Here is a 225845-nt window from a genome sequence, read left to right on the forward strand (position 1 = left end):
CTCGACCGCGCCCTGGTCGGTCGGCCGTCGAAGATCGGCCTCGGCCGCGCCCGCTACTCGATGATCTGCGCCGAGGACGGCGGCATCATCGACGACCTGGTCGTCTACCGGCTGAAGCAGGAGCGCTACCTGGTCGTCGCCAACGCGAGCAACGTCCACGTGGTCGCTCCGGCTCTGGTCGAGCGGGCCGAGGGGTACGACGCCGTGGTCCGCGACGCCTCCGCGGAGTGGGCACTGATCGCTGTCCAGGGGCCCGCCTCCGCGGCGATCGTCGCAGCCCTGACCGACCTGGACGTCCCGTCCCTGAAGTACTACGCCATCGACGCCGGCACGGTAGCCGGGGTCGACGTCCTGCTCGCCCGCACCGGCTACACCGGCGAGGACGGTTTCGAGATCTACTGCGCGCCCTCCTCGGCCACGGCCGTCTGGGAGGCGATCACCGAGGCCGGTACGCCGCACGGGCTGCTGCCCGCCGGGCTCGCCTGCCGCGACACGCTGCGGCTCGAGGCCGGCATGCCGCTCTACGGTCACGAGCTGAACCGCGAGACGACCCCCTTCGAGGCGGGCCTGGGCCGGGTCGTCTCCTTCGACAAGCCCGACGGCTTCGTCGGCGATGCCGCCCTGGCCGTACGCCGCGACGAGGGCCCGCGCAGCGTACTCGTCGGCCTGGTGGCCGCCGGGCGCCGTTCGCCGCGGGCCGGCTACGCCGTCGTGGACCCGGCCACCGGCGACGAGATCGGCGTGGTGACCAGCGGCTCCCCATCGCCGACTCTCGGACACCCCATCGCGATGGCGTACGTCAGGCCCGACCTCGCCGCTGCCGGCACCAAGGTCCATGTCGACGTGCGCGGCAGCCGCGAGGACGCCGAGATCGTCGATCTTCCCTTCTACTCCAAGAAATGAGCCAGGAAATGAGCACCGCCATGAGCAACCCGTCCCACCTGTCGTACACCGCCGAGCACGAGTGGATCGAGACCCGCGGCGATGTCGCGCGCGTCGGTGTCACCGCCTTCGCCACCGAGGCGCTTGGCGACATCGTCTTCGTCGAGCTGCCCGAGGTGGGCAGCAAGATCACCGGGGGAGAGAGCTGCGGTGAGCTGGAGTCGACGAAGTCCGTCAGCGACCTCTTCGCGCCCGCCGACGGCGAGATCCTCGAGATCAACTCGGCCGTCGTCGAGGATCCCGCGCTGATCAACAGCGACCCGTTCGGCGCCGGCTGGCTCTTCGAGATGCGTGTCTCGGGCGCTACCGACCTGCTCGACGCCGCGGCCTATGACGCTCTGATCGAGGAGTGAACCGTCGTGACCGCTGATCTCAGCGGCGCCCCCGCTCCGGTCGTGGCGATGACCTTGAGCACCTTCGACCTGTACTCGATCGGGATCGGGCCGTCCTCCTCCCACACCGTGGGACCGATGCGGGCGGCGAAGATCTTCGTCGATGGCCTCGTCGAGGACGGGCAGCTGGACGCGGTCACGCGGGTGAAGGCCGAGCTGTTCGGGTCGCTCGGCGCGACCGGACACGGGCACGGCTCAGAGGGCGCGGTCCTGCTCGGCCTCGAGGGTGAGGAGCCGGCGACCGTCGACACCCGGGCATCGTTCGGGCGGGTGGCGGCCATCCGCGAGCGCGGGGAATTGTCGCTCGGCGGTCACAGGAAGATCCGCTTCGACGGCGGCACCGACCTGGTGATGCATCGGCGCAAGAGCCTGCCGGGCCACCCCAACGGCATGGTGTTCACCGCTTACGACACCTCAGGGCAGGTGAGCCGCGAGCGGACCTACTACTCCGTCGGCGGTGGCTTCGTGGTCGACGAGCACGCGTCCGGCGCCGCCCGGATCGTGCCCGATCACTCGCGCGTCCGGTTCCCCTTCACCACCGGCGCCGAGCTGCTCAGCACCTGCGAGCGCGAGGGCTTCCGGGTCTCCGACCTCATGCGCGCCAACGAGCTGACCTGGCGTACGCACGACGAGGTCCGTGCCGGTCTCCTGGAGATCTGGCGGGTGATGGCGGACTGCGTGCAGGCCGGCTGCGACCGTGACCCGGTCAGTGACGGCGTACTTCCTGGGGGTCTGCGGGTCCCGCGCCGGGCGCCGCTGCTCTACCGCGACCTGGCTTCCGGAGCCGGCGCCCAGGACCCCTTCCGGGTCATGGACTGGGTCAACCTGTTCGCGCTGGCGGTGAACGAGGAGAACGCCTCGGGCGGCCGGGTGGTCACCGCTCCCACCAACGGCGCGGCCGGCATCGTGCCCGCCGTCCTGCACTACTGGGTACGTTTCGTGGCGCCGCGGGCCGGCCTGGACGAGGCCGCGATCGAGGACGGCATCGTCCGGTTCCTGCTCACCGCCGCCGCCATCGGGATCCTGTGCAAGACGAACGCCTCGATCTCCGGCGCCGAGGTCGGCTGCCAGGGCGAGGTCGGCTCGGCCTGCGCGATGGCCGCCGGAGCTCTGTGCGAGGTGCTCGGAGGCACCCCGGAGCAGGTCGAGAACGCCGCCGAGGTCGGCATCGAGCACAACCTCGGCCTCACCTGCGACCCGGTCGGCGGTCTGGTGCAGATCCCGTGCATCGAACGCAACGCCATCGCCAGCGTGAAGGCGATCAACGCCGCCCGCCTCGCCCTCAACGGCGACGGCTCCCACAAGGTCAGCCTGGACAAGGCGCTGAAAACAATGCGCGAGACCGGCGCCGACATGAAGGTCAAGTACAAGGAGACCTCCCGCGGCGGCCTCGCGGTCAACGTCATCGAGTGCTGAGCCCTCCCGGTGGTCGAGCTTGTCGAGACCCAGTCCCCGCTGGTCGAGCCGCCGGAGCAGCTAGGCGGAGGCGTGTCGAGACCAACACAGTCTGCCGCCGGCCTGCTTCAGTCCTCGGCCGTGAGGATCTCCAGGGCTGTCGCGGCGTCGATCCGGTCCCGGCCGGTCAGTGCGGTCCAAGAGGTGTCGTCCGGGGTGAGCCGGGTGCGTAGCGTCTGGAGCCGGGATCGGTCGGAGCCGGTGAAGCCCTCGCGCTCGGCGAACGGGTCCTCGATGCAGGCAAGGAGGGCCACGGCGTCGCGCAGGTGCCGGTCACGGTCGCGGGAGTCGGTCTTGTAGGCGGCGGCCTTCAAGATGAGTGCGCCGAACGCGCTGGGCACCGAGACTGTGGTGATGGTGCCGGGCTCGATCTCCACACGTGCGTTGATAGTGCGCCGCAGTGCTTGCGTGCCACCCTCGATGCGGACCATGTCACGTCCCGCGAGCCGCTCGGTGACCTTCGGAGCGTGGTGGTCGGAGACCAGGACGTCGACTAGGTCCTCCGGTTCCTCATCGTGACGGCTGGCGACCAGATCGATCTTGCTGGTACCGCGGTAGAAGCGGTGTGCGGTGTTGTCACGCGGATCGACGGCCGAACGCAGGTCGTAGCCGAGGGAACGCAGTGCGGTCGCGGTCTCGGAGGCGACGCCGCGGGAGGTCTCGATGTGCAGCACGATGTCGACATCGTTGGTCGGGCGTACGATGCCCAGGCCGTGGTGGATTGAGTGCAACTGGGTCATCAGGCCGCCGACCAGGGTCCACTTGTCGGTCGGCAGCACCGTGGCGATCTCGGCGACGTTCGGCCACGGGTCGGGCCATCCACCGACGGCGGTGGCGATATCGACGGTTGGGCGCTCGATGCCGGGGTGCTTACTGTCCGACATTCTCGCGGAACAACTCCAACCGGCTGATCAGAACTTGCTCTCCCACGCCCCGCTCGCGCGGGTCGAGGGAGGTGGCGGCGTCGACGGCGGCGAGCGTTCTGTTGAGGCGTGCCAGGTAGGTGATGAAGTCGATGTCCATCGTGGTGTAGCGCAGGGTGATGGACCCGGTGGTGTCCTCGCTCAGCCGATGGCGGCTCACGAGGTCGGAGAGCCGGTCTGCATGGATGTAGCCGTCGACGACGGTGTCGTCCTCGACGAGCCCCAGCCGCTGGCGGCCGGGGATGACGAGCTCCTCGCGGACGCGCCCGATGACGGAGCGGTGGCCGGACCACGTAGTGACAGTCGCGCGGTCGCGCAACCGGATCGCCAGTTCGGTCGGGTCGGTGATCTCCCGCAGGGTGGCGCGGAGCCGGTACTTCTGGACATCCCCGAGGTCCTTCGGCGCCGCGCCGGAGAGCATTGCGATCGCTCCCCAGGCAGTGCGCTCGGCCCAGGTCCGTGTCCGGCCCGAGCCGCGCTCGGCGCGATAGCGCTCTACCGATGTGCGGTCGAAGATGCCGCGGGCGACGCGGGTGATGGACCCCGTTTCGGCGAGGACGCGGACCTGGCGCGCTTCGACGCCCAAGAGGTTGGATACCTCTTGGGTCGTCAGGATGTCGCCCCTGAGTGCCATAACAGAATACTGCCTCTTCCGGTTGTTATCTGTAAACCGCGAGCGTGGTCGGGATCTCAGGAGGGCCGGAGTACTCGCGCGACGAACGAGTCGAGGTTGCCGAGCAGCCGGTCGACCTTCTGCTCGACGCTCAGGGTCTCGTGGATGACCGGGCTGTCGAGCTTGCGCTTGTTGCGCGCCTTGAGGGAGCAGTCGAGATCGGCACAGATGTAGGTGCCGACCGAGTTGCCGTCCTGTCCGGAGCGACCGGCGCGCGAGGCGACCAGCAGCGCGACATCACCGACCGTCGTGCACAGCGCGCACATCGTCTTCCGCGGGCCCCGCGTCTCGCGTGAGGCCCGCAGGGCGACCCCGCAGAGCCTGCCGTCGTGCTCGGTGACGAGGTAGTGGTTCTGCGGCGCCTTCGGGTCCTGCCAGCCGAGGTAGTCGAGGTCCTCCCATGGCCGTTCGGCCAGGTCAGTGGGGAGATTGAGGCGCTTGGTCGCACCCTTGGTGAGGTTGACGAAGCAGGTGCGTACGTCGGTCTCGGTCAGCGGCTTCATGCCAATGATGCTAGGTTTCCTACATCTATTAGGCAATTCGTTATCGGGGAGGGTTGATGGGCCGTCCAGGGCTGAACCGGAGCGCCGTGATCGCGGCCGCCGCCGACCTGACCGACGAGCTGGGCTTCGACGCCGTCACGGTCTCCGTCCTCGCGCGGCATCTCGGAGTCAGGTCGCCGACCCTCTACTCCCACATCTCGGGAGCCACCGACCTCCGCACCGCCGTCACCGCGTACGTCCTCGACGAGCTCGCCGACATCACGAGCACCGCGATGGCCGTGAGGGAGGGCCGCGACCTCCTCTTCGCGTACGCCGACGCCATCCGCGACTTCGCCCGCCGCTCACCCGGCCGCTACGACGCCACCACCCGCCAACGAATCCCACCCGCACCGGACGCGAATCCGGCCCCGCCCTCCGTGGACGACGCGATCACCGCCGGCCGCCGCAACGCCGACCTCGCCCTCACTGTCGTCCGCAGCTACGGCATCGCCGAGACCAGCGAGACGTACGCCGTCCGGCTGATGTCCAGCCTCATCCACGGCTACGTCACCCTCGAGGTCGCCGGCAGCTTCGCCCACAGCGACCCCCCGAGCGAGGTCACCTGGCCAGAAGCCCTCGGCGAACTGGACCGCACTCTCGGGTGGATGGCGCTCGGTCGGGGCGACTGATCAGTCGGCGAGCCGGAAGGTCGTCCGGTAGGTCGTGGGAGTCACGCCGAGAGTGCGGTGGAAGTGGCGGCGCAGCGTGGCCGCTGTGCCCATTCCGCAACTGCCCGCGATCTGGTCGATCGAGGCGTCGGTACGCTCGAGGAGCTCCTGGGCGCGCGAGATGCGCTGGTGGTGCAGCCAGTCCAGAGGCCCTGCCTGCAGCTCGGCCTGCATCCGTCGGGCGAGCTGGCGGGTGCTGAGGCCGGCGTGGGCAGCCAGGTCGCGGACTGTCAGCGGCTGGTCGAGTCGGGCGCGCGCCCACTCCAGCGTGGGCGCGAGGCCGTCGGGAACGCGAGGCTGCGCGGGTGGGGTGATGAATTGCGCCTGTCCGCCGTTGCGGTGGGCAGGGACGACGAGGTTGCGGGCGATCGCGTTGGCCGCGGCGGCGCCGAGGTCGCTGCGTACGAGGTGGACGCAGAGGTCGAGCGCAGCGGTCTTGCCGGCCGAGGTGAGTACGTCGCCCTCATCGACGTAGAGCACGTCCGGGCGGACGTCGACCTGCGGATAGCGCCGGGCGAGCTCGTCGGCGTGCAACCAATGGGTCGTGGCGACCCGGCCGTCGAGCAGCCCGGCTGCGGCCAGCACGAACGAACCGGTGCACAGGGACGCGATCCGCGCGCCGCGCTCGTGGGCGCCGCGTAGCGCCTCGAGGAGCGAGAGATCGGGGTTGTCGTCGAGATCGTTCGAGGACGGGACGACGACGGTGTCGACCTCAGCGGTCGCGTCGTAGGAGGCCGTCGGCAGGTCGGCCAGCCAGGGGTGCGGTGCGCCGTCGGGGGTGCAGACGACAACGTCGTACCACTCACCGCCGGGAGCGAGGTCGGAGTGGTCGCCGCCGAAGATCTCGGCGGCGATCGCGACCTCGTAGAGCATCGATGAGCCGTGCAGGACGAGGGCAAGCCGAGGCATGTCGCAAAGTGTACGTAGTACGTCGTTTCAGACACTCGTTGAGTAGATCCTCGGGCCCGAGGATGGAGCCATGAACACAGATGAGCGAGTCCTGGTCTATGGCGCCACCGGTCACACCGGGCGTTTCGTCGTCGATGAACTGGTGCGCCGCGGGCTGACCCCGGTCCTCGCCGGCCGCAGCGCGGAGCGTCTCGCCGACGTCGCGCCCCGCCATGCCGCCCTGGAAAGCCGAGTCGTCGGCCTCGACGACCCCGAGCGACTGCGGCAAGCGATCGCGGGCGTTGCCGCGGTCATCAACTGCGCCGGGCCTTTCCTCGACACCGCCCTCCCACTGGCCCGGGCCGCGGTCGAGTCCGGTGCCCACTATCTCGACGTCACCGCCGAGCAGCCGGTCGTACAGGCGCTCTATCGCGAGCTGGACGCCCAAGCCAGAGACATGGACGTCTCCGTGGTCCCGGCGATGGCGTTCTACGGTGGCCTCGCCGACCTGCTCGTGACCGCCGTCCTCGGCGGCTCGTCGGCCGACGAGGTCGAGGTCGCCATCGGGTTGGACCGCTGGTGGCCGACCGCCGGCACCCGGATCACCGGAGCCCGCAACACCGCGACTCGCCTGGTCATCCGCGAGGGCTCCCTGGTCCCGTTGCCCGACCCCGCGCCGACCGGCGCTTGGTCCTACCCGGAGCCGCTGGGCGAGCAGTCAGTGGTGGAGCTGCCGTTCTCCGAGGTGATCACCATCAACAACCACCTCGAAGTCGGTACGCTCCGCTCCTACCTCAACAGCGCTCCGCTCGCCGAGCTCCGGGACGAGGCGACACCGGAGCCGACCGCGAGCGACAAGTCCGGACGCTCGGCCCAGCGGTTCGCCGTGGACGTCCTCGTACGTCAGGGCGCCGACGTCAAGCGGATCACCGCGACCGGCCGCGACATCTACGCCGTCACCGCGCCGATCGTGGTCGAGGGCGCGGTCCGGCTCCTCGACGGCCGCCGCCGTCGTTCTGGTGCCGGGGCACCGGGGGAGATCTTCGAGGCCGCCGATGTGCTCGACGCGCTCGAGCGCGACGGTCAGGCCATCGTCGTGCAGTCCGACGCGAACTTCGCCCGCCCGGTTCCGTCCGACCACGAGCTTCACGGGTTTCAGGTTGGATGAATCCCGTGGGGCGGACCGGCCCGTATACCTGGCATGAGATGTTCGACTTCGCACGTGGCAAGGGTCCTGGTCGCGGCTGCTGCCTCCGCACTTCTCGCCGCGGGTTGCGGCAGTGAGGACGGCGGTGGGGGATCAGCGCTCGTCTCGTCGGCCGAGGTCGACGGAACCGGCGTACTCACCGATGCCGAGGGGCACACGCTCTATACCGCCGAGGTCGAGAAGGACGGGAAGATCCACTGTGTCGACGCCTGCGCGGACTTCTGGAAGCCGATCGTCGCGACGGATGCTGACGTGGACGCGGCGAACTCCACGCTGGGTGACGAGTTCGCGATGGTGGACCGTCCCGACGGAGAGTCCCAGCTGACGTACGGCGGCCTGCCGCTCTACTCCTTCGCCGAGGAGGGCGCCGGGGAGCTGAAGGGTGACGGCTTCACGGATGACTTCCAGGGCACCCAGTTCGTGTGGGCGGCGGCGCGGACCGACGGGTCCTCGACCCCCTCGAAATCGTCCACGCCGGACGACAACGGAGGTGGCTATGGCTACTGACGGCGCGGTCTCGCTCCCGGCCGGCGGCGTACGGTCTTGTCGTATGACGCCCCGTCGCCCGACCGTCTCCTAGGACCGCACGGTGGCCGTGTCGGACGAGTCGCTGCTGGCCGCGATGGCCAGTGGCGACCAGGACGCGGCGGCGGCCTTCGTCCGCCGCCATCAGGCTCGCGTCTACGGCCTCGCCCTCACCATCGTCCAACAGCCCGCCCTCGCCGAGGACGTCGCCCAGGACACCTTCGTCAAGGCGTGGCGACACGCTGCCACATACGACCCGCGACGCGGGTGTGCGGCCACCTGGCTGCTGGCCATCACCCGGAACGCAGCGATCGATGCCATCCGCTATCGCCACGACGATCCGATGGACCCGAACCTGCTGGTGGCGCTGTTGACGGTACGAGACGAGAGTGACGCGAGCGATGACCTGGACACCAACCTCGCGCTGCGGCAGGCGCTGGCGGAGCTCCCATCCGAGATGGCCGCGCCGATCGTGTTGATGACCTACTTCGGGCTGACCGCGCGGGAGATCGCCACCCGCGACGATGTACCGGCCGGCACGGTGAAGACCAGGGTCCGCCGCGGCCTTCAGAAGCTACGGCAACGAATGGGGGTTCGCGATGCCTGAGTCCGAACGCTGCCGGGAGGTGCGAGAGCTGATCCCGGAGCTGGCGATGGGGGTGGCGTCCGGCGAGTCGCGGGCTCGTGGGTTGGCACACCTCGCCGACTGCGCGAGCTGTCGACGCGAGCTCGAGGAAGTCTCAGGCACCGTCGATGCCCTGCTGCTGCTCGTGCCGGAGCGCGAACCGCCAGCCGGTTTCGACGTCAGAGTGCTGGCGGCGCTGGATCAGCGCGCCCCCCGGCACAGGATCCGCACCGGCCTGCTCGTCGCGGCGGCGATGGTGCTGGTCGCGACCCTCGCCGCCGGACTCACCTGGTGGCGCGGCGCGGACGACCGCGATGTCGCCGACCAGTACCGCGGCGTGCTCTCCACGGCCGACGGCAGCTACCTCCGGGCCGCGGACCTCAAGATCGACGGGACCAGTGCCGGAAGCGTCTTCGCCTACCAAGGACGGCCATCGTGGCTGTTCATGTCCGTTGAAGACGCCCCGAACGGCACCTACCACGTACGCCTGGTCGACACCGACGGGCGCGTCCAGTGGCTCGGGACGTGCACCGTCCGAGACGGCACGGGTTCCTGGGGTACGTCCGTCGACCTGCCGATCCGATCCGTCGACCGGGTCGAGATGTTTGGCACCCGGCTCCCGACCATGGTCGCGAGTCTCCGCCGTTGAGCACCCTTATCTGTCCCAGGGCATTAACGGCCGCCTGGGTGGGGCCGCATCAAGGGGCCTCCAAGAGCGGTGCCATCCCCGATCTAGTCATGGTGTCGGCCGCCAGCAAGCGAGATGTGCGAGGTCGCAGGTCAACCGCGCGCCGTATCGCGTCGCTGGCATCAGTCTGATCACATCCGCACAGGCGAAGGCAGCCCGCAGCGATCTCGATGGCGCGGTCGCCATCGACGTCGTTACCGTCAGTACGCAGCGTGATCACGCCCTCCACTTGTTGGATCAGCATCGAGCCAAGCGTCGGGGGAGAGGTGGTCACCCCGTGCCGGTCGGCAACCCTCGACCCGAGATCGGCGTACGCCTCGGCGAGCTCGCCGTGGGCCTGACGGAAGCTGGCGTAGTCGAGGTTGGTCGCGGAAACGACGTCGGGCAGCTGATACAGAACACCCACGTTGTGGGGCACTCGCGCGAGGGTGTCGATGTCGATCAGTGCGAGCAGACACAGGGCGGTCTCGACGCGTTCGGGTGGGACCAGGGCCACGATCTCCTCGACCACCATCTGGGTCGGTCTCACCGTCGTAGCGAGCAGGGCTGCGAGGATCTCGTCCTTGCCCGCGAAGTGATAGTAGAGCGATGCCTGCCGGATTCCGACGGTCTCGGCGATCTCACGGGTCGAGGTGGCGGCGAAACCCTTGCTGGTGAACAAGCGTGCGGCGGCCTCCAGGACCTGTTCGCGCGGTGTGCCTACGCCGTTGTCCGGAGTAAGTCGTGGTCTGCCTGGTCGGACCCTGCTGAGCGATGACATCCGAGTCTCTCTGTCGCTTCCCCATGTGGCTGGAATCCGGGCGGAAAGTGGCTCGAGATCCGTCCGTCCGCCCGGATGCCCCCAGCCTCCTCGAAACGAGTCGTGTGCATGAGGCCTTAAAGAGGACTTTTAGCGGTCATTCAGTGGTGCGCGATACGGTTGATGAGGCGGGGCGAGGTCGATATCGGAGGAAGGTTATGAGCGACAGGATAGGGAACGTCCTGCTGAAGGCCGCCCGGCAGCATGCAGGGTTCGGCTCTCAACAAGCTCTGGCTGACGCGTTGACGCGCGCTGCACCGCAGTTGGGCCTAGGCCACGTGGAGATCAGCGTCAGGCAGGTACGTCGATGGGAGTCGACTACGCCGCCGTGGCCGCGCTCGGACTATCAGCGGCTGCTCACTCACGTCCTGAACCTCCCGATCGAGCAGTTGGGATTCACTGCTCCCTGGGACACGCTGCCGGCCGCGCCTTCTACGCCCGAGCAGCCGCGAAAGAGGGAGTCGGCTCGTCGGTCCTCACGACCAACGACCCCGCCGTCGGGCGCTCAGCCCGTGACCATTGCTGCAGACGTCGCGGCGATCATGGCTGCGTACCGTCGCATGTACCCCACCGTCGCGCCCGGGCACCTGTTGGCTGTGCTCGTCGAGCACAACCACATGGTCGCCGGGCTGCTGGAGGAGGCCACCGGGACGGCCCGCGAACGGCTTGCGATGTCACTCGCGGAGTCACTGTTGCTTGCCGGGCGGATCGAGTTCTTCTCCCTACAACGGCCCGCAGACGCTGACGCCACCTACATCAACGCGCTTCAGATGGCGGCAGTCGCTGACGACTCGCTGCTCGGCTCAGCCATCCTGGCGCACACCGCGTTCATTCCAGGATGGGTCAAGGACACCGACCCAACCGCGGATCGGATCCGCGCAGCACGGGTCTATGCCCGCCGCGCTCCGGCCTCCGTGGAGCATCTCGCATGGTTGGACGCGGTCGAGGCCGAATGCGCCACCATCGCCGGGAACTACGACAAGGCCCTGAAGCTGATCCACCACGCGGAAGACCTGATGGCCGGACCCAACGAGCACCAGCCACCCGACTGGTTCACCTGGTTCTCGTCGATGAGGCTGGCCGCGTTCAAGGGCAACACCGAGCTCAAGGCCGGCCGCCTCGTTCAGGCCCGCACGACCCTGCAATGGGCCCTGGACTCGGCCACCACCGGCGACGAAAAGCAGTCGCCCGTGATCCTGGGCGACCTGGCCGCCGTCGAAGCGGCCGCCGGTGATCCCGAGGCGGCCTGTGGCTACGCCGAGCAGGCCCTCGACAGCCTCGCGGTCAACTGGTACGCCACCGGCATGGAACGGATCATGACCGTACGCAAGGCACTGGACGCCCACGCCGACCTCGACTGCGTACGCCGCCTCGACGACCGCCTCTACGGCTGGCACAACACGTTGAGCGCCCTACGTCACTGACCTGGTTCGTTAAGCGCGGCGATCCGCTCGGGGCAACTCAGCCAGCGAGGACCCGTAGCGTCGCGATCTCGTCCGCCGCCGGGTCGCTCTCTTGAATCACGCCCGGCGTCAGTGAATCAGGCGATACGGCGGACGAGATCGCCGTAGCATCGGCGCATGCCGGCCGGACTGTTGAACATCGGGGACTACAGCCTCAGCGTGGATGCGGTTACCCAGGGCCGGGAGGGGGTCGCGGTCGTCTTCGTCGCGGGCACTGGAGGCGACAGCGCTGACAGTTTCGCTGCGGTGACGGCGCTGCTCGATGACCTGCCGGTCGTCTGTTATGCCCGGCCCGGACTGGGCCGGAGCGAACCCGCGCCGGTGACGACCCCGAGGGGAGTGCGCGCGGCGGCGCAGGAGCTGCACTCTCTGCTCCGCGCAGCCGAGATTCCGGCGCCGTGGGTGCTCGTCGGCCATTCCTACGGTGCGCTGATCTGCGAGGTCTTCGCTGCCGAGTGGCCGCAGGAGGCCGCGGGTCTGGTGCTGGTCGACGGCAGCGACGCCCAGCTCAACATCGATCTCGGTCGACCCTTGGTCGATGACGGCGACGAGGCCGGGACCATCCCCTTCAACAGTGTGGTGGTCGCTGCCGACATGTTCCGGGCCCGCCGTGCCACGATCACATGTCCGGTGGCGGTCGTAGCCAGTCGTCCTGGGCGCTGGCTCGACGTCACGCCTGCTGATGACTATCACCCCCTCACTCTCGCCGAGATGGATGACCGCTGGCAGGCCCATCAGGCCGCCTCCGCCCATCGCCTCGGCGGCGACCTCTTCACCGCCCAGTTCGGTGGTCACCACGTGCAACGCGATGATCCGGAGCTCGTCGCCAGAGCCATCCGCCATGTCCACAACCGTGTCGGAGCCCCCGGCCGGCGGCGTGATTTGGTGTGAGCGAGTCCGAGGTGCGGTCCGAATTCTCGTCTCGATCTCGGGGCGTTTCACTCTCGTCCGCTGCGAGCCACTGGCCAGCAGTAACGCCGAACCGAAGCTGAAATCCCCTTCAATCTATGCAAATCAGGCTGGACGTCCACGCCGACCTCGACTGCGTACGTCGCCTCGATGACCACCTCTACGGCTGGCACAACACGTTGAGCACGCGACGTCACTAACTTGGTTCGTTAAGCGCGGCGATCCGCTCGGGCAACTCAGCCAGTGTGGAGATCCGCAGCGTCGCGATCTCGTCCGCCGCCGGGTCGTGCTCCTGGATCACGCCCCACGGCCCCCGACGGATCAACGCCGTCGCCATCCCGGACTCAGCGGCCGGTCGAATGTCGTTGTCGAGCCGGTCGCCGACGTAGAGGATCTCCTCAGTCGCGTACGGGACCGCCCGGATCACGTGCTCGAAGAACGCCAGATCCGGCTTGCTCGCACCCCAATCATCAGAGGTCGCGACCATGTCCACAGGAAAGTCCAACTCCCGCAAGATCCGACCAGCGTTCACGGTCTGGTTGCCGGCAAGCCCCAACCACAGCCCGGCGGCGCGAAGCTCCTTCAGTGCGGGCCGTACGTCAGGGTAGATGTCGTCCTCCCCGAACCACTCCGGCTGCCCAGCCTCATCCCGCTTCCGGCGCTCCTCGGTCAGATCGAACCCTGGCCGAAACACCTGAAATGTCTCGCGATAGTCCAGCCCGCGGGCGATGACCGCCCCGAACACAGCGGAGAAGGTGTGCCTCGTCACCCCCAGCCAGTCCGCCCACGTGCCGTACTCCCGCGTCTCGTTGACCAGGCACTCGCCGACGTCGAACACAACCGCACGAATCATGGACCCGGATCTTTCCACACGACACTCAGAGCGCTATCTGGCCGACGCGGGTGAGTTCTCAGTGGGCCGAGGCGATGCCGGTCCATCGGGAACGGTGGCTCGACTCCGCTCGTCATAACCAGAGGCTCCGTCATGCGCGGCGAAAGCGCCGGGAAGGGGTTTACGCCCGCACTCCGATCTGACGAAGTGGTTGGGAGTTGCCCCCACGGTCGGCGAGGATGTCTGGGTGATCGTAGATCCCCTGCTGCCCACACCCGCTGAGCTCTTGGGGAGCGGAAGCTTCCAGCTTCGGATCGCCCCGAGGCGTCGCGCGTTCCTGGTTCGCGACGGCGACGTGGACCAACTTCGGAGCGCATTTTTCGCTGCCGCCGCATTATGGGGTGGAGCTCGCTGCCCGATCCTGCCTGTGACACCGGCCGGGCAGGTCCAGGCTGGCTTTCTTCAGATCGCGGAGGCGCTAGACGTCGTCGAGGCGGTCGATTTCACTGCGGACGGTGCCGGGGGCGCGTCAGCATGGACCGTACGGGATGGATCCGCGCTTGCAACTGTCGCAGCGAAACCGCTCGCAGATGCTCGGTTCTGGAATGCTCACCCACTCGTCGGCACTTACGACGAACGGGTTCGTGAGATCTGTCTGCCGGCAAGAGATTCGCTGATGGCTCTCGCCGGTGCCGGGAACTACGGTCTGGACGAAGAGCTGCCGCTCTTTAGAGAGGCTGGGTTCAACATCATCGAAGGATGCTTGGCCAGAACCCTTGCGATTGCACAACTGGCGGAGCGCACTGCACTTGGCGCCACGCTGGCGTTCGATACGGACACCAGCATCCAAGGCGGGCATCTCGCGTCGATGGGGGTCCTCTGGCTGAGCCGGGACGAGGACTCCTTCGAAGACGCTGTCTGGTTCTGGAACGCTCGGGCTGTCCGGCCGCGGTATCGGCATCCCCTGCCGCTGGCGGTTATGACGACGCCCGAGGTGGCGCGAGCGCCAGAGTTTGCCTCACAGTTTCTTGACGGCCTAACCCAGTCGTCAACAACGACGCCGACCTTTGTCATCGCGAGTTGCACAGTTCCCGATGATGAACTCGCAGTGATCGCCCGATCTTTCGGTGCGAGGCAACACACAGGTTCCAAAGTGTCGGAACGACACATTGGCCGCCAGCCGGGATCTGAGTTTTCGCCGTCCTTCACCGTCAACATGGACCCGATCGCGTATTGGCTGGCACCGCGCTCCACCGGAATCCCGACGTCGTCATTGGTTCCCCTCCAGCGCCCAACCGTCTCGATGCAACTGCGTTCACCTCGGGAGTGGGTTCCGGAGTACCTGATGAGTGGACGGGTGACAGCCACAATCTCGTCGGCGTCGATCACTGGACCGCAGAAGCCCGCAGTCGCCAGGTTGTACCACCCACACGCAACGTGGTCGACGGGCGGCGGGATCCGGATCCAGACGGATAACGTGCAGGACTACAACTTTTCGTTGACCTTGCCCAAGCCGGGCGCGGTGCTGGCGGCTTCCGTCAGTGAGCGAGGCTACGAGTATGAGTTGAGTGATAAGGGCCAACAGATCCGCGGTGCGCTCGCAGCTCCGGGCGATGTTGACTTCTACCGACGCCGAGCGACGGTCGACGCCGTTGCTCTACTCACCGCCAAAGCGGGGCGTGACCTTGCTCGAGAACTAAAGCGGCTTCGAGAGATCGACGACGTCACGCTGGAGTCGATCGAGCGCCTCCGCGTTGCGTCACTTCTCGGCCATCGTCCTCATCGAACCCTCGCGGACCTACGATCTCGGGCAGCGGCAGCCGGAGGAGCCGCAGACGAATTGCCTGCGGCGGTCGAGGAACTGGTCGCGCGCGGGGCCGCATCCATGGGACTCGCAGTCGACTGCTCGCTGTGTTCACTAACTGGATTTCAAACTCTTGCCTCAGTAACTGGTGGAGCGCGCTGTAACGGCTGCGGTTCACCGGCGCATTACAAGAAGGATCGGCTTGGAGCCCCGGAGGTGCACTTCGTTCTCAACTCCTTGATGCACACGCTGAGCCTCAATGGTGGCCTGGCCCCGATGGCGGCAACTGCGCTGCTGACCTCTGAAGGGTTCTACGTCGAGCCCGGGGTGAATCTGCTTCGGAACGGGGAACAACAGGCCGAGCTTGACCTTCTTGCGTGGCGCGACACGACGTGCCTAGCGGGCGAGGTCAAGATGTCAGCTGATGGCTTCGACAAGTCCGATATTGACCGGGACGTAGAGCTCGCCGCTCGCGCCGGGGCTGACACGTTCCTAGCGGTCACAATTGACGCGCTGTCTGAGTCCGCCCGAGGTCGCCTCGAAGATGCATGCCGTGGGAGTAAGTTGGACCTTCGCATCATCGACGGTCCAGTTCTCCTTCTCGACAGTCGCCGTCCGTGACACTGGCTGACGAAGGAATGTTTGCGCGAGCATGACGTTCGAACCACGTCGCGGCGACGACGTTGGCCGAATCGGCCGGCCCTCAGTGCAGTCCCCCGGGGCTACTCATTGGTTCTGCTGCCTCTGCCACGGCTGCGAGCCTTTGCTGATGGAGAACGGCTTCGGCGTCTACGTGCGGGAGGTTCAGGTCGACGCGGCAGTCGCAGACGAGGGCGCCGCCGTCGCCTGCAATGAATCACCGATGACAATCAAGTCGCTACCTAAGCCGATCGCCCCTCCTCGTGCGTGGTTCAGCAACATCTCGGCTAAGCGCAAGCGGTTCAACTCGAACCGACCTCCAGAGGGTGTTAGCGCGCGAAGTCTGGCCTCTTCGGTGATGTGGGGCTGCACGATGATGACTGTAGAAGGATCTCGGGAACTCCGGGAATTCAGGAGATCGATCATGTCGCTCCGATCGGACTCGCGACTTCCATAGAGCCAAATAGCCGGCGACGCGACGGGTGCTCTTTCGAGGGCTAGGCTGAGCCGCTCGGCATCGAGGTGCCGAAAATTCTTGACCGCCTGCCCTGTTACTACTTCGAGGCGACTGGCACTGATCTGACGACGCGGACTTGAGGAGTTCGCGCCCTTCACGTGAATCAGTGCCAGCTCGCCATCGTCGGCGAGTAGAACGAAGTCCGCAACTTCGTTGGACCCGTCGTCGCAGGTTAGATACCCACGCTTCCCGAAGTGCTTTAGCACCCACGAGAACAGTGAATTATCTCCGGATCCGATTGCGTCGTGGATCTCTTGTGCGACGAGCGTTGGAGGCTTCTCCCGAGTCACGTCAAACCCATCGAAAGATTCCCAATGCCAAGACCGAAACTCGTGATCATCGATCTTGTTTCTGTAAATTGCTTCCTGTGTTACCGAGTGACCAGAATCGTAGTGAATCGTCAGAAGCTGCGTAAAGGAAAGCGCGTCTAGCACAGGTCGGACCTGGCTTACATCCGTCGGTTCACCGTCGAAGCCGAACGCAAGATCCACCCGCGAATTCGTGACCGAGGGCGTACAACGGAGACTACCGCCCACCCGACCGTCGAGTCCCACAGAAGCAGTGAAGCGGGCGTCGGTGCCTCCTGTCACGATGAAGGTTGAACGGTTGAGGATCTGGTACGCATCGAGGAGCTCATCACTAACATCCACTGCGGGCAGATCGTCCGGGTCGCACCAAGTCAACTCGAAGGCACCGGCAACTCCGGCGAGATCTTTCGCTTCGGTTGCGAGGAGCGGGAAGGGATGCTCGTCCTCAACGTGGTTGGCGGAGGCCCGAGCAAGTGCGCGAAGCAAGTCAAGGCATGTCTCGCTGAACTCCGAGTAGTTCTGTGTTGACGAAAACCAGACTTTGGACTTCCTCGGCGTCGTTCCGACGATTCCGGTGAGGGCAGTGAATTCAGGCGCAACATTGATGCGAGCGCGTGCAGAACCGAGCGCGAAGCTGCTGTCATCTAGAGGATTGAGCGCTTCGCCGACACTCTGGCCGCTCAACGTCTTCGAGTCTGCCTTCGTGCGCCTACGTCCATGTGTACCGCGCAGCCAGAGGTTCTTAGCATCTCCGGAGAGGAGCGTAGCATTGATGACACCCGGAGATACACGCCGAAATACTGGGCGCGGCGGTGTGTCGAGCCACTTTTGCAGTTTTGCTTCGACAGTGCTATCGCAGCTGATAGCCACCCAGTTTTCCCGTGCGATCCACGCACATAGCGAATAAATCGTATCTATGTACGGTGAGTCCTTCGTTGCCCAGCCCGGTCGCGTTTCCTTCCTGTATGCGAACGCATTGGCTGTGACCTCTATATCGTCGGGGTCGACCGTCTCGCCGAGCCCATTTAGTCCCACTGCGACAACTTCCGCCCCGTTCCGGGCGTGTTGCTTCTCAACGAAGCGAAGCAACGCCTTTTGCAGGACTTCTAACGGAGGTGCGGCATCGGACGGAAACGTTAGAACGACAACCGATACATAGGGCTTCAGCATGTCTGCATGGATCGGCGGCAAGGACGTATGGTCCGGCGGCATGTGATGACCTAGGTACTTGGATGTGAAATGGTCGGCAGATGGCTCATTACCTGAAGGCTTTCGAGTATTTCGACGGCAATGATCTGCCGAGCAGGCATAGCGGAGTCCACTGGGGCGCGGCAGCCCAAGGTCCGCGAAGCGGGCACCATCCTCGAAGGGCACGAGTTGCTCGCATTTGGCGTTGTGCCTTCAGACGAGGATTGCCTGTGCTCAGCGAGTCGGCGCGGGTACGGCGTCGATGTGGACGGTGTCGGGCGGCTTGGGCATCCCGTCATTCGGGCGCACGCCCCCAGCTGATGGCCGTGCGTACGGCCGGATCGAGGGCCTCCGCGAGGGCGATATCTGGGCGGGCGCCTAGGGCGCTGTCGATGCTGGAAAAGGCGGTGCGCAGCCCTGCGTAAATGGTCAGGGCCACGATCTGTGGCTCGCTGAAACGCGCGTCGCGCAGGCGTTGGATGTCTTGCGGTGTGCTGCTGCCGGGAGAGCGGGCGACGGTGCGTGCCCAGGCGGCCAGCGCCTGTTCGCGTTCGCTGAATGGTTCCTCGCCGCCTGTGAGAGCGGCGATCGCCGTTGGCGGATCGGACCAGTCGGTCAGGCGTTTGCCCCACGCGACAGCACAGTAGGAATCACCGATCGCCGATGCCTGTGCGAGCACGATCACAGCCTTGTCGCGCGGTGTCAGTCCTGCTGCATCGGCCGTGGCATCGAACAGCTTCACGAGCTGTTCCTTCGCCTCCGGCTGATGCGCCCACACCCGGGTGAGGTCCCAGACGTAGCCGTCGTCTGCGAGGTCCTCGGCGTACAGCCTCTCCTGCCCGGCGCTCGGCGCAGGTTCGTCCAAGAAAGTCACGCACTCAGCAGATCGACGGCGTGTTTACCTTGCGTCGAATTGGGGATCTACATCCCCTGTGTTGGGGACGGGGAGTTCGCACACGGAGTCCCTCTTGGATGAGCGACGGACATGGAGTGATCGCCCGTCGGGGCCAGTCGCGCGATCACTAGGCTTGCGTCGTGAAGGTGAGAGTAGAAGAGAGCCGGTGCGTCGAGCGGGAGACCGAGCACGGTACGGATCGCCGGATGTTCGGGGAGTTCATCGGCTCGCGCGGTGAGCTGGCTTCGTACGCCTTCGGGTGGACGTCGGAAGCGGATGAGGGAGCAAGCCGGCGGTCCGTGGGCTCGACACGACTTCGACTTGCGTCCTTTGAACAGGCCCGGTGTGTTCCTCAGGGATCGCGCTGAGCGCGTATGAGCCGGACTTCGTACGTGAGCAGGCTTCGTGACCAGGTCATTCGGCCGCTCGTTGAGAGCGCGCTGGTCGAGCACGAGATCCCCGACATCAGGGTGCACGTCGTGATCGGCACGGAGTTCGAGAGCTCGCTTCGGGACCCAACGGAACCGCATTGGACCTACCCCGACGATGGGCACGAGTACGTGTGGGCGCACGCCGAATACCGGCCCACGAACGAGTGTGCAGCGTGGCGGTTGGGACGCTCGGAGGACCTTCGTGATCCGTCCGTGCTTGTCGATGCCCTCTGGGAGCTGGGTTCGCGCGTCGAGGATTGGGTGTGTGAGACGTCGTTCGCGTGGGGCGAGGAACGCCATGTCCGGGTTCCGGGGCTTGGTGATCTGCCCGAATGGCTGATCACCAGACCCTGACGGTCTCACTGCAGATGGAGCAGCTCTCGGATGTCGTTCTCGGCTTGCTCGACCTCACCGGGCTCGAGATGGGGATCTCCGAACATGGCGCCCGCTGCCGTGTGCGCCCAATCAAGGATGGCTCCAGCATCGACATCTGTGCTGGAGATGCTTTCGGGGTCGATGTCGACATCGAGGAGAGCGGGGGCATGTCGATCGAGGACGGCGCACTCGTCGGGGGCAAGGTTCTGGTGATGGCGGCGTAGGAGTCGGGCCAGCTGGCCGAATGCGTCGATGCGATGGCTGTACTGGAGGAGCGCGGGCAGCTCGTGCATGTCCCAGTTGTCGAGCCGCGACTTCCGAGAGATCCGTCTTCGGGCCCAGTGGAAGAATTCCTTCCGCTGGGTGTCGTCGCCAAGCTCCGCGATGGCAGTGGCGGCCAGAAGACTCACCTCGCCGGAACGATCTCGGAGCGCGGTGACGTAGGTGGCCATGCCGTCGGCGGCGTATCGCATTCGGAGCGTGAAGAGACCTGCCGCCCTACAGGACGCCTTCTCGCTCGAGACCGCTTCGTTGACCAAGAAGCCCAGCGGCGGCAGGTCGCCGCTGGTGCTACTCAGATGCCGGACAAGGGGGTCTCGCCGCCAGTCCGTGGGACCTGGCAGCCGATCCATGATCTCCGCTGTTGTGATCGAGACACCCATGCGATCTCAGCTCGGTTGTCGACGTGGAGAAGTCATGATGCATCGCCGGATCTCCCTGCGTATGGCGATGCCCAGAACTCCCCAGAAACTCAGTAACCCGAGGAGACGGCTAGGCCGTCATGGCCTGCCGGATCGCCGTAGGAATGGCAGCATGGGCACCCCGTCACCAGGAGGCCCCATGCCCACCACAGCCACATTCGTCTCGCCGACCGACGGCACCGCGCTCTTGATCCGGACATGGGGGGAGGAGCTGTCCGCGCCGCGGGGCGTTGTCCAGATCGCCCACGGCATCGCCGAGCACGGGCAGCGTTACGACCGGCTCGCTCGGGCTCTCGTCGCGGCTGGGTACGTCGTGCGGGCGGTCGACCACCGCGGTCACGGCGGGTCCGTCGCATCGGCAGACCAGCTCGGTCACTTCGACTTCGAGGCGCTGGTGGCCGACGTCGCGGCCATGGGTGCCTCGCTGCGCGAGGAGTTCTCCGGGATCCCGGTGTTCCTGGTTGCGCACTCGATGGGGTCCTTTGCGGCGCAGACGGTGATCTTGGACCGGTCAGACCTGTATGACGGTGTGGTGCTGTCCGGCTCGACCGCCCTCGACGTACTCGCTGGTGCGCTCTCGAGCGCCGAGGGTCCGGTCGGGCTGGAGGCGTTCAACGCCGGGTTCGAGCACCGGACCGGGTATGAGTGGCTCTCGCGCGATGAGGCCGAGGTCGATGCGTACGTCGCAGACCCGTTGTCCGGGTTCGATCTGCCCGACACCGCCGTGCCACAGCTGTTCGCCGGCGCCGAGCGTCTGGCCGACCCGGCAGCCATCGGTGGGATCCGCTCCGATCTGCCGATCCTCGTCGTCTCCGGCGACGCCGACCCGCTTGCCGGAGGTGGCGCCCTGGTCGAGCTGCTCGGGCAGCGCTATCGCGAGGCCGGGTTGAAGGATGTGACCGTGACGCTCTACCCCGGGGCGCGCCACGAGATCTTCAACGAGACCAACCGCGACGCGATCACCGCCGACGTGATCGAGTGGCTCACGGCTCATTCCTGACTGCCGTGAGGGCGGCCTCCTCGTGGGAGGCCGCCCGCGGCGACAGCTCCCCCTCGGATGCTGGCTGCCTCGCTTGCCTCGACGAGGTGGTTGGTGTTCGTCGCCAAGGGTGGTCAGATAGCTTCGCATATGCGAAACTATCTGTCATGAGTTTCCTGGGTGTGTCCGATGCCGCCGAGCAGTTGGGCGTGTCCACGCGGCGGGTGCAGCAGCTCGTCGCGAGCGGAGTTCTTCGTCAGGTCGCGCGCGGTCTCGTGGACGAGACCTCGGTTGAGCGGTTCGCCACTGTTCGGCGTGGCTCGCGTCGCGCATGGTCGGAGGCCACGGCATGGGGCGCGGTGGCGATCTTGTCCGGGGCGGGCGCCGAATGGATGGGGGAGCGGCAGCGGTCCCGCCTCAGGGCGCGACTTCGCGAGCTCTCCTCCGTCGAGTTGGTCGAGCGTGCCCGTGAGAGGGCTGTTGTGACTCGATACCGTGCTCATTCCAGCGCAGGGAAGTACCTCTTGGCGGAACTGGTGCATCCGGTCGATGTGGCGGGCCGGCTTGGTCTCGCGGACACGAACGACATCGATGGCTACCTCTCGGTCGATGACGTCGCTGGCGTGGTGTCGCGGCATGGATTGATTCGGGACGAGGACGGTCATGTCACGCTCCGCGCTACAACGATGAGCCTCGACCTGGTGCGCGACCTTTCGGGACGGGGCGTCCTGCTCGCGGCAATGGATCTGGCTGAGTCCCTCGACATACGCGAACGGCGGGCCGGCCTTGACGCGCTCGACCGTGCGCTGGAGGACTTCCATGGCTGAACGCACCACCATCGAGGTGCCGAGTCCTGGTGGTGGTTGGGGAGCGCCCTGGCCGAACGTCGCTGAGATCGAGGCGGTGCTGCCACACGAGAAGTGGACGCTCGTCGGCGGTCTGATGGCGCAGCTCCACGCCATCCATCGAGGTGTCGACGCACTACGGCCGACGAACGACGTGGACCTCGTGCTGCATGTGGAGACGACCCGTGGCGTCGCTGCTGAAGCGGCGAACGCGTTGGAGTCGATCGGGTACGCGTTCTCTCCGTCGATCGATGAGCGAAACACCATCGCCCATCGCTTTGTCCGAGGCACGTCGCGGGTGGATCTCGTCGCCAGCGCAACGGACGTCGTCGACGTCTTGGTGGCCGACCATGCCGCACCCCGCGTGATTGAGAAGCTGCGCGGCAAGAACATGATGGCGATCCAAGGCGGGACTCAAGCACTGCGGCGAACCATCAACGCGCGCCTGCTGATCACACCAGGGCGAAAGACGACGGTAAGCGTGCCGTCCCCATTCGGTGCGCTGATCCTCAAGGCGGCCGCGTACCAGACCGACCCACGTGACAAGGAGCGCCATCTCCAGGATGCGGCGCTCCTGTTGTCGGTGATCGAGGATCCCTACGCAGAGCGCGAGCACTTCGCCGGGTCGGACCGGGCGCGCCTCGCGGCGCTCGCAAAAGCGATGCCTGACAACGCGCGAGCATGGAGAGCCCTTCCCGCAGATCGACAGAGCGACGGTCAAGCCGCACTCCGTATCCTCACGGGCTGAGGCCGCCTGCGGCCCGGCCGAGAGATCCTCGCGGTGGAGGAGCGACCGGGTGTGACGTCTCGAGCGACGTACGTGACTTCTCGGCAGGCTTGTGCCGGGACGGCCTCCTGGCGGGAGGCCGCCCCGGCGGCAGGTCACCCTCGGGCGTACGGCCGGATGGCGTCGATGATGCGCGACCAGTTCTCGGCGCCGTGGCCGCGGGAGCGGGCCCAGGTGTAGTGGGCCTGGACGGCGCGGGGGAGGTCGGTGTCGATGCCGGCGGCCTCGCTCGCCTCGACGAGGTGGTCGGCGGTGGCGCCCATCATCGTTACGGTGCTCAGGTGGCCGGGGTGCTGGCCGGCCTCGAGCTGGACGCCGAGGTCCTCGCCGGCGGCGAGCATCGGCGGGATGCCGGCGAGGGTCTGCATCAGCTCCGGGATGGCCGCGGACGGCTTGATGCCACCCGTCTCGAGCAGCGCGACGGCGTGGAGCAGCGAGGAGAGGGAGGTCAGGAAGATGTCCAGGTTGGCCTGGTACATCAGCTGCGCGAGCCCGGGATCCTCGCCCAGGTAGCGCACGGACCCGATGCGAGCGATGGCGTCCTCGTGAGGTGCGAGCACGTCGGCGGGGCCGCTGACATAGACGTACGCATCGGGCGTGCCGACCATCGGGGCCGGGACCATCACGCCTCCGGTGAGGAAGTCGGCGCCGTGCTCGGCGGCCCACGCCGCACCCCGACGCGTCCCGTCCGGGGACTCCGAGCTGAGGTTGACGACCGTACGGCCCTTCAGCTCGTCGGTGGCTGAGCCGAGCACGTCGTACATCGCCTGATAGTCGGTCAGGCTGAGGATGACCAGGTCGCTCGCCGCGACGGCCTTCGCCGGCGAGTCCGCCAGCTGTGCGCCCGCGGCGACGACCTCGTCGGCTCTTGATGCGGTGCGGTTCCATACGGTCACCGGATGCCCGGCCGCGAGCAGGCTGTGGACCATCGCCTGGCCCATGGGGCCGAGGCCGATGACGGTGACGGGAGTGAGAGGTTGATTCATGAAGACAATCCTCGGCGCTTCCGTACGATGGCGGGAGTACCCACTATTTACTGGGGTACTTACCAAATGGTTCGTGAGGAGCATTCTCGTGACGAAGTCGGCCCGAAGCGGTCCCTACATCTGCGGCATCGACGCCGCGCTCGACGTGGTCAGCGGCAAGTGGAAGGGGCTGATCCTGTGGGAGCTCGACAACTACGGCGTACGCCGCTTCGCCGAGCTGCGCCGTGGCCTGCCCGGGGTCAGCGAGAAGATGCTGACCCAGCACCTGCGCGAGATGGAGCAGGACGGTCTGGTGCACCGGGAGGTCTATGCCGAGGTGCCACCGCGGGTGGAGTACTCGCTGACCGAGCACGGCCGCACCCTCAACGCCGCGCTCGGGCCGCTCGGCAGCTGGGGCATGGATCGCATCGCCCGCGAGCGGACCGAGATGGTCGAGCATCGCGACGCCGGTTTGCTGCCCCGACCGTCGTAGGCGTCAGGCCGATCGAGCCTCCGACCCGACGGACCGCGTGGGCAGTCCCGCGGACGCCAGCAGAGCCAGCTTGTCCGCGTCCGATGAACCGGCGTCGGGGTGATAGACGACGAGCATCAGATCGTCGGTGCCGTTGATCGCCAGCCGCTCCCGGTTGAGGGTGAGCTCGCCGACCTGCGGATGGTTCATCTTGATCGGGGCGCCGGTCTGGGCGCGTACGTCATGGCGTGCCCAGAGCTTCCGGAACCGCTCGCTGGCCAGGGAGAGCTCGCCGATGAGCTCGATGAACCGAGGGTCGTCGATGTCGGTGCCCACGGCCTGGCGCAGGTTGCCGACGAAGCACTCCGTCATCGACTCCCACTCCGGGTGGAACGTCTGCTGGTCCGGGTCGAGGAAATGGTCCCTCAGCTGGTTGCCGCCGGCCGCGAGCCGTGGTGAGAGCGCACGAGCAAGGCTGTTGGCGGCAAGGATGTCGAAGTAGCGCCCCTCGATGAACGCGGGCTGCACCATCGAGTCGAGCAGCTTCAGCGCCCCGGCCGGGACCGTCTCCTTGCGCCGGCGGCGACGGCGGCGGGGAGCCTCTGCGACCAACGACATCATGTGGGCGGTGTGGTCGTCGTCCAGCTGGAGCACGCGCGCGATCGACCCGAGCACCTGCGCCGACGGATTGCGGTCGCGGCCGCGCTCCAGGCGGAGGTAGTAGTCCGCGCTGATACCGGCCAGCATCGCGACCTCCTCGCGGCGCAGCCCGGGGACGCGACGTACGCCTGCGGCCGGGATGCCCGCCGCCTCCGGCGTCACCAGCGCCCGCCGGGCCTGCAGGAACGCGCCCAACGGGTTCGTCGCCTCGCTCATCTGTGCCACCTCATGCCCTCCAGCCTAGGTCGGCGCCGAGCAGACAGCGGGGGTCCTGTCAGGCCCCGGTCTGACCAGGGCTCTGGGTGGACGCGGCCGGCGTGCCTAGCGTCGAAGACGGGCCCGATCGGGCCCGTCCGACGAAAGGGAAGAAACGGAATGACCGTCGCACTCATCACCGGCGCCAACAAGGGCATCGGCTTCGAGACCGCCCGCCAGCTCACCGACGCCGGCTACGACGTCTACCTCGGCGCACGAGATGTCGAGCGAGGCGAGAAGGCGGCCGCCGAGCTCGGCGCGCGCTTCGTACAGCTCGATGTCACCGACGACTCCTCCGTCACTGCCGCGCTGGCCACCATTGAGGCGGCCGAGGGACGCCTCGACGTACTCGTGAACAACGCCGGCGTCCTCGTCGCCGACCCGCTCGACGGCCCGACCGCCCTGCGGGTCTTCGACATCAACGCGGTCGGGATCGTCCGGGTCACCGAGGCCGCCCTGCCGCTGCTGCGCCGCTCGGAGAACCCGCGTGTGGTCAATGTGTCCAGCAGCATGGGCTCGTTCTGGGCCAACACCACCCTCGGCCGGGTCGAGCAGGGGATGTTCCTGCCGCTGTACGCCGCGTCCAAGGCCGCCGCGACCATGCTGACCGTCCAGTACGCCAAGGCGAACACCGACATCAGGTTCAACGCCGTCGAGCCCGGTCCCACGGCCACCGACATGACCGCCGGCTTCGGCATCGAGGACATCGCCAAGTCGCCCGCAGAGGGCGCCAAGACCGTCGTACACCTCGCCACCCTCGACCTCGATGTCCCCACCGGGACGCTCCAGGACGAGGACGGGCAGCTCGCGTGGTAGTGGTCACATCCGGCGGTTATCGGACGTTCGCGATTTGGGCGGGGGAGCGGAGACTTGTGAACCTGAAGTAATGAGTCAAGCTAAAAGTGAGACCGTCGTGGGCGATCCCGGCGAGCGGTCTTTCCTGGGCCAGCCACGCGTACTGGCCAACCTGTTCGGCGTAGAGCTGTGGGAGCGGTTCAGCTTCTACGGCATGCAGGGCATCCTGGCGATCTACCTCTACTACTCCGCGGCCGAGGGCGGTCTCGGGATCAGCGAGCCGGTCGCGCTCGGGATCGTCGGCGCGTACGGCGGCGCGGTCTACCTGTCCACGATCATCGCGGCCTGGATCGCCGACCGCCTGATCGGCGCCGAACGTACGCTCTTCGCCTCTGCCTGGCTGGTCGTCTTCGGCCACCTCGGGCTCGCCCTGATCCCGGGGATCGCCGGTGTCGGTGTCGGGCTGGTGCTGATCGCGCTCGGCTCGGGCGGCGTGAAGGCGAACGCCTCGTCCCTGGTCGGCACCTTGTACGCCGCCGATGACGAGCGCCGCGACGCCGGGTTCTCCCTCTTCTACCTGGGCATCAACCTGGGCGCCCTGGTCGGTCCGCTGCTGACCGGGCTGCTGCAGAAGCAGTGGGGCTTCCACGTCGGCTTCGGGCTGGCCGCGATCGGCATGATCTTCGGTCTGGTGCAGTACGCCATGGGCCGCAGCGCGCTTCCCGACGAGAGCCGCGTCGTCCCCAACCCGCTTCCCGCCGCCGAGCGTGGCCGTTGGATCGCCATCGCCGTCGTCGCGGTGGCGGCGATCGTGGTGCTCTGCCTGACCGGTGTCATCACCGCGCCTCGACTGGCCAACATCGTGATCGGCATCAGCGCGGTCGCCGCGATCGCGCTCTTCGCCGTCATCCTGCTCAGCAGCCAGGTCACCGCCGTCGAGCGGAGCCGGGTGTGGGCGATGGTGCCTTTGTTCGTCGCGTCGGCGGTCTTCTGGTCGCTCTACCAGCAGCAGTTCACCGTCATGGTGGTCTACTCCGACCAGCGCCTGGACCGGGACATCTTCGGCTGGGAGATGCCGGTCTCGTGGGTGAACTCGATCAACCCGGTCTTCATCATCCTGCTCTCCGGGGTCTTCGCGGCTCTGTGGACCAAGCTCGGCTCCCGTCAGCCCTCGACTCCGGTGAAGTTCGCGATCGGCACGATCCTGATGGGCATCGCCTTCTGGGTCTTCCTGCTGATGCCGAGTGGTGAGCACACGGTGCCGCTGATCGGCCTCGCGTTCATCCTGCTGCTCTTCACCCTCGCCGAGCTGCTGCTCTCCCCGGTCGGTCTCTCCCTGGCCACCAAGCTCGCCCCCGAGCGGTTCCGCACCCAGATGATGGCGCTGTTCTTCCTCTCCGTCGCGCTCGGCACCGCGATGTCCGGCCGGCTGGCGGAGTTCTACGACGTCTCGAACGACAGCGGGTTCTTCTGGTGGGTCGGGCTCGCATCCGTCGTCGTCGGTGTCCTGCTGCTCATCGGCAACCGGCCCATCCGGCGGCTGATGGTCGGCGTGCACTGATCTCTTCCGCGTAGGCCTCCGAAGGGTGTTCCGGGCGAACGAAAATTCGTTCGCCCGGGACAGCGGCCACCCCGCCTCCGAGGCCCCTGGAAGTGTGGGTCAGGCGTTCTTCCGGCGACGGGTGAGGAAGGCCCCGATGCCCCCGATGCTGGCGAGCAGCCCGCCGACGGCGAGGAGCACTCCGTTCGGACCGCCCGTGTTCGGCAGGTTCCCAGCCAGACCGGCATCGATCCGGGTCGGGACCTCGGAGTCGGCCTTGGTGCTGGCGGAGTCGGCCTTGGTGCTGGCGTCCTTGACGACCGCCGCGCACTTCTCCGACTCGTTGGTCTTGGTCTCGTAGACAGCCGGGATGACGACCGTGACCGAAGAGGCAGGCGAGTCCACCACGGTGACGTCCGATGCCGGAGTGACCTCCACCGTGCGGGTGACCGCCTCGTGGTGGACCGTCTCAGTCCAGGCCTCCTTGTCCACTACGGTCTCGGTCCAGGCCTCCTTGTCCACGACCGTCTCGTCGTACGCCTCCTCGTCCACGACGACGATCACGTGCGACACCTCGTCCACAGCAGCCTGGCGGTAGAACCAGTTGCCGCCGATGTCCGGGTTGCCCTTGGAGTACACGCCGTCAGATCCAGCGTGCCCTGGAGGGACGTCGCCGTGGTTGATCCACGAACCGCGCGGGTCCGTCGGGTAAGACGGAGGGCCGACGAAGGGCGCACGGTGGTCGTTGGGCTGGAAGTTCGCCCAGACGCTCTGCACTGCTTCCTGGTCGATGACCGTCTCCTCGTGGGTCACCGCCTCGTGGTGGACGACGTGCGTCTCGGCCGGGTGCTCGACCGTGTGGGTCTCGGCCGGGTGCTCGACCTTCTCGTCGTACGCCTCCTTGTCCACGACAGTGCGAGTCACTGCGTCGGTGTGCTCCACGTGCGTGACCGCAGGCGTGGTCTTGGTGGTCTTCTTCGCGTCAGCGACCTTGACCTGAGAGGTCACGGTGGTCGTCTTGCAGTCCTGCGCGGCCTGAGCCCCAGGGGCTGCCACGACCGAGGCGACTCCGGCAACGGCTACAGCCGCGAGGCCGATCTTGGTGGAGTTGTGCATGTTCATGGGTTGGTTCCTTCACGGGTCGTTGCGGTCCGTGCCTGTGGTGAGCAGGCAGGGCTGAGGTACCCGAGACCGGGCGGGCGGACAGGGACGCCTGTCGCGGTCGGCCTGGGCCGATCTCGGGTGGATCGTGGAGACCCCTTGAAACCGTGGAGCAAGTGCGGCGCGTGGGCCGCCTCGGCGAGGCCTGTGAGAGGAGGGTCTCCCGGCGCTGTCTCAGCGGGTTGAGGGATTTATCTCTGCCTACCCAATATTGGGGTGGACGGGACCTGCGACCCTAGCGTTCCCGACCCGGCTTGGGACCAAGGTCGGGTGGTATCCGCCCTTTCCGACTGCTCGTAGGACCCCGACCTCATCCGGCGGCTGATGGCTCGCGTGCACCGATCTCGGTTTGACGTGGATTTGAGGTCGGCTTGTCCTTGCGCTGACGCCGGCGCCGAGACACTGACCCGGCAGGCGTGCGACAGGTGCGCCGTACGAAAGGACCTGACGCATGCCCTCGACGATCTTCGGTCTGCCCATACACCCGTTGCTGGTGCACGCGACCGTCGTGTTCGTGCCCCTTGCCGTGGTGTTGGTCCTCGGGGCCGTGCTGGTGCCGCGGTTCCGCGCCTGGGCCGGCCCCGTCCCGGCTGGGGTGAGCCTGGTCGCCCTGGTTCTGACCCCGCTGTCGACGGCGACCGGCGAGGACCTGGAGCACCAGCTGCCGCACAACGCGCTCACCGAGGCGCATGCTCGACTCGGTGACCAGCTGCTCCCCTTCACGATCGCGCTGTTCGTGTTCGCCGCGGCCTTCTGGTGGCTGACGCGGGGTCGCGACGGCACGGACTCGCGGTGGCCGAACGCCCTCGTGGTCGGCGTGGGGGCGCTGGCCGTGGTGGCGGCGCTCGGCACCGGTGTGCAGGTCACGAGGATCGGTCACAGCGGAGCCGAGGCTGCCTGGTCGGGCGTCGGCTCGTCGACGAGCGGCGGCTGAGGCGATCTGTGCAGGACTACGATGCGCCCATGGTGCGGATCCTTGTCGTGGAGGACGACGACGCGATCCGACGGGCGCTGTCTCGAGGACTCATGGAGCATGGCGCGACGGTGACGGCGGTGGCGAGCGCCGTCGAGGCGATCAAGGCTCTCCCGGTCGACCGTCCCGACGCGGTGATGCTCGACCTGGGGCTCCCCGACCTGGACGGCGCCGATGTCCTCGCACTGATCAGAACCACCAGCGACGTTCCCGTGGTGATCGCGACCGCCCGTGATGACGAGCGTGAGATCGTCCGGTTGCTGGATGCCGGGGCGGACGACTACCTGATCAAGCCGTTCTCCGCAGGGCAGGCGATGGCCCGGATCCGCGCGGTGCTCCGGCGCACATCACCCGCGACCACCGCAGACCCACGGGTCATGGTCGGAGGTCTCGTCATCGACCCGGTCTCGCGCACGGCCACGCTTGACGGGCGGGAGCTCACGTTGAACCGCAAGGAGTTCGACCTTCTGCTGGCGCTCGCGTCGCGACCGGGCGAGGTGGTGAGCAAGAGCCAGCTGCTCGCCGAAGTCTGGCAGATGCCGTGGGGCGGTGCCGACCGCACGGTCGACGTGCACCTGTCGTGGATCCGTCGCAAGCTGGGGGAGACCGCGGCTGAGCCACGGTATCTGCACAGCGTTCGTGGTGTCGGCGTGAAGCTCGTCGATCCTGGTCCGCGATGAGCCTGCGGACCCGCATCCTGGGCCTGACCGTCGGCGCGGCCGCGGCGGTGCTGCTGCTGTTCTCGGTGCCGCTGGTGCTGCTGCTCCAGCAGTCCGCGACCGAGCAGGTGCGTCAGAACGCCACGGACGTAGCGCAGGGTGTCGCCGACTACGTGAGTGCAGGAAGCGTCGACACGGACTCGATGCGTGACTACGTCGCTCGGGTCAACGACCGCGAAGACGCCTTTCCCGTCGAGGTCGTGCTGGCAGACGGGACGAGCATCGGCGCTCCGGTGCCCGGGCTCGACGAGAACGACCCCGATGGTGATGGCCGAGGCGTCGGAGCCGATGCCGATGCCGACGGGGACGGGGACGGCTTCGACGCCGACGGGGACGGCGACAGCGGGTACGGCGACCTGCGGCCCACCTCGGACGCCCAGGTCCGCGCGGTCGACGGTGGCGAGCTCGTACTGATTCAGGTTCCGTCGAGAGAGGGAACGGTCACTGTGGCTGCCTTCGCGCCCGACTCGGCGGCTCGGCATACTGTCGAGGAGCGGCTCCTGCTGCTCGGTGGCGCCGGTCTCGTGCTGCTGGTCCTGGCGGCGGTGGCGGGGGAGCTGGTCGCTCGGCGGTTGGTGCGGCACCTGACCGCGGCGGCGGAGACGGCCGACCTGCTCGGGGAGGGCGACCTCACGGCGCGAGTGCCCGATGAGGGACCCGAGGAGGTCCGTCGTGTGGGAGCTGCGCTGAACCGGCTCGCGGGTCGGATCGACGAGCTCCTGGCCGCCGAGCGCGAGACGGTGGCAGATCTCTCGCATCGGCTGCGTACGCCGTTGACCGCCGTGAGACTGGATGTGGAATCGCTGCCGGAGTCCGAGCGCAAGACGGAGCTGGAGGAGCATCTGGCGCAGCTCGAGCGAACCCTGACCGCTGTGATCCATGCGGCCCGCCGCCCGCAGCGCGAGGGTGCGCACCCGCGTTGCGATGCGGTGGGCCTGACTCGGGACAGGTTCGAGTTCTGGGCTCCGCTCGCGGAGGATCAGGGCCGAGACGTCACGTTGTCCCTCCCGCAGGGGCCGGTCGAGGTGCGTTGTGCCGAGGCAGATCTCGCGGCCGCTCTGGACGCGCTGCTCGAGAACGCGGTCGCTCACACCGCGGAGGGCACCGCGATCGCGGTGGAGCTCGCGGTCGGGGCCGACGGCATGACGACGTTGGATGTGCGTGACCGGGGACCGGGAGTTCCGCCGACCGCGGTCGGTCGCGGTCGCAGCGATCGTGGGTCGACGGGACTCGGCCTCGACATCGCCCGGGCGTGTGCTGAGGCCTCCGGTGGGCGGCTCGAGCTGGTGGCCTTCGAGGGCTGGTCGGCCGTGCGGATGGTGCTCGGCAGCCCGTGAGCTCGGCAGCTCGGTGGACTGACATCTTCATTTGATCGGGATTTGAGCCGGCGTTTCCGTCCGCCTGATGCGTGTCGACGCAGGGTCGAGGCATGACCGAGAACCCACGTACGTCCCTTCTCCACCGGGCTCGTCGCCGGACCGCCGCGATCGTCCTCGGCACCCTGGCCGGCACCGGGCTGCTGACGGTCGGCATCGCCGCCACGGCACAGCAGGCAACCGGTGACGACAGCGACACCACGAGCGACACGACCAGTGAGACGTCGGAGCACACCTCTGACGACACCTCTGACGACACTTCGGAAGACACTTCTGAGTCCACGTCGGGAAGCACCTCCGACACCCAGCAGCCGAGCCGGGTCGCGCCGGGCACGAGCTCGGGCACATCCGACGGCGGGACCCACTCGTCATGAGCGTGTCGAGGACCTGGCAGGACTGGTCGTGCGCAGTGAGGGTCACGCTGGCGACCGGCGACGAAGATGACCTCGTCGCCGCGACGCGGCTCGTCGAGGAGCTGATGGGCGAGGTGTCACGCGCGGCCAGCCGCTTCCGCGAGGACTCGGACCTGTCGCGGGTCAACGCCGCGGCCGGGGCCCTGGTTCCCGTCTCGTCGCTNATCAGGAAGGCGAGGTCGGCCGGGCCGTCCTTGGCGCCGAAGTCGACCGGTGGCGAGAGCCGGGCGAAGGCCACCACGGGCTCCTCCACCCCCGACGTACGGCAGTGGGGGATCGCCAGCCCGCCGGGGAGACCGGTTGCGGAGACCTCCTCGCGGGCGAAGGCGTCGGCGAGGAGCGCATCGAGGTCGGTGGCCCGGCCGGCGTCGGCCACGCGCTGGGCCAGGGCACGGATGACGTCGTGCTTGTCAGGGCCGAGATCGGCGTCGAGGGCCACGAGCTCGGGGGCGATGAGTGCGGACATCAGAGTCCTCCGGTGATGGGGTCGAGGTCGCGTACGGACACGAGGTCGGCACGGACCTGGGGTGGGGTGGGGAGGGTGGTGCCGGGGAGGCCGGCGGCTGCACTGCCGTACGCGACGGCGAGCCCGAGACGTTCAGGGGCGGAGAGTCCGCGCAGGTCGGCGAGGAGATAGCCGAACAGCGAGCTGTCGCCGGCACCGACCGTGCTGACGACCTCGGTGGGCGGCGGGGTGGCGTGCCAGGTGCCTTCCGCGGAGACGAGGACGGCACCGTTTCCCCCAAGGGTCGCGAGCACGGCGGTGACGCCGCGGTCGACCAGGGTCCGGGCCGCAGCGGCTGCAGCGGCCGGGTCGTCGAGGGAGCCGGAATCGGTGATGGAGGCCAGCTCCTCGGCGTTGGGCTTGAGCAGGTCGGGCGCGCCGGCGGGGAGCCCGGCGGCGAGCGCCTCGAGGGGTGCCTCGCTGGTGTCGACGGCGATGCGGGTGCCGGTGGCGCGGAGCGCGCTCACGACCTCGGCGTACCAACCGGACGGCGCCTCGGGTGGCAGCGATCCGGCGAGGACGACCCAGCGCGCCTGCTCGGCCTCCTTCACGAGCCGGGCCGCCAGGGCGTCGAGCAGGGCTGGGGTCGCGGTGGCGCCGGGTCCGTTGAGCTTGGTGGTGGTGCCGTCGGGCTCGGTCACGGTGGTGTTGATCCGCGGCCGGCCGGCGGGTCCGACGGTGACCACGTCGAGCCCGGAGGCACGCAGCTCGGCGACCATCGGGTCGAGGTCGGGGCAGGGGAGAACGGCACGGGTGGGAACCCCCGCGGCGTACGCGGCTCCGGAGATGTTCACGCCCTTGCCGCCGGGCTGCGAGGTCGTCGTGTGGGCGCGCAGCACCTCACCGCGGCGCAGCGGGCTGGTGAGCATCACGGTGTGGTCGATGCTCGGGTTGGCGGTCAGGGTGACGATCATGCGATCAGCACCTCGAGGCCGCTCTCGCGGAGCTCGTCGGCGACGTCGTCGTCGATGTCGCTGTCGGTGACGAGCACGTCGACGTTGCCCAGCGCGGCGAAGCGGAGCGTGGTCTCGACGCCGATCTTGCTGGAGTCGGTGAGGCACACGACTCGGCGGGCGGCGTTGACCAGCGCTCGTTTCGTCGCGGCCTCCTCGTGGTCGGGGGTGGAGAGCCCGTGGGCCAGCGTCAGCCCGTTGGTCGCCACGAAGGTGACGTCGACCCGCAGACGGCTCAGCGCGTCGACGGTCTCGGCGCCGACCGCGGCCTGGGTGGCCGGCCGGACGCGACCGGGCAGCAGGTGGAGCTCGATCTGAGGGCTGCCGGCCAGCATGGCGGCGACGGGGACCGCGTGGGTCACCACCGTGAGCTGGTGGTCGCGCGGCAGGGCGTGGGCGAACCTGCTGGTCGTCGTGCCGGCGTCGATCGCGATCGTGCCGCCCTCAGTGGGGAGGAGTGCGAGCGCTGCCCGGGCGATGCGGTCCTTCTGCGCGGTGAAGGTCTGCTCCCGCTCGCCGAGAGCGGACTCGAGCACGGCCATGGTCTCCACCGGAACCGCGCCACCGTGGACCCGGCGGACCAGGCCTCGGCGCTCCAGGGTGGAGAGGTCTCGCCGCACGGTCTCGGTGGTGACCTCGAACCGCTCGGCGATGTCGGCCACGGATATCCGCCCGCGCTCGGCGACGAGACGGGCCGTCGCGATCTGTCGCTCCTCGGCGTACATCGCGGCCTCCTTCATGATCGGTGTGGTTTCGAGTGGGTTTTGGGGTTGTGAATGCCCACATATGTTGTTTTATGCCCGAATGTGTTGACTCGTCAAGGGGTTAGGGCAGATATTTGTGGCCATGGTCACGTCTCACTCATCTGTCCTCTCCGGCACTCCGGTGGTCCCGGGGATCGTGCTGGCGCCCGTCCACGTGGTGCGGACCGAGGTCGATCCAGCCGCGCTGGAGGCCTTCGAACGGCGCGGCTTCGACCAGCCCGAGGACGCCCTCGCGGCCTATGAGGCCGCAGCCACCGCCGTCGCCGACGGGTACGCCCGCCGGGCCGGGACCGCCTCCGGCGCGGCCGCCTCCGTCCTGAGCGCGAGCGCGGGTCTGGCCCGGGACAAGGGGCTGCGGGTCGCCGTGGAGAAGCACCTGCGTGCGGGGGAGGGACTGGTCGCCTCTGTGGTGGCGGCGGTGGAGCAGTTCGCCACGCTGTTCAGCGGGATGGGTGGCCTGATGGCCGAGCGGGTCACCGACCTGCGCGACATCGAGCGCCGGGTCCTCGCCCACCTCGCGGGCGAGCCCGAGCCCGGCGTGGACGTGCCCGAGGGGCGGTGCGTGCTGGTGGCCGCCGACCTGGCACCCTCCGACACCGCTGCCCTCGACCCGGCCCGCGTGGTCGCGCTGGTCACCGAGCGGGGCGGCCCCACCAGCCACACCGCGATCATCGCGCGCCAGCTCGGCATCCCGTGCCTGGTCGGCGTGGCCGGCGCGACCGGCATCGTCGCGGGGACCCCTGTGCTCGTCGACGGCCAGGCCGGGATCGTCGACCTGGAGCCAGGCCCTGACGCCGCCGCCCGCGCCGAGGCCGACCTCGCCCGGCGACAGGCCGTGGCCGCCTGGGCCGGGCCCGGACGTACCGCCGACGGCCATCCGGTGGCCCTGCTCGCCAACGTCGCCGACGGCTCCTCGGCCAGCGACGCGGCCGCCGGCCAGGTCGAGGGCGTGGGCCTCTTCCGCACCGAGCTCTGCTTCCTCGACCGTCGCGAGGAGCCCACCGTGGCCGAGCAGGCCGACGTCTATGCGGAGGTGCTCGCGCCGTTCGCCGGCCGTGGCCACGTCGTCGTGCGCACCCTGGACGCCGGATCGGACAAGCCGATCGCCTTCGCGACCCATGAGGGCGAGGAGAACCCGGCCCTGGGTGTACGCGGTCTGCGGCTCGCCGCCGACAACCCCGGCCTGCTGGAGCGCCAGCTCGACGCCATCGCGATCGCCGCCGAGCGCGCCGGAGCCGACACCTGGGTGATGGCGCCGATGGTCGCCACCGTCCAGGAGGCCGCCGACTTCTCCGCCCTGGTCCGAGCCCGCGGCCTCAAGCCGGGCGTCATGGTCGAGGTGCCGGCGGCCGCGCTGATGGCCCACCGGATGCTGGAGGTGGTCGACTTCCTCTCCATCGGCACCAACGACCTGACCCAGTACGCCATGGCCGCCGACCGGCTTGCCACCGACCTCGCCCACCTCACCGATCCCTGGCAGTCGGCGGTGCTGCAGCTCATCGCGATCACCGCCGAGGCGGGGCGTACGGCCGGCAAGCCGGTCGGCATCTGCGGCGAGGCCGCCGCCGACCCGCTGCTCGCGCCCGTGCTCGTCGGGCTGGGCGTCACCTCGCTGTCGATGGCACCCGCGGCCGTGGCCGCTGTCGGTGCCCGGCTCGAGTCCGTGACCGCCGGACTGTGCGACGAAGCCGCCGAGGCCGCACTCGGCGCGCTGTCACCGGCCCAGGGCCGCGAGGCGGTCGCGAAGATCCTGGGGTGACCGGCCGGCGACCGCATCGCTGGAGATGGCTCCGACCAAAGCCGGTGCGCCGCCCGCCTTGCGGGGCTATCGTCCGGGCTCGTGTGGATAGTTCCCGTGATCGTGCTCCTGGCTCTGGTCGGCTTGCTCACCATTGTCGTGATGATCCTGCGGGGTGCGGTGGACGTAGCCACGCCAGCGACTTGGACGGTGCCGGGTTCGGCGTTGCGGGCTCTTGGTCTCTTGGCTGGCGGGCTTGCGCTGGGCATGTACGCCTGGGGCCTTGTCCATGTTGCCGGAGCTTGGCTGGACGCGGCGGACGGAGGCACGAGCTCGTCGCCACCGCCTCCGTGCCGCGATCACCTCGACAAAGCACGTGCCCTGCAGGTTGTGGGATATGACGTCGACGTCATCCCGCCCGGGTTCAGCTGCGAGCTCACCGACGGCACGAGCGTCGAGATTCCGGTCGTCCCGGCGTACGTCACCCCGCCTGTGATGGCGATCGGAGCCATAGCCATAGTGAGCCTCGTTGCATCCGGCAGAACGCAGTCGCGCACAGCAGGCATGTGACCGATCTCGAACGGACTCCGGGCGGTGTTGGCACACTTGTGACCGTGCCAGCCCGTTACGCGTTCGCCGAGACCTGGGAGCTGCCGACGCCCGCAGAGGCGGTACGGGACGTACTGGTCGACGTGGAGCAGTATCCACAGTGGTGGCCGCAGGTGCGGGCGGTGGCGAAGCTGGGGGAGGACGATGCCCTGCTGGTGTGCCGCTCGGCGCTGCCGTACGACCTGGAGATCGTGCTGCACGCGGTCAGCCGAGACCTGCCGACGCTCGAGGTCGGGCTCGGTGGCGACCTGGACGGATTCGCACGGTGGACGCTGACGCCGGCGTCGGGCGGGAGCCGGATGGTGTTCGAGCAGGAGGTCGTCGTAGACGGACTGCTCGGCCTGGCCTCGATGCTGCTGCGGCCGGTGCTGACCTGGAACCACCGGCAGATGATGCTCGGCTGCCGCGAGGGGCTGGTCGCAGCGGTCTAGAGCGCGGAGCCCTTCTGGTATTCGGCCCAGGACAGGTTCCAGTCGCCGAAGCCGTTGTCCCACTCCATCTTCCGGTCGGTGCCGGTGGTCTCGACGACGTCGCCGATGCGGGCCAGGCCGTAGAGCCAGGCGGCGTTGGCGGTGGAGAGGCCGGTGCAGCCATGGGAGACGTTGGCGTAGCCCTGGGACCCGGTCGACCACGGCGCGGCGTGGATGAACTCGCCGGAGTTGCTGATCCGCATGGCGTACTCGACATCGTCGAGCGAGTAGTAGTCGCTCGAGCTCTGGTCGGAGATGCCGATCGTCTCCGAGCGCATCTCCTTGACGCGGTGCTTCTCGGAGATGACCTTGATCCCCGACCGCGTCGTGAAGCCGGGCTTGCCGGTGGTGATCGGGATCGTACGCAGCAGCTTGCCGTTGCTGAAGACCTTCATCTGGTGGGTGCGGGCGTTGACCTTGAAGACGTGCGCGTCACCGACCTTGTAGGTGGCGGTGCGGCTGTGCTGGCCGTAGACGTCCCCGCCGGCGGAGGCGCCGTTGATGTCGAGGTCGACCTTGATGGTGGTGCCGGGCTTCCAGTACGTCTGCGGGCGGTAGCGCGCCTCCTTGTCGGAGACCCAGTACCAGGACCCGGCCTGGGCCGGGGTGGAGGTGACGTGCATGCGCTTCTCGAAGGAGGCGTGGTCCTTGACGGGCACGTCGAAGTAGACCGCGACCGGCATCCCGACGCCGACCTCGGACTTGTCGACGGGGACGATCGTGGCGAAGGTCTGCTGGGTCAGGGAGAGCGAGCGGGTGGTGAAGCTGCTGGTGACCTTGCCGGTCTCACCGGTCGCGGTGACCGTGTAGCGCAGCGCCGGGTCGAGCAGGTCGTTGGCGGTCCACGTCAACTTGTCCTCGGAGAGGGAGCCGGGCACGGTGCGTCCGTCGGGCTTGGCGACCTTCACGCTGGTGAACTCGCCCGAGGTCGCGGTCACCGTCACGGTGCTGTCGACCGGCACGTCCTTGGCCCCGTCGGCGGGGGAGATCTTGGCGGTGAGGGGCTTCGCCGACGGCGAGGCGCTGGCCGACTCGCCCTTCGCGGCGGACTCCGGGCTCTCTGAGTTCCCGGCGCAGCCGGAGAGTGCGATCAGGGCCACCACGGCCACTACGACAGAAAAAGGACGAACCCGCATGGGACAACTATGCGGTAGGCGGCAACCGAATTCTCGGCAGGTCCGCGCGTGTGATGAAGGTTGTGGTGTTGTCGGTGCTGCCACGTACGGTATCTGCCGATGAGTGACACTCGCGTCGAGGCGGCGTACGCCGGGGCTCTGGCCGCCTTCAAGAACCCGATGCTCGACCTCCTGCACGGCCGGTTCGCGCCGTTCGTGGTGGCGGTGCTCTCGGTGACCTTCACCTCCGAGCGAGCCGCTGTGCCCGTGGTGGACGCCCATGCCGAGATCGGCGACATGCTGGACCGGCTCCGGGCGACCGGCCATGCCGAGGGCGAGGGTGGTGAGGTGATGCTGCCGGTCGGCACGGCGCGCGAGCTGTGCCGCCAGTGGGTGCGCGCCGGGTGGCTGCTGCGCCAGATCGAGGGCGAGGACGAGGTCTACCGGCTCTCCGCGCATGCGGTGGGCGCCCTGGAGATCGCCGGACGGGCGAGCGGGTCGCGGGCGCGGGTCTCCGAGTCGCGCGTCAGGACGCTGCTGGAGGCGGTCGAGCGGCTCGCCCTGGACGCCGACCCCGACGTACTGACCCGGGTGGCGAGGCTGACCGAGGAGATCGCCGAGCGGCGCGCCGAGATCGCCCGCCTGGACCGCACCGGTGTCGTCGACACGGTCGATGACGACACCCTGCTCGAGCAGGCCGAGAACATCCTCCACCTGACCCGTGAGCTCCCGGCCGACTTCGCGCGGGTGGTCGAGTCGATCCGGGCGATGCAGCGTGACGTGGTGACCGACCTCCGCCAGGACGTACGCCCGGCCGGCGAGGTCCTGCGCGAGTACCTGCAGCGCGGCAAGGACGTGATGGCCTCCACGCCGGAGGGCAAGGCGTTCGCCGGTGCGCTGCGGATGATCGGCGACCCGCGCCGCCTCGACGACCTCGCCACCAACCTGCACACCGTGCTGCGACACCGGTTCACCAGGCAGATGGGTCCGCCCGAACGCGCCGAGCTGGCCGCGGTCGGACGCCGGATCGAGACGGGCGTCGCCGAGGTGCTGGCCGCCCAGCAGACCGCCTCCCACGTGATCACCACCCAGGTGCGTACGCACGACCCGGCCCGCGACCGGCAGGTCGACGACCTGCTGCGCGATGTGATGGTCGGCTTCCAGGCGTGGATGCCGTCCTCGCGGCCGGCCGAGTCCGTCGAGCCGCTGCGCCGGCTGCCGGTCGCCGACCTCGGGCACCTGCGCCAGTCGGTCAGCGAGCTGCGACCGCCCGAGCCGCCGGCGCCGCTCGCCGACTGGGGCGACGTGGAGAGTGCGGTCGAGGACACCAAGGCCTGGGGTGGTCCGGGCTACCGGGCGATCGAGACCCACCTGGACGCCTACCTGGCTACCCACGGGGCCGAGGAGCCGGTGGACCTGGCCGAGGTCTTCGCCGCCGCGCCGGAGGAGATCCGGCGCCCGGTCGACCTGCTCGGGCTGCTCGAGATCGCGCATCGCCGCGGGATGGCCGAGACGGGGGAGATCTCCACGATCGAGGCGGTCCGGGCCGACGGGGTGCGGCGACGGTTCGCGTTCGGCGGAGTGAGGCTCAGCGCATTGATGGCGGCAGATGACAAAGGGGATGGGCGTTGAGTGAGACGGTGACACCGGCCGAGGTCGAGGTTGACCCTCAGGTTGAGGTTGAGGCTGTGGCCTACGGCAGCGAGCCGGAAGGCTTCATCGAGCCCGTCTCGATGGAGGACGACCCGACCGAGCTCTTCGTCGGCGACCGTGGGGTCCTCGACGCCGACATCCGCCGAGTGCTGGTCCAGCTGCTGCGCCGCCGGTTCATCACGGCCGAGAAGAGCCCGAGGCAGTGGCGTACGTTGCTCGACCACCAGGCGGTGATCGAGTCGCGGCTCCACGACCTGTTCATCCGGCTCGTGGTCGACCACGACCGCGGCATCGCCTACAAGCGACAGGTGCGCTCGGAGGAGCTCGACGTGCCGGTGCTCCTCAAGGACGACGCCTACTCACGGGCGGAGACGCTCGTGCTGGTCCATCTCCGCACCGTCTTCCAGCGCGAGCGTGGTGCGGGGGAGAACTCCGCGCGGGTTGACGCCGACGAGCTGGAGCAGACCGTGCTCACCTACTTCGACGTCGCCAGCGGCGACGCCGCCGCGCGCCGCGAGATCCGCCGGGCAGTCGACCGGCTCGCCCGCGAGGGGTTGATCGAGGAGGAGTCCGAGGACCGCTACCGGATCACCCCGCTCGTCGAGATAGTGCTGAGCGTCGAGAAGCTCGCCGAGCTCAAAGCGTGGCTGAAGGAATCCGCAGGTCGGGCCGTGAGAGCCGACGACGAAGAGGAGACCGAGCAGTGAACATGATCGACAGCCTCTTCGGTCTCATCCCCGCCCGCTCGAACGGCCGGCAGTGGGTCGCGCGCGAGCTGCAGCTGGTCAACTGGGGTGGGTACGACGGCGCCCACCGGGTGCGGTTCTCGCCGAGTGCGACGCTGCTCACCGGAGGATCCGGGTCGGGCAAGTCGACGCTGATGGACGCCTACATCGCGTTGATCATGCCCCACACGACGCCCTTCAACGGTGCCTCCAACGGTGGCGTCGTGGGTCGCCCGCGCGGCCAGGACCAGCGCAACATCCTCTCCTACGCGCGCGGCAAGATCGACGAGGCGAAGACCGCCGAGGGCACCAAGATCCGGGTGCTGCGTGGCGACGGACGCGACACCTGGTCGGCGATCGCGATGACCTGGGAGGACCAGACCGGGGCCCGCTTCACCGCGGTCCGTGCCTGGTACGTCCCCGCGTCCGCCAAGAACCTCGACGACGTGACCAAGCTCCGTGCCGTGGCCGAGGCGGGCTTCGACGTACGCGATCTGGAGCCGGTCGCAGCCCACCGGTTCACACGCACCGCGGTCTCCGAGGTCGGGCTGACCCCGATCGACACCGACCGCGACTTCACCGCCCGGATCCACTCCGCGCTCGGGATCGGTGCCGCCGGAGACGGTGAGAAGGCGGTCAACCTGCTCGGCCGGATCCAGGCGGGGCAGCAGATCACCACGGTCGACGACCTCTACAAGAAGATGGTGCTCGAGGAGCCCGAGACCCTCGCGACCGCCGACGGCGTCGTCGCCCATTTCGACGAGCTCTCCGCGACGCGCGACCGGATGGTCACCGCGCAGCAGCAGGTGCGTGCGCTGACCCCGATCCGCGAGCATCGGGCCGCGATCGAGGACGCCGCCGCCAGGCTCGAGGTGATCGACGGGATCGGCGCCTTCGATGACGAGGCCACCCCCGCGGGGCTCTGGCGGGCCGGCAAGCGGGTCGACCTGCTCAGCGAGCTGGAGTCGGACCTCAGCGCACGAAAGGGCGCCGCGGAGAAGGCGGTGGCGGAGAAGCAGGCGCTCATCGACGCCGCCGAGTCCGAGCGTGACGGCCTCGCGGTCACGGTCGCCGCGTCCGGCGGCCGGCGCCTCGAGGAGGCCACCCGCGAGATCAGGTCCGCCGAGACCCGGGTCGACAACGTACGCCGCGCCCGCGAGGCGCTCGACGAGGAGCTCGCCGTCCTCGGTGCGGTGGCCACGACCCCGGATGAGTTCGAGACCCTTCAGGCGACCGCGCAGGAGGCGCTGGTCGACGACGACGCTCGCACGAGCGCCCTCAACGCCTATGCCGCCGCCCGCTCGGCCGAGGCCGACGCGATCGGCCTGGTCGGCCGGCTCGAGAGCGATCTCGCCGATGCCGAGAAGACGAAGAGCAACATCCCCGAGCCGTTGCGCGCGGCCCGTGCGGTGCTGGCGGAGGCGGCCGGGCTGAGCCCTGCCGAGATGCCGTTCGTCGGCGAGCTGGTCGAGGTCCGCACCGAGCACGAGGCCTGGCGCGAGGCGTTCAACCTGGCCCTGGGCGGGTTCGCCACCACGATGCTCGTCGACGCTGCTCATGTCGGCGCCTTCCGGGCGGCGATCGAGTCGGTACGGCAGCGCACCCGGATCCGCTACGAGGCCGTCCGCACCGGCATGAAGGACGGTGTGCACAGTCTGGACGAGGGCACTCTTCCGGGGCGCCTCGACTACCGCCGGGGCGTGTTCACCGGCTGGCTCAAGCAGCGGCTGACGGAGCGACACGGCTACGTCTGCGTGCAGACGCCCGCGCTGCTCGCTCAGCACCGGATGGCGCTGACCGTGACCGGCCAGGTCTCGCAGGGGACGCGCGGGGCCCACGGTGGTCACGGGGCCGGCAACGTGCTCGGTTTCACCAACACCCGGCGCGTCGCCGAGCTCACCGAGCTCCTCGAGACGGCGCGCAAGGACGCGGAGACGGCGAGCATGGCGGTCGCCGAGGCCGAGCGAGCCATCAAGGACCTCGACCTGCGGCGTACGTCCTTCAAGGCGGTCACGGCGCTCACCTGGGATCAGGTCGACGTCGCCGGGGCCGAGGCCGAGCGGGACCGGTGGGCATCGGTGATCGAGGAGGTCACCGCCGACAACCCGGAGATCGCCACGCTGCAGGAGCGGCTGAAGAGCGCCCGCGCCAAGGTCGACTCGCTGCGCGAGGGGATCGGGGCCGCCAAGAGCACCGTCAAGGAGCTCGACGTGCGCTGGAGCGACGTCGTCGAGCAGGTCGACCGTGCCAAGGACGCGCTGGAGGACGCGGCGGCGTCGGGCACCGATGTCGCCCCGGCCCAGGCCGACTACCTCGAGCAGCTCTTCAAGGCGGCCGGCGGCGAGGAGGCCGGCCGGCGCGAGGACGCGCTCGCCGAGCTCGACGCCGTCTTCGCCCGAGCTGGCGAGAGCCTCGACACCGACCGCGCCGCCGCACAGGAGACGATAGGGGCCGCCCGCGTCCAGCTACGGCAGACCTTCGAGGCGTTCCTCGAGCGCTGGCCCAACCCGAACCTCCACACCGACCCCGAGGCGTCCTACGCCGACTTCGACCGTCTCCTCGACGAGCTGCAGACCAGCGGCCTGCACGAGCTCGAGGTCGAGTGGCGCGACTCGCTGCTCAAGCTGTCGGGCAACGACCTGACCAACCTCGACTCGACCCTGTCGCGGGCCGTGCGTGAGATCCGCGACCGGATCGACCCGATCAACCAGATCCTCGCCGAGCTGCCGTTCAACGACGACGGCCACCGGCTCCGGATCGACACCCAGGAGGGCCAGTCGGCGGTGCGCGGCCGCTTCCGCAAGGAGCTCCGCGCCGTGCGCGACCTGATCGAGAAGGCCTCGTCCAACGAGACCCGGGAGCAGGCCTACACCCGGATGTCGCGGCTCATCGACCGCATGCGCCGTACGGCACCCGACTTCGCCGACCTGATCGACGTACGCAACCACGTCCGCGTCAGCGCCGAGAAGGTCACCGCCGACACCGGTGAGCACGTCGCCCTCTACGACCACATCGGCGAGAAGTCCGGTGGCGAGTCGCAGGAGCTGGTCGCCTTCATCGTCGGCGCCGCGCTGCGCTACCAGCTCGGCGACGCCGGAGCCGACCGGCCGCGCTATGCGCCGGTCTTCCTCGACGAGGCGCTGATCAAGGCCGACGCCCGCTTCACCGGTCGCGCCATCGGCGCGTGGCGAGGCCTCGGCTTCCAGCTCATCATCGGCGCCCCCAACGACAAGCACAGCGCCATCGAGCCGCACGTCGACGTGCAGTACACCGTGCTCAAGGACGCCGAGGGTCACTCGTTCCCGAAGCTGGAGGTCGGCCTCGACGAGGTCCCGGCCTCATGACCGGCTAGGGCTGCATCGAGAGGAACAGGAACGCGGCCAGCAGGACCAGGTGGACGAACCCCTGCAGGGCGTAGACGCGGCCCTGGACGACGGTGAGCCCGGTGACGAAGACGGAGATGACCAGCAGCACGATCTGGGTCGGCTCGAGGCCCAGGTCGAGGGGGCCGGTGAGCCAGATCATCGCGACGGCGAGGGCGGGGATGGTGAGTCCGATCGACGCCATCGCAGAGCCGTAGGCGAGGTTGAGGCTGGTCTGGACCCGGTCCCGGGAGGCGTTGCGGACCGCGGCGATCGACTCGGGAGCGAGGACGAGGAGAGCGATCACGACACCCACGACCGCGTAGGGGAACCCGAGGCTCTTGACGGTGCTCTCGATCGTGGGGGAGAGGACCTTCGCGAGGCCGACCACGGCGACGAGGGAGACCAGGAGGAGGGCCAGGCTGAGAGCGGCCTCGCCCGCCGAGGGCGGGTCGGCATGGCCGTCCTCGTCGAGGTCGACCAGCCCTGTCATCCGGCCGTGCTCGTCGCTGGTGACGGGGAGGAAGAAGTCGCGGTGGCGGACCGTCTGGGTGAAGAGGAAGGCAACGTAGAGCGCCAGCGAGGCGATGGCGGCGAAGACGAGCTGCGAGGTCGAGTACTGCGGGCCCTGCGCCGACGTCGTGAACCTCGGCAGCACCAGGGTGAGACCGGCCAGGGCGATGACGGTCGCGACCGCCGACCCGGTGCCGGCGGCGTTGAAGCTGACCAGCCCGTGCTTGAGGGCACCGACCATGAGCGAGAGCCCGACGATGCCGTTGAGGGTGATCATCACCGCGGCGAAGACGGTGTCGCGGGCATACGTGCTGGTGTTGTCGCCACCGCTGGTCATCAGCATCACGATCAGGCCGACCTCGATCACGGTCACTGCGATCGCGAGGATCAGCGAGCCGAACGGCTCGCCGACCTTGTGGGCCACGACCTCGGCGTGGTGGACCGCGCCCAGCACCGCACCGATCAGCACCGCCGCCACCACGGCCAGGATCGTCCAGTGGTCGTGGCGGAGCCACGCGAAGGCCAGCACCACCAGAGCGAGGATCGGCACGGTCAATGACCATTGCAGGCGGCCCCGGACCGCTGGCGCACTCATGGGGCGACCCTATCCCGGCGCTGGGCCGCCGACAGGATGCTCGACACACGCTCGTAGCCTGAGGGGCGTGCCTTCCTCCTACACCCCTCCGGCCGCGTTCAAGACCCGTCCCGACCTGCTGGGGAGGTTCGGCATGGTCGGCTCGACGCACTGGCTGGCCAGCGGTGCCGCGCAGGCGGTGCTCGAGCGCGGCGGCAACGCCTTCGACGCGGTGGTCGCGGGCGGATTCGTGCTGCACGTGGTCGAACCTCACCTCAACGGGCCGGGCGGCGACCTGGTCGGGATCTTCGCTGCTGCCGATGGTGCGCCGACGGTCCTGATGGGCCAGGGGCCGGCGCCGGAGGGGGCTTCGGTGGAGCACATGCGGGCAGAGGGGCTCGAGCTGGTCCCCGGCTCGGGCGCGCTGGCCGCCGCCGTTCCGGGCGCGGTCGAGGCCTGGCTGATGCTGCTGCGCGACCACGGCACCTGGGAGCTGGGCGAGGTGCTCGCCTACGCCATCGACTACGCCCGCAACGGCCACCCGATCCTGGGCCGGGCCGTCGCCACGATCGCCGCCGTGGCCGACCTGTTCCGCGATCACTGGCCCACCTCGGCCGCCCACTGGCTCGTCGACGGCGAGCCGCCGGAGCCGGACACGATGGTCCGCAACGAGGCCTACGCCGCCGTGCTCGACCGCCTCGTAGCCGCCGGTGACGGCGCCGCGACCCGTGAGGAGCGCATCGACGCCGCGCGTGCCGCCTGGGGGAGCGGGTTCGTCGCCGAGGCGATCGAACGGTTCGTACGCACCCCGCACCGACACTCCTCCGGAACAGATCATTCCGGTGTGATCACGGCGGCCGACATGGCTGGGTTCTCGGCTGCGTACGAGACACCCGTGACGACCGGTTTCCGGGGCCACACGATCGCGAAGGCCGGGCCGTGGACGCAGGGGCCGGTGCTGCTGCAGACTCTCAACCTGCTCGAGCCGCTCGACGACGCGCTGCTCGACCCGAGCAACCCCGACGGCGCGCACACCATCCTGGAGGCGACCAAGCTCGCCTTCGCCGACCGTGACGCCCATTACGGCGACGGCGCCGATCCGGCCGTGATCGAGACCCTCCTCTCCCAGGAGTACGCAGCCACCCGCCGCCCCCTCATCACCGATGTCGCCTCGGCTGAGGTGAGGCCCGGGCTGGGCGCGAGCGCCTTCCCGCCGCTGCGTGAGACCTACGACCCGGCCGCCGTCGCGTCCGGGGTGGGGGAGCCGACCGTCTCGCGCGACGGCGAGACCCGTGGAGACACCTGCCACATCGACGTCGCCGACCGCTGGGGCAACATCATCGCGGTCACTCCCTCGGGCGGGTGGCTGCAGTCGTCACCGACCGTCCCCGAGCTCGGCTTCTGCCTCGGCACCCGGCTGCAGATGACCTGGCTGGAGCCCGACCTGCCCTCCACCCTCACCCCCGGCCGGCGGCCGCGCACGACTCTCACCCCGACACTCGTCTTGCGCGACGGCCGCGCCGTCACCGCTGTCGGCTCTCCCGGAGGCGACCAGCAGGATCAGTGGCAGCTGCTCTATCTGTTGCGTACTCTCGTCGGCGGCTACTCGCCTCAGGAGGCCATCGATGCTCCGGCGCTCCACTCGACATCGTTTCCTGGGTCCTTCTGGCCGCGTACGTGGACTCCTGCGGGTGCGGTGCTCGAGGATCGGCTCGGGGCTTCGGTCGTCGAGGGGTTGCGGCGTCGGGGGCATGCTGTCGAGTTGAGTGGGGACTGGTCGCTTGGGCGGCTTTCTGCGGTTACTCGTGATCCTGAGACCGGGACGCTTTCTGCTGCTGCTAATGCTCGGGGTGCTCAGGGGTACGCCGTCGGGCGCTGAGGTTCCGGCTGGTCGGGCTGCCGGAGCCGCTAGGCGGAGGCGTGTCGAGACCAACACGGTCACTTCTCGGGGAAACCTCGCTTACCCGACCGTTCTTCGTTCCAAGGTTCGCCGCCGACCCTTGCTTTGAGTGTTTCTCGATCGCGCACCGCGTCAAGGACGCCCTTCGGGCGCCGGCTTCGCCGGCCGCTTCGCGGTCCTTGACCCGGCACCCGATCGAGAAAGATTTCGCCTATAACGGGGCGGCGGCGAGAGAGTGGCGCGGAATTCACGTTGCTTGTTCGCTGACCGCTTAACTGTCATCTGACCAGCACAAATGAGTCGCACAGGAGTGCTCGGGCGCATATAATAAGGCGCATGTACGAGACCATCGACCACCTCCTCGCCGGGCCGCCTCCGGGTGCGTCCGAGGCTGAGCTGGTGGATTGGATTGCTGGTCTCGAAGCGGTCAAGTGCACTGCTGAGGCGGTGCAGGCAGAAGCGGCGGTACGTCTCGACGAAGCCGTCCGGGCACGCCAATTAGAGGCCGGGGTTCCTGCCCGCAGACTCGGCGAGGGCGTGGCTTCCCAGATCGCGCTCGCGCGGCGGGTCTCGCCCGAGAAGGGCGCCAAGCTGCTCGGGCTGGCGAAGATCCTGACCAACGAGATGCCGCACACCTTCTCCCTGATGAAGGCCGGGCTGTTCTCGCAATGGCAGGCCACCATCCTGGCTCGCGAGACCGCATGCCTCTCGCTCGACGACCGCAGGGTCATCGACTACGAACTCTGTGCCACCGGTCCGGGCGGGGAACCGGCCAAGGCGGTGTCGATGGGGCTGCGGCAACTCGAGAACGCTGCCAAGAAGCTGGCCATCACCCTCGACCAGGAATCCGTCGTCGCCCGCGCCGCCAACGCCATGAAGGACCGCCGGGTCAGCCTGCGGCCGGCACCGGACACGATGACCTGGCTCGGTGCCCTGCTCCCGGTCAAGGACGGTGTCGCCGTCTTCGCGGCGCTCGATCAGGCCGCGAAGACCGCTGCGGCCGCCGGTGACGAACGCAGCCGGGGTCAGGTCATGGCCGACACCCTGGTCGACCGGATCACCGGCCGCAGCACCACCGGCACGAAGCCTCGGATCGAGGTCAAGATCGTGATGACCGCCGACTCCCTCACCGGCGACGCGGATCAGCCCGCCATGGTCGAGGGCTACGGACCCGTCCCCGCCGCCTGGGCCCGTGAAGCATTGGCCGATGCTGAGGTGTTCGTCCGTCGGCTGTTCACCGACCCCGCCGGGCGGCTGGTCGCGATGGAATCACGCGCCCGGAAGGCACCCGACGGGCTCGCGGAGTTCATCACCACTCGCGACGGTGGGATCTGCCGCACCAACGGCTGCGACGCCCCGATCCGCAACATCGACCACGTCGAACGTCATGCCGACGGCGGCGCGACGAGCGCTGAGAACCTTCAAGGGTTGTGCGAACGGTGCAACCAGGCCAAGGAGGCCCTCGGCTGGCGAGCCAGGCCAGGACCCGACGGCAGCATCATCACCACCACACCCACGGGCCATACCTACATCAGCCCGCCGCCCGACACCTGGAAACCGGATCCACCATCCTTGTCGCCGGCAGAACGCAGGCTGCGCCGCGTACTCGTTGACCACACCCTCGCAGCCTGAGGCTTCCGAGAACTTTCTTCGGATCGGTGCTTGACCTTGACGCTACGTCAGGGCTGCACGCTTCTTTCACGGCCCCAAACAGGAGCCACCAACCGATCCAAAGGGAGCACCACCATGAACNCGGGTATTCCTCCCAAGCGAGAAGCGAGGCGGAGATGTCACAGTTTGAAGCGGTCGAAGGGCTGATCGAGGAGCACGAGGGCCTCGAGAAGCGGCTCGCCGAGCCCGAGACCCATGCCGACGCGCGCCTGGCGAAGAAGCTCAACCAGCGGTACGCCGAGCTGAGCTCGATCATCGACGCCTACCACTCCTGGCAGCAGCTCGGTGACGACATCGAGGCCGCCCGTGAGCTGGCGGGGGAGGATCCCTCGTTCGCCGAGGAGGCCGACGCGCTGGTGCCCCAGCGCGAGGAGGCCGAGGAGCGGCTGCGTCGCCTGCTCGTACCTCGCGACCCGACCGACGACAAGGACGCCATCCTCGAGGTGAAGTCGGGGGAGGGCGGCGAGGAGTCGGCGCTGTTCGCCGGCGACCTGCTGCGGATGTACACCCGCTACGCCGAACGTCAGGGCTGGAAGCTCGAGTTCCTCGACGCCAACGAGTCCGACCTCGGTGGCTACAAGTCGGTCACCGTCGCGGTGAAGGCGAAGGGGACCTCCGAGCCCGGCCGGGCGCCCTACGCGCTGCTCAAGTTCGAGGGCGGCGTACACCGCGTCCAGCGGGTGCCGGTCACCGAGTCGCAGGGCCGTGTGCACACCTCTGCCGCCGGTGTCCTGGTGGTTCCCGAGGCCGAGCCCATCGATGTCGAGATCAACGACAACGACCTCCGCATCGACGTCTACCGCTCCTCGGGCCCCGGCGGCCAGTCGGTCAACACCACCGACTCGGCGGTCCGGATCACCCACATCCCCACCGGCATCGTCGTCTCGATGCAGAACGAGAAGTCGCAGCTGCAGAACAAGGAGCAGGCCATGCGCGTGCTCCGCTCGCGCCTGCTCCAGGCGGCCCAGGACGCCGCCGACGCGGAAGCCTCCGACGCCCGCCGCTCCCAGGTGCGCACCGTCGACCGCTCCGAGCGCATCCGCACCTACAACTACCCGGAGAACCGCATCTCCGACCACCGCACCGGCTACAAGTCCTACAACCTCGACCAGGTCCTGGACGGCGACCTGGAGCCGGTGATCGGAAGCGCGGTCGATGCCGACCTGGCGGCCCGCCTGGCCAGCCTGGACTCCTGAAACCGCCGCCGAGACGTCGATTTCTGGCGCCGAGGCGTCAGTTCTTGAGACCGAAAGGTCAGTAGCGTCAGAAACTGACTCTTCGCGGAAACTCGAAGGTCGCAGCCACTCGGTGACTGCGACCTTCGAGCTTGTCGGTGTGAATCAGGCGTTGGCCTTCTTCTTGAAGCCCACGACGAACCCGGCCGCCTCGGCCGACTCCTCGGAGTCGAAGTAGACGGCTGCCTTCGTACGGCCGTAGTAGGGGCTCGCCGTCGTGTGGTACTTCTTCCCGCTGCTGCCCTTGATGTCGTACGCAGCATCCGAGCTGCTTCCGTCAGCAGCCGGCAGCACGGCGCCGGGGTAGGGAGCACCGTTGGTCGCGGCGGGCGCCTCGGCGGCCGGGGCGGCCTCCGGCTCGGCCGCCACGGGAGCCTCCTCTTCCGAAGCCTCGGCCACGGCTGCGGCGGGCTCGGCTGCTTCGGGCTCGGCGGTGACGGTCTCGGTCGCGTCAGCGGCGGCGGCCGCGGTGACGCTCTCGGCCTCCGCGACGACAGCAGCGGTGTCCGCTTCGGTCACCTCGGCCGCGGGCTCCTCAGCGATCGGAGCCTCAGCCGGAGCCTCAGCAGCCGGCTCGGCGACGGAAGCCTCGGCGGGGACGGCGGCAGCGGCGACGGGCGCACTGGTGGCCTCGGCGGCCGCGTGGTCCTTGTCCGCTCGATGTGCGGCCTTGGCGTCCTTGCGGATCGGGCGTCCGAAGAAGAACCAGATCAGGAGGGCGAGGACGAGGATGAGTGCAAGCAGCAAAGGCCACTTCATGGGGTGATGTTTCCTTCCGGGGGAGATCTCGGGTGTGATGGTGGGGCAGCACAGCGCCCGACGAGGTGTGCGGCCAGTCCCGCGTCCCCCGATATGACCGGAAGAACCGTTGAGGCGCCCGAACGTTACCCTCAGCCGGGTAAAGCATGACTAACACATTCAGGAGCAGTTGCCCATGACCGCCCCGCGCACACTTCTGGCAAGTGCCCGAAAGCAGCTCGAAGAGGCCGGAGTCGAGAGCCCGGACGCCGATGCGGCCATCTTGTTGGCCCATGTCCTCGACACCGACCGCAACCGCCTCTTCCTCGTCGACGACGTGGCGGAGCACCAGGAGAAGGCCTACGCGGACCTGCTCGCCCGCCGCGCGGAACGCGAGCCGCTGCAGCACCTGACCGGGGTGGCGTACTTCCGCCACGTCGAGCTCGCCGTCGGTCCCGGTGTCTTCGTGCCGCGGCCCGAGACCGAGCTGCTCGCCGGTTGGGCGATCGACCGGGCTGCGGCCATCGACCAGCCCGTCGTCGTCGACCTGTGCACGGGGTCAGGGGCGATCGCGAAGAGCATCGCCGACGAGGTCCCGGGCGCCGAGGTGCACGCGGTCGAGCTCTCCGAGGACGCCTACCCCTGGGCCGTACGCAACCTGTCCGGCACCGGCGTGGACCTGCGACAGGGCGACATGGCCGATGAGTTCACCGACCTGGACGGCAGCGTCGACGTGCTGGTCTGCAACCCGCCGTACATCCCGCTCGAAGCCTGGGAGTCCGTCGCCGCCGAGGCGCGCGACCACGACCCCGACCTCGCCCTCTTCTCCGGGCAGGACGGACTGGACGCGATCCGTGTCCTGGAACGACGGGCCGCCGAGCTGCTCAGGCCCGGGGGAGTGGTCGGCTTCGAGCACGCCGACGAGCAGGGCCCGGGCGGTCAGAACGGTGGCGCACCGGCGGTCTTCGCCGCCACCGGAAGATGGCAGGACGTACGCGATCATCTCGATCTGGCAGGCCGTCCGCGCTTCACGACCGCACAACTGGCAACATGAGCACTGTGACTGAGCGCTACCCGATCGCGACCGAGGACGAGCAGACCGAGGCGATCGATGCTGCCGCGGCCGCCCTTCAGGCCGGCGAGCTCGTGGTCGTACCGACCGATACGGTCTACGGCATCGCCGCCGACGCGTTCGACAAGGGCGCCGTGGCCGGTCTGCTCGCCGCCAAGGGCCGGGGCCGCTCGATGCCGCCGCCGGTGCTGATCTCCAACGTCGCCACCCTCGACGCCCTCGCGACGCGCATTCCCGACTGGGCGCGCAGCCTCGTCGAGGAGCTGTGGCCCGGCGCGCTCACGGTGGTGTTCCACCAGCAGCCGTCGCTGCAGTGGGACCTGGGCGAGGCCCGCCAGACCGTGGCCGTACGCATCCCCGACTCCGACATCCTGCGCCGGATCATCGACCGGGTCGGTCCGCTGGCGACCAGCTCGGCCAACCGCACCACGAAGCCTGCCGCCACCAACGCCGACCAGGCCGACGAGATGCTCGGGAAGATGGTCAAGGCCATCATCGACGGCGGCGAGTCGCCGGTCGGCGAGGCGTCCACGATCATCTCCGCCACCGGTGACGAGCCGAAGGTACTCCGGGAGGGCGCGATCAGCATCGACCGGATCAACGAGATCCTCGCCGATCACGGCGTCGCCATCCGTCGGCCGGGCGATCCGGACCCCGCCACTATGCCCGAGACCGACGGGCCCGAGACCGACCTGCCCGCCACGGACGCCGACACAGAAGCCTGATGCGCGCCTACGTCCTCCTCTTCCTGGTCGCCGCCGTGGTGACCTACCTGCTCACCGTCGTCGCCCGCGAGTTCGCGATGCGCACGGGGGCCGTCGCGAAGGTCCGAGACCGCGACGTACACGCCGTTCCGATCCCCTACATGGGTGGCGTGGCGATGCTGGGTGGCCTGGTGGCCGCCTACCTGGTCGCGCGTGAGCTGCCGTTCCTGGCCGATGCGCCGGACTTCGTGCTCCAGGACACCGGCGTGGTGATCCTCGCCGGCGCGCTGATCTGCATCGTCGGCGTCGTCGACGACATCTTCGAGCTCGACGCCCTCACCAAGCTGGGCGGCCAGGTGCTGGCTACCGCGATCCTGGTGGGCTTCAACCTGCAGTACAGCCTGATCACCTTCCCCGACGGCACCCAGTTCTCGATCGACCCTGCCCAGGGCGCTCTGCTCACCGGGCTCGTCGTGATCACCGTGGTCAACGCCGTCAACTTCATCGACGGACTCGACGGTCTGGCCGCGGGTGTCGTCGGTATCGGTGCGCTGGCGCTGTTCCTGTTCTGCTACCAGTTCACCCGGATCAACGACATCGGCCGCGCCTCGACAGCGGCGCTCCTGACCGTCGCCCTCGCCGGAGCCTGCGTCGGCTTCCTCATCCACAACTGGCATCCCGCCCGGCTGTTCATGGGGGACAGCGGCTCGATGCTGATCGGCCTGATCCTCGCCGCCAGCGCGGTCACCCTCTCGGGCTCCTACAACGCCGGCGGCCTGAACGTGAACGCCTTCGACGCCTCCACCGCGCTCCTGGTGACCTTCCTGCCGCTGCTGCTCCCACTGACGATCCTGGTGGTCCCTCTCGTCGACCTCGTGCTGGCCGTCGTACGCCGCACCCGCGCCGGCCGGTCACCCTTCGCCGCGGACAAGAAGCACCTCCACCACCGCCTCCTGGAGATCGGCCACTCCCAGCGCCGTGCCGTGCTGATCATGTGGCTCTGGGCCGGCCTGATGTCCTTCGGCTCCGTCTTCGTGACCCTCTACCGCGGTCCGGTCGTCATCGTCGGCGTCATCATCGCCACCGCCCTCATCGTGCTCCTCACCTTCGTCCTCCCCAAGATCCGCGGGGAGCGCACCGACAAGCTCCTCGAGGTCCCCGAGGACCTCACCCCGCTGGAGCACCAGCCCCGCTAGAGGCGGCTTGATCGATCAATTAGGGCGCCCAAAGACGCTTGTGATAGTTTTCACGAGCGTTCGGGATACGCTCCTGAACACCTGAAATGCCCCCAGAGAGAACGGCCGCCGACGATGACGACCGCAACCAGCAAGTTCAAGGTACTGCGAGGTTCTGCCGCAGTGTCCGCAGTTGCTGTGCTCGCGGCCCTCGCGGTGGCCTTTGTTCTTGCCGGGACTGATGGTCTGATCGGTGCTGCGATCGGATCGATCGCCACCGTTGTCGTGCTGGCGGTCGGTTCTTGGGCGATGTTCTGGATCGCGGCGAAGTCGCCCGCGTTGTCGTTGCCCGCCGCTGTCGGTGTCTTCACGCTGTCAGGCATGGTTCTCTTCGTTGTCCTGCTGGTCGTTTCGCAGACCGGGGGAGACGCTGTCGTACGTCCGGCAGCCTTCTCGGTCATGGCGCTCACAGTCGCATGGACGACCACGTTCGCGTTCCTGGTGCGACGCGAGCGAATCCCGCTCTTCGACCTGCCCGGGGCAGACTCGTGACCCGCCAGTAGCGCCTGATATCGTCCGGGCCGTCGGGGGCGGCCGCCGGGATGATGCCCGAGCCTTTGAGGCTCGCCACCCAGAATCGTAAGTTCGAACAAACAGGAGACAGCGTGAAGTCGCTTGCCGCCACCGTTATGGCGTCGGAGTCGGGGCCTCATATCCCGGGGCCCGCGGACTTCTTCCTTCCGCCGATCGTCGGGTCCGGCGACTGGGCCCTGACCAAGGTGAGCCTCCTGGTCCTGCTGTCCGTCGTGATCGGTTTCGGCTTCTTCTACGCCGCCTCCCGCAAGGCCGCCGTGGTTCCGAGCCGTCTGCAGTTCGCCGGTGAGTACGTCTACGGGATGGTCCGCAACTCCATCGCCCGCGACATCATCGGGTCGAAGGACTACATGAGGTTCGTGCCGTACCTCTTCACGGTCTTCATCTTCATCATCATCAACAACTTCTACGGGATCATCCCGTTCGTCCAGTTCCCGACGATGTCGCACATCGGCTACACGGCGGCCCTGGCGGTCATCACCTGGCTGATCTACAACACCGTCGGCATCGCGAAGCACGGCTTCGTCGGCTACCTCAAGCTCCAGACGGTGCCCAGCGGCGTGAGCGGCCCGATCCTGATCATGATGGTCCCGCTGGAGTTCCTCTCCAACATCGTCGTGCGCCCGTTCACGCTGGCGATTCGTCTCTTCGCGACCATGTTCGCCGGCCACCTGCTGGTGGCGCTCTTCTCCATCGGCGGCGCCTGGCTGATCCTGCACTACGCTCCGGTGTGGCAGGGCATCACTGCCGGCGTCTTCGCCTTCCTGCTCGGCATCTTCGTGTCCTTCTTGGACATGCTGATCATGTTCCTGCAGGCCTATGTCTTCACCCTGCTCTCGGCGATGTACATCGCCGGTGCAGTCGCCGACGAGCACTGAGCCTCGTCATTCCAGCCCAACCCAAGTCGACGCACAACAACTGACGCAGATCGCGTCACAACCGAAAGGAAAATCCCCATGGAGGGACAGCTCGGAATCATCGGCCTCGGCCTCTCCGCCATCGGCCCGGGTGTCGGTGTCGGTCTGATCTTCGCCGCGTACGTCGCCGGTGTCGCCCGTCAGCCGGAGGCCCAGAGCCGCCTGCAGGCGATCGCGATCCTCGGCTTCGCTCTGTGTGAGCAGTTCTTCATCATCTCCCTGGCTCTCGCCTTCGTCCTTCGCTGACGTAGGGAACTACTGAAGGTTCCGACATGATCCTTACCCAGGTAACCGCTGCGGAGACCGAGATCAACCCGTTGGTCCCGCACGTCCCGGAGATCATCCTCGGTTTCATCGTCATCGCCATCCTCTTCGTGGGAGTTGCGAAGTTCATCGTTCCGAACTTCGAGAAGGCGTACGCCGATCGAACCGCGGCGATCGAAGGCGGCATCGAGAACGCCAACGCCAAGCAGGCCGAGGCGGATGCCAAGCTCGCTCAGCTGGAGGCCCAGCTGGCCGACGCTCGCCACGAGGCTGCCCGCATCCGCGAGCAGGCTCGCGAGGAGGGCGCCGCGATCAAGGCCGAGATGCGCCTCGAGGCGCAGGCCGAGGCGGAGCGCATCATCACCGCCGGCAAGGCGCAGATCGAGGCCGAGCGCCAGGCGGCTGCTACGTCGCTGAAGACCGAGGTCGGCTCGCTGGCCACCGGTCTCGCCGGTCGCATCGTCGGCGAGTCCCTCGACGACGACGAGCGTTCCAGCCGTGTGGTCGAGCGGTTCCTCGCTGACCTCGAGGCAGGGGTTCACTGATGGACTTCCGTGGAGCGTCGGCCGACGCCGTTGCCGCCCTGACCGAGGAGCTGAAGACCGCTGTCTCCGCCTCTCCTGAGGCGGCGGCGAAGGCGGCCGACACCCTCTTCGAGGTCTCCCAGACCCTCCGTGCTGAGGCAGCTCTGCGACGCTTCGTCACCGATGCCTCGGTGCCGCAGGAGGCCAAGACCGGCCTCGTCGGTGAGCTGTTCGGCGGGAAGGTCGACGCGACGGGCCTCGGCGTGTTCGAGTCGGCGGTCAAGCACCGCTGGACGCATGCCGGCGACCTGAGCGATGCGGTCGAGCGACTGAGCGAGATCGCCGCGGTCCGCAGCGCCGGCGGCGAGGCCAAGCGCCTCGCCGACGAGCTGTTCGCGGTCCAGCAGGCCGTGCAGGAGACGCCGGAGCTGCGCGACGCGCTCTCCGACCCGGCTCGCACGACCGAAGACAAGGCCGCGCTGGTCGACACGCTGCTCGGCGGCAAGGCGCTTCCGGCGACCGTGACCCTGACGAAGCAGGCGCTGGCGGGCACCTACCGCACCGCATCGGCCGCTCTCGGTGAATACCAGAAGGTCGCGGCATCCGTCGCAGACGAGGGCACCGCGGTCATCCGCGTCGCGACCCCGCTCTCGGAGGCCGAGACCACCCGTCTGGCGGCAGCACTGGCGAGGAAGTACGGCCGTGAGGTCCACCTCAACGTGGTCGTCGATCCGGCTGTCGTCGGTGGCATCAAGGTATCGATCGGTGACGACGTCATCGACGGCACCGTCTCGAGTCGCCTCGAAGGGGCGCAGCGAGCCCTGGCCGGCTGATCCGGCACCGCGGCCGACCTCAACTGGCCGTACGACCCCTGTGTGACACAGACTGACTTGTAAGAACTGAGAGAGAAGGCACAGATGACGGAGCTCTCCATCCGTCCCGACGAGATCCGGGACGCACTGGCAAAGTACGTCGCGGACTACAAGCCGGAGGCGGCGAAGACCGAGGAGGTCGGCACCGTCGCTTCGACCGCGGACGGCATCGCCCGCGTGTCGGGTCTGCCCTCGGCCATGACCAACGAGCTCCTCGAGTTCGAGGACGGCACCCTTGGTCTCGCCCTGAACCTGGACACCCGCGAGATCGGTGTCGTCGTCCTGGGCGACTTCGACAAGATCGAGGAGGGCCAGTCGGTCCGACGTACGGGCGAGGTTCTCTCGGTCCCCGTCGGTGACGGCTACCTCGGCCGCGTCGTGGACCCGCTCGGTAACGCGATCGACGGCCTCGGCGACATCGAGACGGTCGGCCGCCGCGCCCTGGAGCTCCAGGCTCCCGGCGTGATGGCCCGCAAGTCGGTGCACGAGCCGCTCGCGACCGGCATCAAGGCGATCGACGCGATGACCCCGATCGGCCGTGGCCAGCGTCAGCTGATCATCGGTGACCGCTCGACCGGTAAGACCACGGTCGCGATCGACACGATCATCAACCAGAAGCAGAACTGGGAGTCGGGCGACCCCGACAAGCAGGTCCGCTGCATCTACGTCGCCATCGGCCAGAAGGGCTCGACCATCGCCTCCGTGCGTGGCGCCCTCGAGGAGTCCGGCGCGCTGGAGTACACGACGATCGTCGCGGCTCCGGCCTCCGACTCCGCGGGCTTCAAGTACCTCGCCCCCTACACCGGCTCGGCCATCGGCCAGCACTGGATGTACGAGGGCAAGCACGTCCTGATCGTCTTCGACGACCTGACCAAGCAGGCCGAGGCCTACCGCGCCGTGTCGCTGCTGCTGCGCCGCCCGCCGGGCCGTGAGGCCTACCCGGGTGACGTCTTCTACCTGCACTCCCGGCTTCTGGAGCGCTGCGCGAAGCTCTCCGACGAGATGGGCAAGGGCTCGATGACCGGTCTGCCGATCATCGAGACCAAGGCCAACGACGTCTCGGCGTTCATCCCGACCAACGTCATCTCCATCACCGACGGTCAGATCTTCCTGCAGTCCGACCTGTTCGCGGCCAACCAGCGCCCGGCCATCGACGTCGGTGTCTCGGTCTCCCGCGTCGGTAGCGCCGCGATGACCAAGGCCCTCAAGGCCGTCACCGGCTCGCTCAAGGTCGAGCTCGCGCAGTACCGCGCGATGGAGGCCTTCGCGATGTTCGCCTCCGACCTGGACGCGGCCTCGAAGCAGCAGCTGGCCCGGGGTCAGCGGCTGATGGCGCTCCTCAAGCAGCCGGCCTACTCGCCCTACCCGATCGACGAGATGACCGTCTCGCTGTGGCTGGGCACCTCCGGCGGCCTGGACATCGTCCCGGTCGAGGACGTGCTCAAGTTCGAGCGGGAGTTCCTCGACTTCCTGCGTCGCTCCCACGACGGCATCCTCGCCGGCATCCGTGAGTCGCTGAAGTTCGAGGACTCCACCGAGTCCGAGCTGAAGAAGGCTTACGACTCCTTCCTCGACCAGTTCGAGACCTCGGAGGGCCACTCGATCAAGCCGGGTTCCGCCAAGGAGCAGGCCCTGGCTGACGAGGACGTCGAGCAGGAGCAGATCGTCAAGCAGAAGCGGGGCTGACCCATGGCCGTGTCAGTGCGTGAACTCCGCGCGCGGATCAAGTCGACGGAGTCGATGAAGAAGATCACGCGTGCCATGGAGCTCATCGCTGCGTCCCGGATCATCAAGGCGCAGCAGCGGGCCAATGCGGCCGCGCCGTACGCCCGTGAGCTCACCCGCGCCGTCTCGGCGGTGGCGACCTACTCCAACGTGGACCACCCGCTGACCACCGAGCCGGAGGCGCCCACCCGCGCCGCCGTCCTGGTGGTCACCAGCGACCGTGGTCTGGCCGGCTCCTACTCCTCGAGCGTGCTCAAGGAGGCCGAGGGTCTGGTCGAGAAGCTCAAGGCCGAGGGCAAGGAGGTCGACCTCTACGTCACCGGACGTAAGGCGGAGGCCTTCTACAAGTTCCGCGGTCGTTCCGTGGCACAGGCCTGGACCGGCTTCTCCGACCGCCCGGACTTCGAGGCGGCCAAGGAGATCGGCGAGAAGCTGATCGAGGTCTTCGTCGAGGGCACCGAGGCCGAGAAGGCCGCAGCTCCCGGCGTCGACGAGGTCCACGTGGTCTACACGCGGTTCATCACCATGATGACGCAGAAGCCCACCGCCGTACGTCTCCTGCCTCTGGAGGTCGTGGAGGGCACCGAGGCTCCGGCCGAGGGCGACGTCCTGCCGCTCTACGAGTTCGAGCCGTCGGCTGAGACCGTGCTCGACTCGCTGCTCCCGCAGTACGTCGTGAGCCGGATCTGGTTCGCGCTGCTGCAGGCCGCCGCCTCCGAGCTGGCCCAGCGTCAGAAGGCGATGAAGTCGGCTACCGACAATGCCGATGAGCTCATCAAGAAGTTCACCCGGGTTGCCAACCAGGCTCGCCAGGCAGGCATCACCCAGGAGATCAGCGAGATCGTCGGCGGCGTGAACGCGCTCGCCGACGCCCAGGCTGCGAACGACTGAGAACCCACAGAAAGACTGACTAGAAAATGACCGCACAGGTTGACGAGAAGACCACGACGGGCCGCATCGCCCGCGTGATCGGCCCGGTCGTCGACGTGGAGTTCCCCGTCGACGCCATGCCGGACATCTACAACAAGCTCGAGGTCGAGGTCACCATCAGCGGTGAGACGACGACCCTGCCGCTCGAGGTTGCCCAGCACATCGGTGACGGCATGGTCCGCGCGATCTCGCTGAAGCCGACCGACGGCGTCGTACGCGGCTCCTCGGTGCGTGACACCGGTGGCCCGATCACGGTTCCCGTGGGTGACGTCACCCTCGGCCACGTGTTCAACGCGACCGGTGACATCCTCGACGTCGACCCGTCCACGGTCGAGGTCAAGGAGCGCTGGGGCATCCACCGCAAGGCTCCGGCCTTCGACCAGCTGGAGTCCAAGACCCAGATGTTCGAGACGGGCATCAAGGTCATCGACCTCCTCACCCCCTACGTGACCGGTGGAAAGATCGGCCTCTTCGGTGGTGCGGGCGTCGGCAAGACCGTCCTCATCCAGGAGATGATCGCCCGAGTCGCCAAGAACCACGGTGGTGTCTCCGTGTTCGCCGGTGTCGGCGAGCGCACCCGTGAGGGCAACGACCTCATCCACGAGATGCAGGAGGCCGGCGTCTACGACAAGGTCGCCCTGACCTTCGGCCAGATGGACGAGCCGCCGGGCACGCGTCTTCGCGTGGCCCTCTCGGCGCTGACGATGGCGGAGTACTTCCGCGACGTGCAGGGCCAGGACGTGCTGCTGTTCATCGACAACATCTTCCGCTTCACCCAGGCGGGCTCCGAGGTCTCGACCCTGCTGGGCCGGATGCCTTCGGCCGTGGGCTACCAGCCCAACCTGGCTGACGAGATGGGTCAGCTCCAGGAGCGGATCACCTCGACGCGTGGTCACTCGATCACCTCGATGCAGGCGATCTACGTGCCGGCCGACGACTACACCGACCCGGCTCCGGCGACCACGTTCGCCCACCTGGACGCGACCACCGAGCTCTCCCGCGAGATCGCGTCGCTGGGTATCTACCCGGCCGTGGACCCGCTGACCTCGACGTCGCGAATCCTGGACCCGCAGTACATCGGTCAGGACCACTACGACTGCGCCGTCCGCGTCAAGCAGATCCTCCAGCGCAACAAGGAGCTGCAGGACATCATCGCGATCCTGGGTGTCGACGAGCTCTCCGAGGAAGACAAGATCATCGTCTCCCGCGCTCGCCGGATCCAGCGGTTCCTGTCGCAGAACACCTACGTCGCCAAGCAGTTCACCGGCATCGAGGGTTCGACAGTTCCGGTCAAGGACACCATCGAGGCGTTCAACAAGATCGCCGAGGGCGAGTACGACCACGTCGCCGAGCAGGCGTTCTTCATGTGCGGTGGCCTCGACGACGTCGAGGCGAAGTGGGCCGAGATCCAGAAGAGCCTCTGATGACGGACGCACTTCAGGTGGAGCTCGTCGCTGCAGACCGCGTGGTCTGGAGCGGCGGGGCCACCATGGTCATCGCCCGAACGGTCGACGGTGATGTCGGCGTCCTGCGCGGTCACGCGCCGGTACTGTCGGCTCTCACCGACGCGGTCGTGGAGATCACTCCGGAGGAGGGCACCGAGGTCATCGCGACCGTCGACGGTGGCTTCCTCTCGGTGGCCAACGACCGCGTCTCGATCCTGTCCGAGCACGTGCTGCTGGCCCACGAGATCGACCTCAGCGAGGCTGAGATCGAGCTCGAGGAGGCCCGTCGCCTGCTCGGCACCAACAACGACGCCGAGAAGCGCATCCGTCGTGCCGAGGCACGCATCCGCGCTGTCGAGAAGGCCTCTTAGGGAAAGAGGGGCGATACCCGGATGGCATGGTGGGAGCTGCTCTTGGCCGTTGTGGCCGCATCGCTTCTGCTTGTCCTCGCCTATGGCGTCGGGATCGCCGTACGTCGCCGTCTGCTCGCTCGCAACGGCGGCGTCTTCGAACTGAGCCACCGCGTCCGGGACACCAGTCCCGGGCGCGGTTGGGTCATCGGCATCGGCCGCTACTCCGGCGACGCACAGTTGGAGTGGTTCCGGATCTTCTCGCTCTCGCCGAAGCCCAAACGGGTCTGGCGCCGGGTCGAGATCGTCTATGTCTCCAGCCGCTCTCCCGAGGGGATCGAGGAGCTCGTCCTCTACCCCGAGAGCCTGATCGTGACCTGCGACGTCAAGGGCGAGCACATCGACCTGGCCATGGATCAGCAGACGCTCATCGGCTTCCAGGCCTGGCTGGAGTCCCGCCCGATGCGGTCCACCTGGACCGTCTTCTGAGCGCCCCCCCTCGACCCGTCTCCGACCGTCTCCGGCACAACACCGGGGTCGGTCGGTTTGCATTCGGGGGCTTCCCTGATTGTCCGGAAGGCATCTGCGGCGGATCGTAGAGGTATGTCCTCAACTGCTCCCACTCCTGATCCCACTCAACCGACTCCGCCCACTCCACCTGCTTCTGTCGCCGGCGACGAGCTCCGCTGCACCGATGCCGATCGCGACCGCGTGATCGACGTCCTCAAGTCCGCCTACGCCGACGGCCGGCTCGACCAGGCCGAGTTCGACCTCCGGTTCGACCTGACCATGAAGTCAAAGACGTACGCCGCCCTGGAGCCGATCACGCGCGACCTGGTCGCGCAGCCGACCCCGTCTCCGGCGCCGGCGAAGCCCGCCCGCGACCTGCTGCCTCCGCCGACCACCGAGGAGCGGCTCCTGGGCGCCCTCGCCCAGGCCACGACCTTGGTGCCGATCGTGGTCGGGCCGGCGATCCTCTACTACACCGTCGGCAAGCGTTCTGAGTTCGTGAAGCACCACGCCGCCGGCGCCCTCAACCTGCAGCTCACCCTGCTCGCCGTCACGATCGTGACCTTCGGGCTCGGTGGCGCGCTCTACGGGATCGCCTGGGTCCTCGCGGCCGCCTTCGCGGTCGTCGCGCTCGCCGGTGCCCCGCTGCGCCAGCCGTGGGTGCTGCCGATCTTCGGCCGCGGCGGGCCGTACGAGAAGAAGCGGGACTGATCCCCGCACCTGGTCGCGGCCCAGGGCCACTAGCCTTTACTTGTGACGCCTCTCCGCCGTGCCCAGGCCGGATCGGTGGTGGCGTTCGCCACCAACGGTCTGCTGTCCGCGACCTTCATCTCCCGCATCCCCGCGCTCCGCGAGAGCCTCGGCCTGAACAACTCGGCCGTCGGCCTGATGCTGCTGGCGATGGGGATCGGCTCCGTCGCCGCGCTGCCGCTCGCTGGGGGACTGGTGATGCGCTGGGGCGCCGCCCGGGTCGTACGGGGCTGCGCGGTGCTCTGTGTCGCCGCCCTGACCCTGGTGGCGGTCTCCGGCAGCTGGCTGGGACAGGCGTGGCTGGTGGCGCTGTTCCTGGTGGCGTACGGCGTCGGTTATGGGCTCTGGGACGTCGCCATGAACGTCGAGGGGGCGGCGGTCGAGCGGCTCGGCGGTAAGACGCTGATGCCGCAGCTGCATGCGATGTGGAGCGTCGGCACCGTGCTCGGTGGACTGCTGGGCATCGCCCTGGTGGGTACGTTGCCGACGGTGTGGCACGTCGCCGGGGTCGCGGCCATCGTGCTGGCGATCTGCTGGTGGGGGACCGCGGGGTTCCTCCCCACCGAGCCGCCCCGGGAGGGGCACTCGCCTAGGCGTGAGCTCGTCGCCGCCTGGCGCTCGCCGCACACGCTGCTGCTGGGACTGATGGTGCTCGCCTTCGCCGCCGCCGAGGGGAGCGCCAACGACTGGGTGTCGCTGGCGATGATCGACGGCTACGACGTGAGCCACCGGGTCGGGGTGGCGTGCTACGCGGCGTTCGTCTTCTGCATGAGCCTTGCCCGCTTCGCCGGCGCGAAGGTGATCGACAGGGTCGGCCGGCAGCCGGTCCTGATCACCGCGGCGGCGCTGGCGGGCATCGGGATCGTGCTGACGGTGTTCGCCGGCTCATTCGGGCTCGCGCTGGCCGGGATCGTCCTGTGGGGCTTCGGTGCGGCCCTCGGCTTCCCCCTGGGGATCAGCATCGCCGCCGACGACGAGACCCGCGCCGCTGCTCGCGTCTCGGTCGTCTCCACGCTGGCCTATGGGGCCTTCCTCGGCTTCCCGCCCATCCTGGGCGCCGTGGGCGACCAGATCGGCACCCTGCGAGCCCTCCTGGTTGTTGCGGTCCTCATGCTCCCCGCGGCGGCACTCGCCGCGACGGTGGCGAGGCGGCGTACCGCCTAGTCCGCCGAGTCGGCTCATCCTGACGTGAATACATGCCGAGTCGGCGCGTTAGAACGAGCCGACTCGGCTACACCAGACGGGCTGCGCCCGGTTCAGTCGAAGAGGGCGCGGATGTCGTCTGCGCCGATGGTGGAGCCCATGGCGCCTTCGCCGTCGACGACCTTCGCGAAGAGCTCGGCCTTGCGCTCCTTGAGCTCCATGACCTTCTCCTCGATCGTGTCGGTCGACACGAGCCGGTAGACCATGACGTGCTGGGTCTGGCCGATGCGGTGGGCGCGGTCGACGGCCTGGGCCTCGGCGGCGGGGTTCCACCAGGGGTCGAGTACGAAGACGTAGTCGGCCTCGGTCAGGGTCAGGCCGACGCCACCGGCCTTCAGGGAGATCAGGAAGACCGGGGCGTCGCCATCGCGGAAGCTCTCGATGACCGCGCCGCGGTCGCGGGTGGCGCCGTCGAGGTAGGCGGCGTCGATGCCCGCCTCCTTGAGCCGGGTGCGCGCCCGGCCGAGGAACGAGGTGAACTGGCTGAAGACCAGCGCCTTGTGACCCTCGGCGGCGAGCTCCTCGATGTGGTCGACAAGGGTGTCGAGCTTGGCGGAGCCGACGTCGTCGTCATCGGGGTCGACGAGGCCGGGGTCGAGGGAGAGCTGCCGCAGCCTGGTCAGCGCACTGAGGATCGCGACCCGGTTGTCGTTGAAGTCGTCGAGCAGGTGCAGGATCCGCTGCCGCTCCTTGGCCAGGTGGGCGTCGTAGATCTTGCGGTGCGCCGGGTTGAGGTCCACGCCGAGCACCTGCTCCTGCTTGGGCGGCAGGTCGTCGGCGACGAGCTCCTTGGTACGCCGCAGCAGGAACGGGCGCAGCCGGGTCCGGAACCGCCGCAGGGCCGCGTCGTCGCCCGACTTCTCGACGGGCGAGACCACCGTGTCGCGGAACAGCCGCGGGCTGGGGTAGAGCCCCGGCGCCGTGATCGAGAGCAGCGCCCACAGCTCCATCAGCCGGTTCTCGAACGGCGTGCCCGTCACCGCGAGACGCCAGCGGGCGTCGATGCGGCGGGCCGCTGCGTACGTCTTGGACTGGTGGTTCTTGACCTGCTGGGCCTCGTCGAGGACGAGACCTGCCCAGGGGCGCCCGGCGAAGGCGTCCTGCTCGAGCCGGAGGATGGCGTAGGTCGTGATCACGATGTCGGCGCCCTCGCGGGCCTCGGCGATGGACTCGACGCGCTTGCTCACCGTGCTCACCCGCAGGCCGGGGGTGTGGCGGCGGGCCTCCTGGACCCAGGCCGGTACGACGCTGGTGGGCGCCACCACGAGGTAGGGCGCGCGCGTCTCCGGCTGCGAGTGCACGGCGTGGGAGAGCGTGGCCAGCACCTGAAGCGTCTTGCCAAGACCCATGTCGTCGGCGAGGATCCCACCGAGACCCTGCTCGTGCAGGAACGCCAGCCAGTGGAAGCCGTCGAGCTGGTAGTGGCGCAGCTCGGTCGCCAGCCCGGTCGGCTCGGGCCGGGGGATCTCGCGCAGGTCACGCAGCGCCTGGGCGCGCTGGACCCACTCGGCCGCCTGCTGGTCGACCACGCCGAGCTCGGCGAGCTCGGCCCAGACGCCGAGGTCGTGCTTGCCGACCGCGATCCCGTCGCCGGTGCGCTCGTGGAGCTGTCCGGCGGCCTCGACGACGTTGCGCAGCCGGTCGAGCTCGGGGCGGTCGGTGGTGATGTAGGTGCCGCTGGGCAGGATCAGGTGGTCGTCGCCGCGGGTCAGCGCCCCGAGTACGTCGGGAAGCGGCACGGCCTCGGCGCCGATCCGGATCACGACCTGCAGGTCGAGCCAGTCCTGCCCGGCCACGGCGGCACCGTCGGGCGAGGTGATCTCGAAGGAGATCTCGGGGTCCTCGTCGGTCTCGCGGAAGTCGGGCCGCTCGACCTCGGTGACCTCGACGCCCTCGACCTCACGCAGCGCCGGCAGGTCGTGGATGGCGAGCGCGAGTGCGTCGCCGTCGCGTACCTCCTGCTTGCGGAGCAGCTCGGTGGAGACCTTCGCGCGCAGCGCGGCCTCCTCTGCCGGGTTGCGGACCAGGCCGAGGTCCTCGCGGGAGTCCACCGGGTAGTGACGTACGCCGTAGGCCCAGGTCCAGCCGAGCGTGGCATGTGTCGAGCTTCGCCAGGTGACCGTCAGGGTCAGGCGGGGTGCGGGCGGCTCAGGGATGTCGAGGGAGTCGTCGGCCGAGCGCAGCGGCACCAGACGGGCCAGCGGGCCCAGCAGGGCGCTCAGCGTGCCGATCTCGGCCTCGGGGACGGTCAGCGGGTCGCGGGCGGTCACCAGCCGCTGCGCGTGGGTCGACAGCGGTCCGGACAGGTCAGCGAGATGGAGCACCCCGGCATCGAGCACGCCCACCGAGCGGGTCGGGCGACCGATCGGGAGCACCGTCGGGCCGGCGTAGACCCGGTCACCGTGGGCCAGGCCGAAGCGGAGGACCGCCTCACCGTCCTCGCGACGCAGCTCGCCGGCGAGCGAGAGCGGCTCCTCGAAGATCACCACGCCGCGTACGTTCTCACCGGGCAGGACGGTCACACCGCCGCGGATCGCGTCGCGGAGCAGGCTGACCGCGTGCTCGCCGAAGTCGGCGAGGCTGAGCGAGGAGCCACGGGCATAGAGCAGCCGGTCGGACCGCAGCTGGCGGGCCAGCTCCTGCAGGGGGAGCAGCTGGCTGCGGGGGAAGTCCTTGCCGGGCACCGCGTTGGGGATGTTGGCCCAGTCGGCACCGGTCTTCGCCCAGCGCTCGCGGTTGCCCATGCGCATCGGGCGCAGCTCGACGGTGGGGGAGCCCGCCACGGCCGACCGCGGGCTGTGCACATCGATCTCGAGCGCCAGCGCGGGCAGGTCGTCCTCGGGCTTGTTGTCCTCGGCGAGCTGGCCCAGGAGCGTACGCAGCTCCGTCTCCCACGACGGGCCCATCGGCGTCGCCGCGGCGCGCGTGCCGGCGAGAACCAGGCCGAGCGCGGCACCGTGCTTGCAGTTGTTGTGCACGGGGCAGCTGCACGAGCTGGTCGCTCTGATGGCGCCGTTCCTGGAATCCAGGTTGAGGGTCACGCGGTAGGGAGCCGGGCTGGTGCCTCTGACCTCGGCTGCCGCTCGCAGCGCACTGCTTCCGATCTCGGTGACCCGGGGCTCACCGACCCGGCCCTGGGCTGCGTAGGCCTCGCCACGCTCGATGGTCTGAGGGTCGAAGGTCTCGCGGAGCAGGTCGTTCGTGAGAGCTTCGAGCAAGGGCACCCGATCTATTCTTCCAGCATGAGGCGGGTTCTGCGACTTCGTGGACGCTCGTGGTGAGCAGCGTCTCGTTCGGCGCGGTGGCAGTGGTCTAGACCAGCAGCGCGCCGCCACGGGGTTGCGGTGCATTCACCGGCATGCATAGACGCACGCCCGACATCGTGTCCCGGACAACCGGATCCGAACCGATCGCGACAAATTCGTCGCGCAAAAAGAAAGCCACCTCGATCCGAGCGGGGGGATCCGGACCGAGGTGGCGATGAATACTTTCGGCCAAGTTGCCGGTGAATGCAAGTCGAACCGCCATGGCGGGAATGTGACGTGTCGTATATCTGCCATGATGACCGTCGTTCGTTCCCCCGCCACGGAAAGGCATCTTGGATGCTCGATGCGCTCGGTCTCGACAATCTCGAGGAGACGGTCTACCGCCAGCTGGTCGCCGCGCCGTCGGCCAACCTCGAAGAGCTGGCCGAAGCGGCCGACCTGGACACCTATGCGGTCTCGGCGGTGCTGTCCGCACTGGAGGGGAAGGGCCTGGTCGCCCGCGCCTCGGCAGGCCAGGACCGCTACGTCGCCTCGCCGCCGGCGGTGGCGCTCGGGGCGCTGCTCGTCCAGCGCCAGGACGAGCTGCGCCGCGCGCAGGTCGAGATGACCGAGCTCGCCGGGCTCTATCGCGGCTCGGTCGCTCGCCGGGACGTCGCCGACGTGGTCGACGTCGTGCACGGCACCGAGGCCATCGCCCAGCGGTTCGCCCAGCTGCAGTACTCGGCGAAGAAGTGCATCCAGGCGCTGCAGAAGCCGCAGGCCGCCGTCGTCACCCGGGAGGACGCCGACGAGGCCGAGCGGGCCGCGATCGAACGAGGCGTCCGGCACGACATCGTCCTCGAGCGCTCCGTCTTCGACGCTCCCGGCATCTACGAGACCATCGACTCCGGCCTCGAGATCGGGATCGAGCTGCGGGTGGTACCGACGGTGCCGCTGCGCGCCTTCATCGTCGACCGGGAGATCGCCCTGATCCCGCTGATGAACGGTGAGCACAACACGGTCCAGGACGCCCTGCTGCTCCACCCCAGCGGTCTCCTCGACGCGATCATCGCCCTCTTCGACCTGATCTGGACCTCGGCGCCCAAGCTCGTCGCGACGCCCGAAGGCACGGTCGAGACGGCCGCCGATCGCCTCGAGCCCCTGGACACCAAGGTGCTCTCGCTGCTGCTCGCCGGTCTGACCGACGCCTCCATCGGGGCGCAGCTCGGGCTGTCGCTGCGTACGGTCCAGCGGCGGGTGCGCCAGATGATGGACCGCGCGCAGGTCGACACCCGCCTCCAGCTCGGCTACGAGGCGGGGCGCCGCGGCTGGCTGTGACCGGGTTGCTCAGCGTTCGCCGCCCGGCACCCACAGGACGTCGCCCTGCTCGCGATTGGCGTGCCGGGCGAGGATGAAGAGCAGGTCGCTGAGGCGGTTGAGGTAGGTCAGGGCGAGCTTGTTCATGGTCTCGCCGTGGACCTCGTACGCAGCCCAGGCCGCCCGCTCCGCGCGGCGCACGACGGTGCGGGCCACGTGCAGGTGGGCCGCAGCGACGGTGCCGCCGGAGAGGATGAACGAGCGCAGCTTCTCCAACGGCTCGTTGTAGTCGTCGCACCAGGCCTCGAGCCGGTCGATGTAGGCCTGCTCGACGCGGAGCGGGGGATACTCGGGGTCGGTCACGACCGGGGTCGAGAGGTCGGCGCCCACGTCGAAGAGATCGTTCTGGACGGTCGTCAGCACCTTCACGACGTCTTCGTCGATGCCGCCGTGAGCCAGCGCGACACCGATCGCCGCCCCGGCCTCGTCGGTCGTCGCGTACGCCTCCAGCCGCAGATCGGTCTTGGCGGTCAGGCTCATGTCGCCGAGCCGGGTCTCACCGGCGTCGCCGGTGCGGGTGTAGATGCGCGTCAGGTTGACCATGCGCTGAGCCTATTCGGACGGCCCACTTTCGGCGAACATGGTCAATTGACAGGAAATTGGGACAAGAGTGACGAATGAGGCTGGTGAGGTGCAACCAATCGGATTCGCCGCGCGTCATAGTGGGCGAGAGGGAGCGTCATGAATGCGTAGAGCTTCTGTGTAGGGGCAATCCACTTCCTGGGGGATGGAGGCAGGGCATGGAGATCTTGATCGACGGGCCGACGCTGGTGCTGAGCGGAGATTTCGACGTACGCAGCACCTGGATGGCACGCAGCGTGATCTATGACCATCTCGACTCGGTGGAGGGTGATGTCGTGCTCGACGTCTCCGGGGTGAACAGTGCCGATGTGACGGCGCTGAAGCTGCTCGCCGTCGCGACCCGGCAGGCCCATGCCGAGGGTCGCCGCCTCACTCTGCAGGGCTGCACCCCCGCGGTGCGCAGGATGCTCCACCTCTCCAGGCTCTATCGTGTTCTCGAGGTGGAGAACTCCCCGCTCATCGCCTAGCGGCGCATGGGCAAAGGAGTGGCCCGGTGAGTGACATCTTCCACACCGGAGCCGGTTACTGAGCGGTAACCGAGGGGCTAGCATGCCTCTTATGACGGACACCACGCCTTCCGAGCAGAGCCGCCCGGCGAAGGATCGCTCCTGGCTGATGCGCACGTACGCCGGCCACTCGACCGCCGAGGCGTCCAACGAGCTCTATCGCAACAACCTCGCGAAGGGCCAGACCGGTCTCTCGGTCGCCTTCGACCTGCCCACGCAGACCGGCTACGACCCCGACAGCGTCCTGGCCCGCGGTGAGGTCGGCAAGGTGGGCGTGCCGATCATGCACATGGGGGAGATGCGCAAGCTCTTCGACCAGATCCCGCTCACCGAGATGAACACCTCGATGACGATCAACGCGACCGCCATGTGGCTGCTCGCGATGTATCAGGTCGCCGCCGAGGAGCAGAACCCCGGGATGGACCCGGCCGAGGTGGCCGCCAAGCTGGCCGGCACCACCCAGAACGACATCATCAAGGAGTATCTCTCCCGGGGGACGTACGTCTTCCCGCCGGAGCACTCCCTGCGGCTGATCAGCGACATGATCGCCTACACGGTCCACCAGATCCCGAAGTGGAACCCGATCAACATCTGCAGCTACCACCTGCAGGAGGCCGGGGCCACGCCGGTGCAGGAGATCGCCTACGCGATGTGCACCGCCATCTCGGTCCTCGACCAGGTCAAGGCCTCCGGTCAGGTGTCCGAGGAGGACTTCGGCAAGGTCGTCGGCCGGATCTCGTTCTTCGTCAACGCGGGCGTGCGGTTCGTCGAGGAGATGTGCAAGATGCGCGCCTTCGTCGAGCTCTGGGACGAGATCACCCGTGAGCGCTACGGCGTCGAGGACCCGAAGATGCGCCGGTTCCGCTACGGCGTACAGGTCAACTCCCTCGGCCTGACCGAGGCGCAGCCGGAGAACAACGTCCAGCGGATCGTGCTGGAGATGCTCGCGGTGACGCTGTCCAAGAACGCTCGGGCGCGCGCGGTGCAGCTGCCCGCCTGGAACGAGGCGCTCGGCCTGCCGCGTCCGTGGGACCAGCAGTGGTCGCTGCGCCTGCAGCAGGTGCTCGCCTACGAGTCCGACCTGCTGGAGTACGGCGACCTCTTCGACGGCTCTCCGGTCGTCGAGGCCAAGGTGGCCGAGCTCGTCGCGGGCGCCAAGGAGGAGATCGACCGGGTCCAGGCCATGGGCGGAGCGATCGCCGCGGTCGACACCGGCTACATGAAGTCCGAGCTGGTCTCCTCGCACGCTCGCCGTCGCGCCGCCATCGAGTCCGGCGAGGAGATCATCGTCGGCGTCAACAAGTTCACCACCACCGAGCCGAGCCCGCTGACCGCGGACCTGGACGCCGCGATCATGGTCGCCGACCCTCGCGCCGAGGAGGCCGCCAAGGCCTCTCTCGAAGCCTGGAAGGCCGAGCGTGACGAGACGGCCGTCTCCGAGGCACTGGCCGCTCTGGCCGCAGCCGCGAAGACCGATGCCAACCTGATGGAGGCCACCCTGGCCGCCGCTCGCGCGGGCGCGACCACGGGGGAGTGGGCCGGCACCCTGCGCGAGGTCTTCGGCGAGTTCCGGGCGCCCACTGGCGTCTCCGGCGCCGTCGGTGCCGCGGAGGCCGGCGCCGAGCTGTCGGCCGTACGCGACCGGGTCAAGGTCACCGGCGAGGAGCTCGGCGTCAAGCTGCGCATGCTCGTCGGCAAGCCGGGTCTGGACGGTCACTCCAACGGTGCCGAGCAGGTCGCGGTCCGGGCCCGTGACGCCGGCTTCGAGGTCATCTACCAGGGCATCCGGCTCACCCCGGAGCAGATCGTCGCCGCGGCCGTCGCCGAGGACGTACACGTCGTCGGGCTCTCCATCCTCTCCGGCTCGCACATGTCGCTGGTGCCGTCGGTGGTCGAGGGGCTGCGCGAAGCGGGCCTGGGTGACGTACCCGTCATCGTGGGTGGCATCGTGCCGGAGTCCGACGCCAGGACGCTGATCGAGTCGGGAGTCGCAGCGGTCTACACGCCCAAGGACTTCAGCCTCACCGAGATCATGGCCGACATCGTCGAGGTCATCCGTAAGGCGAACGGTCTCTCCTGACGGGCCTCTCCTGAGCCGAGGCCCGACACGGCTCCCGAAAAAACTTCGGGAGCCGTGTCGATCCGGTGTCGTGGCCATTCGTGAAAGGGGCAGAGGGAGGCGGACAGCGCCTCCCGCCACTTCACGGGAGTACGAGATGTCCACGATCACCACCGCCCAGCAGACCACCCGCTCGACCCGCGCCACCCGGCTCTCCGATCGGCGGGCCCTCTGGCTCCATGGCCTCGGCGCCACCGTCGTCGCCAGTGCGGTCGCCACCGTCCTCGCCATGGCCGCCTCGGCGGCCGGGGTGAGCTTCGAGACCGCCAGCGGGACGATCCCGCTCGCCGGCTACGCCCAGCTGACCGCCCTCTTCTCGCTCATCGGGGTCGCGATGGCCGCGGTGATGGCCCGCGTGGCCCGCCGCCCGCGACGTACGTTCGTGGTCACCACCGTCGTGCTGACCGTCGCCTCGCTCGTCCCCGACGTCACCTTCGGGTTCGACGCCGCCAGCGCGATCGTCCTGATGCTCCTGCACGTCGTCGCCGCCGCCATCGTCATCCCGGTGCTGGCTCGTCGCCTCGCCCGGTGATCGGGCCTAGTAGCCTGCCGCGCATGCGAGTAACGGTGGTCGGAGCCGGAGTCATCGGGCTCTCGTGCGCGGTGCGGCTGCTGGAGGCCGGTCACGAGGTCAGCGTGATCGGCCGGGAGCGGACGAGCGGGACGACCTCGGCGGTGGCCGGCGGGTTCTGGTTCCCCTACCTCGCCGAGCCCCGCGACCGGGTGACGGCCTGGGCGGCCGAGACCTTTCGAGAGCTCGCCCGGCTGGCCGAGGAGGAGCCGGAGGCCGGCGTACGCATGGTGCACGGCACCCAGCACAACCCCGAGGCCGACCTGTGGTGGGCCGCACCGCTCACCGACCTGACCGTCACCGAGGACCGCGCCGAGTTCACCGCCCCGATCGCCGAGATGCCGGTCTACCTGCCATGGCTCGAGCGGCGGATCACCGCGGCGGGCGGGAACATCACGACCGGGACCGTCGACGACCTGGCGAGTCTGGACGCCGACGTCGTGGTCAACGCGACCGGGCTCGGCTCGCGGGAGCTGGTCGGCGACGCCAGCCTCTACCCGGTCCAGGGCCAGATCGTCGTCCTCGGGCCGGGCGCCACCGAGGAGTGGCTGGAGGCCGAGGGAGAGGCCCCCTCCTACGTCTTCCCGCGCGGTGGCGACACCGTGGTCGGAGGTACGTCGGTGCCGCACGCCTGGGACCAGAGCCCGGATCCGCGTACGGCTGAGCGGATCCTGGCCGACGCCACCACGGCCGTGCCGGAGATCGCGAACGCCGAGGTCAGGGCCCATCTGGTCGGTCTTCGCCCGGCCCGGCCCTCGGTCCGGCTGGAGCGCGAAGGGCGGGTGGTGCACTGCTACGGCCACGGCGGCGCCGGGGTGACGCTGAGCTGGGGCTGCGCCTCCGAGGTGGCCGCGCTCGTGGAAGTAAGGCACGCCTAACCCTGCTGTTACCCTTCGAGCGTGGGCAAGAAGAGGAAGCCTCCCAAGACGGAGTGCTGCGTGTCGAAGTCGCGCTGCAAGCGGTGCCCGATCCGGATGCTCAAGGAAGGCACCCTGCCCGAGGGGATGACGGTCAAGAAGCGCCGTCTGGTCACCCTCGACGGCAAGCCGGTCAAGAAGAAGCATCTGGCTGCTTGACGGAAGGCGCCGCCAAGTTGCGTCCGAGGTGGTAGGAATTGCCTTGCATTCGATTACCTACTCGCGCAAGGACGTTACCGATGCCTCACGCCACCCGCCGCTCTGTCCTGTCCGGTGCTGCTGTCACGGGCGCCGCGGCGCTGAGCGCTGCCGGTTACACCGCCGCCCCGGCGCACGCGGGCAAGCCCGACACGGTCCGGCTGACCGTGCTCGGCACGACCGACCTGCACGGCAACGTCTTCAACTGGGACTACTACAAGAACGCCGAGTTCTCGAACAGCGCCGGCAACGAGATCGGCGTCGCCAAGGTCAAGACGCTGATCGACGCCGTCCGCGAGGATCGTCGCGGCGAGCCGATCCTCACCATCGACGCCGGTGACACGATCCAGGGCACGCCGCTGGCCTACTACTACGCCCGGATCGACCCGATCACCGAGGGCGCGATCCACCCGATGGCGCGGGCGATGAACCTGGTCGGCTACGACGCCGCGGCGCTCGGCAACCACGAGTTCAACTACGGCATCGACACGATCCGGAAGTTCGAGGAGCAGGTGAACTTCCCGATGCTCGGCGCCAACGCGGTCGACCCGTCGACCAAGCTGCCGGTCTTCCCGCCCTACATCATCAAGGACTACGACCTGGGCCGCGGCCGCCGCCTCCGCGTCGGTGTGCTCGGTCTGACGAACCCCGGCATCGCGATCTGGGACAAGGCCAACGTCGAGGGCAAGATGGAGTTCCCGGGGCTGGTCGAGCAGGCCAAGATCTTCGTGCCCGAGCTCAAGAAGGCCGGCTGCGACCTGGTGATCATCAGCGCCCACTCCGGCGCCGACACCTCCAGCTCCTACGGCGACGAGCTGCCCCCGGAGAACGCCTCGACCCTCGTCGCCGAGCAGGTGCCGGACGTCGACGCGATCCTCGTCGGCCACGCCCACCGCGAGATCACCCAGCGCTACGTCACCAACACCGAGACCGGCAAGCAGGTGCTGCTGACCGAGCCGCTCTACTGGGGCATGCGCGTCTCCGTGATGGACCTGGTCGTACGCCGCGAGAAGCGTCACGGCCGGCCCCGCTGGGTCCTGCAGTCGGCGACCTCGCAGACGCTCAACTCCAACACCGTCGACCCCGACCCGGAGGTCTCGGCCGCCGTTCAGGAGCAGCACGACATCGTGGTCTCCTACGTCAACTCCGTCGTCGGCACCTCGGCGGTGGAGATGCTTGCCGCGCGGGCGGTCGTCGAGGACGTACCGATCATCGACTTCGTCAACTACGTCCAGGCCGACGCGGTCAAGGCGGCATTGACCGGTTCCGACGCGGAGCTGCCGGTCATCTCGATCGCGGCGCCGTTCAGCCGCGCCGCGGCCTTCCCTGCAGGTGAGGTGACCGTACGTGACGTGGCCGGCCTCTACATCTACGACAACACCCTGATGGCGGTGCGCATCACCGGCGCCCAGCTCAAGGACTACCTCGAGTTCACCGCTCGCTACTTCAAGCAGGTCAGCGGCACCGGCCCGTTCCCGATCGACGCCGTGACCAACGCGCCGACCGACACCGCGCCCAACGGCACGCCCGACTACAACTTCGACACCATCGCCGGCCTGGACGCGGCGCTGACCTACGACATCGACATCTCGGTCGCGGTGGGCTCGCGGATCACCAACCTCGCCTACGACGGCGTCGCGGTGGCCGACGCGCAGGAGTTCGTGCTCGCGGTCAACAACTACCGCCAGTCCGGTGGCGGCGGTTTCCCGCACGTCACCGACGCCACCGTGGTCTACAACCAGCAGGTCGAGATCCGGCAGCTGCTCATCGACTGGGTCACCGCCCACCAGGTCATCGACCCGGCCGCGTTCGCCTCGGTCGACTGGCGCCTCGTCTCCGGTGGTGAGCCGATCACCGTGGAGTAGCAACCACGGCGGTTGGGCGACGGGTCAGCGGGGGTTGGCCCAGTTGAGCAGCTGGCTCATCGAGATCAGCAGGTCGTCCAGCCGCCGCTCCACGCTGTCCAGGCGCGCGTTGACACTGTCGATCGCCGCGTCGGTGCGCTCCATCCGGTTCTTGATCGCATGGAACTCTGCCGTGTGCATCTGCTGCATCGTGAGTAGATCGATCATGATCGCCTCGACGTCGCTCACGGACAGGCGGCCCCCAACGCCATGCCCCGAGTAGTTCATGGACATGGCGTGAATCTTGTCACGCCGTCCCTACTCAAAGGTAAGGAATGGTGTTTCACCGGCGTGAACTTGCCCGACCGTGCACCAACTGTTGGTCAGAAGAGTCTCTCGGTCGGATCGTCGAGGCCGCGGAGTGCGTCGTAGTCGACGATTGCGCAGGTGATACCGCGATCTTCGGCCAGCACGCGGGCCTGGGGCTTGATCGCCTGAGCGGCGAAGATGCCGCGTACCGGGGCCAGCAGCGGGTCGCGGTTGAGCAGCTCGAGATAGCGGGTCAGCTGCTCGACGCCGTCGATCTCACCGCGCCGCTTGATCTCGACCGCGACCGACTTCCCGTCGGCGTCGCGGCACATCAGATCGACCGGCCCGATCGCGGTCGGGTACTCCCGGCGTACGAGGGTCAGGCCCTCGCCCAGCGTCGCCGGGTGGTCGGCGAGGAGCTCCTGGAGGTGCTTCTCGACGCCGTCCTTCTGCAGGCCGGGGTCGATCCCGAGGTCGTGCGACGTCTCGTGGTGGATCTCGTCGATCAGGATCCGCAGGGTGTCATCCGTCTTGGAGGTGACGGTCCACTCGACGCGGCCGTCCTCGGACTTGCCCTCCGAGAGGGTGCAGGGCGGCGACATCCAGTTGAGGGGCTTGTAGGAGCCCCCGTCGGAGTGGACCAGCACCGATCCGTCGGCCTTGAGCATCAACACCCTGGTGGCCATCGGAAGGTGGGCGGTGAGCCGCCCCGCGTAGTCGACCTGGCAGGTGGCAACGACGAGTCTCACCGGGAGAACGTATCGCATGGCCCCATGTGAGCAGCGTCACGCCACCAGGGGTTACTCATGGGTAATAAATTTGGCAGTCTTCCGTCGCATGACGGTTTCGACCCAGGGTTCCATCCACGACGTGCTCGTGCTGCCCTACCTCAACCACGCCATTCGCATGCTCGAGTCGGGCTACGCCACCGCCACCGACATCGACAACGCCATGTGCTTCGGCTGCGGCTACCCCCAGGGACCGCTGGCCACGGCCGACGAGATCGGCGCCGCCGCCGTACGCGACGCGCTGCTCGCCCGCTTCGAGGAGACCGGCGACAACCTGCACAAGCCCGCCGACCTGCTCACCACGGTCGCCGGCGAGGCCGGGACGTTCGCCGCGGTGGCCGGGGACCACGCAAAGGCTCCGGAGCTGCGCCACACGATCGAGAAGATCGGCGTGGTCGGCACCGGCACGATGGCCTCGGGCATCGTCCAGGTCTTCGCCCAGGCCGGGTACGACGTCGTCTTCGTCGGCCGCTCCCAGGAGAAGCTCGACGGGGTCGTCGCCGGCATCACCAAGTCGCTCGACAAGGCCATCGCGAAGGGCCGCTCGGACGAGGAGACCAAGGCCGCGGTGCTCGGCCGCCTCACCGGCACCACCTCGCGCGAGGATCTCGGCGAGGCCGACCTGATCGTCGAGGGCATCGCGGAGGACCTCGAGGTCAAGACCGAGCTCTTCAAGGATCTCGACCGGATCGCCAAGCCCGGTGCCATCCTGGCCACCACCACCAGCTCGATGCCGATCACCGAGCTCGCCAAGGTCACCGCGCGTCCCGGTGACGTCATCGGGATGCACTTCTTCAACCCCGCGCCGGTGATGAAGCTGGTAGAGGTGGTCACCACCGACCTCACCTCGCCCGAGGTCGACGAGACCGTGCGCGCGCTGTCCACCGCGGTCAAGAAGGTCCCGGTCTCCTGCGGCGACCGCTCCGGCTTCATCGTCAACGCGCTGCTGTTCCCCTACCTCAACGACGCGGTCAAGCTGCACGAGTCCGGCGTCGCCATCGCCGAGATCGACGCCGCGATCAAGGAGACCGCGGGCTTCCCGATGGGGCCCTTCGAGCTCCTCGACGTGGTCGGCAACGACGTCTCCCTCGCCATCCAGAACGAGCTCCGCAACGAGTTCGGCGAGCCCGGTTTCGACCCCGCCGCCCTCCTGGTCGAGAAGGTCCAGGAAGGCAAGCTGGGCCGCAAGACCGGCGAGGGCTTCCACACCTACTGATCCCGGCCCGGCCGAGAAGTCACGTACGTCGGCCGAGGCGTCACCTACGCGAATCGAGTCGGCACTTCGGTGCCGGCTCGATTCGCGCGAGTGACGCCTCGGCCTGCGGGGGTGACGCCTCGGTCAGGGGCGGGGGTAGCCGCGGCGTACGGCTCGTTCCAGGATCCCCAGGGTCGCCCGGATCGACTTCTGGTCGATCACCGGGAAGATCGGCTTCCACTCGGGGAGGGCGGTGGACCAGTCGCAGTACGAGGTGACGCGGGTGTCGCCGGAATCGAGCTGCTCGAGCTCGTAGCCGAAGCGGTGGCCGATCGGCGGCTTGATGGTGCCGTCGATGGTCCACTCGATCGCCCTGCCGGGCTCGAACCCGGTGATGATCACGGTGACGTCGTACTTGCCCATCGGGTAGTCGCCGAGGGCCTCGCGGTCCATGTGGACGACGAACCGGTCGCCGACCGCGCCCACCGGCGATCCCTCCGCGGACTGGAGCATGCCGGCGGCGTCGATGGCCACATGGCCGTCGGGGTCGGTGAGAACGGCGAAGATGTCGGCGGGGGAGGCGGGGATGATCCGCTCGGCGTCGATGCGTTCGGCCTCGATGCGTTCGGCGGCCTGGGTCTGGTCGGTCACAGCGCCCGAATCTAGCGGCATCACCGGCGTGCCGAACGTCACCCCATGGCAGGATGCGGGGCATGAGTGAGCGCACGATCGAGACAGTCGGAGTCGTCGGCCTGGGCACCATGGGTGCCGGGATCGCGGAGGTGTTCGCCCGCAACGGGTTCACCGTGGTCGGGGTGGAGCGGGACGAGGAGGGCCTCGAGCGTGGCAAGGCCCACCTGGCGCACTCGACGGGTCGCGCGGTCAAGCGCGGAAAGCTCAGCGAGGAGGAGCAGGAGGCGCTGCTCGGCCGGATCTCCTTCGCCACCGACCCCACGGCGCTCAAGGACGTCGACATGGTCGTCGAGGCGGTCGTGGAGTCGCTGGAGCTGAAGAAGTCCATCCTCGCCACCCTCGACGAGATCGTGGCTCCCGAGACGATCCTGGCGACCAACACCTCGTCGCTGTCGGTGACCGAGATCTCGACTGCCTCGAACCACCCCGGGCGCGTCGTCGGCGTTCACTTCTTCAACCCTGCCCCGGTGCAGAAGTTCGTCGAGATCGTACGCACCGTGGTGACCGAGCCGGACGTGCTCGAGGATGTGCGCGAGGTCGTCGGCAAGGTCGGCAAGTCGCCGGTGGTCTGCGGCGACCGGGCCGGGTTCATCGCCAACGCGCTGCTCTTCGGCTACCTGAACCACGCGGTCTCGATGTTCGAGGGCCACTACGCCACCCGCGAGGACATCGACACCGCGATGCGGCTGGGGTGCGGCTACCCGATGGGTCCGCTGGCGCTGCTGGACCTGATCGGCCTGGACACCTCCTACGAGATCCTCGACACGATGTACCGCCAGGGTCGCGACCGGCTGCACGCCCCCGCACCGATCCTCAAGCAGATGGTCACCGCCGGGATGCTCGGGCGGAAGTCGGGCCGCGGCTTCTACACCTACGAAGCGGCCGACTCGCCCGTCGTCGTCCCGGACGCGCTGACCCCGAGCGCCGACGCCACCCACGAGCTGCGCCGCCCGATCTCGAAGGTCGGTGTCGTCGGCACCGGCACGATGGCCTCCGGGATCGTCGAGGTCTTCGCCAAGGGCGGCTACGACGTGACGTACGTCGGGCGGAGCCCTGACAAGGTCGACGGTGTCGCGGCCCGGATCACCAAGAGCCTCGACAAGGCGATCGGACGGGGCAAGCTGGAGGAGTCGGCGAAGCCGGAGATCCTCGGCCGGCTAACCGGCACGACCTCGCTGGACGACCTGGCCGACGTCGACATCGTCGTGGAGGCGATCGCCGAGGACCTGGCCATCAAGACCACGCTCTTCGAGAACCTCGACGACATCTGCAAGCCGGGCGCGATCCTGGCGACCACCACCTCGAGCCTGCCGGTCATCGAGCTGGCCAAGGTGACCAAGCGCCCGTCCGACGTCGTCGGGATGCACTTCTTCAACCCGGCGCCGGTGATGAAGCTCGTCGAAGTCGTCTCCACCGTCACCACGGACGAGGAGGTCTCCGAGACCGTCCGCGCCCTCTGCAAGGAGGTCGGCAAGTCGCCGGTCTCGTGCGGAGACCGGGCCGGCTTCATCGTCAACGCGCTGCTCTTCCCCTACCTCAACGACGCGGTCAAGATGCTCGAGGGTCACTACGCGACCGCCGACGACATCGACACCGCGATGAAGCTCGGCTGTGCGCTGCCGATGGGTCCGTTCGAGCTGCTCGACGTGGTCGGCAACGACGTCTCGCTGGCCATCGAGCGCGAGCTCTACCTGGAGTTCCGCGAGCCGGGCTTCGCGCCCGCGCCGCTGCTGGAGCACCTGGTCACCGCGGGCTACCTCGGCCGCAAGACCGGCAAGGGCTTCCGCGACTACAGCTGAAGAATTGAGGTCACTCCCGGCCCGACCACCGTGGCAGTACGCTGAAAGACGTGGGACTTCTGATCGCACTTCTCATCGTCGTCGCGGTGATCGGGACCGTGGTAGTGACCAGCAAGCGTTCGCAGGCGCGAGCGCTGGAAAAGCAGCGCGCTGACCTCGAGCCGGTCAAGCAGCTCGCCTTCGAGGACGTGACCGCCTTCGGTGAAGAGCTGCAGAAGCTCGACCTGGACATGGCCGGCAAGGAGCTCGACGAGGGCGCCAACGCCGACTACCAGCGCGCGCTGGACGAATACGAGACGGCCAAGCGCACCGTCGACAAGATGACCGTGCCCGACGACGTCAAGCAGATCACGACGATCGTCGAGGACGGCCGCTACGCGGTCGCGTGCGTCAAGGCCCGCGTCGCCGGCGAGCCGCTGCCGAAGCGCCGCCCGCCGTGCTTCTTCGACCCCCGCCACGGGCTCTCGGTCGAGGACGTGGCCTGGGCGCCGCCGGGCGGCACCACTCGTGACGTACCCGCCTGTGCGCTCGACGCCGAGCGTGTCAAGGTCGGCGCGGAGCCCGACACCCGCAAGGTGATGGTCGGCAACGAGCGCGTTCCCTACTGGCAGGGTGGTCCGGCCTACCGGCCCTACGCCGCCGGCTACTTCGGCGCCTTCTCGCCGATGGACTGGATGTTCGCCGGGCTGATGTTCAGCGCGTTCGGCGGCTTCGATGCCTTCGGTGAGATCGGTGAGGGCATGGGTGACGCGATCGGCGGCATCGGTGAGGGCATGGGCGACATGTTCGGCGGGATCGGCGACGGCATCGGGGACATGTTCGACGGCTTCGACTTCTGAGTTTGTACGCTTCCCCGGTGCCACCACTTCATACGCTCGAGCTCGGCGACGCCGGAAGTCGTGTCGTCTTCCTGCACGGACTCTTCGGCCAGGGACGCAACTGGAACACGCTCGGCAAGCAGCTCGCCGACAAGCATCGGGTCACGCTCGTCGACCTGCCTCACCACGGTCGCTCCCCGCAGCCTGACACCTTCGACTACCTCGAGGTGACCGCGGCCGTCGCCGAGCTGCTCTCGGCCGACGACCCCGCGACCGTGGTCGGCCACTCGATGGGCGGCAAGGTGGCGATGTTGCTCGCGATCACCCGCCCCGAGCTGGTCGCGAAGCTCGTCGTGGCCGACATGTCCCCGGTCGTCTACGAGCGCGTCGGTGGCTTCAAGACGTACGTCGACGCCATGCAGAGCCTCGACCTCGACCGCATCACCCGCCGCGAGGAGGCCGACGCCGGGATGCAGGAGGCGGTCCCCGACGCGACCGTGCGTGGCTTTCTGCTGCAGAACCTGCGCCGTGACGGCGACAGCTGGCGCTGGTCCATGAACCTTCCCGTCCTAGGCCGCGACCTCGACCGAATCGGCGCCTGGCCGGCCGAGGAGCTGAAGGCGTACGAGCCGTACGACGGGCCCGTGCTGTGGGTGGCCGGCGAGCTGTCGAACTACGTCACCGACGAGTACGCGCCTGTGATGAAGGAGTGGTTCCCGCGCTACCGCAAGGTGACGATCAAGGGCGCCGGACACTGGGTCCACTCCGAGAAGCCGGAGACCTTCCTCGCGGCCCTGCGTCAGTTCGTCGGCGACTGAGACACGTCCGCGTCTACGCTGTGCGGCATGGAGCGTGACAAGCCGGTCATCGTGCTGGTCGGCGGCGAGCACGCCGACGTCATCGAGCAGGAGTTCAGGGCACGGTACGACCGTGACTACCGGATCGAGCCTGTCGTGGGTTTCGCCGCGGGTCTCGACCGGACACGCGGACTGGTGGCCGAGGGCGCGCAGATCGCGATGATCGCGGCCGAGCACCTGCTCGACGAGGGCACCTCGATCGAGTTCCTGCGCCAGGTGCCGGCCGTAGTGGCGACGGCGCGCCGTGTCGCGCTGGTCTCGTGGGAGGACTTCTCCGAAGCTCTCGACGATCTGCGTGCGGCGGCGCTCGAGCGGGAGATGGACACCTTCGTACTCATTCCGCGGGCTCCGCGGGACGAGGAGTTCCACACTGCGCTGATCGAGCTGCTCTCGGAGTGGGGATGGTCGGTGGGCAGGCCCCTGGTGACCGTGACCGACGTCGTGGCCGAGCCGGGCGACCGCGCCGCGGCGGCGGTCCGCGACCTGCTGGACCGCATGGGCTTCCCGCATCGCGCGCTCGAGCCGAGCGACGACGAGGCGCAGGAGCTCATCGAGGAGGCGGGCCCGGGGGCAAGGCTGCCCCTGGTCCGCACCTTCACGGGTCGCGTGGTCTCCGGGGCGACGGCGGCGACGGCCGCCGAGGCCATCTATGGCGGGTTCGACGAGATCCCCGAGGGCGTGATCGCCGACGTGGCCATCGTGGGCGGCGGTCCCGCAGGCCTCGCGGCGGCCGTCTATGCCGCGTCGGAGGGCTTGGCGACGGTCGTCGTGGAGCGCGACGCGATCGGCGGCCAGGCGGGGTCGAGCTCGATGATCCGCAACTACCTCGGCTTCCCACGCGGCATCTCGGGCATGCGCCTCGCTCAGCGATCCCGCATCCAGGCAAGCCGGTTCGGCGCGCGCTTCTTCACCGGACGGCCGGCGACCGGGATCGAACCCGGTCCGGTCGACGAGCCCGAGCACCAGCACGTGCACGTGCGCGGCGCGCAGTTCTGCGCCCGCACGGTCGTCCTCGCCATGGGCGTGACCTATCGGCGGCTCGGGGTGCCCGCCGTGGACGACTTGGTGGGAGCGGGCGTGTACTACGGCGCCGCGACGTCGATGGCGCGCGAGATGCAGGGCCGTGACGTCTTCGTGATCGGTGGGGGCAACTCGGCCGGGCAGGCGGCCATCCACCTCGCCAAGTTCGCGAGCACGGTGACGATCCTGGTCCGGCGACACGACCTCGCGGAGACCATGTCGGCCTATCTGACGCGTGAGATCGATGCGACGTCGAACATCCGGGTCCGGCCCCGGACCGTCGTCACCGACGGCGGGGGCGAGGGTCGGCTGGGGTGGCTGCTGCTGGAGGACCTCGACACCGGTGAGCACGCCAAGACGACCGCCGACGGCCTCTTCTGCCTGCTCGGAGCGGAACCCGATTGTTCGTGGTTGGCGGAGGGCGTGGCGCTCGACGACAACGGGTTCGTCCTGACCGGTCGCGACGTACCTCGCGAGGCGTGGGTCGACGGGAACCCGCCGGCGAGCCTGGAGACGACGGTGCCGGGCGTCTTCGCCGTCGGTGACGTCCGCGCCGGGTCCATGAAGCGGGTCGCCTCCGCGAGCGGCGAGGGGGCGTCGGTGCTCCCGCTGGTGCACGCCCACCTGGCGCGGCTGCGCGCCCGGGAGTTCGGCGCCTGAGTCCTGGGGCGCTGGGCAGAGTGACCTTCGTGCTCGCGGCCGCCTCGTGGGCTAGCTGCCCGACAAGAGTCGCCGGAACACCTCGACGATCTGGTCCACATCCGCCTCGGACGTACGCCAGTTGCTGAACGCCAACCGCAGGGCGGGGATGCCGTGGAGGACCGTGGGCGTCATGAAGGTCACGCCGGTATCGGCGACACGGCGGGCGAGCTCGGCGGGATCGCCGGGGACCTTCAGGCAGACGATGTTGAGCCGGACCGGGGCGAGCAGCTCCACGCCGTCGATCTCGGCGAGCAGCCGCCCGGCGCGGCGAGCCAGGGCGATGGTGCGCTCGACGATCTCGCGGTGGCCGTCGCGGCCGTAGGCGTACAGGGTGAACCATGCCGGCAGGGCGCGTAGGCGCCGGGAGCTCTCGGGGGTGAGGTGTACGAAGTCGGGGGACGCGCCGGGGACGCCGATGTAGGCCGAGGCGTTGCTGAAGACCCGGGCCTGGAGGTCCTGGTGGCGGCTGAGCTGGATCGCGGAGTCGTAGGGGACGTTGAGCCACTTGTGCAGGTCGACGCAGATCGAGTCGGCTCGGGAGAGGCCGGCGACGAGGTGGGCGTGCGCGGGGGAGAGGGCGGCGAACGCCCCGAACGCGCCGTCGACGTGCAGCCAGAACGGGAACTCGTCGCGGAGGTCGGCGATGGCGTCCAGGTCGTCGAAGTCGCCGGAGTTCACGGTGCCGGCGTTGGCCACGACGATCGCGGGGCGACCGTCCTGCTCGCGCAGCGCGGTCCGCAACGCGTCGACGTCGACCGCATCGCGGTCGGGGAGGAGGGCGACCGACTGGAGGCTGTCGCGACCCAGGCCGAGCACGGAGAGCGCCTTGGAGACGGTGGAGTGGGCGGCGCCGGAGAGCACGACGACCGGACCGAGCGCCGCGACGCCCTCGGTCGAGACTGACACCCCGAGCCGGTCGCCGAGCCACTCGCGCGCCAGTGCCAGGCCGGTGAGGTTGGACATCGTCGCGCCGGTGACGAACGCTCCGCTGAAGTCGCTGGGAAGGTCCAGCAGGTCGAGGACCCAGCGCACCGTCTCACGCTCCAGGTCGCTGGCGGCGGAGTCCTGGACCGTGATGGTGTTCTGGTCGAAGACCGAGGTCAGCCAGTCGCCGGCGACCGCGGCAGGGGTCGCCCCGCCGGTGACGAAGCCCAGGTAGCGGGGGCCGGCGCTCGCCGAGAGGCCCGGCGCCCAGCGGGTCTCGAAGTGGCGCAGAGCGGCCTGGCCGCCTACGCCCCGGGCCGGTAGCCGCTCGACGGAGGGCGGCCGGAAGGGAGAGGTCACCGGCCTGTCGCCGAGTCCGGCGAGGTTCTCCTGTGCGTAGTCCTGGACCGCGTCGAGGAGATCGGTCATCCCGGCGAGGTCCGCGTCGAGCCGTGGGTCCATCCTTCGACGGTAGGCCATCTCAGGGCTCGATGAGACCTGCTCTGATGGCATATCGCGTGACCTGGGTGCGATCGCGGAGGCCCAGCTTGGCGAGGATGTTCTCGCGGTGCCGCTCGACGGTCTTGTAGGAGATCGTCAGCTCGCGGGCGATCTCCCGGGTCGAATGGCCCTCGGCGATGAGCTTGAGCACCTCGTCCTCGCGCTCGGTCAGCACCGTACGCGGCAGGCTCTCGCCACGGTTGAGGCGGTCCAGATAGTCGCGGACCAGGGCACTCATCGCCCCGGGATAGACGAAGGCTTGCCCCCGAATAGCGGTGCGGCACGCCTTGACCAGGTCCTCGTCGGCGACCGACTTGAGGACGTACCCGCTGGCGCCGACCTTGAGCGCCTCGAAGAAGTACTGCTCGTTGTCGTGCATCGAGAGCATCAGCATCTTCGGAGGCGTACGCATCCGGGCGATCGTGCGCGCGGCCTGCAGCCCGGTCATGCGGGGCATGGCGACGTCGAGGATCACCAGGTCGACCTCGACGTCGCGCAGTGCCGCGACGGCCTCGGCTCCGTCGGCGGCCTCGGCGACCACCTCGAGGTCCGGTTCGGCGTCGAGGATGAGGCGGACCCCGCGGCGTACGAGGGTGTGGTCGTCGGCCAGCAGGATCCGGATCTTCGCGGGCGTGGGAGTCACAGCGGCACCTCCAGCCGGACGGTGGTGCCGCGGCCGGGGGTGCTGGTCACGCTCAGGTCGGCACCGACGAGCAGGGCCCGCTCCCGCATGCCGCTGATCCCGGCGCCGGGAACGAGGGCGGCGCTGCCGCGGCCGTCGTCGGAGACGGTGAGGACGACCTTGTCGCCGATCTTGCACAGGGAGAGCTCGGCGGTGGCTGCGTGGGCGTGGCGTACGACGTTGGTGAGCGCCTCCTGGGCGACCCGGTAGATCACCAGCTCGCGGTCCTGGGGAAGCTCGGGAAGCCCACGGCCGATGGTGCGGCGTACGGTGGTGCGGCCCAGGGCGCCGACGTCGGTGGCCAGCGAGGCCAGGGCGGCGTGCAGGCCGAGGTCCTCGAGCACGCCCGGCCGCAGCTGGCGGGCCACGCGGCGTACGTCGTCGATGCCGGTGCGCGCGGACTCGCGGACGGCGGCGAGCTCGGGGCGCACCTCCTCCGGCACCTGTCGCTCCAGTCCCTTGAGCCCCAGGAGTACGACGGTGAGCGACTGTCCCACCTCGTCGTGGAGCTCCTGGGCGATCCGGTGCCGCTCCGCCTCCTGCGCGGCGAGCGCCTTGGCGTTGCTGGTGCTCCGCTCGGTCTCCAGCCGGTCGAGCATCGCGTTGTAGCTGGCCACCAGACGGGCGCCGGCCCCCTTGCCGGGGGTCGACAGGCGCTGGTCGGGGGAGAGATGGTCGACCGAGTCCATCGTGCGGATCACCCGGTCGATCGGCGCCAGGCTGCGCACCAGCAGGAGCGCGTTGAGGGTCGCCATCACCACCAGCCCGACCGCGAGCACCACCGCCTCCGAGGCCAGGACGCGCTCGGAGACCCGGACCGGGGACAGCGCCAGGACCAGGGTGCCGACGCAAAAGACGGTGCCGTTGGTCAGGCAGACCCGCCAGTAGAGCGGTAGATGACTCATGCATCAACCCTGACATGTCCTCTGGTCAGGACTTATGGGTGGCAGCACCCATTCGGATCAGGTCTCCGGTAACGGAGGGTCGATGGCATGGAGCTCAACGCATGATCGTGTACGCAGCGGTGGCCGTCTTCATCGTCACCTACGGCCTCATCGCCACCGAGCGCGTCCACCGCGTCGCTGCCGCCCTGGGTGGCGTCGCCGCGATGGTCGCGCTCGGGATCATCGATGCCGAGTCGGCCTTCTTCAGTCATGAGACGGGGGTCGACTGGGACGTCATCTTCCTGCTCTTCGGGATGATGGTGATCGTCGGTGTCCTCAAACAGACGGGCCTGTTCGAGTTCCTCGCGCTGTGGGCGGTCAAGCACTCCGGCGGCCGCCCGGCGCGCCTGGCGACGCTGCTGATCCTGGTCACCGCGGCCCTCTCGCCGATCCTCGACAACGTGACCACCGTGCTGCTCGTCACGCCGGTGACCCTGTCGGTCTGCGAGCGGCTGGGCCTGCGCCCGATGCCCTACCTGATCTCGCTCATCCTGGCCGCCAACGTCGGCGGCACCTCGACCCTGATCGCCGACCCGCCCAACATCATCGTGGCCAGCCGGGCCAACCTGACCTTCGACGACTTCCTGATCCACTCGCTGCCACTGTGCCTGATCCTGCTGGTCGTCCTGATCGGGCTGGTCCGGGTGCTCTTCCGGCGTGACTTCCGTGGCCGGGTCGACCTGGACGGACTGATCGAGCCGCCCGCCTCGGCGATCCCGGACCGCGGACTGCTCTACCGCTGCCTGGCCGTTCTGGCCCTGGTGATGCTCGCCTTCGGTCTGCACACCGAGCTCCACCTGGACCCGTCGCTGGTCGCCATGCTCGGCGCCGGCGCGATGGTGGTCGTCTCCCGGACGCAGACGGAGGCGTTCCTGGAGGAGGTCGAGTGGTCGACCCTGGCCTTCTTCATGGCGCTGTTCGTGCTGGTCGGTGGACTGGTCGAGGTCGGTGTGATCGGGTCCCTCGGTACGTACGCCGCCGAGCTGATGGGCGACAACGAGCTCGCCGGGGTGACCGGGCTGATGATCGGCTCGGCGATCGTGGGCGGGTTCGTCGACAACATCCCCTACACGGCGGCGATGGTGCCGATCGTGGAGGAGATGGTCGCCGCGACGCCTTCCTCGGGCGCCGACAGCCCGCTGTGGTGGGCCCTCGTCTTCGGTGCCGACCTCGGTGGCAACACGACCGCGGTCGCCGCCGGTGCCAACGTGGTGGTGCTCGGCCTCGCCGCGAAGGCTGGCCACCCGATCAGCTTCTGGAAGTTCACCAGGTACGGCATCGTGGTCACGATCGTGACCCTTGCCGTCGCCTGGGTCTACGTCGCCCTGCGCTACTTCGTGCTCGCCTGACGTTCGCGGTAAGCCGCAACCGCGTTGCGGTTGGTGCAGGTCGGCGAGCAGTAGCGCTTGGAGCGGTTGCGGGAGAGGTCGACGACCACTCCGGCACAACCGTCGTCGGCGCAGATCGAGAGCCGGGACAGCTCGCCGGCGCGGATGACGTCGACCATGGCCATCGCGGTCTCGACGGCGATCCTCGTGGCCAGCGGCGCGTCGGGCTCGGTGGCGTGGATGTGCCAGTCGTAGTTCGTGTGGCGGACCAGCTGAGGAGTCGCGCTGTGCTCGGCGAGCATCTCGTTGGTCAGCCGCACGGCCTCGTCGAGCTCGGCGGTGAGCAGATCGCGCAGCCGGACGCGGAGGGCGCGGACCTCGTCGAGCTCGGCGCGGTCGCGGTCGTGCCTCCCCGTGTAGTCGTACGTCAGGAAGAGCTCGTCGAGGGCCGCCACGGTCTCCAGCTCGTCGACCGAGCCGGGGGAGAGGGCGAGGGTGTTCGCCAGCGCCGCGGCTGCCTGGAGGCCTACGTCGGTGTCATGGGTGAAAACCATGTTGACACATTACCGCGTCGGTGGGATTGTCATGTGTCATGACGACTTTGACCAATGACGAGGCGGTGCCGCAGAGCACGCAGAAGACGCCGCTGGTGGCGGCCGGGCTGCTCATGGCGGTCGTCTCGGCGGTCACGTTCAGTCTCTCGGGCCCGCTGGGACGCGGCCTCTTCGACACCGGCTGGTCGACGGGCGGGGTGCTGGTCTTCCGCGTCGGCATCGGCGCGGTGGTGCTGGCCCCCTTCGCGCTGCGCGCGCTCGCCGGCCGGTGGCGGGGTGTGGCCACGAGCTGGCGGGTCGTGGTGGCGTACGCACTGCTGGCCATCGTGGTGCCGCAGTTCGCCTTCTTCTCGGCGGTGCAGTGGATGGCGGTCGGGCCGGCGCTCCTGCTGGAGTACATGGGGGTGGTGCTCGTCGTCGCCTGGATGTGGCTGCGGCACGGCGAGCGGCCCTCGCGGCTGACGATGGTCGGCGCGCTGGTCGCGATCGCCGGGCTCGTGCTCGTCCTCGACCTGGTCAGCGGCGCGAACGTGCACCCGTTCGGCATCATGTGGGGCTCCGCGGCCGCCGTCGGTCTGGCCGGCTACTACGTGCTCAACGCCCACTCCAGCACCACGCTGCCGCCGCTCGCGCTGGCCTGGCTCGGCCTGACCGGCGCCACTGTCCTGCTCGCGCTGCTCTGCCTGGTCGGAGCCATCCCGTTCGCGATGGAGACCACGCCGGTGGTCCTGGCGGGCCTGGAGATGCCGTGGTGGGGCCCGCTGATCGGCCTCGGCGTGCTGACCTGCTCGGTCGCGTACGCCACCGGCATCGCCGCCACCCGCACCCTCGGTTCGCGGCTCTCGTCCTTCGTGGGGCTTCTCGAGGTCGTCTCGGCCGTCGTCGTCGCCTGGCTGCTGCTGGGCGAGGCCCCCGGGCTGATTCAGCTCATCGGCGGGCTGGTCGTGCTGGCCGGCATCATCGCGGTCCAGCAGGGAGAGCAGTCGACGACCGCCGCCTGAGAAAGCGAAGCGCCGCACGCATCAGCTGCGTGCGGCGCTTCACAGATGGTTGGAACTAGCGCTCGTCCTGGGCCCTGACGTAGACCTCACGGATCAGCATCAGGATGGCGGCGGCCGTCGGGATCGCCAGCAGGGCGCCGACGACACCGAGGAGCGAGGCACCGATGAGGGCCGCGATCACCGTGATGACACCGGGGATGTCGACCGAGCGGGACATGACCCGCGGATAGACGACATAGTTCTCGAACTGCTGGTAGGCGATGTAGAAGATCACCGCGATGAGGCCGGTCTTCAGGTCGGTCGTCGCGAAGGTGATCGCGCAGACGATGATCGCGCCGATGGTGGCCCCGATCATCGGGATCACGTCGGTGATCATGACGACGAAGGCCAGAGCGACCGCGTACTCGCCCATCCCGATGATGAAGAGCAGCACCAGGGTGGACAGACCGGCGCACAGCGCGACGATGAACGCCCCGGAGACATAGCCTCCGATGCCCTCGAAGACCCGGTCACCGAGCTTGCTGACCCGCTCGCGGCGCGAGGCCGGGGCGAGACGATAGATGGCGTTCTTCGTCTGGTCGTAGGCGGCGATGAAGTAGAGCGTCAGGACGATGACGATGAAGCCCGTGACGAGCACGTTGATCACCGCCAGGCCCACGCCGAGCGCTCCGCCGAAGGCACTGCTGACGAAGTCGCCGCTGGCGACGTAGTCCTGCACCTTGTCGAGGATCTGGTAGTCCTCGTTGAACTGCTGGATGCGCTGGTTGCGCTGAAGCTCGTCGATCCAGTCGGGAACGTTGGCAGAGATCTTGGCGACCTGGTCGCTGATCACCGGCACGAGTGCCACGAAGAAGAGCGCGAGAGCGCCCAGCACGCCGAGGATGACGCTCAGGACCGCCCACGGCCGCGGGAAGCCACGCCGCTGCAGGAACACCACCATCGGGTTGATCCCGGCAGCGATGAAGAGCGAGACCACCACCTGGAGGATCACGCTCCCCATCGTGGTGAGGAGGTTGCTCGCTGCGTAGGCCGTCAGCAGGCCGAGGCCGAGGAGAAGCCCGAACAGGTAGGGCGACCTCCTGTCGAACGGCGGTCCGGGCTTGCCGAACTTCTTGTCGCGCTCGCTCTCTTCAGGCTCCGGCTCCTCGACGTCGATCGCGGCCTCGCTGTCGACCGTCGCGTCGTCGGTGGAGTCGGTCTGGGCAGACGTCGTCTCCGGACCGTCCGCAGGACGGTCGGCAGCGGTCCCGCTCACCGGCTCTCGGTCGCAGTCTCGGGCTCGCGGATAGCGGTCTTCTCGGAGGGCTCGTCGTAGTCGTCGTAGTCGTCGTCGAGGTCGTCGTCCGAGTCGACCAGGGTGACGCTCTCATCGACCACCAGCTCGCCGTCGACGATGTCCTCGTCGTCGGTGATCGGCTTCGGTGCCTCCAGCTCAGCCGGGTCCTCGGTCTTGCCGAACCCGGAGACCAGGTCGGTGAGCGAGGAGAGCTGAGCGGCGATCGCGTCGCGACGCTTGGTGAGACGGTCGACCTCGGCCTTGATGATCGCGTGGCCCTTCTCGGCCTCGACGGTCGCGGTGGACGCGAGGTGGTCGGCCTCGGCGCGAGCCTTGGACAGGATCGCCTCGGCGTCGCGGCGGGCGCGAGCGATGATCCCCTCGGACTCCTTGGCCAGCTCGGCGCGCTGGTCGGCGACGTGCTGGGCGGCGATCCGGGCGCGCTCCTCGGCATCCGCGGCGCGGGTCTCGCCCTCGGTCACGATGCGAGAGGTCTCGGCCATCGCCTGGTCGTGGTGGTCGGCGGCCTCGCGGGCGAGGCGCTCGCGCTCGACGGCGAGCATCCGCCGGGCCTCCTGGACCTCACGGTCCGCGCCGGCGCGTGCCTTCTCGACCTCACGCTGGGTCGACGTACGCAGCTGGGTGACCTCCTGCTGCACGGCGAGCCGGATCTGGTCGGCCTCGCGCTTGGCGGCGGCGAGCAGCTCGTCGCTCTCGGCCTGCACCATCTTGCGGGCCTGCTGGACCTCCGAGGTCACCTTCTCGCGGTGATCGTCGATCTCCTTGTAGTGCGTCGTACGCAGCGCCTCGATGTCGCGCTGGGCGGACGCCTTGGTCGCGGCAGCCTCACGCTGGGCGGCCTCGCGGATGACCGCGGCCTCCTTCTCGGCGGACTCCTTGACCGCGGCGGCCTCCTCCTCGGCCAGCCGGAGCATCGCGCTCGCGCGACCACCCAGGGAGGCGTAGGAGGGGGCTTCGTTGCCCTGGGTGGCAGCAGCCTTGAGGTCGGCGACCTTGCGCTCGAGCTCGGCGATGCGGCGCTGGGCGTTGCGCAACGCCGACTGACCCTGGCCGTTGGCCTGGAGCAGCTGCTGCACCCGCGCGTTCACCGTGCCGGGGTCGTATCCGCCACGCCGCACGACCGGGAAGGCTGGGAGTGAGCCTGGAGCCGGTGGAGCCGAGTTGTGGCCGGAGCTGGGCGATCCGGAAGCGCCAGGAACCCGTGGGAGAACCTGCGTCTCCGTCGAGTCCTGGTCGGGCTTCTTCCGAGGCTCTGAAGCCTCGTTGAAGATGGATAGTCCCTCATTCGTCATTTGTGGCGGATTCCTCACACTTTAGGGGGGTTTGTGTCTTGCCCTCTGCTCCCAAAGGGCAAGACTACGGCCGGTCACCCCTCGCGCAAGGGGAGACCGGCCGTGAATCCAGTCTCAAATGGGCTATTTACCCGGACTCGACGTCTCAGATTCCGCGGAAGAGGTTGATCTTGTCGATGTGAGCCGCGCGCTTCTCCTCGTCGAGGACGCCGAGGCCCTCCTCGGGAGCCAGGCAGAGCACGCCGACCTTGCCCTGGTGCTTGTTGTGGTGGACGTCGAGAGAGGCCTGCCCGACCTCTTCGAGGGTGTAGGTCCGCGACAGGGTCGGGTGGATCTTGCCCTGGGCGATGAGGCGGTTGGCCTCCCACGACTCGCGGTAGTTCGCGAAGTGGCTGGAGATGATCTTCTTGAGGTTCATCCACAGGTAGCGGTTGTCGTACTCGTGCATGTAGCCCGAGGTCGACGCGCACGTGGTGATGGTGCCGCCCTTGCGGGTGACGAACACGCTCGCGCCGAAGGTCTCGCGGCCCGGGTGCTCGAAGACGATGTCGATGTCCTCGCCGCCGGTGAGCTCGCGGATGGCCTTGCCCAGGCGCAGCCACTCCTTCGGGTTCTGCTTGGTGCCCTCTTCGTTCCAGAACTTGAAGTCCATCTCGGAGCGGTTGATGACCATCTCGGCGCCCATGTTGCGCACGATCTTGGCCTTCTCCTCGTTGGAGACCACGCAGACCGGGTTGGCGCCGCCGTTGAGGGCGTACTGCGTCGCGAAGCCACCGAGGCCGCCGGAGGCGCCCCAGATCAGGACGTTGTCGCCCTGCTTCATGTTGCCGCCGTTGGCGGAGACGAGCTGGCGGTAGGCGGTGCAGTTGACGAGGCCCGGGGAGGCGGCCTCCTCCCAGGTCAGGTGCTCGGGCTTCGGCATGAGCTGGTTGGCCTTGACCATCGCCACGTCGGCGAGGCCACCGAAGTTGGTCTCGAAGCCCCAGATGCGCTGGGAGGGGTCCATCATCGTGTCGTTGTGGCCGTCGGGGGCCTCGAGCTCGACCGAGAGGCAGTGGGCCACGACGCGGTCGCCGGGCTTCCACTTGGTCACGCCCGCGCCCACGGCCAGCACGACGCCGGACAGGTCGGAGCCGACGATGTGGTAGTCGAGGTTGTGGCGGGCGCCGAGCTCGGACTCCTTGCCGTAGCGCTCCAGGAACCCGAAGGTGGAGACCGGCTCGAAGATCGAGGTCCACACGGTGTTGTAGTTGATCGCCGAGGCCATCACCGCGACGAAGGCCTCGCCCGGACCGAGCTCGGGCAGGGCGACGTCCTCGACGTGGAGGGACTTGCGCGGGTCCTTCTCCTTGGTCGCGACGCCCTCGAACATGTCGACCTCGTCCTTGTGGACGGTTGCGGCACGGTAGTGGTCGGGGATCTCGAGGTTCGCAAACTCCTCGCCGGGCGTATCGCCGGCGAGAATCGCGTCGAGGATGTGTTGCATGGTCGGCTCCTGCGTCGTCGTAGGGGTCGCGGTTGACTCTAGTTCGCTGGACATTACTGGTGAGTAACCGCAATGGCCAGCCTGATGTGACACATGACTCTTGGATCGTTCACGTGCCGTGGTGGGTCCTCGGGATCAGTGGGCGGCGTCGGCGGCCGGCTCGACGAGCTCGACCAGGACGCCGCCGGCGTCCTTGGGGTGGATGAAGTTGATCCGGGAGTCGGCGGTGCCGCGTCGCGGTGCGTCGTACAGAAGACGTACGCCGCGCTCCTTGAGGATCGCCGAGACCTGCTCCACGTCGGTGACCCGGTAGGCGAGCTGCTGCATGCCGGGGCCGTTGCGGTCGAGGAACTTGGCGATGGTGCTGTTCTCGTTGAGCGGCGCGAGCAGCTGGAGCTTGTTGTCGGAGTCGCCGATCGCGATCATCGCCTCCTCGACACCCTGCTCCTCGTTGGTCTCGCGGTGGGCGAGCTTCATGCCGAAGGTCTTCTCGTAGAAGTCGATCGCCGCATCCAGGTCGGCGACGGCGAGACCGACGTGATCGATCTGGGTGAACAGGTGCGGTGGGATCTCTACCGATGTCATGGGCCTACTCTCCTTGAGCTCGGGGCCAACGGGCACAATGTGTGATGACAGCCACACCGGGCTGCGCTCAACACTCTTCCAACTGAGGTTACTAATTAGTAACCTCAGAGCAGATCAGCACCACCAACATTTGGAGGACCCATGTCCAACGTCATCGTCGCCGGGGCGCGCACGCCGATCGGCCGCCTGCTCGGCGGGCTCAAGAGCCTGTCCGCGGCCGATCTGGGCGGCATCGCCATCAAGGGCGCCCTGGAGAAGGCGGGCGTCTCCCCGGATCAGGTCGACTACCTGATCATGGGCCAGGTCATCCAGGCCGGTGCCGGCCAGAACCCGGCGCGCGCCGCGGGCATCGCCGGCGGGCTGCCGATGAACGTGCCCTCGATCACGATCAACAAGGTCTGCCTCTCCGGCCTCAACACCATCGCCACGGCCGACCAGCTGATCCGCGCCGGTGAGGCGGAGATCATCGTCGCCGGCGGCATGGAGTCGATGACCAACGCGCCGCACCTGCTGCCGAAGTCGCGCGAGGGCTTCAAGTACGGGGACACCACGCTGGTCGACTCGATGGCCTACGACGCGCTCTACGACCAGGCCACCCAGCAGGCGATGGGCGGGCTGACCGAGCAGATCAACTCCGAGGGTGTGAAGCTCACCCGCGAGGAGCAGGACGCCTTCGCCGCCACCTCGCACCAGCGCGCCGCCGCCGCCCAGAAGAACGGCGTCTTCGACGACGAGATCGTCCCGGTCTCCATCCCGCAGCGCAAGGGCGACCCGATCGTGATCAGCGCCGACGAGGGCGTGCGCGGCGACACCACCGTCGAGTCGCTCGGCAAGCTCCGTCCGGCGTTCTCCAAGGACGGCACCATCACCGCCGGCTCCGCCTCGCAGATCTCCGACGGTGCTGCCGCCGTCGTGGTCATGTCGAAGGAGAAGGCCGAGTCGCTCGGTCTGGAGTGGCTGGCCGAGATCGGCGCCCACGGCATGGTCGCCGGTCCTGACTCCTCGCTGCAGCTGCAGCCGGCCAACGCCACCGCCAAGGCCCTCGAGAAGGAGGGCATCACCGCCGCCGACCTCGACCTCGTCGAGTTCAACGAGGCGTTCGCGGCCGTCGGCATCGAGTCCACCAAGAAGCTCGGCCTCGACCCCGAGATCGTCAACGTCAACGGCGGCGCGATCGCCCTCGGTCACCCTGTCGGCATGTCCGGTACGCGGGTCGTGCTCCACCTGGCCCACGAGCTCAAGCGCCGCGGCGGTGGCACCGGTGCCGCCGCGCTGTGTGGCGGTGGCGGTCAGGGCGACGCCCTGATCGTGCGTGTCCCCAAGGCGTGAGCCATCGCTGATGTGAGCGACCTGGTCGCGCGCGCCCGGGGCGGTGAGCCCCGGGCGGTCGCGCGGCTGGTGTCGTACGTCGAGAACGCCCCGGTCGGCGGCGGGGAGCGGCTCCGCGAGGTGATGGCCGCGCTCGCGCCTCACGGCGGGAACGCCCACATCGTGGGGCTCACCGGCGCGCCCGGGGTCGGGAAGTCGACCACCACCTCCGCGCTGGTCCGCGAGCTGCGCTCCGCGGGGCGCACCGTGGCGGTCCTGGCCGTCGACCCGTCCTCGCCGTTCTCCGGTGGCGCGCTGCTGGGCGACCGGATCCGGATGACCGACCATGCCACCGATCCTGGTGTCTTCATCCGTTCGATGGCCTCTCGGGGTCACCTCGGCGGACTGGCCTGGTCGGCGCCGCAGGCGATCCGGGTGCTGGACGCGGCCGGGTTCGACGTGGTGCTGGTCGAGACCGTCGGTGTCGGCCAGTCGGAGGTCGAGATCGCCGGGCTCGCCGACACCACCGTGGTGCTGCTCGCGCCCGGGATGGGTGACGGCATCCAGGCGGCGAAGGCCGGGATCCTGGAGATCGGCGACCTCTACGTCGTCAACAAGGCCGATCGCGACGGCGCGACCAAGGTCCAGCGCGACCTGCGCGGGATGCTGCGCCTGACCGACCGCACCGAGGGGGCCTGGACCCCGCCCGTGCTCACCGCCGTCGCTCAGTCCGGCAAGGGGCTGGCCGAGGTCGTCGGCGCGCTCGACGAGCACCGCGAGTGGCTGCGCTCCAGCGGGACGCTGGAGCTGCGGCGTACGCGCCGGGCCCGGGCCGAGGTCGAGGCCATCGCCGTCGAGACCCTGCGCGCGAGATGGTCGAGCGTGGGCTCGGACGGCGACCTCGACGCCCTGGCGGCAGAGGTGGTCAAGGGCGTACGGGACCCGTACGCCGCGGCCGACACCCTCCTCGACGACTAGAGTTGTCCCGGCGTACGGCCTGTTCTCTCGCCATGGGTTCGGCGGAGTCACTATCGTTGGTGGTGTGAACCTCTTCGGTGTCGACATCTCCAAGCACCTCCTTCGCGACGAAGGTGAGGTCGTCGTCGACGAGGTCACCCATCACTGGGTCTCCTACCTCCGTCCGGTGGGCGAGGCGATCCTCGGGCTTGCGCTGATGATCGTCGCGGCGACGATCGACATGAACGTGGCCTGGATCATCGTGCTGCTCGCCTTCGCGCTGGTCGGCCACGCGTTCTGGCGCGCGCTGGTGGTCAGCCGGGACCGGTTCGTGGTCACCAACATGCGCATCTTCCGCGTTCACGGTGTGCTCTCGAGCGAGCTGGCGACCATGCCGCTTGCGCGAGTCCTCGACATCACCGTGAAGCAGTCGTTCACCGGCCAGATCTTCAACTACGGCCACTTCGTCTTCGAGTCGGCCGCCCAGGAGCAGGGGCTCAACAACATCTACTTCGTCGGGCGGCCGAACGAGCGAGACCTGACCATCCAGCGCGTCGTCCAGCGCGCCGGCCTGCGCGGCAGCGTGGGATAAACCAGCGTCGGGTGCCCGCCACGCTGGTGCCTGCTCATAGGATTGACCACATGACGCAGCAGCCGTTCTCCCGTCCCGGAGCCGTCGACCTCTCCGGGCTCGCCAGCACCTCGCCCGCCCAGGACGCCCCCTTCGGCGGTCCGGCCGATGCGGCTCCCGCCCAGGGGCGGAGCGCCGGCTCCTACACCGTCGAGGTCGACGAGCAGATCTTCCAGTCGGTGCTCGAGGCGTCGATGACCGCTCCGGTCGTTCTGGTCTTCTACTCGGCCTCCCGCGCCCCCGAGAGCGTCACCTATGCGGGCGACGTGTCGACGGTCGTGGAGGAGTACGACGGCCGCTTCCTGGTCGGCCTGGTCGACATCGACAAGAACCCGCAGATCGCGCAGGCGCTGCAGGTGCCCCAGGTGCCGCTCCTCTACATCCTGCTCGACGGCCGGCCGGTCACCCAGCCGATCCCGGGCGCCCTCAACCTCGAGGAACTGCGTACGGTCTTCCAGCAGCTCGGGCAGCAGCTCACCACCCAGGGGATCGGCGGGCGGCACAAGCCCAACGCCCTCGGCGGTGCCGTGGCGACCGAGGACGGGGACGAGCCGGCGATGGATCCGCGCTACGCCCCGGCCCAGGACGCCCTGGAGCGCGGCGACATCGACGCCGCCGTGGCCGAGTACGAGAAGCTGATCGCCTCCAATCCTGCCGACTCCGAGGCCGCCGCCGGGCTGGCGATGGCCAAGGTGCTGCAGCGTACGCAGGGGGTCGACCTCAACGCCGCCCGTGCCGCCGCCGCGGCCGCGCCCGACGACGTCGACGCACAGACGCTCGTCGCCGACCTGGACCTGCTCGGCGGCCACGTCGAGGACTCCTTCATCCGGCTGGTCGAGCTGGTGCGGCGTACGTCGGGGGATGAGCGCAACAAGGCACGCGAGCACCTGCTGGGGCTCTTCGCCGCGGTCGGCAACGACGACGAGCGGGTGCTCAAGGGCCGTCAGTCGCTGGCCTCTGCGTTGTTCTGAGCCGCGAGGGCCGTCAGCACGGCGGTGACCGCCGGTGAGGCGGCCATCGTGCGACGGTGCAGCGCGAGGATCTCGCGCGTAGGGACCGGGTCGACGACGCGTACGGCGACCAGGTCCTCACCCAGCGCCGCGCGCCCCATGCGGGGGATGAGCGCGATCCCGAGCCCGGCTCGCACCAGGGCCAGATGGCTGTCGAACTCCATCGAGACGTGCGCGATCCGCGGCAGATGGCCGGTGCCGGCGTACATCCGGTTCAGCCACTGCCGGCAGATCGTGCCCTCCGGCGTCGCGATCCAGTCCTCGGCGACGAGGTCGTGCGGGGTCACCTTGGCGAGCTGGGCCAGCGGGTGGTCGCGATGGGCGATCACGTCGGCGATGTCGCGGTGGAGCTCGGTGGTCACGAGATGGTCGGGGATGGAGAGCGGCACGTCGCCCCAGGAGTGCACGACGCCGATCTCGCTGTGACCGGTGGCGACCAGGTCGACGGTGTCCCACGGCTCGCGCTCGGAGAGGGTGAGGGCGAGCTCGGGATGGGCGACGCGGAGCTGGCCCGCGACCGGCGCGACGAGTCCGCGCATCGCGGTCGAGAAGGCGGTCAGTCGCAGCCGGCCGGCCACGGTGGTCGCCTGCTCGTGCAGCCCGGACTCCAGCGACTCCATGTCGGCGAGCAGCCGCGACCCCTCCTCGACCAGATGCCGGCCGGCGTGGGTGAGCATGACGCCGCGCCCGATCCGCTCCAGAAGAGGTACGCCGACCTGCCGCTCGAGCCGCTTGACCTGCTGTGAGACGGCGCTGGGCGTGAAGCCCAGGGCGTCGGCCGCCGCCACGACCGAGCCGTGGGTGTCGACGGTGCGCAGGGCGACGAGCGAGGCGAGGTCGATCATGAAGAAATGCTACGTCATCGGATGAAGAATCATTCGCTGGTGCTTCATTGTCTTTGTTGTCATCGTTGATGGTGTGAACCGCCGTGACTCGCTGCTCGCCGTCCTCGTCGCCATCCTGTGGGGCTTCAACTTCGTCGTCATCGATTGGGGCCTCGAGGCGCGCGACGGGCATGCGGTGCCGCCGCTGCTCCTGCTCGCGGTGCGGTTCGTCCTGGTCGCGTTCCCGGCGGTCTTCCTGCTCCCGCGCCCGAAGGCGTCGTGGCGGGTCGTTGCGGCCGTCGGTGTCTTCATGAGCCTGGGCCAGTTCGGGCTGCTCTACACGAGCATGGCCGCCGGGATGCCGCCTGGGCTGGCCGGCCTGGTGCTGCAGGCGCAGGTCGTGCTCACCATCGTCATCGCGGCCGGTGTGCTGCGCGAGCGGCCGACCCTCTTGCAGGTGGTCGGCGTCGTTGCGGGCGCCCTGGGCCTGGTCGTGGTGGCGCTCGGACGCGGCGGCCACGTGCCCGTCGTCGCGCTGGTGCTCTGCCTGCTCGCCGCGCTGTCGTGGGCGATCGGCAACGTGATCTCCCGGGCGGCCAAGGTGCCGGGCGGGCTCTCGCTGACGGTCTGGTCGGCCCTGGTCGTTCCGCTCCCGCTGCTGGCGCTCTCGCTGGTTCTCGACGGACCCGAAGGGGTCCGCGAGGGAGTGGCCGCCTTCGGCTGGGAGGCGCTCGTCTCCACGGCGTACACCGTCGTGCTGGCCTCGTTCGTCGGCTACGGGATCTTCAACTCGCTGCTCGCGCGGCACCCGGCGTCGTCGGTGGTGCCGTGGATCCTGCTGGTGCCCCCGGTCGCGATCGGCTCCGCGTGGCTGCTGCTCGGAGAGGTGCCGAGCGCCGGCGAGCTGGCCGGTGGCGCCCTGCTGGTGCTGGGTGCGCTCGTTGCTCAGGGAGTCGTGCGCATGCCCCGGCGGCGCGGGGTCATCGAGCCGCTCCCGGATCTCGTCGACAGCGGCAAGCGCCGCTGAGCGCTCCCCGGATCTGACCACGGACTGGCCGCATGCGGCCAGTCTGCTGCTGTGACTCCCGTCATAGGTGTGACGTGCGACATACTGAACCTCCGTTGAGTTGAATCGTTTCAGGAGGTGCGATGAGAGCCCTGCTCACCCTTGCGTTGGTCGCGTCAGCCGTCGGTCTGATGCCGTCCGCGGCGGTCGCGAGCGACCCGTCCGGCGGGGTTGCCGCCCCGGCGCGACTCAGCGTCGGAGGGGTGAGCGACCCGATCGGCATCGACGACCTCACCCCCGATCTGCAGTGGCGCAACGGCGCCGGGGTCGCCCGGCAGACCGCCTACCAGGTCCGCGTCGCGTCCACCCGGAGCCGGCTGGGCGACCCCGACCTGTGGGACAGCGGCCGCGTCCGTTCGGCCGCGATGGCGACGTCCTACGCGGGTGACCGCCTGGCCTCCCGCGACAAGGCGGTGTGGCAGGTCCGGGTGTGGGACGCCACCGGCCGAGCGAGCGAGTGGAGCAGGCCGGCCTCCTTCGAGATGGGTCTGCTCGACGAGTCCGACTGGCAGGGCAGCTGGATCACCGACGAGCGCTGGGCCGCCCCGCTCCACCAGGACGTCAGCATCGGCGCGCAGGAAGCCCGCTATGTACGGCTGACCGTGATCGACCTCGGGCGACCCGGTGAGCCCCTGGACGACCCGAACTGGAAGCCGCGCCTCGAGCTCGGCGAGATCGAGGTCACCAACGGCACCGACGGGGCCAACCTGGCCGAGGGCGCCACGGTGACGGTCTCCGAGGAGAACTCCGAGCCGGGCGTGTGGGACCCCGCCTACCTGACCGACGGCAAGGTGACCACCGCGGACGACCCGCGTGGCTACCGCAGCGCCTACCACCCCGAGACCGACGTCCAGGACCAGCCGATCGTGATCACGATCGACCTCGGTGAGCCGACGGCGATCGACACGCTCCGGCTCTACTCGCTGTGGGACGCGCCCAGCGACTACGGCACCACGCCGAACTTCCCCCGCGACTTCCAGGCCTCGGTCTCCGGTGACGGCGAGACGTTCACCAAGGTCGGGCCGCGGACCAAGGTCACCGCGGTCTCGAACCTGCACCCCTCGCCGGAGGGGCTGCCGGTGCTGGCCCGGGACTTCAGGGCCGGTGACGACATCGCCTCCGCGCGGCTCTACGTCACCGGCGAGGGCGTCTACGACGCCTCGCTCAACGGCGAGCCGGTCTCGCCCGACCTGCTGCAGCCCGGCAACACCGAGCACAGCCTCCGCGTCCCCTACGCGACGTACGACGTGACCCGGCTGCTCCGCAGGGGCAGCAACACCTGGGGGATCGAGCTCGGCAACGGGATCTACAACGTCTTCAACACCCCCGAGATCCCCAAGCGCTACATGAAGGCGGCCGCCGGGCATGGCGCCCCGCGGGCGATGGGGCAGCTCGAGATCACCTACCGCGACGGCCGGCGCCAGACGGTCGCGACCGGCTCCTCGTTCAAGTCGACCCTCGGCGAGGTCACCTTCTCGAACTGGTACGGCGGCGAGGACCACGACGCCCGGCGCGACCTGGGCGCCTGGAACGAGCCCGGTGCGAACCGTGACGGCTGGCGCGACGCGGTCGACATCGGCGCCCCGGCCGGCGACCCGGAGCTGGTGGCTCAGCAGAGCCCGCCGATCCGCGAGGTCGACACCTTGGAGACCGTTGCGGTCAAGGAGCCGAAGGCGGGGACGTACGTCTTCGACCTCGGCACCAACTTCGCCGGCTGGCAGCAGCTGACGACCAGCGGCCCGGCAGGGACCACGATCACGATGCGCCCGGCCGAGAAGCTCAAGGCCGACGGCACCGTCGACCAGGGCAGCGTCGGTGGCGACATCCGGGACCGCTTCACCCTGGCCGGCACCGGCGAGGAGAGGTTCACGCCGAGGTTCGTCTACCACGGCTTCCGCTACCTCCAGGTCGAGGGCCTGACCACAGCGCCGACCGCCGCGACGGTGAAGGGGCTGGTGCTGCGCGCCAACGACCGGGCGGTCGGCTCGTTCACCACCTCCGACCCCCAGATGACCGGGATCCACCGGATCATCGACCGATCGGTGCAGTCCAACATGTACTCCGTCTTCACCGACTGCCCGCACCGCGAGAAGCTCGGCTGGCTCGACCAGACCAACCTGGTCTTCGACACCCTCGCCTACGGCTACGACGTCCAGGCGCACTACCGCAAGATGCTGCAGGACGTCGTGGACGCCCAGCAGGACAACGGGCTGATCCCCACCACCGCACCGGAGGATGCCCTCTTCGCCGGCGCCTTCCGGCACGACGCCAACTGGGGCGCGACCCTCGCGGTGTCGTCCTGGCAGATCTACCAGTGGTACGGCGACGACAGCGCCATGCGCGCCCACTGGCCGCAGATGGTGGAGTACGCCGACTACCTGGCCTCGATCTCGACCGGCGGCATCGTCTCCGGTGGCCTCGGTGACTGGATCACCCCGGCCTCACCGGCCACGCCTCCGGCGCTGACCCAGACCTGGGCCTACCACCGGATCCTCACCCACATGAGCAGGATCGCGGGCGCCCTCGGGCGCGACGCGGACGCCGCTGCGTACGAACAGAAGGCGGCGGAGGTGGCCACGGCCTTCCAGGCGACCTTCTACCACCCGGAGACCGGGCTCTACGGCAACGGCGACCAGGCCAGCCAGGCCCTGGCGCTCCAGGAGAACCTCGTCCCGACCGACCTGCGCGCCGGTGTCCTGGACAGGTTCGTCCAGCAGATCCGCGCCGCGGACGACCACATCGTCGTCGGCGAGGTGGGTCTGTACGCAGCCGTCGACCTGCTTTCTCGGGAACGGCTCGACGACGTGCTCCACGACTGGGTGCAGCGCAACGACGGAGTCAGCTACGGCAAGTTCCTCGCCGCCGGCGCGACCTCGCTGCCGGAGAGCTGGACCAGCTCCGGCGCCTCGCAGAACCACTACATGCTGGGTGCGATCGACTCCTGGTTCACCGGCGGGGTTGCCGGCATCACCCAGGCCGAGGACTCGGTGGCCTGGAAGAAGGTCGTGATCGAGCCCGCGCTCGTCGGTGACGTCGAGTCGGCCGCGTCCTCCTACGAGTCGGTCCGGGGCACGATCTCCAGCTCCTGGGTCCGGACGGACGGACAGGTCCGGCTCACCGTCACGATCCCGCCGAACACCGCCGCGACCGTCCGGGTGCCGGCAGCCGAGGGCGTCCGGGTCACCACCCCGACCGGCGCCCGCCGGGTGGCCTCGACCGTCCCCGGGTTCGCCGAGTTCGAGGTCGGGACCGGCACGTACACGTTCATCACCAGGTAGGGAGCAGAACATGATCCGACTCACCGGCCTTCTCACCGGCACCGTGGCGCTGGCGACCTCGCTCGCGCTCGGCACCGTACCCACCGATCCTGCGGTGGCGACCCAGGCGACGGCGGCGACCGAGGCACGCGGCTTCGATCCGGCTGCCTTCGCCGACCCGCCCCGCGACAGCCGCCCGGCCTTCTACTGGTACTGGACGGGCAACGTGACCCCGGACGTCGTCGACGCGCAGATGGCGGAGATGCGCGACAAGGGCGTCTACGAGGCGGTCCTCTTCCCCTACGGCGGCGACAAGATGCAGCCGGCGTTCTTCACCGAGGCCTGGTTCGACATCGTCGAGCACGTCCTGCGGGAGGCGCAGCGCACCGGGATGCGGATCTGGCTGTTCAACGACAGCAACTTCCCCAGCGGCAAGGCGGGCGGCATCATCGCCAACGGCGGCACCGTCGGGGACAAGACGTACGAGCCGAGCCCGGAGCTTCGGCTGAAGGCGCTGCAGCGCTCGACGCGCGTCGTCGAGGGCCCGGCGACGATCGACCCGGCCGAGTCCAGCGGTCTCAGCGTCGAGGGCGGGCGGCTCGTCGTGGACGCGGCCATCCGCGAGGGCGCGCACCCGATCAGCTCCGGTGCGACCTGGGGCGACTACACCGCGACCGGGAAGGTCACCCTGACCGCCTCCGGCGCGCAGCTCGTCGTACGCGCCTCCGAGGACGGCAGCCGCGGCTACCTCGTCGACGTCGACGTGAAGGGCAAGGCGAGCGTCTGGCGTCTCGACGGCGGTTCGCGGACCCGGCTGACCACCGGTGTGAACACGCCGGGCTTCTCGCCGCGGCGGGAGCAGACGATCAGCGTCACCGTCTCCGGCGACCGGATCCAGCCGGTGATCAACAAGACCGTCCAGCCCGCGGCGGTGGACGCGACGTACGCCACGGGTGCTCCGGCGGTCAGCGCTGAGCTCGGCGGCGTGGGGATCGAGGACGCGGTCGAAGGCCTTCAGCGCGTGCAGTGGAACGACCTGACCGTGACCGACGCGGCCGGGGCTGCGCTGTGGGCGGAGACCTTCGACGACAGCGAGAAGATCGGCGACTTCGGCGGCCCGCTGGTCAGGCTGAAGGACACGGTCGCGGCCGCGGCTCGCCCGACTGGATCGACCGACGGTGGCGACCTGGTCGAGCTCACCCCGAACCTCGAGGACGGCTCCTGGTCGGTGCCGGCGGGGCGCTGGCAGGTCGACACCTTCGCCCACACGACCCTGGTCGACGACACCAGCGGCTACCACCGCGGCTACCTCAATCTGCTCGACCCTGACGCGACCGACCGGCTGCTCGAGGTGGTGCAGGGCGAGTACCAGCGCCGTTTCGGCTGGGCGATGGGCTCGGTGGTGCCGGGCTTCTGGGACGACGAGCCCTTCATCTCCTCCGCCGAGCCGTGGCCGTTCAAGCGGCTCGCCTGGTCCGACGGTCTCGCGGACCTGATCGAGGACGCCGGCGGTTCCCCGGGCATCGCGTTCACCGCCGCCTCCGACCAGCTCGGCCGCACCGGTGAGCAGTACGCCGGAACCTACTGGCGCGCGGTCAACGACGCGTTCGCGACCAACTACTACCAGCGCCAGGCCGCCTGGATGGGCGAGCACGGGCTGCAGCTGATCACCAACCCGCTGCTCGACGAGGAGGGCCCGCAGCAGCGGATGCACAGCACCGGCGACCTGGCCAAGAACAACCAGTACGCCCAGGTCCCCGGCACCGACATGATCACCACCGACTACACCGCGGGCAGGCAGACCACCCTGATGCGCAACGCCGCCTCAGCGGCCCACCAGAGCGGTGCCGAACGCGCCCTGGTGGAGGTGTTCGGCAACTCCGGCTGGGGCGTCGCGCCGGAGTACATGCACGCCACGATCGGTGCCCTGGCCACCCGGGGAGCCAACTTCACCGCGCTGCACGCGATGTGGACCGACGAGAAGCAGGTCTACTTCGCGCCGCCGTTCGGGCCCGCCAGCACCTACTGGGACGCGATGGGCGACGTCGACGCCTGGATCGGCCGGGTCATGGAGCTCGGCCGGGGCGACTCGCTCGCCCGCACCGCGCTGGTCCAGCCGCAGCGGGCCGCGGAGCAGACCCGCACCACCGACGCCGAGCATCAGCTCGACGACCACCTCAGCGGGGCCGCCTTCGCCCTCGAGCGCGGCCAGGTCGACTTCGACCTGCTCAGTGACGGTTCGCTCTCGGGCGATCCGGGCACTCGCTACCAGGCGCGCTCCGACGACGGCGTGCTGAAGGTCGGCGAGGCGAGCTACCGGATGCTCGTGCTGCCGACGACGCCGGTGCTGGACCTGGAGACGGCCCGGACCCTGAAGAAGTTCGTACGCGGCGGCGGGCGCGTGGCGGCCGTCGGGCCGTTGCCCGAGATGGAGGCCGGCGGTCGGACCGCCGAGCTGGACCGGGAGCTGCGCTCGCTGTTCGGTGGCGCCTCGGCGGGTTGGACCCGGCACGGCGGCGGCCACGTCGCCGTCGTCGCGGACGCGGACGCTCTCGGTGGGCTGGCGGCTTCCGCCGGTGTCTCCGCCGCCGAGCTCAGCCCGGCCGCTCCGGCGGTGAGGGTGCTGCGTACCGGCCGGGACGGGGACGTCGCGTTCCTGGTCAACAACGAGAGCGACCAGGCCGTCACCACCTCGGCGACCCTCCCGGTCGACGGCGTGCCGGAGATCTGGGACCCGCGCGACGGCAGCACCGAGGTCGCCGCGACGTACGACGAGCGCGGGAGCAGGGAGACCACCGTGCCGCTGCGCCTCGACCCCTACGAGACGCTCGCGATCGTCTTCCAGAAGGGCACCCGGGCAGGCGCGCACCTGGTCGGTGACCAGGTCGCCGAGTCGGTGACCCGGAGCGGGAAGGGACTCGAGGCGACCGTCCTGGTCGACGAGCCCGGGACGACGACCCTCACCGGCAAGGACGGGCAGCGGACCTACCGCGGCGAGGCCACGACGACCGACCAGCTGCAGCCGATCGCGCTGGACGGGCCGTGGACGGTGAAGCTCGAGCGGGAGGGCGAGTCGGAGCAGACCCGGCCGCTGGGATCGTGGACGACCATCGACCCCCGCTTCTCCGGGAGCGCGACCTACCGCACCTCCGTCGACGTCACCGCCGCCGACCTGGCCGGCCGGCGGATGCTGCTCGACCTCGGCGAGGTGCGCGACATCGCGCAGGTCACCATCAACGGGGTCGTGCTGCCGCGGGCGCTGTGGCGTCCGTACGTCATCGACGCCACCGACGCGCTACGCGCCGGCGCGAACACGATCGAGGTCCGCGTCACCAACACGCTGCTGAACCAGCGTGGCAAGGCCAACCAGGTCCCTCCGACCTCCGGTCTGCTCGGGCCGGTCAGCCTCCGTCCGCGGGCGGTGGCCGTCGCGGAGCTGACGCCGTCGCGGTGAGGTGGAGACGCGTCAGGGACGGCCCGACTCGGTGTAGCCGGGGCCGCCCCGCAGCGCGGCGAGGGCGGCCTCGACCCGACGCGCGGTGAAGTCGGCGGCCCGCTCGCGGACCTCGTCGAGGGTGCAGAACGCCACCGAGCGGATCTCGCGCGGCTGGAGAGTGGTCCGATCGACGATCGAGGACGGGTGGACGCCGCCGTCGAAGACGAGGCAGACGGCGTCGTCCCAGCCGCCCCACGGCGGCAGCCAGTCGGTGAGCAGCAGGTCGCCGGCGGGGAGGACGAGGGCCAACTCCTCCTCGATCTCGCGGGTCGTGGCGAGCTTCGGCGACTCACCGACCTCCACGATGCCGCCGGGCAGGTCCCAGTCCTTCTTGTAGGTCAGCTGGCACATCAGGACGCGCTCCTCGGCGTCGCGCACCAGCATCTGCCCGATCGCGCGCTTGCGCGGGAGGAAGGAGTTGAGCAGCGCCCGGAAGCCCTCGGGGGCCTCCACCGGGGCATCGCTCGCGACCCGGGCGTAGATCATTCGATCCTTGCCGCCCGCCACGCCACGGAGCAGGCCCTCGCGGTGGAGTCCCGACCAGGTCGCGGTGCGCTGCTCGGTGGGGTCGTCCGGGTCGACCAGCGCCTCCACCCGATGATGGGTGAGCAGCGCGGCGGCCACCTCGCGGCGTACGACATCGACGGCCTCGCCGGCAGCCCACTCGATCCGGGCAACGCCCTCCGCCACCGTCGTCGTCTCTGGCTCGCTCACGCGACCACCCTAGCGAGCCGGACCTGTCACAACCCGCCGGTCGTCGGTGTCTGGATGGTGACGAGATGCTCCGACGACACAGGAGGGCGACGATGCCCAGTACGTTCAGGATCCCGAGGGTCGATCTGACCGGTCTCTACGGAGTGATCACGCTGGCGCCAGTGCCGGCGCCGGTAGGGTCGCGGGCATGAGCCAGCCGACCGGCGATGATGCCGCGACGAAGGTCTTCGTCGCCCACCGCAACCTGCTCTTCACGGTGGCCTACGAGATGCTCGGCTCGGCCGCCGACGCCGAGGACGTGCTCCAGGAGACCTGGCTGCGCTGGGCCGAGGTGCCGCTGGAGGAGGTGCGCGACCACCGCGCCTATCTGGTGCGGATCACGACCAGGCTCGCGCTCAACCGCATCCGGACGCTGTCGCGCCGCAAGGAGACGTACGTCGGTCCGTGGCTGCCCGAACCGCTGCTGACCGCGCCGGACGTCGCCGAGGACGCCGAGCTCGCCGACTCGCTCTCGACCGCGGTGCTGCTGGTTCTGGAGACGCTCTCGCCGACCGAGCGGGCCGTCTTCGTGCTGCGCGAGGTGTTCGCTCTGGGCTATGACGAGATCGCGGCGGCGGTCGACAAGTCGCCCGCCGCGGTGCGCCAGATCGCCCACCGGGCGCGCGATCACGTCGCCGAGCGCCGGCCGCGCGAGTCGGTCTCGGCGGCCGAGGCGCGGCATGCTCTGGAGCGGTTCCGCGACGCCGCGACCGGCGGCGACCTGCAGTCGCTGCTGGACGTGCTCGCCCCCGACGTCGTGCTCTTCTCCGACGGCGGCGGTGTGGTGCAGGCGGCCCGCAAGCCGATCCACGGCGCCGAGAAGGTGCTCAGGTTCTTCGCGGGGCTGGCGACGAAGTACGGCATCCCCAGGTTCGAGCTGACCAGCGTCAACCAGGCCCCCGGGATGCTGATCTACTTCGGCGAGGAGGTCGACGGCGTCGTCACGCTGCACGTCGAGGACGGCATGGTCACCGGCCTCTACTACGTACGCAACCCCTCCAAGCTCAGCGGCGTCGTCGAGCAGGTCCATCTGGAACGCTGAGGCCGACGCCGGCCCCGAGGTGGCACGTGCGAGGGTGACGCCCTACGTTCTGCTGCTTGGAGGTTGGCGATGGAAGAGCGGGTCGACGGTCGGCCACTGCTCGCGGTGCTGGTCACGCTCTGCGTGACCGTCACCGCGGCGTACGGCGTCCTCTACTACGCGTTCACCGTCCTGCAGCCGCGGATCGTCGACGCCACCGGGTGGTCGGCGGCCGCGATCACCACCGCCTTCTCCGCCGGGACGCTCGTGGGCGCTGTCGCGGGCATCCCCGTCGGGCGGGTCATCCAGCGCTTCGGGCCGCGGTGGGTGATGGCCGGGGCCAGCCTGCTGGGGGCGGTGTCGCTGCTCGTGGTCGCTGCTGCGCCCTCGTACTGGATCTTCGCGCTGGGCTGGCTGCTGGTCGGGCTCTCGACCGCGGGGACGTTCTACCCGCCGGCGTTCGCGGCGCTGACCCACTGGTTCGGTTCGCGGCGGGTCGATGCGATCACGACGCTCACCCTCGCCGGCGGGTTCGCCTCGACGATCTTCGCGCCGCTCACCGATGCGCTGGCGGGGTGGGTGGAGTGGCGTTGGACGTACGTCATCCTGGCCGGTGCCTTCGTCGTGCTGACGTTCGTGCCGAGCATCGTCGTGCTCGATCTCGCCTGGGCGCCGACGGCTCCGAAGGACGACGGTCGACCCGTGCGGGACCGGGACGTGCTGAGGAGCCGTCGGTTCGTGCTGCTCACCCTCGCGGGCACGCTGGTCTCGATGGTCGTGTTCGCCTCGATCGTCCACCTGGTGCCGTTCCTCGTCGAGCACGGGCTGAGCGCGACCACCGCCGCCTGGGCCCTCGGGCTCAGTGGCGCCGGTCAGGTCGCGGGGCGTGCGTTCTATCCGACGCTGGCGCGGCGTTTCGGCGTCCGCGCTCGGATGATCGGGGGAGTGCTGTGGTTCGCGGCCTCCGTCGCGCTGCTTCCGCTGCTGCCTGCGGTCGGCTGGGTGATGATCGTCGTCGCGGTGCTCACCGGGACCGCCCGCGGGCTCTACACACTCATCTCCGCCACCGTCGTCAGCGACGTGTGGGGGCCGGAGAGGTACGCCGCGCTCAACGGTGTCTACTCGGCTCCCGCCGGGGTCGCGGGTGCGCTCGCTCCTGCTGTGGGGGCTGCGCTCGCGACCGTGCTGGGCGGCTATGACGCGCTCTACTGGCTTCTCGCCGGAACTGTGCTGGTCGCTGCGTTGTTCGCAGGGGTTGCTCTTCGGGGTTGGGGAGGGCCGCCGACCCGTTCTCGATGACCTGGTTCGAGAGTGGACTAGGGAACGACGACGGCACGGCCACGAAGCGTGCCTTCGTGAAGTCGCCGGTACGCCTCCGGTGCCTCGTCCAGGGAGAACCGCTCCGTCTCCACGTGCACGAGCCCGGCGCGGGCCAGGTCGAAGACCTCCATCAGCTCCGAGCGCGAGCCCCAGTACGGAGCCCGGATCACCGCGTCGTACGGCTTGGACAGCGTCCCGACCTGGGCGCTGGCGGTGTTGACGCCGACGATGACCAGGTCGCTCTCCACACCGATCACGGACGAGGCCAGGTCGACGGTCGGCTGGGCGCCGACGAAGTCGAAGACCGCGGTGACGCCGCGGGCGCCGACCACCTTGCGGATGTTGTCGGCGGCCGTCTTGTCGGACAGGAAGGCGTGGTGAGCGCCGACGTCGGTGGCCAGGGCGAGCTTGTCCTCGCCGAGGTCGAGCGCGATCACGGTCGCGGGGGAGAGGGCCCGCAGCAGCTGGATCGCGACGTGGCCGAGGCCGCCCGCGCCGATCACGACGGCGGTCGAGCCGGGGACCAGCTTGGGCAGGGAGCCCTTGATCGCGTGGTAGGGCGTCAGGCCGGCGTCGGTGAGCGCGACATTGGCGACCGGGTCGAGATCACCGAGTGGCAGCAGGTGGCGGGCGTCCGGCACGAGGACGTACTCGGCCATGGTCCCGTCGGTGCCGAGCCCTGGTGGGCTGATGTGGAGCTCGGCGGCGCGCTCGCAGTAGTTCTCCTTGCCCTGCGCGCAGGGGTAGCAGCGGCCGCAGCCCTGCGGCCCGTAGATCGCCACCGGCTCACCGGGCTCGATCCCGTGCGCTCCGTCGCCGAGGGCGTCGACGACCCCGACGCCCTCGTGCCCGAGCGTCATCGGCAGCGGATAGCCGAACGACTGCCAGGCATCTTCCGGCAGGCCCATCAGGAAGGAGTCGGAGTGGCAGGCGCCGGCCGCGGTGATCTTCACCCGCACCTGGCCAGGTGCCGGCTCCGGCACCGGAACCTCGCTGATCTCCGGCGCAGCGCCGATCGTGACGTACCTCAGAGCCTTCATCGTCGATCTCCAGACCGGCAGGACCCCCGCCCGCCGCTGCCTCCCGTTCTACCCTGGCGTCCGCGGGGACGCCAGGGTAGAACGGGGGTCCGGCTACTGCCCGAAGACCTGCAGCTCGGCGGCGTGGACGATGGTGCCGCGGTCGGAGCCGGTCTTGCAGTCGGTCGTCGTGAGCGGGTCGGCGTCCTGCTCACCGGCGTAGCCGACATAGCCCGTGCACTGGTTCTCCAACGCCACCAGACGGACCGCCGCGGCGGAGGTGTCGGGGACGTCGAAGGTGCGCAGGTTGAGGTTGGGCGCGACCGGCCTCGGGCGCTTCCCGGGGAAGGCGTCGTCGGCCGAGGTGTAGAAGCGCTTCCAGGTCGCGCCGGCAGTGTCGCAGGCGGAGACGCACGCCTCCAGGGCGAACTTCCGGAGTGCGGTGAAGCGCGACCCCGAGTCGGCGTCCGTGTCGGTCGCCGGCGACAGGTAGGCGCTGACGTTGACCGTCTTCACCGTGCGGGTCCCGCCGGCCAGGTCCACGGCGATCGAGGGCGTGGTGACGTCCACGTCGTCCGCGGTCGCCCCGCCCCAGTTGGTGCCCTCGGTGCCGTCGATCAGGGCGGCCGGGTTGCGCGAGCCCTCGGTCGAGGTGAGCACCTTGGCGCCGTTGGCGGCCGCGGCCAGGTTGGTCCCGGTCGCGAACGAGACGGTCTTGGTGATCTCCGCGGGGGAGACCGTGACCGTCTTGCGCTGGGCGCCCCCGGTGGCGGAGACGTGGAGAAGCTCGTACGTCCCCGGCACGAAGTGAGCCACCGACCCGAGCGCGGTGTCGGCGAGCGTGTCGGCGATCGGGGTGGCCCGCGCCTCGAAGCGGCCGACGTAGACCTTCCCAGGTGCGGGCGCGGTGAAGGTGACCTTGACGTTGCGCGAGGCCGGCGAGGCGAAGCTCGGGGTCGGCTCGTCGCTGTCGGCGGTCGTGGTGGCGTACTGACCCATGCCGCGCCGGGCGAACGCATCGGCGATCACCTGGCGGTTGGCGCCACCGAAGCGCATCTGGTCGGCCGCGAGGAAGGCGTCGCGGGCGTCCAGCATCGAGGTCGCACCCTGCTGGAGCAGGAACGAGTCGAAGACCAGCTGGATCCAGCGGCGGTTGCCGGGGCACTTGTCGGCAGCGAGCGGGGAGGCGGTCGTCGTCCCGACCGAGCAGCGCCGCTGCAGGGCCTTGTCGGCGTAGGGGTAGGTCGCGTCGTACTTGTCGACCAGAGCCTGCCGCACCGACCACATCGTGCCGTTCCAGATCTCGCCGTCGGCATGGACCTCGGGCCCGGTGCTGTCGAAGCCGTAGTCGGAGAAGTTGAGCGGGTTCTTGTCGATCGCGAAGTCACGGATCGCGACGTCGGTGTTGCCGGTGGCGTAGGAGCCGACGGCCCACGGGCTGCCGCCGTTGTAGAGGTCGTGGGCGAACATGTGCTCGGCCGCGGCCAGGTCGCTCCAGGACTCACCCATCGCGCCGCCCTGCTCGGAGGTCAGGCCGTCGTCGGGGCCACCGACCATCCGGTTGGAGATGGCGTGGGTGTACTCGTGGCCGACGATCCCGAAGTCCAGCGACCCGTCGGTGCAGGGCGCGTAGAAGGCGCCGGCGGCGGGCTGGAAGAGGTACTGGTTGGTGACGCCCGGAACGCCGTCCATCAGGGTGAGCTGGTTGGCGTTGTTGCGACCGGTCAGCAGCCCGGTCTGCTCGATGATCTGCGAGTCGAGCGCGGCGGCCTGCGCGTTGCCGACCTCGGCGTCGAGGCCACGACCGCCACGGCCGAGGTTGTCGGTCTGCAGGTTGTAGTTCTCCTCGGTGAAGCCGAGGAAGTAGGACCAGTCGTGCATCCGGTTGTGGCTCGCGAACAGGTTGCCGACCACGTAGTTGACGTCGTTGCCGCCCGGCACCAGGTTGGTCGGCGCGCACTTGGAGTTGTTCCAGGCGTCGGTGAACGTGCCGGTGTAGTCACGCACCGGCGAGATCGGCGCCTGCTCGAGGCCACCGGCGGCCAGCGGCGAGAGCCAGCCCTCGTGGGTGTTGGCGTTGTTGCCGATCGTGGTCAGGCTCGGCACTCCGACGGTCGTGTTGAGCAGCGTGTCCCACGGACCGGCGTTGGCCAGGCTCTTCAGCTCCGGCCCGGTGCACTCGGCCACCTTGGTCCAGCAGGCGATCACGTCGTTGGCGGGGACCGCCTCACCGCTGGTCGAGGCGGCGTCGGGAGTGCCGGGGAAGTAGGACCAGCGCGGGTTGCTGCCCGGCAGCTCACCGGTCTCCGCGCCGGCATCGGAGGACGCGACGGTCACCGTGTAGCTGCCGACGAGGAGCGAGTCGTCGAAGGGGCACACCTGGACCGCGTACGTCCCGGCGTCGATCTTCTCGGCGGTGTAGGTCGCGGTCTCGGGGCTGGTGAGCAGGTCACCCTCCACGAGCAGCTTCCCGTCAGGAGCGAAGAGCTTCACGGTGAAGTCGTCGGTCGGCAGCCCGATCGCGACCGCGGCCAGGGTGCGGGTCTTGTCGTCGGAGATCTCGAAGGTGTGCTTCGGGCCGCAGGCGCCGAGCGCGGTGCCGGTGAACGGGCCCTCGACGTCGTTCTCGTGGTCGACGTTGTCGCGACGCAGGAGCACCTCGCCGGTGACCGCGTCGACCAGCACCGTCTGCCCCAGCAGGGTGGTGGCGGCGGAGTCGACGACGGTGGCCTGGAAGACAGGACGTACGCCCTCGCCGGGGACGGGGAGGGCCCGCAGTCGCACCAGCTGGTCGGTCGCCAGACCGGGGACGGTCAGCTTGGCCCAGTCGGTCAGCTTCGCGGCGGCGTCGGTGACGATCTCCCCGACCTTCGAGCCGGCGATCGGGCGTCCGGCCGAGGCCGCTGCCTTCAGCCACGCCTCGGTCGGGGTGAGCTCGGGCTTCGCCGGGGTGCCGGTCACCTTGGACAGCGAGGATGAGACGTAGGTGATGGCGCCGTCGGCCACGCCCACGGTGACCATGCCCTCGGTGGCGGCGGAAAGGCCGTCGTAGGTCTGCCGGAAGAGCACCGCATGACCGCCCCCGCCGGCCAGCTTCTGGTCGCTGACGAGCTCGAGGTCCGCCAGCTGCGCCGCGGTGAGCCCGAAGACCGCCGCGTTGTCGTCGAGGAAGCCCCGGGCGGCGGCGACCGGGTCCGAGGAGCCGGCCGTGGCCAGCACGCCGTCGAAGGAGATCAGCGAGGTCGGAGTCCCGTGGGCGTTCCAGCGGATGTCGACGGCGTCCAGGGCCTTGGCCGCGGACTCCTGGGTCGAGGTGGGCAGCACGCGGTCGCGTACGTCCAGGCCGGCGTCGGCCTCGTGACCGAGCAGCCCGCCGGAGCGGGACACGTCGGCCGTGGTGGCAGTGTCATCAGTGGTGGAGAGCGCGGTACCCGAGACCGGCGTCACCAGCACGAAAGCGCCGAGGGCGATGCTCAGCGCGGCACCGAGGCTCACCCTGGCGCGACTGGAACGAATATCGGTCATGTTATTGAAACGTCCCTTTACCGGCGCGGGTTACGCGATACACGCAACGCCTGTACCGCGAACCGGCACACAAGAGGTGGAAGGCACCCGATAGTGTTCCGGACACATGTAACCGCCTTCACAGACAGGGGAGCGCCACGATGGGTGACTTCGTCAACCTCACCGTCGAGGACGGCGTCGGCACGATCCGCCTCGACCGGCCGAAGATGAACGCGATCAGCTTCCAGGTGCAGGCCGAGCTGCTCGAGGTCGCGACCGAGGCGGCAGCCGATGATGACGTACGCGCGGTCGTGGTCTACGGGGGCGAGAGGCTGTTCGCCGCCGGGAACGACGTCAAGGAGATGGCCGGCCTCTCCTACTCGGAGATGGCCAAGCGGGTCGCGGGCGTGCAGGCCGCGGTGACGGCCGTCGCGGAGATCTCCAAGCCGGTGGTGGCCGCGGTGACCGGCTACGCGCTGGGTGGAGGCTGCGAGCTGGCGCTCGCGGCCGACTTCCGGATCGCCGCCGACGACGCGACCTTCGGTCAGCCGGAGGTCCTGCTCGGCATCATCCCGGGCGCCGGCGGCACCCAGCGGCTGGCACGGCTGGTCGGGCCTTCCAAGGCCAAGGATCTGATCTTCTCGGGCCGCTTCGTCAAGGCAGACGAGGCGCTTGCAATCGGCTTGGCCGACCGGCTCGTACCGGCGGCCTCGGTCTATGAGGAGGCGCTCGCGTGGGCGAGCCAGTTCAAGAAGGCGGCACCGTACGCTCTGGCGGCGGCGAAGACGGCGATCGACAAGGGGCTCGGGGTGGACCTCGCCACCGGGCTGGCCATCGAGCAGCAGCAGTTCGCCGGCGTGTTCGCGACGAAGGACTCCCAGACCGGGATGGCATCGTTCCTGGAGAACGGCCCCGGCAAAGCCAACTTCGAAGGGAAGTGAATCTCGTGTCCGACACCAAGACGTCCAACGGCCCGGGCATGGTCCACACCATCCGGTCCTACGCCTCTCGGGTGGTCTGGGCGATCGCGCTGCTCGCCGCGCTGGCGCTGGCGATCGGAGCGCTGCTGATCGCGCTCAAGGCGAACCAGGACAACACCCTCGTGGCGTTCATCCTCGACCTCGCCGACATCGCCGATCTCGGCCTGTTCTCGCGGGAGAACGGCATCAAGCAGTTCAGCGGTGAGGACGCTGAGATCAAGAACGCGCTCTTCAACTGGGGCATCGGTGCGCTGGCGTGGCTGATCGTCGGTCGCATCGTGGCCGGTGTGATCCGGCCCTGAGCCCATGTGACATTCTCAACGCGTAGGCACCTGTCATCCGTATGTGACTGACGGGTAACATCGCTGGCGAACTACGACCATTCCAGGAGGGGCCGGCAAGGCCGCACCATCATGAACATTGTTGTGCTTGTGAAGTACGTGCCGGACGCGACCGCGGACCGGCAGTTCGAGGACGACTTCACCGTCGACCGCGTGAACGTCGACGGTCTGCTCTCCGAGCTCGATGAGTACGCCGTCGAGCAGTCGTTGCAGATCAAGGAGAAGCGCGAGGGTGAGGAGATCACCGTCACCGCGCTGACCGTTGGTCCGCAGGCCGCCGAGGCCGCCGTGCGCAAGGCGCTGCAGATGGGTGCCGACAAGGGCGTCCACGTCGTCGACGACGCGATCGCCGGCTCGGACTCCATCGCCACCTCGCTGGTGCTGGCCAAGGCGATCGAGAAGCTCGGTCCGGTCGACCTCGTGGTCGGCGGTCTGGCCTCGACCGACGCCGGTATGAGCGTCGTCCCGGCGATGCTGGCCGAGCGCCTCGGCCTGCCGCAGGTCACCCTGGCCTCGGTCGTCGAGACCCAGGGCGACCAGATCCGGATCAAGCGTGACGGCGACGTGGCCACCGAGGTCATCGGCGGCACGCTGCCGCTGGTCCTCTCCGTCACCGACCAGTCCGGCGAGGCCCGCTACCCGTCGTTCAAGGGCATCATGGCGGCCAAGAAGAAGCCGCTGGAGACCTGGTCGCTGGCCGACCTCGGTGTCGACGCCGCCCAGGTCGGCCTGGGTGCCGCCTACACCGCGGTCGAGGAGACGGCGGCCCGCCCGCCGCGCACCGCTGGTGAGATCGTCACCGACGAGGACGGCTCGGGCGCCAAGGCGCTGGCCGAGTTCCTCGCGTCCAAGAAGTTCATCTGAGGCCGGGAAGGATTCTGAATCATGGCTGAAGTTCTCGTTCTCATCGACCACGTTGGTGGTCAGGTCAAGAAGCCGACCTACGAGCTGCTGACCCTGGCCGCCAAGCTCGGCGAGCCCTCCGCTGTCTACATCGGTGGTGCCGACGGCGCCGCTGGTGCCGCGGAGGCCGTGAAGGGCTACGGCGCCGAGAAGGTCTACGTCATCGACGACGCCCAGATCAAGGGCTACCTGGTGGCCCCGAAGGCCGAGGCGCTCGCGCAGCTGGCCGGCACCGCCTCCCCGGCAGCGATCCTGCTGCCCTCCTCCGCGGAGAACAAGGAGGTCGCCGCCCGTCTGGCGATCAAGCTCGACTCCGGTCTGATCACCGACGCGGTCGACCTCGACGAGTCCGGTGTGGCGACCCAGTCGGTCTTCGCCGGCAACTTCACGGTCAAGGGCAAGGTCACCAAGGGCACCCCGATCATCACGGTCAAGCCCAACTCGGCCGCTCCGGTCGAGAAGGCCGGCGCCGCCGCCGTCACCCCGTTCGAGGTGACCATCTCCGACGCCGCCAAGACCGCCCAGATCGTGGCCTCCCAGCCGCGTAAGGCCTCCGGCCGCCCCGAGCTCACCGAGGCCGCGATCGTGGTCTCCGGTGGTCGTGGCACCGGCGGCGACTTCTCCGCCGTCGAGGGTCTCGCCGACGCGCTCGGTGCCGCCGTCGGTGCCTCGCGTGCCGCGGTCGACTCGGGCTGGATGCCGCACACCTTCCAGGTCGGCCAGACCGGTAAGACCGTCTCCCCGCAGCTCTACGTGGCCAACGGGATCTCCGGTGCGATCCAGCACCGTGCCGGTATGCAGACCTCGAAGACCATCGTCGCGGTCAACAAGGACGAGGAGGCACCGATCTTCGAGCTCGTCGACTTCGGTGTGGTGGGCGACCTGCACACCGTTCTCCCGGCCGTCACCGAGGCTGTGAAGGCCGCAAAGGGCTGACGAGCGAGGCCGAGGGCCGAGCTTGCTCGTGCGCTCGCGCCGAGCGAGGAAGTCCCGCCGCCGAAGGCGGCCGGGCTGATCGACGTGTGACGTACGTCCCGAAAACCCGCCTCCGAGCACGGCTCGGAGGCGGGTTTCTTTCGGTTTGGCATCTTGTTCTGGGAATTGTCGTTGCGGGCCATACGTCGCTGGGTATAGTCCGGCCGCATGTGGGTGAATGCGCTGAGGTCGAGGACGACCCGGAAGATCTCGATCGCTTCGGCTGTGGCTGGCTGCGTGGCTGCCTTGGTCGTGGCGACGATGTCCGTGGTTTCGACCCCGGCGACCGCGGCGACCTGGTCGCCGCCGGCGGGGCCGTTCTTCAACAACCCGACCGGTGACTCGGGGCAGCGCAACTTCATCGTCCACCGGATCAACAACAGCATCCGCTACGCGGCCAAGGGCTCCTACATCCGGTTCGTCACCTACAACCTGGACCGCGCCGACACCGTCGATCACCTCATCGCGGCACACAAGCGCGGCGTACACGTGCAGATCCTGGTCAACCGGAAGATGTGGAGCAGCGGGGAGCGGAAGCTGGCCGGCCGTCTGGGCACCACGCGCTCCCGGCCGAGCTTCATCTACGGCTGCGCCGGCGCTTGCCGCGGCTATGACACGGGCAACCTGCACATCAAGATCCACTCGTTCACCCAGATCGGCACCAAGCGCAACGTCATCATCAACAGCTCCGGCAACCTCGGTGGCGGCGCGGCCGGTTCGCAGTGGAACGACGCCCAGACGATCTACGCCAACGACAGCCTGTGGAAGACCTGGCTGCGGATGTTCAACGAGCTCAAGGCCGACAGGAAGGCCACTCCGCGCTACGTGTCGTGGTCCGGTGGCGGCACCTCCGTCGGCTTCCAGCGTCAGCGCCCCGGCACGACCAGCGACGAGATCTACGCCCGTGGCAGCGGTGATCGGGTGATCGACCGGCTGCGTCTGATCGGCTGCCGCGCGCCGAGCGGCTACGGCACCAAGGGCAAGACGATCCTGCGGATCCACATGTACGCGTGGTACGGCCGCCGTGGCGAGCGCATCGCCGACGAGGTCGTCCGGCTGAAGAAGCGCGGCTGCGTGGTCCGGGTGATCGGCTCGGTCACCAGCAACGTGGTCTACCGCAAGCTGAGGGCGGTCGGCATCCCGGCGCGCGACGCCGCCTGGGACTGGGGTCAGAAGAAGTCGACGAGCGGCGACAACATCGTCTACGGCTCGCGCTGCTACTCCCACTACAAGTGGATGAGCGTCAACGGCCGCTACGCGGACAGGGGCACCTACAGCGTCTGGACCGGCTCGGAGAACTGGTCGCCGCCGTCGTTCAGCAACGACGAGGTCACCTTCCGGTTCACCTCGAAGAGCTACTACACCGCCTACACCGCCCGGTTCAACAAGATGTGGGACAGCCCGCGGGCCACGCACCGGATCTACCTGGAGCCGAAGACCCGGCCCTGCGCCTGACCGTCGGGCCGCTAACCTCGCCGGGTGAGCTTCGGTGAACTCGGTGGGGGCCTACGGCCCCTCGACGGCGGCTGGTCGGGCGAGACGTTCCTGGCAGAGGCAGGCGGGGAGAGGTCGGTCGTGCGGGTCTTCGCCGACCCGCGCCACCACCCGCAGGCCGCGGAGGTCCACGAGGCCCTGCACCGTCTGGTGCGGGGCCTCGTCCCGGTCCCGGACGTCTTGGAGGTACGCCGAGCCGACCCGGCCACGGGCACGCCCGGGCTGCTGGTGACCGAGTTCGTCGAGGGCGTACGCGGCGACCTTCTGCTCCCCGACTTGGACGAGGCGCAGCAGGGCAGGCTCGGACGTCGCCTCGGAGAGGTCGCGGGCACCCTGGCCGGGATGCCGTTCCTGACCGCCGGGACCTTCGTCGACAAGGACCTGCGGGTCGAGGCGTTCGCCCTGGACCTGACCGAGTGGGTCGAGTCGTACGCCGAGCGTCTCGACTGGTCACCGGCCGACCTGGAGGGCCTGCGGGACGTGGCCGCCGACGCCCAGGACCTGCTCGACACGGTCTCCCGGGTGAGCCTGGTGCACAGCGACCTCAACCCCAAGAACGTCATCGTGGACCCGAAGACGCTGCGCGTGCGCGCGGTCCTGGACTGGGAGTTCGCCCACGCCGGCTCACCGTTCGCCGACCTCGGCAACCTGCTGCGGTTCGATCGGGAGGCGGCGTACGTCTCAGGGGTGCTGGAGGGCTACGTCGCGGTGCGCGGGGGCAGCGCCACGGATGCTCTCGAGCTGGCCCGCGCCGCGGACCTGGTCGCGCTGGTCGAGCTCGGGGCGCGGCGTACCGCCAATCCGGTGGCTGCCCGGGCGCACGACCTCCTGCTCGAGATCGCTCGATCCGGGGATGTCCACACCGCCCCGGAGGGCTCCGATCGCGGCTAGGATCGGAGCGCGCCGGACGGTGCCGGCGCAACCTGGGGGATGGTTGTGGGAGTGAGTGATCTCGACGGGACTCGGGGCCCCGCCGGAGCTTGGTGGCGTGGCTGGACGCCCTGGATCTCGGCGCTCGTGCTGTCGGCGCTGTTCGCGGGGGCGACATCGGGGATCGCGTTCGTGCGGAAGTCCTATGAGCCGCCGGTGGACTATCCGGCGATGACCGAGTCCGAGCCGGCGGCGAGCACCTCGTCGTCCGCGCCGGCGAAGCAGGACCGCCGCGAGTCGCCGTCGACCCGACCGACGGGCGCGCCCGCCGACCCGACGCCGGTGAAGGCGCCGCGGAAGGTCCGGCCCTCGGCCTCCGGATCGGGGAGTGGCGAGCCGAAGGCGACGCCGGAGCCGGCCGAGAGCCCGTTCGACCCGCTCGGGGGTCTCGGCGTCCTACTGGGACTGGGTGAAGAGGACTGACCCCGGCCGTGCGGTCCGCACGTCGAAAGGGTGGTGGCTGCGCACGCTGGACGGCATAGGCTTTCTCGCATGAGTGCAGAGGCAGTGATCCGTGAGGTGGCGGCGAAGGCACGAGAGGCGAGCTACGAGCTCGCGGTCGCGCCGCGCAGCGTGAAGGACGCGGCGCTGCACGCGATGGCCGACGCGCTCCTGGCGCGGGCCGACGAGGTGCTGGCGGCCAACGCGGCCGATGTCGCCCGTGCCGAGGCCTCGGGCAGCCCGGCCAACATCATCGACCGCCTCACCCTGACCCCGGAGCGTCTCGACGGCATCGCCGCCGCGCTCCGCGAGCTCGCCGCGCTCCCGGACCCCGTAGGAGACGTCGTACGCGGCAGCACCCTCGCCAACGGCCTCGAGCTGCGCCAGGTGCGGGTGCCCTTCGGCGTCGTCGGGATGATCTACGAGGCTCGCCCCAACGTGACTGTCGACGCGGCCGGGATCTGCCTGAAGTCCGGCAACGCGGCGCTCCTGCGCGGCTCCTCCAACATCGCGTCCAGCAACCTGGCGATCGCCGCCGTGCTCCGCGACGCCGTCGTCTCCGTGGGCCTCCCGGCCGACGTGATCCAGGTCGTTCCCGGTGAGGGCCACGACTCGGTCAAGGCGCTGATGCGGGCCCGCGGCCTGGTCGACGTGCTCATCCCGCGCGGTGGCGCGGGGCTGATCCGCAGCGTCGTCGAGGAGTCGACGGTGCCGGTCATCGAGACCGGGGTGGGCAACGTACACGTCTACGTCGACAAGGCCGCCGACCTCGAGAAGGCGGTCTCGATCGTGGTCAACTCCAAGACCCAGCGCACCAGCGTGTGCAACTCCGCCGAGTCGCTGCTCGTGCACGCTGACATCGCCAAGGAGTTCCTGCCCATGATCGTCCCCGCCCTGCAGGAGCGTGGGGTGCAGATCCACGGCGACGAGGCCTTCCAGGCGTACGACCTAGTCGAGCCGGCCACCGACGAGGACTACGCGGCCGAGTTCCTGGCGCTGAAGATCAGCGCCGCGGTCGTACCCGACCTCGATGCCGCCATCGCCCACATCCGGCGCTGGTCGAGCGGTCACACCGAGGCGATCCTGACCGAGGACCTGGGTGCGGCCCGGCGGTTCACCGCCGCCGTCGACTCCGCGGCGGTCATGGTCAACGCCTCGACGCGGTTCACCGACGGCGGCGAGTTCGGCTTCGGCGCGGAGATCGGGATCTCGACCCAGAAGCTGCACGCCCGGGGCCCGATGGGGCTGCCCGAGATGACCTCGACGAAGTATGTGGTCACCGGGGACGGGCACGTGCGCTAGTGGCAGCTGCCACAAGGTAACCTGTGCGCCATGTCGAACTCTGTTGTGTCGAGCATCTTCACCTCCGCTGAGCACGGGGCCGAGCACGGCACCTCTGGCATCGAGTGGGTCATCGGCGGCGGCGCCCTGGCGATCCTGGTCTTCGCGCTCCTGGTCCTGGTCTGGTTCGCCGGCGGCCGTGAGCACTCCTGAGCGCTGATCAGATGGGCAGCGGGGGAGCGCCCGAGCCAGGTCTGGAGGGCCTGACCGGCAAGCGCCGCGTCGGGGTGATGGGTGGCACCTTCGATCCCATCCACCACGGCCACCTGGTGGCGGCCTCCGAGGTGCAGTCGTTCTTCGACCTCGACGAGGTCGTCTTCGTGCCCACCGGCGACCCGTGGCAGAAGGCCGACCGCGACGTGTCGCCGGCCGAGCACCGCTACCTGATGACGGTCATCGCGACCGCCGCCAACCCGCGCTTCACCGTGAGCCGGGTCGACATCGACAGGGCCGGACGCACCTATACGCGTGACACGCTGCGTGACCTCGCCAAGGCGCTGCCCGACGCGGAGCTCTACTTCATCACCGGTGCCGACGCGCTGGCCGAGATCTTCACCTGGCGCGACACCGACGAGCTCTTCGCGCTCGCCCAGTTCGTGGGATGCACGCGCCCGGGCTACAACATGGATCCCGAGGTCATCGCGAAGATCCCCTCCGACCGCATCACCATGCTCGAGATCCCGGCACTGGCGATCTCCTCCTCCGACTGCCGCGAGCGGCGTCGCCGTGGCGAGCCGGTCTGGTATCTCGTCCCCGACGGCGTGGTGCAGTACATCGGCAAGCACGACCTCTACCGGCCCAGGGACTCCGGGGCCCCTCAATCCAAGACTCTCCATAAGGACCGCGTATGACCGCGACCGAGCACGCCATCGAGCTCACCATCACCGCCGCCCGGGCGGCCTCGGACAAGAAGGCCGGACACATCCTGGCCTTCGACGTCAGCGACCAGCTGGCCATCACCGACGCCTTCGTGCTGGCCTCCGCGCCCAACGAGCGGCAGGTGCAGTCGATCGTCGACGAGGTCGAGCTGAAGCTCCGCGACCTCGGCTCCAAGCCGCTGCGCCGCGAGGGGCACAAGGAGGGGCGCTGGGTGCTGCTCGACTACGGCGAGATCGTCGTGCACGTCCAGCACGAGGAGGAGCGCCAGTTCTACGCCCTCGAGCGGCTCTGGCGTGACTGCCCCTCGATCTCGCTGCCCGCCGACATCGTCTCCGAGGGCTGAGGTCCGGTGGTCGAGGCCGCTGAGATCCGTCGCCTCATCCTGCTCCGCCACGGCGTCACCGGCTGGAACGCCGACGGCCGCTACCAGGGCCAGACCGACATCGAGCTGGCCGAGACCGGCCACCAGCAGGCCAAGGCCGCTGCTCGCGCGCTCGGGACGACCTTCGCCGTCACCCGCCTCGTCTCCTCGGACCTGATGCGGGCACGGCAGACCGCTGCGTACGTCGCCGAGGAGACCGGCCTGGAGGCCGCGTACGACCCGCGGCTGCGGGAGGTCTGTGCAGGGGAGGCCGAAGGGATGAACCGCGCCCAGATTCTCGAGCGCTTCGGTGAGATGCCGGCCAGCTGGGAGCCCTACGGCGGGGAGTCCTGGCCCACGGTCGCGGCACGCTTCAGCGGCGCGCTCCACGACGTCGTCGAGAACGTGGCACCCGGCGAGACCGTCGTGGTCGTCGCTCACGGCGGTGCCATCCGACAGGGTCTCGCCGCCTTCCTCGGCTGGGACCCGTCCGTCGTCACCACCCTCGCCCCGCTGACGAACTGCGCCTGGATCGAGCTCACCGCCCGGGAGTCCGCCCACGGACTCATCCCGTCGGCGCCCTGGCGACTCGCGACGTACGGAATGGGGACCCCGATTTCGTGATCGCGAGAGCATTCCGCTAATGTTCTTCTCGTTGCCCGGGCTGATCACCGGGACAACGCCACGGGGGTGTGGCGCAGCTGGTAGCGCATCTGCATGGCATGCAGAGGGTCAGGGGTTCGAGTCCCCTCACCTCCACCGAAACACCTGATCAGGGCCATGTTCTGAACCTTCACAGAAGGTCAAGAACATGGCTCGATCCCATTTATGTCGCATTTTTGGTTCCGGTTTCGGGACCTCTCGCAGTCGTCTTGGACTGGCTCGGAAGACTTCGTCACCAGGTGCGCACCTCTGGTGCATGAACACCTTCGAGAACACCGCCGAGACCAGCACCGCTGATGTCCACCATGACAGCAACGTCGTCCAGGGCGCCTTCGAGGCGTCGTACTCGCTCAAGGACCTTGCCTCCGAGCTGCACGTGAGCGAGCAGACGATCTACGACCTGCGCACCCAGGGCCGCGGACCGGTCGGGTTCCGGGTCGGTCGCTGCTTGCGCTTCCGCCGGTCCGAGATCGAGGCGTGGCTGGCGCGGCTCGAGGAGGAGGACGCCGGACGACAGGGCGGGGGAGCGTGATGGCCGGCAGACCACGCACGTCCATCGGGACCTACGGCACCATCCATGTGAAGCGAGTGGGGAAGCGACGGTATCGAGCGCGCACACGAGTCCGCGACGCCGACGGCAGGCTCCGCGAGGTCAAGGCGACCTCCCGTTCAGGAAACCAGGCCAAGGCGCTCCTGCGGGACCGGATCAAGGTTCGCGACGGTTACGGCGCCAGCGGCCTGCTGTGCGTGTCCAGCCCGTTCCCCGACCTGGCGAACCTCTGGCTGCGGGAGCTCGCCGGCCGCGACATCGCGAACAACACCAAGGAGAACTACCGCGACGACCTCCGGGTCCATGCGATGCCGTTCTTCGAGAACTACACCCTCGGTGAGATCACCACCGGCCGGGTCGAGACGTTCCTGCAGCAGCAATACGCGGTGTCGTACTCCATGGCCAAGCACTCCCGCACCCTGCTGAACCAGTTGTTCAAGTTTGCGATCCGCAACGACGGGATGGTCCGCAACCCGGTCGAGGGAACCTCGCCGCTGGCCAAGCCGAAGGGCAAACCTCAGGCGCTCACCCCCGAGCAGATCCTGGCGATTCGCAAGGCTGCCAACGAATGGCGTACCGGCCTGGGCGTCAAGGGTCCCAAGCCCGATGGGAACGTACGAGACGCGATCGAGGTCATGCTCGGGACTGGGATGCGACCGGGGGAGACGCTCGCGTTCCGCCCGATCGACGTCACCGAGACGAAGAGCGGCATGGTCATCGAGGTCTGCGGCACTCTCGTCTACGAGCAGGGCAAGGGCACGTTCCGCCAGGACCACCCGAAGACCGACGCCTCTCACCGCCGCATTCCGGTCGCGAGCTTCGCCGCCGACGTGATCCGCCGCCGCCTGAAAGACATGGGGCCCGACGAGCAGGAGACGCCCGTCTTCCACAACCGCCATGGTGGTGTGCTGAGCATGTACAACTTTCGGCGCACGTTCCGGGCGTTCCTCGAGATCGCCGACCTCCAGGACTCCGGTGTCACGCCCCGCTGGTACCGCCGTACTGTCGCGACCATCATCGCCCGCGAGCACGGCCTCGACGCCGCCGCCGCCCACTTGGGCCACACCTCCAGCGCGATCACCGAAGGGTTCTACGTCGAGCCCGACATGACCGTTGAGCACGAGATCACGCTTGCGGTTCAGGCATCCGGTCGGACGGACAACCCGGACTTCTCGGTTCTGCGGCAGGGCGAGGATGAGGAGCAGGAGGATGTACTCGATCAGTTCGAGGAGGATGAATCAGGGCGTGAAGGCGCAGACACGAAGTCAGCGTGAGCCGTCGCGCGGGGTGAACCCGAGGAAATTGCTGTAGATGGAGAAGACGCGTGCACCTCGGGCTTGGTGAAGTCGAGGGAGTGTGCGCGCACTGGGTGGACCGGAATTCACCGTGAAGAATGCGCTGGTTTGAATGCATCATCGTAAATTCGCGTAGCATCTCTGCGCGTTGCGGTCTGGGTGCCGGTGTACTGGATCCCCCCTTCCCCAGTAACAAGGCGCCCGGGCCGCACGCCACCCTCGGCTGGCCGCGACTACCGGGCCGACAGCACTCGGTGGGGGATTCGGACGCCCACGGCTCCTCGGCCCGCGCTGGCGCTCGAGGTCGTCCACGATCCACATCAGCGGCTTTCCCGTTGCGAGGCATTGGGTGTTCGTCAGAACACCTGGAGCTTCTCTGCGGCATTCTTGAGGGCATCGGCGCCAGGAAGCACGTAGTGGTCGAGCACTGTGGTGAGCTTGTCGCCGAGGAAGAGTGCGACGTCGGACCACTCTAGGCCGAGCTCGTCGTGCCACCAGGTGGCAGCGTGGTGACGCATGTTGCGGTACGTGATGAAATTCGGCCACGCGTTGTCGGCGTCATGCTTGTCGACCCAGCGGCGGACCTTGTGCCAATAGAGATTGTGCGACTCTGAGCGTTGCGGCAGCCCCGTGTGCGTGTCGGTCCACAGCCAACATTCGTCTTCGGGCTCTACGAAGACCTCCCACCAGCGGTCGGGACTCGGCGCCTGGCGGGCGCGTCTCTGTCGTTCTCCTGTGATCGCGTTGACGAGCTGTTGCTTCGAGGCATCGCTGGGAAGGTTCATGGCGAGGCGGCAGGACTCGATGAGCTCGGTCATCAGCGAGGCAGGAAGTGGCACCTTGTGGACCTGCTTGTTCTTGACTGGCCCCCTGAACGGCGGACTGTCTTGGGAGCGGGGCTGGGTCCAGGAGCCGTTGACGAATATGCACCCCTCGTCGAAGTACACGTCGACGGCGCGCAGCCCGAGTTGCTCGCCGAGGCGCAGACCTCCGTAGCCGGCAACTCTGTACCGAGTGCCGAGGAAGGGGAAGCGGGCGAACATCTGATACTTGGACAAGACCAGGTTGTCTGCCGCGTCGGCCATGGCGTCGACCATGCGCCTCTCGGGGCGGAGGCTCTTGTCGACGTACTTGGAGCTGGCGGCATGGTAGCCCTGCTGATGTGCGATCTTGAGACCGTCGAGCGGGTCGACAGAACGAGGCAGCCATCCGTCACGCCAGGCGAGCTTGCGCATTGTGGACATGGTTGTGCGCACGTCCTCCAAACCTCGCGGCCGGCGGCTTTTTGCAGCCGAGTCGAGGACCTTTCGGGAGTGCGCGACGCGCCATTTGTCGACACGAACATTCCCGATGGCAGGCACGATGTGGGCCTTGATGTGGGAGGCACGTTGCTCGATGGTGCGCGCGGCGAGTCGTTGTTCTCGAGCCTCGGCCAGGGCGGCTGCGCCCAGGACCTCGATGGTGCGAACCCGGCGTTCGGTGGTCGTTGCCGGTGCGTGGTCGGTCAGTCCGTTCAGCCATTGCTCGGTTTGGGCGAACAGGTCTCGGGCTTCTGCCTCGTCCGCACGCGACCTCGTGGTCGGCTCCCAGGTGTCAGGCGTGGATTCCGAGGGGACCTTGAAGGTCAGGCGGTACTTCGGGTACTTGGCGGTCGGGGCGTAGAGGATCACTCGCCACGGCTTTTGAAGCCCGCCGTGGTGGCGTTCTCGGCCCTTGGCCAGGACTTTGGCAGCCATCACGCCCTCGCAATGCGCTTGGCGTGGCGCTTCATGGGAGGCCCGACTGGCCGCTGCGCGGGCTCATGCGTCTCGGCGGCTAGCTGCTCGTCCTCCCACGCCATCAGCAAGTCGAGCCGGTATCGGCCGGCGACGGGCCGGGGGAAATCCGGACTGCGGAGCAACGCGTAGCCTTTGGTTCGACCCCAGCGGTAGCGGGCGATGACCTCGCCCGCGGTCAGAAAGACGTGGCGAGGATCTTGGGCGATCACGTCTGTGGTCGAGGCGACGCGGGATGCTCCTGATGGCCTCATGCGAGTGAGGTGTGCAAGAGTCCCCGACCATCCCCTTGTTCGTGGTTGGAACGCCGCGTACGGCGTCGCCGTGACGGAACAGGTGGTGAGCATCGGGCCTCCGGGTGAGATGACTGCTTGGAGGAGTTCAGGTTCGTGCGACATGAGCTAAATAGCTCCGGTCGCTGCATCGTCTGTGGAAAACCCGGCCACCGGGCTCACAGAAGGGCATCACATCGACCAACCGTCGGTGTGCTCTGGTGCTGGGGGTATGCGATGGCGGTGCGGAAGTCAGCGCGTCTGAAGGCGGACGCACGGTGGGTGCGGCCATGCGCACTGGTGGGTGCGTAGAGTTCGAAGGCGATGAGGTGCGGTACGCCCTTCGCGTTCGAGGGGATCGAACGCTTTGCGCACGGTGCACCAGGTGGCCGTCGGTCGGGTCGAGCCGGGGCAAACGTGCGGCGAAGTGTCGGTGCCGTGCAGACAACCCAGTCGTATGCGACAACTGAACGCTGCTCTTGGGCGCACAAGGAAGATCCCCGGCTGACCGGACGTCGCGCCGAGCAGCGAAGCCGTTGACCGCCGGCGCCAGTCGACTTGGGGTCGATCATCCTCCGGCTCAGATGATCACACGAATGGCAGATCGAGGGCGTCTCCGTGGGTTCTGGGCGCTGACGCGCACCTAAAGGTCATCGGAGGTACTTGTCATGACGGTGTCGATGCGGGTGATGCATTCCGGTGACGGCTATAAGTACCTCCTCCGCAGCGTGGCAGCAGGTGACGGCAACCGCGCGCTATCTACGTCCCTGACCCGCTACTACGCTGAGGCAGGAACACCGCCCGGGCGCTGGCTGGGGTCTGGCCTGCCGGCTATCGGTAACGGACGCATTATGGCCGGGGCGCAGGTCACCGAAGCACAGCTCGCACTGCTCATCGGCCTCGGTCGCGACCCGGTCACCGGAGAACCTTTAGGGCGGGCCTACCCCGAGTACAAGTCGATCGCGAAGCGGGTCGAGGAGCGATTAGGGCAGCTCGATGCAGGTCTGCCGGAGGCCGACCGTGCCATTGAGACGGCACGCATCGAGACCGAGGAGGCAGCCCAGACCGGACGTCGAGCGGTTGCCGGATACGACTACACCTTCAGCGTCCCGAAGTCGGTTTCGGTGCTGTGGGGCGTGGCCGACGCCACCACCCAGGAACTGTTGCTTGCTGCCCACCATGCTGCGGTCGATGACGTTCTCGGCTACATCGAGCGCGAGGTTGTCGCTACCCGGGTGGGGGTTGCCGACGCCGACGGTGCGGTCGCCCAGGTCGGCGTCCAGGGGATCATCGCGACGGCGTACGACCACTGGGACTCCCGCGCTGGCGATCCGCAGCTCCATACCCACGTCGTGATCTCCAACAAGGTCCGGGCCGATCTCGACGGCCGCTGGCGCAGCCTCGACAGCCGGCCGATGCACGCCGCGGTCACGGCTGTCTCGGCCTATTACAACGCCGTGCTCGCCGACCGGATCACCGGCACCTTCGGCCTCGCCTGGGAGCAGCGGGGGAGAAGCGAGGACCGCAACCCGCAGTGGGAGATAGCGGCAGTACCCGAAACGCTGATCAAAACGTTCTCCAGTCGTACGCGGGCGATCGAGGCGGAGAAGGAGCGGATGATCCAGGCGTACGTCGAGAAACACGGCCGCCGGCCGAGCAACAATACGATCGTCATCCTGCGTGCTCGGGCGACCCTTGCGACCCGATCACAGAAGCAGCTGAGGTCGTTGGCCGACCTCACCGCCGAGTGGCGCCACCGGGCCGGTCGCCTCCTACGGCGGGATGCGGATGCATGGGCGCGTACGGCGATCTCGCAAAGCACCGCGACGACGGTGACTGCCGACCAGCTCCCCGGCGAGCTCATCGAAGAGGTCGGTTCCCAGGTCGTCACTGAGGTGAGTCGGAGGCGCTCGACCTGGCGGCACTGGAACCTCTGGGCCGAGGCATCCCGCCAGACGATGCACTGGCGAATCTCGACCGCAGCCGGACGCGAGAGCGTCATCGCCAAGATCGTCGCGTTCGCGGAGGACGGTTCGATCGCACTCACACCCCCGGAGCTCACCACGAGTCCGCCCGCGTTCCAACGCGCGGATGGCACCTCCACCTTCCGTCCCCGTTACGCCACCCGCTACTCATCCATCGCGGTCATGGCCGCTGAAGACCGCCTTCTGAAACGATCCGACGACCGAACGGCGCCGAGGATCACCGCGCGGACCGTCGAAGGCGCCGTGCGCCGCCACGAAGACCGTCGCATCCTCACCCGCGGCCAGGCCGACGTCGTCGCAGCGATCGCTACTTCCGGCCTTCAGGTTGACCTGCTCGTGGGCCCAGCCGGCGCTGGGAAGACAACCACCATGCACGCGCTCCTGCAAGCCTGGACAAGCGAGTTTGGCCGCGGCAGTGTCGTCGGGCTTGCCCCGTCGGCCGCCGCAGCCGAAGTCCTCGCCGGAGACCTTGGCATCCGCTGTGAGAACACCGCGAAGTGGCTCCACGACTACGCGGGCGGCGCCCGTTGGCTCCACCGCGGACAACTGGTGATCATCGACGAGGCCACCCTCGCTGACACCAAGACTCTCGACCAGATCACCGGTATCGCGGCACTCGCCGGGGCCAAGGTGCTCCTTGTCGGGGACTCGGCACAACTGCAGTCGGTCGAGGCAGGCGGTGCCTTCACCCTCCTTGTCGCTGCGCGTTCCGACGTACCCGAGCTCACCGAGGTCCACCGCTTCATCCACGAATGGGAACGAACGGCCAGTCTCGATCTCCGTGCCGGCCGCCTCGAGGCGATCGCCGCCTATGCCCGCCACGGACGTCTCCGTGACGGCACGACCGAGGAGATGATGGAGGCGGCGTACGCTGCATGGCTGGCCGACCAACGCGATGGCCTGGCGAGCATCCTGGTCACCGAGTCGACCGAGACCGTGCATGCCCTCAACATCCGCGCCAGAGCCGAGCGCATCCTATCTGGCCAGACCCGTCCCTCCCCCGAGGTCGTCCTCGCCAGCGGGGAGCCGGTGTCGGCCGGCGACCTGGTGATCACGCGCCGCAATGACAGACGTGTGCGCTCGCCACGCGGTGTCTGGGTCCGCAACGGGGATCGCTGGCGTATTCAGGGCGTCGGCAAGGACGGCAGCCTCGTGGTCCGCTCACAGAAGGGCGACGCCGCCACGCTCGTCCTGCCTGGGGAGTACGTCTCCGAGCACGTCGACCTCGGCTACGCCATCACCGCCCACCGCGCTCAGGGGCTCACCGTGGACACTGCGCATGTCCTCGTGTCCGCGAGTACCACGACGGAGAACCTCTACGTCTCGCTTACTCGCGGACGAGAATCGAACGATGCCTACGTCGCCCTCGACCAGCCAGACGAGACCGACGCCGCCCTGCCTGCCGGCGATGGCGTCAACGCTCGCACTGTTCTCTACGGAGTACTCCAACGATCCAGCGCCGAGCTTTCCGCACACCAGACCATCACCGTCGAGCAGGAAGCCTGGGGATCGATCGCTCAGCTCGCCGCCGAGTACGACACCATTGCGGGGGCAGCTCAGCGTCCCCGGTGGGAAGCCCTCGTTCGTCGTTCCGGCCTCACCCAAACACAGGCAGACGCCGTTGTTGACGGCGACTCCTTCGGCCCGCTGACCGCGGCGCTCCGTCGCGCCGAAGCGCACGGCCACGACGTGGACACCCTTTTCCCGAGTCTGGTGGCCAAACGGGACCTCTGCGACGCAGACGACATCGGTGCCGTCCTCCAACACCGGCTGCGCCCCGCGGCGAGCCGATCCTCGAGAACTCAGATCACGAGAACCGACCAGCGCTTCATCGCAGGTCTCGTTCCTGAGGCTACGGGCGAGATGGCGCCAGTCATGCGACGTGCCCTGGACGAGCGTCGAAGCTTGATCGAAGCACGCGCCATCGCGTTAGTTGAGTCCGCCGTGACAAGCCGCCCCTCGTGGCTCCGCCGACTCGGTGTCCCACCGACATCGCCCACTGCACGCGCCTGGCTGACGTCGGTGGCGACGATCGCGGCGTATCGCGACCGCTACCAGGTCATCAGCGATCTGCCGCTCGGCCCTGGCGCCCGAACCGAGGCCGAACGCGCCGACCGTCAACGAGCCCTCATCGCCCAGCGGCGCGCCTCAGCGATAGCGACCATGCCGGACTCTGAACGTCGAGAAGCATCCGTCGTCGACCAGCGGATGTGCACCTAGCGGGCACGTACCGGAAGAGATCACGTCGAGCGGTGTCGTCAGGACGGGCGGGAAGAGCATCTGTATCGAGCAGACCGATGGCGGCATAGGTCGGCATCAGCCATGTTCAAGACCATTGGCAGAGGCACCGACAGTTCAACTGAGAATGTTCGACGACTGGCATCGCTACCGTCGCATATGTGCCGGCGCTTCGATTGCGATCGCCGCATACAGTTCTGCCCGGTTTCGGGCGCCAGTTTTGGCGGACTCGACAGACTCTTGGGTTCGTCGAAGGCGCGTGCCGACGAGTCCAAGGAGGTCCGAGTCGCCGGCATGCTGAATCGGGCCGAAGCGCTCGCGAAGTGGCTTGACCAGGCTCGAGCTGTTCGCATCGATGAGGGGAACCTTCGCACGTCTGAGAATGGTCTTGTTCAGGATGCCGGTCTCGATGAGGTCTGCGATGCGGGTGTCGACTGCGGTGAACCGCTTGTCGAAGGCGGCGAGCATCTTGTCATCCGGCATCGTGTCGTCGGGCAGGGATACGAGACGAGCGATGACGTTGTTGGCTTCTCCGGCTGCCGACGCGCCTTTCGATGAACGGCGCGGGGCGACGTCGCGCAGCGATCGGCCGATCAACTCGTAGGTCTCCGCCCTGGCCTGCCAGCGAGCCCGAAGTTCGGCATGCGCCGTCCGCTTCGAGAGATCTGCGGAAACAGCCACCTGAGCAGAGACGGCGAGTCGGAGGTTGGTGGGTGCGATGGAGTCGGCGAGGCGTACGAGGAGATTCTGTTCGGCTTGAAGGACGCCAAGGAGACCAGGGCGAGCAGGGCCGCGGACGAACCTCAATGGAGGCCGCCAGCCTCGGTGGTCGACGGTGTAGTCGGGAGGGCCGATGCTGGCCTCCAGTCCGGTGGCGAGGGCGCTCCAGCCGAGCCCGCCGACGCGGGAGAGGGTCTCCCAGCCAGGCACGGACCTGTAGCGGTGGTCGAGGATGACAAGGGCTTGTACGACCGCAGCGACGTCTTTCATGACGGTGTGGCATTGGGTGGCGTCGAGCATGCCGTGGCCGGCACCTGCGTAGAAGTCGTGTTCGCCGATCGCTGCTGCGGAGGCGATCTGTCGCCAGGTCTCGACGAGCTCGACCTCATGGGCCGTGCTCAGCTCCTCCAGAGGCGGGAGCGGCGCGGTCGAGGCGTCGATGGCGCGTTTGAGGCCGGTGCGGAGGAGATCGTAGGGTCCGTCGGCGACGTTGCCATTGTGATGGTCGACGAATTCGTTGGCACCGAGGTACGGGTCTGCCGCGACGGTAGCCTGATGGCACCAGACCAGGATGCCTTGCCGGTAGCGACGAACTTGGGCGCCGTAGTCTTGGCGCCGTCTGAGGGCGCTGTTTTTGAGTGCGTCTGGCTTGCCGCTGAGCCGGTGTTGGACCCGGTGCTGGCGCAACAGGGTCGTCAGTCCCGTGCGGATGGCCTCGCCGTTTTCGCCGTAGGTCACGACGATTCCGTGGGATCGATCCACGACGGCAGCAGCCGTGCGCCATGCCCATCCAAGCTGTGGTCGAGCGTCCACGCGTCGGTCAGGTAAGCAAGGGCGAGTTCGATATGCAGCCCGTCTAGACCGTACCGACGGAGGTCGGAGGTTGATTGCTGTGCCAGCCGATACATCGTCGCGGGGTCGTCGAGCGGGATCTCGGTCGTCGCGGGGACTTGGTCACCATGAACCGAGTCGAGGTAGATCAGGACTCGGTCGTAGGCAACCGAGCCCAGGACCGTGGCGGCGCTGTCGGCCAGCGCGGCAATGTAGGAGCGCACTTCGGCGATGGCGATGGCATGGGCGAGAAGCATGAGTCGGACTCCTTCGGTTGGTTGATCTCGTGACCCTCGCGGCACCCGACGTGGTTGACGCCGCGTGTTCAGAGATCTGTGGACAACTGCGAGCCGAAGCGCCATCGAGAGCTGTCGTCGGCCCCGCCGAGGCGGTCCATGAGGTCACGGGCTCGCTCGTGGGCGACATCGCGTGCTTCGTCCTCGAGTTGGCGGCGCGCAGTGAGGTCGTCGCGAACGAACTCCTTGAAGTCGCCATCTCGGTTCTCGATGGCCTGCTCGACCGGAGAGACGGTTGGTGGTTCGCCGGGCCACGCGGCTTGCCGGGTTGGTCGGTCGCGGTCGAGCTTGGTGCCGCAGGTGGTGACCCAGTCGCGTAGCCGTTGCCGGGCCTCGGCGAACTCGCGGTGCCATGCCAAGGGTGCGGATGGCGGGGCTTCAGGGTCGTACGCATTGAGCCATGCGGTGTGCAGTGCGGAGAGCTCCCAGACGAGCTCGTCGTGGCGATGCCACAGGGGAGGTATGACTGCGACTGCGAGTCCGTAGGCGTGGCGTAGCCAGTCGACCCAGGCGTTCAAGTCCAGCCACTCGCCCTGGGCTTCCTCGGCGGTGAGCAGGTTCCAGTTGATCGGGCGGATGATCTCGTCCCCGGAACCGCCCTCGTACGTCGCGGCCATGACGTCGACCTCAGAGACCAATGGCGTGGTCAAGGGCCTCGGTCACGGCCGGGGGTGCTGGTTTCGATGTTGTCGGCTGGCGGCGTACGACCTCATAGTTGGTCCGGGCCAGATCGTGTCCGATTCGCCGGGCGACGAACTCCTCGCGCGTGACCGGCTGGCCGGCGAGGTTGGTCTCGTACTCGTTGATGTATCCGGAGGCGACGAAGGAGTCCCCCACCTGGAACCAGGAAAACGCCCGTTGCGCGGTGGTCTCGAAAGCGACCAAGTCGCAATGAACCGGGTCGAGGCGCGTGAAGGTGCCGTCGGATTCCTTGCGGAACTGTTCCACTCCGACCCTCGCGCGGAACCGGTGCACGCCGTTGCGGGTCTTGGTCAGTTCTGGGCTGGTGGCGATGTAGCCGTGCAAGCTGAGCTGGGTGGGGATCGACATGAGTGCCCTCCCGAATACGCACCTCCGCCGCTCGGGGATGCTCTTGAAGAGCAGGTGCGCAACGACGGCCACGCGGCCACACGGGCCGCCGGCGGGCTGTCTTCGATTACCTCGGTACGGCGGGGGTGAGCTGCGTACGTCTCATTCTCTTGTCGAGTCGGTGCTGCTTGGCTACGGCGCGGAGTTGATGACGCCGAGCGCGCGCGAGTGTCTTTGCGTCGAGCCGGTCATAAACTCCCGACCCGCCGTCCTGGCTTCCCACATATACGACGCCGCTGCGGTGAGTATGCGTCCCGTAACCGGTCGAGAGCGCGACCGCGAGCGCGGAGCCGGGTTCGACCCGGTCCCACCAGAACCAGGCATCATGAAGTGAGTCTTCGCCAGCGATGGAGATCGTCGCCTTCGTGCCGGACTCGGCGAGTTGGTAGACGGCGATGACGGTGACGATGGAGAGCCCGTGGTCGGAGGCATACATGAGGAACCGCTGCCATTCGGCGGCGGCCAACTGCTCACGGCGCCCGAACATGTGTTCACGATACGCCACGGATACCCCGCAAGGAACCGTTCATGTGTTCGACATACAGTTGGGTTGTGGGGTCGAACGGTCAGGGGCATTGGAAGGTGGGCCTGTGGGACGGAGACCGCCATACCACGTCTGGGTGGATGTCTCGGCTCGGTTTGGGGAGCACAGCCAGCCCGGGGTGCTGCTCGCCTGGAGGCGGGCGGAGGTGCCGCCGGGGCAGCCGCCGTGGGAGTGCTTGGTCGTACACGCTGCCACCCCGCCGCCGATGAATCCGGATGCGATGACGCTCTACCAGTCATGGGTGATGCCGCATATGGTGCGGCCCGTCGACGCGGAGTTACTTCGTGAAGATGCGGCGCGTTTGCGGGCGATGACCGATGTTGCGCGCCGGGGACGACGGATGGGTCGATCACGGCCGACGTAGCTGATCCTCCACCTCCGCTCGAAGCTGGGTGAGGCGGTTCCGCTCAGGACGGTCGGTCCAGCGTCTCAGGTCGGTGACGATCGGGGGAGTCGACCGGAGCATGACGAGGCCGGTGCCGAAGGGAAGCGTGCGGATGGCGTCGGGCGCGAGGACGGGTACGCGTCGAGTGGAACGCTGGAGCCCGCGGGACCCGTGGTCGCCGATGGTGAGGGTGTCGGTGTGTTCGTCGCGTTCGCCGATGAGGGCGGAGAGGTCTTGGAGGTCTCGGGCGGCGGCCGTGCCGCCGAGGATTACCTTGACGATGGCAGCGTCCCAGATCGCGTGAGCGGCGTGCTCGCCCCACTTGTCGCGTGCCTGAGACAGCGACTGGAGCACGGGCATGGTGGTGATCCCGGTGCCACCGCCCTCTGCCATGAGGGTCGGTAGCGAGGGAAGGGGGGCGAGGTTTCCGATCTCGTCGAGTGCAAGCAGTAGGGGTGGGTCGAGTCGCGCGCCGGTGGAGCGTGCGGCGAGGTGCCGGGCGGTCTCGACGAGGTCTTCGACGAAGGCGGCGACCAGGGGCCAGCATGCCCCGGCCCCGGCACCGGTTGCGAGCAGGTAGAGGGTTCCGGCGTTGCGGAGGAAGTCGGAGGGGTCGAAGGCTTCTTCGTCGTCGGGGCTGACCGCGTCAAGGACTCTGGGGTCAGCGAGGCTGGAGAGGGCGAGCGAGACTCCCATCCAGATGGAGTCGCGGGTGCGGGGGTCGGACTCGATCATCGAGTCCAACGACTCTGCCCAGCCTGTTGCTGCGTTGGGGTGGTTGGCGAGGATGGCGACGGCGTCGGCAGCGGAGGCGGGGGAGAGGGTCCAGGAGAAGAGCTCGGCAGGGGTGCGTGCGTCGAGGGCCGCGGCGTGGAGCAGTCCTTGGAGCACGGTTCTGGTCTTGCCTTCCCAGAAGCTGCCGCTGTCGACTCCGCCGGCGGAGAGTCCGGTGGCGGAGGCGAGCCCGGTGGCGCGGATCATCGCGGTGAGCGGGTCTTGGCAGCCGCGTACGGGTGACCAGCGCAGACCGTGGGGGAGTCCGTCGGCGAGGCGTTGGGGGTCGAAGACGGCGACGGGTCCGTGGTCGCGGCGGGCGCTGATGGTGGCGGTGATGTTGTCGGGACGGGTCGCGGTGGTGACGACTGCGCCGGGGGCGTCGAGGATCGCGTTGATGACGAGGTGGAGGCCTTTGCCAGAGCGTGGCGGGCCCAGGATGAGCGTGGAGTCCTCGACCGAGCTCCACACGCCACGTCCGCGGGAGCGGCCCAGGAGGTAGCCGACGTCTTCCGCGCTCGGACGTGTGAGGTCTGGGCGAAGGGCGCTTGCGCGCTTGAGGAGGGCGCGTTCGGACGCGGTACGCATGACTTCGCGTCTGGTCGCGACCCCCGAGGCATGTCGTACGTCGCGTTCCGAGGTTGCGCGGATATTGCTGAGCACACGCCATGCCGTCCAGACGAGTGCCCCTGCAGCGACGGTCAGCGCAGCGACCACGCACCAATAGGCGATTGCGGGCAGGCCGGGGGAGTCGAGGGCTGTGGCTGGGGTGAATGGATGGGCGATGACCGTGATGGCACTGTCTATGCCACGTCGGGGCTGGGTTGCCCCGGTGAGCCATGCCGCGATGGTTCCCGCGATGCGGAGAAGTCCGAGGACGAGTGCGCCACCGAGCACGAGCCCGAGGCCGAGGTTGATCAGTTCGTCATCCATCTGGCGTGCGTAGGGGCCAGTCATCGATGTTCCATCCCGCCCTCGGTGAGCGGGACGACGACCTGCGAGGTCTGTCCGATCAGGTAGACAGCGCCGCCGTAGCGCTGCTCGATCGCCGGAGGTACGCGAAGGGGCACGGTGCCGTCGGGCTCGGGTGTCCGCCTGTCTACGATCACGGCGACCAGTACGTCCTCATCCGGATGGAATGGACCTTGGGAGTGTTGCAGAACCGGCGGCGGGTCGACTGGCCTCGGCGGATCGGAGGCGACCTCCCGTGGTGCTTCGATGTCGACGTACTCCTCGCCGTCGGCCTCGATGATCACCACGCGGATTGGCCCGTAGTCGTTCGCGAGGTGTTGCACCAGCTGACGGACGCCGTCACGTCGGAGCGTCGCGGGCACCTCGTACGGTTCGTTGTCGATGGTGACGGTAGCTGCGCCCTCAGCGTTGATGCGGATCTCGACGGCGGGCAAGATGAGCGGCACACCGCGCGCGTCCACGGCGGATGCGTGTGTCACAGTCCCACCTGCTTCGAAGGTTTCGTCCATCGGACCGCCCGCGCCGAGTCCGCCTCTACGCCGGCATCTCGTTCAGCTCCATTCCGGGTGAGCCCAGGAGGGTCGCCGTTCCCGATCTGCTCGGTGTCGAGGCCATCGAGGATGGAAATAGCGGTGCGACGTACGCGCTCGGCGGTTGCCTGGACGACCTCGACCGGACTGGATCCGGGTGTGTGGGTGGCCCAGGTGGCGACGTATGGGATCGAGTAGCTGCTGGTGTCCAGCCCATGTGCGGCGGAAACCATCGCGGCGACGGACTCTGCCTCGACCTCCTGGATCCCGCGATGACTCTCTGCCCCGATGATCTCCTTCAGAGACGCTGTTGGGTCGTTCCCGTGCAGCATCACGTGGGCGAGCTCGTGACACAGCGTCTTGACCTGCGCGGCCTCGTCCATGTCCATCCGTACCGAGACCTCGCGCTGCAGGTAGTCGGTTTGCCCGTTGCGCCCGAAGATCGCCTGCGCGTCAGATACCAGCCGAAGTTCGAAGCCGTGGTCAGTGATCTGATCGGCCAGCCCGTCCCACAGCCCGTCAGGGGCGGCACCTTGGAGGATCTTCGGCCGCGGAGGCTCCGGGATCGGGTCGCCCTCGGTCTGGGAGATGTCGAAGACGTACGCCAGGCGCAGCCCGATCACCTTCGACTTCACTGTCTCGTCGGCCCATGGTTTCTCACCGCGGTTCAGGCGGCGCCAAGACTCGGGATCGGAGGGGCTATCTGAGGCGAACCTGCCTTTGACCGGGGCGAAGATCTGGTAGCCGTGCTGGCCCTTCACGATGCTCCGGCCGAGGCTTTGCCATTGCTTGAACCCGGCGACGTACGTCGGATAGGGGCCGGGCACCAAGCCGAGCTCGTGGGCCTCGAGGTGCTGGGCCGCGATCAGCGCGGAGTTACGGAAGGAACGCGATCGGAACCGTGCCGAGAACTCGACTGCCTTGCGCCAGTCGTGGCCGGTCACCAGTCGCCCGACCGCCACGGTCAGGCGCTCCTGGAGCGCTTCGAGCTTGACGCCGCGGTCGGTGCGGATGTTCGTGTCTGCCCACATGTTGTGAGGTGCGCATGCTGGACCGGGAAGGCTCGGCCTGTCTCCAGTGGACTTCGGCGGTGGGCTGCAGGCCTCTCACGGTCTGGTTAGGCGTCCTAGTCTTGACGCGGCCGCTCCGGACGCCGAACTGAGGCGACCCCAAGGCGGCGGTAAGACGCGACGGGCGAGATCGGTGGGCGCCGATGGCTACCTTGCGGCTTCCGACCCAGCGGGCGTCGCAACTTGGCACGGCATGATCCGCGACGATAACGGACCAGCACACTCCGTACGACCACCAAGCATCCCGACACCGTCCGAGGGTCTCGCGCAGCGCGTCACCGTTCTCGCAGAGCTTGACCTGACCGAACTTCCGGACGTCCGCGAGCGGAGGGCAGGCCTCGTCGCTCTGGATCGCACATTGGACGAGTTCCGTGGCTGGCCGACCGACCATCAATGTCGCGACCCACCCGGGTCACGACCGATTCGCCGACGCCTCGCGGATCGGGTGCATACCGCGGCGGGCCCCTGCTCCGCGCCACTCACCCGGGAACGGCCTGTGCCCTTGGACCCCCGCGCCCTGGGTGCTGGGCAAGTCGCTCCCCGTCCCGCAGCCCGTAAGGCATGCGGGTAGCCGTTACGGGACGCGGAGCCCCGAGCGACAGGCCGTTACGAAGGCGTCAATGGCATTCTTTGCGTCATGCAGGTGGCCGTACGCGAGGTTCGGTGGGGCATACATCTCCAGGTCGGCCTCGGCCCACCACAGGGCCTCATGCATCTCCTTGGCCGCCGTCGCTTCGGCCTCCGTGCCGAGCAGCACGATCCGGCTCACGTCGTCTTCCATGGCGGTCAGCAGTTCGGTGACCTCCATCTGGAACTCGATGAGGATCTCCCGGTCCTCGCTCGACAACATGCCGGGCAGCCCTTCTTCGGGCGCTTCGATCAGGTTGTTGTGGCCCGCAAGCCACGTAGGGCGGTCGTCGTAAGTGCCGTCCGGGGAGTTTAGAAGGGCCGCAGCGCTGTACAACTCGCGGTGCACGTGCCCGGCCTTGCTTAGCAACGCCGTCGTGATGTCGAGACGGTCGCGAAGCCATCGCGTTTCGTCCTCATCCTCGCGCCGTTCCCGCTCGGCTCGTCGTGCCAGGATCTGAGTCACCACGGCAGCGGTAAGCGTTCCTGCGATGCCTAGGCCGCCGACGAGTAGTTGCGCCGTCGCTGGCTCCATGCCTACCTCCTTACGCCGTCTCGACGATCGCCACGTCCACCCAGCGCGCCAGGATGCTGAACCCCGCCAGGTGCTCCAGAGTGTCCTGCTCCGGCGTGGCCCCGGCCAGCTCGTGGCCGAGCCGGTTGCGGATACCCACGTACAGGCCCTCTGCCAGCGACCGGGCACCCCGGTGCACGCTCCTGAAGGTCTTGCTGCCGTCGTTAGGCATGAGCCGCAGTCGGGGCTCGGTGGAAGTCCCAATCGTGGTCCGGGTGGTCGGGCCGCTTCGCCTGCCGCATTCCGGTAACGCCCGGTCGAGAATCTGCTCCACCAGGTGGGCACGTTGCGGTCGCGTCGCGGCTCTGCATATCACATTAAGCGGGGATTCGGCGCGCAGAAGTGGGAGTGGGAACCCATGATCGCCGAGTGAGAACCTTGCTGACGATGCCAGATCCTCACGCGTCAGTTTGATATTCCAGCCCGAGTTGGCGAAGGGTGTCGATGTCGCTCACGTGCATCTCGCTCTCTCGCTGAATCAGAAGTGTTCCGCTCAGATTGACAAATCCATGGATGAGATCGACTGCCGCCCGCAGTGGGTTCCCGTTCTCGGCGTCATCAATGATCGAACGTATACGGTCGAAGATAAAGTCATCGATCCCATCCGGATCAGACGCCCAAGCAGTCATGACCTCGATAGCCATCTGAGTGTTACGGACCATTTCGGGGCGCAAGTCTCAGCCCTCCTAATTGCTAATCGTTGGCGGCCTTGAGCAGCGCACCATTCTGGACTGCCGCATCTCGGAACTGCTTTGCCAATCGCTCTCTCCGAGATCGGCCGATCTCCCGAAGATCGACACTTGCGTGACCATCGGGGTAGTCGCCCTCGCAGCCATCATTGGCGCCGCCGCATGCGCACGGCTTCAGGCCATCGTCGTACACCTTGGCCCCGTTGGCGCTTCCATCAATGACCCCGACGGGCCAGACACCCGCCAATGGCGACTTGCCCTTCCAAGCGGCTGCTACGTCCTCCACCGGGACCCCTTCGCGGAAGGTCGACATCATACTGTCGTGAGAGGAACGCATGAAGGCTGATGAACTTGGACGCCCGTCATCCTTCATGGCGGCCTCCGGAACCACGCGCCGAAGGACCTCGGGGCCGCGGATCTCGGGGCCAGTGGGGGCTGGCTCGGGCGTCGATGTCGTCATGAAACGCTTCCAGTCTCAAAGAAGTCGCGCAGGTGATCAACGCTGTACGGGCCTTCGAATTCTTCGGGGTCATCCGCGATGCCGTCGTCTGCACAGAGATAGATCTGCTGCCCTTCGGCCTCGATGACCGCAACCAAGTGTCGATCGTCGATCTCAGACTCGAGGGCCAAGGTGCCGTCGGTCCTAGCGACCATGTCCGGGACCCGCGCGAGCAAGGAGAGCGAGGGGATCGCCTCAGCCATGGCCACGACGATGCCGTCGCTGGGCCTGAGGCTAGTGGGTTCCCACCAGCCGTCCTCGAGTTCAGCGAGTTGGGCCAGGCGTGTATACATCTTCTTCTCAATCGGGGTACGAATGACTTCCACGGCGACAACGTCATGGAGCTCGCGGACGATGCCCGTGTCGCCCACAACCGACCATCCAGTCAAACGCACGTCAGGGGCAGTGACGCCATCCTCGGCAAGAGCCTCCTTCACTGACCTACTGACGCTGCCTTCGCCCGCCGCAATGCGGCCGTGAACTTGGGCCGGCTGACTTGGCATCCGGAGCCGAAAGGTCTGGGCGGTGCCGTCGAACTCGGTGATCACGCCCTCAATCTGAACCTGCTCGGGTTCTGACCGGTCTTTGAGGGAATCCTCGATCGAACGGAGTGTGTTGCGCACCTGCAGATCCAGGATCACAGACGGTGCGTCAGGGACTTTCGCTGGATCGGATGTCGCGAGCTCGATCTGCTCCGCGTCATCAAGGGTCCGACCGATCCTAGTTATGAGAGCGACACTCTCCTTGGCAAGAGCCGTGGGGACCTGCCGATCGTCCCGTACACCCTCCAATGCGCGAACGAGCGCTATGGGGGCTCGCTGGATGGCAGGAAAGATTTCCTCGGGATCGTCCTTCTTAGTCCAGCCCTTAGGGCGCTGCAAGACGAGTTGAGGTTTCGCGCTGCCCTCTCCAATCGACACGAGTCTCAGGTCGAAGAGCTCTGCGAATCCGCCGGGAACCCGGGTGCGGTCCGGGTGCGCATTGAGCCACTCGATGCGTGCGAGTTGGAACAGGGCCCCACTGAGGACCTTTAGCTCCTGCACCGCTTCGGCAGGCATGCCGGGCGCGTCGAAGCGCGCGCCAGCAAGGCGCACGTAGATGTAATCGCCGCTGCCCTCTGTGACAGCGCTCGACTCGCCGGACATGCCGCGGAACTTATCACCACCGACAGCTCCCAGTGATGGGAATGACCCGAAACGAATGGGCCCAGAACCGTGATGGTCCGTTGTCCGAACCATCGTGGTCCGTTGTCCGCAGAATCCGTCGATCGACGAACGACGTCGATCGACCTCCTGGTCGCGCACGATCTTGCTGAAGTTGCCCCAGTCACGCCACGAATCTCGACTGGGCGTCGCGGACATGCACACCCGCTTGATCTGTTCGGAGGCAAGGGCATATAGCCCCGATTCTGATCCGTAGCCCATCCTGGGTGGAGTGGGCTAGCAAGCCTTCCAGATCTGACAGATCCGAGAGTTGACGTCGTCACCGACTGCCACTTGCACGGGCAGATGTGTCATAGAGGGCTAGCTCGTCGGGGTGCAGTTGGTGCTGCACGATGAAGGAGCGGTCCTTGATCCGCCACAGGCCCTGTCCGGTTCCGAGGGTCGGCAGCAGCGAGCGTTCCGTGCTGGTGAGACCCAGCGACTCAGCGGTGGTTCCGAGTTGGTCGGACTCCTGCCGGTAGACGACGCGGGTTTCAGCGTTCGCGAGGAGGGAGGAGGCGAGGGCGCGGGCGGTGGAGCCTTGGTCGCCGACGTTGTCGAGGTCGGTGAGCTTGTGGAAGACCAGCATGTTCGCGATGCCGTAGTGGCGGGCGAGGCGCCAGTGGGCGTCCATGCGTCGCAGGAGCGCTGGGTGCTGCATCAGGCGCCAGGCCTCGTCGTACACGACCCATCGTTGGCCGCCGTCGGGGTCGAGGAGTGCGGACTCCATCCACGCTGAGGCGCAGGTCATGAGGACCGAGATCAGGGTGGAGTTCTCGGATACCCGGGAGAGGTCGAGGGAGACCATCGGGAGGGTCGGATCGAAACGTACGGTCGAGGGGCCGTCGAAGAGGCCCGCGAGATCGCCGGCGACGAGGCGCCGAAGGCCGTGACCGGCAAGCCGGCTGTCCTCCGTCAGCCGGCCGTCGGGGTCGTCAGCAGGGTCGGGGGAGAGCAGGCGATCAACGACCAAAGGCAGGACGGGGACGTCGCAGGTGCGGACGACAGCTGCGAGGGCGATGTCGACGGCGGTGTGCTCCAGCGGGGTCAAGGGTCGGTTGAGCATGGTCTCAGTCAGGGCGCCGACCAGGTCACGCCGCCGGGCTGTGACTTGGCTTGCCCACTCGGTGTCATCAACTCGTGAGGGTCGGTGGCCTTCGTCGAGTGGGTTGAGCCGGTTGGGCATGCCGTGCCCGAGGGCGATGGCCTGTCCGCCGAGGGCGTTCGCAACTGGAGTGTGTTCGCCCTTGGGGTCGCCGGGGACGTAGACGCGGCGGCCGAAGGGGATGGAGCGGGCATAGAGGCTTTTGGCGAGGGCGGACTTGCCGGCGCCGACGATGCCGGCGAGGACGAGGTTGGGTGCGGTGATGAGGCCGCGGGCGTAGAGGACCCAGGGGTCGTAGACGAAGGAGGAGCCGGAGTAGAGGTCTTGGCCGACGAAGACGCCGTCGGCGCCGAGTCCGCCTTCAGCTAGGAAGGGATACGCCCCAGCGAGCGTGGCTGAGGTGTCTTGATGTCGCGGGAGCCCAAGGCGGCCAGGTGTACGCAGCGCGGCTGGTCCAGGCTCGCCCGAGCGCGGGAGGTAGTGGGCGGCTCGACGATCCTCGGAGAGCGTCTCGGCCGCGGTCCTAGCGCGCGATCGCGCTTCTTCGCGATATTGGGCCACAAATCGTTTCGCGAGCTCGCGCCGGCGGCGACGGTCTCGTCGGCGCTCGCCTCCGGGTGAGACGAGTATGGACGAGTGCATGCGGTTGTCGTTCACAGACGTAGCCCGTCGTTTGCGGCAGCCAGAAACGCTTTCCGATCTGGTCGGAGCAGCGGGTCCGGTTGGGCGTACGCGATCTTTGCCTCGTCTTGGTGGGCGTGGTCGACGACGCCGGCGACCTGGGTCAGCATCTCGGCGGCTCGGTGTACTTCCCAGGAGATGGCGTAGGAGGTGGCTCGGCCGCTGCGAGTACTTTCGGCGACGCGGGCGCGTCCGGGCTCGAGGTTGTCGTGGACCTTGGCGATCTGATGTAGTGACTGTGCCAGCGAGGTGATGGCGCGGGCGAGGTCTCCGAGGAGGTCGTAGATCTCGCCGGGGTCGCGGATCGTGCGCGTCGTTTGCGCTAGGCGTCGTAATTGGTCGCTGGCTTGCGCTGCGTGGGTGACGGATTCACTGTCGGGCATGTCGTCCTCCTGATCATGGCGGGTCATCCAGGAGGTGTGCGAAGGTCGCCAACGAGTCAGTCGCGTCATTGATCGAGGATCTTGGCGGCGAGATGGCTGCTCAGATGCGTTGCCCGATCGGGAGTGCTGCGGCGGTGAAGGCCTGCGCTTGCTGACCGTAGAGCCGTCGTGTCTCGCAGGATGCCTGGATCGCGGCCTGCTCCACGGAGGCGACGGTGCGCTCGAGCGTGTCGGTATCTGGAGCAGACACGGCGACGAAGCCGGTGAGGCGGAGGACGCCGTGGCCGGCGGTGAGGTCGGCTTCTTGCTGGAGGACGTCGGCGTACTCGGCATTCTGCTGTGCGTCTTCGATCTGGCCCATGCGTTGCCGCTGGGCGGCGTCGGAGATGTACTCGGTCTTCTTGCGACGGAGGTCGCGGGCGGCGAGGTCGGCGCGAATGGGTTGGTAGTGCAAGGAGAACGTGCGGCGTACGCCTGAGGTGAGCAGCAGTGGGGCGAGGAAGCCGGGGTAGACCTGGGATCGGGGCCATTCGCTGATCCAGAGAACGGCATGGTGGGCCGAATCGGAGCGGAGCGAGTCCCAGGATTCGGTGATGGCGACGGGGCCAGCGGTGGCGAGGTCGCGGCCGACGGTGCCGTGTCGTTCGAGTGCGGTGGTGATGTCGGGTTCGTAGGCAGCGCGGAGGATGAGCGCGAGGTCGCCGGCGGTGAGCCAGTCGCTCGGGGTGAGGTCGGCGGCGCGGAGCGCGGCTGTCATCGTGGTCATCTCCTGGCGCAGCACGTTGGCGGCGCCGCGTATGCCGGAGCCGGCAGAGCGGATGGCTCGCGATGAGGCCTTCATGTCGAGGGCGATCGAGACGGTGGTGGCGTGGCGCTCGCCGGCGGGGCCAGCGCGGGCGATGAGCTCGTCGTAGGTGGTCGATGCCCAACTCGCGTCATGGGTGCCGTGGCGGTCCCACCATTCACTGAGCCCGCGTCCGGAGTCGGGCAACGTGCGTTCGAGGACTTGGAGCGAGGCGATTCGCCCGGACCGACAGGTGGTGGCAAGTACGCGGCCCCAGCCGGAGACGCGCCGCTGCTGCTCAGCGGGATCGAGGAGGGTGTAGGCCGGATGAGTGACGCCGACGATCGCGGTGAGTGTGGCCGAGTGGGGGGCGTGAATCATGACGGCGCCGGTCTCTTCGTCGACCCATTGTCGCAGCGCGGCGCCGTCGCCGGGCAGGGCGAGGGTGCCGGCGGGCCGTGGGTGACGGAGCTTACGTCGGTAGTCGCGTTGCCCGGTGGCGGTGCGCCAGAGCCAGCTGACGGTGATGGGGAGCCAGGCGACCAGGCGCCGTCCCCCGACAGTGCCCCAGGTCAACGCGATGGAGGAGGCGAGCACCGGCGCCGCGAGGACCAGACCGGTGCTCCCCGCGGTGTAGAGCGCGGTGATGAGGGTGAGGGCACCGATGCCGAGAGTGACCAGCTGGCCGCCGGAGAGCCCAAGGAGGATGCCGCGGCGTGATAGCCGGGAGAACTTCACCGCGGCAAGGTCATACGGCGCCGGGTCTGTGGTCATGAGGGTGCTCCAGGCTTGTGCTCAGGCATCGGGTCAACCACGCGAGGTGCCGGCGCAGGGCGGGGCGGAGCGTCGGTCTGCTGCGGTATGTGCTGGCTCGCTGACGAAGGATCACCGCCCACTGCGTGCTGGTCGACAGTCGAGCCGACGTACGACCCGATCCGTGGTCCCGCGCCGGCAGACTCCTTCGCGACCGACGCACCAGCGACCGCTCCCGCAGCCACGGGACCGGCCGAAGTGCCGGCTTTGACCGGAGCAGACGTGGTCGCCGTCATTGCCCCTGGTGATGGTTTCGATGGGGGAGGAGCGGCCGGCGTACGGCCTCCTCCGCCGTTGCCGAGAACGCTCGGCGGCTGGAAGACCGGCTGACGGACGGGCATCGGGATGGGGCGGTTGAGGGCGTGTTTGGTCTCCTGCTCGGCAGACATCGCGTGGTACATGTCGAAGCCCATGAAGTTGATGGCCTTGTAGACCAGGTAGGGGGCGAAGCCGGCGATGAGGAGGAGGACGACGCCGCCGAGCGGGTCGGAGATGCCGGCCAGGTCGGTATCAATCGGGGCTGAGATCTGCGTGGTCGCGAGCAGGAAGATGATGACAACGACCAGCTTGGAGACGATCAGGGCGATCACGAAGGATGCCCAGCGCCCGACCCAGGAGCGGGTCTGGTCCCAGGACGCGCCGGCCAGCGCGAGCGGAGCGAGGACGATCGCGATCAGCAGAAGCGCCTTGCGGGCGAGCATGCTGAGCCAGACCAGGAACGAGGCAGCGATCATCAGCCCGGCCAAGATGATCGTGACGATGATCCCCACGCTCGGATTGCGGGCGCTGACAGCGGTCAGCCCACCGGCCAGGAGGGCGAGGCGCTCGCCCATCTGATCCATGCTCGTGCCGGAGGCATGAACGATCCCTTCCGCGAGGCGGTCGGTGATCTCCAGCGCAGTGGCCAGCAGAGTGATCGCGAGAAACGATCCGATGATCGACTTGGCGAGCCCCACGATCCCGCGGGTGAGTGCGGCGGGCTCACGGCGGAGCATGCCGCCCATGACCTGGAGCAGGAAGAAGCCGAGCATCACAACGATCGCGACGCCGAAGACGATGTTGTAGACGCGGGTGAACTCACCAGAGGTGATGTCGACCATCGTGGTGGTGTCGATGACGCTCCAGGTGCCCTCGATCACCGCCTTCGCGGTCGCTGCCATCGCGTCGGCCAACCACTTGAACGGGGTCGCCATAAGGTCGCTCGCCTGGTCACCTGCCTGGTTGCAGACCTCGGCGACGCCCGGGATGTCGCACACGGCCATCGTCTAGACCTGCTGCCCGACGCGCCAGAAGAAGTTCACCAGGGTGACGCTTGCGCCGGTCACGATGGCCGCGCCGAGGGCAATCAGGACGCCGGCCTTACCGCGGCCAGCGAGGTGGGGGTTGGACGAGTTGGAGCCTAGAGCCCAGATGATTGCCGCGATGAGCAGCGCCAGGACCGAGAGGATCAGTCCGATGGTCATCATCGCGCCGACGACGTCGCGGAGCTGGGCGATGCCGGGTAGGCCGTTGGTGTTCGGGCTGATCTGAACTTCGGTGACAAGGCGCGCCCTGGCGGCGGGTGTGTGTTGGCTCATTCGTCTGCTCCCGATCTGTCGTGTGGATGTGACAGCGGGTAGGTGCGCGGCCGACGCCATGATGCATACCGAGTGCGAAGTGACGCCCAACGTCCCGTTGAGGTGCTGCGGTCTGCGCTCGAGTTCGTCTGCCGAGCCATGGTGTCGGTTTAGATCGCGCCGGGGCGGCGTACAACTTCACCTCGTGCCGGCGCGGGATGCGCGGCCGGGTCGGCTATTCCTTCTATGAAGACCGATTGCTCCGGACCAGCGACGCGCTCAGAAGCACGTCGTCGTGGGTGAGTGGTGACTATGTGGCAAGACGTGTCGACGGTGGTATTAAAGCGCGCTATAATTCCCCCATGGAGTTCTCGGCGGTCGCAACGCTTACGCAACAGGAACCTGAGCACGTGCGCGTCCAGGTGGCATCGAACGAGCCTGGAGGGCCCGACGGGGAGCTCGCTCCCGTGGCAACGATCACCGCGCTGCTGCGGCCTGGTGGACCAGAGCCAGATCCGTTCGTCTCTGAGGAGCACCGGGTGGCCTATCTGCTTCGCGAGATCGGGTGGCAACCGGTGGATGCGGTGGGCTTCGGCGTACCGTTCCTGGTAACTCGTCACCCGTCGTTCAGGGCTCACGTCGTCACTTACGAGGGGGAGTCCGCCGAGCTCGCGCAGGTAAGGAACAGCGACGGCGAGATTCTGGCCGAACTCCCGATCGCGAGCACGCCGGAGGCAGCCCTCTGCGCCTCGGGCTGGAACGTGCTGGGCCCCGCAGGGGGCGGCTGGCCAGATGACGTCCTCGCGGTCGCGCCGAGCGATTGGCTTGATGTCGTGCGGCGCGCCCGAACTGAGCGAGAAGGAGCTCAACGCGAAGCCGACCGCCGCGAGCAGTTCTGGGCCAACTGTCTGCGGGAGGCCATTTTGGATGGCCACACCGCCGTCGAGCTTGCGGAGATTGCCGGCGTCACGGCGCAGCGTATCTACCAGATCCGGGACCGGCGCCGGTAGCGCGCTGGGTCGTAGCAAGTGGGACCGTGAAACTAGGGTCCGGTCGACAGGATCTGGATCGGTCGGCTCGAATTGGCGTTGACGCCCGGGAAAACCCCCCGGAGTATCACTCACCGTCCGCATCACTAGACAGATGGAGGAAGAGTGAAGTTACGCACAGTCACCGCATCACTCGCGGTGGTCATCGCTGCAGGGCTTCCTGCCAGTGCATACGCAGTAAACGTCTCGTCAGAGGACGGGTCCGGAACGTTCAACGTCAGCTCGTGGCTCACGAACGGGGCCAACGTCAGCGGGTCGCTTCGGTCGACCCACGGCAGCCCCGTCTACCAGTCCGGAAAGGTAGTGTTCAACCTCCAGACCGATGACGTTCGAGGTCGATGGAGCAGCAACACGTCGAGCACCTCGTCCGTCAACAAGTCCGGCGCGATCACCTCGGGACGGAGCGGCCGAGACGGCGTCTCGTCGCGGATATGCCGGGACCGCAACCTTTCGCCAGACCCGTGTGGCGGCTGGTCGACGAACATCATGAGGTAAGTGGTGGTCGACCCAACCCAGGAGGCGCCCTGCAGTTCGCAAGTTGAGCTGCAGGGTGTCTCCCATGCGTACAGAGGAGTAGAGGTCCTGCGCAACCTCTCTCTCGAACTGCGACCAGGTGTCACGCTCGTGACGGGACCAAACGGCGCCGGGAAATCAACTCTCGGGCGGATCCTAGCCAGCATCGAAGCGCCCTCATCCGGTCGTCTGGGCGTGACCGTCGACGGGGAACCGGTCCACCCGTCAAGAATCCAGCAGATCACAGGTTGGCTTCCTCAGGCCTTCGCATATCCGAAACGAATGCGAGTGAACCACTTTGTGGAGTACGCCGGATGGCTCAAAGGTCTCTCCCGAAGAGATCTGTCCGCCAAGGTCGCTGATGCCCTGGATTCGTCTGACATCAGTCACATTGCCCATAAGCGGCTAGGCGGCATTTCGGGAGGGCAACTCCGACGGGCTGGCCTTGCGGCGGCGACCGTACACAGTCCAAGAATCTTGATTCTAGATGAACCCGCGACAGGCCTTGATGAACAGCACCAGCTTGATCTGGAGGCCGACCTCAAAAGTGAAAGATTCCAGGACCGCGTCACAGTGGTCGTTACGCACAGTCCTCACAACCTCCGCGCATATGCGCAGGTTGAAGTTCGCATCGTGAATGGGGGCATCGAGTTCTGTGAGAAGCCTGATTCCAGCATTCTCTAGCCTACGGCCAGTAGCGATTATCCTCTTGCTTCTGACACTGGTCGCTAGTATCGGCACCATCATCGCCATGATGACTGTGCGAACACTATGGGCCGGCTCGTGGGGGGAAACTTCCGCATTCTTCCAAACATCCACCCGCGTTTCCTACCCGCTTATTGCCGGATTCGCGGCGGCGATGGGCTCTTTCTGGCGATCACGAGGCGCCGACTGGCTCCACGTTGGGGCCGCTCGAAGCGCCTGGAAGGTTCACGGAAGGCTAGTCGGGGCTCTTTGGCTCGCGGCCTCGATCGGCCTACTCCTAGGAGTTGCGCCGGCCGTCCTAATAACCGCGGAATACGCACGGTATGACGCTCCAAACGTTCCGGCATACATCACGCCAATTGCTGGCATCATCATACCTGCCGCGTTGGGATATGGCCTTGGGCGCCTGATGCCAGTGGGGGTATCTGCACCAGGGTCGACCGTCTTGGTCTACCTTGCGCTTGTTTATCTTGATCCATTCTCGTCCAATGTCTTATTGCCGCTGGCCGGGATTACGGTCGCAGATGACCGCGAGCGGACCTTCCTTGCTGAAATTCCCTGGGTCACCTGGTTGAAGTCGTGCTTTCTCGTCCTCGCGGGACTGCTGGTACTGGCTCTGCTGGTCCGGCGGCTGGCGAGTAGTCGCGCCTGGTTGGCGCTATGTGCGGGGACCCTGCTGGCGCCCCTATTGTGGATCGGCCCAGGAGGAATGGCTGCAGACCAGAGCGCGAGCATGCCAATCTGCCGGCCTCTCGACGAGGCGGCCAATGGACAACTTCTGTGTATCTCAAGAGCCCGCGACCACGCAAGGCGCGATCTCCAGAGAACATTCAGTCAAGCATCGGTATTTCTACCCGAAGAGTTTGTGATCGGAGAGGAGGCTTTGGCAGACGGCGGTGCCATGCGTGAAATAGATGCCACCTTCTCCCCAACCGTTGATGGACGACTCGCGCATAATCCAGACAGAAATGAAGTTCTGTCTTCATTTCTGTGGCTACAGTTCCAGTCCTCTCCGAAATGTGCGTTGGCACCGATGCCGTCTAACACAGAGCCAACCGGTGAACCACGCTTCATTGTGCACGACTACCTCTTCTCTAAGCTCATTCCACATCCAGGCGACTCGTTCGTAGAACAGCCCCAGATAATGAGTCAGTATCGCTGGGTCGGTGAAGCGAGCAGTTTTAAGGAGAAATGGTTGGGCATGAGCGATGCTGAGAAGCGGGGGTTCCTGCGTGCCAACTGGAGAGACATCGCCTCATGTTCGCTTTAGGCTCGCGCGGCTTTTGGTTCAGTCGAGGCGTTGACCGAAAGTCGGCAGTCCTTATTCTGGGCTGCATGGTGGCCATCCTCGTCCTTCAACTTTTCATAATTTCAGCGCCTGTTGAGAATGAGTCAGGGATTCCCGGCCTCTTTCACTCACTCCTCAGTGTCGGAGTTGTTTCTATTGCCATAATGCTTGGGAACTTCTTGGGAGGGCAGTTGACCTTCTTGGAGTTTGGGGCAGCAAGGAACCTCCGATTACCCGGGATTCTATTGGTGGTCGGGATCGCTTCTGTTGTGTTCTCGTTCGGGTTCCTGTCTGCATTCATCACTGGGCATCCTGGCGAGGTTTCCGTCTATGTGGCATGTATCGGCTGCTATGGCGTTGCCTTGAACGTTTTTTCCTTCAATCTTATTGGTGCTCATTATTGGTGGATCCCAGGAGTATTGCTTGTCGCGGTGTCCTTGGCACGCGGAATAATCCCCGTGACGGAGAATCCGCTTGTGAACACCTCGGTGCTGCCGGCGGTCGAGTTCAGCGCCGGAGCACTCGTTGCGGTTGTCCTTGCCGCTCTGGTTCACGGCTTCAGGACATCGGGACCGCGGTGGCGCAGCGGCAAGGATGACGATGGTCTTGCTTAAGGGAGTGGGGCATGGAGACGACCGTGAACGTCCCTGTACTCGCAGTCCGGAGTCACGCCATGGGTGTTCAGAGCGTGGGTTCACCGATCGTCTGATCGGAGTTGCTGCGCCGTCGCGCTTCGTGATGCATCGAGGATCCAGGCCCTGACGTTAGAGGTCGCCGATGCGAGGAACCGTCATCGGATTCGCCCGTCAGGATGGCCAGCTCGTCTGAGTTCATGTACGCGGCTTCGCTGACCCAGATGGGGAACAGGTGCATGCTCTCGGGGTCGGCGCCCGGGTTAGCTATGGCGTGTTGGTATCCCTCACCGGCGGCGGTCATGAAGGTGATCAGTGTGGACAGCGCGGCGTGGGCGTCGATGTCGGATCCGACGCCGGATTCGAGGTCGGTGCGTGCGCAGGGGTGGTGTGTGGGGTCGTTGTCGTCGATGCGGTAGCCATAGGCTCGGCGGGTTCCGCCATTGTCGTCGCGTCGGTCTTCGCAGTACCAGACGTCGATTCGAAGTGAGCCGACACTGACCGTCGCCAACGGGTTCTCATGGGAGTTCATGGGATTCAGGTGTGTCGGTGGCGACGAGATCGGGTTCCATGCCCGCCGCGCATCCACCGGTGGCTGCCGTAGCGGCCGGAAGCTGCTGGGAGCCGTCAAGCCAGCTGGTGGGGTCCGTGGCGCCGCCGCTGAGGCGGACTTCGAAGTGGAGGTGGGGCCCGGTGGACTTGCCGTCAGAGCCGACGTTGCCGATGCGTTGGCCCGCGGTGACGCGATCCCCGACGCGTACGTGGATGCCGCTGGCGTACATGTGCGCGTAGCCGGAGGTGACTTTGCGGCCGCGGATGGTGTGTTCGATCAGGATGAGGTGGCCATATCCGGAGGGTTTGGGGACGGCGCCGGCGTAGGTCACAGTGCCGTCGCCGAAGGCGAGGATCGGGGTGCCGATCGGGGCGGCGTAGTCATTGCCGGTGTGTAGCGCGCTCGAGCCAGTGACTGGATCGGTGCGCCAGCCGTACGGACTGGTCGCGGCCCAGGTTCCCTTCGGGAGCGGGAACACGATTGTCGTGGTCTCCGAGGCCTTCGTCGGTCTGCTCTCCGCTCCGCGGCTGAGCGCATTGATGACCGCGTCGGCAACGGGTTCGAAGCGTGCGTACCGGTCGGGAAAGGCGGAGACCTCGACGGCCTGCGCCGCGGCACCAGGGGAGAGCTGTCGCCAGCCTGGGATGTCGAGCAGGCCTCGAGGTGAGCCGTGGTTCGGGCCGTTGGCGCCGCCGAAGAAGGCGCGGGCCTGGTAGGTCGAGTCCATCAGTTGGGCGACGGTGCCCCAACCAGCGAGGGGCCGCATCTGGAACAGGCCGAGGGAGTCGTGGTCGCCGCCGTTGCCATCGTTGGGAAATCGGGTGGACTCGGGCCAGGCGCTCGAGTTGGCCAGCATCCGCAGGCTCGACTCGGTCAGCGCAGCCATCAGGGCGATGCGTACGCCTTCGCGACCGATGCCTGGTGTGCGACTGCCTACGGTGGCAATCGTTGCTGCGTGGGTGAGTTGGGTGCGGTCCAAGGCGATGGTCAGGCCGTCGGCGGTGCGCGTGGCGAGGTGATCGGGGACGTTGCCGACGTCGATCTCTCCGCCACAGCTGCTGCTTGGTAGAGCCACGACCTGCACGATCAACGCAACGCTCGAGAGGCACGCGGCAGGGGAGAGGAGCATGACCACAACTGCGGCGGTCACTGCGAGGCGCATCTCTGGCCTCGCTCAGCGAAGCGGGTTGTTGAGCTGGGAGAGGCGGAGCAGGCGGCAGGCGTCGTACGTCGGCCTGCAGGTCATGAAGATGGTGAAGGAGACCTTGTCGACAGTCTTTGCGGTTTTGCCCTGCCAGATGCCGGAGCGGCGGCGGAGTCCGGTGACCGTGTAGGCCGTGGTGCCTGCGGCGATGTCAGGGCTCTTGGCGTTCTCCTGTGCACCGTCCCAGTCGTCGGGGACGTTGTAAGAACTGATGTCGATCCATTGCCGTGTCTCGTACGTCTTCAGGTCCTTCCACGACTCGGGCGAGGGTAGGTACGTGGTGAGATCCGTCGCCAGGCCCGCGGACTCCTCGCCGCTGGGGTCGGCGACGGCGAGGAGGCGTCCGGCGTATTCATTGAGTGGCGTCGACCCGGTCGTGTCCCACGCGAACAGGACCTGCGCTACCGAGACCGCGAATGCCGCGGGATCACTGGTCTCGGCCACCCGGTCAGCGGCCGCCATATCAGTGGAGGTGCCGATAGAAGCGCGCTGCGGGAGCCCTGAAGGACGCGGCCGTGGTATGGATTCGGTTCCGCTGCCCACGAGCGCCAGTGCGGTGCCTGCTCCGCCGAGGGCGAAGGTGGCGATCATGGCCGCGAGCACGGCCTTACTACGGGCAAGTTTCGCGAACCGGGGTGCAAGCATTTCGTTCTCCTGGCAGTCCGAGTGGTCTGCCAAGAGGTGCACCCAACGTGCCGCTACCGCGGGACCAGCAGGTTGGCCCGAGCCGGGTCAGTTCTGGGGTGGGAGGGCCCCGCGGATCAGGTCTCGCGCGTCGTCGCCGTACCGGGCGTTGTTCTTGAGGACGTCGAACATGCGTGTGTAGAGCTGGATCTCGCGGGGTTGGGTGACCTCGATGCTCGCGGTGGGTGTCTCGAGGGCCGCGAGGGCATCGTCGAAGATCCAGAAGCCGGCTGATGCAACGGCTTGGCGTTCAGTCATGAGCGGTATGACGCCGAGGGAAACGTTGGGCATGGTGGTGATCTCGAGGAGCCGCTCAAGTTGGTCGGTTTGGGTTTCGGCGGTGCCGAACCACGTACGCAGTGCTTGTTCCTCGAGTAATACCGAGAAGCGTTTGCGTGGCTGGTTGAGGACCTTTTGGCGTTGCATGCGGATGGCGACGGCGTCCTCGACGTCGTTGGGGGTGTTGAGGAAGTCGATCCAGAACTCCAGCATGGCGGCTGCGTAGTCGGCGGTCTGGAAGAGGCCGGGGATGACGTTGTGTTCGTAGATGCGGAACACCGTGGTCTGGTCGTACCGGCTGAGGGTGTGGGCTCCTAGCACCCGTTTCATGCCGGCGCGGCTCTGGCGCCGGTACTCGAGGTAGGCCGACTCGACGGCTCGTAGCGTCGCGATGAGGTCGGCGGTCTGGCTCTCGGCCGCACAGGCGGCGCACCAGTCGCGGATGTCCTGGTCGGTCGGGGACTGGACACCGTTCTCGATCTTGCTGATCCGCGTGAAGTGTTGCGAGGTCAGCTCGGCGAGCGCTCGGGCAGTGAGACCGGCATCCTTGCGGATGTCGCGGAGCCGTTGGCCGAGCGCTTGCCGAGCCTCTTTGGCGGCAGCGCTAGACGGGTTGGTAGTCACGGTGAGGGATGGCGTACTTCCAGACGTTCTCGAACGCCGTACGGCACAGCTCGATGTCGTGCTGGTCGGTTGAGGTGACCTTCGCGACGCCGAGCCCGTTGCCGGCGTAGATGAGGTAGACCACCAGCTTGTTGTCGAACAGGTAGAAGTCGTTGCCAGGAATCGCGACCGAGGAGATCGTGCGACGTGGCACCCAGCGGATGTCTTCGCCGGCGTCGACCATCGGTTGGGCGATGCTGTGGGACCAGCGCTGGTAGTCGCTCAACGGCTCCGAGACGATCCGGGCGCGACGTACCGTCTTGCCGGCGTTGGTGTGCTCCTTGAGCGTGGTGCACCAGTCGTCAAGCCACGCTAGGTCGTCGTGCTCACCGGCTGCCCACTTGGCCATATAGGGGAGCTCGATCGCGGTGCCGTAGGCATCGCGTGTCTCCAGGTGGACCGAACTGTCGGTGAAGCTGCGAAGCAGGTCTTCGAACTCGTCATCGGTTATCGAAGCCACTGTCTCCCTGTCCAAAGAACTGAAGCATCCTGTCGGGGATCTCCACGCATGTCTCGCCTTCAGGGATGTTCATCTGGGTCAGTGCGTCGGTGTCGTCGACGACCCATCCCTGGACGACCCAGGATCCCGTCTCCGTTCGGTAGATCGTCGGTGACCCGGTCGGGTTCGACTCCGGGTCTTTGCCGATGAACGTTAGCTGCATGGTCTTCCCACCTGTCTGGTTGGTTGCGATGTGTTGCGCGTTCTCCTCCATCTTCGATTCGTCGACAGGGTGCGTCAAGGCATTCTTCCTCGCAACATTTCGCAACATTCTTCCCCTGTGAGACCTGCCGAACCTAGCGTCATCGGACATGACCAACCCGATGCCCTACGCCCTCGACTGCACTCGGGGTGATGCGCAACATCTGCTGGACCCGGGAGCGGATCTGCCGAAACGAACCGGTGGATCATCATCGGTTCCCCGTCCGGACAGGCACATGACCACGCTGAAAGAAATGTCCTTGCTCCGGGCCGTACTGGATGGTCTCGGCCGTCTGGATTCGGGTACGACTCGATGAGGACCGCCGGAACTCAGGCCATCCCCCGCGGCGAGCTGATCGCCCGGCGGGCGGGCCGCCCGCGCGTCCTGCCCCGGGCGACCAGCGGACGAAGAGCCTGGATGGAACCGCGCGAGGAGCTTCTTGACGTCGCGGCAGGACTCTTCGTGGACCGGGGCTTCACAGCCACATCGACGCGAGACATCGCCGAGGCGGTCGGGATCAGGCAGGCCTCGATCTACTACCACTTCCCTTCGGGGAAGGAGGAGATCCTCGAGGAGCTGCTCGAGCGCTCGATCAGGCCAACGCTCGACAGGATCGAGAAGATCGAGATCCTCGGTACCGAAACTGACGCCGGGCCGGAGGTGCTGCTGTATCTGGTGGTCGTGCTCGACGTACGGACTCTTGCCGGTGCACCGCGTAACGCTGGCGTCCTGGCCCGACTGCCAGAAGTGCAGTGCAAGGAGGTCTTCGAGCCGTTCGGGGCTGCGCGTAACGAGCTCCGGAATGCCTACGCACGGCTGGGCACGCAGGTCGCAGCCGCCGTCCGCCCCGCGCCGGCGACGACTCCGGCCCCTGATCTGCTGGGGACGTTGCTGCTCCAGCTGGTCGAGGTGGTGATCGGCATGCGTTCGGAGGGGCATGCGATCAACCAGACCATCGAGGAGGTCGTGGCGTCGGCGTGCTTGCGGGTGTGCCTGGCTGATCAGCCACGTATCGATGCCGCCGCTGCTCGAGCGGCTGACCTGATCGGGGCTATTGAGTAGGCCCTGATCTCACGAACCTGTCGCCGGCCCATCACGCTGTGGTGGGTCGGCGGCTGCACGTCGGTGACACTGCGGTCACGCATGACTCATGCGTTGCTCGACGTGCGGCAGCCAACCGGTCGCGGAAGGCGACTGACTCCGTGATCACCTGGTCGAAGCGGCCGTACTCCTCGTCGGCGAGTTCGCGCGCGATCTGGTCCAGGTCGTAATGCGCAGTCCATCCGTCGAGCTCGAACCAGGTCATGAGGAAGGACCGGAGTGGGCGGTAACGCTTCGGGTCGGGGTCGCTTGCTGCGGGCTGCGCCGGCGACTCATGGGCTCTCCGCTGACGCTTGGTGTGCTTGACGCGTTCCAGAGCCTCGGACGCGAGGCGGTCGAGGGTGTCGTCTTCGGGAGAAGGTCGGGCGGCGAGCTCGATCGCGGCCCGGACCTTGCGGTACGCAGGTTCTACGGGGCTGCCGGCCTCGACCGCGGCGAGTTCGGCGGAGGCGAGGTCGCGCACGGTCGGTGGTTGGAATGTGTCAGTGGCGACGGCTTGGAGGAACTTGATGTGGTCGAGCCGTTGGTACGAGCCGGATCCGGTGACCATCTTGGCGGCCTGGTAGCGGGACTCGCGAGCCCCGGGTGACGGTTCCGGGGAGTCACCGGAACCGTTGACTCCGGCCAAAATCTCGCTGCTGTCCACGTCGACTGTCCCGAATCGACTGGCCTCTTGGCGGCGCTGTGCCTCCTCGGCGTAGAGGGTCTTGAGCTCGGTGTAGAGGTCGGCCTGCTCGGTGGGGGAGAGGGGCTTGTGGAGACTGTTCTCGTCTTGCTGGGCCAGGAGTTCGGTGAGCCGGTTGGAGATGCCGGAGCGGATCCAGACCTTGATGGTGCGCCAGCCGAGGCTGCGTACAGCTTCGAGCCGGCGTCGGCCGCAAACGAGGACTCCGTCGGGTGTGATGGTGATGGGCTGGAGCATGCCGATCTCGTTGATCGAGTTCGCGAGCTCGTCGATGTCGCCCAGGTCGTGGCGGTGGCGTACTCCGATCGTGATCGCATCTAGAGCGCGTTCGGTGTGAGACTCAGGCGACATCGGTGAGCACCTTCTCCAGACGGGAGCGGGGGTCGATGGTCGGCGCGGTCGATGAGATCGCTCGGATGAGGTCGTCCTGGCGCAGGAGGTCGTGGGGCTTTTCTCCGATCAGGAACCGGTACCAGATGCCGTGGCCGCGCTTGGTGTGCTCGTAGTCAGCGCGAGGGTTGCCGAGCACGACGGTGAGCAACGTCGACCAGGTCGGCTGGGGGAGGTCGAGAGCGACCAGGGCGACGCGGTCCTTGCGCAGGCCCTCGTGGGTGGTGGCGCGGTTGCCGGAGTCGATAAGCCGCGCGGCGATGTAGTCGATCGCGTGCCGGATTGCCTGATCGGGCCACCCGAGCGCGGTGAACAGCTGCACGGTCATCTCGAAGGCCTCGGACACATCGACAGCTGAACCCGGCTGAACCGCGACTTGATCCTCAGGCCCAAGGAGATCGTCGACCTCGGGCGGGGTGTGAAAGGCGGGGTGGTACTCGAGGACGGAAGTCTCGCGGTCGCTGAACCGCTCCGCATCATGGTTGATCGAGACCTCGGCGCGCCGAGCCTGATGGGTCGAGCAGAGCAGACCGTTGCCACGCTCCTCGGCGATCACGGCGATCTGAACCGCACGGGTGGTGACTGCCCACGGATCGTTCGCGCGACGGACGGCGTCGGTGCGGAGGACGTCGAAGGCGGCGTACGCAGCGTCTTCGGGCTCGAGGCCGTGCTTGCGAGCAAGGGCGGCGTACTTGTGCGCGGCGTAGTCCATCAGGTCGGCGGCGTCGGGGTCGTGGCGCCAGGCGCCGGGCCCGGCGTAGTGCAGTTCGGTGAGCAGCAGCCGGAGACCGGCGGAAGTGGTGAAGTCGATCCTCATAGCGAGATCCCTCCCGGGCGGTGGGTGATCGAGGGCGGCTCCGGCTGCGCGATCGCCGTCCTGGTGATGCGCTCACGCGGAGTCGTGGGTCGGATGGGTCGGCTTGCTCGGCGTACGAGCTCGGCCTTGAGATCGAGGCCGCGGCCGATGATCTTGCTGCCGGCCATCGTCGGCAGGTCGCTCGGGCGGACCCATGCCACGCCGCTCTTGGAGATCCGTGTTGGCGGCAACAACGTCTGGAATCCGGAGGGATCGCGATGGACGGCGAACGGCGACGGGACCTGGGTCGGTGCCTCGGGTTGGGCCGACGGTTCGGGTAACTGTCGACCCGGGTCTCGGTTGTAGGGAGTCGCGGTGTTCACAGCGCCACCCCCTCGGCACCTGGCGCGCTGGGCGCTGAAGGCGCTGGGCCTAGGCGTTGCGCGATGTTGTAGGCCGACTTGATGGTCTTGTACGCCTCGACCTCGTGAAGCCCAGCAGTCGTAGCCGCGTCTCCGAGCAGGTGGGCCGTCCGACCGAAGTCGTGACCTGCTTCGGCCATCCGGCAGGCTGCCCAGAACAAGCCACCGTTGCGCGCGCCTTCGGGACGACGCGCGACCCAGGCCGCCAGGCGTTCGGGCGAGGAACCCGCGGCGGGCATCGACGCGGGCGGTCGCGGGGGAGGGGTGGGCGGCGCGAGGTGGTGCTTGAGCGCTACCGAGTCGATGGTGTCAGCATGGAGTCCGTACGAGATCGGGAAGTACGGCCGCGCGGTGCCGTCGCTGGCGGCGATGCGCGACGGCGGAGCGATAATGTACCCGCCGTCACCGCGGAAGTCGACGTGCCGGCTGGGCACCGACCAGTTCCGCTGCTCGACTCCCGGCGTCGCGTAGAAGTAGGCATGCATCCCGCCCGATGGCGTACGCACCATGCACGTCCACCGCCCAATCAAGCCCAGCTCCGTCGCTCGGGAGAAGGCCCGGAACCCATCCCCGCCGCGGTGAACGTCCACATCGACGACGACCAGTCCGGACGCGGCTCCGGTGGGAATGCCGATGTTGGCCTCCGGCGTCCGCCGCCACCAGCGATGCACCTGATTGACATCGGTGCTCGAGCTCCGGAACCCGTGTGCGGTCAGCGGCTCCTTTCCTTCTCGGGTGCAGGGGAAGACAGGGATGCCGGCCAGAGCCAGCGTCGCGGCTGCAGTCGGCAGGTGGGCTGACTCAACTGAGTTCTTGATTGCATTCGCTGCCCAGCGCGGTGGACGTTGCGTCGTGAGATCCATGCCCACGACGATGGGCGGCGGAGGCTGCCGCCTTGATTGCCTTCTCGTGTTGCTCGTCCCGATCGAGATGGGGGAGCAAGCTGTGTTTCTGCTGGTCAGGAGCATGCTCCCCAGGTCATTGCGCCCGTGCGGTGAAAGTGCAGCGAGATTGCACTGCCAGTTCATTGCCAGTGACCGACGCGTGGGTGTCGACGGAGTCAAGCCAGCTGGTGGCCGCGCTCGAGCGAGCCTGGGCCGCGATCCAACGCCGGCACCCCGACGTGCCGCCGATCGTGTCACCCTCGGCGCCGGCAACCTGGGCCAGCCCGCCGGCCAGTTGACGTTGGGCCACTTCGCCGCGCGACGGTGGGCGACCCGCGACGTCGATGCCGCGGCCGCCGGCCCGGCCGGCCTCTCAGCTGGCATTGCTGAGGTCTTCGTCGGGGGCAGGGCGCTGAGTCGGTCCTGGAGACGCTGCTGCACGAGGCCGCTCACGGCGTGGCTGACGTGCGCAGGATTAAGGACACCAGTCGCCAGGGTCGCTACCACAACGCCCGCTACAAGGTGTTGGGCGAGGAGGAGGGCCTGACCATCGCCCAGCACCCGCAGATCGGCTGGTCTCTCACCGAGCTGGCAGCGGGGACCGCTGAGGAGTACGTCGACGAGCTCGAGGACCTGGCCGCGGCGCTAGTGGCCTACCGCTACGCCGAGGGCCAGGTCCCAGCCCTTCCTGATGATCCAGGCGCGGACGGCGCCGCCGACGGCCGCGGCCCAAGAACGGCCTGGTGCTGGTCTGTGCCAAGCCCCGCAAACTCCGCGCCTCGGCCGCGGTCGTCGAGCTCGGTCCGATCTTGTGCGGAGCCTGCGGGGCTGAGTTCGGCCTCGTTGAATGAGAAGGCCTGTTACTCGACGCTCACCGGAACCGGGAGCCGGCGTCGATGAGCTTGGAGAGCACATCCGGCCCGTAGAGGACCAGGACGGTGGCGACCACGGCGAGCGTGCCGACCTGCCACAGAGGCGTGCCCTCGGGCACGAGTCGGCTGGCGACAACCAGAATCGCGGTTTCCACGCCGAGAACGATCAGCGTGAGCCACCACGGCGGTCTAGGGGCCGGAACAGGGACAGGACTTCGTGATTCATCTAGCATGATCAGTGATTGCTCGTTCCTCGGTAAAGGGATTGGTGTGATCGTCGGCGGCGGGGGGTCCTCTCCGANGCCAGGGCACCACGGTCTCGAACGCCTCGGCCGGCGTGGTGAGCAGCAGAGCCGCGCCGACCGCGCCGCCGAGGAAGGAGGCCAGGGCCAGCCAGGCGATCCGTCTGCCTTGGCCGCGCAGCTCGCGCCGCGAGCCGGCGACGGTGCCGCCGGTGACGCCGAACATGGCCACCGTGTTGGTGACGTTGGCGACGACCGGCGGCAGTCCCGCGGCCAGCAGGGAGGGGTAGCTGACCAGCGAGGCGAGACCGGCCACCGAGCCGGTCAGTCCCGCGCCGATGCCGGCGAGCAGAAGCCAGGCGAGCTCGGTGCTCACCGGGCCGACACTCGCGCAGCCTCCGCGCTCACCGGACCAGGCACGGGCGCTTGGGGTCGAAGGTCCACCCCGGCACCAGGTACTGCATGGCGACGCCGTCGTCGCGTACGCCGAGCCCGTGCTCGAGGTAGAGCTCGTGCGCGGCCGCGACCCGGTCGCGGTCGAGCCGGATCCCGAGCCCCGGGGCGGTCGGCACAGCGACGGCACCGTCGCGGATCTCCAGCGGCGACTCGGTCAGACCCTGGCCGTCCTGCCAGATCCAGTGGGTGTCCAGCGCGGTGATCTCCCCCGGTGCGGCGGCACCGACATGGGTGAACATGGCCAGCGAGACGTCGAAGTGGTTGTTGGAGTGGGAGCCCCAGGTCAGCCCGAAGTCGTGACACATCTGGGCGACGCGGACCGAGCCCGACATGGTCCAGAAGTGCGGGTCGGCCAGCGGGATGTCGACGGCGTTGGTGCGGATCGCGTGGGACATCTGGCGCCAGTCGGTCGCGATCATGTTGGTCGCGGTACGCAGCCCGGTGGCGCGCTTGAACTCGGCCATGATCTCGCGGCCCGAGTAGCCGCCCTCGGCGCCGCAGGGGTCCTCGGCGTACGCGAGCACGTCGTCCTTGCCGCCCAGCAGCCGGACGGCGTCGGCGAGCAGCCAGCCACCGTTGGGGTCCAGGGTGATCCGGGCGTCGGGGAAGCGCTCGTGGAGAGCGGTCACCGCGGCGACCTCCTCCTCACCGGCGAGGACGCCGCCCTTGAGCTTGAAGTCGGCGAAGCCGTAGCGGGCCTGGGCGGCCTCGGCGAGGCGTACGACCGCATCGGGGGTCAGCGCGACCTCTCGCCGGACGCGGTCCCACTCGTCGGCTGCATCGGCCTCACGCAGGTAGGGCAGGTCGGTCTTGTCGGGGTCGCCGACGTAGAAGAGGTAGCCGAGCATCGGCACCGAGTCGCGCTGCTGCCCGTCGCCGAGCAGCTCGGCGACCGGCACACCCTGCTCCTGACCTGCGAGATCGAGGAGCGCTGACTCCAGCGCGGTGACGGCGTGGACCGTCGTACGCAGGTCGAAGGTCTGGGCTCCGCGGCCGCCGGCGTCGCGGTCGGCGAACCGCTCCGCGACCTGCCGCAGCAGGCTGCGGTAGCGGCTCACCGGCTGCCCGACGAGCAGCTCGGCGGCCTCTTCGATGGTGCGCCGGATGGGCTCGCCGCCGGGGACCTCGCCGACACCCTCGCGCCCCTCGGAGTCGGTGAGGATCGCGATGTTGCGGGTGAAGAACGGCGCGTGCGCGCCGCTGAGGTTGAGCAGCATCGAGTCGTGGCCCGCGACGGGGACGACCTCGATCTTCCCAATGGTGGGCACAGTGGTCGTGTTGGTCATGGCAGCTGCAGCTCGCCGTCGATCCGGCGGGCGAGGTGCCACGGGTTGTCGTCGCGTACGGCCTCCGGGAGGATGGCGGCAGGTACGTCCTGGTAGGCGACCGGGCGTTGGAAGCGCTCGATCGCGAGGCTGCCGACCGAGGTGGTGCGGGAGTCGGAGGTGGCCGGGAACGGGCCTCCGTGGACCATCGCGTGGCCGACCTCGACGCCCGTGGGCCAGCCGTTGAAGAGGATCCGTCCGGCCTTGAGCTCGAGCGCGGAGACGACCCGGGCGGCCGCCTCGTCGTCGGCGTCGGTGGCGTGGACCGTCGCGGTCAGCTGGCCCTCGAGGGAGTCCAGGCTGGGCAGCAGGTCCTCGACGGTGTCGTAGCGGACCACGACGCCGGAGGCGCCGAAGACCTCGTCGGTCACGCCGGCGAGACGGGCGGCCTCGACGATCTGGGGCGCGGGGGCGTCGGTGTCACCTGCGGTGCCCTCACCGACGACGGTGACACCGTCGGTGGCACGGAGGGCGGCGGTGCCCTTCTCGTAGGCGGCGGCGATGCCGGAGGTCAGCATGGTCCCGCCGACGGCCTCGGCGGTGGCCCGGCCGGCGGCGGCCAGGAAGGCGTCGCCCGCCTCACTCTTCGGGAGGAAGAGCAGGCCGGGGTTGGTGCAGAACTGGCCGGAGCCGAGGGTCAGCGAGCCGACGTACGCCGTGGCGAGCGCGTCGACGTCACCCTCGAGCGCCCCGGGGAGGACGACGACGGGGTTGATCGAGGACATCTCGGCGTAGACCGGGATCGGCTCGGGGCGGGCCGCCGCGGCCGCGACGATCGCCAGCCCGCCGCCGCGGGAGCCGGTGAAGCCGACGGCCTTGATCCGCGGGTCGACGACCAGCGCCTGGCCGAGCTCGATGCCGCCCTTGAAGTCGGTGTCGAGGAGGAAGGAGAAGGTGCCGGCGTGCAGCCCGGCCTTCTCGACCGCGCGGGTGACGGCCTGGGCGACCAGGTATCCGGTGAGCGGGTGGGCAGGGTGACCCTTGACCACCACGGGGCAGCCCGCGGCCAGCGCCGAGGCGGTGTCGCCGCCGGCGGTGGAGAAGGCGAGCGGGAAGTTGCTGGCGCCGAAGACCGCCACCGGGCCCAGCGCGATCTGGCGCTGACGGATGTCGGCCCGCGGGAGCGGGGTCCGGTCCGGGAGGGCCGGGTCGATGCGTACGCCCAGGTGGTCGCCGCGTCGCACGACGCCGGCGAACATCCGGAGCTGGCCGGTGGTGCGGCCGACCTCGCCGCTGATCCGGCCCTCGGGCAGGTGCGACTCGGCGACTGCGGCCTCGACGATCTCGGCGCGAGCCGCCTCGATCTCGGCGGCGACGGCTTCGAGGAAGTCCGCCCGGGCCTCGGGGGATGTGGCGCGGTAGCCGGCGAAGGCCTCGGCCGCGGCGCTGGTGGCGGCGGTGACGTCGGGCTGCTCGGAGTCGGCTCCGGCGATGATCGAGCGGTAGCTCATGTTCCCTTCCTATCGGGTCGGTCTCTCAGGGGCGGATCGGCGTCAGGAGATCCGGGCGATCAATTCGCGCAGCTCATCGATCTCGTCCTCGCGCAGGTCGGTCAGCGGCGGGCGGACCGGGCCGGCGGGCCGGCCGATCGCGGCCAGACCACCCTTGACGATCGACACGGCGTAGCCGGCCGTGCGGTCGCGGATGTCGAGGTAGGGGATCACGAACTCGTTGAGACGACGGTAGACCTCGTCACGATCCTGGGCACGTACGGCCTCGTAGAACTCGACCGCCCACTTCGGCGCGAAGTTGAACAGCGCCGAGGAGTACGTGCTCACGCCGAGCTGGAGCAGCGGCAGTGCGTACGTCTCCGCCGTGGGCAGGCCACCGATGTAGATCAGCCGGTCGCCGACCCGGGCGTAGGTGCGGGTCATCTGCTCGATGTTGCCGACGCCGTCCTTGAAGCCGATCAGGGTCGGGTTGCGCTCGGCGAGCTGGTCGACGGCCTCGTCGCGCAGCACCGCGTTGGCGCGGCTGTAGACGATCACGCCGAGCCCGGTCGCCTCGCACACGCGGCTGGCATGCTCCACCAGCCCGGCCTGCCCGGCTTCGGTGAGGTACGGCGGCATCAGCAGGATCCCGTCCGCGCCCGCGGCCTCCGCCGCCTTCGCCTGCGCGACCGCGTTGGCCGTGCTGCCCGTCGCCGGCGCCAGCACCGGCACGGCCCCCGCGACCTCTTCGACCGCGGCACGCACCACCTGGTCGGTCTCCTCCGCGTTCAGCGAGAAGCCCTCACCCGTGCCGCCGGCTGCGAAGAGCCCGGCCACCGGGTACTCGGCCAGCCAGCTCAGGTGCTTGCGGTAGCCCTCCTCGTCGACCTGGAGGTCTTCGGTGAAGTGGGTGACCGGGAACGAGAGAAGCCCGCTCTTGAGCTGGGCGGCCAGGTCGGTCGGGCTGTACTCGGTCACGAGTCACGTCCTTCAGATGTTGGTGAGGGGAAGGTGGTGACCATCACGTTAGGAACGTTCGATGATGCTTGTCCAAGCCCGAATTTGAATCTCGTGATGCTTTGGGCGCATGACACGCGCTTGTCGCTGGCGGCGGCCCCAGCCCCGTAGGACCTACCGACTCATCTCGATGATCGCGTCGAGAACCCGGCGTACGACCGGACTGACAGAGCCCCGCGCCCAGATGGCATGGAGCTCGACGGGGCGCTCGGGGTCCTTGTCGAGACGGGTGTCGCCGCCGCCGTGCTCGATGGGACGGAAGACGACGCCTTCGACGTGCAGCGAGCTGGCCGAGACCGGGACGAAGCCGACGCCCCGCTCGGCGGAGACCAGGAGCATGGCGGTGAGGACCTGGTGCACGCGCTGCTCGATGCGGGGGTGGGCGTTGGCCAGGAAGCGTACGGAGAGCTCGTGGAAGTAGCGGGACTGCTGCGGGTGGTAGCCGATGACGGGTTGGCCCTCGAAGTCCTGCGGGGTCAGCGGTCGGTCGATCTCAGCCAGGGGATGGCCCTGCGGGAGCACGGCCATCAGCGGTTCGCGGGAGATGACTCTCGAGGAGAGCAGCTCGGTGTCGAAGGGCGGGCGGGCCAGGCCGATGTCGATCTCGCCGTGGCGGATGCCGTCGACCTGGGCCAGGGTGACCCGCTCGGAGAGCCGCACCTCCACGTCTGGGAGCTCTACGGTGAGGCGGCGCAGCAGGGGTCCCAGGATCGAGATCGCGGAGACCGCGGTGAAGCCGAGCCGGACCACGCCGGCGGCGCCCGCGTCCACCCGACGGGCCAGGTCACCGGCGCTCTCGACCAGGTTGAGCATCCGATAGGCCTCGTCGAGGAAGGCCGCTCCGGCGCCGGTGAGAGCGACCCGGCGGTTGTCCCGCTCGAGCAGCTGTGCACCGACGGCCTTCTCCAGCTTCTGGATCTGTCGCGACAGCGGCGGCTGCGTCATCCGCAGCCGTTCGGCAGCCCGGCCGAAGTGGAGCTCCTCGGCCACCGCCACGAAGGAACGCACCTGGTCGAGCGTGATCATCTGGCCAGAGTAGACCACGATGCACCAGGTGGAACACTCTATGCCGAATCGGGCTTGGACCGGTATCGCTAAGACTCTTAGTGTCGGTGGTCACACGACGTCGGGCCGACCCATGCGACAAACGAGCCCGGCCACCAGGACCTAGGAGAGCAACGATGCGAACCACCACCCACCTTCTCGCCGCGACCACCGGCGTCGCGGCCCTGGCCCTCTCCGCCTGCGGTGTCTCGAACACCACCGGAGGTAGCGGAGACGGCGAGGAGTATCCCGCCGGCAACGTCGAGATGTACGTCGGTGCCTCGGCCGGCGGCTCCAGCGACCTGATCAGCCGGGCCGTCTCCAAGGGCCTCTCCGACGAGCTCGACGCCTCCTTCCCGGTGATCAACCTGGAGGGCGCCAACGGCGCGCTCGCCGCCAACAAGGTCGCCAAGGCCAAGCCCGACGGCCAGACCATCGCCATCCAGAACGCGTCGCTCTTCGCCATCACGCCGCTGGCGGTCAGCGAGGACGAGGTCACCGACCTCGGCGACTTCGACGTCGTCCAGGGCGTCTCCCGCGACGACTACGTCATGGTCACCGGCCCGAAGAGCGGCTTCAAGACGCTCGACGACATCAAGGCCGCGAAGAAGAAGGTCACCTACGGAACCACCGGCGTCGGCACGGGCGCGCAGCTCTCCTGCGGCCTGACGTACGCCTCGGCCGGCGTCGACGCCGAGGCCGTGCCGTTCGACGGCGGCGCCCCGGCCCTGACCGCGGTGCTCGGAAACCAGGTCGACACCGCCTGCATCCAGGTCGGCGAGGCGATCGAGAACATCGAGTCCGGCAAGCTGACCCCGCTGAGCGTCTTCGGTCCCGAGCGGGTCGACTACCTGCCGGACGTCCCGACCGCCAAGGAGCAGGGCCTCGACGTCGAGGTCGCGCAGTACCGCTTCATGACCGTCCCGAAGGGCACCCCGGACGAGGTCAAGGACGCCATCACCGAGGCGATGCAGGCGACGTTCAAGACCGAGGAGTACCAGGCCTTCAACAAGCAGAACAGCCTCACCCCGATGGAGATCTCGGGCGACGAGGTGGTGACCCAGCTCGAGGAGGACAAGAAGCGGTTCGCCGACCTGGTCGAGCAGTACGGTCTCAACCTCGGCGCGAGCTGACCCCCGCCACACACGACGAAGGCAAGACGATGAGCGACGAACGTACCCCCTCTCCTGACCAGGACATCCTGGCCGAGATCCAGGCCGAGGTGGCCCATGAGCTGGAGGAGGAACGACCTCCGGCCGGCGGACCGGTCTACCAGGTGGTGGGTGCGCTCGTCGCTCTCGTCGTCGGCATCGGCGGCGCGGTCCTCTCCTACGGCTACGGCCTGGGTTCGCTGCGCCAGCCGGGGCCCGGCCTGTGGCCGTTCGTGGTCAGCATCGCCATCACCCTGATGTCCGTGGCGCTGCTCGTCGTCGGCCGCAGGCTGACCGACAGCGAGAAGTTCACCCGCTCCAGCATCCTCCCCGCGGTCGGCCTGGTCACCTTCATCGTGCTGGCCCTGCTGCTGCCCGTGATCGGCTTCGAGATCCCCTCGCTGCTGCTGTGCGTCGTCTGGCTGAGATTCCTCGGCGGCGAGTCCTGGCGCAGCACGATCATCACGTCGGTCGTCACCGTCGCCGCGTTCTACTTCCTGTTCCTCTACGGGCTGCGCATCCCGCTGCCCCACCTGTTCTGAGCGGAGCCCTCAGTGGACGTCAACGCATTCCTCGACGGCTTCGGGCTCGTCACCGAACCGCAGAATCTGCTCTACTGCCTGATCGGCGTGCTCATCGGCATGCTGATCGGCGTACTCCCCGGCCTCGGGCCGGCGGCCACGATCGCCATCCTGCTGCCGATCACCTACAGCATCGACCCGGTCTCCGCGATCATCATGCTGGCGGGCATCTACTACGGCGCCCAGTACGGCGGCACGATCACCTCGGTGCTGCTCCGGCTACCGGGTGAGGCCTCATCGGTCGTCACAGTCTTCGACGGCTTCGCCCTCGCCAAGCAGGGAAAGGCCGGCACCGCCCTCGGCATCGCCGCGATCGGCTCCTTCGTCGGCGCGACCGTCTCCATCCTCGGCCTGACTCTGGTGGCCCCGCTGATCGCCGGCTGGGCGCTCAACTTCGGCGACCCGGAGTACGCGGCCCTGGCCCTGCTGGGCGTCCTGCTGGTCGCCACCATCGGCAACGGCAACAAGCTCAAGGCCATGATCGCCGCCGCGTTCGGCCTCCTGCTGGCCACGATCGGCCGCGACAGCTTCAGCGGCGCCGAGCGCTTCACCTTCGGCAGCCTGCAGCTGACCGAGGGCATCGACTTCGTGGTCGTCGCGATGGGTCTCTTCGGCGTCGGCGAGATCCTCTACAACCTCGAGGAGCGGCACGGGAAGCCGCACGTGCCCGCCGTGGTCGCCAACATCTGGCCCTCCCGCAAGGACCTCAAGCAGTCCTCCGGCGCGATCGGCAGGGGCTCGCTGATCGGCTTCGTGCTGGGCGTGCTGCCCGGTGGTGGCGCGGTGATGGCCTCCCTGGCCGCGTACGCCACGGAGAAGCGGGTCTCGAAGCACCCCGAGCGCTTCGGGCGCGGTGCCATCGAGGGCGTCGCGGCTCCCGAGAGCGCCAACAACGCCGCCGCGACCTCCTCGTTCATCCCGCTGCTGACCCTCGGCATCCCGGCCAACGCGTCGATGGCGATGCTCTTCGGCGCCCTGCTCATCCTCGGCATCTCGCCGGGCCCGCAGCTGGTCGAGGAGCGCCCCGACCTGTTCTGGGGCGTCATCAACTCGATGTACATCGGCAACCTGATCCTGCTGATCCTGAGCATCCCGCTGGTCGGCATCTTCGTACGCATCCTGCGGGTGCGCCCGGCGATCCTGGCCCCGATCACCGCGCTGATCACGATCCTGGGCGTCTACACGATCAACAACTCCACCTTCGACATCTTCGTGATGATCGTCTTCGGCCTGATCGGCTACCTGATGAAGAAGGTCGGCTTCGAGCCCGGTCCGTTGGTGCTCGCCTTCGTCCTCGGCTCGATCGTGGAGGACGGCGTACGCCGCTCGATGCTGATCTTCGACGGTGACCCGACCGGGTTCTTCACCCGCCCGATCTCGGGCACCATCCTGGCCGCCTTCGTCCTGGTCGCCCTCTGGCCCGCCGCCAAGGCGATCCTGGGCCGGCGCAGGGCCGCCACCGTCACCGCGGCCCCGGCCGAGCGCGACGACGTCGACACCCCGACCCGCTGAGAGAGGCACACCAATGACCATCCTGATCGGCTACGTACCCACACCGGTAGGTGAGGCGGCCCTCGAGGCCGGCCTGGCCGAGGCGGCTGCCCGCGGCGACGACGTCGTCATCGTCAACAGCCCGCGCCGCGGTGCCACCGTGGACGCCGACCTCGTCGACGAGGCCGCGGCCGCGAAGCTCGTCGCCCGCGCCGCCGAGGCCGGGGTGAGCGCCCGCGTCGACCACACCACGCACGGCGCCGACGTCGTGGAGACGTTCGACAACCTGGTCGCCTCGACCGGTGCCCGGCTGATCGTGATCGGGCTGCGCCGCCGCTCGCCGGTCGGCAAGGCGCTGCTGGGCAGCGACGCCCAGCGCATCCTGCTCGACGCCGGCGTGCCGGTCCTCGCCGTGAAGCCGACCGCATGACCAGCGCCAGCCGCATCTCGAAGGTCGTCGTCACCCCGGTCGCGTTCGCGGACCCGCCGCTGCTCAACGTGGTCGGCGTGCACCAGCCATGGGCGCTGCGCGCGATCGTCGAGCTCCACACCGACACCGGCCTGGTCGGCCTCGGCGAGACGTACGCCGACGAGACCCATCTCGCCCGGCTCGACGCCGTCGCCCAGGCGCTCCCGGGTGCCGACCCCTACGACACCCACGGCCTGCGACGGCTCGTCGTCGACGTACTCGGCAAGGAGACCGGCGGGGCGGGCGCCTCCTTCGGCGGCATGCTCGACGTCTCCTCCGCGGTCGACACCGTCTACTCCCCCTTCGAGGTCGCCTGCCTCGACCTGGTCGCCCGCGAGGCGGGCCGCCCGGTGAGCGACCTGCTCGGCGGCGCGGTGCGCGACCGGGTGCCGTTCAGCGGCTACATGTTCTACAAATGGGCCGGTCACCCCGGCCAGCCCGACGACGAGTGGGGCGAGGCGCTGAACCCCGAGCAGATCGTCGCGCAGGCGAAGCGGCTGGTCGAGGGCTGGGGCTTCGGCTCGCTCAAGCTGAAGGGCGGGGTGTTCCATCCCGACGAGGAGTGCACCGCGATCGAGGCGCTGCGCGAGGCCTTCCCCGACCTGCCGCTGCGGCTGGACCCCAACGGCGCCTGGACGCCGGAGACCTCGGTCAAGGTAGCCGAGCGGCTGGCCGGCGTCGTGGAGTATCTCGAGGACCCCACTCCCGGGATCGAGGGGATGGCACAGGTCTCGGCCCGCACCGACGTACCTCTGGCCACCAACATGTGCGTGATCGCCTTCGAGCACCTCAAGCCGGCGATCGCGGCCGACGCGGTCCAGATCGTGCTCTCCGACCATCACCTGTGGGGCGGGCTGCGCCAGTCGGCGCTGCTGGGCGGCATCACCGACACCTTCGGGCTGGGCCTGTCGATGCACAGCAACTCCCACCTCGGCGTCTCCCTGGCTGCGATGGTCCACCTGGCCGCCGCGACCCCCAACCTGACCTACGCCTGCGACACCCATTACCCCTGGAAGACCCAGGACGTCGTACGCCCCGGAGTGCTCGACTTCAAAGACGGCGCGATCACGGTGCCGACGGGTCCGGGCCTGGGCGTAGAGCTCGATCGTGACCTGCTCGGCGAGCTGCACGAGCAGTACCTGAGCTGCGGCGTGCGCCGCCGGGAGGACACCGTCTACATGCGTTCGTTCGAGCCGGATTTCACACCGAACACCTCGCGCTGGTGACCTCGCGCTGGTGACGGGTCAGTCGATACCTTCGGGGTATCGTCTGATGCGATAAGTGGCTTGGACACGAATCGCGCATCCTGACAGTCTCCTGTGACCGGGGCCACACTCGGCTCCGCCCTCGGACACGGCTGGCAGGAGCAGGCACCGGTGACACAGACCGACTCGGGAAGGACCGGCACCGTCCCGGTCGTCGGATATGCATACCCCTGGGACGTGATCGGCGATCCGACCTTCGTCGATCGCGCCCGAGGCCTCGGAGTCACGAAGGTCGCCCTCGCCGCGGCCTACCACACCACCCGCGCCGCGACCCCGCTCCACCCCGAGCACCGGATCGTCGAGGCCCGCAGCGCGGCGCTCTACCGCCCGGTGCGGGCCGGGGCCTGGGCCGGCGCCCGGCTGGTGCCGCCCGCCGCGACCTGGGTCGCCGCAGACGACCCGTACGGCGAAGCCGCCACCATCCTCACCGAGGCGGGGTTCGAGGTCGCCGCCTGGATCGTGCTGACCCACTCCACGCTCCTCGGTGAGGCCAATCCGGACCTCGCGGTCGTCAACTGCTGGGGCGAGCGCTACCCCTACGCCCTGTGCGCCCGCCACGAGGACGTCCGCCGCTACGCGGAGACTCTGGCCGCCGAGGCCGTACGCGACACCCCGACCAGCACGGCCATCCTGGAGGCGTGCGGCCAGCTCGGCTTCGGCCACGGCGGGCACCACGAGAAGACCGACGGCGCCTACGACGCCGCCACCCAGCAGCTGCTCTCGATCTGCTGCTGCGCAGGCTGCTGCGAGGACTGGGCCGGCCGCGGGCTCGATGTCGAGGCAACGGTGGCGGCCCTGCGTGCCGCGACAGGTGCCGACGCCGCCGGCGCGATGGTGGAGGCGACGACCCTGGAGACGATCCTCGCCTCCCGGCACGCCGCGGCCGACGAGCTCCGCCACCGGGTGATCGCGGCCGTCCGCGAGGCCGCTCCCGAGGTCGTCGAGATCGCCCTGCACGCCCAGCCCGACCCCTGGGCCACCGGAGCCAGCCCGGGCCTGACCCCGACCACGGCCGACGACGTCGACCTGGTCGTCTCCTTCTGCTGGCCGACCACCGAGGCCTCGGTGGAGACCGGGCGCCGGCTCGTCGAGGCGGTCTCCGGAAAGGCAGCGGCCGCTGCGTACGTCACCGTTCTCCCGCCCACCACCGAGGACGCCTTCGGTGGCCATGTGCGGGCGCTGGTCGATGCCGGGATCGACCAGATCCACCTCTACCACCTCGGTCTGGCGGGTGCGGACAGGCAGCACCTGCTCGCCGAGGCGACCAAGGTCTCCATCGCCGCGACGAGGACGGAATGACGGTATGAACACCCGCAACGAGAACGGAACGCTCAAGCGCGCCTGGCGCGCGGTCGACACGGTCTTCGAGGCCTTCTGCATCCTGTGCCTGGTCGCCACGCTCCTCATCGTGCTGTGGCAGGTGTTCAGCCGTGAGCTGCTGAGCAACTCCCCCAGCTGGAGCGAGGAGACCGCCCGCATCCTGCTGGTCTGGATCGGCTTCCTCGGCGCCGCGATCGGCTTCCGCGAGGGCGCCCACATCGCGGTCACCTTCCTGGTGGACAAGTTCCCGGCGACGCTCCAGGCGGTGATCGACCGGTTCGTCCAGGTGCTGCTGCTCGCCTTCGGGCTCTTCCTCGTCGTCCAGGGAAGCCAGTTCGTCATCGACGCCCAGACGGCGACCCTGGCCGGCACCGGGCTCCCCCGCAGCGTCCTCTACCTCATGATGCCGGTCACCGGCGCCATGATCCTCCTCTACACCGTCCTCCAGGCCTTCGGCATCAGTACCCAGCGGTACGCCGAGCCTGACGATGCAGCCGAGCTCGGCTGAGCCGCCGAAAGTCGAAGGACTCCCCCATGCCCGTCGATCCACTCGCCATCGCCATCCTGCTGGGTGGCTTCGCCGTCCTCGTCCTGCTCCGCGTCCCGGTCGCCCTCGCTCTCGCCCTGGCCGCCATCTTCGAGGCCCTCTACATCGGCCTCCCGCTGACCACCGTCGGCCAGCGGATGGTCGCCGGTCTCGACACCTTCGCCCTGCTGGCCATCCCGTTCTTCATCCTCGGCGGCGAGATCATGGGCACGGGCGGCATCTCCCGCCGCCTGATCGCCCTGGCCGGGCTGCTCGTCGGCTGGGTCCGCGGCGGCCTCGGGATGGTCAACATCGGCGCCAGCACCTTCTTCGGCGCCCTGTCCGGCTCCTCGGTCGCGGACGTCTCCGCGATCGGGTCGGTGACGATCCCGATGATGAAGAAGCGCGGCTACGACACCGACTACGCGGTCGCCGTCACCGTCTCCGGCGCCACCCAGGCGGTCATGATCCCGCCGAGCCACAACCTGATCATCTACTCGATGGCCGCGGGCGGCGTCTCGATCGGTGCCCTGTTCACCGCAGGCGTCATCCCCGGTCTGCTGCTCGGCGCGTCGCTGATGGTGATGGCCTACATCGTGGCGGTCAAACGCGGCTACCCGAAGGAGGAGCTGGTCCCGCTCAAGGACGTACCGAAGATCGTCGCCGAGGGCCTGCTCAGCCTGCTGATGCCGGTGATCATCCTGGGCGGCATCCTCAGCGGCATCTTCACCGCGACCGAGTCGGCGGCGATCGCCTGCCTGTACGCCTTCATCCTGACCTTCTTCGTCTACCGCGACCTGCCGCTCAAGGCGATGATCCCGATCCTGCAGAGCGCCCTGCGCACGCTCGGCGTGGTGCTGTTCATCATCGGGGCGGCGGGTGCCTTCGGCTACTTCCTGGCCTTCCTGCAGGTGCCGGCGCTGGCCACCGACGCCCTCCTCGGCATCTCCGACAACATCGTCGTGGTCCTGCTGCTGATCAATCTGCTGCTGCTCGTGCTCGGCGCGATCATGGACATGGCCCCGCTCATTGTGATCATGACGCCGATCCTGCTGCCGGTCGCCACGGGGCTCGGCATGGATCCGGTCCAGTTCGGGATCATGCTCGTCTTCAACCTGGCCATCGGCCTGATCACGCCGCCGGTCGGCAACGTCCTCTTCGTCGGCTGTGCCATCGGACGTACGTCCATCGAGAAGGTCATCAAGATGGTCGGCCTCTTCCTCATCCCGATGCTCATCGTCCTGCTGCTGATCACCTACGTCCCGTTCTTCTCCCTCGCCCTCCCCGATGCCCTGGGTCAGTGAGTCGGCCAGGTAGTCACACCACTCGAAAGGAACCAACCGTGAACACCACATCCCCCAAGCCGGTTGCCCGGCGCTCCCTGTTCAAGGCCGGCGCCTTCGGTGCCGCAGCGGTCGCCGGCGGCCTGGCCCTCAGCGCGTGTGGCGGCGGGTCTCTCGCCGGCAGCGGCGGTGGAGGTGGCGGCTCGAAGACCTTCAAGCTGGCCGAGACCCACCCCGACGACTACCCGACCACGCTGGGCGACAAGAAGTTCGCCGAGCTGGCCGAGAAGTACAGCGACGGCCGGATCAAGATCCAGGTCTACCCCAACGCCCAGCTCGGCGAGGAGTCCGACGCGATCGAGCAGGTGCAGATGGGGTCGATCGAGATGACCCGGATCAGCTCGGCCCCGATGGGCGAGTTCGTGCCCGCGATGGGGCTGTTCAGCCTGCCGTACCTCTTCGACGACGCCGACCACCTGTGGCGCTTCCTCGAGAGCGAGAGCGGCAAGAAGCTGCTCGGCGAGGCCGACGGTGCCGGTTTCAAGGGTCTGGGCTACTTCGACCCCGGCGCCCGCAGCTTCTACACCTCGAAGAAGCCGGTCAAGGCGCCGGCGGACGTCAAGGGACTCAAGATCCGGGTCCAGGAGTCGCAGGTGCAGATCGACTTCATCAAGGCTCTCGGCGGCTCCCCCACCCCGATGGACTACGGCGAGGTCTACAGCTCGCTGCAGAGCGGGCTGCTCGACGGTGCCGAGAACAACGAGCCGTCCTACTACTCCGCGTCCCACTACGAGGTGGCGAAGAACTACACCCTCGACCGGCACATGCGCGTCGCCGAGGTGCTCCTCATCAACAAGGACACCTGGGACGGGCTCGATTCCAAGGACCAGGAGGCGCTCCAGAAGGCCGCCGACGAGGCCGCCCCGTTCCAGCGTGAGAAGTGGGACGCCCAGGTCGGGGCCGACCTGGAGAAGCTGCGCGGTGAGGGCGTCACGATCAACGAGATCAGCGACCTCGCCCCGTGGCGCGAGGCGACGAGGTCCGTCATCGACAAGCACGGCGCCGACCTGGGTGAGTACATCACCGCCGTCGAGGAGCTGCGGACCGCATGACGCAGACTGTCCTGATCACTGGGGCCAGCGGCGGCGTCGGCCGGCTGATGCGTACGCGCCTGGCCCGCGAGGGCCGGGTGCTTCGCCTCCTCGATGTCGTACGTCCCGAGGACCCCGCCGCGGGCGAGGCCGTCGAGGTCATCGAGGCCTCGGTGACCGACGAGGCGGCGATGCGCGCCGCCTCCGAGGGCGTGGAGGCGATCATCCATCTCGGCGGCATCAGCGTCGAGGCCCCGTGGAACGACATCCTCTCGGCCAACATCGACGGCACCCGGGTGGTCCTGGAAGCCGCCCGGGACGCCGGGGTGGAACGCGTGGTGCTCGCCTCGAGCAACCACGCGGCCGGCTTCTACGACCTCGACACGGTGCGCTCCGAGGGACCCGCCGAGGGTCTGGCCGCCGACGCCTTCCCGCGACCGGACACCTACTACGGGGTCAGCAAGGTCGCGATGGAGGCGCTCGGCAGCCTCTTCCACGACCGCTACGGCATCGACGTGACCGCGCTGCGGATCGGCTCGTGCTTCGAGAAGCCCTGGGACCGCCGCTCGCTGTGGACGTGGATGTCGCCCGACGACGGTGCCCGGCTCCTCGAGGCGTGCCTGGCCACTCCCGAGCCCGGCTTCCGGGTGGTGTGGGGCATCTCCCGCAACACCCGGCGCTGGTGGTCGCTGGCCGAGGGTGAGGCGATCGGCTACCACCCGAAGGACGACTCCGAGGTCTACGCCGCCGAGCTGCTCGGCGACGCGATCGACGACGGCCCGCAGGGGCCCGAGGAGCGGCTCGCGGGCGGGAAGTTCTGCTTCACTCCGCTCGGGGAGCACCAGAGGTAGCTCAGCTGCTCAGCAGGCGCCGGCGGGTGCTGCCGAGATGCACCCGCATCGCGGCCCGGGCGGTGTCGGCGTCACCGGCGAGGATCGCGGCGGCGATGTTGTCGTGCTCGCGCTGCACCCGCTCGACGTGGAGCGCGTCGCTGGGCGAGTACGCGTCACCGAGCCGGGTGCGGGGCAGCATGATCATCATCGGGCCCAGCGAGTCCATCAGGTCGAGGTAGAAGCGGTTGCCGGTCGCGGCCGCGACGGCGCGGTGGAAGGCGAAGTCGGCCTCCACCGCTCCGTCGGGATGCGCGGTGGCCAGCGCGGCGAGCGCCGCCTCGATCGCCCCCGAGCCCTGCTCGTCGAGATGGGCGGCGGCCAGGGCCGCCGCCTCACACTCGACGCCGAGCCGGAAGTCGACCATGTCGACCACGTCGTGCTGGGTGCGGATCGCGGAGGACTCCAGCGCGAACGGCGAGGGCTCCGGCACCGCCAGGACGTAGGAGCCGCGCCCCTGGAAGGTCTCGACCAGGCCCTCGGCGCGCAGGCGGGTGACCGCCTCGCGCGCCACGGTGCGCGACACCCCGTAGGTGGCGACCAGGTCGGACTCCGAGGGTAGCTTCGCCCCCGGAGNGGCCTGTCAGCCAGCCGCCGACGGCCGAGACTGTGCCGAGAAAGCAGTTGTGGGTGACGAAACTGTCGTTTCGTCAGCCGACGACGACCTCGATCCGCTGGAACTCCTTGAGGTCGGTGTAGCCGGTGGTGGCCATGGCGCGCTTGAGGGCGCCGACGAGGTTCATGGTGCCGTTGGCGACGTGCGAAGGACCGAAGAGGACCTCCTCGAAGGTGCCGACGGGCTCGAAGGCGACGCGCTCGCCGCGGGGCAGGTCGGCGTGGTGGGCCTCGTTGCCCCAGTGGAATCCCTTGCCGGGGGCATCCGTCGCCCGCGCGAACGGGCTACCGACCATGACCGCGTCGGCACCGCAGGCGATCGCCTTGGCGATGTCGCCGGAGCGGCCGACGGCGCCGTCAGCGATGACGTGGACGTAGCGGCCACCGGACTCGTCCAGGTAGTCGCGCCGCGCGGCGGCGACGTCGGCCACCGCGGAGGCCATCGGCACGGCCACGCCGAGCACGGTCCGGGTCGTGTGGGCAGCACCGCCGCCGAAGCCGACCAGGACGCCGGCCGCACCGGTGCGCATCAGGTGGAGCGCGGCCTGGTAGGTCGCGCACCCGCCCACGATCACCGGCACGTCGAGCTCGTAGATGAACTCCTTGAGGTTGAGCGGCTCGGCCTGCGAGGAGACGTGCTCGGCCGAGACCGTGGTGCCGCGGATGACGAAGAGGTCGACGCCGGCGTCGACGACGGCCTTGGCGAACTCCTTCGTACGCTGCGGAGACAGCGCCCCGGCCACGGTGACGCCCGAGGCGCGCACCTCACGCAGCCGCTCGGTGATCAGCTCGGCCCGGATCGGGGCCTCGTAGATCTCCTGCAGACGCCGGGTCGCGTCGACACCGCTCAGCTCGGCCAGCTCGTCGAGCAGCGGCTGCGGGTCGTCGTACCGGGTCCACACGCCCTCGAGGTTGAGCACCCCGAGGCCGCCGAGCTTGCCCATCGCGATCGCGGTCGAGGGCGACATCACCGAGTCCATCGGCGCGGCGATCAGCGGGATGTCGAAGCGGTAGGCGTCGATCTGCCAGTCGGTGCTCACCTCGGTGGTGTCACGGGTGCGCCGGGACGGCACGATCGCCACGTCGTCGAAGGCGTACGCCCGTCGTGCTCGCTTGGCCCGGCCGATCTCGATCTCAGTCACATGACGGATTGTTCCACGGGACCGGATCGAGATCGGAAAGGCCACACGCACCGAGCCGGCTAGCTACGCACAGCGGTCAGCAGCAGGTACTCCCACTTCATCACCCCGGCCGCGACGTAGCGGTCCCCCAGGTCGGCGAGCGCGGCGTCGAGGTCGGCGGTCCGGTCCTCGTCGCCGGCGATCCCGCGATAGGCGACGATCGTCGGCCCGTAGCAGGCCTTGAAGAAGTCACGGAACTCCGCGCCGGTCTCGAACGAGTCGATGGCGACCATTCGCTTCTCGGCCCGGACGGAGGTCACGCTCTCACCCAGAAGCCCCCGCACGTAGGTCTCGTCGCCCCACCGCGGAGGCGGCTGTGCGCCCTCCGGCGGAGGCGGCATGAACGGCTTCATCGTCGCGAACATCTGGCCGATGAAGCCCTCCGGCGTCCAGCTGACCAGGCCGATCCGGCCGCCGCGCCGTACGACCCGGAGCAGCTCGGCTGCGGCCTTCTCGTGAAAGGGCGCGAACATGATGCCGACGCAGGACATCACGACGTCGAAGGCGGCGTCGTCGAACGGCAGCTTCTCGGCATCGGCGACGCGCCACGTGATCGCGTCCGCACCTGTTTCACCAGATGCCCGGGCCTGGCCGATCTCGAGCAGCTCGGGCGTCAGGTCGCTCGCGGTCACCACCGCACCGGCGAGGGCGGCGGGGATGGCGGCGTTCCCGGTGCCGGCGGCGATGTCGAGTACGCGGTCGCCCGGCCCGATCTCGCAGGCCTCGACGATCACCTGGCCGAGCTCGGGGATGAGCTCGTCGGCGACCCGGGCATAGTTCCCGAGGCCCCACATCGCGCGGTGGCGGGCCTTCAGGTCTGGCTGGACGGGTGTTGCGGTCATGGCTTCCTCCACGGACGTCTGACCCGAGAGAAGGTCTGGAGCCTCCAGCATCGCCCCCGCGCCGCCGCCCCGGATAGTTCCTTATCTGTACTTGCCGCCCGTCGTCGATAGCGGTCTACTGAACGGACAGGGATCTCGGGCTGCACAAGGGGGAGGCGGTCCAATGGCGGGGTACGGCCAGTTCTGTCCGATGGCGAAAGCCATGGAGGTGCTCGACGAGCGGTGGACGCTGCTCGTCGTACGCGAGCTTCTGCTCGGCAGCACCCACTTCAACGAGCTGCGCCGGGGTGTGCCCAAGATGTCGCCCGCCCTGCTCTCCAAGCGCCTGCGGACCCTGGAGCGGGCGGGCATCATCCAGCGGCGCGGCGAGGGGCAGCGGACCTCCTACCACCTCACCGCCAGCGGCCAGGAGCTCGCCACGGTCGTCACCGCGCTCAACGAGTGGGGTGCGCGCTGGGTCGGCTCACTGGGTCAGGCCGACCTCGATCCCCACCTGCTCCTGTGGGACATGCGCCGCACGATCCCGATCGACGTGTGGCCGGAGCAGCGCACCGTGGTCGAGTTCCGGCTCACCGACGTCGACCCCAAGGTCGCCCGCTGGTGGCTGATGGTGGCCGCCGACCAGGTCGAGGTCTGCGACTTCGACCCCGGGTTCGAGGTCGACGCACGGCTCACCGCCAGCCTGCGTACGCTGACCGAGATCTGGCGCGGCGACCTCGCCTGGCCGATGGCGCTCCGAGCCGAGATGGTCACCATCGCCGCCGCCCAGGAGGTACGCCACGCCCTGCCCTCCTGGCTCGGCCAGTCCTCCGCCGCCCGCGTCCCCCGCCCCCGGGTCGACGCGGGACGAGTTCAGCTCCAGTCGTAGGAGAGGGCGAAGCCGTACGCCTCGCCGCCACCCTCCTCGGAGAGGACCATGTCGGCCTCGCCGACGAGACCTTCGAGGCCGCCGGTACCGAGACCGGGGATGACGGTGAGGTGGGAGCGGACGGTGGCATCGGCGTACGTCCCGCTGATCCGCCACACGCACGAGCCCTCCTGGCCGGCGATGGAGCCGGTGAACTGCTCGTACGCCTCGAAGACCGCGCCGCCGGCAGGGTTGCCGTAGGCGCCGATCATCCGGGCGACGCCCGTGCCCTGGATCTCGCCGGCGTAGGTGTAGTCGGTCTCGGCGGTGGTCAGGCCGCGGTGGGGGATGTAGACGTCGTCGCCCATCTTGGTGCCTTCGCCGTCGATGTCGACGTAGGCCGCCTCGTGCCAGCGCGCGACGGTCATCGTGGTGCTCGCCTTGTTGCCGTAGGTCTTGTCGGTGCTCTGTTCGCTCATGGGCCCAGCCTGCTCCGGGAGCAGGGACGCGGGATTGAAGGAACGCGCCATATCGTTGGCGGCATGGCCGACGACACGCAGGGCAGGGGCTATCCCGACGCGATCGTGCGCCCGGTGACGGCGGCCCGGACGATCACCACCGAGCGATTCGCGGTCTCACCGGCGCTGGCGGGACACGTCGACTACCACTGGTACGTCGGCTGGGAGCTCGAGCACCCGCACGACCAGCAGGTCATCCCGCAGCCGCGGATCCACGTCGCCGCCGAGGACGGTCGGCTGCTGGTGCACGGGATCGGCCGTAAGCCGTTCATGCGGCACCTGACCGGCCGGGCCCACACGCTCGGCCTCTCGTTCCTGCCCGGTCTCTTCCGCCCGGTGCTCGGCAGCCGGGTCAGCGCGATCGCCGACCAGGTAGTCCCCGCGCAGGACCTGCTCGGCGTCGACGACCGGCCGGCGGCCGAGCGGATCCTCACCTCGACGGACCCGGCGGAGATGGTCGCCGCGATGGAGTCCTACCTCCTCGAGGTCGGCCTCCCCACGGACCCGGTCGCCGAGGACGTACGCCGCTGGGCGACCCTCGCCGAGGACGACCGCTCGATCACCCGGGCCGAGCAGCTCGCCGACCGTGCCGGGGTGAGCCTGCGGTCGCTGCAGCGCCTGTTCAGCGAGTACGTCGGGATCGGCCCGAAGTGGGTCGTGCAGCGGTTCCGCGTACTGGAGGTCGCCGCCCGCGCCCACTCCGGCGAGGTCGACTGGGCCGCGGTCGCCGCGGAGCTCGACTTCAGCGACCAGGCCCATCTGGTGCGTACGTTCCGGGACGTCGTGGGCGCTCCCCCGGCGACGTATGCGAAGGACCTGTGAGCGCTCAGCCGGTCGGTGCGGTCACCGGCAGGCGTGCTCCCGGATCAGCTCGACCAACTCGGGCGGGTCGCCCTCGTGGACAGGACGGATCCAGACATCGTCAGCAGGCACAGGAGATGGTGTCCAGCGGCGCCGTCAGCGGGTCCTTGGCGCGAAGCACGGGGCCACGCTCGTCCTCGACGGGATAGCCCTCGCGGGCCCAGTACTCGAAGCCGCCGATCATCTCCTTGACCTGGTATCCCAGCTTCGCGAACTCCAGGGCTGCCCGGGTCCCGCCGTTGCAGCCCGGCCCCCAGCAGTACGTCACCACGGGCATGTCCAGGGGGATCTCCTCGGTGGCGCGGGTGGCAATCTCGGCGGTCGGCAGGTGGAGAGCCCCCACGATGCGGCCCTGCACCCAGGCGGCCTCTCCACGGGAGTCGACCAGCACGAAGCGGGCACCTTCGGCCTGGTCGGCGTACACATCTGAGGCGTCGGTCTCGAAGGCGAGCTTGCTCGCGAAGTGCGAGACGGAAGCGACGAAGACGGTGGGGAAGATCATGCCTGAACCGTACTGACGCCCGAACCCCATCTGAAGGTCCGTTCCTCGGCATCTCGGCCGGAACGCCTTCGATTTCATGGCATTCTTGCGAGGTGCCCGTGAATCTCCCTTTCGAGCCCGACAAGGTCGATACGGCCATCCTGAAATCGCTCCAGGCCAACGGACGGCAGAGCATCGCCGAGCTCGCACGGCACATCAACATGAGCCACAGCGCCGCCGCCGAGCGGGTGCGTCGGCTCGAGGAGTCCGGCGTCATCTCCGGCTACGGCGCCCAGGTCGACCCGGAGCGGCTCGGCTTCACGATCCTGGCCTACCTGCGCCTGCGCTATCCCAGCAGCAACTACGACCCGCTCCACAAGCTGCTCGCCGACCTGCCCGAGGTCATCGAGGCCCACCACGTCACCGGCGACGACTGCTTCATCATGAAGGTCGTCGCCACCACCATGAAGCACCTGGAACAGATCAGCGGCAGGATCGGCACCCTCGGCAGCGTCACCACCAGCGTCGTCTACTCGTCCCCGCTGCCGCCGCGACCGCTGCTTCCGCCCACCTGATCGACCGACGACATCGTGGCCAGCGTGGCGAGCGCGGCCGCTGAGGGCGAGCCGGGCTCGGCCCGATAGAGCGCGAGCCGCTGGCTGGTCTCGGGCAGCACCATCGCCTCGTACTCCAGATCCATCCGTCCCGCCACCGGGTGCCGCAGCCGCTTGATCCCGTAGCCGCAGTCCATCACCGGATGCTCCGCCCACAGTTCGGCGAACAGGTCGCTGCGCTGGACGAGCTCCCCGACCAGGCAGCTGAGGATGTGATCGTCGGGGTGCAGACCCGAGGAGTAGCGCAGGAACCCGACCATCTGCAACGCAGTGCCCTCGGGGTCGACGAAGAGCTCGGGCCCGGCAGGCTCGAGGAAGAACCGTCGGACCAGGTTGGGTCGTTGGGAACGGCCCGCATACGGGGCGTCGAAGTCCAGCCCGTGACCGTAGAGGCGGTGACCGAGGTCGTTCCAGGCGAGCACGTAGTTCGCGTGGTCGATGATGAGCGCCGGGCCGGGGTAGTCCATCAACATTGCGACCGCGCTCGGCCGTGGCTCCTCGAGGCGACCGCTCGCCGGGACCGTCTCGACCGGACGGGCCAGGCGGCGCAGGTGGTCGTGCTCCTCCGCGCTCAGCCGCAGTGCCCGGGCGAGCGAGTCGATCACCGAGTCGGAGGCGTTGTGGTGGTCGGCCTGCTCGAGCCGGGTGTAGTAGGTCGGCGAGACGCCGGCCAGCATCGCCAGCTCCTCACGCCGGAGCCCGGGCACGCGGCGGGCGCCGTAGGACACCAGCCCGGCGTCCTCGGGACTGATCGCCGCCCGGCGGCTGCGCAGGAACTCTCCGAGCTCGGTCGTCATGGTTCCTATAGTGCGGCCGGCCGGCGATTTCTTCCTGACCCTGTCAGTGACAGGCACGCGGGTGGGTGGCAGGACAGGTGTCTGGCTGGCGTACGTCATCTGCCAGAGCGTTGATGTCATGACCCTCACCAAGCAGGCCGAGCCCGTGCGCCCGGCCGCCATGACCCGCGGACAGCTGCTGGTGCTCCTGCTGCTGCTCGCCTCCCAGTTCACCCTCACCGTCGACTTCTCGATCCTCAACGTGGCGCTGCCGACCGTCGGCGCCAGCCTCGGCTTCGCCGAGGCCGACGTGCAGTGGATCGCGACCGCCTTCGCGCTGTGCGCGGCCGGGTTCACGCTGCTCTTCGGCCGGATCGGCGACTACGTCGGCCGGCGGCGGGTCTTCCTGATCGGCATGGTCGCGCTCGGCGCAGCCTCCCTGCTCGGCGGGGTCGCCACCTCACCCGAGCTGCTGCTCACCGCGCGCGTCGCCCAGGGCCTCGCGACCGCCGCGGTCACCCCGGCCGCGCTCTCCTTGCTCACCGTCTCCTTCCCGGAGGGGCCGCTGCGCCAGCGTGCGCTGGGGCTGAACAGCGTGGTGATGTCGACCGGGTTCACCGCCGGGGCGGTGCTCGGTGGCGTACTCACCGATCTGCTGTCGTGGCGCTGGGCGTTCCTGGTCAACGTGCCGATCGCGTTGCTGGTGGTCGCCGTCGCGCCGTTCGTGCTGCGTGACTCCGCCGACCGGGAGCGGTCGCGGCTCGACCTCCCGGGCGCTGTGCTGGTGACGTCCGGGCTGCTCGCACTGGTCTACGGCGCGACCCGGCTGGGCGAGGCGGGCATCGCCGACGTGTGGGGGCTGGCGTCGATCGGCGCCGCGGTGGTGCTGCTGGTCGTGTTCTGGCGGGCCGAGTCCACGCACCCGCACCCGCTGGTGCCGCTCCAGATCCTGACCCGCCGCACCATCGGCTTCGGCAACATCGCCGGCTTCGCGACCTTCGCCTTCGAGTCGTCGCTGGTCTTCGTACTGACGATGTATCTGCAGCACGTCCTCGGCCTCGACGCCCTGCAGACCGGGTTGATGCTCGTCGCGATGGGGGCAGGGGCGATCATCGGCGGATCCGTCGGCTCGCGGGTGATCGAGGCCTTCGGCGTACGCAACACCGTGGCGGGCGGACTCGCGATCCAGGCGGTCACCACCGGCGCGCTCGTCCTGATCGGGCCCTCGGTCGGCTGGCTGTGGTTCATCGGCCTGATGAACTTCATCGGCGCCATCGGGCACGTCGCCGCGATCGTCGGGTTCATGGTCGCGGCGACCTCCGGGCTCCCCGACCACGAGCAGGGCCTGGCCACCGGGCTGGCGATGATGACCCAGCAGGTCGCGATCGCGCTCGGCATCCCGATCATGTCCACCGTCGCCACCGCCGCCGGCGGAGTCGCCTCGCTCGGGGCTCTCCAGGTGGCGATCGCGGTCAACGCCGTGCTCGTCCTGGTCGCGGCGCTGTTGGTTTCCGTCGGGCTGCCCCGCCGCGCCTGACCGCGCGGTCAGGCGGGAATCTTCTCCCCCGCCTCGACCGCGACCGGGAGCCGGTTGCCGGCCGGCGGGAGCGGGCAGGTGGCGTGGTCGGTGTAGGCGCACGGCAGGTTGGTCGCGCGGTTGAAGTCGATCACCACGTTGCCATCCGCGTCAGGAGCGCCGACGGAGAGCGAGCGGTTGGCGGCGTACGTCGTCTTTCCCGAGGTCTCGTCCACGAACAGCACGTGCAGAGAGCCGGGCGCGAAGCCGGGGAAGGCGATGAGGCTGTGCACGGCACCGCCCACCTCGAACTCGATCTCGCCGACGGCCTCGTAGACGTGCTCGAGGCCGTCGACGACCGAGCCCACAGTGGTCGGCACAGGCGTCTCGTAGGCGACGAAGCGCCCGGGCACGGCCCAGCGCGGGTCCGGCGCGTACGCCTCGGTCCCGCGGTAGCCGGTCAGGACCGGGTTGTCGGGGTGGCGGGGGCGGATCATGTCGCTTCCGCCGCGCCTGGCGATCTCGACGACTGCGTCGCCGAACTCGGCGGTGATCCCGCCGCGCTCGTCGATGACGCCGAAGGAGTGCCGGCCGGTGACCTCGACCCCGTCGACGGTCAGCGACTCGCCCGGGGCCAGCGAGACCACGATGCCCTCAGGGCCGCTCGACCAGGCGCCGGGCACGTCGTCGTACGTCTCCGGCTCCTCGCCGAGCCAGCGGATCGAGGTGATCGCGAGGAACCCGTGGGCCGAGGCTCGCCTCTTCTCGTGCTCCTCGTGCCACGCCGCCCACTCCTGGGCGAAGGTCTCGGTGTCGACGACGGTCATGGGTCCTCCCGGAAGGTTCAGAATGCAAGCCCCAGATACAGCACTGGGATTCAACTCCGACGGGTCCGGATTCGTGCCCGAAAAGACCACTTCGTGATGAAGTTGTCGCGCGAGACGTAGTTCTCGATACGCGGTTCAGAGGTGGTAGTTGGGCGCCTCTGCGGTGACCTGGATGTCGTGCGGGTGGCTCTCCTTGAGCGAGGCCGAGGTGATCCGCATGAAGCGGCCCTGGCTCTGGAGCTCGGGGATGGTGCGCGCGCCGACGTAGAACATGGTCTGGTGCAGGCCGCCGGTGAGCTGGTGGGCGACGGTGGCCAGCGAGCCCTTGTAGGCGACCTGACCCTCGACACCCTCGGGGACGATCATGTCGTCGTCGGTGACCTCGGCCTGGAAGTAGCGGTCCTTGGAGAAGGACTTCTTGCCGCGGCTCGACATCGCGCCCATGGAGCCCATGCCGCGGTAGGCCTTGAACTGCTTGCCGTTGATCAGGACCGTGTCACCGGGGGTCTCCTCGGTGCCGGCGAGCATCGAGCCGAGCATCACCGTGTCGGCGCCGGCGACGATGGCCTTGCCGATCTCGCCGGAGTAGCGCAGACCGCCGTCGGCGATCACCGGAACGCCGGCGGGCTTGCAGGCCAGCGATGCCTCGTAGACAGCGGAGATCTGCGGGACACCGACGCCGGTGACGACGCGGGTGGTGCAGATCGAGCCCGGGCCGACCCCGACCTTGACCGCGTCGGCGCCCGCGTCGACGAAGCTCTGCGCGCCTTCCTTGGTGGCGACGTTGCCGCCGATGACCTGGACGTGCTTGGTGGCCGGGTCGGTCTTGAGGCGGCGGACCATGTCGATCAGCATGCGTACGTTGCCGTGAGCCGTGTCCGCGACCAGCACGTCGACACCGGCCTCGATCAGGGTGGTGGCCCGCTCCCAGGCGTCGCCGAAGTAGCCGATCGCGGCGCCGACGAGCAGCCGGCCCTGAGCGTCCTTGGAGGCATCGGGGAACTGCTCGGACTTCACGAAGTCCTTGACGGTGATCAGGCCGGTGATGCGGCCGTCGGTGTCGACCAGCGGAAGCCGCTCGAGCTTGTGCTGACGCAGCAGCTTGGTGGCCTCTTCGCGCGAGATCTCGGCGGGACCGGTGATCAGATCCTTGGAGGTCATCACCTCGTTGACCTTCGTGGTCGCCCACTCCGCGACCGGGGTGAACCGGAGGTCGCGGTTGGTGATGATGCCGATCAGCTTCTGGTCGACGTCGACGACGGGGAAGCCGGAGATCCGGTATTCGCCGGCGAGCTTGTCGAGCTGCTCCAGCGTCGCGTCGGGGCCGATGGTGACCGGGTTGGAGATGATCCCGGTCTGGGTGCGCTTGACCAGGTCGACCTGGTAGGCCTGATCCTCGATGCTCAGGTTGCGGTGGAGAACCCCGATGCCGCCCTGGCGCGCCATCGCGATCGCCATCCGGGACTCGGTCACGGTGTCCATCGCCGCGGAGATCAGCGGGACCCGCAGGTTGATCTCGCGGGTCAGCCGGGAGGTCGTATCGATGTCAGACGGCGCCAGATCCGAGTATCCAGGCATCAGGAGTACGTCGTCGTAGGTGAGGCCGAGCGTCGCGAACTTCTCCGGGATCTCCATGGAGAAATGTTACGGCCGGGCCCCGGAGATCGCCGAAACGGCGAGACTTCTCTGGCAATTCCCGCACTTCTCAGGTGTTGCAATGCCAGAGAAGTGCGGGAATACCCGGTTAACCGGGTATTCCTTCCTACCTGCTCAGCGGCTTGAGGTCCCGCACCGGCACCTTGACGGTCAGCAGGTCGCCGGCCATCCGGATCCGACCGCGCATGCCGGCGGCGAGAACCATGGGCAGCACGGCCTGGTTGTCGGACTGGGTGGTGAGCAGGATCTCGTCGGCGCCGAGCATGTGCGCGAGCCTGGCGGTGTCGACCAGCAGCCGGGTGCCGATGCCGCGACGCTGCCAGGCCGGATCGACGCGCAGGTTGACGATGCGTACGTTCTCGTCGTCCTCGGTCGGGGCCAGGACCTCGCCGATGCCGACGGCGACGCCGTCGATCAGGGCGGTGACGGTCTCTCCGGTGACGACGAGGTCGGGGGTGCTTCCGGTGCCCAGGCGGCGTACGGGCGGGGTGGTGCCGATCGCCGCCGACTCGCGGCTGCGGTCGAGGACGTCGTTGACCAGGTCGGCCATCGCGGAGCCGCGGGCGTGCTCGGTCGCGGTGAAGGGGGCGGTGCGGTGCAGCTGGACGTCGACGTCGGCGACCCGCAGCTCCATGGTGTCGTGGACGACCCCGGGCGGGGCCTCGGCCTCGGCGTCGAAGAGCTGGGCGACCACCTCCGGGAACGACATCGGCCGCTCCAGGACATGCCGTGCGGCCTGGACGTAGCGCGTCGGCTGGTCGGCGAGGGCAGCCTCGTTGGCGGGCTGGATCACCATGTCGCACCCGCCCGCGGAGGCGAGCAGCTCGGCCACCCGCAGGTCGTCCCAGCCCGGTGGCGTACGCAGCACGAACTCGTCGGTCACCTCCGCCAGCCCGGGGAAGATCTGCATCCCCAGGATGTTGACCCCGGCCTCACCGCAGCGCTGTGCCAGCGCCGCCAGCGTGCCCGGTCGGTCCGGCAGCGTCGTACGCACTCTCCACAACATCGTCCCCGCCATAGGCCCTAGTCTGCCTGTTTCGCTGTTTCTGGTCCGTTACTCACGGTTAAACCTTCAGTCCGCCGGTGGACGGGGTGGGGTCTGCTCGCCCGCCTCGACGAGGACATCGATGTGGTTGCTGGCGGGCGGGAGCGGGCAGGTGGCGTGGATCGTGTAGGCGCAGGGCATGTTGGCGGCGCGGTTGAAGTCGAGGAGGACGGTGCCGTTGACCGGCGGCTCGACGGCGAGCTGGCGGCAGGCGGCGTAGGTCGTCACGCCGCTGGTCTCGTCGGTGAACAGCAGCCACAGCTCGCCGTCGCCACCGTCGAACGCGATCAGCCGCTGCGGGCGGCCACCCGCCTCGAACGCGACCTCCCCCACGGCGTCGATGACGCTCGAACGGCCCTCGACCACGGAGCCGACAGAGATCGGGCGGCTCGTCTCGTAGGCGGTGAAGGTGGCCCTGACCTGCCACGCCGGGTCCGGAGCGTACGTCGGCGTGCCGGTGTAGTCACGCAGGAACGGCCCGTCGGGCTGCCGCGGCCGCAGCACCGGGGTGCCGAAGCGGTCGGCGACCTCGACCGTCCCGCCGTCGAAGGTCGCGATCACGCCGACGGGATCCACGTGACCGAAGACGTGCCGGCCGGCGAGCTTGGCACCACCGAGCTCGAGCCACTCACCCTCGCCGAGCTCGACGACGGCGCCCTCCGGACCGGTCGACCAGACACCCGGGAGGCCGGGGAACCGCACCGGCCTGCGGCCCAGCCAGTGCAGGCCGGTGATCGCCAGGAAGCCTTCGGGACTTCTCAGCCCGGCTTCCCGCTCATCGCGCCACCGTTGCCAGGCCTGCTCGAAAGTCACGCGCTGCACTCTACAAAGACTTGCGTTGCCAGGTCTTGCAATGGTCGCTGACTTTTACCCTCGGGTTTACCGTCGGTGCGGCTAACCCGTCACGCGAGCGAGCCGGGCCAGACGGATCGCACCGCGGGCCGCGGTGACCAGGACGAGGTACCAGATCGCGGCCACCACCAGCAGCGGGATGATCAGGTGATTGCGCTCCTCGAGCGCCCGGACCACCCCGAGCAGGTCGGTGATCGAGAGCACAGAGACCAGGCTCGTCACCTGGAGCGTCGTCACCAGGAGGTCGCCCAGCGCGGTCAGTCGGTCACCGCCCGGGAGAGCCTTCGCCGCGTACGCTCCCGTCGCCAGCGCCAGCCCCGCGATCGCCGCGTAGACCGGCGTGACCAGCCGGACCGCGTCGATGTGCACCCCAGGGATCCCGAAGGTGATGTCGGGAAAGATCAGCGCGATGTTGCTCCACAGCAGCAGCTGGACGAGCACCGGGATGCTGCCGAAGACCCAGACGTACGCAGCCGCGATCCCGCCCAGCACCGGGTTGCCCGACCTCTCCATCCAGGTCGCGACGAGTCCGATCGCCCAGGCCGCCGCGAAGACCAGCACGGTCAGCCGGATCGTGAGCCAGACTCCGGCGAGGACGTCCGGGTGGAGCAGATAGCCGACCACTGCGCCCGGGAGCAGGTTCTCGTTTCTCATCAGGCTCCACAGGAGCCTCAGGAGAAGGAGCGCGAGGAGGGCTGCGATCACCCATTCGACCGCGCCGCGCTGGATCAGCCGGGTCGCGTCTGCCCGGCCGGTCCTGTCGGAGGCAACGGTCTCGGTCATCGAGGGGAACCATGGCGTCTTGTGGTGACCAGGAGGTTGCGATCAGCTGGTCTTTCCTTGAAATCGCCGAGTCGGCGCATCCCGCCCCAGGATGCGCCGACTCGGCTATCAATCAGTAGGAGGGCTGAGCCTGGACGTTCAGCTCATCGAACCTGACCCGCTTCGCCGAGGCGACCCGGGGGTCACGCAGGTCGAAGACGTCGAAGCCGCGCTGGATCTCGTTGGAGTAGATGTAGCCGTTGTAGTAGTAGGTCGACCAGGGCCCGGCGATGGTCGTGGTGTCCTCGAACGGACCACGGTCGAACCAGGCGATCTCCTTCGGGTTGGCCGAGTCGGTGAAGTCGTAGACCGACACACCGCCCTGATACCAGGCCTGCACCATGATGTCCTTGCCCTTGACCGGGATCAGCGAGCCGTTGTGGGCGACGCAGTTCTCGGTGTTGGACTGGGTGCGCGGGATCTTGTAGTAGGACTTGAAGACGAGCTGGCCGCCCTCGATGTCGTAGATGCCGTTGGCGCCCTTCTCCATCCCGGTCTCCGGGTTGCAGGTCGGCGCACCACCGCCGCCGAGCTCGTCGGTGAAGACGACCTTGGTGCCGGTGTTGTTGAAGGTGGCCGAGTGCCAGAACGCGAAGTTCGCGGTGTCGGTGACCTGCTCGGTCACCACCGGGTTCTCGCGGTCGGAGATGTCCATCAGGATGCCGTCACCCATGCAGGCTCCGGCGGCGATGTCCTTGGACGGGTAGGTGGTGATGTCGTGGCAGCCGGCGGTGTTGGTGTAGCCGCCGTCGGGGAACAGCACCGGCTCGTTGACCACCGCAGCGCGCTCGGGCGCGCGCTTCGGGATCTTCACGACGCTGATCTTGTCGTGCGGGGGCTGGCAGTCGGGGTACGTCGCGCGGGGACCGTAGGAGGAGACGTACGCATAGACCGCCCGCCCGTCCTTGCTCGGTGCCAGCGAGTGGGTGTGCGAGCCGCACTTGGTCTCGACCGCCGCGACGTACTCCGGGTCTCTCGGGTTGCTGATGTCGAAGACGCGAAGGCCTTCCCACGACTCCTTGATCTCGGCCGACTGCGCCACGTTGTCGCAGGTGTTGTTGCTGCGGCTGGAGTCGACGGAGAGGACCAGCAGGTCGTCGTAGACGGAGATGTCGTTCTGGGACCCGGGGCAGACGTACTGCTTGACGAGCTTCGGCTTCTTCGGGTTCTTGATGTCGATGACGTTGAACCCGATGTAGTTGCCCGCGAACGCGTAGCGCCCTTGGAAGGCGAGGTCGCTGTTGAGGGCGTTGGCGGGTGTGAAGGCACCCGACTTGGGGATGTTGGCGATCAGGTGCATGTTGGGTGTGCCGTCGGACTCGCCTGCGGGCACGACCGGATTGTTGGCGCCCAGCTGGGCGAGGTCGTTGCCGGCGACGCAGGCGGAGGCGAAGTTGTCACCGAGCTTGGTGATCGCCTGCTTCTCCTCGGCGGTGCAGCTCGTCTGGGCTTCGGGAGCCTCGGTGGTCTCGTTGCCGTGGGTGTGGGACTCGTCTGCGGAGGACGGGGCGGCGACGGCCAGCCCTCCTGCGACAACCATGACCACCGCGATGGGGGCCAGGTATTGGGTGGGTCGTCTAAGCCTCATGTTCGCAAGCCTTCCGAGTCGGCCGCCGTGGGGTGGCACGGGCAGGACCTCTCAACTTTAGTAAAAGTCGTACACGGGAGGCATGGAATATGAATAAATTGTTCACCTCTGCGGGATCTCGGAAGGAGACACGTGCGCGGTAGGCGGTTGGGTGTCATCACATCGGGTGTCGTGTTCGCGGCGATCTCACTCGGCGGGTGCGGAGGTTCCTCGGACGGCGGGCATGGCGAGCACGTCGGGCACTCGCCCAGCCCGGAGGCGGCCACCCAGTCGGCTCCCGTGGTCCAGGGCGGTGCGCCGGGTGAGGCCGCGGCGACGATCTCACCCTCGGCCGCTGCCACGGACCCGTGGACCCAGACCGATGCCGACTTCGTGACGATGATGATCCCGCACCACGCCCAGGCGCTGGAGATGACCCGGCTGGCGCGCGAGCACGGCGTCCACCCCGAGGTCGTCTCCTTGGCCAAGCGCATCGAGTCGGCCCAGGGCCCCGAGATCGTGGCGATGAGCGGATGGCTCAACACCCGCGGGCTGCGGGTGCCGCGTGCCTCTGACCCCGCGCACACCATGGCCGGGATGCTCACGCCGGATCAGATGAGCGAGCTGGGCAAGGCCCGCGGCGATGAGTTCGACCGGCTCTTCCTGACCGGGATGATCCGGCACCACCAGGGCGCCCTGGAGATGGCCGAGCCGATGGCCTCCAAGGGCAGCGACGCGCTGGCGATCGAGATGGCGATGGACGTCGAGGCCACCCAGTCGGTCGAGATCGACATCATGGAGAAGCTGCTCGAAGAGCTGTGAGAACCGGTACGGTTCCGCGGTGCCCCTCGCCCCCGCCCGCCGTCGACGCGTCCTGATCGGCTCCGCCGTCGTCGTCTGCCTCGCCCTGATCATGACCGCGCTGGTCTGCACCGGGGTCGTGATGCCGACCCGTCTGTTCGCGGCCAAGTACGACGTACGCGGCATCGACGTCTCCCACCACAACGGCACCGTCGACTGGCCGCGGGTCGCCGAGCAGGACATCGACTTCGCCTGGATCAAGGCGACCGAGGGCTCTGCGCACGTGGACACGCGCTTCACCGCCAACTGGGCCGAGGCCCGGCGAGCCGGAATCGCGACCGGCGCCTACCACTTCATGAGCTTCGAGAGCCCGGGCGCCGACCAGGCGCACAACATGATCGCCACGGTGCCCCGCGTGGCCGGCACTCTCGCCCCGGTCGTCGACCTGGAGCCCTATGGCTCCTTCAAGGGGAACCTGCCGCCCGCCACCGAGGTCCGCGCCATCCTGGACCCGCTGCTCGCCAAGCTCGAGGCGCACTACGGCATCGCGCCGGTCATCTACACCACCCCGTCGGCCTACCGCGCCTACCTGGTCGACCTCTACCCCGACAACCCCATCTGGTTCCGCTCCGTCGCCTGGCCGCCCCGGGTGCCCGACGGACGGGGCTGGACCGTCTGGCAGTACTCCAACCGGGATCGGCTCGACGGCGTGGGCAGCGCGGACGAGGCGTACGTCGACATGAACGTGCTCTCCGACGACGTCGATCTCGACTCGCTGATCGTTCGCTGAAATCGCCGAGTCGGCGCATCCCGCCCCTTTCGCTCGCTTCGCTTCGCGAAGCACGGGGCAAGATGCGCCGACTCGGCTATTCGTCAGTGGCCGTGACCGTGGCCGTGACCGCCCGCGGGCGCCTCGTCCTCTTCCGGCTTGTCGACGACCAGGGTCTCGGTCGTGAGCAGCATGCCCGCGATCGAGGTGGCGTTGATCAGCGCGGAGCGGGTGACCTTGACGGGGTCGATGACGCCCTGGGCGACCAGGTCGCCGTATTCACCCGTGGCGGCGTTGAAGCCCTGCCCGACACCGAGCTCGCGGACCTTGGTGGTGATGACGTAGCCGTTGTCGCCACCGTTCTCGGCGATCCAGCGCAGCGGCTCGTCAGCGGCCTTGCGAACGACGCGTACGCCGACCGCCTCGTCGCCCTCGAGGCCGAGGTCCTTCTCCAGGACGGAGACGGCGTGGATCAGCGCGGATCCACCGCCGGCGACGATGCCCTCCTCGATGGCGGCGCGGGTCGCGGAGACAGCGTCCTCGATGCGGTGCTTCTTCTCCTTGAGCTCCACCTCGGTGTGAGCGCCGACCTTGATCACGCAGACGCCACCGGCGAGCTTCGCGAGGCGCTCCTGGAGCTTCTCGCGGTCCCAGTCGGAGTCGGTCCGCTCGATCTCGGACTTGATCTCGTTGACGCGACCCTCGACCGCGGCAGCGTCGCCGCCGCCCTCGACGATCGTGGTGTTGTCCTTCGTGACCGTGATCCGGCGAGCGGTGCCGAGCACCTCGAGACCGACCTGGTCGAGCTTGAGGCCGACCTCCTCGGCGACGACCTGCGCGCCGGTGAGGATCGCGATGTCCTGCAGCATGGCCTTGCGGCGGTCACCGAACGCGGGCGCCTTGACGGCGGTCGCGTTGAAGGTGCCCTTGATCTTGTTCACGACCAGGGTGGAGAGGGCTTCGCCCTCGACGTCCTCGGCGATGATGAACAGCGGCTTGCCGGCGGCGATGACCTTCTCCAGCAGCGGCAGGAGCTCCTGGATGGAGCTGATCTTGCCCTGGACGAGCAGGATCAGCGGGTCGTCGATGACGGCCTCCATCCGCTCCTGGTCGGTCACGAAGTACTGAGAGATGTAGCCCTTGTCGAACTGCATGCCCTCGGTGAACTCGAGCTCGGTGCCCGTGGTGTTGGACTCCTCGACGGTGATGACACCGTCCTTGCCCACCTTCGCGAAGGCCTCGGCGAGGATCTCGCCGATCTTCGCGTCGCGGGAGGAGATGGTGGCGACCGAGGCCATGTCGGACTCGTCGACGACCTCACGGGCGGCAGCACGCAGGGCGTCGCCGACGGCGGCCGCGGCGGCGTCCATACCGCGCTTGAGGCTCATCGGGTTCGCACCGGCGGCAACCGCGCGCAGACCCTCGTGGACCATCGCCTGGGCGAGGACGGTCGCGGTGGTCGTACCGTCACCAGCGATGTCGTTGGTCTTGGTCGCAACCTCCTTGGTGAGCTGAGCACCAAGGTTCTCGAACGGGTCGTCCAGCTCGATCTCACGCGCGACGGTGACACCGTCGTTGGTGATGGTCGGAGCGCCCCACTTCTTGTCGAGGACGACGTAGCGGCCCTTGGGGCCCAGCGTCACCTTGACGGCGTTGGCGAGGGCGTCGACGCCACGCTCGAGGGCGCGGCGGGCGTTCTCGTCGAACTCCAGGATCTTCGGCATATGCATTTACTCCCTAGTACGCAGAACGCGGCCGGGGCCTAGGACTTGATAAACCCCGTCGGCCCGGCCGCGTTGATGCGAGACGGATGACGTCAGGCGATGACCGCGAGGATGTCGCGAGCCGAGAGGATGAGGTACTCCTCGCCGGCGTACTTCACCTCGGTGCCGCCGTACTTGCTGTAGATGACCTTGTCGCCCACGGCGACGTCGAGCGGGACGCGGTTGCCCTTGTCGTCGATGCGACCCGGGCCGAGCGCCAGGACCTCGCCCTCCTGGGGCTTCTCCTTGGCGGTGTCCGGGATGACCAGACCGGAGGCGGTGGTCTGCTCGGCCTCGACGGCCTTGACGACGATCCGGTCCTCAAGAGGCTTGATGTTGACCGACACTGTGTCGACCTCCCCATTTCTTTTCTACGGAGTCAGACTTCGGTGGGTGTTGCTACGTCTGTGCTTGCGATCTGCCACGTACGCCGTCGCGGGGGTCGCACCCGGCTCGCAAGCGCTGGCACACTCAGGGGGAGAGTGCCAGTGCAGACGTTAGCACTCGGTAGCAATGAGTGCCAGCAATGCCCGGTCTATCGCTGTCCGGGGAGCCTCACCAGGAGCGCGACGGCACCTGCGAGAAGGCCGATCACGATGATGCTGCCGGCGACCACCAGATCCCGCAGGGTCTCGTCGTCGTCGGCGTTCTTCTCGGCGAGCGAGGTGACCTTGAGCTCTTCACCATCGCTCAGGGCGGTCATCTGAGACGGGCTCTCCGACGTCGCGGGCCCACTGGCAGAGGGCTTGCGGCTCGGCTTCGGTTCGGGGGCTGCCGACGACGTACGCTCATTCGGCTCGCTCTGCTCGGCAGGGCCTGGCGCGGCCGTCCTGTCGTCGCCGCCGGCCGCGCCCTGCTCCTCCTCGGCGTCCTGTGTGGCCGAGGGCGCGTCCGACCCGTCGTCCTGGTCATTCTCGGACGCGGAACTCTCACCCGGCTCCGGTTCAGGCTCCGGCTCCGGCTCCGGCTGACCAGACTCCGAGGTCCTGACGTACGTCACCGAGTAGCCCCTCAGCGGACGCCCCTCACTGTGCCAGACGGTCGTGGTGCGCTGCGGTGGCTCCAGGGTGTGCACCTCCGAACTGCCCCGGCGGCCACCGCTGTCCACGCAGTAGGAGGCGATCAGATGGCCGGCTGGCGCCGCCGCCGAGGTCGAGTACTCACCGTCCAGATCGTGGTAGCCATCGCCCCGCGAGCAGTCGCGGACCGGGGCCACCGTATCCGCGGAAGCAGGTGCGGCGAACAGCAGCGATAGCAGCGTCATTGAGAACAGTGTCATCACTGCTGCGAGTGCCCCGAGGCTCTCCAGGATTCGACGTGAGGGACGGCACACGGGACGGAATCCTAGATCAGTGACACCCCGGAGGGTAATGGGAACTTCGGGTCCCGAACACCGCTTGAGAGGATCGGAGTATGGATCTCGACGCCTTCGCCTGGCTGCTGACCGATGACGGGCAGCGGCTGCTGGCGCGGGCCACGGAGATGACGGCGTCCGAGTCAGCCGGCAAGGAGTCGGCGCTGGCGATACAGACCGCGCTGCGCAAGGACGAGGCGGCCGAGCGCGTGGCCGTGGCGATGACCCAGGTCGACCTGCGCCGGAAGGCGGCCGCCAAGTTCGGCGACCTGGCGCCGCGGATGTACTTCACCCCCGACGGCCTCGAGCAGGCCACCCGCCTCGCCGTGGCCCACCACCGGGCAGCGCGGCTGCGTGCCTTCGATGCGACGAGCGTCATCGACCTGGGCTGCGGGATCGGCGGTGACCTGATCGCCGCCTCGCGCGCGGGGCTCACCGCCGCCGGGGTCGACAACGATCCGGAGCGGGTCGCCGTCGCCCAGGCGAACCTCGACGCCCTCGGGCTGCCAGGTGCCGTCACCGTCGCCGACGCGATAGGTGTCGACCATTCCCCTTTCGACGTCGCGTACGCCGATCCGGCGCGCCGCGGCGCCAAGGGCCGGGTCTTCTCTGCGGAGGGGTGGACGCCGCCGTGGTCGTGGGTCGAGACGCTCTTCGCGCGCGACGCGTGTGTGAAGGTCGCCCCCGGTATCCCGCACGACCTCGTACCCGACAAGGTCGAGGCCGAATGGGTCAGCGACCGCGGCGAGGTCAAGGAGGCCGCGCTGTGGTCGGGCTCGCTGGCCAGCACGCACCGGCGGGCCACCGTGATCGGCGAGCGCGGCCTGGCGACACTCACCTCCGAGGACGACCCCGGCGCCGGGGTCGGCCCGGTCGCCGAGTTCCTCTATGAGCCGGACGGGGCCGTGATCCGCGCCGGACTGGTCACCGCTGTAGCCGCCGGGGTGCAGGGTCATCTGGTCGACGAGCACATCGCGTACGTCACCTCCTCCGCCTCCTTCGAGACGCCGTTCGCCCGTGGGTATCAGGTACTCGAGGAGCTCCCCTACCGGGAGAAGCAGCTCAAGGCGGCGCTGCGCGAGCGCGGGATCGGGAAGCTGACGATCAAGAAGCGCGGCGTACAGGTCGTCCCCGAGCAGCTCCGCAAGCGGCTCGCGCTGTCCGGCTCCGAGGAGGCCACGATCGTGCTCACCCGCGTGGCCGGCGAGGGGACGTGTCTGTTGGTGCGACCGTTCTGAGGGTGGTCAGACCAGGACGGTGGTGATCGGCTGGGAGGAGTCCGCCGGGAGATCCAGCGCCGAAGGCGTACGTCCCCTGGCCACCATCTCCGCCCCCAGAGCCGCCACCATTGCTCCGTTGTCCGTACACAGGCCCGGGCGCGGGACTCGGACGCGGATGCCGAGCTTGGTGGCGCGCTCCTCGGCGAGCACCCGGAGCCGGCTGTTGGCCGCGACCCCGCCGCCGATGATGATGTCCTCGATGCCTTCTGACGAGGCTGCGTCGAGCGCCTTTCGCACCAGGACGTCGACCACGGCCTCCTGGAAGCTGGCGGCCACATCGGCAACCGGGACGGGTTCGCCGCTGCGCTCCTTGGCCTCGATCCAGCGGGCGACCGCGGTCTTGAGCCCGGAGAAAGAGAAGTCGAAGCGGTGTCGTTCCAGGTCGCGGCGGCTGCTGAGCCCGCGAGGGAAGTCGATCGCGATCGAGCTGCCCGACGTGGCGGTCCGGTCGATCACGGGGCCGCCAGGGAAGCCGAGGCCGAGCAGGCGGGCGACCTTGTCGAAGGCCTCGCCGGCGGCGTCATCGATGGTCGCGCCCATCGGGTCGACACCCTCGGTGATGTCGGTGACCTTGAGCAGGCTGGAGTGACCGCCGGAGACGAGCATGGCGACGCAGGGCTCGGGGAGCGGCCCGTGCTGCAGCTGGTCGACCGCGACGTGCGAAGCCAGGTGGTTGACCCCGTAGATCGGCTTGTCGAGGCCGAGGGCGAGCGCCTTGGCCGCCGCCACCCCGACCAGCAGGGCACCCGCGAGTCCCGGTCCCGAGGTGACGGCGATCGCGTCGACGTCGTGGAGCTTGATGCCCGACTCCTCGCAGGCACGCTCGATCGTCGGCACCATCGCCTCCAGGTGCGCCCGGCTGGCAACCTCCGGCACGACCCCGCCGAACCGGGCATGCTCCTCGACGCTGCTCGCCACCGCGTCTGCCAGCAGCGTGTGCCCGCGCACCACCCCGATCCCCGTCTCGTCGCACGACGTCTCGATGCCGAGGACCAAGGGCTCATCAACGAGGGCACCAGAAGTCATGGGCTCATTCTGCCTCGCCGCTGGGCCACCTTCGCCTTTGGGCGAACGAATTTTCGTTCGCCCGGGAACACCGGGTCTTGGACCACCTCGAGGGGGCACGTCGGCAGGCGAACGAATTTTCGTTCGCCCCGCTCCAAGCCTCCGATGCCAAGACATCAACGCCAGGCCATCTCCCAGGACGAACGAATTTTCGTTCGCCACTCGCAAGGCACTGCCCGACCGATGCTCCTCCCGAAGCGCTGGTCAGGCTGCCTGGTTGCTGCCCTGATCGTCACGCAGCGCTGAGTAGGCGGCCCAGAGTTGCTGCGCAAGGCCAGGCTCGATCGGATCTGCGGAGCAGAGGCTGTCCCACAGCCCGCGAAGCAAGATCACCAATCCTTCCGACTCGAAGTCGGTGAGATCGCGGCCGATCGAGCAACGGAGCCAGAACCTCGCGTCGTGCCACAGGTCTCGGACGGCCTCGCCGACATCGTCGTTCGACCGAGCGAGCTCCTCGAGCCCCAGCCAGGCCCGGAGAAAGAACAGGTCGTCCTCGGTCGTGGGCAGGTAGCCGGTCCATCCTCGTCCGTTCACCCGCTGAGCGACCTGCTCCCAGAAGATGCCGGCGAATCCAGCCGCCGCATGGGGCAACATGTTCTGCTGCCCGGCGAACCACTGGTGCAGCGTCGACACTCCCATGTTCGCCTCCTCGGCGACCACCTTGAGAGTCGGGGCACGCAAGCCATCGCGACCGATCGTCCTCGCCAAAGCGACGCCAGCAGTCTTGGATTCGAATCTGTTGCGGTTGAAGCCCATGGCGCTCATCGCACCACAGACCACCGACACTTCAGCCGGACGTCGCGGTCGGCCCGGCGAGCTCCATGGCCAAAACGATCCCCGTCGCCCCGTCGCGGTAGTAGCGCTCGCGGCGGTCGATCTCGATGAATCCGGCTTGGCGGTAGAACTCGATGGCTCCGACGTTGCCCTCACGTACCTCGAGGAGAAGCCGCTCGGCTCCCTCGCTCCGAGCGAGGCCGATCGACGCGGCAAGGAGCGATCCACCGATCCCGCGACGGCGCTGCTCCTCAGCGGTCGCGATCCGCTGGAGCTCGGCGATCTCGTAGACGACGCTCACCAGCGCATGGCCGACGACCGTTCCCGCATCATCGACGGCTACGAGGATTCGGACCGTCGGCATCTTCCCGTCGATCGCCACCTGCAGGTACTCGGGCGTCCAGGCGTCGTCCGGGAATGCCTCGAGCTCGAGGGCGGCGATCGCGTCGACGTCGTCCGGGCCCGCCGGGCGTACGGTCACTGGGAGACCTTCTTCTGGACCTTCTTCTGGACTTTCTTCTGGGCAGCCTGCTCCACCGCATCCGGTCGACGCAGGTAGAGCGGCTCGGGATCCATCAGCTCGACCTGCTCCTCGGCGACCGCCCGGGCCAGCCAACCAGCGGACGGGCGTTCCGGGCCGAGCGGCGTCGGGAACGCGTCGGGATAGAGCAGCGCCCCCTCCCCGACGACCGGCGCCGAGGTGGCGACCTCTGCGGGGCGGGCGACGACAGGGCCCTCGAGGCGTACGCCGTCGGGGTCGTAGGAGGCCAGGTAGACCTCCTTGCGCCGCGCATCCGTCGCCACGAAGAAAGGCCCGCCGATCCCGGAGGCAACCGCCTCCACCGCCAGCACGTCCAGCGTGCAGGCCGCGTAGACCGGGATCTCCAGCACGAACCCGAGCGTCCGGGCGGTGACCAACCCGACCCGCAATCCGGTGAACGGCCCAGGTCCGGCGCCCACGGCGATGGCGGTCAGATCCTGGCGTACGATCCCGGCCTCCGCGAGGACGTGGGAGATCAGCGGCGCGAGCTGCTCACCATGCTTCATGGTGCGGTCGGAGACGACCTCGGCGACGACGTCGTCGCCATCGTGGAGCGCCACAGTCACCTGAGGCGTGGCGGTGTCAAAGGCGAGAAGCACAACTCACACCCTAGAGCGCACTGAGGTCCACGCCGCGCCAGCGGGCCCCCACCGGGACGATCTCCACGCGCCGAGGATCCGCACCGTCGGGCGCCTCGACCAGATCCAGCGGAGCCTCGTCGGCCTCGGCACGTACGATCCGGATCTCCAGCCGCGACTCGGAGAGCCCCTCGGCCAGGCCCTCGCCCCACTCCACCACGGTCACCGCGTCGTCGAGATCGGTGTCCAGGTCGAGGTCGTCGAGCTCCTCGATACCGCCGAGCCGATAGGCGTCGACGTGGACGAGCTCCGGGCCGCCGACGGTCGACGGATGCACGCGGGCGATCACGAAGGTCGGCGAGGTGATCTCGCCGCGTACCCCGAGCCCCGCGCCGAGACCCTTGGTGAAGGTGGTCTTGCCGGCGCCGAGGCCGCCGGAGAGGACGAGTATGTCACCGGCGGCGACCAAGCCAGCCACCCGTCGGCCGAGCTCGAACATGGCGTCGGCATCGAGCGCCTCGACGACGTGCTCGTTCAGCGGACGATGGAGCCGCACCGCGGGCGACTCACGAGAAATCTCTCGAAATCCTTGCCGCTCCCAGAACCGCAACGTCTGCGGGAGCTCCTCGCGAGCGATCACCGCAAGGTCGCCGAAACCCTCCGCACGCGCGACCCCGGCGGCGTACGTCACCATCTTGTGCGCCACCCCATGACCCTGCTGATCAGGCAGAACAGCGAAACGACGCAGCCACAGGGTGGAGTCCGCGGGATCCATGAGGACGGCCCCGACGCCAGCGCCGTCCAACCGCGCCACCACTCCGCCGAAGCCGGAGAGGCGCTCCTTCATCGACGCCTCGGTCTCGCCGAGCGCATCCGCGGGCGGGTCCAGCGGCGGGCGGGCGGCGAAGGCCGCCCGGACGATACCGAGCACCTCGGTCGCGGCCTCCGGCCCGACCCGCTCGAAGACGAGCGTCATGCCGAGGCCGCATCCCGGGTGGCCGAGGCGAGCAGCTGGTCGAGCTCGGCGTTGACCTGACCGTGCCGCTCGAGGATGACCATGTGGCCGGCCTTCTCGCACTCGACCAGCCTGGACCCCGGGATGTAGGAGTGCAGCTTGCGGCTGTGGCCGATCGAGGTGAGCCGGTCGGCGGTGCCACAGATGACCGTGGTCGGCACCCTGCCGAGCGTGGTGATCGACGCGAACTTGTCCAGAGCACGGAAGCTCGGGAAGAACTCCGCGACCACCTCGAACGGCGTCTGCGAGAGCAGTCCGTCGACGAAGTCGACGTACGCCTCCGGCACCTCGTCCCCGAAGGCGAACACATCGGTGAAGACGGTCGCCACCGAGGACCCCATGGCGCGGAACCGGTCGACGATGCCGTGCCCCCTGGCCAGCGTCCGCATGGTGCGGTTGGCGATCCCACCGGACAGCTTCGCCGGGAGCACCGGGATCAGCAGCCGGCTCGGGTCGAGACCACCGGCGGTCGTCGAGATGAGCGCGGCGCCGATGATGCGGCCGCCCTCGTCGTAGGGCGCGAACAGCTCGGGGTGGTCCTCGGCGAGCGCGGCGATCGTCATCCCGCCCATCGAGTGGCCGACCAGGATCACCGGCCCCTCCGGCACGACCGCGTCCAGCACCCGGAGCAGGTCGTCGCCGAGCTGATCGATCGTGGCGTTGCCGAGCGAGGAGCGGCCGCTGCGGCCGTGGCTGCGCTGGTCGTAGAAGACCGACCGCACCAGGCCCCGGTAGGCGGCGCGCTGGAAGTGCCAGCAATCGAGGTTGAGGCAGTAGCCGTGCACGAAGACGAGCGTCACCCCGCTCGCCCCGCCGGGGTGCGAGTGAGCCGGGTCGACCTCGTCGACCTCGACATGAAGAGGTACGCCGTCGGAGGTCACCACGGTGACCGGGCAGGACCGCAGCGTACCGAGCGGGGTCCGGTCCTCGGGGCGTTCCTCGATCGCGCGGCGGTGCTTCCTGACCACCACCGCGCCGCGGGCCGCGGCAGCGACCGCCGCCGCTCCCAGAGTGCCCGCCGCGATCTGGCCGATCCGTGCTGCGATGCTGCTCATGTGTCGTCTCCCTGCTCGGTGTCGACGTAACGCCGCTTCATCCGTCCTCCGATTCTGGTGACGACCTCGTAGGCGATGGTCTCGCTCGCCTCGGCCCAGTCCTGGGCGGTCGGCTCGCCATCGGCACCGGTGCCCCACAGGAGCACCTCGGCACCGCGTTCGACCGAAGCGTCCCCGAGATCGACGACGATCTGGTCCATGCAGATGGTGCCGCGCACGGGGTATCGAGCTCCGTCGATCCACACCTCGGCGCGATTCCCGGCACGACGCTGGATGCCCTCGGCGTAGCCGACCGGGATCAGCCCCACCGTCGTCGGCTCATCGGCCACCCAGGTGTGGTTGTAGGAGACACCCGCACCGGCCTCGATCGGCTTCACCAGCGCCAGCTCGGCCCGCACGGTCATCGCCGGGACGAGTCCGAGATCGGCCCACGGCGATCCCTCGACGCCGGGCGCCGGGTCGATGCCGTACGTCGCGATCCCGACCCGCACCAGGTCGAGCCGCGCGCTGGGGCGCAGCAGCGCTCCCGCGGAGTTTGCGAGGTGACGTACCTCCGGCCGGAGGCCGGCCTCCTCGGCGACCGCGAGCGCCTCGCCGAAGACCTTCTCCTGCAGGGCGCTCGCCGGGTCGGCGGTGTTCTCGCTGGCGCTGAAGTGCGACCAGATCCCGGTGACCCGGATCGCTCCCTCGGCTTCCAGGATGCGCGCCAGCCCGACCAGCTTCGACCAGTCGGCGAAGGCCGCGCCGCCCCGGCTGAGTCCGGTGTCGACCTTGAGCTGCACCCGCGGCGTACGGCCCAGGGTGTCGCCGGCTGCGGCGAACTTCTCCAGGTCGGCGATCGTGTAGGCGGTGACGTCGATGTCCGCGGCCACGAGCTCCTCGGCGGGCTCGCTCGGCATGATCAGCCAGGCCAGCAGTCGGCCCTCGTCGCCCGCCGCGCGCAGTGCGAGCGCCTCGTCGGCCGACGCCACGCCGAGCCAGTCCGCACCACCCTCACGAGCGGCCCGCCCGGCCTCGACCAGGCCGTGCCCGTAGCCGTCGGCCTTGACCACCGTCATGATCGGCGTACGCAGGTGCTCTCGCAGCCGCGAGACGTTGTGTCGGATCGCGGCGAGGTCGATGACGATCTCGGCTCGCCGAAGCGGAGCCCGAGGCGCTGGGCTCGGTGACATGGTGTCAAGGATAGTTGCCGCTAGCTCGAGACAGCAGGAAGGGACCGGATAACGGCGGGTATCGCGGCGGCGACCCCGCTCGCGGTGACCGGTCCGCCAGCGCTGGCGAGAGTGGCGGCCGCGCCGTGCAGCCAGGCGCCCGCCGAGGCGGCGTCGATGGGGGCGAGACCGGCGGCCAGCAGCGAGCCGATCAGTCCGCCGAGCACGTCCCCCGAGCCGGCGGTGGCCAGCCAGGAGGTGCCCGTGGTGTTGACCCGTACCGGCGTATCGGGGTCCGGTGAGGCGATCGTGGTACGCCGCCCCTTGAGCAGCACCACCGCATCGAACCGCTTGGCCGCGAGCCGTGCGTAGTGCAGCGGACGAGCCTCGATCTCGCCGCGGTCCTCCCGGATCAGCGCCGCGAGCTCGCCGGCGTGCGGAGTCAGGATCGCGGGCACCCCGAGCGGCCCGTTCAACGCACGCAGGCTGTCGGCGTCGATGACCAGAGGTACGCCGCTCGCCCGGGCGAACGCGAGCGCGCTGTTGGCGCCGTCGGCGCTGCCGGAGCCGACCACCCAGGCCTGTGCCTGGCCGTCGCCCACGACCTCCGGGTTGTGTCGCTTGACCCACTCCGAGGCGGTGCCGACGTAGCGGACCATTCCGGCCAGTCCGGTGTTGGCGCCGGAGACGGCCAGCAGCGCAGCCCCGGGGTAGGTGGCGCTGCCGACCCTCAGTCCCACCACACCGCGGGAGTACTTGTGCCCGGCCGGCGCGGGACGCGGCATCAGGTCCGCCACATCGGCCGCCTCGAGGCTCTCGATGGCCGGCGTCGGAAGCCGGAGGCCGATGTCGACCAGCTGCACCGTCCCGCACGCCGAAGCGGCCGGGTCGAGCAGATGACACGGCTTGTAGGTGCCGAACGTGACGGTGAGGTCAGCGGTCACATGAGCCCCGTCGACCTCCCCGGAGTCGACGCAGACCCCGCTCGGTGTGTCGACGGAGACGACCGGGACCCCGGCGAGGATGGCCAGTGCTGCCTCCGCGTCCGGTCTCAGCCCGGGCTTACCCCCGATCCCGACGATCCCGTCGACGACGACATCGAAGGCACCCTTGTTCGACCTTGTCGGGACCGAGGACACCGTCCCTCCGGCCGCCTTCAGAGCCGCAACCCCACCCGCATGCGCCCGGTCCGACAGCAACCACGCCTCGACCCGAGCCCCTCGACGCGCGAGCAGCGCCCCGGCGTACAACGCGTCTCCGCCGTTGTCCCCGCTCCCGACGAGCAGGACGATGCGTTTCCCGTAGGCACCGCCGAGACCCCGCCCGCGAAGGTGACCGATGACCGCGTAGGCCAGCCCGGCCGCCGCACGCTGCATCAGGGCACCTTCTGGCAGGCTGGCCATCAGAGCCTTCTCTGCCGCTCTGACCTGCTCAACCGAGTGCGCACGCCGCATGGTGCAAGCCTACGCGCCAATTCACTGGCGGGGTCGGGCCGAAGGGCTCGAACAAGCCCCGTCAGTCCTCCAGGACGACCATCGCCGAGGCGATGCCGGCGTCGTGGGAGAGCGAGAGGTGGACGGTGGCGACACCGAGCTTCGTGGCCTGCGCCAGCACGGTGCCACGGAGCTCGAACCGGGGCTGGCCGGAGGACTCCGAGATCACCTCGGCGTCGTGCCACTCCATCCCCTGCGGCGCGCCGAGCGCCTTGGCGAGCGCCTCCTTGGCGGCGAACCTGGCGGCCAGCGAGGCCATCGGCTTCGTGGCCTCGGCGGGCGTGAACAGACGCTCGCGCAGCCGCGGCGTACGCTCCAGCGACTCCTCGAAGCGCTCCAGGTCGCAGACGTCGATCCCGACTCCGAGGACAGCCATCAGTAGACCGCCATCACTCGACCGTGACGGACTTGGCGAGGTTGCGCGGCTGGTCGACGTCGTAGCCGAGCTCGGTGGCGAGCTGGCAGGCGAAGAGCTGCATCGGTACGACCGCGACGAGGGGCTGCAGGAGCACCGGCACCTTGGGCAGCCGGATGATCGTGTCGGAGACCGAGTCGACCGAGTCGTCACCCTCCTCGACCAGGGCGATGGTGCGGGCGCCGCGGGCGCGCACCTCCATGATCCCCGAGCGCATCTTGTCGTGCAGGAAGTCGCGGCCGCGCGGGGGCACGATGCACCAGATCGGCAGGCCCTCCTCGACCAGCGCGATCGGACCGTGCTTGAGCTCGCCGGCTGCGAACCCCTCCGCGTGCAGGTAGGCGAGCTCCTTGAGCTTGAGCGCACCCTCCAGCGCCACCGGGTAGCCGGCGTGGCGGCCCAGGAACAGGAACGCCCGGCGGTCCGCGTACTCACGCGCGAGGTCGTAGACCTGCGGCGCGGTCTCCAGCACCTTCTCGACCGCCGCGGGCATCGCCTCGAGCTGGGTCATCACGCCGTCGATCTCGTCGCCGTACATGGTGCCCTTGACCTGGGCCAGGTAGAGCGCGAGCAGGTAGCAGGCGACCAGCTGGGTGACGTACCCCTTGGTCGAGGCGACCCCGATCTCCGGGCCGGCGTGGGTGTAGATGACCGCGTCGGACTCGCGCGGGATCGTGGAGCCGTTGGTGTTGCAGATCGCCAGCACCTTGGAGCGCTGCGAGCGCGCGTGCCGGATCGCCTGCAGGGTGTCGGCGGTCTCGCCGGACTGCGAGATCGCCACCACCAGGGTGGAGTTGTCGAGGATCGGGTCGCGGTAGCGGAACTCGGAGGCCAGCTCGACCTCGACCGAGATCCGGCACCAGTGCTCGATGGCGTACTTCGCGACCATGCCCGCGTAGAACGACGTCCCCGCGGCGATGATGATGATCTTGGTGACCTCGCGCAGCTCATCGTCGTCGAGCCGCATCTCGTCGAGGTGCAGAGACCCCGAAGGCGTACGCCGCCCCAGCAGCGAGTCGGCGACGGCACGAGGCTGCTCGAGGATCTCCTTGCGCATGAACCAGTCGTGGCCGTCCTTCTCGGCGGCCGCGAGGTCCCAGTCGACGTGGAAGCGGCGGCCCTCGGCGGGAGTGCCGTCGAAGTTGGTGACCGTCGCGCCGTCGCGGGTGATCGTGACGACCTGGTCCTGGTCGAGCTCCATCGCCTCGCGGGTGTGCTCGATGAAGGCGGCGACGTCGGAGCCGAGGAACGACTCCTCCTCACCGAGACCGACCACGAGCGGGCTGTTGCGCCGGGCGGCGACGACCCGGGACGGGTCCTGGGCATCGATCGCGACGAAGGTGAACGCACCTTCGAGGATCGAGCAGACCTTCTGCATCGCGATGGTCAGGTCGGCTCCGCCGACGACCTCGCGCTCGAGGAGATGGGCGGCGACCTCGGTGTCGGTCTGCGAGGTGAACTCGTGCCCGTCGGTCTCCAGCGAGGCCCGCAGCTCGGCGAAGTTCTCGATGATGCCGTTGTGCACGACCGCGACGCGACCGGTGCGGCCGACGTGCGGGTGGGCGTTGCCGTCGGTCGGGCCGCCGTGGGTCGCCCAGCGGGTGTGGCCGATCCCGGTCGTCGACGCCGGCAGCGGCGTGTCCGCGATCGCCTTCTCCAGGTTGGCGAGCTTGCCGGCCTTCTTGTCCACCGCCAGCCCATCGGCAGTGATCAGAGCGATCCCAGCCGAGTCATAGCCGCGGTACTCCAACCGCCGCAAGCCATCGATCACGACGTCCTGCGCCGACCGGTCTCCGACGTACCCAACGATGCCGCACATGGCGGATGATCCTACGGCTCTCGTGGACCCCAGCAGGAAGCGGCGGCGCATGTGCGTAACAATCGTTGCCATGTCACACCCCGGGCCACACGGCGATGACCGCGGCTCCTCGCCCTACGTCGAGCTCGACCGTAGCGCGTGGGCCGAGCTCGCGACCGAGACCGAGAGTCCGCTGACCGAGGCCGAGATCGAGTCTCTGCGGGGCCTGGGCGACCAGATCGACCTCAAGGAGGTCGAGGAGGTCTATCTGCCGCTGAGCCGGCTGCTCAGCCTCTACGTGAGCGCCTCGGACAAGCTCCACGACCAGCAGGAGCTGTTCCTCGGCAAGACGATGCCGGAACGTACGCCGTTCGTCATCGGGGTCGCCGGATCCGTCGCCGTCGGCAAGTCGACCACGGCTCGTGTGCTCCAGCAGATGCTCGCCCACTGGCCCGAGCACCCCAACGTCGCTCTCGTGACCACGGACGGGTTCCTCTACCCCAACGCCGAGCTCGAGCGTCGCGGGCTGATGGAGCGCAAAGGCTTCCCGGAGTCGTACGACCGCAAGGCCCTGCTCCGCTTCCTCGTCGACCTCAAGTCGGGCGAGGACGAGGTGCGCGCGCCGATCTACTCACACCTGACCTACGACGTCACCGACCAGACCGTGCTGGTCAAGAAGCCCGACATCGTCATCCTCGAGGGTCTCAACGTCCTGCAGCCCTCCCGGGTCCGCGCCGACGGCACCATCTCCCTCGCCCTCTCGGACTTCTTCGACTTCTCCGTCTTCGTCGACGCCGACTCGCGCGACATCAAGCAGTGGTACGTCGAGCGGTTCCTGCGGCTGCGTGAGACCGCCTTCCGCGACCCGTCGTCCTACTTCACGAAATATGCGGCCCTGAGCCACGACGAGGCCATCACCCGCGCCACCGAGATCTGGAACGAGATCAACGGCCCCAACCTCCGCGAGAACGTCCTCCCCACCCGCTCCCGCGCCACCCTCGTCCTCCGCAAGGACCGCGACCACTCCGTCCGCTACGTACGTCTGCGGAAGATCTAGGGTCGGGGCGGTTGGGATACCCGGTTAACCGGGTATCCCTGCACTTAATGGGTGTTGCATTGCCCGAGAAGTGCAGGAATACCCTGTTAACCGGGTATTCCTGGGGCCAGTGTGACGGATGATCAGAGAGCCAGCCGCGCACGCACGACGTCGGCGAGCCGCTCAGCGCAGGCCTCGGCCTCGTGATGGGTGGGGGCCTCGACCATGACGCGTACGAGGTTCTCGGTGCCCGACGGGCGCAGCAGGATCCGCCCGGAGCCGGCGAGGGCCTTCTCCTCGGCGGCGACGGCATCGAGGAGGCCGTCGTCGGTCTTGCAGCGGGCCTTGTCGACGCCCTTGACGTTGAGCAGGACCTGCGGGAGGCGGGTGACGACGGAGGCGAGGTCGGCGAGGGTGCGCCCGGTGAGAGACATCCGCTGCAGGACGTGCAGCGCGGTGAGGATGCCGTCGCCGGTGGTGGCGTGCTCGCTCATGATGATGTGGCCGGACTGCTCGCCGCCGATGGCATAGCCGCCCCGGCGCATCTCCTCGAGCACGTAGCGGTCGCCCACGGCGGTCTGCTTCACGTGGACGCCCGCAGCGTCCATCGCCTTGACGAAACCGAGGTTGCTCATCACGGTGACGACCACGGTGTCGTCGGGGAGCCGGCCGGCGTCGTGGAGCCCGAGGGCGAGGATCGCGATGAGCTGGTCGCCGTCGACGAGGTTGCCCTCACCGTCGACGGCCAGGCAGCGGTCGGCGTCGCCGTCCCAGGCGAACCCGACGTCGGCGCCGTGCTCGACGACCGCCTTCTGGAGCATCTCCGGGTGGGTCGAGCCGACCCCGTCGTTGATCGAAAGGCCGTCGTTGACGTCGTTGATCGCGATCACCTTCGCCCCGGCCTGGTCCAGGGCCAGCGGGCCCGCGGCGGCGGCCGCGCCGTTGGCGCAGTCGACGACGACGGTCAGCCCGTCGAGGCGGCGCTCCAGCGTGGAGATCAGGTGGGCCGCGTACGTCTCCACGGGGTTCTCGTGGGACGAGATCCGGCCGACCGAGGCGCCGGTGGGGCGGTCCCAGGGCTCGTCGAGGTGTGCCTCGATCCGGTCCTCGAGCACGTCGTCGAGCTTGTGCCCGCCGCGCTGGAGGAACTTGATGCCGTTGTCGGGCATCGGGTTGTGCGAGGCCGAGATGACCACACCGAGGTCGGCCTGGAGCGCCGCGGTGAGGTAGGCGACGCCTGGCGTCGGCAGCACGCCGACGTCGATCACGTCGCAGCCGGCCGAGGCGAGACCGCCGGCCACCGTGGCCTGCAGGAACTGCCCGGAGACGCGCGAGTCGTTGCCGACCACCGCCAGCGGTTTGCGTCCGCTGCCGGAGTCGCGCAGCTCCTCGGTCAGGACCAGTGCCGCCGAGGTCGCCAGGTTCTGGGCGAGCGAGGCGGTGAGGATCTCGCCGTTCGCGAGACCGCGAACTCCGTCAGTGCCGAAAAGGCGTGCCACGTCCGTGTGACCTTCTTTCGTACGTCGGCCCCCGCCCGAAAAATGAGTCGGGGTGGCTCGGCGAGCCGNGCTCTGAGTGATGAGGAGTGGGGCCGGGTCGTGCTGATCGTGGATCGGTTGGCCGATCTGGGGCCTCGTGCTCGAATGCCGCTCTCGCGGAGCTTGGGCGAGGGCTTGTTCGAGCTTCGTTTCACTCTCGGGTCGACGGCCCGGAGAATCACCTACAGGTTCACGAGCGACGCTCGGATCATCCTGCTGACGACTTTCCACAAGCAACGCGACAACGAGCGCGGTGAGGTGGCCAGGGCCCGCAGGGCGGCTGCCGAATGCGCCCGGCGCTATCCCTAGGAGGACAACCATGGCGAACTACTCCCGCTGGTCCGAGGTCCGGGCCGAGCGTCCCGCCCCGTCCGACGAGGCGAGGGCGAGCGTCGAGCAGGACCTCGCTCTCGGCCAGTTGATCTACGACCTGCGTACGGATGCCGGGCTCAGCCAGCGCGAGCTGGCCTCGAGGATGGGCACGACGCAGTCGGTCATCTCCCGCCTCGAGGAAGGCGGAGGGGCGCGCAACCGGATCGACACCCTGGCGCGGGTCGCGACAGCGTTGGGGCGACACCTGGTCCTTTCGTTCCCCGAGGAAGTGCCGGGGGACATGAAGGACTCGGTGCAGGTCGCCTGACCATGGCTGAACTCATCGAGATCTCCGACCCCGCCGATCCCCGCCTCGCCGACTACCGCGACCTGCGCGACGTCGAGTTGCGCAAGTCCCTCGAGACTTCGGAGGGGCTGTTCCTGGCCGAGGGGGAGAAGGTCGTACGCCGCGCCGTGGCCGGTGGTTTCGAGCCACGCTCGTTCCTGATGGCGCCGAAGTGGCTCGACGGGCTCGCGGACACGCTCGCCACGACCGATGCGCCGTGCTACGTGATGAGCGAGAAGGCTGCCGAGGAGGTGACCGGGTTCCATGTGCACCGTGGTGCGCTGGCGTCGCTGAAACGGCGCCCGCTGCCGTCCGTCGACTCGGTGCTCGCGGGTGCCCGCTCGGTCCTGGTGCTCGAGGACATCGTCGACCACACCAACGTCGGCGCGATCTTCCGGTCGGGCGCCGCGCTGGGGTTCGACGCCGTCCTGCTCTCGCCACGCTGCGCCGACCCGCTCTACCGGCGCTCGATCAAGGTCGCGATGGGCGCGGTCTTCGCGCTGCCGTGGACCCGTCTGCCGGACTGGTACGAAGCGCTCCCGTCCCTCTCCGCCGCCGGCTTCACCACCGTCGCCCTGACCCTGGCCGACGACGCCGTCGACATCGAGAAGGCCGTCGACGGCGTCGACAAGGTCGCCCTCGTCCTCGGCTCGGAGGGCCACGGCATCTCTCCGCGCTGGCAGCAGGCCGCCGACCGCCGCGCCATCATCCCGATGTCTGCCGGCATCGACTCCCTCAACGTAGCTGCCGCCACCGCCGTCGCCTGCTACGTCACCGCCCGCCGCTAGCGCCGAGGCGTCAGCCGCGTCGGCCGAGCCGTCACGTACGTCGGCCGAGTCGGCACTGATGTGCCAACTCGGCCGACGGGGGTGACTTCTCGGCTAGATCTGCCACCAGACGGTCGTGTCGCCGGGGAGGTCGGCGGTGCCGTCGGTCACCGGGATGGGGCCGGAGGAGGAGAGGAGTACGCGGCCGGGGGCGGTGATGCGTACGGGCTCCTTGGTGGTGTTGACCGTGCAGGCGAAGCCGTCACGCTCGAACCAGAGGACACCGGCAGGGGCCTCGTCGTGCCAGGTCACCGCGTCGCCGGCGCCGAGGCCGGGGACCTCGCGACGGGTGCGGATGGCGGAGCGGTAGAGCTCGAGGGTCGAACCCTCCACACCCGCCTGGGCCTCGACGCTCAGCTCGCCCCACTCCGACGGCTGCGGCAGCCAGGAGCCACCGTCGCCGAAACCGTAGGACGAGCCCGACCTGGTCCACGGCAGCGGCACCCGGCAGCCGTCGCGGAAGCCGTCCTGGCCGTTGGCGCGGTGGAACGACGGGTCCTGGCGGACCTCGTCGGGCAGGTCGGTGACGTCGGGCAGGCCGAGCTCCTCGCCCTGGTAGACGTACGCCGATCCCGGAAGCGCGAGCATCAGCAGCGTCGCCGCGCGGGCCCGCCGGAGCCCGAGAGGCCGGTCCCCGGCGGTGCGGATCTGGGTCCCCGACCCCGGCGGGTTCGCGAACCGGGTGGCGTGCCGGGTGACGTCGTGGTTGGACAGCACCCACGTCGCCGGAGCGCCGACCGGGCGCATCGCGTCCAGGGAGCTGTCGATGACCTTGCGCAGAGCCGAGGCGTCCCAGGCGGTGTCGAGGTACTCGAAGTTGAAGGCCTGGTGCAGCTCGTCAGGACGTACGTAGTTCGCCGACCGCGCCACCGTCGGGGTCCACGCCTCGGCGACGAAGATCCGGTCCGGGTAGTCCGCCAGGACCCGGCGCCACGAACGGTAGATCTCGTGGACGCCGTCCTGGTCGAAGAAGGGCATCACGTCGTTGCCGAGCAGGTGGAGCTGGTCCGAGTGGCCGATGGACGGCAGGCCCTCGGCCTTGACCAGGCCGTGGGCGACGTCGATGCGGAAGCCGTCGATGCCGAGGTCGAGCCAGAAGCGGAGGATGTCGAGGAACTCGGCATGCACCTCGGGGGAGTTCCAGTTGAAGTCGGGCTGCTCGGGGGCGAAGAGGTGGAGGTACCACTCGCCGTCGGGCACCCGGGTCCAGGCGGGACCGCCGAAGATCGAGTCCCAGTCGTTGGGCGGCTCCTCGCCGTTCTCACCGCGTCCGGGCAGGAAGTGGTAGCGCGATCGCATCGGCGACCCCGGCCCTTCGGCGAGGGCCTGCTGGAACCAAACGTGCTCCGAGGAGGAGTGGTTGGGGACGATGTCGGCGATGAGCTTGAGGCCGAGCTCGTGCGCCGAGGCGATCAGCGCGCGGGCGTCGTCCAACGTCCCGTAGCGCGGGTCGACCGCCCGGTAGTCGGACACGTCGTAGCCCCCGTCGGCCTGCGGCGAGGCGTAGAACGGGCTCAGCCAGACCGCATCCACCCCCAGATCGCGGAGGTAGGGGAGTCGGGACCGAATCCCGGGGAGGTCGCCGGTGCCGTCGCCGTCGCTGTCGGCGAAGCTGCGTGGGTAGACCTGGTAGATGACGGCATCACGCCACCACTCGGAGGACATCAACAGAAAACCTTTCAGCCCTTGACGCCGCCGGCGGTCAGGCCGGTGACGACGTGTCGTTGGACGAGGTAGAAGAAGACGGTGACGGGGATGGCGATGAGGACCGCGGTGGCGGCCATCAGGTTCCACTGCGCGTCGTGCTCGCTGACGAAGCTCTGCAGCCCGACCGCGAAGGTGTACTTCGAGTCGTCGAGCAGGAACGTCGAGGCGAACGCGACCTCCGCGAAGGCGGTGATGAAGGCGTAGAACGCGGCGACCGCGAGACCCGGACGAGCCAGCGGCAGGATCAGCCGCCAGAACGTCCCGAACGGGGTGAGTCCATCGATCATGCCGGCCTCGTCGAGCTCGACCGGGATGGTGTCGAAGTAGCCCTTCAGCAGCCAGGAGCAGTAGGGGACGATCGTGGTGCAGTTGACCAGGATCAAGCCGAAGTGCGAGTCGACCAGGCGGAGCTGGGAGAAGATCTCGTACATCGGCACGATCAGCACCGCGATCGGGAACGCCTGCGTCAGCAGCAGGACCCACATCAGCGGCCGGTGGCCGGGGAACCTCATCCGGGAGACCGCGTAGCCGGTCGTCGCCGCCGACATCACGCCGAACAGGGTCGTGCCCCCGGCGACCACCAGCGTCGACCACAGCCAGTTGAAGAAGGCGGTGTTGGTCAGCACGAACGAGTAGTTGTCCAGCGTCGCCTTCGCGAAGATCCCGCCGGGGTGGAGGTAGTCGTCCTTGTCCGGCCCCAGGGACAGATAGAGGAGCCAGACGATCGGGAACAGCGCGATCAGCGACGCCACCGTGAGCGTCACGTGCGTGCCCACGCGCGCGACCGGGCCGAGTTCTCCGCGGCGGCGCTGCTTGGTAACGGGCGCGTTGAGGCTAGGCGAGCTGGTCATTGCGTTTCAACCACCGGTAGTAGAAGGACGTGAAGACGATCAGGATCGCGAGCAGGAGCACGCCGTACGCCGCCGACATGGCGAAGTCGCGAGGCTGCTGCCCGAAACCGAGTCGATAGGCCCAGGTGACCAGGATCTGCGCGTCCGGCGCGGTGTTGCCGAAGAGCAGGAAGATGATCGCGAACTGGTTGAAGGTCCAGATCACGCCGAGCAGGATGACGGTCGAGCTCACCGACGACAGTCCCGGCAGGGTGACGTGGCGGAACCGCTGCCAGGCGTTGGCTCCGTCGATCTCAGCCGCCTCGTAGAGGTTCTCGTCGATCGACTGCAGTCCGCCGAGGAGGGAGAGCATCATGAACGGCACGCCGCACCAGGTGTTGACCATGATCGCGGCCGTACGCTGCCAGGTCGGATCCTCGAGCCAGCTCGGTGCGGCGAGACCGATCGTGTTGAGCATCGAGTTGATGACGCCCGCGTCCGCGAGCATGATCCGCCAGGCGAAGACGGTGACGAACGTCGGCACCGCCCAGGGCAGGATCAGCAGCAGCCGGTACGCCACGCGCCCGCGCAGCCGCTGGTTGAGCAGCATCGCCAGCCCGAGGCCGATCGCGTAGTGCAGGACGACGCAGGTGACGGTCCAGACGATGGTCCACACGAAGTGGGACCAGAAGCGGTCGTAGGCCGCCGGGCCCCAGAGGATCTCGGCGTAGTTGTCCAGACCGATGAACTTGTACGTCGCGTCGATCGTGTTGACGCCGATGGTGCGTGCCGAGTTGAGGCTGTTGGCGTCGGTCAGGGTCAGATAGAAGCCGCGCAGGAGCGGATAGCCGACGAGCACGCCGAGCACGATCACGACGGGCGCGACCATCGCGTAGGCGTACCAGTAGCGGCGGTAGGAGTCTCGCACGCGCTGGTGCTGTCAGAGTCATCGGATGACGTGGTCTTCCTGGCTCAGGTTCACTTCGAGAAGTCGGGCAGCAGGTCGGCGAAGGCCGTCTCGAGCGTGGCCAGACCCTTGTCGAGGGTCTCGGCGCCGGAGGCGATCTTCGGCAGCTCCTGGTCCATCGGACCCCACAGCGAGGAGTACTCGGGCAGCTCGGGTCGCGGCTGGGCGGCCGGGAGCACCGTCTGGAAGCCGGCGATGCCCGGGTCGGCCTTGACCTCGTCGGTGTAGGCGTCGTCGCGGGTCGGCAGCGTGGAGTTCTTCAGCGCGATCTGGGCCTGGGTGTCGGCCGAGGTCATGAACTTCACGAACGCCGCCGAGGCCTCCTGGTGCGCCTCGTCCGAACCGGCGTAGATCGACAGGTTGTGGCCGCCGGTCGGGGCGCCGGCCTCGCCGGTCGAGCCGGCCGGGACGGTGGCGATGCCCAGGTTGTTCTTGTCCTGGAACGCCGAGCCCTTGTAGAAGTTCGTGATCTCCCAGGGCCCCTGGATGATCGCGGCGACCTTGCCGTTGACGAACGCGTCCTGGATGTGGGCGTACGCGTCGGCGGTGGTGTCCGCCTTGTGCAGGCCCTCGCCGTTGAAGAGACCCTGCCAGGTGGTCAGGCCCTTCTTGGCCTCCGGGGAGGAGATGGTGATCTTCTTGGCCTCGGCGTCGACGGTGTCGGTGCCCTCGCCGTAGAGGAACGGCTGCGCGTAGTAGGCCGAGGTCGAGCCCCAGTAGCCGTCGACACCGGTCTTGGACTTGATCGTCGCGGCGTCGGCCTTGAGCTCGTCCCAGGTCTTCGGGGCCTCGGTGATGCCGGCCTTCTCGAAGAGCGCCTTGTTGTAGACCAGCGCGAGGGTGTCGGTGACGAACGGGACGCCGTACGTCTTGCCGTCGAACTCGGCCTGCTTGATCAGGTTGGGCTGGAAGGCGTCCTTCTCCTCGAGCGCCTCGGTGTCGTCGAGGGGAGCGAGGAAGCCCTTCTGCGCGAACGCAGGAGTCCAGCCGACCTCGGCGCGCAGTACGTCGGGAGCACCGCTGGCGCCGGCCGCGGTGTCGAACTTGTTCTGTGCCTGGTCGAAGGGCACGTTGACGTACTTGACCTTGATGTCCGGGTTGGCCTTCTCGAAGTCCTTGACGAGGGCCTGGTACGTCGGCGCCTCGTTGGTTGCGTTCGAGGTGTCCCACCAAGTGATGGTGACCGGGCCGTCGCTGCTGTCGCCGCTGCCACCGCCACATGCTGTTGCCGCCAGGGCGAGCGATGCCGCCACTGCGGTGGCCACGATGCCACGTCGCATGAGTTCTCCTTCGATATGGGGCCGGGCGAGGAATCCGCCCGGTGTGTGACGAAGGTAACCCCGCGTCGAGGAGAATGTAAGAGCCTTTCAGCAAAAGTTGCAAACTTGCTGAAAGTTCTTGCAGACCGTGTAGGGAGGGGGCATGATGTGATCGTGCCCATAACACCAGCCTCTGCCCGTCTTGCTGACATCGCGGCCCACGCGGGGGTGAGCGAGGCGACGGTCAGTCGCGTCCTCAACGGCAAGCCGGGGGTCGCCGCGGCCACGCGGGAGGCGGTGCTGGCGGCGATCGACGTGCACGGCTACGAGCGTCCGGTGAAGCTGCGCCAGCGCAGCGAGGGGCTGGTCGGCCTGATCACGCCCGAGCTCGATAACCCGATCTTCCCCGCGCTCGCGCAAGTCATCGCGCAGGGACTGACCCGGCAGGGCTACACCCCGGTGCTCGCCACGCAGACGCCCGGCGGTTCGACCGAGGACGAGCTCACCGAGATGCTCGTCGACCGCGGTGTCACCGGGATCATCTTCGTCTCCGGTCTGCACGCGGACACCACCGCCGACATGACGCGCTACGACAAGCTGCGCGCCCAGGGCGTTCCGTACGTCCTCCTCGACGGTTACACCCCCGACGTCAAGGCGCCGTTCATCTCGCCCGACGACCGCGAGGCGATGCAGCTGGCCGTAACCCACCTCGCCACGCTCGGTCACTCCAAGATCGGCCTGGCCGTCGGCCCCCGCCGTTTCGTGCCGGTCCAGCGCAAGATCGAGGGCTTCGTGGCCACCATGGCCGAGCGTTTCGGTCTGAGCGCCGAGGAGATCGAGAAGGGCCACATCCGCCACTCCCTCTTCACCCTCGAAGGCGGTCAGGCCGCGGCTTCCGAGCTCCTGGACGAGGGTTTCACCGCGATCGTCTGCGCGAGCGACATGATGGCGCTGGGCGCCATCCGTGCCGCTCGGTCGCGCGGCCTGCGGGTCCCGGAGGACGTCTCCGTGGTCGGCTACGACGACTCCCAGCTCATCGCCTTCACCGACCCGCCGCTGACCACCGTCCGCAAGCCGGTCCATGCGATGGGGCAGGCCGCGGTCCGCGCCATTCTCGACGAGATCGCCGGCACCGGTACGCCGCATTCGGAGTTCGTCTTCCACCCCGAGCTGGTCGTCCGCGGCTCCACCGCGTCGGGTCCGCGCGTCAACCCCTGACCGCCCGGAGCGGGCCGGCCGGCTGCTGGCAGGATGGGCCGCGTGACGATTGTGGCTGCTGCTGATGGTTCGGCGCTCGGGAACCCGGGGCCCGCGGGGTGGGGTTGGTATGTGGACGAGTCCACCTGGGCCTGTGGCGGCTGGCCGCACGGCACCAACAACCAGGGTGAGCTGACCGCGGTCCTCGACCTGCTGCGGCAGACGGCGCACACCGGCGAGCCGCTGCTGATCTACTGCGACTCCAAGTACGTCATCAACTCGGTCACCAAGTGGATGGCCGGCTGGAAGCGCACGGGCTGGAAGAAGGCCGACGGGAAGCCCGTGCTCAACGTCGAGATCATGAAGGATCTCGACGCGGCGATGCAGGGCCGCGACGTCCGGTTCGAGTGGATCAAGGGCCACTCCGGGCACCCGCTCAACGAGGCCGCCGACAGGCTCGCGAACGGTGCCGCTCTGGCCTACCAGGCGGGTCGTACGCCGGATCCCGGTCCGGGTTTCGCGGGGGCCGTCGAGGCGCCCGCCGTCGCGCCCCAGGTCGCGCGACCGGAGCCCGAGCCGGACGACCTGCTCGGTCTGCTGAGCTCGGAGCCGCCGGCGAGCGAGAAGCCCGCGGCGTACTCCTTCTCCGCCGACCAGAGCCGGATCGACCCCGACTGGGTGCACCGGATGCTCTCGCAGTCCTACTGGGCCAGCGACCGGACGCGGGAGGTGCAGGACGCGGCCAACAAGGGCTCGCGCTGCTACGGCGTCTACGACGCTGCCGGGAACCAGGTCGCCTTCGCACGCGTGGTCAGCGACTTCGCCGCCTTCGCCTGGCTGTGCGACGTGATCGTCGACCCGGGCGCCCGCGGCCAGGGGATCGGCAAGCTGCTGCTCGAGGGCATCCTCGCCGACCTCGAGCCCTACCGCATCCGCCGGACCCTGCTCGCCACCGAGGACGCCCACGAGCTCTACGCGAAGTACGGCTGGGAGCCGCTGCCCGCGCCCGAACGCTGGATGATCAGGCAGGGCTGAGCCCAGCATCCTCCTTGTCGGCGATGGCCTCGGGGGAGCGCCGTCGCCCGACCGCGACGACGCCCCAGGCGACCAGGGTGAACGCGGCGGCGATGCCGACGACGTACGCGAGCACGACCCCGTAGCCGTGCAGATGGTTGTTGAGGAACGGGTAGGGATACCACCACGGGTCGCCGGTCAGAGGACTGACGACGTACTCGCCGCGGACCAGGGTGTAGATCGCCCACACGATCGGGAACGCGATGACAGCCCCGACCGCCCGCCACGGCAAGCGGCGGCGCGGGGGAGCGACGAAGAGGTCGATGATCAGGAACAGCGGGCCGATGAGATGCAGGATCTCGTTGGCCCACGGGAACGCGGCCGGAACGAGACCGCGCAGCAGCAGGTTGTAGACCAGCCCGGTGATGGCCATGAACGTCGTCGCCGCCGCCATCAGCACCGCCATCCAGGTCGGTTCCTGGGTGTTGCGGGTCAGGGTCCAGACCCCGACGGAGACGAGCGCCGCTGCGGCGAAGAGGTTCGACTCGATCGTGAAGTAGCTGAAGTAGTTCACCACCACCGTCGCCATGCTGGAGCCTTCGGCGGGCGTGGTGCCCATCGCTCCCCGGAACTCTGCCGTCATCGCGGCGAGGATCAGCGCGGCCATCACGAGTCGAAGGATCGACCAGGTCCTAGTCACGAGATCACCGTAGCTGTCGAGATCACCAGAAGAGGCCGTTCTCGAGGTGAACGAACGTGTCGATGCCCAAACGAGCGAGGAAGGCGTCGTCATGGCTGACCACGACGAGCGCGCCCCCATAGGCATTCAGCGCGGAGATCACCTGCTCGACGGTGTTGATGTCGAGGTTGTTCGTCGGCTCGTCGAGGACCAGCAGCTGGTGAGGCGGGTCGACGAGGAGCAGGGTGGCCAGCGCGACCCGGAAGCGCTCGCCGCCGGAGAGGTCACCGACCTTCCGGTTCACGACGTCGCCGCGGAAGCCGAACCCGGCCAGCATCGCGCGGACCTCCTCGGGCTCCGCTTCGGGCTGGGTGCGGCGTACGGTCTCGAGGATCGTGCTGGCGTCGTCGAGGTGGTCCAGACGCTGCGGTAGGTAGCCGATCCGGGCGGTGAGGGCGGTCGCGTAGGGCTCCTGGCCAGCAGGAGGCGGATGGATGAGGGTCTCGACGAGCGCCGTCTTGCCGGCGCCGTTGCGCCCGGTGATCGCGAGGCGCTCAGGACCCTGGACGACGATCGTGCGGCCGCTGCGGTCGTGCATCTCGGCCACCCGTCGACCCGCGGGCAGGCCGGGAGAGGGAAGCTCGATCGCGACCTGAGGATCGCGGCGTACGCGCTCGGCCGTCCGGTCGCGCAGATCACGCGCCCGGTCGACAGAACGGTCGAGCTCGCCTCGCAGCTTGCCGGCGGAGACCTCGGCCTCGCCCGCTCGCGCCTTCATGATGGTCTTCGGGCGGCGCTTGTTCTCGTAGTCGGTGCGGGCATAGCGCTGCCGCCGGGCGAGCTTCGTCTGCGCCTCGACCCGCTGCCTCTTCTCCGTGCGCAGCCTCTGCTCCGCCGTGGACAGAGCCTGCTCCGCCGCGGCCTGCTCGCGTTCGACGTGCTCGCGGAAGGCGGAGTACGCGCCGCCATAGATAGTCAGCGAATCCTCGCGCAGCTCAGCGGTCTCGTCCATGAGCTCGAGCAGCTCCAGGTCGTGGCTCGCCACCAGCAGCGTCCCGCGCCAGCTCGCGATCAGGCCGTAGAGCCGCTGCCTGGCCTCGCGGTCGAGGTTGTTGGTCGGTTCGTCGAGCAGAGCGATCTCTGCCTCCGAGAGGCTGATCCCGGTCAGGGCGGTCGCCACGGTCTCGCCCCCGGACAACGTCGCGACGCGGCGGTCGAGGCCGAGGTCCGGAAGTCCGTTGGACCCGAGCGCTGCCCGCGCCCGCTCCTCGACGGCCCAGTCGTCGGCGAGAACGTCGAAGTGACGCGGATCGGCGTCCCCGGACTCGATCGCCCGAAGCGCGTCCAGACGATCGCGTACGCCGAGCAGGTCGGCCACCGTGGCGTCGGTCTGCAGGGTGATGTGCTGGGGCAGGTAGCGGACCTGGCCCCTGACCGAGACCGAGCCCGCTGTCGGTGTGAGCTCGCCGGCGACGACCTTGAGCAGAGTGGTCTTGCCGACGCCGTTGGTGCCGACCAGACCGGTGCGTCCGGGGTTGAACGCTGCGTCGAGGCCGCCCAGCGCGGCGGTGCCGTCGGGCCAGCGAAGGGTGATGCCGTCGAGAACGACGGCGGGATGCTGCGTACTCATGGAGCTCCTGGGTGTGTCAGCGGGACGCTGACATCGGAGCCCGGCGGATCTACGACGTCAGCGCACGAGGGCGGTGAGCAGGTCGCGGATCAGCACGATGAGTTCCTTGGGGTCGGTGACGGTGCCTGAACAGTCTTCGGCATCACCCGGGACGGTCGCAACGGGTTATCTGCGTCCGTCGACGTCCTCGATCAGGCCCTCGGGGATCGGATTGTCGTCGGTTGGCTCGGGCAGGAGCTCCCGAACCTCCTGCGCGCTGCGGCAGGCCACGGCGCACTTCGCTGCCCACCTGAGCGCCTCCTCCCGGCTGGCGACGTCGACGACGATGAAGTCGCCGAGGTGCTCCTTGCTCTCCGGGAACGGCCCGTCGGTGACCACGCCGTCCATGCCGACGACGCTCGCCTCCTCGGGGCCGTCCTTCAGCCCGCCACCGAAGACCCACACACCGGCCTCCATCGCCTCGCGGGTCATCGCCGCCGCCGACTCGGCGACCTCGGCCAGCTCCTCCTCGTCGCTGAAGTCCATCGCGCTCTCGCGGAACGAGATCAGGTACTTCGTCATCTCAGCCTCCTGTGTTCGGGCAGCGTCCATCGCCACCCTCCACCCACTCCACGAACGAGTGCCACCACTTTCGACAGGAACGTACGCCGGGACTGCCCTCACGCGCGCCAGAAGCCGGCCAGCCGCTCGGCGACGCGTCGGCCCTGGGCGCTCCTGAGGCGTCGCGCCCGTGAGTTTCCGCGTTGCGGGGCGAGGCGACACCACTGTCGTCGAAGATCTGGGAGACTGGACGCGTGGATGCGATGACCATGCTGGACCGCGAGGCGATTGCGCATGCCTGCGACCGGTTCGGTGTCGCGCGTCTGCGGATCTTCGGCTCGGCCGTGACCGGAAGCTTCGATCCCACGCGCAGTGACCTCGACTTCTTCGTCGATTTCTTGCCGGAAGTGGACGACCTTCTCGGCAACTACCTTGCGCTCAACGAGGAACTGGAACGGATCCTCGGTCGTGAGGTCGACTTGGTCATGTCGGATGCGGTGAAGAACCCGTACTTCGCGGCGGCAGCATTCCCGACAGCCAAGGATGTGTATGCAGCCTAGAGCCGCCGCGTTGCTGTGGGATCTACACACCGCGGCGATGCGTATCCAGGAGTTCGTCGCGGGGAGGACCTGGGAGGAGTACGCGGAGGACGTCCTGCTCCGTTCTGCTGTCGAGCGACAGTTCGAGATTGCCGGTGAGGCTATGAGCGTTCTGCGCAAGAATGACTCCGAGACTGCAGAGCGCGTGCCCGGAATTCACAGAATCGTCGGCATGCGGAATGTCTTGATCCACGGTTACGCCGAGATCAACGATCTCACTGTGTGGCGTACCGCGACGGGGGATCTGAGCGCGCTGGTCACGGCAGTCGATGCGCTGCTGATCGAAGCGGGTCCTCCGACGACCGAAGATGGCAGAGAGGCTTAGGCCCTCGAAGGATGACGACCGTCGGCGTGGTCGGTGGAGGCATCGTCGGGCTCGCGGTGGCCCGCGAGATCCTGCTGCGTCGTCCTGAGGACACCGTCGTGGTGTTCGAGAAGGAGAGCAGCCTCGGAGCCCACCAGACCGGCCACAACTCGGGCGTCGTCCACGCCGGCATCTACTACCGCCCCGGCAGCCTCAAGGCGCAACTCTGTACGCGCGGCCGGTATCTGCTCGAGGAGTTCGCCGCCGAGCACGGGATCCCCTATGAGGCGTGCGGGAAGCTCGTCGTCGCGGTCGACGAGTCCGAGATGGGGCGCTTCGACGCGCTGGAGAAGACCGCCACCGAGAACGGCGTGCCGGGTCTGAGGCGCGTCGGCCCCGAGGAGATCGCGGAGATCGAGCCGTACGCGGCGGCGGGGCTGGCCGCGCTCCACTCGCCGCGGACGGCGATCATCGACTACGTCGCCGCCGCCGAGGCGCTCGGCCGGAGTGTCACGGAAGCCGGGGGAGAGGTACGCCTCGGCGAGGAGGTGACCGGCATCCACCGCGTCACGGGTGGGATCGAGGTCGAGACGCCCGCCGGCCGGACCCGGGTCGACCACCTGGTCGTGTGCGGTGGCCTGGAGTCCGACCGGCTCGGTGAGCTGACCGGCGGTCCGAAGACGCCCCGGATCATCCCGTTCCGCGGTGAGTACATGCAGGTCAGCGTCGCGAAGCAGGATCTCGTCCGGGGCATGGTCTATCCGGTGCCCGACCCGCGCTACCCGTTCCTCGGCGTGCACTTCACCCGGAGGGTGGGCGGTGGTCTCGAGGTCGGCCCCAACGCCTTCCTGGCGCTCAGCCGCCGGCGCTACCGTCGGACGTCGCTGACCCCGCGCGACCTAGTCGACACGCTGGCGTGGCCGGGGTTCTGGCGGTTCGCCGCCGAGCACTGGCGCACCGGGTTCACCGAGCTTCGCGGCGTACTGTCGAAACAGGCCTACATGCGGGAGGCCCAGCGCTACGTGCCTGAGATCGGCGCGGAGGACGTCACCCGCGCGGGGCTGGGGCTGCGCGCCCAGGCCGTCGAGCGCGACGGCTCGCTCGTCGACGACTTCGTCATCCACCATGCCGACGGCATCACGTCGGTGCGCAACGCGCCGAGCCCGGCCGCGACCTCCAGCCTCGCCATCGCCGAGTACGTCGTCGACCGGATGTCCTAGCTCGCGAACAAGAGCCTTCACGGGCGCTGTGTGCCGCGGAGCACCTCCGCGAGCTCGGACATCACATCCTCGTCGCGTCTGTAATGGATCCACTTGCCGATGCGCGTGGACCGGACGAGACCGGCCCGCTCCAGCGTTGCCATGTACGACGAGACCGTTGATTGGGCCAGCCCTGACTTGGCCTGCAGATGGCTGACACAGACCCCGACCTCGTCCCGATCAGCGATCGGCTCCCACTGCGAGAACTCGCCATGCGGGTCCCGCAGCCAGTCCATGATCTGCAACCGCGCGGGGTTCGCCAGAGCCTTCAGGGCCTCGACCGCATCCAGAGGGCTGATGTTCCCTGGGCCTGTTGCGTGTGACTTCGCCACGGTCTCCTCTTCCTTGCATCTACGCACCATCATATCCCGATGTGACGCTGTGAGTCCCGCGCTCCCGCCCGTATGCATTTACATATCGCGATGTAACGATATGATCGACTCCTGCTCGCGCTCGGTGAGTGGCGCGACCGTCGCTGCTGGCGGCTGTCCGCACAGCATCGGGCCCCACAAGAGAAGGAAGCACGATGTCTGATGCCAGAAAGCCGTTGATCGTCGTCGCGGGTGCGACCAGCAAGCAGGGAAGGAGTGTTGTCGCCTCCCTGCTCGACAGCGGGCGGTTTCGGGTGCGAGCCCTGACCAGAGCCGCCGACTCCGTCCAGGCCCGGAACCTCGCGAGAATGGGCGCACAGATCGTCACGGTTCCCTTGGAGCTGGGACATCAGCGCGAGCTCGTGCGGGCGTTCGGATCGGCTGACGGGGCCTTCCTCATGACTCCACCGGTTGCGCCGCCATCCGCCGATGAGTTCCCCCTCGGATGCCAGCTCGCCGATGCTGCGGTCGAGGCAGGCGTGGGGCACCTCGTCTTCAGTGCGCTCGAGAACGTCGACGAGAGGTCATCGGGCAGCAAGTACGCTCCGCACTTCACTGACAAGGCGCTCGTCACCGAGCACATTCGGACCCTGCCGATCGAGCACACCTTCGTCATGCTCTCGTTCTTCTACACCAACGCGCTGGAGTACTACGCGCCTCGCATCGAAGGCGACAGGGTGCACATGCCCTTCTATCTCCCTGAGGACTTCCGTGCCCCGTTCGTGGACCCGCTCACCGCGACCGGACCCGCCGTCCTGGAGGTGTTCTCGAATCCGGACGCTTATCTCGGCGCCGCGCTGCCGGTCGTCGGTGAGGTCATCTCCCCGAGGGAGATGGTCGATGCGTTCTCCCGCGTCACCGGCCTCGAGGCCGAGTACTGCAACGCACACTCCCGGGAGGGCCTGCTGACCTACTTCCCCGAGTTCGGAGAGAACCCTCTGCTGGTCGACGAGATCCTCGGTATGGCGGAGTACGCAGTGGAGTTCGGATACTTCGGCAATGACCGCGACATGGAGTGGAGCCGACGCATCGATCCCAACGCACTGAGCTGGGAGCAGTTTCTCCGTAGGACCGATTGGCGCGGCGAGCGGATCTCCTTCGGAGGCTAGTCTGCGGAGTCTCCTGCGGCGGGCCACTCGGCGGGGAAGTCCTTGGCCAGGCGGTCGTGCTCCTTGGTGAGCTTCTTGCGGGCCTTGGCGGAGATGCGGTCGCCGAAGACGGTGCCGTTGGTGTGGTCGGTCTCGTGCTGGAGGCACCGGGCCAGCAGGCCGTTGCCCTCGAAGTGGACCGGCTCCCCGTCGAGGCCGAGACCGTCGACCGCGGCCCAGTCGGGGCGGGCGCAGTCCACGAAGGCGCCGGGGAAGGAGAGGCAGCCCTCCAGGTCGACGTCGAGGTGGCGGTCCTCGCCCTCGGGGAGGGTAAGGACCGGGTTGCAGACGATGCCGACCGTGCGCTGCCCGGTGGCGTCGGGGCAGTCGAAGACGAAGATCGCGACGTCCTCGCCGATCTGGTCGGCGGCCAGGCCCACGCCCTCGGCTGCGTACATCGTCGCGACCATGTCGGCGGCCAGGTCGGCCAGCGCGGCGTCGAAGACCTCGACCTTCTTCTTGGGCCGGTGCATGACCGGGGTGCCCCAGCGTGTCATCGGCCGCACCTTCCCGCCCTCGGGCAGGGCGCCGTGGGGCGCGAGCGGAGCACGGGATTCGAGCGAGGAGTCGGCCATGTGCCAAGCCTATAAATAAGTCGTGCGTCGTTTGTTACCGCCATCACCACTCCGAAGTGTAGACCGCGTTGTAACTCCCAGTTACAGTTCTACCCAT

The 225845-nt window shown here is 68.5% G+C and carries 222 protein-coding genes, 1 tRNA gene and 3 pseudogenes (2 of these 226 cut by a window edge); 118 read left to right on the forward strand and 108 right to left on the reverse strand.

The genetic code is table 11. The features are described 5' to 3' along the window. The 3 genes in view from gcvT to ACFX43_RS21490 are tightly spaced (at most 48 nt apart) and all read left to right on the forward strand, a layout consistent with a single transcriptional unit that may run on beyond the window. On the forward strand, positions 1 to 903 hold the 3' portion of the coding sequence (gcvT, locus tag ACFX43_RS21480) for a glycine cleavage system aminomethyltransferase GcvT (RefSeq protein WP_378834526.1). 201 nt of this gene lie to the left of the window's left edge; 903 of the gene's 1104 nt are visible here — the last part of the coding sequence; its start codon lies beyond the left edge, outside the window; its stop codon occupies positions 901 to 903. 20 nt (positions 904 to 923) lie between these two features. Beyond that, positions 924 to 1295 carry a glycine cleavage system protein GcvH gene (gene gcvH, locus ACFX43_RS21485; protein ID WP_378841056.1) on the forward strand — a complete coding sequence of 124 codons (372 nt, stop codon included), beginning with the start codon at positions 924 to 926 and terminating at the stop codon, positions 1293 to 1295. A gap of 48 nt (positions 1296 to 1343) precedes the next feature. Further along, positions 1344 to 2750 carry an L-serine ammonia-lyase gene (locus tag ACFX43_RS21490; protein ID WP_378841059.1) on the forward strand — a complete coding sequence of 469 codons (1407 nt, stop codon included), beginning with the start codon at positions 1344 to 1346 and terminating at the stop codon, positions 2748 to 2750. 107 nt (positions 2751 to 2857) lie between these two features. Here the strand turns inward: ACFX43_RS21490 and ACFX43_RS21495 are convergent, their stop codons facing one another. From ACFX43_RS21495 to ACFX43_RS21505, 3 genes are read right to left on the reverse strand one after another with little or no spacing between them, the layout of a single operon-like run. Then, a complete protein-coding gene (locus ACFX43_RS21495; protein ID WP_378834528.1) occupies positions 2858 to 3673 on the reverse strand; it encodes a hypothetical protein in 816 nt (271 codons plus the stop codon). Then, positions 3660 to 4346 (reverse strand): hypothetical protein, encoded by a 687-nt coding sequence (locus ACFX43_RS21500; RefSeq protein WP_378834530.1) that lies wholly within the window; start codon positions 4344 to 4346, stop codon positions 3660 to 3662. The genes ACFX43_RS21495 and ACFX43_RS21500 overlap by 14 nt, the downstream gene beginning before the upstream one ends. Positions 4347 to 4402: 56 nt before the next feature. Continuing rightward, the gene (locus ACFX43_RS21505; RefSeq protein ID WP_378834533.1) at positions 4403 to 4888 is read right to left on the reverse strand and encodes an FBP domain-containing protein; all 486 of its coding nucleotides are present in this window, start codon (positions 4886 to 4888) and stop codon (positions 4403 to 4405) included. A 56-nt stretch (positions 4889 to 4944) separates the two neighbouring features. On the opposite strand from ACFX43_RS21505, the gene ACFX43_RS21510 reads away from it, so the two are divergent. Next, positions 4945 to 5556: a TetR/AcrR family transcriptional regulator gene (locus tag ACFX43_RS21510; protein ID WP_378834535.1), complete on the forward strand. Its 612-nt coding sequence runs from the start codon at positions 4945 to 4947 to the stop codon at positions 5554 to 5556. Here the strand turns inward: ACFX43_RS21510 and ACFX43_RS21515 are convergent, their stop codons facing one another. Next, positions 5557 to 6504, reverse strand: a complete 948-nt coding sequence (locus ACFX43_RS21515) for a GlxA family transcriptional regulator (RefSeq protein ID WP_378834539.1) — start codon at positions 6502 to 6504, stop codon at positions 5557 to 5559. A 70-nt stretch (positions 6505 to 6574) separates the two neighbouring features. On the opposite strand from ACFX43_RS21515, the gene ACFX43_RS21520 reads away from it, so the two are divergent. The 4 genes from ACFX43_RS21520 to ACFX43_RS21535 all read left to right on the forward strand — a co-directional run bounded on the left by ACFX43_RS21520 (position 6575) and on the right by ACFX43_RS21535 (position 9489). After that, complete coding sequence (locus ACFX43_RS21520) at positions 6575 to 7651, forward strand: saccharopine dehydrogenase family protein (protein WP_378834542.1); 1077 nt, start codon at positions 6575 to 6577, stop codon at positions 7649 to 7651. Between the two features lie 54 nt (positions 7652 to 7705). Continuing rightward, positions 7706 to 8197 (forward strand): hypothetical protein, encoded by a 492-nt coding sequence (locus tag ACFX43_RS21525; protein ID WP_378834545.1) that lies wholly within the window; start codon positions 7706 to 7708, stop codon positions 8195 to 8197. An 82-nt stretch (positions 8198 to 8279) separates the two neighbouring features. After that, positions 8280 to 8822: an RNA polymerase sigma factor gene (locus tag ACFX43_RS21530; RefSeq protein WP_378834548.1), complete on the forward strand. Its 543-nt coding sequence runs from the start codon at positions 8280 to 8282 to the stop codon at positions 8820 to 8822. Beyond that, positions 8815 to 9489, forward strand: a complete 675-nt coding sequence (locus tag ACFX43_RS21535; RefSeq protein ID WP_378834551.1) for a zf-HC2 domain-containing protein — start codon at positions 8815 to 8817, stop codon at positions 9487 to 9489. The genes ACFX43_RS21530 and ACFX43_RS21535 overlap by 8 nt, the downstream gene beginning before the upstream one ends. A gap of 49 nt (positions 9490 to 9538) precedes the next feature. On the opposite strand, the gene ACFX43_RS21540 is transcribed toward ACFX43_RS21535, so the two are convergent. Further along, positions 9539 to 10288 (reverse strand): TetR/AcrR family transcriptional regulator, encoded by a 750-nt coding sequence (locus tag ACFX43_RS21540; RefSeq protein WP_378834554.1) that lies wholly within the window; start codon positions 10286 to 10288, stop codon positions 9539 to 9541. Between the two features lie 551 nt (positions 10289 to 10839). Between ACFX43_RS21540 and ACFX43_RS21545 the strand changes: the two genes are divergently transcribed. Both ACFX43_RS21545 and ACFX43_RS21550 read left to right on the forward strand, forming a co-directional pair. After that, positions 10840 to 11751, forward strand: a complete 912-nt coding sequence (locus tag ACFX43_RS21545; RefSeq protein WP_378834557.1) for a hypothetical protein — start codon at positions 10840 to 10842, stop codon at positions 11749 to 11751. A 156-nt stretch (positions 11752 to 11907) separates the two neighbouring features. Next, positions 11908 to 12681 carry an alpha/beta fold hydrolase gene (locus tag ACFX43_RS21550; protein WP_378834561.1) on the forward strand — a complete coding sequence of 258 codons (774 nt, stop codon included), beginning with the start codon at positions 11908 to 11910 and terminating at the stop codon, positions 12679 to 12681. Positions 12682 to 12895: 214 nt separating this feature from the next. Here ACFX43_RS21550 and ACFX43_RS21555 read toward each other — a convergent pair whose 3' ends face one another. Further along, entirely contained in the window at positions 12896 to 13552 is a 657-nt protein-coding gene (locus ACFX43_RS21555) for an HAD family hydrolase (RefSeq protein WP_378834575.1), read from the reverse strand. A 226-nt stretch (positions 13553 to 13778) separates the two neighbouring features. On the opposite strand from ACFX43_RS21555, the gene ACFX43_RS21560 reads away from it, so the two are divergent. Then, complete coding sequence (locus tag ACFX43_RS21560; RefSeq protein WP_378834579.1) at positions 13779 to 15956, forward strand: hypothetical protein; 2178 nt, start codon at positions 13779 to 13781, stop codon at positions 15954 to 15956. Positions 15957 to 16139: 183 nt separating this feature from the next. Here ACFX43_RS21560 and ACFX43_RS21565 read toward each other — a convergent pair whose 3' ends face one another. Beyond that, complete coding sequence (locus ACFX43_RS21565) at positions 16140 to 17969, reverse strand: hypothetical protein (protein ID WP_378834581.1); 1830 nt, start codon at positions 17967 to 17969, stop codon at positions 16140 to 16142. 313 nt (positions 17970 to 18282) lie between these two features. Next, positions 18283 to 18861, reverse strand: coding sequence for a carboxymuconolactone decarboxylase family protein (locus ACFX43_RS21570; protein ID WP_378834583.1), 579 nt, complete (start codon positions 18859 to 18861; stop codon positions 18283 to 18285). 413 nt (positions 18862 to 19274) lie between these two features. On the opposite strand from ACFX43_RS21570, the gene ACFX43_RS21575 reads away from it, so the two are divergent. Beyond that, positions 19275 to 19667: a hypothetical protein gene (locus tag ACFX43_RS21575; protein ID WP_378834586.1), complete on the forward strand. Its 393-nt coding sequence runs from the start codon at positions 19275 to 19277 to the stop codon at positions 19665 to 19667. A gap of 5 nt (positions 19668 to 19672) precedes the next feature. Here ACFX43_RS21575 and ACFX43_RS21580 read toward each other — a convergent pair whose 3' ends face one another. Next, positions 19673 to 20140, reverse strand: a complete 468-nt coding sequence (locus tag ACFX43_RS21580; RefSeq protein ID WP_378834589.1) for a hypothetical protein — start codon at positions 20138 to 20140, stop codon at positions 19673 to 19675. 388 nt (positions 20141 to 20528) lie between these two features. Between ACFX43_RS21580 and ACFX43_RS21585 the strand changes: the two genes are divergently transcribed. The 3 genes from ACFX43_RS21585 (at position 20529) to ACFX43_RS21595 (ending at position 22961) form a co-directional block, all read left to right on the forward strand. Further along, positions 20529 to 21389: an alpha/beta fold hydrolase gene (locus ACFX43_RS21585; RefSeq protein ID WP_378834591.1), complete on the forward strand. Its 861-nt coding sequence runs from the start codon at positions 20529 to 20531 to the stop codon at positions 21387 to 21389. 146 nt (positions 21390 to 21535) lie between these two features. After that, the gene (locus tag ACFX43_RS21590; protein ID WP_378834593.1) at positions 21536 to 22195 is read left to right on the forward strand and encodes a hypothetical protein; all 660 of its coding nucleotides are present in this window, start codon (positions 21536 to 21538) and stop codon (positions 22193 to 22195) included. Beyond that, positions 22188 to 22961 (forward strand): hypothetical protein, encoded by a 774-nt coding sequence (locus ACFX43_RS21595; protein ID WP_378834595.1) that lies wholly within the window; start codon positions 22188 to 22190, stop codon positions 22959 to 22961. The genes ACFX43_RS21590 and ACFX43_RS21595 overlap by 8 nt, the downstream gene beginning before the upstream one ends. 134 nt (positions 22962 to 23095) lie before the next feature. Here the strand turns inward: ACFX43_RS21595 and ACFX43_RS21600 are convergent, their stop codons facing one another. Further along, the gene (locus tag ACFX43_RS21600; protein WP_378834598.1) at positions 23096 to 23986 is read right to left on the reverse strand and encodes an NAD(P)-dependent oxidoreductase; all 891 of its coding nucleotides are present in this window, start codon (positions 23984 to 23986) and stop codon (positions 23096 to 23098) included. Positions 23987 to 24074: 88 nt separating this feature from the next. Between ACFX43_RS21600 and ACFX43_RS21605 the strand changes: the two genes are divergently transcribed. Continuing rightward, complete coding sequence (locus tag ACFX43_RS21605; RefSeq protein ID WP_378834600.1) at positions 24075 to 24458, forward strand: winged helix-turn-helix transcriptional regulator; 384 nt, start codon at positions 24075 to 24077, stop codon at positions 24456 to 24458. A 3-nt stretch (positions 24459 to 24461) separates the two neighbouring features. Here the strand turns inward: ACFX43_RS21605 and ACFX43_RS21610 are convergent, their stop codons facing one another. Further along, positions 24462 to 25313 (reverse strand): helix-turn-helix domain-containing protein, encoded by an 852-nt coding sequence (locus ACFX43_RS21610; protein ID WP_378834604.1) that lies wholly within the window; start codon positions 25311 to 25313, stop codon positions 24462 to 24464. Between the two features lie 159 nt (positions 25314 to 25472). Between ACFX43_RS21610 and ACFX43_RS21615 the strand changes: the two genes are divergently transcribed. Together ACFX43_RS21615 and ACFX43_RS21620 are read left to right on the forward strand one after the other, a co-directional pair. After that, entirely contained in the window at positions 25473 to 26168 is a 696-nt protein-coding gene (locus ACFX43_RS21615; protein WP_378834607.1) for an SDR family NAD(P)-dependent oxidoreductase, read from the forward strand. Between the two features lie 70 nt (positions 26169 to 26238). After that, the gene (locus tag ACFX43_RS21620; RefSeq protein WP_378834609.1) at positions 26239 to 27708 is read left to right on the forward strand and encodes a peptide MFS transporter; all 1470 of its coding nucleotides are present in this window, start codon (positions 26239 to 26241) and stop codon (positions 27706 to 27708) included. A 99-nt stretch (positions 27709 to 27807) separates the two neighbouring features. Here ACFX43_RS21620 and ACFX43_RS21625 read toward each other — a convergent pair whose 3' ends face one another. After that, positions 27808 to 28809 (reverse strand): LPXTG cell wall anchor domain-containing protein, encoded by a 1002-nt coding sequence (locus ACFX43_RS21625; RefSeq protein WP_378834612.1) that lies wholly within the window; start codon positions 28807 to 28809, stop codon positions 27808 to 27810. Positions 28810 to 29299: 490 nt separating this feature from the next. Here ACFX43_RS21625 and ACFX43_RS21630 point away from each other — a divergent pair, with 490 nt between their 5' ends. The 4 genes from ACFX43_RS21630 to ACFX43_RS21645 all read left to right on the forward strand — a co-directional run bounded on the left by ACFX43_RS21630 (position 29300) and on the right by ACFX43_RS21645 (position 32290). Further along, on the forward strand, positions 29300 to 29782 hold the full coding sequence (locus tag ACFX43_RS21630; protein ID WP_378834614.1) for a DUF2231 domain-containing protein: 483 nt from the start codon (positions 29300 to 29302) through the stop codon (positions 29780 to 29782). Between the two features lie 29 nt (positions 29783 to 29811). Next, positions 29812 to 30501: a response regulator transcription factor gene (locus tag ACFX43_RS21635; protein WP_378834619.1), complete on the forward strand. Its 690-nt coding sequence runs from the start codon at positions 29812 to 29814 to the stop codon at positions 30499 to 30501. Then, the gene (locus ACFX43_RS21640) at positions 30498 to 31877 is read left to right on the forward strand and encodes an ATP-binding protein (RefSeq protein ID WP_378834623.1); all 1380 of its coding nucleotides are present in this window, start codon (positions 30498 to 30500) and stop codon (positions 31875 to 31877) included. Before ACFX43_RS21635 ends, ACFX43_RS21640 begins: the two co-directional genes overlap by 4 nt. Positions 31878 to 31969: 92 nt before the next feature. Further along, positions 31970 to 32290 carry a hypothetical protein gene (locus ACFX43_RS21645; RefSeq protein WP_378841209.1) on the forward strand — a complete coding sequence of 107 codons (321 nt, stop codon included), beginning with the start codon at positions 31970 to 31972 and terminating at the stop codon, positions 32288 to 32290. 265 nt (positions 32291 to 32555) lie between these two features. On the opposite strand, the pseudogene ACFX43_RS21650 reads toward ACFX43_RS21645, so the two are convergent. The 3 genes and pseudogenes from ACFX43_RS21650 to ACFX43_RS21660 form a co-directional block, all read right to left on the reverse strand. Further along, positions 32556 to 32795 (reverse strand): annotated as a pseudogene (locus ACFX43_RS21650) (PTS sugar transporter subunit IIA); the annotation flags it as partial. Then, positions 32795 to 33748: a 1-phosphofructokinase family hexose kinase gene (locus ACFX43_RS21655; protein WP_378834625.1), complete on the reverse strand. Its 954-nt coding sequence runs from the start codon at positions 33746 to 33748 to the stop codon at positions 32795 to 32797. The pseudogene ACFX43_RS21650 and the gene ACFX43_RS21655, both read right to left, overlap by 1 nt. Next, positions 33745 to 34527: a DeoR/GlpR family DNA-binding transcription regulator gene (locus tag ACFX43_RS21660; protein WP_355225632.1), complete on the reverse strand. Its 783-nt coding sequence runs from the start codon at positions 34525 to 34527 to the stop codon at positions 33745 to 33747. The genes ACFX43_RS21655 and ACFX43_RS21660 overlap by 4 nt, the downstream gene beginning before the upstream one ends. A gap of 106 nt (positions 34528 to 34633) precedes the next feature. Between ACFX43_RS21660 and ACFX43_RS21665 the strand changes: the two genes are divergently transcribed. The 3 genes from ACFX43_RS21665 (at position 34634) to ACFX43_RS21675 (ending at position 37329) form a co-directional block, all read left to right on the forward strand. Continuing rightward, positions 34634 to 36310 (forward strand): putative PEP-binding protein, encoded by a 1677-nt coding sequence (locus tag ACFX43_RS21665; RefSeq protein ID WP_378834630.1) that lies wholly within the window; start codon positions 34634 to 34636, stop codon positions 36308 to 36310. 96 nt (positions 36311 to 36406) lie between these two features. Then, a complete protein-coding gene (locus tag ACFX43_RS21670; protein WP_378834632.1) occupies positions 36407 to 36859 on the forward strand; it encodes a hypothetical protein in 453 nt (150 codons plus the stop codon). Between the two features lie 44 nt (positions 36860 to 36903). After that, positions 36904 to 37329 carry an SRPBCC family protein gene (locus ACFX43_RS21675; protein WP_378834636.1) on the forward strand — a complete coding sequence of 142 codons (426 nt, stop codon included), beginning with the start codon at positions 36904 to 36906 and terminating at the stop codon, positions 37327 to 37329. On the opposite strand, the gene ACFX43_RS21680 is transcribed toward ACFX43_RS21675, so the two are convergent. Continuing rightward, the gene (locus tag ACFX43_RS21680) at positions 37326 to 38504 is read right to left on the reverse strand and encodes an Ig-like domain-containing protein (protein WP_378834640.1); all 1179 of its coding nucleotides are present in this window, start codon (positions 38502 to 38504) and stop codon (positions 37326 to 37328) included. The two genes, ACFX43_RS21675 and ACFX43_RS21680, sit on opposite strands and share 4 nt — an antisense overlap. Before the next feature lie 99 nt (positions 38505 to 38603). Here ACFX43_RS21680 and ACFX43_RS21685 point away from each other — a divergent pair, with 99 nt between their 5' ends. The 3 genes from ACFX43_RS21685 to ACFX43_RS21695 are packed head-to-tail and all read left to right on the forward strand — an operon-like array spanning position 38604 to position 44205. Next, complete coding sequence (locus ACFX43_RS21685) at positions 38604 to 40115, forward strand: DUF3375 domain-containing protein (protein ID WP_378834643.1); 1512 nt, start codon at positions 38604 to 38606, stop codon at positions 40113 to 40115. 56 nt (positions 40116 to 40171) lie between these two features. After that, complete coding sequence (locus ACFX43_RS21690; RefSeq protein WP_378834646.1) at positions 40172 to 40843, forward strand: DUF4194 domain-containing protein; 672 nt, start codon at positions 40172 to 40174, stop codon at positions 40841 to 40843. Between the two features lie 2 nt (positions 40844 to 40845). Next, complete coding sequence (locus ACFX43_RS21695; RefSeq protein ID WP_378841063.1) at positions 40846 to 44205, forward strand: ATP-binding protein; 3360 nt, start codon at positions 40846 to 40848, stop codon at positions 44203 to 44205. A gap of 4 nt (positions 44206 to 44209) precedes the next feature. On the opposite strand, the gene ACFX43_RS21700 is transcribed toward ACFX43_RS21695, so the two are convergent. Further along, positions 44210 to 45331, reverse strand: a complete 1122-nt coding sequence (locus ACFX43_RS21700; RefSeq protein ID WP_378834648.1) for a calcium:proton antiporter — start codon at positions 45329 to 45331, stop codon at positions 44210 to 44212. Between the two features lie 133 nt (positions 45332 to 45464). Between ACFX43_RS21700 and ACFX43_RS21705 the strand changes: the two genes are divergently transcribed. The 3 genes from ACFX43_RS21705 (at position 45465) to prfA (ending at position 50077) form a co-directional block, all read left to right on the forward strand. Further along, positions 45465 to 47189, forward strand: a complete 1725-nt coding sequence (locus ACFX43_RS21705) for a gamma-glutamyltransferase family protein (RefSeq protein WP_378841066.1) — start codon at positions 45465 to 45467, stop codon at positions 47187 to 47189. A 357-nt stretch (positions 47190 to 47546) separates the two neighbouring features. Beyond that, positions 47547 to 48842, forward strand: a complete 1296-nt coding sequence (locus ACFX43_RS21710) for a DUF222 domain-containing protein (RefSeq protein ID WP_378834651.1) — start codon at positions 47547 to 47549, stop codon at positions 48840 to 48842. Between the two features lie 155 nt (positions 48843 to 48997). Next, positions 48998 to 50077: a peptide chain release factor 1 gene (gene prfA / locus ACFX43_RS21715; RefSeq protein WP_378834655.1), complete on the forward strand. Its 1080-nt coding sequence runs from the start codon at positions 48998 to 49000 to the stop codon at positions 50075 to 50077. A gap of 144 nt (positions 50078 to 50221) precedes the next feature. Here prfA and ACFX43_RS21720 read toward each other — a convergent pair whose 3' ends face one another. After that, positions 50222 to 50875, reverse strand: a complete 654-nt coding sequence (locus tag ACFX43_RS21720; RefSeq protein ID WP_378834658.1) for a hypothetical protein — start codon at positions 50873 to 50875, stop codon at positions 50222 to 50224. Positions 50876 to 51050: 175 nt separating this feature from the next. On the opposite strand from ACFX43_RS21720, the gene prmC reads away from it, so the two are divergent. The 15 genes from prmC (at position 51051) to ACFX43_RS21795 (ending at position 63850) form a co-directional block, all read left to right on the forward strand. Next, positions 51051 to 51908, forward strand: coding sequence for a peptide chain release factor N(5)-glutamine methyltransferase (gene prmC / locus ACFX43_RS21725; RefSeq protein WP_378834660.1), 858 nt, complete (start codon positions 51051 to 51053; stop codon positions 51906 to 51908). After that, positions 51905 to 52651 (forward strand): L-threonylcarbamoyladenylate synthase, encoded by a 747-nt coding sequence (locus tag ACFX43_RS21730; RefSeq protein ID WP_378834663.1) that lies wholly within the window; start codon positions 51905 to 51907, stop codon positions 52649 to 52651. Before prmC ends, ACFX43_RS21730 begins: the two co-directional genes overlap by 4 nt. After that, a complete protein-coding gene (locus ACFX43_RS21735) occupies positions 52651 to 53826 on the forward strand; it encodes a glycosyltransferase family 4 protein (RefSeq protein WP_378834666.1) in 1176 nt (391 codons plus the stop codon). The genes ACFX43_RS21730 and ACFX43_RS21735 overlap by 1 nt, the downstream gene beginning before the upstream one ends. Before the next feature lie 162 nt (positions 53827 to 53988). Next, positions 53989 to 54357: a hypothetical protein gene (locus ACFX43_RS21740; protein ID WP_378834668.1), complete on the forward strand. Its 369-nt coding sequence runs from the start codon at positions 53989 to 53991 to the stop codon at positions 54355 to 54357. Positions 54358 to 54470: 113 nt separating this feature from the next. Continuing rightward, positions 54471 to 55277 (forward strand): F0F1 ATP synthase subunit A, encoded by an 807-nt coding sequence (atpB, locus tag ACFX43_RS21745; RefSeq protein ID WP_378834671.1) that lies wholly within the window; start codon positions 54471 to 54473, stop codon positions 55275 to 55277. A gap of 78 nt (positions 55278 to 55355) precedes the next feature. After that, on the forward strand, positions 55356 to 55562 hold the full coding sequence (locus tag ACFX43_RS21750; RefSeq protein ID WP_091047785.1) for an ATP synthase F0 subunit C: 207 nt from the start codon (positions 55356 to 55358) through the stop codon (positions 55560 to 55562). A gap of 26 nt (positions 55563 to 55588) precedes the next feature. Continuing rightward, positions 55589 to 56125 carry a F0F1 ATP synthase subunit B gene (locus ACFX43_RS21755; protein ID WP_141803116.1) on the forward strand — a complete coding sequence of 179 codons (537 nt, stop codon included), beginning with the start codon at positions 55589 to 55591 and terminating at the stop codon, positions 56123 to 56125. After that, complete coding sequence (locus tag ACFX43_RS21760) at positions 56125 to 56937, forward strand: F0F1 ATP synthase subunit delta (RefSeq protein ID WP_378834675.1); 813 nt, start codon at positions 56125 to 56127, stop codon at positions 56935 to 56937. The genes ACFX43_RS21755 and ACFX43_RS21760 overlap by 1 nt, the downstream gene beginning before the upstream one ends. 84 nt (positions 56938 to 57021) lie before the next feature. Then, a complete protein-coding gene (atpA, locus tag ACFX43_RS21765) occupies positions 57022 to 58662 on the forward strand; it encodes a F0F1 ATP synthase subunit alpha (protein ID WP_378834679.1) in 1641 nt (546 codons plus the stop codon). Positions 58663 to 58665: 3 nt separating this feature from the next. Then, positions 58666 to 59592 (forward strand): F0F1 ATP synthase subunit gamma, encoded by a 927-nt coding sequence (locus ACFX43_RS21770; protein ID WP_378834683.1) that lies wholly within the window; start codon positions 58666 to 58668, stop codon positions 59590 to 59592. 26 nt (positions 59593 to 59618) lie between these two features. Further along, positions 59619 to 61055, forward strand: coding sequence for a F0F1 ATP synthase subunit beta (atpD, locus tag ACFX43_RS21775; RefSeq protein ID WP_378834686.1), 1437 nt, complete (start codon positions 59619 to 59621; stop codon positions 61053 to 61055). Beyond that, on the forward strand, positions 61055 to 61447 hold the full coding sequence (locus tag ACFX43_RS21780; protein ID WP_378834689.1) for a F0F1 ATP synthase subunit epsilon: 393 nt from the start codon (positions 61055 to 61057) through the stop codon (positions 61445 to 61447). Before atpD ends, ACFX43_RS21780 begins: the two co-directional genes overlap by 1 nt. Before the next feature lie 51 nt (positions 61448 to 61498). Next, positions 61499 to 61915 (forward strand): DUF2550 domain-containing protein, encoded by a 417-nt coding sequence (locus ACFX43_RS21785; protein WP_378834692.1) that lies wholly within the window; start codon positions 61499 to 61501, stop codon positions 61913 to 61915. Positions 61916 to 62029: 114 nt separating this feature from the next. After that, entirely contained in the window at positions 62030 to 62647 is a 618-nt protein-coding gene (locus ACFX43_RS21790; protein ID WP_355226258.1) for a DUF1707 and DUF4870 domain-containing protein, read from the forward strand. Positions 62648 to 62689: 42 nt separating this feature from the next. Then, positions 62690 to 63850 carry an MFS transporter gene (locus ACFX43_RS21795; protein ID WP_378834697.1) on the forward strand — a complete coding sequence of 387 codons (1161 nt, stop codon included), beginning with the start codon at positions 62690 to 62692 and terminating at the stop codon, positions 63848 to 63850. Positions 63851 to 63942: 92 nt separating this feature from the next. On the opposite strand, the gene ACFX43_RS21800 is transcribed toward ACFX43_RS21795, so the two are convergent. Next, a complete protein-coding gene (locus ACFX43_RS21800; protein WP_378834701.1) occupies positions 63943 to 67113 on the reverse strand; it encodes an SNF2-related protein in 3171 nt (1056 codons plus the stop codon). Positions 67114 to 67201: 88 nt separating this feature from the next. Then, on the reverse strand, positions 67202 to 67417 hold the full coding sequence (locus ACFX43_RS21805) for a hypothetical protein (protein ID WP_378834704.1): 216 nt from the start codon (positions 67415 to 67417) through the stop codon (positions 67202 to 67204). A gap of 74 nt (positions 67418 to 67491) precedes the next feature. On the opposite strand from ACFX43_RS21805, the gene ACFX43_RS21810 reads away from it, so the two are divergent. Then, on the forward strand, positions 67492 to 68472 hold the full coding sequence (locus ACFX43_RS21810) for a helix-turn-helix domain-containing protein (RefSeq protein ID WP_378834707.1): 981 nt from the start codon (positions 67492 to 67494) through the stop codon (positions 68470 to 68472). Positions 68473 to 68481: 9 nt separating this feature from the next. Here ACFX43_RS21810 and ACFX43_RS21815 read toward each other — a convergent pair whose 3' ends face one another. Beyond that, positions 68482 to 69054 (reverse strand): cob(I)yrinic acid a,c-diamide adenosyltransferase, encoded by a 573-nt coding sequence (locus ACFX43_RS21815; RefSeq protein WP_378834712.1) that lies wholly within the window; start codon positions 69052 to 69054, stop codon positions 68482 to 68484. A 197-nt stretch (positions 69055 to 69251) separates the two neighbouring features. Between ACFX43_RS21815 and ACFX43_RS21820 the strand changes: the two genes are divergently transcribed. From ACFX43_RS21820 to ACFX43_RS21845, 6 genes are all read left to right on the forward strand, one after another. After that, positions 69252 to 69560: an STAS domain-containing protein gene (locus ACFX43_RS21820; RefSeq protein ID WP_091047808.1), complete on the forward strand. Its 309-nt coding sequence runs from the start codon at positions 69252 to 69254 to the stop codon at positions 69558 to 69560. Between the two features lie 91 nt (positions 69561 to 69651). Continuing rightward, positions 69652 to 71679, forward strand: a complete 2028-nt coding sequence (locus ACFX43_RS21825; RefSeq protein WP_378834716.1) for a protein meaA — start codon at positions 69652 to 69654, stop codon at positions 71677 to 71679. A 136-nt stretch (positions 71680 to 71815) separates the two neighbouring features. Next, positions 71816 to 72250 (forward strand): DUF6069 family protein, encoded by a 435-nt coding sequence (locus tag ACFX43_RS21830; RefSeq protein ID WP_378834721.1) that lies wholly within the window; start codon positions 71816 to 71818, stop codon positions 72248 to 72250. A 23-nt stretch (positions 72251 to 72273) separates the two neighbouring features. Next, positions 72274 to 73167 (forward strand): NAD(P)/FAD-dependent oxidoreductase, encoded by an 894-nt coding sequence (locus ACFX43_RS21835; RefSeq protein WP_378834726.1) that lies wholly within the window; start codon positions 72274 to 72276, stop codon positions 73165 to 73167. A 21-nt stretch (positions 73168 to 73188) separates the two neighbouring features. Further along, the gene (locus tag ACFX43_RS21840) at positions 73189 to 73365 is read left to right on the forward strand and encodes a hypothetical protein (protein ID WP_008362162.1); all 177 of its coding nucleotides are present in this window, start codon (positions 73189 to 73191) and stop codon (positions 73363 to 73365) included. A gap of 80 nt (positions 73366 to 73445) precedes the next feature. Then, complete coding sequence (locus tag ACFX43_RS21845; RefSeq protein ID WP_378834729.1) at positions 73446 to 75269, forward strand: bifunctional metallophosphatase/5'-nucleotidase; 1824 nt, start codon at positions 73446 to 73448, stop codon at positions 75267 to 75269. A 24-nt stretch (positions 75270 to 75293) separates the two neighbouring features. Here the strand turns inward: ACFX43_RS21845 and ACFX43_RS21850 are convergent, their stop codons facing one another. Together ACFX43_RS21850 and nucS are read right to left on the reverse strand one after the other, a co-directional pair. Next, a complete protein-coding gene (locus ACFX43_RS21850; RefSeq protein ID WP_378834731.1) occupies positions 75294 to 75497 on the reverse strand; it encodes a hypothetical protein in 204 nt (67 codons plus the stop codon). A gap of 134 nt (positions 75498 to 75631) precedes the next feature. After that, positions 75632 to 76306: an endonuclease NucS gene (gene nucS, locus ACFX43_RS21855; protein WP_008362169.1), complete on the reverse strand. Its 675-nt coding sequence runs from the start codon at positions 76304 to 76306 to the stop codon at positions 75632 to 75634. 88 nt (positions 76307 to 76394) lie between these two features. Here nucS and ACFX43_RS21860 point away from each other — a divergent pair, with 88 nt between their 5' ends. Continuing rightward, positions 76395 to 77561 carry a 3-hydroxyacyl-CoA dehydrogenase NAD-binding domain-containing protein gene (locus ACFX43_RS21860; protein ID WP_378834735.1) on the forward strand — a complete coding sequence of 389 codons (1167 nt, stop codon included), beginning with the start codon at positions 76395 to 76397 and terminating at the stop codon, positions 77559 to 77561. A 123-nt stretch (positions 77562 to 77684) separates the two neighbouring features. Here ACFX43_RS21860 and ACFX43_RS21865 read toward each other — a convergent pair whose 3' ends face one another. Next, positions 77685 to 78191, reverse strand: coding sequence for a polyketide cyclase (locus ACFX43_RS21865; protein WP_378834738.1), 507 nt, complete (start codon positions 78189 to 78191; stop codon positions 77685 to 77687). A gap of 62 nt (positions 78192 to 78253) precedes the next feature. Between ACFX43_RS21865 and ACFX43_RS21870 the strand changes: the two genes are divergently transcribed. Genes ACFX43_RS21870 through ACFX43_RS21885 form a run of 4 tightly spaced genes read left to right on the forward strand, consistent with a single transcriptional unit; the run spans position 78254 to position 83387 of the window. Next, on the forward strand, positions 78254 to 80032 hold the full coding sequence (locus tag ACFX43_RS21870) for a 3-hydroxyacyl-CoA dehydrogenase family protein (protein WP_378834742.1): 1779 nt from the start codon (positions 78254 to 78256) through the stop codon (positions 80030 to 80032). Positions 80033 to 80082: 50 nt separating this feature from the next. Beyond that, a complete protein-coding gene (locus ACFX43_RS21875) occupies positions 80083 to 80871 on the forward strand; it encodes a hypothetical protein (protein WP_378834745.1) in 789 nt (262 codons plus the stop codon). A gap of 17 nt (positions 80872 to 80888) precedes the next feature. Continuing rightward, complete coding sequence (locus tag ACFX43_RS21880) at positions 80889 to 81668, forward strand: alpha/beta fold hydrolase (protein WP_378834749.1); 780 nt, start codon at positions 80889 to 80891, stop codon at positions 81666 to 81668. Positions 81669 to 81695: 27 nt separating this feature from the next. Next, a complete protein-coding gene (locus ACFX43_RS21885; RefSeq protein ID WP_378834752.1) occupies positions 81696 to 83387 on the forward strand; it encodes an FAD-dependent oxidoreductase in 1692 nt (563 codons plus the stop codon). 51 nt (positions 83388 to 83438) lie between these two features. Here the strand turns inward: ACFX43_RS21885 and ACFX43_RS21890 are convergent, their stop codons facing one another. The 3 genes from ACFX43_RS21890 to ACFX43_RS21900 are packed head-to-tail and all read right to left on the reverse strand — an operon-like array spanning position 83439 to position 86441. After that, positions 83439 to 84815, reverse strand: coding sequence for a pyridoxal phosphate-dependent decarboxylase family protein (locus tag ACFX43_RS21890; protein ID WP_378834754.1), 1377 nt, complete (start codon positions 84813 to 84815; stop codon positions 83439 to 83441). Between the two features lie 19 nt (positions 84816 to 84834). Beyond that, on the reverse strand, positions 84835 to 85497 hold the full coding sequence (locus ACFX43_RS21895) for a response regulator transcription factor (RefSeq protein ID WP_141803142.1): 663 nt from the start codon (positions 85495 to 85497) through the stop codon (positions 84835 to 84837). Continuing rightward, positions 85494 to 86441, reverse strand: coding sequence for a sensor histidine kinase (locus ACFX43_RS21900; RefSeq protein ID WP_378834761.1), 948 nt, complete (start codon positions 86439 to 86441; stop codon positions 85494 to 85496). Before ACFX43_RS21900 ends, ACFX43_RS21895 begins: the two co-directional genes overlap by 4 nt. 101 nt (positions 86442 to 86542) lie before the next feature. Between ACFX43_RS21900 and ACFX43_RS21905 the strand changes: the two genes are divergently transcribed. Continuing rightward, the gene (locus tag ACFX43_RS21905; protein WP_378834764.1) at positions 86543 to 87829 is read left to right on the forward strand and encodes an SLC13 family permease; all 1287 of its coding nucleotides are present in this window, start codon (positions 86543 to 86545) and stop codon (positions 87827 to 87829) included. Here the strand turns inward: ACFX43_RS21905 and ACFX43_RS21910 are convergent. Beyond that, a complete protein-coding gene (locus tag ACFX43_RS21910; protein WP_378834768.1) occupies positions 87811 to 88362 on the reverse strand; it encodes a CGNR zinc finger domain-containing protein in 552 nt (183 codons plus the stop codon). The two genes, ACFX43_RS21905 and ACFX43_RS21910, sit on opposite strands and share 19 nt — an antisense overlap. A gap of 38 nt (positions 88363 to 88400) precedes the next feature. On the opposite strand from ACFX43_RS21910, the gene ACFX43_RS21915 reads away from it, so the two are divergent. Next, entirely contained in the window at positions 88401 to 89363 is a 963-nt protein-coding gene (locus ACFX43_RS21915; RefSeq protein ID WP_378834774.1) for a DMT family transporter, read from the forward strand. Between the two features lie 55 nt (positions 89364 to 89418). Here ACFX43_RS21915 and ACFX43_RS21920 read toward each other — a convergent pair whose 3' ends face one another. The 4 genes from ACFX43_RS21920 to mce all read right to left on the reverse strand — a co-directional run bounded on the left by ACFX43_RS21920 (position 89419) and on the right by mce (position 94023). Next, positions 89419 to 90618: an AI-2E family transporter gene (locus ACFX43_RS21920; RefSeq protein WP_378834777.1), complete on the reverse strand. Its 1200-nt coding sequence runs from the start codon at positions 90616 to 90618 to the stop codon at positions 89419 to 89421. Next, positions 90615 to 91778, reverse strand: a complete 1164-nt coding sequence (locus ACFX43_RS21925) for a hypothetical protein (RefSeq protein ID WP_378834781.1) — start codon at positions 91776 to 91778, stop codon at positions 90615 to 90617. Before ACFX43_RS21925 ends, ACFX43_RS21920 begins: the two co-directional genes overlap by 4 nt. Positions 91779 to 92097: 319 nt before the next feature. After that, a complete protein-coding gene (gene ccrA, locus ACFX43_RS21930) occupies positions 92098 to 93438 on the reverse strand; it encodes a crotonyl-CoA carboxylase/reductase (protein ID WP_355226219.1) in 1341 nt (446 codons plus the stop codon). A 135-nt stretch (positions 93439 to 93573) separates the two neighbouring features. Beyond that, positions 93574 to 94023: a methylmalonyl-CoA epimerase gene (gene mce / locus ACFX43_RS21935; protein ID WP_350837934.1), complete on the reverse strand. Its 450-nt coding sequence runs from the start codon at positions 94021 to 94023 to the stop codon at positions 93574 to 93576. A gap of 141 nt (positions 94024 to 94164) precedes the next feature. On the opposite strand from mce, the gene ACFX43_RS21940 reads away from it, so the two are divergent. From ACFX43_RS21940 to ACFX43_RS21955, 4 genes are all read left to right on the forward strand, one after another. Beyond that, on the forward strand, positions 94165 to 95352 hold the full coding sequence (locus ACFX43_RS21940) for an acetyl-CoA C-acetyltransferase (RefSeq protein WP_378834790.1): 1188 nt from the start codon (positions 94165 to 94167) through the stop codon (positions 95350 to 95352). A 12-nt stretch (positions 95353 to 95364) separates the two neighbouring features. Then, positions 95365 to 96309 (forward strand): methylmalonyl Co-A mutase-associated GTPase MeaB, encoded by a 945-nt coding sequence (gene meaB / locus ACFX43_RS21945; protein ID WP_378834792.1) that lies wholly within the window; start codon positions 95365 to 95367, stop codon positions 96307 to 96309. 64 nt (positions 96310 to 96373) lie between these two features. Next, entirely contained in the window at positions 96374 to 96880 is a 507-nt protein-coding gene (locus ACFX43_RS21950) for a PH domain-containing protein (protein WP_160027818.1), read from the forward strand. Positions 96881 to 96930: 50 nt separating this feature from the next. After that, the gene (locus tag ACFX43_RS21955; RefSeq protein ID WP_378834796.1) at positions 96931 to 97890 is read left to right on the forward strand and encodes a co-chaperone YbbN; all 960 of its coding nucleotides are present in this window, start codon (positions 96931 to 96933) and stop codon (positions 97888 to 97890) included. Here the strand turns inward: ACFX43_RS21955 and ACFX43_RS21960 are convergent. Then, positions 97863 to 98774, reverse strand: coding sequence for a LysR family transcriptional regulator (locus ACFX43_RS21960; RefSeq protein ID WP_378834800.1), 912 nt, complete (start codon positions 98772 to 98774; stop codon positions 97863 to 97865). The genes ACFX43_RS21955 and ACFX43_RS21960 overlap by 28 nt on opposite strands. A 73-nt stretch (positions 98775 to 98847) precedes the next feature. Here ACFX43_RS21960 and ACFX43_RS21965 point away from each other — a divergent pair, with 73 nt between their 5' ends. The 3 genes from ACFX43_RS21965 to ACFX43_RS21975 all read left to right on the forward strand — a co-directional run bounded on the left by ACFX43_RS21965 (position 98848) and on the right by ACFX43_RS21975 (position 106530). Then, positions 98848 to 99780, forward strand: a complete 933-nt coding sequence (locus ACFX43_RS21965) for an EamA family transporter (protein WP_378834803.1) — start codon at positions 98848 to 98850, stop codon at positions 99778 to 99780. A gap of 122 nt (positions 99781 to 99902) precedes the next feature. Next, positions 99903 to 103097 carry a family 78 glycoside hydrolase catalytic domain gene (locus ACFX43_RS21970; RefSeq protein ID WP_378834806.1) on the forward strand — a complete coding sequence of 1065 codons (3195 nt, stop codon included), beginning with the start codon at positions 99903 to 99905 and terminating at the stop codon, positions 103095 to 103097. A 10-nt stretch (positions 103098 to 103107) separates the two neighbouring features. Beyond that, on the forward strand, positions 103108 to 106530 hold the full coding sequence (locus tag ACFX43_RS21975) for a glycosyl hydrolase (protein WP_378834809.1): 3423 nt from the start codon (positions 103108 to 103110) through the stop codon (positions 106528 to 106530). 12 nt (positions 106531 to 106542) lie between these two features. On the opposite strand, the gene ACFX43_RS21980 is transcribed toward ACFX43_RS21975, so the two are convergent. Continuing rightward, a complete protein-coding gene (locus ACFX43_RS21980; RefSeq protein ID WP_378834812.1) occupies positions 106543 to 107286 on the reverse strand; it encodes an NUDIX domain-containing protein in 744 nt (247 codons plus the stop codon). Positions 107287 to 107473: 187 nt separating this feature from the next. Between ACFX43_RS21980 and ACFX43_RS21985 the strand changes: the two genes are divergently transcribed. Next, entirely contained in the window at positions 107474 to 108367 is an 894-nt protein-coding gene (locus ACFX43_RS21985; protein WP_378834815.1) for an RNA polymerase sigma-70 factor, read from the forward strand. Between the two features lie 69 nt (positions 108368 to 108436). Then, positions 108437 to 109645: an MFS transporter gene (locus ACFX43_RS21990; protein WP_378834818.1), complete on the forward strand. Its 1209-nt coding sequence runs from the start codon at positions 108437 to 108439 to the stop codon at positions 109643 to 109645. A 17-nt stretch (positions 109646 to 109662) separates the two neighbouring features. Here ACFX43_RS21990 and ACFX43_RS21995 read toward each other — a convergent pair whose 3' ends face one another. Then, a complete protein-coding gene (locus ACFX43_RS21995) occupies positions 109663 to 110706 on the reverse strand; it encodes an NAD(P)-dependent alcohol dehydrogenase (protein ID WP_378834821.1) in 1044 nt (347 codons plus the stop codon). 93 nt (positions 110707 to 110799) lie between these two features. Next, positions 110800 to 114210: a M36 family metallopeptidase gene (locus ACFX43_RS22000; RefSeq protein ID WP_378834825.1), complete on the reverse strand. Its 3411-nt coding sequence runs from the start codon at positions 114208 to 114210 to the stop codon at positions 110800 to 110802. Positions 114211 to 114350: 140 nt separating this feature from the next. Between ACFX43_RS22000 and ACFX43_RS22005 the strand changes: the two genes are divergently transcribed. From ACFX43_RS22005 to ACFX43_RS22075, 15 genes are all read left to right on the forward strand, one after another. After that, on the forward strand, positions 114351 to 115130 hold the full coding sequence (locus ACFX43_RS22005; protein ID WP_378834827.1) for an enoyl-CoA hydratase/isomerase family protein: 780 nt from the start codon (positions 114351 to 114353) through the stop codon (positions 115128 to 115130). A gap of 5 nt (positions 115131 to 115135) precedes the next feature. Then, positions 115136 to 115471, forward strand: a complete 336-nt coding sequence (locus ACFX43_RS22010; protein ID WP_378834828.1) for a hypothetical protein — start codon at positions 115136 to 115138, stop codon at positions 115469 to 115471. A gap of 111 nt (positions 115472 to 115582) precedes the next feature. Further along, positions 115583 to 116374 carry an electron transfer flavoprotein subunit beta/FixA family protein gene (locus tag ACFX43_RS22015; protein ID WP_378834829.1) on the forward strand — a complete coding sequence of 264 codons (792 nt, stop codon included), beginning with the start codon at positions 115583 to 115585 and terminating at the stop codon, positions 116372 to 116374. Between the two features lie 21 nt (positions 116375 to 116395). Further along, positions 116396 to 117349 (forward strand): electron transfer flavoprotein subunit alpha/FixB family protein, encoded by a 954-nt coding sequence (locus ACFX43_RS22020; protein WP_160027846.1) that lies wholly within the window; start codon positions 116396 to 116398, stop codon positions 117347 to 117349. A gap of 276 nt (positions 117350 to 117625) precedes the next feature. Further along, positions 117626 to 118843 (forward strand): phosphatidylserine/phosphatidylglycerophosphate/cardiolipin synthase family protein, encoded by a 1218-nt coding sequence (locus tag ACFX43_RS22025; RefSeq protein WP_378834830.1) that lies wholly within the window; start codon positions 117626 to 117628, stop codon positions 118841 to 118843. Between the two features lie 24 nt (positions 118844 to 118867). Further along, positions 118868 to 119773, forward strand: a complete 906-nt coding sequence (locus tag ACFX43_RS22030) for a phosphotransferase family protein (protein WP_378834832.1) — start codon at positions 118868 to 118870, stop codon at positions 119771 to 119773. Between the two features lie 51 nt (positions 119774 to 119824). Next, on the forward strand, positions 119825 to 120235 hold the full coding sequence (locus ACFX43_RS22035; RefSeq protein ID WP_378834834.1) for a hypothetical protein: 411 nt from the start codon (positions 119825 to 119827) through the stop codon (positions 120233 to 120235). Between the two features lie 69 nt (positions 120236 to 120304). Continuing rightward, complete coding sequence (locus ACFX43_RS22040; protein WP_378834839.1) at positions 120305 to 121555, forward strand: glutamate-5-semialdehyde dehydrogenase; 1251 nt, start codon at positions 120305 to 120307, stop codon at positions 121553 to 121555. A 30-nt stretch (positions 121556 to 121585) separates the two neighbouring features. After that, positions 121586 to 121747, forward strand: coding sequence for a hypothetical protein (locus tag ACFX43_RS22045; RefSeq protein ID WP_378834842.1), 162 nt, complete (start codon positions 121586 to 121588; stop codon positions 121745 to 121747). Between the two features lie 11 nt (positions 121748 to 121758). After that, complete coding sequence (gene nadD, locus ACFX43_RS22050) at positions 121759 to 122445, forward strand: nicotinate-nucleotide adenylyltransferase (RefSeq protein ID WP_378834844.1); 687 nt, start codon at positions 121759 to 121761, stop codon at positions 122443 to 122445. Further along, positions 122442 to 122816, forward strand: coding sequence for a ribosome silencing factor (rsfS, locus tag ACFX43_RS22055; protein WP_091047921.1), 375 nt, complete (start codon positions 122442 to 122444; stop codon positions 122814 to 122816). The genes nadD and rsfS overlap by 4 nt, the downstream gene beginning before the upstream one ends. Positions 122817 to 122822: 6 nt before the next feature. Further along, a complete protein-coding gene (locus ACFX43_RS22060) occupies positions 122823 to 123458 on the forward strand; it encodes a histidine phosphatase family protein (RefSeq protein WP_378834848.1) in 636 nt (211 codons plus the stop codon). A gap of 62 nt (positions 123459 to 123520) precedes the next feature. Further along, positions 123521 to 123593: transfer RNA gene (locus tag ACFX43_RS22065), tRNA-Ala, on the forward strand. Positions 123594 to 123753: 160 nt separating this feature from the next. Beyond that, complete coding sequence (locus ACFX43_RS22070) at positions 123754 to 124029, forward strand: helix-turn-helix transcriptional regulator (RefSeq protein ID WP_378834852.1); 276 nt, start codon at positions 123754 to 123756, stop codon at positions 124027 to 124029. Continuing rightward, positions 124029 to 125321, forward strand: coding sequence for a tyrosine-type recombinase/integrase (locus tag ACFX43_RS22075; protein ID WP_378834856.1), 1293 nt, complete (start codon positions 124029 to 124031; stop codon positions 125319 to 125321). Before ACFX43_RS22070 ends, ACFX43_RS22075 begins: the two co-directional genes overlap by 1 nt. Positions 125322 to 125698: 377 nt before the next feature. Here the strand turns inward: ACFX43_RS22075 and ACFX43_RS22080 are convergent, their stop codons facing one another. Beyond that, a complete protein-coding gene (locus ACFX43_RS22080) occupies positions 125699 to 127078 on the reverse strand; it encodes a hypothetical protein (protein ID WP_378834860.1) in 1380 nt (459 codons plus the stop codon). Positions 127079 to 128078: 1000 nt separating this feature from the next. Here ACFX43_RS22080 and mobF point away from each other — a divergent pair. Next, positions 128079 to 131594 carry a MobF family relaxase gene (mobF, locus tag ACFX43_RS22085; protein ID WP_378841069.1) on the forward strand — a complete coding sequence of 1172 codons (3516 nt, stop codon included), beginning with the start codon at positions 128079 to 128081 and terminating at the stop codon, positions 131592 to 131594. Positions 131595 to 131759: 165 nt separating this feature from the next. On the opposite strand, the gene ACFX43_RS22090 is transcribed toward mobF, so the two are convergent. From ACFX43_RS22090 to ACFX43_RS22175, 18 genes are all read right to left on the reverse strand, one after another. Then, a complete protein-coding gene (locus tag ACFX43_RS22090) occupies positions 131760 to 133070 on the reverse strand; it encodes a hypothetical protein (protein WP_378834862.1) in 1311 nt (436 codons plus the stop codon). Further along, entirely contained in the window at positions 133067 to 133420 is a 354-nt protein-coding gene (locus tag ACFX43_RS22095) for a hypothetical protein (RefSeq protein ID WP_378834866.1), read from the reverse strand. The genes ACFX43_RS22090 and ACFX43_RS22095 overlap by 4 nt, the downstream gene beginning before the upstream one ends. A 68-nt stretch (positions 133421 to 133488) precedes the next feature. Then, entirely contained in the window at positions 133489 to 134076 is a 588-nt protein-coding gene (locus tag ACFX43_RS22100; protein ID WP_378834868.1) for a hypothetical protein, read from the reverse strand. Between the two features lie 10 nt (positions 134077 to 134086). Beyond that, the gene (locus ACFX43_RS22105; RefSeq protein ID WP_378834871.1) at positions 134087 to 134509 is read right to left on the reverse strand and encodes a single-stranded DNA-binding protein; all 423 of its coding nucleotides are present in this window, start codon (positions 134507 to 134509) and stop codon (positions 134087 to 134089) included. A 106-nt stretch (positions 134510 to 134615) separates the two neighbouring features. Beyond that, a complete protein-coding gene (locus tag ACFX43_RS22110; protein WP_378834873.1) occupies positions 134616 to 135035 on the reverse strand; it encodes a hypothetical protein in 420 nt (139 codons plus the stop codon). A gap of 406 nt (positions 135036 to 135441) precedes the next feature. Beyond that, entirely contained in the window at positions 135442 to 137184 is a 1743-nt protein-coding gene (locus tag ACFX43_RS22115; protein WP_378834877.1) for a TraM recognition domain-containing protein, read from the reverse strand. A gap of 20 nt (positions 137185 to 137204) precedes the next feature. Then, positions 137205 to 137702 carry a hypothetical protein gene (locus ACFX43_RS22120; RefSeq protein ID WP_378834880.1) on the reverse strand — a complete coding sequence of 166 codons (498 nt, stop codon included), beginning with the start codon at positions 137700 to 137702 and terminating at the stop codon, positions 137205 to 137207. Continuing rightward, positions 137699 to 138784 carry an ArdC-like ssDNA-binding domain-containing protein gene (locus tag ACFX43_RS22125; RefSeq protein WP_378834884.1) on the reverse strand — a complete coding sequence of 362 codons (1086 nt, stop codon included), beginning with the start codon at positions 138782 to 138784 and terminating at the stop codon, positions 137699 to 137701. The genes ACFX43_RS22120 and ACFX43_RS22125 overlap by 4 nt, the downstream gene beginning before the upstream one ends. Before the next feature lie 613 nt (positions 138785 to 139397). Then, entirely contained in the window at positions 139398 to 139985 is a 588-nt protein-coding gene (locus tag ACFX43_RS22130; RefSeq protein ID WP_378834897.1) for a hypothetical protein, read from the reverse strand. Between the two features lie 10 nt (positions 139986 to 139995). Then, the gene (locus ACFX43_RS22135) at positions 139996 to 140340 is read right to left on the reverse strand and encodes a TIGR02391 family protein (RefSeq protein WP_378834901.1); all 345 of its coding nucleotides are present in this window, start codon (positions 140338 to 140340) and stop codon (positions 139996 to 139998) included. 82 nt (positions 140341 to 140422) lie between these two features. After that, the gene (locus ACFX43_RS22140) at positions 140423 to 140668 is read right to left on the reverse strand and encodes a hypothetical protein (protein ID WP_378834905.1); all 246 of its coding nucleotides are present in this window, start codon (positions 140666 to 140668) and stop codon (positions 140423 to 140425) included. Between the two features lie 49 nt (positions 140669 to 140717). Further along, positions 140718 to 141173, reverse strand: coding sequence for a hypothetical protein (locus ACFX43_RS22145; protein WP_378834908.1), 456 nt, complete (start codon positions 141171 to 141173; stop codon positions 140718 to 140720). Further along, positions 141170 to 142357, reverse strand: coding sequence for a hypothetical protein (locus ACFX43_RS22150; RefSeq protein WP_378834910.1), 1188 nt, complete (start codon positions 142355 to 142357; stop codon positions 141170 to 141172). Before ACFX43_RS22150 ends, ACFX43_RS22145 begins: the two co-directional genes overlap by 4 nt. A 337-nt stretch (positions 142358 to 142694) precedes the next feature. Then, positions 142695 to 144080, reverse strand: coding sequence for a VirB4 family type IV secretion system protein (locus ACFX43_RS22155; protein ID WP_378834912.1), 1386 nt, complete (start codon positions 144078 to 144080; stop codon positions 142695 to 142697). Positions 144081 to 144172: 92 nt separating this feature from the next. Next, positions 144173 to 144583, reverse strand: coding sequence for a hypothetical protein (locus ACFX43_RS22160; protein ID WP_378834914.1), 411 nt, complete (start codon positions 144581 to 144583; stop codon positions 144173 to 144175). A 100-nt stretch (positions 144584 to 144683) separates the two neighbouring features. Continuing rightward, positions 144684 to 146141 carry an SCO6880 family protein gene (locus ACFX43_RS22165; RefSeq protein ID WP_378834916.1) on the reverse strand — a complete coding sequence of 486 codons (1458 nt, stop codon included), beginning with the start codon at positions 146139 to 146141 and terminating at the stop codon, positions 144684 to 144686. Further along, complete coding sequence (locus ACFX43_RS22170; protein ID WP_378834920.1) at positions 146138 to 147442, reverse strand: conjugal transfer protein TrbL; 1305 nt, start codon at positions 147440 to 147442, stop codon at positions 146138 to 146140. Before ACFX43_RS22170 ends, ACFX43_RS22165 begins: the two co-directional genes overlap by 4 nt. A 3-nt stretch (positions 147443 to 147445) precedes the next feature. Continuing rightward, positions 147446 to 147757: a DUF6112 family protein gene (locus ACFX43_RS22175; RefSeq protein WP_378834923.1), complete on the reverse strand. Its 312-nt coding sequence runs from the start codon at positions 147755 to 147757 to the stop codon at positions 147446 to 147448. Between the two features lie 341 nt (positions 147758 to 148098). Here ACFX43_RS22175 and ACFX43_RS22180 point away from each other — a divergent pair, with 341 nt between their 5' ends. Next, positions 148099 to 148746, forward strand: coding sequence for a hypothetical protein (locus ACFX43_RS22180; RefSeq protein WP_378834926.1), 648 nt, complete (start codon positions 148099 to 148101; stop codon positions 148744 to 148746). Positions 148747 to 149283: 537 nt separating this feature from the next. Continuing rightward, positions 149284 to 149736, forward strand: a pseudogene (locus ACFX43_RS22185) (ATP-binding cassette domain-containing protein); the annotation flags it as partial. Between the two features lie 45 nt (positions 149737 to 149781). Here the strand turns inward: ACFX43_RS22185 and ACFX43_RS22190 are convergent. Beyond that, on the reverse strand, positions 149782 to 150117 hold the full coding sequence (locus tag ACFX43_RS22190) for a hypothetical protein (protein ID WP_378841212.1): 336 nt from the start codon (positions 150115 to 150117) through the stop codon (positions 149782 to 149784). 331 nt (positions 150118 to 150448) lie between these two features. Here ACFX43_RS22190 and ACFX43_RS22195 point away from each other — a divergent pair, with 331 nt between their 5' ends. Next, entirely contained in the window at positions 150449 to 151273 is an 825-nt protein-coding gene (locus tag ACFX43_RS22195) for a hypothetical protein (protein WP_378834928.1), read from the forward strand. Between the two features lie 65 nt (positions 151274 to 151338). Then, positions 151339 to 151905: a hypothetical protein gene (locus ACFX43_RS22200; RefSeq protein WP_378834930.1), complete on the forward strand. Its 567-nt coding sequence runs from the start codon at positions 151339 to 151341 to the stop codon at positions 151903 to 151905. Between the two features lie 67 nt (positions 151906 to 151972). Here ACFX43_RS22200 and ACFX43_RS22205 read toward each other — a convergent pair whose 3' ends face one another. From ACFX43_RS22205 to ACFX43_RS22230, 6 genes are all read right to left on the reverse strand, one after another. Further along, positions 151973 to 152455, reverse strand: coding sequence for a hypothetical protein (locus tag ACFX43_RS22205; protein WP_378834933.1), 483 nt, complete (start codon positions 152453 to 152455; stop codon positions 151973 to 151975). Then, positions 152442 to 153626, reverse strand: a complete 1185-nt coding sequence (locus ACFX43_RS22210) for a M23 family metallopeptidase (RefSeq protein ID WP_378834937.1) — start codon at positions 153624 to 153626, stop codon at positions 152442 to 152444. The genes ACFX43_RS22205 and ACFX43_RS22210 overlap by 14 nt, the downstream gene beginning before the upstream one ends. Positions 153627 to 153650: 24 nt before the next feature. Next, entirely contained in the window at positions 153651 to 154325 is a 675-nt protein-coding gene (locus ACFX43_RS22215) for a cell wall protein (RefSeq protein WP_378834939.1), read from the reverse strand. 87 nt (positions 154326 to 154412) lie between these two features. Continuing rightward, complete coding sequence (locus ACFX43_RS22220) at positions 154413 to 155267, reverse strand: helix-turn-helix domain-containing protein (protein WP_378834943.1); 855 nt, start codon at positions 155265 to 155267, stop codon at positions 154413 to 154415. Further along, positions 155248 to 155766, reverse strand: a complete 519-nt coding sequence (locus ACFX43_RS22225; protein ID WP_378834946.1) for a DUF6879 family protein — start codon at positions 155764 to 155766, stop codon at positions 155248 to 155250. Before ACFX43_RS22225 ends, ACFX43_RS22220 begins: the two co-directional genes overlap by 20 nt. After that, positions 155747 to 156118, reverse strand: coding sequence for a hypothetical protein (locus tag ACFX43_RS22230; RefSeq protein WP_378834948.1), 372 nt, complete (start codon positions 156116 to 156118; stop codon positions 155747 to 155749). Before ACFX43_RS22230 ends, ACFX43_RS22225 begins: the two co-directional genes overlap by 20 nt. 201 nt (positions 156119 to 156319) lie before the next feature. On the opposite strand from ACFX43_RS22230, the gene ACFX43_RS22235 reads away from it, so the two are divergent. Continuing rightward, positions 156320 to 157069, forward strand: coding sequence for a helix-turn-helix domain-containing protein (locus ACFX43_RS22235; protein ID WP_378834952.1), 750 nt, complete (start codon positions 156320 to 156322; stop codon positions 157067 to 157069). A gap of 31 nt (positions 157070 to 157100) precedes the next feature. Here ACFX43_RS22235 and ACFX43_RS22240 read toward each other — a convergent pair whose 3' ends face one another. The 10 genes from ACFX43_RS22240 to ACFX43_RS22285 all read right to left on the reverse strand — a co-directional run bounded on the left by ACFX43_RS22240 (position 157101) and on the right by ACFX43_RS22285 (position 166653). Further along, positions 157101 to 158144, reverse strand: a complete 1044-nt coding sequence (locus tag ACFX43_RS22240; RefSeq protein WP_378834955.1) for a ParB N-terminal domain-containing protein — start codon at positions 158142 to 158144, stop codon at positions 157101 to 157103. Then, positions 158134 to 159000, reverse strand: a complete 867-nt coding sequence (locus ACFX43_RS22245) for a serine/arginine repetitive matrix protein 2 (RefSeq protein ID WP_378834958.1) — start codon at positions 158998 to 159000, stop codon at positions 158134 to 158136. The genes ACFX43_RS22240 and ACFX43_RS22245 overlap by 11 nt, the downstream gene beginning before the upstream one ends. Next, positions 158997 to 159200, reverse strand: coding sequence for a hypothetical protein (locus tag ACFX43_RS22250; protein ID WP_378834960.1), 204 nt, complete (start codon positions 159198 to 159200; stop codon positions 158997 to 158999). The genes ACFX43_RS22245 and ACFX43_RS22250 overlap by 4 nt, the downstream gene beginning before the upstream one ends. Before the next feature lie 158 nt (positions 159201 to 159358). Then, positions 159359 to 160669: a bifunctional DNA primase/polymerase gene (locus ACFX43_RS22255; protein ID WP_378834962.1), complete on the reverse strand. Its 1311-nt coding sequence runs from the start codon at positions 160667 to 160669 to the stop codon at positions 159359 to 159361. A gap of 487 nt (positions 160670 to 161156) precedes the next feature. Then, the gene (locus tag ACFX43_RS22260; RefSeq protein ID WP_378834964.1) at positions 161157 to 161312 is read right to left on the reverse strand and encodes a hypothetical protein; all 156 of its coding nucleotides are present in this window, start codon (positions 161310 to 161312) and stop codon (positions 161157 to 161159) included. Between the two features lie 67 nt (positions 161313 to 161379). After that, positions 161380 to 161775 carry a sulfite exporter TauE/SafE family protein gene (locus ACFX43_RS22265; RefSeq protein WP_378834967.1) on the reverse strand — a complete coding sequence of 132 codons (396 nt, stop codon included), beginning with the start codon at positions 161773 to 161775 and terminating at the stop codon, positions 161380 to 161382. Between the two features lie 28 nt (positions 161776 to 161803). Then, entirely contained in the window at positions 161804 to 163141 is a 1338-nt protein-coding gene (locus tag ACFX43_RS22270; RefSeq protein ID WP_378834971.1) for an enolase C-terminal domain-like protein, read from the reverse strand. Continuing rightward, positions 163138 to 164631 (reverse strand): aldehyde dehydrogenase (NADP(+)), encoded by a 1494-nt coding sequence (locus ACFX43_RS22275; RefSeq protein ID WP_378834974.1) that lies wholly within the window; start codon positions 164629 to 164631, stop codon positions 163138 to 163140. The genes ACFX43_RS22270 and ACFX43_RS22275 overlap by 4 nt, the downstream gene beginning before the upstream one ends. Before the next feature lie 42 nt (positions 164632 to 164673). Further along, positions 164674 to 165588 carry a 5-dehydro-4-deoxyglucarate dehydratase gene (gene kdgD / locus ACFX43_RS22280; RefSeq protein WP_378834976.1) on the reverse strand — a complete coding sequence of 305 codons (915 nt, stop codon included), beginning with the start codon at positions 165586 to 165588 and terminating at the stop codon, positions 164674 to 164676. A 153-nt stretch (positions 165589 to 165741) separates the two neighbouring features. Then, a complete protein-coding gene (locus ACFX43_RS22285; RefSeq protein ID WP_378834979.1) occupies positions 165742 to 166653 on the reverse strand; it encodes a LysR family transcriptional regulator in 912 nt (303 codons plus the stop codon). A gap of 155 nt (positions 166654 to 166808) precedes the next feature. Here ACFX43_RS22285 and ACFX43_RS22290 point away from each other — a divergent pair, with 155 nt between their 5' ends. The 10 genes from ACFX43_RS22290 (at position 166809) to ACFX43_RS22335 (ending at position 176699) form a co-directional block, all read left to right on the forward strand. Then, positions 166809 to 167804: a Bug family tripartite tricarboxylate transporter substrate binding protein gene (locus ACFX43_RS22290; protein ID WP_378834983.1), complete on the forward strand. Its 996-nt coding sequence runs from the start codon at positions 166809 to 166811 to the stop codon at positions 167802 to 167804. Between the two features lie 29 nt (positions 167805 to 167833). Then, positions 167834 to 168364 (forward strand): tripartite tricarboxylate transporter TctB family protein, encoded by a 531-nt coding sequence (locus ACFX43_RS22295; protein WP_378834986.1) that lies wholly within the window; start codon positions 167834 to 167836, stop codon positions 168362 to 168364. Positions 168365 to 168376: 12 nt separating this feature from the next. Further along, on the forward strand, positions 168377 to 169915 hold the full coding sequence (locus ACFX43_RS22300; RefSeq protein ID WP_378834989.1) for a tripartite tricarboxylate transporter permease: 1539 nt from the start codon (positions 168377 to 168379) through the stop codon (positions 169913 to 169915). Positions 169916 to 169928: 13 nt separating this feature from the next. After that, entirely contained in the window at positions 169929 to 170324 is a 396-nt protein-coding gene (locus tag ACFX43_RS22305) for a universal stress protein (protein ID WP_355018872.1), read from the forward strand. Beyond that, on the forward strand, positions 170321 to 171589 hold the full coding sequence (locus ACFX43_RS22310; RefSeq protein ID WP_378834993.1) for a glucarate dehydratase family protein: 1269 nt from the start codon (positions 170321 to 170323) through the stop codon (positions 171587 to 171589). The genes ACFX43_RS22305 and ACFX43_RS22310 overlap by 4 nt, the downstream gene beginning before the upstream one ends. A 150-nt stretch (positions 171590 to 171739) precedes the next feature. After that, entirely contained in the window at positions 171740 to 172927 is a 1188-nt protein-coding gene (locus ACFX43_RS22315) for a hypothetical protein (protein ID WP_378834995.1), read from the forward strand. 4 nt (positions 172928 to 172931) lie between these two features. Beyond that, entirely contained in the window at positions 172932 to 173456 is a 525-nt protein-coding gene (locus ACFX43_RS22320) for a TRAP transporter small permease (RefSeq protein ID WP_378834999.1), read from the forward strand. A 26-nt stretch (positions 173457 to 173482) separates the two neighbouring features. After that, entirely contained in the window at positions 173483 to 174778 is a 1296-nt protein-coding gene (locus tag ACFX43_RS22325; protein WP_378835003.1) for a TRAP transporter large permease, read from the forward strand. A 38-nt stretch (positions 174779 to 174816) separates the two neighbouring features. Then, entirely contained in the window at positions 174817 to 175869 is a 1053-nt protein-coding gene (locus tag ACFX43_RS22330) for a TRAP transporter substrate-binding protein (RefSeq protein WP_378835006.1), read from the forward strand. Further along, positions 175866 to 176699: an NAD-dependent epimerase/dehydratase family protein gene (locus tag ACFX43_RS22335; protein WP_378835009.1), complete on the forward strand. Its 834-nt coding sequence runs from the start codon at positions 175866 to 175868 to the stop codon at positions 176697 to 176699. Before ACFX43_RS22330 ends, ACFX43_RS22335 begins: the two co-directional genes overlap by 4 nt. 1 nt (position 176700) lies before the next feature. On the opposite strand, the gene ACFX43_RS22340 is transcribed toward ACFX43_RS22335, so the two are convergent. From ACFX43_RS22340 to ACFX43_RS22355, 4 genes and pseudogenes are all read right to left on the reverse strand, one after another. Next, a complete protein-coding gene (locus ACFX43_RS22340; RefSeq protein WP_378841073.1) occupies positions 176701 to 177105 on the reverse strand; it encodes a FadR/GntR family transcriptional regulator in 405 nt (134 codons plus the stop codon). Between the two features lie 84 nt (positions 177106 to 177189). Beyond that, a pseudogene (locus tag ACFX43_RS22345) lies at positions 177190 to 177303 on the reverse strand (GntR family transcriptional regulator); the annotation flags it as partial. A gap of 85 nt (positions 177304 to 177388) precedes the next feature. Next, entirely contained in the window at positions 177389 to 178495 is a 1107-nt protein-coding gene (locus ACFX43_RS22350; RefSeq protein ID WP_091051839.1) for a GuaB3 family IMP dehydrogenase-related protein, read from the reverse strand. A gap of 59 nt (positions 178496 to 178554) precedes the next feature. Further along, positions 178555 to 179376 (reverse strand): class I SAM-dependent methyltransferase, encoded by an 822-nt coding sequence (locus tag ACFX43_RS22355; protein WP_378835018.1) that lies wholly within the window; start codon positions 179374 to 179376, stop codon positions 178555 to 178557. Between the two features lie 202 nt (positions 179377 to 179578). On the opposite strand from ACFX43_RS22355, the gene ACFX43_RS22360 reads away from it, so the two are divergent. Continuing rightward, positions 179579 to 180244, forward strand: a complete 666-nt coding sequence (locus ACFX43_RS22360) for a winged helix-turn-helix transcriptional regulator (RefSeq protein ID WP_378835021.1) — start codon at positions 179579 to 179581, stop codon at positions 180242 to 180244. Here the strand turns inward: ACFX43_RS22360 and ACFX43_RS22365 are convergent. Then, a complete protein-coding gene (locus tag ACFX43_RS22365; RefSeq protein WP_378835024.1) occupies positions 180229 to 180702 on the reverse strand; it encodes a DUF3224 domain-containing protein in 474 nt (157 codons plus the stop codon). The genes ACFX43_RS22360 and ACFX43_RS22365 overlap by 16 nt on opposite strands. A 63-nt stretch (positions 180703 to 180765) precedes the next feature. Between ACFX43_RS22365 and ACFX43_RS22370 the strand changes: the two genes are divergently transcribed. Next, positions 180766 to 181563, forward strand: a complete 798-nt coding sequence (locus ACFX43_RS22370) for a helix-turn-helix domain-containing protein (protein ID WP_378835027.1) — start codon at positions 180766 to 180768, stop codon at positions 181561 to 181563. A 100-nt stretch (positions 181564 to 181663) separates the two neighbouring features. Here the strand turns inward: ACFX43_RS22370 and ACFX43_RS22375 are convergent, their stop codons facing one another. Beyond that, positions 181664 to 182104 (reverse strand): rhodanese-like domain-containing protein, encoded by a 441-nt coding sequence (locus ACFX43_RS22375; RefSeq protein WP_378835030.1) that lies wholly within the window; start codon positions 182102 to 182104, stop codon positions 181664 to 181666. 98 nt (positions 182105 to 182202) lie between these two features. Between ACFX43_RS22375 and ACFX43_RS22380 the strand changes: the two genes are divergently transcribed. Continuing rightward, the gene (locus tag ACFX43_RS22380; protein ID WP_378835033.1) at positions 182203 to 182658 is read left to right on the forward strand and encodes an Lrp/AsnC family transcriptional regulator; all 456 of its coding nucleotides are present in this window, start codon (positions 182203 to 182205) and stop codon (positions 182656 to 182658) included. Here ACFX43_RS22380 and ACFX43_RS22385 read toward each other — a convergent pair. Continuing rightward, the gene (locus tag ACFX43_RS22385; protein ID WP_378835036.1) at positions 182613 to 183494 is read right to left on the reverse strand and encodes a helix-turn-helix transcriptional regulator; all 882 of its coding nucleotides are present in this window, start codon (positions 183492 to 183494) and stop codon (positions 182613 to 182615) included. The genes ACFX43_RS22380 and ACFX43_RS22385 overlap by 46 nt on opposite strands. 118 nt (positions 183495 to 183612) lie before the next feature. On the opposite strand from ACFX43_RS22385, the gene ACFX43_RS22390 reads away from it, so the two are divergent. Beyond that, the gene (locus tag ACFX43_RS22390; RefSeq protein ID WP_378835039.1) at positions 183613 to 185010 is read left to right on the forward strand and encodes an MFS transporter; all 1398 of its coding nucleotides are present in this window, start codon (positions 183613 to 183615) and stop codon (positions 185008 to 185010) included. A gap of 8 nt (positions 185011 to 185018) precedes the next feature. Here the strand turns inward: ACFX43_RS22390 and ACFX43_RS22395 are convergent, their stop codons facing one another. The 6 genes from ACFX43_RS22395 to ACFX43_RS22420 form a co-directional block, all read right to left on the reverse strand. Beyond that, positions 185019 to 185816, reverse strand: coding sequence for a DUF1684 domain-containing protein (locus ACFX43_RS22395; protein ID WP_378835043.1), 798 nt, complete (start codon positions 185814 to 185816; stop codon positions 185019 to 185021). Between the two features lie 135 nt (positions 185817 to 185951). Then, positions 185952 to 187451 (reverse strand): IMP dehydrogenase, encoded by a 1500-nt coding sequence (gene guaB, locus ACFX43_RS22400; RefSeq protein ID WP_378835047.1) that lies wholly within the window; start codon positions 187449 to 187451, stop codon positions 185952 to 185954. A 127-nt stretch (positions 187452 to 187578) separates the two neighbouring features. Further along, entirely contained in the window at positions 187579 to 188490 is a 912-nt protein-coding gene (locus tag ACFX43_RS22405) for a GNAT family N-acetyltransferase (RefSeq protein ID WP_378835050.1), read from the reverse strand. Positions 188491 to 188544: 54 nt separating this feature from the next. Next, a complete protein-coding gene (locus ACFX43_RS22410) occupies positions 188545 to 189330 on the reverse strand; it encodes a DUF1684 domain-containing protein (RefSeq protein WP_378835056.1) in 786 nt (261 codons plus the stop codon). An 81-nt stretch (positions 189331 to 189411) separates the two neighbouring features. Continuing rightward, positions 189412 to 190152 carry an ABC transporter permease subunit gene (locus tag ACFX43_RS22415; protein ID WP_378835059.1) on the reverse strand — a complete coding sequence of 247 codons (741 nt, stop codon included), beginning with the start codon at positions 190150 to 190152 and terminating at the stop codon, positions 189412 to 189414. A gap of 112 nt (positions 190153 to 190264) precedes the next feature. Further along, on the reverse strand, positions 190265 to 191779 hold the full coding sequence (locus tag ACFX43_RS22420; protein WP_378835064.1) for an LVIVD repeat-containing protein: 1515 nt from the start codon (positions 191777 to 191779) through the stop codon (positions 190265 to 190267). Between the two features lie 132 nt (positions 191780 to 191911). Between ACFX43_RS22420 and ACFX43_RS22425 the strand changes: the two genes are divergently transcribed. Both ACFX43_RS22425 and ACFX43_RS22430 read left to right on the forward strand, forming a co-directional pair. Then, the gene (locus tag ACFX43_RS22425; protein ID WP_378835066.1) at positions 191912 to 192580 is read left to right on the forward strand and encodes a DUF305 domain-containing protein; all 669 of its coding nucleotides are present in this window, start codon (positions 191912 to 191914) and stop codon (positions 192578 to 192580) included. A 19-nt stretch (positions 192581 to 192599) separates the two neighbouring features. After that, a complete protein-coding gene (locus tag ACFX43_RS22430; RefSeq protein ID WP_378835073.1) occupies positions 192600 to 193349 on the forward strand; it encodes a GH25 family lysozyme in 750 nt (249 codons plus the stop codon). A gap of 83 nt (positions 193350 to 193432) precedes the next feature. On the opposite strand, the gene groL is transcribed toward ACFX43_RS22430, so the two are convergent. From groL to ACFX43_RS22445, 3 genes are all read right to left on the reverse strand, one after another. Next, entirely contained in the window at positions 193433 to 195052 is a 1620-nt protein-coding gene (gene groL, locus ACFX43_RS22435) for a chaperonin GroEL (RefSeq protein ID WP_378835077.1), read from the reverse strand. A gap of 92 nt (positions 195053 to 195144) precedes the next feature. Further along, positions 195145 to 195438 (reverse strand): co-chaperone GroES, encoded by a 294-nt coding sequence (gene groES, locus ACFX43_RS22440; protein WP_008362423.1) that lies wholly within the window; start codon positions 195436 to 195438, stop codon positions 195145 to 195147. Positions 195439 to 195626: 188 nt separating this feature from the next. Beyond that, the gene (locus tag ACFX43_RS22445) at positions 195627 to 196355 is read right to left on the reverse strand and encodes a hypothetical protein (RefSeq protein WP_378835081.1); all 729 of its coding nucleotides are present in this window, start codon (positions 196353 to 196355) and stop codon (positions 195627 to 195629) included. 149 nt (positions 196356 to 196504) lie between these two features. On the opposite strand from ACFX43_RS22445, the gene ACFX43_RS22450 reads away from it, so the two are divergent. Further along, positions 196505 to 197683, forward strand: a complete 1179-nt coding sequence (locus tag ACFX43_RS22450) for an SAM-dependent methyltransferase (RefSeq protein WP_378835085.1) — start codon at positions 196505 to 196507, stop codon at positions 197681 to 197683. Positions 197684 to 197689: 6 nt separating this feature from the next. On the opposite strand, the gene tsaD is transcribed toward ACFX43_RS22450, so the two are convergent. The 10 genes from tsaD to glmS form a co-directional block, all read right to left on the reverse strand. Continuing rightward, a complete protein-coding gene (gene tsaD, locus ACFX43_RS22455) occupies positions 197690 to 198751 on the reverse strand; it encodes a tRNA (adenosine(37)-N6)-threonylcarbamoyltransferase complex transferase subunit TsaD (RefSeq protein ID WP_378835089.1) in 1062 nt (353 codons plus the stop codon). Positions 198752 to 198994: 243 nt separating this feature from the next. Next, positions 198995 to 199546, reverse strand: a complete 552-nt coding sequence (locus tag ACFX43_RS22460) for a hypothetical protein (protein WP_378835092.1) — start codon at positions 199544 to 199546, stop codon at positions 198995 to 198997. 31 nt (positions 199547 to 199577) lie between these two features. Then, the gene (gene rimI / locus ACFX43_RS22465; protein ID WP_378835096.1) at positions 199578 to 200045 is read right to left on the reverse strand and encodes a ribosomal protein S18-alanine N-acetyltransferase; all 468 of its coding nucleotides are present in this window, start codon (positions 200043 to 200045) and stop codon (positions 199578 to 199580) included. Beyond that, the gene (gene tsaB / locus ACFX43_RS22470) at positions 200042 to 200704 is read right to left on the reverse strand and encodes a tRNA (adenosine(37)-N6)-threonylcarbamoyltransferase complex dimerization subunit type 1 TsaB (protein ID WP_378835100.1); all 663 of its coding nucleotides are present in this window, start codon (positions 200702 to 200704) and stop codon (positions 200042 to 200044) included. The genes rimI and tsaB overlap by 4 nt, the downstream gene beginning before the upstream one ends. 10 nt (positions 200705 to 200714) lie before the next feature. Beyond that, positions 200715 to 201659, reverse strand: coding sequence for a tRNA (adenosine(37)-N6)-threonylcarbamoyltransferase complex ATPase subunit type 1 TsaE (tsaE, locus tag ACFX43_RS22475; RefSeq protein WP_378835107.1), 945 nt, complete (start codon positions 201657 to 201659; stop codon positions 200715 to 200717). After that, positions 201656 to 202753: an alpha/beta fold hydrolase gene (locus tag ACFX43_RS22480; RefSeq protein WP_378835111.1), complete on the reverse strand. Its 1098-nt coding sequence runs from the start codon at positions 202751 to 202753 to the stop codon at positions 201656 to 201658. The genes tsaE and ACFX43_RS22480 overlap by 4 nt, the downstream gene beginning before the upstream one ends. Continuing rightward, on the reverse strand, positions 202750 to 203925 hold the full coding sequence (alr, locus tag ACFX43_RS22485) for an alanine racemase (RefSeq protein WP_378835115.1): 1176 nt from the start codon (positions 203923 to 203925) through the stop codon (positions 202750 to 202752). The genes ACFX43_RS22480 and alr overlap by 4 nt, the downstream gene beginning before the upstream one ends. Positions 203926 to 203945: 20 nt before the next feature. Beyond that, entirely contained in the window at positions 203946 to 205307 is a 1362-nt protein-coding gene (locus ACFX43_RS22490; RefSeq protein ID WP_378835118.1) for a bifunctional ADP-dependent NAD(P)H-hydrate dehydratase/NAD(P)H-hydrate epimerase, read from the reverse strand. Positions 205308 to 205419: 112 nt separating this feature from the next. Then, a complete protein-coding gene (locus ACFX43_RS22495) occupies positions 205420 to 205773 on the reverse strand; it encodes a holo-ACP synthase (protein WP_091051775.1) in 354 nt (117 codons plus the stop codon). A gap of 13 nt (positions 205774 to 205786) precedes the next feature. Beyond that, the gene (gene glmS / locus ACFX43_RS22500) at positions 205787 to 207631 is read right to left on the reverse strand and encodes a glutamine--fructose-6-phosphate transaminase (isomerizing) (protein ID WP_378835124.1); all 1845 of its coding nucleotides are present in this window, start codon (positions 207629 to 207631) and stop codon (positions 205787 to 205789) included. A 70-nt stretch (positions 207632 to 207701) separates the two neighbouring features. Here glmS and coaA point away from each other — a divergent pair, with 70 nt between their 5' ends. Continuing rightward, on the forward strand, positions 207702 to 208667 hold the full coding sequence (coaA, locus tag ACFX43_RS22505) for a type I pantothenate kinase (RefSeq protein ID WP_355227017.1): 966 nt from the start codon (positions 207702 to 207704) through the stop codon (positions 208665 to 208667). A gap of 122 nt (positions 208668 to 208789) precedes the next feature. On the opposite strand, the gene glmM is transcribed toward coaA, so the two are convergent. After that, entirely contained in the window at positions 208790 to 210145 is a 1356-nt protein-coding gene (glmM, locus tag ACFX43_RS22510; protein WP_378835131.1) for a phosphoglucosamine mutase, read from the reverse strand. Positions 210146 to 210187: 42 nt separating this feature from the next. Here glmM and ACFX43_RS22515 point away from each other — a divergent pair, with 42 nt between their 5' ends. Genes ACFX43_RS22515 through ACFX43_RS22525 form a run of 3 tightly spaced genes read left to right on the forward strand, consistent with a single transcriptional unit; the run spans position 210188 to position 211630 of the window. Then, positions 210188 to 210493 carry a type II toxin-antitoxin system RelE/ParE family toxin gene (locus ACFX43_RS22515; protein ID WP_378841076.1) on the forward strand — a complete coding sequence of 102 codons (306 nt, stop codon included), beginning with the start codon at positions 210188 to 210190 and terminating at the stop codon, positions 210491 to 210493. A gap of 10 nt (positions 210494 to 210503) precedes the next feature. Continuing rightward, on the forward strand, positions 210504 to 210824 hold the full coding sequence (locus tag ACFX43_RS22520) for a helix-turn-helix domain-containing protein (RefSeq protein WP_378835134.1): 321 nt from the start codon (positions 210504 to 210506) through the stop codon (positions 210822 to 210824). A 2-nt stretch (positions 210825 to 210826) separates the two neighbouring features. After that, positions 210827 to 211630: a TrmH family RNA methyltransferase gene (locus ACFX43_RS22525; RefSeq protein WP_378835138.1), complete on the forward strand. Its 804-nt coding sequence runs from the start codon at positions 210827 to 210829 to the stop codon at positions 211628 to 211630. Between the two features lie 93 nt (positions 211631 to 211723). On the opposite strand, the gene ACFX43_RS22530 is transcribed toward ACFX43_RS22525, so the two are convergent. From ACFX43_RS22530 to ACFX43_RS22545, 4 genes are read right to left on the reverse strand one after another with little or no spacing between them, the layout of a single operon-like run. Next, positions 211724 to 213334 carry a glycoside hydrolase family 13 protein gene (locus ACFX43_RS22530; protein WP_378835143.1) on the reverse strand — a complete coding sequence of 537 codons (1611 nt, stop codon included), beginning with the start codon at positions 213332 to 213334 and terminating at the stop codon, positions 211724 to 211726. A gap of 14 nt (positions 213335 to 213348) precedes the next feature. Continuing rightward, on the reverse strand, positions 213349 to 214227 hold the full coding sequence (locus ACFX43_RS22535; protein WP_378835147.1) for a sugar ABC transporter permease: 879 nt from the start codon (positions 214225 to 214227) through the stop codon (positions 213349 to 213351). Further along, positions 214211 to 215134: a carbohydrate ABC transporter permease gene (locus ACFX43_RS22540; protein ID WP_378835152.1), complete on the reverse strand. Its 924-nt coding sequence runs from the start codon at positions 215132 to 215134 to the stop codon at positions 214211 to 214213. The genes ACFX43_RS22535 and ACFX43_RS22540 overlap by 17 nt, the downstream gene beginning before the upstream one ends. Positions 215135 to 215184: 50 nt before the next feature. Beyond that, positions 215185 to 216453, reverse strand: coding sequence for an extracellular solute-binding protein (locus ACFX43_RS22545; protein WP_378835156.1), 1269 nt, complete (start codon positions 216451 to 216453; stop codon positions 215185 to 215187). 153 nt (positions 216454 to 216606) lie between these two features. Between ACFX43_RS22545 and ACFX43_RS22550 the strand changes: the two genes are divergently transcribed. Both ACFX43_RS22550 and ACFX43_RS22555 read left to right on the forward strand, forming a co-directional pair. Beyond that, positions 216607 to 217650 carry a LacI family DNA-binding transcriptional regulator gene (locus tag ACFX43_RS22550; RefSeq protein ID WP_378835161.1) on the forward strand — a complete coding sequence of 348 codons (1044 nt, stop codon included), beginning with the start codon at positions 216607 to 216609 and terminating at the stop codon, positions 217648 to 217650. 42 nt (positions 217651 to 217692) lie between these two features. Then, the gene (locus ACFX43_RS22555) at positions 217693 to 218664 is read left to right on the forward strand and encodes a GNAT family N-acetyltransferase (RefSeq protein WP_378835164.1); all 972 of its coding nucleotides are present in this window, start codon (positions 217693 to 217695) and stop codon (positions 218662 to 218664) included. On the opposite strand, the gene ACFX43_RS22560 is transcribed toward ACFX43_RS22555, so the two are convergent. The 3 genes from ACFX43_RS22560 to ACFX43_RS22570 form a co-directional block, all read right to left on the reverse strand. After that, the gene (locus ACFX43_RS22560; RefSeq protein WP_378835167.1) at positions 218651 to 219343 is read right to left on the reverse strand and encodes a Pr6Pr family membrane protein; all 693 of its coding nucleotides are present in this window, start codon (positions 219341 to 219343) and stop codon (positions 218651 to 218653) included. The two genes, ACFX43_RS22555 and ACFX43_RS22560, sit on opposite strands and share 14 nt — an antisense overlap. 22 nt (positions 219344 to 219365) lie before the next feature. Continuing rightward, positions 219366 to 220952: an ABC-F family ATP-binding cassette domain-containing protein gene (locus ACFX43_RS22565; protein WP_378835170.1), complete on the reverse strand. Its 1587-nt coding sequence runs from the start codon at positions 220950 to 220952 to the stop codon at positions 219366 to 219368. Positions 220953 to 221117: 165 nt separating this feature from the next. Beyond that, positions 221118 to 221513 carry a YciI family protein gene (locus tag ACFX43_RS22570; protein ID WP_378835173.1) on the reverse strand — a complete coding sequence of 132 codons (396 nt, stop codon included), beginning with the start codon at positions 221511 to 221513 and terminating at the stop codon, positions 221118 to 221120. Positions 221514 to 221755: 242 nt separating this feature from the next. Here ACFX43_RS22570 and ACFX43_RS22575 point away from each other — a divergent pair, with 242 nt between their 5' ends. Genes ACFX43_RS22575 through lhgO form a run of 3 tightly spaced genes read left to right on the forward strand, consistent with a single transcriptional unit; the run spans position 221756 to position 223615 of the window. Further along, complete coding sequence (locus tag ACFX43_RS22575) at positions 221756 to 222052, forward strand: nucleotidyltransferase family protein (RefSeq protein WP_378841081.1); 297 nt, start codon at positions 221756 to 221758, stop codon at positions 222050 to 222052. Further along, positions 222042 to 222416, forward strand: coding sequence for a DUF86 domain-containing protein (locus ACFX43_RS22580; protein ID WP_378835175.1), 375 nt, complete (start codon positions 222042 to 222044; stop codon positions 222414 to 222416). Before ACFX43_RS22575 ends, ACFX43_RS22580 begins: the two co-directional genes overlap by 11 nt. An 11-nt stretch (positions 222417 to 222427) precedes the next feature. Next, on the forward strand, positions 222428 to 223615 hold the full coding sequence (gene lhgO, locus ACFX43_RS22585; protein WP_378835177.1) for an L-2-hydroxyglutarate oxidase: 1188 nt from the start codon (positions 222428 to 222430) through the stop codon (positions 223613 to 223615). Between the two features lie 17 nt (positions 223616 to 223632). On the opposite strand, the gene ACFX43_RS22590 is transcribed toward lhgO, so the two are convergent. Then, entirely contained in the window at positions 223633 to 223986 is a 354-nt protein-coding gene (locus ACFX43_RS22590) for an ArsR/SmtB family transcription factor (protein ID WP_378835180.1), read from the reverse strand. A gap of 215 nt (positions 223987 to 224201) precedes the next feature. Here ACFX43_RS22590 and ACFX43_RS22595 point away from each other — a divergent pair, with 215 nt between their 5' ends. Beyond that, the gene (locus tag ACFX43_RS22595) at positions 224202 to 225134 is read left to right on the forward strand and encodes an NmrA/HSCARG family protein (protein ID WP_378835184.1); all 933 of its coding nucleotides are present in this window, start codon (positions 224202 to 224204) and stop codon (positions 225132 to 225134) included. Here the strand turns inward: ACFX43_RS22595 and def are convergent. Beyond that, on the reverse strand, positions 225131 to 225748 hold the full coding sequence (gene def / locus ACFX43_RS22600; protein ID WP_378835187.1) for a peptide deformylase: 618 nt from the start codon (positions 225746 to 225748) through the stop codon (positions 225131 to 225133). The two genes, ACFX43_RS22595 and def, sit on opposite strands and share 4 nt — an antisense overlap. Before the next feature lie 95 nt (positions 225749 to 225843). Between def and ACFX43_RS22605 the strand changes: the two genes are divergently transcribed. Further along, positions 225844 to 225845, forward strand: partial view of an acyl-CoA dehydrogenase family protein gene (locus ACFX43_RS22605; protein WP_378835190.1) — a 2-nt sliver only. The gene runs 1363 nt beyond the window's last position; only 2 of the gene's 1365 nt are visible here; its start codon straddles the right edge of the window (only 2 of its three bases are visible, at positions 225844 to 225845); the stop codon falls past the right edge of the window.

Source organism: Nocardioides sp. YIM B13467 (genome assembly GCF_042788075.1).
In the GTDB taxonomy this organism is placed as follows: Bacteria; Actinomycetota; Actinomycetes; order Propionibacteriales; family Nocardioidaceae; genus Nocardioides.

Bases quoted from the DNA above. Each gene is read 5' to 3' on its own strand.
- gcvH (WP_378841056.1), top strand. From the start codon at position 924: ATGAGCAACCCGTCCCACCTGTCGTACACCGCCGAGCACGAGTGGATC.
- ACFX43_RS21490 (WP_378841059.1), top strand. From the start codon at position 1,344: ATGACCTTGAGCACCTTCGACCTGTACTCGATCGGGATCGGGCCGTCC.
- ACFX43_RS21495 (WP_378834528.1), bottom strand. From the start codon at position 3,673: ATGTCGGACAGTAAGCACCCCGGCATCGAGCGCCCAACCGTCGATATC.
- ACFX43_RS21500 (WP_378834530.1), bottom strand. From the start codon at position 4,346: ATGGCACTCAGGGGCGACATCCTGACGACCCAAGAGGTATCCAACCTC.
- ACFX43_RS21505 (WP_378834533.1), bottom strand. From the start codon at position 4,888: ATGAAGCCGCTGACCGAGACCGACGTACGCACCTGCTTCGTCAACCTC.
- ACFX43_RS21510 (WP_378834535.1), top strand. From the start codon at position 4,945: ATGGGCCGTCCAGGGCTGAACCGGAGCGCCGTGATCGCGGCCGCCGCC.
- ACFX43_RS21515 (WP_378834539.1), bottom strand. From the start codon at position 6,504: ATGCCTCGGCTTGCCCTCGTCCTGCACGGCTCATCGATGCTCTACGAG.
- ACFX43_RS21520 (WP_378834542.1), top strand. From the start codon at position 6,575: ATGAACACAGATGAGCGAGTCCTGGTCTATGGCGCCACCGGTCACACC.
- ACFX43_RS21535 (WP_378834551.1), top strand. From the start codon at position 8,815: ATGCCTGAGTCCGAACGCTGCCGGGAGGTGCGAGAGCTGATCCCGGAG.
- ACFX43_RS21540 (WP_378834554.1), bottom strand. From the start codon at position 10,288: ATGTCATCGCTCAGCAGGGTCCGACCAGGCAGACCACGACTTACTCCG.
- ACFX43_RS21550 (WP_378834561.1), top strand. From the start codon at position 11,908: ATGCCGGCCGGACTGTTGAACATCGGGGACTACAGCCTCAGCGTGGAT.
- ACFX43_RS21555 (WP_378834575.1), bottom strand. From the start codon at position 13,552: ATGATTCGTGCGGTTGTGTTCGACGTCGGCGAGTGCCTGGTCAACGAG.
- ACFX43_RS21565 (WP_378834581.1), bottom strand. From the start codon at position 17,969: ATGCTGAAGCCCTATGTATCGGTTGTCGTTCTAACGTTTCCGTCCGAT.
- ACFX43_RS21580 (WP_378834589.1), bottom strand. From the start codon at position 20,140: ATGGCCACCTACGTCACCGCGCTCCGAGATCGTTCCGGCGAGGTGAGT.
- ACFX43_RS21585 (WP_378834591.1), top strand. From the start codon at position 20,529: ATGCCCACCACAGCCACATTCGTCTCGCCGACCGACGGCACCGCGCTC.
- ACFX43_RS21590 (WP_378834593.1), top strand. From the start codon at position 21,536: ATGAGTTTCCTGGGTGTGTCCGATGCCGCCGAGCAGTTGGGCGTGTCC.
- ACFX43_RS21595 (WP_378834595.1), top strand. From the start codon at position 22,188: ATGGCTGAACGCACCACCATCGAGGTGCCGAGTCCTGGTGGTGGTTGG.
- ACFX43_RS21600 (WP_378834598.1), bottom strand. From the start codon at position 23,986: ATGAATCAACCTCTCACTCCCGTCACCGTCATCGGCCTCGGCCCCATG.
- ACFX43_RS21610 (WP_378834604.1), bottom strand. From the start codon at position 25,313: ATGAGCGAGGCGACGAACCCGTTGGGCGCGTTCCTGCAGGCCCGGCGG.
- ACFX43_RS21615 (WP_378834607.1), top strand. From the start codon at position 25,473: ATGACCGTCGCACTCATCACCGGCGCCAACAAGGGCATCGGCTTCGAG.
- ACFX43_RS21620 (WP_378834609.1), top strand. From the start codon at position 26,239: ATGAGTCAAGCTAAAAGTGAGACCGTCGTGGGCGATCCCGGCGAGCGG.
- ACFX43_RS21625 (WP_378834612.1), bottom strand. From the start codon at position 28,809: ATGAACATGCACAACTCCACCAAGATCGGCCTCGCGGCTGTAGCCGTT.
- ACFX43_RS21630 (WP_378834614.1), top strand. From the start codon at position 29,300: ATGCCCTCGACGATCTTCGGTCTGCCCATACACCCGTTGCTGGTGCAC.
- ACFX43_RS21635 (WP_378834619.1), top strand. From the start codon at position 29,812: ATGGTGCGGATCCTTGTCGTGGAGGACGACGACGCGATCCGACGGGCG.
- ACFX43_RS21640 (WP_378834623.1), top strand. From the start codon at position 30,498: ATGAGCCTGCGGACCCGCATCCTGGGCCTGACCGTCGGCGCGGCCGCG.
- ACFX43_RS21645 (WP_378841209.1), top strand. From the start codon at position 31,970: ATGACCGAGAACCCACGTACGTCCCTTCTCCACCGGGCTCGTCGCCGG.
- ACFX43_RS21655 (WP_378834625.1), bottom strand. From the start codon at position 33,748: ATGATCGTCACCCTGACCGCCAACCCGAGCATCGACCACACCGTGATG.
- ACFX43_RS21660 (WP_355225632.1), bottom strand. From the start codon at position 34,527: ATGAAGGAGGCCGCGATGTACGCCGAGGAGCGACAGATCGCGACGGCC.
- ACFX43_RS21665 (WP_378834630.1), top strand. From the start codon at position 34,634: ATGGTCACGTCTCACTCATCTGTCCTCTCCGGCACTCCGGTGGTCCCG.
- ACFX43_RS21680 (WP_378834640.1), bottom strand. From the start codon at position 38,504: ATGCGGGTTCGTCCTTTTTCTGTCGTAGTGGCCGTGGTGGCCCTGATC.
- ACFX43_RS21685 (WP_378834643.1), top strand. From the start codon at position 38,604: ATGAGTGACACTCGCGTCGAGGCGGCGTACGCCGGGGCTCTGGCCGCC.
- ACFX43_RS21695 (WP_378841063.1), top strand. From the start codon at position 40,846: ATGATCGACAGCCTCTTCGGTCTCATCCCCGCCCGCTCGAACGGCCGG.
- ACFX43_RS21700 (WP_378834648.1), bottom strand. From the start codon at position 45,331: ATGAGTGCGCCAGCGGTCCGGGGCCGCCTGCAATGGTCATTGACCGTG.
- ACFX43_RS21705 (WP_378841066.1), top strand. From the start codon at position 45,465: ATGGTCGGCTCGACGCACTGGCTGGCCAGCGGTGCCGCGCAGGCGGTG.
- ACFX43_RS21710 (WP_378834651.1), top strand. From the start codon at position 47,547: ATGTACGAGACCATCGACCACCTCCTCGCCGGGCCGCCTCCGGGTGCG.
- prfA (WP_378834655.1), top strand. From the start codon at position 48,998: ATGTCACAGTTTGAAGCGGTCGAAGGGCTGATCGAGGAGCACGAGGGC.
- ACFX43_RS21720 (WP_378834658.1), bottom strand. From the start codon at position 50,875: ATGAAGTGGCCTTTGCTGCTTGCACTCATCCTCGTCCTCGCCCTCCTG.
- prmC (WP_378834660.1), top strand. From the start codon at position 51,051: ATGACCGCCCCGCGCACACTTCTGGCAAGTGCCCGAAAGCAGCTCGAA.
- ACFX43_RS21730 (WP_378834663.1), top strand. From the start codon at position 51,905: ATGAGCACTGTGACTGAGCGCTACCCGATCGCGACCGAGGACGAGCAG.
- ACFX43_RS21735 (WP_378834666.1), top strand. From the start codon at position 52,651: ATGCGCGCCTACGTCCTCCTCTTCCTGGTCGCCGCCGTGGTGACCTAC.
- ACFX43_RS21750 (WP_091047785.1), top strand. From the start codon at position 55,356: ATGGAGGGACAGCTCGGAATCATCGGCCTCGGCCTCTCCGCCATCGGC.
- ACFX43_RS21755 (WP_141803116.1), top strand. From the start codon at position 55,589: ATGATCCTTACCCAGGTAACCGCTGCGGAGACCGAGATCAACCCGTTG.
- ACFX43_RS21760 (WP_378834675.1), top strand. From the start codon at position 56,125: ATGGACTTCCGTGGAGCGTCGGCCGACGCCGTTGCCGCCCTGACCGAG.
- atpA (WP_378834679.1), top strand. From the start codon at position 57,022: ATGACGGAGCTCTCCATCCGTCCCGACGAGATCCGGGACGCACTGGCA.
- ACFX43_RS21770 (WP_378834683.1), top strand. From the start codon at position 58,666: ATGGCCGTGTCAGTGCGTGAACTCCGCGCGCGGATCAAGTCGACGGAG.
- atpD (WP_378834686.1), top strand. From the start codon at position 59,619: ATGACCGCACAGGTTGACGAGAAGACCACGACGGGCCGCATCGCCCGC.
- ACFX43_RS21780 (WP_378834689.1), top strand. From the start codon at position 61,055: ATGACGGACGCACTTCAGGTGGAGCTCGTCGCTGCAGACCGCGTGGTC.
- ACFX43_RS21790 (WP_355226258.1), top strand. From the start codon at position 62,030: ATGTCCTCAACTGCTCCCACTCCTGATCCCACTCAACCGACTCCGCCC.
- ACFX43_RS21805 (WP_378834704.1), bottom strand. From the start codon at position 67,417: ATGGCGGTTCGACTTGCATTCACCGGCAACTTGGCCGAAAGTATTCAT.
- ACFX43_RS21810 (WP_378834707.1), top strand. From the start codon at position 67,492: ATGCTCGATGCGCTCGGTCTCGACAATCTCGAGGAGACGGTCTACCGC.
- ACFX43_RS21815 (WP_378834712.1), bottom strand. From the start codon at position 69,054: ATGGTCAACCTGACGCGCATCTACACCCGCACCGGCGACGCCGGTGAG.
- ACFX43_RS21820 (WP_091047808.1), top strand. From the start codon at position 69,252: ATGGAGATCTTGATCGACGGGCCGACGCTGGTGCTGAGCGGAGATTTC.
- ACFX43_RS21825 (WP_378834716.1), top strand. From the start codon at position 69,652: ATGACGGACACCACGCCTTCCGAGCAGAGCCGCCCGGCGAAGGATCGC.
- ACFX43_RS21830 (WP_378834721.1), top strand. From the start codon at position 71,816: ATGTCCACGATCACCACCGCCCAGCAGACCACCCGCTCGACCCGCGCC.
- ACFX43_RS21835 (WP_378834726.1), top strand. From the start codon at position 72,274: ATGCGAGTAACGGTGGTCGGAGCCGGAGTCATCGGGCTCTCGTGCGCG.
- ACFX43_RS21845 (WP_378834729.1), top strand. From the start codon at position 73,446: ATGCCTCACGCCACCCGCCGCTCTGTCCTGTCCGGTGCTGCTGTCACG.
- ACFX43_RS21860 (WP_378834735.1), top strand. From the start codon at position 76,395: ATGACGGTTTCGACCCAGGGTTCCATCCACGACGTGCTCGTGCTGCCC.
- ACFX43_RS21870 (WP_378834742.1), top strand. From the start codon at position 78,254: ATGAGTGAGCGCACGATCGAGACAGTCGGAGTCGTCGGCCTGGGCACC.
- ACFX43_RS21885 (WP_378834752.1), top strand. From the start codon at position 81,696: ATGGAGCGTGACAAGCCGGTCATCGTGCTGGTCGGCGGCGAGCACGCC.
- ACFX43_RS21890 (WP_378834754.1), bottom strand. From the start codon at position 84,815: ATGGACCCACGGCTCGACGCGGACCTCGCCGGGATGACCGATCTCCTC.
- ACFX43_RS21900 (WP_378834761.1), bottom strand. From the start codon at position 86,441: ATGAGTCATCTACCGCTCTACTGGCGGGTCTGCCTGACCAACGGCACC.
- ACFX43_RS21905 (WP_378834764.1), top strand. From the start codon at position 86,543: ATGATCGTGTACGCAGCGGTGGCCGTCTTCATCGTCACCTACGGCCTC.
- ACFX43_RS21910 (WP_378834768.1), bottom strand. From the start codon at position 88,362: ATGGTTTTCACCCATGACACCGACGTAGGCCTCCAGGCAGCCGCGGCG.
- ACFX43_RS21915 (WP_378834774.1), top strand. From the start codon at position 88,401: ATGACGACTTTGACCAATGACGAGGCGGTGCCGCAGAGCACGCAGAAG.
- ccrA (WP_355226219.1), bottom strand. From the start codon at position 93,438: ATGCAACACATCCTCGACGCGATTCTCGCCGGCGATACGCCCGGCGAG.
- mce (WP_350837934.1), bottom strand. From the start codon at position 94,023: ATGACATCGGTAGAGATCCCACCGCACCTGTTCACCCAGATCGATCAC.
- ACFX43_RS21940 (WP_378834790.1), top strand. From the start codon at position 94,165: ATGTCCAACGTCATCGTCGCCGGGGCGCGCACGCCGATCGGCCGCCTG.
- ACFX43_RS21955 (WP_378834796.1), top strand. From the start codon at position 96,931: ATGACGCAGCAGCCGTTCTCCCGTCCCGGAGCCGTCGACCTCTCCGGG.
- ACFX43_RS21960 (WP_378834800.1), bottom strand. From the start codon at position 98,774: ATGATCGACCTCGCCTCGCTCGTCGCCCTGCGCACCGTCGACACCCAC.
- ACFX43_RS21970 (WP_378834806.1), top strand. From the start codon at position 99,903: ATGAGAGCCCTGCTCACCCTTGCGTTGGTCGCGTCAGCCGTCGGTCTG.
- ACFX43_RS21975 (WP_378834809.1), top strand. From the start codon at position 103,108: ATGATCCGACTCACCGGCCTTCTCACCGGCACCGTGGCGCTGGCGACC.
- ACFX43_RS21985 (WP_378834815.1), top strand. From the start codon at position 107,474: ATGAGCCAGCCGACCGGCGATGATGCCGCGACGAAGGTCTTCGTCGCC.
- ACFX43_RS21990 (WP_378834818.1), top strand. From the start codon at position 108,437: ATGGAAGAGCGGGTCGACGGTCGGCCACTGCTCGCGGTGCTGGTCACG.
- ACFX43_RS21995 (WP_378834821.1), bottom strand. From the start codon at position 110,706: ATGAAGGCTCTGAGGTACGTCACGATCGGCGCTGCGCCGGAGATCAGC.
- ACFX43_RS22000 (WP_378834825.1), bottom strand. From the start codon at position 114,210: ATGACCGATATTCGTTCCAGTCGCGCCAGGGTGAGCCTCGGTGCCGCG.
- ACFX43_RS22005 (WP_378834827.1), top strand. From the start codon at position 114,351: ATGGGTGACTTCGTCAACCTCACCGTCGAGGACGGCGTCGGCACGATC.
- ACFX43_RS22015 (WP_378834829.1), top strand. From the start codon at position 115,583: ATGAACATTGTTGTGCTTGTGAAGTACGTGCCGGACGCGACCGCGGAC.
- ACFX43_RS22020 (WP_160027846.1), top strand. From the start codon at position 116,396: ATGGCTGAAGTTCTCGTTCTCATCGACCACGTTGGTGGTCAGGTCAAG.
- ACFX43_RS22040 (WP_378834839.1), top strand. From the start codon at position 120,305: ATGAGTGCAGAGGCAGTGATCCGTGAGGTGGCGGCGAAGGCACGAGAG.
- ACFX43_RS22045 (WP_378834842.1), top strand. From the start codon at position 121,586: ATGTCGAACTCTGTTGTGTCGAGCATCTTCACCTCCGCTGAGCACGGG.
- nadD (WP_378834844.1), top strand. From the start codon at position 121,759: ATGGGCAGCGGGGGAGCGCCCGAGCCAGGTCTGGAGGGCCTGACCGGC.
- rsfS (WP_091047921.1), top strand. From the start codon at position 122,442: ATGACCGCGACCGAGCACGCCATCGAGCTCACCATCACCGCCGCCCGG.
- ACFX43_RS22070 (WP_378834852.1), top strand. From the start codon at position 123,754: ATGAACACCTTCGAGAACACCGCCGAGACCAGCACCGCTGATGTCCAC.
- ACFX43_RS22075 (WP_378834856.1), top strand. From the start codon at position 124,029: ATGGCCGGCAGACCACGCACGTCCATCGGGACCTACGGCACCATCCAT.
- ACFX43_RS22080 (WP_378834860.1), bottom strand. From the start codon at position 127,078: ATGGCTGCCAAAGTCCTGGCCAAGGGCCGAGAACGCCACCACGGCGGG.
- mobF (WP_378841069.1), top strand. From the start codon at position 128,079: ATGCATTCCGGTGACGGCTATAAGTACCTCCTCCGCAGCGTGGCAGCA.
- ACFX43_RS22095 (WP_378834866.1), bottom strand. From the start codon at position 133,420: ATGCTTCTCGCCCATGCCATCGCCATCGCCGAAGTGCGCTCCTACATT.
- ACFX43_RS22100 (WP_378834868.1), bottom strand. From the start codon at position 134,076: ATGGCCGCGACGTACGAGGGCGGTTCCGGGGACGAGATCATCCGCCCG.
- ACFX43_RS22105 (WP_378834871.1), bottom strand. From the start codon at position 134,509: ATGTCGATCCCCACCCAGCTCAGCTTGCACGGCTACATCGCCACCAGC.
- ACFX43_RS22110 (WP_378834873.1), bottom strand. From the start codon at position 135,035: ATGTTCGGGCGCCGTGAGCAGTTGGCCGCCGCCGAATGGCAGCGGTTC.
- ACFX43_RS22115 (WP_378834877.1), bottom strand. From the start codon at position 137,184: ATGGATGACGAACTGATCAACCTCGGCCTCGGGCTCGTGCTCGGTGGC.
- ACFX43_RS22125 (WP_378834884.1), bottom strand. From the start codon at position 138,784: ATGTGGGCAGACACGAACATCCGCACCGACCGCGGCGTCAAGCTCGAA.
- ACFX43_RS22130 (WP_378834897.1), bottom strand. From the start codon at position 139,985: ATGGAGCCAGCGACGGCGCAACTACTCGTCGGCGGCCTAGGCATCGCA.
- ACFX43_RS22140 (WP_378834905.1), bottom strand. From the start codon at position 140,668: ATGGCTATCGAGGTCATGACTGCTTGGGCGTCTGATCCGGATGGGATC.
- ACFX43_RS22145 (WP_378834908.1), bottom strand. From the start codon at position 141,173: ATGACGACATCGACGCCCGAGCCAGCCCCCACTGGCCCCGAGATCCGC.
- ACFX43_RS22150 (WP_378834910.1), bottom strand. From the start codon at position 142,357: ATGTCCGGCGAGTCGAGCGCTGTCACAGAGGGCAGCGGCGATTACATC.
- ACFX43_RS22160 (WP_378834914.1), bottom strand. From the start codon at position 144,583: ATGCCCGACAGTGAATCCGTCACCCACGCAGCGCAAGCCAGCGACCAA.
- ACFX43_RS22165 (WP_378834916.1), bottom strand. From the start codon at position 146,141: ATGACCACAGACCCGGCGCCGTATGACCTTGCCGCGGTGAAGTTCTCC.
- ACFX43_RS22170 (WP_378834920.1), bottom strand. From the start codon at position 147,442: ATGGCCGTGTGCGACATCCCGGGCGTCGCCGAGGTCTGCAACCAGGCA.
- ACFX43_RS22175 (WP_378834923.1), bottom strand. From the start codon at position 147,757: ATGAGCCAACACACACCCGCCGCCAGGGCGCGCCTTGTCACCGAAGTT.
- ACFX43_RS22180 (WP_378834926.1), top strand. From the start codon at position 148,099: ATGGAGTTCTCGGCGGTCGCAACGCTTACGCAACAGGAACCTGAGCAC.
- ACFX43_RS22200 (WP_378834930.1), top strand. From the start codon at position 151,339: ATGGTGGCCATCCTCGTCCTTCAACTTTTCATAATTTCAGCGCCTGTT.
- ACFX43_RS22205 (WP_378834933.1), bottom strand. From the start codon at position 152,455: ATGAACTCCCATGAGAACCCGTTGGCGACGGTCAGTGTCGGCTCACTT.
- ACFX43_RS22215 (WP_378834939.1), bottom strand. From the start codon at position 154,325: ATGCTTGCACCCCGGTTCGCGAAACTTGCCCGTAGTAAGGCCGTGCTC.
- ACFX43_RS22230 (WP_378834948.1), bottom strand. From the start codon at position 156,118: ATGTCCGATGACGCTAGGTTCGGCAGGTCTCACAGGGGAAGAATGTTG.
- ACFX43_RS22235 (WP_378834952.1), top strand. From the start codon at position 156,320: ATGAGGACCGCCGGAACTCAGGCCATCCCCCGCGGCGAGCTGATCGCC.
- ACFX43_RS22240 (WP_378834955.1), bottom strand. From the start codon at position 158,144: ATGTCGCCTGAGTCTCACACCGAACGCGCTCTAGATGCGATCACGATC.
- ACFX43_RS22245 (WP_378834958.1), bottom strand. From the start codon at position 159,000: ATGAGGATCGACTTCACCACTTCCGCCGGTCTCCGGCTGCTGCTCACC.
- ACFX43_RS22255 (WP_378834962.1), bottom strand. From the start codon at position 160,669: ATGCCAGCTGAGAGGCCGGCCGGGCCGGCGGCCGCGGCATCGACGTCG.
- ACFX43_RS22270 (WP_378834971.1), bottom strand. From the start codon at position 163,141: ATGACCAACACGACCACTGTGCCCACCATTGGGAAGATCGAGGTCGTC.
- ACFX43_RS22275 (WP_378834974.1), bottom strand. From the start codon at position 164,631: ATGAGCTACCGCTCGATCATCGCCGGAGCCGACTCCGAGCAGCCCGAC.
- ACFX43_RS22285 (WP_378834979.1), bottom strand. From the start codon at position 166,653: ATGATCACGCTCGACCAGGTGCGTTCCTTCGTGGCGGTGGCCGAGGAG.
- ACFX43_RS22290 (WP_378834983.1), top strand. From the start codon at position 166,809: ATGCGAACCACCACCCACCTTCTCGCCGCGACCACCGGCGTCGCGGCC.
- ACFX43_RS22295 (WP_378834986.1), top strand. From the start codon at position 167,834: ATGAGCGACGAACGTACCCCCTCTCCTGACCAGGACATCCTGGCCGAG.
- ACFX43_RS22305 (WP_355018872.1), top strand. From the start codon at position 169,929: ATGACCATCCTGATCGGCTACGTACCCACACCGGTAGGTGAGGCGGCC.
- ACFX43_RS22310 (WP_378834993.1), top strand. From the start codon at position 170,321: ATGACCAGCGCCAGCCGCATCTCGAAGGTCGTCGTCACCCCGGTCGCG.
- ACFX43_RS22320 (WP_378834999.1), top strand. From the start codon at position 172,932: ATGAACACCCGCAACGAGAACGGAACGCTCAAGCGCGCCTGGCGCGCG.
- ACFX43_RS22325 (WP_378835003.1), top strand. From the start codon at position 173,483: ATGCCCGTCGATCCACTCGCCATCGCCATCCTGCTGGGTGGCTTCGCC.
- ACFX43_RS22335 (WP_378835009.1), top strand. From the start codon at position 175,866: ATGACGCAGACTGTCCTGATCACTGGGGCCAGCGGCGGCGTCGGCCGG.
- ACFX43_RS22340 (WP_378841073.1), bottom strand. From the start codon at position 177,105: ATGGTCGACTTCCGGCTCGGCGTCGAGTGTGAGGCGGCGGCCCTGGCC.
- ACFX43_RS22355 (WP_378835018.1), bottom strand. From the start codon at position 179,376: ATGACCGCAACACCCGTCCAGCCAGACCTGAAGGCCCGCCACCGCGCG.
- ACFX43_RS22360 (WP_378835021.1), top strand. From the start codon at position 179,579: ATGGAGGTGCTCGACGAGCGGTGGACGCTGCTCGTCGTACGCGAGCTT.
- ACFX43_RS22365 (WP_378835024.1), bottom strand. From the start codon at position 180,702: ATGAGCGAACAGAGCACCGACAAGACCTACGGCAACAAGGCGAGCACC.
- ACFX43_RS22370 (WP_378835027.1), top strand. From the start codon at position 180,766: ATGGCCGACGACACGCAGGGCAGGGGCTATCCCGACGCGATCGTGCGC.
- ACFX43_RS22375 (WP_378835030.1), bottom strand. From the start codon at position 182,104: ATGATCTTCCCCACCGTCTTCGTCGCTTCCGTCTCGCACTTCGCGAGC.
- ACFX43_RS22385 (WP_378835036.1), bottom strand. From the start codon at position 183,494: ATGACGACCGAGCTCGGAGAGTTCCTGCGCAGCCGCCGGGCGGCGATC.
- ACFX43_RS22390 (WP_378835039.1), top strand. From the start codon at position 183,613: ATGACCCTCACCAAGCAGGCCGAGCCCGTGCGCCCGGCCGCCATGACC.
- ACFX43_RS22395 (WP_378835043.1), bottom strand. From the start codon at position 185,816: ATGACCGTCGTCGACACCGAGACCTTCGCCCAGGAGTGGGCGGCGTGG.
- guaB (WP_378835047.1), bottom strand. From the start codon at position 187,451: ATGGAGATCCCGGAGAAGTTCGCGACGCTCGGCCTCACCTACGACGAC.
- ACFX43_RS22405 (WP_378835050.1), bottom strand. From the start codon at position 188,490: ATGGCGGGGACGATGTTGTGGAGAGTGCGTACGACGCTGCCGGACCGA.
- ACFX43_RS22415 (WP_378835059.1), bottom strand. From the start codon at position 190,152: ATGACCGAGACCGTTGCCTCCGACAGGACCGGCCGGGCAGACGCGACC.
- ACFX43_RS22420 (WP_378835064.1), bottom strand. From the start codon at position 191,779: ATGAGGCTTAGACGACCCACCCAATACCTGGCCCCCATCGCGGTGGTC.
- groL (WP_378835077.1), bottom strand. From the start codon at position 195,052: ATGCCGAAGATCCTGGAGTTCGACGAGAACGCCCGCCGCGCCCTCGAG.
- ACFX43_RS22445 (WP_378835081.1), bottom strand. From the start codon at position 196,355: ATGACGCTGCTATCGCTGCTGTTCGCCGCACCTGCTTCCGCGGATACG.
- ACFX43_RS22450 (WP_378835085.1), top strand. From the start codon at position 196,505: ATGGATCTCGACGCCTTCGCCTGGCTGCTGACCGATGACGGGCAGCGG.
- tsaD (WP_378835089.1), bottom strand. From the start codon at position 198,751: ATGACTTCTGGTGCCCTCGTTGATGAGCCCTTGGTCCTCGGCATCGAG.
- ACFX43_RS22460 (WP_378835092.1), bottom strand. From the start codon at position 199,546: ATGGGCTTCAACCGCAACAGATTCGAATCCAAGACTGCTGGCGTCGCT.
- tsaE (WP_378835107.1), bottom strand. From the start codon at position 201,659: ATGACGCTCGTCTTCGAGCGGGTCGGGCCGGAGGCCGCGACCGAGGTG.
- ACFX43_RS22480 (WP_378835111.1), bottom strand. From the start codon at position 202,753: ATGAGCAGCATCGCAGCACGGATCGGCCAGATCGCGGCGGGCACTCTG.
- alr (WP_378835115.1), bottom strand. From the start codon at position 203,925: ATGTCACCGAGCCCAGCGCCTCGGGCTCCGCTTCGGCGAGCCGAGATC.
- ACFX43_RS22490 (WP_378835118.1), bottom strand. From the start codon at position 205,307: ATGGCCAGCCTGCCAGAAGGTGCCCTGATGCAGCGTGCGGCGGCCGGG.
- ACFX43_RS22495 (WP_091051775.1), bottom strand. From the start codon at position 205,773: ATGGCTGTCCTCGGAGTCGGGATCGACGTCTGCGACCTGGAGCGCTTC.
- glmS (WP_378835124.1), bottom strand. From the start codon at position 207,631: ATGTGCGGCATCGTTGGGTACGTCGGAGACCGGTCGGCGCAGGACGTC.
- coaA (WP_355227017.1), top strand. From the start codon at position 207,702: ATGTCACACCCCGGGCCACACGGCGATGACCGCGGCTCCTCGCCCTAC.
- ACFX43_RS22520 (WP_378835134.1), top strand. From the start codon at position 210,504: ATGGCGAACTACTCCCGCTGGTCCGAGGTCCGGGCCGAGCGTCCCGCC.
- ACFX43_RS22525 (WP_378835138.1), top strand. From the start codon at position 210,827: ATGGCTGAACTCATCGAGATCTCCGACCCCGCCGATCCCCGCCTCGCC.
- ACFX43_RS22530 (WP_378835143.1), bottom strand. From the start codon at position 213,334: ATGTCCTCCGAGTGGTGGCGTGATGCCGTCATCTACCAGGTCTACCCA.
- ACFX43_RS22535 (WP_378835147.1), bottom strand. From the start codon at position 214,227: ATGACCAGCTCGCCTAGCCTCAACGCGCCCGTTACCAAGCAGCGCCGC.
- ACFX43_RS22545 (WP_378835156.1), bottom strand. From the start codon at position 216,453: ATGCGACGTGGCATCGTGGCCACCGCAGTGGCGGCATCGCTCGCCCTG.
- ACFX43_RS22565 (WP_378835170.1), bottom strand. From the start codon at position 220,952: ATGAGTACGCAGCATCCCGCCGTCGTTCTCGACGGCATCACCCTTCGC.
- ACFX43_RS22570 (WP_378835173.1), bottom strand. From the start codon at position 221,513: ATGACGAAGTACCTGATCTCGTTCCGCGAGAGCGCGATGGACTTCAGC.
- ACFX43_RS22575 (WP_378841081.1), top strand. From the start codon at position 221,756: ATGACCATGCTGGACCGCGAGGCGATTGCGCATGCCTGCGACCGGTTC.
- ACFX43_RS22580 (WP_378835175.1), top strand. From the start codon at position 222,042: ATGCAGCCTAGAGCCGCCGCGTTGCTGTGGGATCTACACACCGCGGCG.
- lhgO (WP_378835177.1), top strand. From the start codon at position 222,428: ATGACGACCGTCGGCGTGGTCGGTGGAGGCATCGTCGGGCTCGCGGTG.
- def (WP_378835187.1), bottom strand. From the start codon at position 225,748: ATGGCCGACTCCTCGCTCGAATCCCGTGCTCCGCTCGCGCCCCACGGC.